Origin of the sequence: Lentzea tibetensis, assembly GCF_007845675.1 — a bacterium.
Taxonomy (GTDB): domain Bacteria; phylum Actinomycetota; class Actinomycetes; order Mycobacteriales; family Pseudonocardiaceae; genus Lentzea; species Lentzea tibetensis.
Window position 1 is genome coordinate 56,115 of the sequence record NZ_VOBR01000008.1, and the last position, 226,653, is coordinate 282,767.

Annotated in this window: 227 protein-coding genes, 6 tRNA genes, 1 other RNA gene and 1 pseudogene (2 of these 235 running past the window's edge); 111 read left to right on the plus strand and 124 right to left on the minus strand. The window is 68.2% G+C overall.

Annotated features, from left to right (window positions below; all coding sequences use genetic code 11):
* The 3 genes from FKR81_RS14415 to FKR81_RS14425 form a co-directional block, all read right to left on the minus strand.
* A protein-coding gene (locus tag FKR81_RS14415) for a hypothetical protein (protein WP_146352109.1) crosses the window boundary here: on the minus strand, positions 1–51 show its beginning. Its footprint begins 528 nt before the window's first position; the window shows 51 of its 579 coding nt (coding positions 1–51); the start codon lies at positions 49–51; its stop codon lies beyond the left edge, outside the window.
* Between the two features lie 60 nt (positions 52–111).
* Entirely contained in the window at positions 112–675 is a 564-nt protein-coding gene (locus tag FKR81_RS14420) for a hypothetical protein (RefSeq protein WP_146352111.1), read from the minus strand.
* Positions 676–791: 116 nt separating this feature from the next.
* Positions 792–3,101 carry a sodium-translocating pyrophosphatase gene (locus tag FKR81_RS14425; protein WP_146352113.1) on the minus strand — a complete coding sequence of 770 codons (2,310 nt, stop codon included), beginning with the start codon at positions 3,099–3,101 and terminating at the stop codon, positions 792–794.
* A gap of 204 nt (positions 3,102–3,305) precedes the next feature.
* On the opposite strand from FKR81_RS14425, the gene FKR81_RS14430 reads away from it, so the two are divergent.
* Positions 3,306–5,600: a DEAD/DEAH box helicase gene (locus tag FKR81_RS14430; RefSeq protein ID WP_235921542.1), complete on the plus strand. Its 2,295-nt coding sequence runs from the start codon at positions 3,306–3,308 to the stop codon at positions 5,598–5,600.
* A 551-nt stretch (positions 5,601–6,151) separates the two neighbouring features.
* Here FKR81_RS14430 and FKR81_RS14435 read toward each other — a convergent pair.
* From FKR81_RS14435 to ssd, 9 genes are all read right to left on the minus strand, one after another.
* The gene (locus FKR81_RS14435) at positions 6,152–6,775 is read right to left on the minus strand and encodes a bifunctional DNA primase/polymerase (protein WP_146352115.1); all 624 of its coding nucleotides are present in this window, start codon (positions 6,773–6,775) and stop codon (positions 6,152–6,154) included.
* A gap of 196 nt (positions 6,776–6,971) precedes the next feature.
* Entirely contained in the window at positions 6,972–7,379 is a 408-nt protein-coding gene (locus FKR81_RS14440) for an Rv3654c family TadE-like protein (protein WP_146352117.1), read from the minus strand.
* Positions 7,376–7,696: a TadE family type IV pilus minor pilin gene (locus FKR81_RS14445; RefSeq protein WP_146352119.1), complete on the minus strand. Its 321-nt coding sequence runs from the start codon at positions 7,694–7,696 to the stop codon at positions 7,376–7,378. Before FKR81_RS14445 ends, FKR81_RS14440 begins: the two co-directional genes overlap by 4 nt.
* Positions 7,693–7,848, minus strand: coding sequence for a DUF4244 domain-containing protein (locus FKR81_RS14450; protein ID WP_146352121.1), 156 nt, complete (start codon positions 7,846–7,848; stop codon positions 7,693–7,695). Before FKR81_RS14450 ends, FKR81_RS14445 begins: the two co-directional genes overlap by 4 nt.
* Before the next feature lie 11 nt (positions 7,849–7,859).
* On the minus strand, positions 7,860–8,390 hold the full coding sequence (locus FKR81_RS14455) for a type II secretion system F family protein (RefSeq protein ID WP_146352123.1): 531 nt from the start codon (positions 8,388–8,390) through the stop codon (positions 7,860–7,862).
* The gene (locus FKR81_RS14460) at positions 8,387–8,599 is read right to left on the minus strand and encodes a hypothetical protein (RefSeq protein ID WP_146352125.1); all 213 of its coding nucleotides are present in this window, start codon (positions 8,597–8,599) and stop codon (positions 8,387–8,389) included. Before FKR81_RS14460 ends, FKR81_RS14455 begins: the two co-directional genes overlap by 4 nt.
* A 540-nt stretch (positions 8,600–9,139) precedes the next feature.
* Positions 9,140–9,925, minus strand: a complete 786-nt coding sequence (locus tag FKR81_RS14465; RefSeq protein WP_235921543.1) for a type II secretion system F family protein — start codon at positions 9,923–9,925, stop codon at positions 9,140–9,142.
* Complete coding sequence (locus tag FKR81_RS14470) at positions 9,919–11,040, minus strand: TadA family conjugal transfer-associated ATPase (RefSeq protein ID WP_146352127.1); 1,122 nt, start codon at positions 11,038–11,040, stop codon at positions 9,919–9,921. The genes FKR81_RS14465 and FKR81_RS14470 overlap by 7 nt, the downstream gene beginning before the upstream one ends.
* Positions 11,041–11,245: 205 nt before the next feature.
* Positions 11,246–12,379, minus strand: a complete 1,134-nt coding sequence (gene ssd / locus FKR81_RS44985) for a septum site-determining protein Ssd (RefSeq protein WP_146352130.1) — start codon at positions 12,377–12,379, stop codon at positions 11,246–11,248.
* A 523-nt stretch (positions 12,380–12,902) separates the two neighbouring features.
* Here ssd and FKR81_RS14480 point away from each other — a divergent pair.
* The 4 genes from FKR81_RS14480 to FKR81_RS14495 all read left to right on the plus strand — a co-directional run bounded on the left by FKR81_RS14480 (position 12,903) and on the right by FKR81_RS14495 (position 18,824).
* Entirely contained in the window at positions 12,903–13,730 is an 828-nt protein-coding gene (locus FKR81_RS14480; RefSeq protein WP_146352132.1) for an HAD-IB family hydrolase, read from the plus strand.
* 663 nt (positions 13,731–14,393) lie between these two features.
* Positions 14,394–15,983 (plus strand): glycoside hydrolase family 3 protein, encoded by a 1,590-nt coding sequence (locus FKR81_RS14485; RefSeq protein ID WP_146352536.1) that lies wholly within the window; start codon positions 14,394–14,396, stop codon positions 15,981–15,983.
* Positions 15,980–17,215 (plus strand): exo-beta-N-acetylmuramidase NamZ family protein, encoded by a 1,236-nt coding sequence (locus FKR81_RS14490; RefSeq protein ID WP_146352134.1) that lies wholly within the window; start codon positions 15,980–15,982, stop codon positions 17,213–17,215. Before FKR81_RS14485 ends, FKR81_RS14490 begins: the two co-directional genes overlap by 4 nt.
* 7 nt (positions 17,216–17,222) lie before the next feature.
* Entirely contained in the window at positions 17,223–18,824 is a 1,602-nt protein-coding gene (locus FKR81_RS14495; RefSeq protein WP_146352136.1) for a serine hydrolase domain-containing protein, read from the plus strand.
* Here FKR81_RS14495 and pdxR read toward each other — a convergent pair.
* Positions 18,807–20,153, minus strand: coding sequence for a MocR-like pyridoxine biosynthesis transcription factor PdxR (gene pdxR, locus FKR81_RS14500; RefSeq protein WP_235921544.1), 1,347 nt, complete (start codon positions 20,151–20,153; stop codon positions 18,807–18,809). The genes FKR81_RS14495 and pdxR overlap by 18 nt on opposite strands.
* Before the next feature lie 50 nt (positions 20,154–20,203).
* Here pdxR and FKR81_RS14505 point away from each other — a divergent pair, with 50 nt between their 5' ends.
* From FKR81_RS14505 to FKR81_RS14515, 3 genes are all read left to right on the plus strand, one after another.
* On the plus strand, positions 20,204–20,644 hold the full coding sequence (locus FKR81_RS14505; RefSeq protein WP_146352140.1) for a carboxymuconolactone decarboxylase family protein: 441 nt from the start codon (positions 20,204–20,206) through the stop codon (positions 20,642–20,644).
* A gap of 117 nt (positions 20,645–20,761) precedes the next feature.
* Positions 20,762–21,682, plus strand: a complete 921-nt coding sequence (locus FKR81_RS14510) for a MurR/RpiR family transcriptional regulator (RefSeq protein ID WP_235921545.1) — start codon at positions 20,762–20,764, stop codon at positions 21,680–21,682.
* Positions 21,679–22,590, plus strand: coding sequence for an N-acetylmuramic acid 6-phosphate etherase (locus FKR81_RS14515; RefSeq protein ID WP_146352142.1), 912 nt, complete (start codon positions 21,679–21,681; stop codon positions 22,588–22,590). The genes FKR81_RS14510 and FKR81_RS14515 overlap by 4 nt, the downstream gene beginning before the upstream one ends.
* Here FKR81_RS14515 and FKR81_RS14520 read toward each other — a convergent pair.
* Positions 22,579–23,019: an Lrp/AsnC family transcriptional regulator gene (locus tag FKR81_RS14520; RefSeq protein WP_222598270.1), complete on the minus strand. Its 441-nt coding sequence runs from the start codon at positions 23,017–23,019 to the stop codon at positions 22,579–22,581. The genes FKR81_RS14515 and FKR81_RS14520 overlap by 12 nt on opposite strands.
* 118 nt (positions 23,020–23,137) lie before the next feature.
* Here FKR81_RS14520 and FKR81_RS14525 point away from each other — a divergent pair, with 118 nt between their 5' ends.
* Positions 23,138–23,947, plus strand: coding sequence for a tryptophan 2,3-dioxygenase (locus tag FKR81_RS14525; RefSeq protein WP_146352144.1), 810 nt, complete (start codon positions 23,138–23,140; stop codon positions 23,945–23,947).
* The gene (gene kynU, locus FKR81_RS14530) at positions 23,944–25,050 is read left to right on the plus strand and encodes a kynureninase (RefSeq protein ID WP_235921546.1); all 1,107 of its coding nucleotides are present in this window, start codon (positions 23,944–23,946) and stop codon (positions 25,048–25,050) included. The genes FKR81_RS14525 and kynU overlap by 4 nt, the downstream gene beginning before the upstream one ends.
* On the opposite strand, the gene FKR81_RS14535 is transcribed toward kynU, so the two are convergent.
* Positions 25,040–25,807, minus strand: coding sequence for an oxidoreductase (locus FKR81_RS14535; protein ID WP_146352148.1), 768 nt, complete (start codon positions 25,805–25,807; stop codon positions 25,040–25,042). The genes kynU and FKR81_RS14535 overlap by 11 nt on opposite strands.
* 258 nt (positions 25,808–26,065) lie before the next feature.
* Here FKR81_RS14535 and acs point away from each other — a divergent pair, with 258 nt between their 5' ends.
* The 4 genes from acs (at position 26,066) to FKR81_RS14555 (ending at position 30,688) form a co-directional block, all read left to right on the plus strand.
* A complete protein-coding gene (gene acs / locus FKR81_RS14540) occupies positions 26,066–28,048 on the plus strand; it encodes an acetate--CoA ligase (RefSeq protein WP_146352150.1) in 1,983 nt (660 codons plus the stop codon).
* Between the two features lie 134 nt (positions 28,049–28,182).
* The gene (nhaA, locus tag FKR81_RS14545) at positions 28,183–29,346 is read left to right on the plus strand and encodes a Na+/H+ antiporter NhaA (protein ID WP_146352152.1); all 1,164 of its coding nucleotides are present in this window, start codon (positions 28,183–28,185) and stop codon (positions 29,344–29,346) included.
* Positions 29,343–29,783: a phage holin family protein gene (locus tag FKR81_RS14550; RefSeq protein WP_146352154.1), complete on the plus strand. Its 441-nt coding sequence runs from the start codon at positions 29,343–29,345 to the stop codon at positions 29,781–29,783. The genes nhaA and FKR81_RS14550 overlap by 4 nt, the downstream gene beginning before the upstream one ends.
* Positions 29,780–30,688: an alpha/beta fold hydrolase gene (locus FKR81_RS14555; RefSeq protein ID WP_146352542.1), complete on the plus strand. Its 909-nt coding sequence runs from the start codon at positions 29,780–29,782 to the stop codon at positions 30,686–30,688. The genes FKR81_RS14550 and FKR81_RS14555 overlap by 4 nt, the downstream gene beginning before the upstream one ends.
* Here FKR81_RS14555 and FKR81_RS14560 read toward each other — a convergent pair.
* The 5 genes from FKR81_RS14560 to nth form a co-directional block, all read right to left on the minus strand.
* A complete protein-coding gene (locus tag FKR81_RS14560) occupies positions 30,685–32,169 on the minus strand; it encodes an FAD-dependent oxidoreductase (RefSeq protein WP_146352156.1) in 1,485 nt (494 codons plus the stop codon). The genes FKR81_RS14555 and FKR81_RS14560 overlap by 4 nt on opposite strands.
* Before the next feature lie 109 nt (positions 32,170–32,278).
* Positions 32,279–33,466, minus strand: a complete 1,188-nt coding sequence (locus FKR81_RS14565; RefSeq protein WP_146352158.1) for a MarP family serine protease — start codon at positions 33,464–33,466, stop codon at positions 32,279–32,281.
* Positions 33,463–34,125 carry an NUDIX hydrolase gene (locus tag FKR81_RS14570; RefSeq protein WP_146352160.1) on the minus strand — a complete coding sequence of 221 codons (663 nt, stop codon included), beginning with the start codon at positions 34,123–34,125 and terminating at the stop codon, positions 33,463–33,465. Before FKR81_RS14570 ends, FKR81_RS14565 begins: the two co-directional genes overlap by 4 nt.
* Positions 34,122–34,685 (minus strand): TlpA family protein disulfide reductase, encoded by a 564-nt coding sequence (locus FKR81_RS14575; protein ID WP_146352162.1) that lies wholly within the window; start codon positions 34,683–34,685, stop codon positions 34,122–34,124. Before FKR81_RS14575 ends, FKR81_RS14570 begins: the two co-directional genes overlap by 4 nt.
* Positions 34,682–35,386 (minus strand): endonuclease III, encoded by a 705-nt coding sequence (gene nth / locus FKR81_RS14580; RefSeq protein WP_146352544.1) that lies wholly within the window; start codon positions 35,384–35,386, stop codon positions 34,682–34,684. The genes FKR81_RS14575 and nth overlap by 4 nt, the downstream gene beginning before the upstream one ends.
* A 135-nt stretch (positions 35,387–35,521) precedes the next feature.
* Here nth and FKR81_RS14585 point away from each other — a divergent pair, with 135 nt between their 5' ends.
* The 5 genes from FKR81_RS14585 to FKR81_RS14605 all read left to right on the plus strand — a co-directional run bounded on the left by FKR81_RS14585 (position 35,522) and on the right by FKR81_RS14605 (position 40,219).
* Positions 35,522–35,773 carry a hypothetical protein gene (locus FKR81_RS14585; protein ID WP_146352164.1) on the plus strand — a complete coding sequence of 84 codons (252 nt, stop codon included), beginning with the start codon at positions 35,522–35,524 and terminating at the stop codon, positions 35,771–35,773.
* 177 nt (positions 35,774–35,950) lie between these two features.
* Positions 35,951–36,625 (plus strand): Crp/Fnr family transcriptional regulator, encoded by a 675-nt coding sequence (locus FKR81_RS14590; protein ID WP_015097742.1) that lies wholly within the window; start codon positions 35,951–35,953, stop codon positions 36,623–36,625.
* Positions 36,626–36,958: 333 nt separating this feature from the next.
* A complete protein-coding gene (locus tag FKR81_RS14595; RefSeq protein ID WP_146352166.1) occupies positions 36,959–38,206 on the plus strand; it encodes an MFS transporter in 1,248 nt (415 codons plus the stop codon).
* Between the two features lie 90 nt (positions 38,207–38,296).
* Entirely contained in the window at positions 38,297–39,382 is a 1,086-nt protein-coding gene (gene dnaN, locus FKR81_RS14600) for a DNA polymerase III subunit beta (RefSeq protein ID WP_146352168.1), read from the plus strand.
* Positions 39,383–39,841: 459 nt separating this feature from the next.
* Positions 39,842–40,219, plus strand: coding sequence for a hypothetical protein (locus FKR81_RS14605; RefSeq protein WP_146352170.1), 378 nt, complete (start codon positions 39,842–39,844; stop codon positions 40,217–40,219).
* A gap of 196 nt (positions 40,220–40,415) precedes the next feature.
* Here the strand turns inward: FKR81_RS14605 and FKR81_RS14610 are convergent, their stop codons facing one another.
* From FKR81_RS14610 to FKR81_RS14620, 3 genes are read right to left on the minus strand one after another with little or no spacing between them, the layout of a single operon-like run.
* On the minus strand, positions 40,416–41,453 hold the full coding sequence (locus tag FKR81_RS14610) for a tetratricopeptide repeat protein (RefSeq protein ID WP_146352172.1): 1,038 nt from the start codon (positions 41,451–41,453) through the stop codon (positions 40,416–40,418).
* On the minus strand, positions 41,450–42,340 hold the full coding sequence (locus tag FKR81_RS14615) for a Gfo/Idh/MocA family protein (RefSeq protein WP_146352174.1): 891 nt from the start codon (positions 42,338–42,340) through the stop codon (positions 41,450–41,452). The genes FKR81_RS14610 and FKR81_RS14615 overlap by 4 nt, the downstream gene beginning before the upstream one ends.
* Positions 42,341–42,354: 14 nt before the next feature.
* Positions 42,355–42,711 (minus strand): hypothetical protein, encoded by a 357-nt coding sequence (locus FKR81_RS14620; RefSeq protein ID WP_146352176.1) that lies wholly within the window; start codon positions 42,709–42,711, stop codon positions 42,355–42,357.
* 39 nt (positions 42,712–42,750) lie between these two features.
* On the opposite strand from FKR81_RS14620, the gene FKR81_RS14625 reads away from it, so the two are divergent.
* Both FKR81_RS14625 and FKR81_RS14630 read left to right on the plus strand, forming a co-directional pair.
* A complete protein-coding gene (locus FKR81_RS14625; RefSeq protein WP_146352178.1) occupies positions 42,751–43,545 on the plus strand; it encodes an NUDIX hydrolase in 795 nt (264 codons plus the stop codon).
* On the plus strand, positions 43,542–44,351 hold the full coding sequence (locus FKR81_RS14630) for an MBL fold metallo-hydrolase (protein WP_235921547.1): 810 nt from the start codon (positions 43,542–43,544) through the stop codon (positions 44,349–44,351). Before FKR81_RS14625 ends, FKR81_RS14630 begins: the two co-directional genes overlap by 4 nt.
* Before the next feature lie 151 nt (positions 44,352–44,502).
* On the opposite strand, the gene FKR81_RS14635 is transcribed toward FKR81_RS14630, so the two are convergent.
* From FKR81_RS14635 to FKR81_RS14650, 4 genes are read right to left on the minus strand one after another with little or no spacing between them, the layout of a single operon-like run.
* Positions 44,503–45,705 (minus strand): hypothetical protein, encoded by a 1,203-nt coding sequence (locus FKR81_RS14635; RefSeq protein ID WP_146352180.1) that lies wholly within the window; start codon positions 45,703–45,705, stop codon positions 44,503–44,505.
* Between the two features lie 11 nt (positions 45,706–45,716).
* Positions 45,717–46,319: a hypothetical protein gene (locus FKR81_RS14640; RefSeq protein WP_146352182.1), complete on the minus strand. Its 603-nt coding sequence runs from the start codon at positions 46,317–46,319 to the stop codon at positions 45,717–45,719.
* Position 46,320: 1 nt separating this feature from the next.
* On the minus strand, positions 46,321–46,773 hold the full coding sequence (locus FKR81_RS14645; protein ID WP_146352184.1) for a RidA family protein: 453 nt from the start codon (positions 46,771–46,773) through the stop codon (positions 46,321–46,323).
* Positions 46,770–46,925, minus strand: a complete 156-nt coding sequence (locus FKR81_RS14650; protein WP_146352186.1) for a DUF4177 domain-containing protein — start codon at positions 46,923–46,925, stop codon at positions 46,770–46,772. Before FKR81_RS14650 ends, FKR81_RS14645 begins: the two co-directional genes overlap by 4 nt.
* A 53-nt stretch (positions 46,926–46,978) precedes the next feature.
* Here FKR81_RS14650 and FKR81_RS14655 point away from each other — a divergent pair, with 53 nt between their 5' ends.
* From FKR81_RS14655 to FKR81_RS14665, 3 genes are read left to right on the plus strand one after another with little or no spacing between them, the layout of a single operon-like run.
* Positions 46,979–47,230 carry a hypothetical protein gene (locus FKR81_RS14655; RefSeq protein ID WP_146352188.1) on the plus strand — a complete coding sequence of 84 codons (252 nt, stop codon included), beginning with the start codon at positions 46,979–46,981 and terminating at the stop codon, positions 47,228–47,230.
* Positions 47,231–47,255: 25 nt separating this feature from the next.
* The gene (locus FKR81_RS14660; RefSeq protein ID WP_186762978.1) at positions 47,256–48,248 is read left to right on the plus strand and encodes an ArsA-related P-loop ATPase; all 993 of its coding nucleotides are present in this window, start codon (positions 47,256–47,258) and stop codon (positions 48,246–48,248) included.
* Positions 48,245–49,366, plus strand: coding sequence for an ArsA family ATPase (locus FKR81_RS14665; protein WP_146352192.1), 1,122 nt, complete (start codon positions 48,245–48,247; stop codon positions 49,364–49,366). Before FKR81_RS14660 ends, FKR81_RS14665 begins: the two co-directional genes overlap by 4 nt.
* Positions 49,367–49,370: 4 nt before the next feature.
* Here the strand turns inward: FKR81_RS14665 and FKR81_RS14670 are convergent, their stop codons facing one another.
* Positions 49,371–49,661, minus strand: coding sequence for a WhiB family transcriptional regulator (locus FKR81_RS14670; protein ID WP_146352194.1), 291 nt, complete (start codon positions 49,659–49,661; stop codon positions 49,371–49,373).
* A gap of 240 nt (positions 49,662–49,901) precedes the next feature.
* Between FKR81_RS14670 and FKR81_RS14675 the strand changes: the two genes are divergently transcribed.
* Positions 49,902–52,352 carry a penicillin-binding protein gene (locus tag FKR81_RS14675; protein ID WP_146352196.1) on the plus strand — a complete coding sequence of 817 codons (2,451 nt, stop codon included), beginning with the start codon at positions 49,902–49,904 and terminating at the stop codon, positions 52,350–52,352.
* 48 nt (positions 52,353–52,400) lie between these two features.
* On the opposite strand, the gene FKR81_RS14680 is transcribed toward FKR81_RS14675, so the two are convergent.
* Positions 52,401–52,871 carry a GatB/YqeY domain-containing protein gene (locus FKR81_RS14680; RefSeq protein ID WP_146352198.1) on the minus strand — a complete coding sequence of 157 codons (471 nt, stop codon included), beginning with the start codon at positions 52,869–52,871 and terminating at the stop codon, positions 52,401–52,403.
* A gap of 69 nt (positions 52,872–52,940) precedes the next feature.
* Here FKR81_RS14680 and FKR81_RS14685 point away from each other — a divergent pair, with 69 nt between their 5' ends.
* The 3 genes from FKR81_RS14685 (at position 52,941) to FKR81_RS14695 (ending at position 54,805) form a co-directional block, all read left to right on the plus strand.
* Positions 52,941–53,894, plus strand: coding sequence for a metallophosphoesterase (locus FKR81_RS14685; protein WP_146352200.1), 954 nt, complete (start codon positions 52,941–52,943; stop codon positions 53,892–53,894).
* A gap of 20 nt (positions 53,895–53,914) precedes the next feature.
* Positions 53,915–53,988 (plus strand) — tRNA-Pro (locus FKR81_RS14690).
* Between the two features lie 499 nt (positions 53,989–54,487).
* On the plus strand, positions 54,488–54,805 hold the full coding sequence (locus tag FKR81_RS14695) for an STAS domain-containing protein (RefSeq protein WP_146352202.1): 318 nt from the start codon (positions 54,488–54,490) through the stop codon (positions 54,803–54,805).
* Positions 54,806–54,896: 91 nt separating this feature from the next.
* Here the strand turns inward: FKR81_RS14695 and FKR81_RS14700 are convergent, their stop codons facing one another.
* The 20 genes from FKR81_RS14700 to FKR81_RS14800 all read right to left on the minus strand — a co-directional run bounded on the left by FKR81_RS14700 (position 54,897) and on the right by FKR81_RS14800 (position 70,810).
* Positions 54,897–55,490 (minus strand): hypothetical protein, encoded by a 594-nt coding sequence (locus tag FKR81_RS14700; RefSeq protein WP_146352204.1) that lies wholly within the window; start codon positions 55,488–55,490, stop codon positions 54,897–54,899.
* A gap of 236 nt (positions 55,491–55,726) precedes the next feature.
* On the minus strand, positions 55,727–57,232 hold the full coding sequence (locus FKR81_RS14705) for a tyrosine-type recombinase/integrase (protein WP_146352206.1): 1,506 nt from the start codon (positions 57,230–57,232) through the stop codon (positions 55,727–55,729).
* A gap of 550 nt (positions 57,233–57,782) precedes the next feature.
* Positions 57,783–58,745 (minus strand): AAA family ATPase, encoded by a 963-nt coding sequence (locus FKR81_RS14715; RefSeq protein WP_146352209.1) that lies wholly within the window; start codon positions 58,743–58,745, stop codon positions 57,783–57,785.
* On the minus strand, positions 58,742–59,113 hold the full coding sequence (locus FKR81_RS14720) for a DUF2493 domain-containing protein (RefSeq protein ID WP_146352211.1): 372 nt from the start codon (positions 59,111–59,113) through the stop codon (positions 58,742–58,744). Before FKR81_RS14720 ends, FKR81_RS14715 begins: the two co-directional genes overlap by 4 nt.
* Positions 59,110–60,033, minus strand: a complete 924-nt coding sequence (locus tag FKR81_RS14725; RefSeq protein WP_146352212.1) for a bifunctional DNA primase/polymerase — start codon at positions 60,031–60,033, stop codon at positions 59,110–59,112. Before FKR81_RS14725 ends, FKR81_RS14720 begins: the two co-directional genes overlap by 4 nt.
* Before the next feature lie 107 nt (positions 60,034–60,140).
* Positions 60,141–61,718 (minus strand): DNA cytosine methyltransferase, encoded by a 1,578-nt coding sequence (locus tag FKR81_RS14730; RefSeq protein ID WP_146352214.1) that lies wholly within the window; start codon positions 61,716–61,718, stop codon positions 60,141–60,143.
* A 121-nt stretch (positions 61,719–61,839) separates the two neighbouring features.
* Complete coding sequence (locus FKR81_RS14735) at positions 61,840–62,679, minus strand: deazapurine DNA modification protein DpdA family protein (protein WP_186762979.1); 840 nt, start codon at positions 62,677–62,679, stop codon at positions 61,840–61,842.
* Positions 62,680–62,771: 92 nt separating this feature from the next.
* A complete protein-coding gene (locus FKR81_RS14740) occupies positions 62,772–63,929 on the minus strand; it encodes a hypothetical protein (RefSeq protein ID WP_146352216.1) in 1,158 nt (385 codons plus the stop codon).
* A gap of 25 nt (positions 63,930–63,954) precedes the next feature.
* Positions 63,955–64,269, minus strand: a complete 315-nt coding sequence (locus FKR81_RS14745; RefSeq protein ID WP_146352218.1) for a hypothetical protein — start codon at positions 64,267–64,269, stop codon at positions 63,955–63,957.
* Between the two features lie 138 nt (positions 64,270–64,407).
* On the minus strand, positions 64,408–66,666 hold the full coding sequence (locus FKR81_RS14750; RefSeq protein ID WP_146352220.1) for a P-loop NTPase family protein: 2,259 nt from the start codon (positions 66,664–66,666) through the stop codon (positions 64,408–64,410).
* Positions 66,666–67,826 (minus strand): DUF2637 domain-containing protein, encoded by a 1,161-nt coding sequence (locus tag FKR81_RS14755; RefSeq protein ID WP_146352222.1) that lies wholly within the window; start codon positions 67,824–67,826, stop codon positions 66,666–66,668. The genes FKR81_RS14750 and FKR81_RS14755 overlap by 1 nt, the downstream gene beginning before the upstream one ends.
* Positions 67,823–68,101, minus strand: a complete 279-nt coding sequence (locus FKR81_RS14760; protein ID WP_146352224.1) for a hypothetical protein — start codon at positions 68,099–68,101, stop codon at positions 67,823–67,825. Before FKR81_RS14760 ends, FKR81_RS14755 begins: the two co-directional genes overlap by 4 nt.
* Complete coding sequence (locus tag FKR81_RS14765; RefSeq protein ID WP_146352226.1) at positions 68,098–68,391, minus strand: hypothetical protein; 294 nt, start codon at positions 68,389–68,391, stop codon at positions 68,098–68,100. The genes FKR81_RS14760 and FKR81_RS14765 overlap by 4 nt, the downstream gene beginning before the upstream one ends.
* Positions 68,388–68,648 (minus strand): hypothetical protein, encoded by a 261-nt coding sequence (locus FKR81_RS14770; protein WP_146352228.1) that lies wholly within the window; start codon positions 68,646–68,648, stop codon positions 68,388–68,390. The genes FKR81_RS14765 and FKR81_RS14770 overlap by 4 nt, the downstream gene beginning before the upstream one ends.
* Before the next feature lie 95 nt (positions 68,649–68,743).
* Positions 68,744–68,923, minus strand: a complete 180-nt coding sequence (locus tag FKR81_RS14775) for a hypothetical protein (RefSeq protein WP_146352230.1) — start codon at positions 68,921–68,923, stop codon at positions 68,744–68,746.
* Complete coding sequence (locus tag FKR81_RS14780) at positions 68,923–69,375, minus strand: hypothetical protein (protein WP_146352232.1); 453 nt, start codon at positions 69,373–69,375, stop codon at positions 68,923–68,925. The genes FKR81_RS14775 and FKR81_RS14780 overlap by 1 nt, the downstream gene beginning before the upstream one ends.
* Positions 69,372–69,806, minus strand: coding sequence for an RRQRL motif-containing zinc-binding protein (locus FKR81_RS14785; RefSeq protein WP_222598271.1), 435 nt, complete (start codon positions 69,804–69,806; stop codon positions 69,372–69,374). Before FKR81_RS14785 ends, FKR81_RS14780 begins: the two co-directional genes overlap by 4 nt.
* 1 nt (position 69,807) lies before the next feature.
* Positions 69,808–70,038 carry a hypothetical protein gene (locus FKR81_RS14790; RefSeq protein ID WP_146352234.1) on the minus strand — a complete coding sequence of 77 codons (231 nt, stop codon included), beginning with the start codon at positions 70,036–70,038 and terminating at the stop codon, positions 69,808–69,810.
* On the minus strand, positions 70,038–70,514 hold the full coding sequence (locus FKR81_RS14795; protein WP_235921568.1) for a Pycsar system effector family protein: 477 nt from the start codon (positions 70,512–70,514) through the stop codon (positions 70,038–70,040). Before FKR81_RS14795 ends, FKR81_RS14790 begins: the two co-directional genes overlap by 1 nt.
* On the minus strand, positions 70,514–70,810 hold the full coding sequence (locus FKR81_RS14800) for a hypothetical protein (protein WP_146352238.1): 297 nt from the start codon (positions 70,808–70,810) through the stop codon (positions 70,514–70,516). Before FKR81_RS14800 ends, FKR81_RS14795 begins: the two co-directional genes overlap by 1 nt.
* A gap of 164 nt (positions 70,811–70,974) precedes the next feature.
* On the opposite strand from FKR81_RS14800, the gene FKR81_RS44330 reads away from it, so the two are divergent.
* From FKR81_RS44330 to FKR81_RS14810, 3 genes are all read left to right on the plus strand, one after another.
* On the plus strand, positions 70,975–71,319 hold the full coding sequence (locus tag FKR81_RS44330; protein WP_222598272.1) for a helix-turn-helix domain-containing protein: 345 nt from the start codon (positions 70,975–70,977) through the stop codon (positions 71,317–71,319).
* A gap of 205 nt (positions 71,320–71,524) precedes the next feature.
* A complete protein-coding gene (locus FKR81_RS14805; RefSeq protein WP_146352240.1) occupies positions 71,525–72,739 on the plus strand; it encodes an XRE family transcriptional regulator in 1,215 nt (404 codons plus the stop codon).
* 5 nt (positions 72,740–72,744) lie between these two features.
* The gene (locus FKR81_RS14810; RefSeq protein WP_146352242.1) at positions 72,745–73,641 is read left to right on the plus strand and encodes a phosphotransferase; all 897 of its coding nucleotides are present in this window, start codon (positions 72,745–72,747) and stop codon (positions 73,639–73,641) included.
* A gap of 171 nt (positions 73,642–73,812) precedes the next feature.
* Here FKR81_RS14810 and FKR81_RS14815 read toward each other — a convergent pair whose 3' ends face one another.
* Positions 73,813–74,199 carry a hypothetical protein gene (locus FKR81_RS14815; RefSeq protein ID WP_146352244.1) on the minus strand — a complete coding sequence of 129 codons (387 nt, stop codon included), beginning with the start codon at positions 74,197–74,199 and terminating at the stop codon, positions 73,813–73,815.
* 240 nt (positions 74,200–74,439) lie between these two features.
* On the opposite strand from FKR81_RS14815, the gene FKR81_RS14820 reads away from it, so the two are divergent.
* Positions 74,440–78,231: an NACHT domain-containing protein gene (locus FKR81_RS14820; protein ID WP_146352246.1), complete on the plus strand. Its 3,792-nt coding sequence runs from the start codon at positions 74,440–74,442 to the stop codon at positions 78,229–78,231.
* 1,170 nt (positions 78,232–79,401) lie between these two features.
* Here the strand turns inward: FKR81_RS14820 and FKR81_RS44990 are convergent.
* Positions 79,402–79,779 carry a PASTA domain-containing protein gene (locus FKR81_RS44990; protein ID WP_235921548.1) on the minus strand — a complete coding sequence of 126 codons (378 nt, stop codon included), beginning with the start codon at positions 79,777–79,779 and terminating at the stop codon, positions 79,402–79,404.
* A gap of 385 nt (positions 79,780–80,164) precedes the next feature.
* On the opposite strand from FKR81_RS44990, the gene FKR81_RS14835 reads away from it, so the two are divergent.
* From FKR81_RS14835 to FKR81_RS14845, 4 genes are all read left to right on the plus strand, one after another.
* Positions 80,165–81,391, plus strand: coding sequence for a helix-turn-helix domain-containing protein (locus FKR81_RS14835; protein ID WP_146352248.1), 1,227 nt, complete (start codon positions 80,165–80,167; stop codon positions 81,389–81,391).
* 25 nt (positions 81,392–81,416) lie between these two features.
* Positions 81,417–81,557 (plus strand): hypothetical protein, encoded by a 141-nt coding sequence (locus tag FKR81_RS43570; protein ID WP_186762980.1) that lies wholly within the window; start codon positions 81,417–81,419, stop codon positions 81,555–81,557.
* 45 nt (positions 81,558–81,602) lie between these two features.
* A complete protein-coding gene (locus FKR81_RS14840; RefSeq protein ID WP_222598273.1) occupies positions 81,603–82,844 on the plus strand; it encodes an MFS transporter in 1,242 nt (413 codons plus the stop codon).
* 123 nt (positions 82,845–82,967) lie between these two features.
* Positions 82,968–83,255, plus strand: a complete 288-nt coding sequence (locus FKR81_RS14845; protein WP_146352250.1) for a hypothetical protein — start codon at positions 82,968–82,970, stop codon at positions 83,253–83,255.
* Here FKR81_RS14845 and FKR81_RS14850 read toward each other — a convergent pair.
* Positions 83,252–83,734 carry a GAF domain-containing protein gene (locus tag FKR81_RS14850; RefSeq protein WP_146352252.1) on the minus strand — a complete coding sequence of 161 codons (483 nt, stop codon included), beginning with the start codon at positions 83,732–83,734 and terminating at the stop codon, positions 83,252–83,254. The genes FKR81_RS14845 and FKR81_RS14850 overlap by 4 nt on opposite strands.
* A gap of 97 nt (positions 83,735–83,831) precedes the next feature.
* Between FKR81_RS14850 and FKR81_RS14855 the strand changes: the two genes are divergently transcribed.
* The 5 genes from FKR81_RS14855 (at position 83,832) to FKR81_RS14875 (ending at position 89,193) form a co-directional block, all read left to right on the plus strand.
* Entirely contained in the window at positions 83,832–84,746 is a 915-nt protein-coding gene (locus FKR81_RS14855) for a glycoside hydrolase family 16 protein (RefSeq protein ID WP_235921549.1), read from the plus strand.
* Between the two features lie 83 nt (positions 84,747–84,829).
* Positions 84,830–85,594: a heparin lyase I family protein gene (locus tag FKR81_RS14860; protein WP_146352254.1), complete on the plus strand. Its 765-nt coding sequence runs from the start codon at positions 84,830–84,832 to the stop codon at positions 85,592–85,594.
* A gap of 71 nt (positions 85,595–85,665) precedes the next feature.
* The gene (locus tag FKR81_RS14865) at positions 85,666–87,474 is read left to right on the plus strand and encodes a S9 family peptidase (RefSeq protein WP_146352256.1); all 1,809 of its coding nucleotides are present in this window, start codon (positions 85,666–85,668) and stop codon (positions 87,472–87,474) included.
* 157 nt (positions 87,475–87,631) lie between these two features.
* Positions 87,632–88,822, plus strand: coding sequence for a BtrH N-terminal domain-containing protein (locus FKR81_RS14870; protein ID WP_146352257.1), 1,191 nt, complete (start codon positions 87,632–87,634; stop codon positions 88,820–88,822).
* Complete coding sequence (locus FKR81_RS14875; RefSeq protein ID WP_222598274.1) at positions 88,819–89,193, plus strand: SEC-C metal-binding domain-containing protein; 375 nt, start codon at positions 88,819–88,821, stop codon at positions 89,191–89,193. The genes FKR81_RS14870 and FKR81_RS14875 overlap by 4 nt, the downstream gene beginning before the upstream one ends.
* Positions 89,194–89,255: 62 nt before the next feature.
* Here the strand turns inward: FKR81_RS14875 and FKR81_RS14880 are convergent, their stop codons facing one another.
* Positions 89,256–89,678: an organic hydroperoxide resistance protein gene (locus FKR81_RS14880; protein ID WP_146352556.1), complete on the minus strand. Its 423-nt coding sequence runs from the start codon at positions 89,676–89,678 to the stop codon at positions 89,256–89,258.
* 85 nt (positions 89,679–89,763) lie between these two features.
* Positions 89,764–90,339, minus strand: coding sequence for an NADPH-dependent FMN reductase (locus FKR81_RS14885; RefSeq protein ID WP_146352260.1), 576 nt, complete (start codon positions 90,337–90,339; stop codon positions 89,764–89,766).
* Between the two features lie 64 nt (positions 90,340–90,403).
* Here FKR81_RS14885 and FKR81_RS14890 point away from each other — a divergent pair, with 64 nt between their 5' ends.
* Positions 90,404–91,456, plus strand: a complete 1,053-nt coding sequence (locus FKR81_RS14890; RefSeq protein WP_146352261.1) for an alpha/beta hydrolase — start codon at positions 90,404–90,406, stop codon at positions 91,454–91,456.
* On the opposite strand, the gene FKR81_RS14895 is transcribed toward FKR81_RS14890, so the two are convergent.
* A complete protein-coding gene (locus FKR81_RS14895; protein ID WP_235921550.1) occupies positions 91,400–92,551 on the minus strand; it encodes an MFS transporter in 1,152 nt (383 codons plus the stop codon). The genes FKR81_RS14890 and FKR81_RS14895 overlap by 57 nt on opposite strands.
* Positions 92,552–92,699: 148 nt before the next feature.
* Between FKR81_RS14895 and FKR81_RS14900 the strand changes: the two genes are divergently transcribed.
* Positions 92,700–93,131, plus strand: a complete 432-nt coding sequence (locus tag FKR81_RS14900) for a Fur family transcriptional regulator (RefSeq protein WP_146352265.1) — start codon at positions 92,700–92,702, stop codon at positions 93,129–93,131.
* 4 nt (positions 93,132–93,135) lie between these two features.
* On the opposite strand, the gene FKR81_RS14905 is transcribed toward FKR81_RS14900, so the two are convergent.
* The 4 genes from FKR81_RS14905 to FKR81_RS14920 form a co-directional block, all read right to left on the minus strand.
* Positions 93,136–93,432 carry a hypothetical protein gene (locus FKR81_RS14905; RefSeq protein WP_146352267.1) on the minus strand — a complete coding sequence of 99 codons (297 nt, stop codon included), beginning with the start codon at positions 93,430–93,432 and terminating at the stop codon, positions 93,136–93,138.
* A 32-nt stretch (positions 93,433–93,464) separates the two neighbouring features.
* Positions 93,465–94,895 (minus strand): gluconokinase, encoded by a 1,431-nt coding sequence (locus FKR81_RS14910; RefSeq protein WP_146352269.1) that lies wholly within the window; start codon positions 94,893–94,895, stop codon positions 93,465–93,467.
* Positions 94,896–94,956: 61 nt separating this feature from the next.
* Positions 94,957–96,021 carry an aspartate-semialdehyde dehydrogenase gene (locus FKR81_RS14915; protein ID WP_146352271.1) on the minus strand — a complete coding sequence of 355 codons (1,065 nt, stop codon included), beginning with the start codon at positions 96,019–96,021 and terminating at the stop codon, positions 94,957–94,959.
* The gene (locus tag FKR81_RS14920; protein ID WP_146352273.1) at positions 96,018–97,283 is read right to left on the minus strand and encodes an aspartate kinase; all 1,266 of its coding nucleotides are present in this window, start codon (positions 97,281–97,283) and stop codon (positions 96,018–96,020) included. The genes FKR81_RS14915 and FKR81_RS14920 overlap by 4 nt, the downstream gene beginning before the upstream one ends.
* An 80-nt stretch (positions 97,284–97,363) precedes the next feature.
* Here FKR81_RS14920 and FKR81_RS14925 point away from each other — a divergent pair, with 80 nt between their 5' ends.
* Genes FKR81_RS14925 through FKR81_RS14935 form a run of 3 tightly spaced genes read left to right on the plus strand, consistent with a single transcriptional unit; the run spans position 97,364 to position 100,234 of the window.
* Complete coding sequence (locus tag FKR81_RS14925; protein ID WP_146352275.1) at positions 97,364–98,578, plus strand: hypothetical protein; 1,215 nt, start codon at positions 97,364–97,366, stop codon at positions 98,576–98,578.
* A 23-nt stretch (positions 98,579–98,601) separates the two neighbouring features.
* Positions 98,602–99,159: a nitroreductase family protein gene (locus FKR81_RS14930; protein WP_146352277.1), complete on the plus strand. Its 558-nt coding sequence runs from the start codon at positions 98,602–98,604 to the stop codon at positions 99,157–99,159.
* A gap of 34 nt (positions 99,160–99,193) precedes the next feature.
* Entirely contained in the window at positions 99,194–100,234 is a 1,041-nt protein-coding gene (locus tag FKR81_RS14935) for a hypothetical protein (RefSeq protein ID WP_146352279.1), read from the plus strand.
* Here the strand turns inward: FKR81_RS14935 and FKR81_RS14940 are convergent.
* Together FKR81_RS14940 and FKR81_RS14945 are read right to left on the minus strand one after the other, a co-directional pair.
* Positions 100,231–100,518: a hypothetical protein gene (locus FKR81_RS14940; RefSeq protein WP_146352281.1), complete on the minus strand. Its 288-nt coding sequence runs from the start codon at positions 100,516–100,518 to the stop codon at positions 100,231–100,233. The genes FKR81_RS14935 and FKR81_RS14940 overlap by 4 nt on opposite strands.
* Positions 100,519–100,551: 33 nt before the next feature.
* Positions 100,552–100,848, minus strand: a complete 297-nt coding sequence (locus tag FKR81_RS14945; RefSeq protein WP_146352283.1) for a hypothetical protein — start codon at positions 100,846–100,848, stop codon at positions 100,552–100,554.
* A 225-nt stretch (positions 100,849–101,073) separates the two neighbouring features.
* On the opposite strand from FKR81_RS14945, the gene leuA reads away from it, so the two are divergent.
* Positions 101,074–102,867 carry a 2-isopropylmalate synthase gene (gene leuA, locus FKR81_RS14950; RefSeq protein WP_146352285.1) on the plus strand — a complete coding sequence of 598 codons (1,794 nt, stop codon included), beginning with the start codon at positions 101,074–101,076 and terminating at the stop codon, positions 102,865–102,867.
* Positions 102,868–103,072: 205 nt separating this feature from the next.
* Positions 103,073–103,495: pseudogene (locus FKR81_RS14955) on the plus strand (DedA family protein); the annotation flags it as partial.
* Positions 103,496–103,515: 20 nt separating this feature from the next.
* Here FKR81_RS14955 and FKR81_RS14960 read toward each other — a convergent pair.
* Positions 103,516–104,157 (minus strand): TetR/AcrR family transcriptional regulator, encoded by a 642-nt coding sequence (locus FKR81_RS14960; protein ID WP_146352287.1) that lies wholly within the window; start codon positions 104,155–104,157, stop codon positions 103,516–103,518.
* Between the two features lie 63 nt (positions 104,158–104,220).
* Here FKR81_RS14960 and FKR81_RS14965 point away from each other — a divergent pair, with 63 nt between their 5' ends.
* Complete coding sequence (locus FKR81_RS14965) at positions 104,221–104,745, plus strand: TIGR03086 family metal-binding protein (RefSeq protein WP_146352289.1); 525 nt, start codon at positions 104,221–104,223, stop codon at positions 104,743–104,745.
* A 66-nt stretch (positions 104,746–104,811) separates the two neighbouring features.
* Here the strand turns inward: FKR81_RS14965 and FKR81_RS14970 are convergent, their stop codons facing one another.
* From FKR81_RS14970 to FKR81_RS14990, 5 genes are read right to left on the minus strand one after another with little or no spacing between them, the layout of a single operon-like run.
* Complete coding sequence (locus FKR81_RS14970) at positions 104,812–105,957, minus strand: ABC transporter ATP-binding protein (RefSeq protein WP_146352291.1); 1,146 nt, start codon at positions 105,955–105,957, stop codon at positions 104,812–104,814.
* The gene (locus FKR81_RS14975; RefSeq protein WP_146352293.1) at positions 105,954–106,952 is read right to left on the minus strand and encodes an ABC transporter ATP-binding protein; all 999 of its coding nucleotides are present in this window, start codon (positions 106,950–106,952) and stop codon (positions 105,954–105,956) included. The genes FKR81_RS14970 and FKR81_RS14975 overlap by 4 nt, the downstream gene beginning before the upstream one ends.
* Positions 106,953–106,958: 6 nt before the next feature.
* Positions 106,959–107,882, minus strand: coding sequence for an ABC transporter permease (locus FKR81_RS14980; RefSeq protein WP_146352294.1), 924 nt, complete (start codon positions 107,880–107,882; stop codon positions 106,959–106,961).
* Positions 107,883–107,887: 5 nt separating this feature from the next.
* Positions 107,888–108,892 carry an ABC transporter permease gene (locus tag FKR81_RS14985; protein ID WP_146352297.1) on the minus strand — a complete coding sequence of 335 codons (1,005 nt, stop codon included), beginning with the start codon at positions 108,890–108,892 and terminating at the stop codon, positions 107,888–107,890.
* 53 nt (positions 108,893–108,945) lie between these two features.
* Positions 108,946–110,628 carry an ABC transporter substrate-binding protein gene (locus FKR81_RS14990; RefSeq protein ID WP_146352299.1) on the minus strand — a complete coding sequence of 561 codons (1,683 nt, stop codon included), beginning with the start codon at positions 110,626–110,628 and terminating at the stop codon, positions 108,946–108,948.
* Between the two features lie 219 nt (positions 110,629–110,847).
* On the opposite strand from FKR81_RS14990, the gene FKR81_RS14995 reads away from it, so the two are divergent.
* Positions 110,848–114,126, plus strand: coding sequence for an AfsR/SARP family transcriptional regulator (locus tag FKR81_RS14995; protein ID WP_146352301.1), 3,279 nt, complete (start codon positions 110,848–110,850; stop codon positions 114,124–114,126).
* Here the strand turns inward: FKR81_RS14995 and FKR81_RS15000 are convergent.
* From FKR81_RS15000 to FKR81_RS15025, 6 genes are all read right to left on the minus strand, one after another.
* Positions 114,105–114,617, minus strand: coding sequence for a uridine kinase family protein (locus FKR81_RS15000; RefSeq protein ID WP_146352303.1), 513 nt, complete (start codon positions 114,615–114,617; stop codon positions 114,105–114,107). The two genes, FKR81_RS14995 and FKR81_RS15000, sit on opposite strands and share 22 nt — an antisense overlap.
* The gene (gene recR, locus FKR81_RS15005) at positions 114,614–115,222 is read right to left on the minus strand and encodes a recombination mediator RecR (RefSeq protein ID WP_146352305.1); all 609 of its coding nucleotides are present in this window, start codon (positions 115,220–115,222) and stop codon (positions 114,614–114,616) included. The genes FKR81_RS15000 and recR overlap by 4 nt, the downstream gene beginning before the upstream one ends.
* Positions 115,222–115,524 (minus strand): YbaB/EbfC family nucleoid-associated protein, encoded by a 303-nt coding sequence (locus FKR81_RS15010; RefSeq protein ID WP_146352558.1) that lies wholly within the window; start codon positions 115,522–115,524, stop codon positions 115,222–115,224. The genes recR and FKR81_RS15010 overlap by 1 nt, the downstream gene beginning before the upstream one ends.
* A 167-nt stretch (positions 115,525–115,691) precedes the next feature.
* On the minus strand, positions 115,692–117,863 hold the full coding sequence (locus FKR81_RS15015) for a DNA polymerase III subunit gamma and tau (RefSeq protein ID WP_146352306.1): 2,172 nt from the start codon (positions 117,861–117,863) through the stop codon (positions 115,692–115,694).
* 65 nt (positions 117,864–117,928) lie between these two features.
* Positions 117,929–118,023, minus strand: an RNA gene (gene ffs / locus FKR81_RS15020) — signal recognition particle sRNA small type.
* Between the two features lie 19 nt (positions 118,024–118,042).
* Entirely contained in the window at positions 118,043–119,011 is a 969-nt protein-coding gene (locus tag FKR81_RS15025; protein ID WP_146352308.1) for a hypothetical protein, read from the minus strand.
* A 137-nt stretch (positions 119,012–119,148) separates the two neighbouring features.
* Here FKR81_RS15025 and FKR81_RS15030 point away from each other — a divergent pair.
* The 3 genes from FKR81_RS15030 (at position 119,149) to FKR81_RS15040 (ending at position 120,329) form a co-directional block, all read left to right on the plus strand.
* A tRNA-Ser gene (locus tag FKR81_RS15030) sits at positions 119,149–119,233 on the plus strand.
* 58 nt (positions 119,234–119,291) lie between these two features.
* On the plus strand, positions 119,292–119,951 hold the full coding sequence (locus tag FKR81_RS15035; RefSeq protein ID WP_186762981.1) for a GOLPH3/VPS74 family protein: 660 nt from the start codon (positions 119,292–119,294) through the stop codon (positions 119,949–119,951).
* Positions 119,952–119,969: 18 nt separating this feature from the next.
* The gene (locus FKR81_RS15040) at positions 119,970–120,329 is read left to right on the plus strand and encodes a 5-carboxymethyl-2-hydroxymuconate Delta-isomerase (RefSeq protein WP_146352312.1); all 360 of its coding nucleotides are present in this window, start codon (positions 119,970–119,972) and stop codon (positions 120,327–120,329) included.
* Here FKR81_RS15040 and FKR81_RS15045 read toward each other — a convergent pair.
* A complete protein-coding gene (locus FKR81_RS15045; RefSeq protein ID WP_146352314.1) occupies positions 120,326–122,761 on the minus strand; it encodes an endonuclease/exonuclease/phosphatase family protein in 2,436 nt (811 codons plus the stop codon). The two genes, FKR81_RS15040 and FKR81_RS15045, sit on opposite strands and share 4 nt — an antisense overlap.
* 210 nt (positions 122,762–122,971) lie before the next feature.
* On the opposite strand from FKR81_RS15045, the gene FKR81_RS15050 reads away from it, so the two are divergent.
* Positions 122,972–123,742, plus strand: a complete 771-nt coding sequence (locus tag FKR81_RS15050) for a maleylpyruvate isomerase family mycothiol-dependent enzyme (RefSeq protein WP_146352316.1) — start codon at positions 122,972–122,974, stop codon at positions 123,740–123,742.
* Here FKR81_RS15050 and FKR81_RS15055 read toward each other — a convergent pair.
* Positions 123,729–124,397 (minus strand): alpha/beta fold hydrolase, encoded by a 669-nt coding sequence (locus FKR81_RS15055; protein WP_235921551.1) that lies wholly within the window; start codon positions 124,395–124,397, stop codon positions 123,729–123,731. The genes FKR81_RS15050 and FKR81_RS15055 overlap by 14 nt on opposite strands.
* Positions 124,398–124,845: 448 nt before the next feature.
* Between FKR81_RS15055 and FKR81_RS15060 the strand changes: the two genes are divergently transcribed.
* On the plus strand, positions 124,846–126,552 hold the full coding sequence (locus FKR81_RS15060; protein ID WP_146352318.1) for an ATP-binding protein: 1,707 nt from the start codon (positions 124,846–124,848) through the stop codon (positions 126,550–126,552).
* Between the two features lie 99 nt (positions 126,553–126,651).
* On the opposite strand, the gene FKR81_RS15065 is transcribed toward FKR81_RS15060, so the two are convergent.
* From FKR81_RS15065 to FKR81_RS15075, 3 genes are all read right to left on the minus strand, one after another.
* Positions 126,652–128,871, minus strand: a complete 2,220-nt coding sequence (locus FKR81_RS15065) for a hypothetical protein (RefSeq protein WP_146352320.1) — start codon at positions 128,869–128,871, stop codon at positions 126,652–126,654.
* 574 nt (positions 128,872–129,445) lie between these two features.
* Positions 129,446–130,375: an NAD(P)-dependent oxidoreductase gene (locus FKR81_RS15070; RefSeq protein ID WP_235921552.1), complete on the minus strand. Its 930-nt coding sequence runs from the start codon at positions 130,373–130,375 to the stop codon at positions 129,446–129,448.
* A 39-nt stretch (positions 130,376–130,414) separates the two neighbouring features.
* The gene (locus FKR81_RS15075) at positions 130,415–131,212 is read right to left on the minus strand and encodes a GntR family transcriptional regulator (protein WP_235921553.1); all 798 of its coding nucleotides are present in this window, start codon (positions 131,210–131,212) and stop codon (positions 130,415–130,417) included.
* A gap of 235 nt (positions 131,213–131,447) precedes the next feature.
* Between FKR81_RS15075 and FKR81_RS15080 the strand changes: the two genes are divergently transcribed.
* From FKR81_RS15080 to FKR81_RS15130, 11 genes are all read left to right on the plus strand, one after another.
* Complete coding sequence (locus FKR81_RS15080; RefSeq protein WP_146352323.1) at positions 131,448–131,690, plus strand: hypothetical protein; 243 nt, start codon at positions 131,448–131,450, stop codon at positions 131,688–131,690.
* A complete protein-coding gene (locus FKR81_RS15085; RefSeq protein WP_146352325.1) occupies positions 131,690–132,511 on the plus strand; it encodes a DUF4097 family beta strand repeat-containing protein in 822 nt (273 codons plus the stop codon). Before FKR81_RS15080 ends, FKR81_RS15085 begins: the two co-directional genes overlap by 1 nt.
* Entirely contained in the window at positions 132,511–132,942 is a 432-nt protein-coding gene (locus FKR81_RS15090; protein ID WP_146352327.1) for an RRQRL motif-containing zinc-binding protein, read from the plus strand. The genes FKR81_RS15085 and FKR81_RS15090 overlap by 1 nt, the downstream gene beginning before the upstream one ends.
* Entirely contained in the window at positions 132,942–133,379 is a 438-nt protein-coding gene (locus FKR81_RS15095; protein ID WP_146352329.1) for a hypothetical protein, read from the plus strand. Before FKR81_RS15090 ends, FKR81_RS15095 begins: the two co-directional genes overlap by 1 nt.
* The gene (locus FKR81_RS15100; RefSeq protein ID WP_146352331.1) at positions 133,376–133,699 is read left to right on the plus strand and encodes a hypothetical protein; all 324 of its coding nucleotides are present in this window, start codon (positions 133,376–133,378) and stop codon (positions 133,697–133,699) included. The genes FKR81_RS15095 and FKR81_RS15100 overlap by 4 nt, the downstream gene beginning before the upstream one ends.
* Positions 133,696–134,532 carry an ABC transporter permease gene (locus FKR81_RS15105; protein ID WP_146352332.1) on the plus strand — a complete coding sequence of 279 codons (837 nt, stop codon included), beginning with the start codon at positions 133,696–133,698 and terminating at the stop codon, positions 134,530–134,532. The genes FKR81_RS15100 and FKR81_RS15105 overlap by 4 nt, the downstream gene beginning before the upstream one ends.
* Positions 134,529–136,769 carry an FtsK/SpoIIIE domain-containing protein gene (locus tag FKR81_RS15110; protein ID WP_146352334.1) on the plus strand — a complete coding sequence of 747 codons (2,241 nt, stop codon included), beginning with the start codon at positions 134,529–134,531 and terminating at the stop codon, positions 136,767–136,769. Before FKR81_RS15105 ends, FKR81_RS15110 begins: the two co-directional genes overlap by 4 nt.
* Positions 136,770–137,023: 254 nt before the next feature.
* On the plus strand, positions 137,024–138,034 hold the full coding sequence (locus tag FKR81_RS15115; RefSeq protein ID WP_146352336.1) for a bifunctional DNA primase/polymerase: 1,011 nt from the start codon (positions 137,024–137,026) through the stop codon (positions 138,032–138,034).
* Positions 138,031–139,146 (plus strand): DUF3631 domain-containing protein, encoded by a 1,116-nt coding sequence (locus FKR81_RS15120; RefSeq protein WP_146352338.1) that lies wholly within the window; start codon positions 138,031–138,033, stop codon positions 139,144–139,146. Before FKR81_RS15115 ends, FKR81_RS15120 begins: the two co-directional genes overlap by 4 nt.
* Position 139,147: 1 nt before the next feature.
* Positions 139,148–139,366 carry an excisionase family DNA-binding protein gene (locus FKR81_RS15125; RefSeq protein WP_146352340.1) on the plus strand — a complete coding sequence of 73 codons (219 nt, stop codon included), beginning with the start codon at positions 139,148–139,150 and terminating at the stop codon, positions 139,364–139,366.
* Between the two features lie 11 nt (positions 139,367–139,377).
* The gene (locus FKR81_RS15130; protein WP_146352342.1) at positions 139,378–140,643 is read left to right on the plus strand and encodes a tyrosine-type recombinase/integrase; all 1,266 of its coding nucleotides are present in this window, start codon (positions 139,378–139,380) and stop codon (positions 140,641–140,643) included.
* Between the two features lie 78 nt (positions 140,644–140,721).
* On the opposite strand, the gene FKR81_RS15135 is transcribed toward FKR81_RS15130, so the two are convergent.
* The 3 genes from FKR81_RS15135 to FKR81_RS15145 form a co-directional block, all read right to left on the minus strand.
* A tRNA-Ser gene (locus FKR81_RS15135) sits at positions 140,722–140,806 on the minus strand.
* 32 nt (positions 140,807–140,838) lie between these two features.
* Positions 140,839–141,270, minus strand: a complete 432-nt coding sequence (locus FKR81_RS15140) for a nucleoside deaminase (protein ID WP_146352564.1) — start codon at positions 141,268–141,270, stop codon at positions 140,839–140,841.
* Positions 141,271–141,290: 20 nt separating this feature from the next.
* Complete coding sequence (locus FKR81_RS15145; protein ID WP_146352344.1) at positions 141,291–141,779, minus strand: tRNA adenosine deaminase-associated protein; 489 nt, start codon at positions 141,777–141,779, stop codon at positions 141,291–141,293.
* A 78-nt stretch (positions 141,780–141,857) separates the two neighbouring features.
* On the opposite strand from FKR81_RS15145, the gene FKR81_RS15150 reads away from it, so the two are divergent.
* The 6 genes from FKR81_RS15150 (at position 141,858) to FKR81_RS15175 (ending at position 149,573) form a co-directional block, all read left to right on the plus strand.
* Positions 141,858–143,072 carry a M20 metallopeptidase family protein gene (locus FKR81_RS15150; RefSeq protein WP_146352346.1) on the plus strand — a complete coding sequence of 405 codons (1,215 nt, stop codon included), beginning with the start codon at positions 141,858–141,860 and terminating at the stop codon, positions 143,070–143,072.
* A 7-nt stretch (positions 143,073–143,079) separates the two neighbouring features.
* Positions 143,080–144,030, plus strand: coding sequence for a prephenate dehydrogenase (locus FKR81_RS15155; RefSeq protein ID WP_235921554.1), 951 nt, complete (start codon positions 143,080–143,082; stop codon positions 144,028–144,030).
* A gap of 9 nt (positions 144,031–144,039) precedes the next feature.
* On the plus strand, positions 144,040–145,698 hold the full coding sequence (locus tag FKR81_RS15160) for a fibronectin type III domain-containing protein (protein WP_146352348.1): 1,659 nt from the start codon (positions 144,040–144,042) through the stop codon (positions 145,696–145,698).
* A gap of 9 nt (positions 145,699–145,707) precedes the next feature.
* Positions 145,708–147,447, plus strand: a complete 1,740-nt coding sequence (locus FKR81_RS15165; RefSeq protein WP_146352350.1) for a hypothetical protein — start codon at positions 145,708–145,710, stop codon at positions 147,445–147,447.
* 18 nt (positions 147,448–147,465) lie between these two features.
* A complete protein-coding gene (locus FKR81_RS15170; RefSeq protein ID WP_146352352.1) occupies positions 147,466–148,650 on the plus strand; it encodes a thiolase family protein in 1,185 nt (394 codons plus the stop codon).
* A gap of 173 nt (positions 148,651–148,823) precedes the next feature.
* The gene (locus tag FKR81_RS15175; protein WP_146352354.1) at positions 148,824–149,573 is read left to right on the plus strand and encodes a DUF4253 domain-containing protein; all 750 of its coding nucleotides are present in this window, start codon (positions 148,824–148,826) and stop codon (positions 149,571–149,573) included.
* Position 149,574: 1 nt separating this feature from the next.
* Here FKR81_RS15175 and FKR81_RS15180 read toward each other — a convergent pair whose 3' ends face one another.
* Positions 149,575–150,207: a putative glycolipid-binding domain-containing protein gene (locus FKR81_RS15180; protein WP_146352356.1), complete on the minus strand. Its 633-nt coding sequence runs from the start codon at positions 150,205–150,207 to the stop codon at positions 149,575–149,577.
* Complete coding sequence (locus FKR81_RS15185; RefSeq protein ID WP_146352358.1) at positions 150,208–150,378, minus strand: antitoxin; 171 nt, start codon at positions 150,376–150,378, stop codon at positions 150,208–150,210.
* Between the two features lie 199 nt (positions 150,379–150,577).
* On the opposite strand from FKR81_RS15185, the gene FKR81_RS15190 reads away from it, so the two are divergent.
* Positions 150,578–151,873: a BNR-4 repeat-containing protein gene (locus FKR81_RS15190; protein WP_186762982.1), complete on the plus strand. Its 1,296-nt coding sequence runs from the start codon at positions 150,578–150,580 to the stop codon at positions 151,871–151,873.
* Positions 151,874–151,954: 81 nt separating this feature from the next.
* On the opposite strand, the gene FKR81_RS15195 is transcribed toward FKR81_RS15190, so the two are convergent.
* The 3 genes from FKR81_RS15195 to FKR81_RS15205 form a co-directional block, all read right to left on the minus strand.
* Entirely contained in the window at positions 151,955–153,151 is a 1,197-nt protein-coding gene (locus FKR81_RS15195) for a thioester domain-containing protein (RefSeq protein WP_146352568.1), read from the minus strand.
* A 367-nt stretch (positions 153,152–153,518) separates the two neighbouring features.
* Positions 153,519–153,788, minus strand: a complete 270-nt coding sequence (locus FKR81_RS15200; RefSeq protein WP_146352362.1) for a hypothetical protein — start codon at positions 153,786–153,788, stop codon at positions 153,519–153,521.
* 196 nt (positions 153,789–153,984) lie between these two features.
* The gene (locus tag FKR81_RS15205) at positions 153,985–155,190 is read right to left on the minus strand and encodes a DNA cytosine methyltransferase (RefSeq protein WP_235921555.1); all 1,206 of its coding nucleotides are present in this window, start codon (positions 155,188–155,190) and stop codon (positions 153,985–153,987) included.
* 62 nt (positions 155,191–155,252) lie between these two features.
* On the opposite strand from FKR81_RS15205, the gene FKR81_RS15210 reads away from it, so the two are divergent.
* Positions 155,253–156,059 (plus strand): hypothetical protein, encoded by an 807-nt coding sequence (locus FKR81_RS15210; protein WP_146352364.1) that lies wholly within the window; start codon positions 155,253–155,255, stop codon positions 156,057–156,059.
* A 27-nt stretch (positions 156,060–156,086) separates the two neighbouring features.
* Here FKR81_RS15210 and FKR81_RS15215 read toward each other — a convergent pair whose 3' ends face one another.
* Positions 156,087–157,379, minus strand: coding sequence for an ATP-grasp domain-containing protein (locus FKR81_RS15215; protein WP_235921556.1), 1,293 nt, complete (start codon positions 157,377–157,379; stop codon positions 156,087–156,089).
* On the opposite strand from FKR81_RS15215, the gene FKR81_RS44995 reads away from it, so the two are divergent.
* Entirely contained in the window at positions 157,359–157,535 is a 177-nt protein-coding gene (locus FKR81_RS44995; protein ID WP_235921557.1) for a hypothetical protein, read from the plus strand. The genes FKR81_RS15215 and FKR81_RS44995 overlap by 21 nt on opposite strands.
* 157 nt (positions 157,536–157,692) lie before the next feature.
* Here FKR81_RS44995 and FKR81_RS15220 read toward each other — a convergent pair whose 3' ends face one another.
* Positions 157,693–157,899 (minus strand): hypothetical protein, encoded by a 207-nt coding sequence (locus tag FKR81_RS15220; protein WP_146352367.1) that lies wholly within the window; start codon positions 157,897–157,899, stop codon positions 157,693–157,695.
* A 66-nt stretch (positions 157,900–157,965) separates the two neighbouring features.
* Between FKR81_RS15220 and FKR81_RS15225 the strand changes: the two genes are divergently transcribed.
* Positions 157,966–158,820, plus strand: a complete 855-nt coding sequence (locus tag FKR81_RS15225; RefSeq protein ID WP_146352369.1) for an NAD-dependent epimerase/dehydratase family protein — start codon at positions 157,966–157,968, stop codon at positions 158,818–158,820.
* On the opposite strand, the gene FKR81_RS15230 is transcribed toward FKR81_RS15225, so the two are convergent.
* Positions 158,771–159,682: a ribonuclease Z gene (locus FKR81_RS15230; RefSeq protein ID WP_146352371.1), complete on the minus strand. Its 912-nt coding sequence runs from the start codon at positions 159,680–159,682 to the stop codon at positions 158,771–158,773. The two genes, FKR81_RS15225 and FKR81_RS15230, sit on opposite strands and share 50 nt — an antisense overlap.
* 23 nt (positions 159,683–159,705) lie before the next feature.
* On the opposite strand from FKR81_RS15230, the gene FKR81_RS15235 reads away from it, so the two are divergent.
* Both FKR81_RS15235 and FKR81_RS15240 read left to right on the plus strand, forming a co-directional pair.
* Complete coding sequence (locus FKR81_RS15235) at positions 159,706–160,521, plus strand: serine hydrolase domain-containing protein (protein WP_146352373.1); 816 nt, start codon at positions 159,706–159,708, stop codon at positions 160,519–160,521.
* The gene (locus FKR81_RS15240; RefSeq protein ID WP_146352375.1) at positions 160,514–161,221 is read left to right on the plus strand and encodes an aminotransferase class IV; all 708 of its coding nucleotides are present in this window, start codon (positions 160,514–160,516) and stop codon (positions 161,219–161,221) included. Before FKR81_RS15235 ends, FKR81_RS15240 begins: the two co-directional genes overlap by 8 nt.
* Here the strand turns inward: FKR81_RS15240 and FKR81_RS15245 are convergent.
* Both FKR81_RS15245 and FKR81_RS15250 read right to left on the minus strand, forming a co-directional pair.
* A complete protein-coding gene (locus FKR81_RS15245; RefSeq protein ID WP_146352377.1) occupies positions 161,218–161,505 on the minus strand; it encodes an RlpA-like double-psi beta-barrel domain-containing protein in 288 nt (95 codons plus the stop codon). The two genes, FKR81_RS15240 and FKR81_RS15245, sit on opposite strands and share 4 nt — an antisense overlap.
* Before the next feature lie 55 nt (positions 161,506–161,560).
* Entirely contained in the window at positions 161,561–161,905 is a 345-nt protein-coding gene (locus FKR81_RS15250; RefSeq protein ID WP_146352379.1) for a hypothetical protein, read from the minus strand.
* A gap of 297 nt (positions 161,906–162,202) precedes the next feature.
* Here FKR81_RS15250 and FKR81_RS15255 point away from each other — a divergent pair, with 297 nt between their 5' ends.
* The gene (locus FKR81_RS15255; protein WP_146352380.1) at positions 162,203–162,625 is read left to right on the plus strand and encodes a hypothetical protein; all 423 of its coding nucleotides are present in this window, start codon (positions 162,203–162,205) and stop codon (positions 162,623–162,625) included.
* Positions 162,626–162,840: 215 nt separating this feature from the next.
* On the opposite strand, the gene FKR81_RS45000 is transcribed toward FKR81_RS15255, so the two are convergent.
* The 4 genes from FKR81_RS45000 to FKR81_RS15270 all read right to left on the minus strand — a co-directional run bounded on the left by FKR81_RS45000 (position 162,841) and on the right by FKR81_RS15270 (position 165,304).
* On the minus strand, positions 162,841–163,008 hold the full coding sequence (locus FKR81_RS45000; protein ID WP_235921558.1) for a hypothetical protein: 168 nt from the start codon (positions 163,006–163,008) through the stop codon (positions 162,841–162,843).
* Positions 163,005–163,586 (minus strand): SDR family NAD(P)-dependent oxidoreductase, encoded by a 582-nt coding sequence (locus FKR81_RS15260; protein ID WP_235921559.1) that lies wholly within the window; start codon positions 163,584–163,586, stop codon positions 163,005–163,007. Before FKR81_RS15260 ends, FKR81_RS45000 begins: the two co-directional genes overlap by 4 nt.
* A 186-nt stretch (positions 163,587–163,772) precedes the next feature.
* A complete protein-coding gene (locus FKR81_RS15265; RefSeq protein WP_186762983.1) occupies positions 163,773–164,588 on the minus strand; it encodes a calcium-binding protein in 816 nt (271 codons plus the stop codon).
* 182 nt (positions 164,589–164,770) lie between these two features.
* Positions 164,771–165,304: a hypothetical protein gene (locus FKR81_RS15270; RefSeq protein WP_146352384.1), complete on the minus strand. Its 534-nt coding sequence runs from the start codon at positions 165,302–165,304 to the stop codon at positions 164,771–164,773.
* A gap of 508 nt (positions 165,305–165,812) precedes the next feature.
* Between FKR81_RS15270 and FKR81_RS15275 the strand changes: the two genes are divergently transcribed.
* The gene (locus tag FKR81_RS15275) at positions 165,813–166,283 is read left to right on the plus strand and encodes a hypothetical protein (RefSeq protein WP_146352386.1); all 471 of its coding nucleotides are present in this window, start codon (positions 165,813–165,815) and stop codon (positions 166,281–166,283) included.
* 63 nt (positions 166,284–166,346) lie between these two features.
* Here FKR81_RS15275 and FKR81_RS43575 read toward each other — a convergent pair whose 3' ends face one another.
* Entirely contained in the window at positions 166,347–166,511 is a 165-nt protein-coding gene (locus tag FKR81_RS43575) for a hypothetical protein (RefSeq protein ID WP_186762984.1), read from the minus strand.
* A 193-nt stretch (positions 166,512–166,704) separates the two neighbouring features.
* Here FKR81_RS43575 and FKR81_RS15280 point away from each other — a divergent pair, with 193 nt between their 5' ends.
* Positions 166,705–167,811, plus strand: coding sequence for a hypothetical protein (locus FKR81_RS15280; RefSeq protein ID WP_146352388.1), 1,107 nt, complete (start codon positions 166,705–166,707; stop codon positions 167,809–167,811).
* A 4-nt stretch (positions 167,812–167,815) separates the two neighbouring features.
* Positions 167,816–168,937, plus strand: coding sequence for an eS19 family ribosomal protein (locus FKR81_RS15285; protein WP_146352389.1), 1,122 nt, complete (start codon positions 167,816–167,818; stop codon positions 168,935–168,937).
* Here the strand turns inward: FKR81_RS15285 and FKR81_RS15290 are convergent.
* Together FKR81_RS15290 and FKR81_RS15295 are read right to left on the minus strand one after the other, a co-directional pair.
* The gene (locus FKR81_RS15290) at positions 168,917–169,624 is read right to left on the minus strand and encodes an HAD family hydrolase (RefSeq protein WP_146352391.1); all 708 of its coding nucleotides are present in this window, start codon (positions 169,622–169,624) and stop codon (positions 168,917–168,919) included. The two genes, FKR81_RS15285 and FKR81_RS15290, sit on opposite strands and share 21 nt — an antisense overlap.
* Positions 169,621–170,463: a GntR family transcriptional regulator gene (locus FKR81_RS15295; protein WP_186762985.1), complete on the minus strand. Its 843-nt coding sequence runs from the start codon at positions 170,461–170,463 to the stop codon at positions 169,621–169,623. Before FKR81_RS15295 ends, FKR81_RS15290 begins: the two co-directional genes overlap by 4 nt.
* Positions 170,464–170,658: 195 nt before the next feature.
* Between FKR81_RS15295 and FKR81_RS15300 the strand changes: the two genes are divergently transcribed.
* From FKR81_RS15300 to FKR81_RS15310, 3 genes are read left to right on the plus strand one after another with little or no spacing between them, the layout of a single operon-like run.
* The gene (locus tag FKR81_RS15300; RefSeq protein ID WP_146352393.1) at positions 170,659–171,135 is read left to right on the plus strand and encodes a hypothetical protein; all 477 of its coding nucleotides are present in this window, start codon (positions 170,659–170,661) and stop codon (positions 171,133–171,135) included.
* Positions 171,136–171,137: 2 nt separating this feature from the next.
* A complete protein-coding gene (locus FKR81_RS15305) occupies positions 171,138–171,407 on the plus strand; it encodes a hypothetical protein (protein WP_146352395.1) in 270 nt (89 codons plus the stop codon).
* A complete protein-coding gene (locus FKR81_RS15310) occupies positions 171,407–171,655 on the plus strand; it encodes a hypothetical protein (RefSeq protein ID WP_146352397.1) in 249 nt (82 codons plus the stop codon). Before FKR81_RS15305 ends, FKR81_RS15310 begins: the two co-directional genes overlap by 1 nt.
* 368 nt (positions 171,656–172,023) lie before the next feature.
* Here FKR81_RS15310 and FKR81_RS15320 read toward each other — a convergent pair whose 3' ends face one another.
* Positions 172,024–172,464, minus strand: coding sequence for a hypothetical protein (locus FKR81_RS15320; RefSeq protein ID WP_146352401.1), 441 nt, complete (start codon positions 172,462–172,464; stop codon positions 172,024–172,026).
* Between FKR81_RS15320 and FKR81_RS15325 the strand changes: the two genes are divergently transcribed.
* The 4 genes from FKR81_RS15325 to FKR81_RS15340 are packed head-to-tail and all read left to right on the plus strand — an operon-like array spanning position 172,434 to position 176,976.
* Positions 172,434–173,906 carry an FtsK/SpoIIIE domain-containing protein gene (locus FKR81_RS15325; protein WP_146352403.1) on the plus strand — a complete coding sequence of 491 codons (1,473 nt, stop codon included), beginning with the start codon at positions 172,434–172,436 and terminating at the stop codon, positions 173,904–173,906. The genes FKR81_RS15320 and FKR81_RS15325 overlap by 31 nt on opposite strands.
* Entirely contained in the window at positions 173,903–175,534 is a 1,632-nt protein-coding gene (locus FKR81_RS15330; RefSeq protein WP_146352405.1) for a replication initiator, read from the plus strand. The genes FKR81_RS15325 and FKR81_RS15330 overlap by 4 nt, the downstream gene beginning before the upstream one ends.
* Before the next feature lie 42 nt (positions 175,535–175,576).
* Positions 175,577–175,735, plus strand: coding sequence for a helix-turn-helix domain-containing protein (locus FKR81_RS15335; protein ID WP_235921560.1), 159 nt, complete (start codon positions 175,577–175,579; stop codon positions 175,733–175,735).
* The gene (locus FKR81_RS15340; RefSeq protein ID WP_146352409.1) at positions 175,735–176,976 is read left to right on the plus strand and encodes a tyrosine-type recombinase/integrase; all 1,242 of its coding nucleotides are present in this window, start codon (positions 175,735–175,737) and stop codon (positions 176,974–176,976) included. Before FKR81_RS15335 ends, FKR81_RS15340 begins: the two co-directional genes overlap by 1 nt.
* Before the next feature lie 59 nt (positions 176,977–177,035).
* Here FKR81_RS15340 and FKR81_RS15345 read toward each other — a convergent pair.
* The 7 genes from FKR81_RS15345 to FKR81_RS15375 all read right to left on the minus strand — a co-directional run bounded on the left by FKR81_RS15345 (position 177,036) and on the right by FKR81_RS15375 (position 182,565).
* Positions 177,036–177,111 (minus strand) — tRNA-Arg (locus FKR81_RS15345).
* Between the two features lie 39 nt (positions 177,112–177,150).
* Positions 177,151–177,240 (minus strand) — tRNA-Ser (locus FKR81_RS15350).
* Positions 177,241–177,393: 153 nt separating this feature from the next.
* Positions 177,394–179,349, minus strand: a complete 1,956-nt coding sequence (locus tag FKR81_RS15355; RefSeq protein WP_146352411.1) for an acetoacetate--CoA ligase — start codon at positions 179,347–179,349, stop codon at positions 177,394–177,396.
* Between the two features lie 10 nt (positions 179,350–179,359).
* Positions 179,360–180,121, minus strand: coding sequence for an ESX secretion-associated protein EspG (locus tag FKR81_RS15360; RefSeq protein WP_146352413.1), 762 nt, complete (start codon positions 180,119–180,121; stop codon positions 179,360–179,362).
* Positions 180,118–181,341, minus strand: coding sequence for a PPE domain-containing protein (locus FKR81_RS15365; RefSeq protein WP_146352415.1), 1,224 nt, complete (start codon positions 181,339–181,341; stop codon positions 180,118–180,120). Before FKR81_RS15365 ends, FKR81_RS15360 begins: the two co-directional genes overlap by 4 nt.
* Positions 181,341–181,817: a hypothetical protein gene (locus FKR81_RS15370; RefSeq protein WP_146352417.1), complete on the minus strand. Its 477-nt coding sequence runs from the start codon at positions 181,815–181,817 to the stop codon at positions 181,341–181,343. Before FKR81_RS15370 ends, FKR81_RS15365 begins: the two co-directional genes overlap by 1 nt.
* A gap of 109 nt (positions 181,818–181,926) precedes the next feature.
* On the minus strand, positions 181,927–182,565 hold the full coding sequence (locus tag FKR81_RS15375; RefSeq protein WP_146352419.1) for a dienelactone hydrolase family protein: 639 nt from the start codon (positions 182,563–182,565) through the stop codon (positions 181,927–181,929).
* 76 nt (positions 182,566–182,641) lie between these two features.
* On the opposite strand from FKR81_RS15375, the gene hisC reads away from it, so the two are divergent.
* On the plus strand, positions 182,642–183,709 hold the full coding sequence (gene hisC / locus FKR81_RS15380; protein WP_146352421.1) for a histidinol-phosphate transaminase: 1,068 nt from the start codon (positions 182,642–182,644) through the stop codon (positions 183,707–183,709).
* Positions 183,710–183,714: 5 nt separating this feature from the next.
* On the opposite strand, the gene FKR81_RS15385 is transcribed toward hisC, so the two are convergent.
* The 3 genes from FKR81_RS15385 to FKR81_RS15395 all read right to left on the minus strand — a co-directional run bounded on the left by FKR81_RS15385 (position 183,715) and on the right by FKR81_RS15395 (position 190,757).
* Entirely contained in the window at positions 183,715–184,464 is a 750-nt protein-coding gene (locus FKR81_RS15385) for a sulfite exporter TauE/SafE family protein (RefSeq protein WP_186762992.1), read from the minus strand.
* A 111-nt stretch (positions 184,465–184,575) separates the two neighbouring features.
* Entirely contained in the window at positions 184,576–187,638 is a 3,063-nt protein-coding gene (locus FKR81_RS15390; protein ID WP_146352425.1) for a CARDB domain-containing protein, read from the minus strand.
* A 65-nt stretch (positions 187,639–187,703) separates the two neighbouring features.
* Positions 187,704–190,757 carry a carboxypeptidase-like regulatory domain-containing protein gene (locus FKR81_RS15395; RefSeq protein WP_146352427.1) on the minus strand — a complete coding sequence of 1,018 codons (3,054 nt, stop codon included), beginning with the start codon at positions 190,755–190,757 and terminating at the stop codon, positions 187,704–187,706.
* Between the two features lie 260 nt (positions 190,758–191,017).
* Between FKR81_RS15395 and FKR81_RS15400 the strand changes: the two genes are divergently transcribed.
* Positions 191,018–191,449, plus strand: coding sequence for a helix-turn-helix transcriptional regulator (locus tag FKR81_RS15400; RefSeq protein WP_222598276.1), 432 nt, complete (start codon positions 191,018–191,020; stop codon positions 191,447–191,449).
* Between the two features lie 10 nt (positions 191,450–191,459).
* Positions 191,460–191,867, plus strand: coding sequence for a VOC family protein (locus tag FKR81_RS15405; protein ID WP_146352429.1), 408 nt, complete (start codon positions 191,460–191,462; stop codon positions 191,865–191,867).
* 10 nt (positions 191,868–191,877) lie between these two features.
* On the opposite strand, the gene ypfJ is transcribed toward FKR81_RS15405, so the two are convergent.
* The 4 genes from ypfJ to FKR81_RS15425 form a co-directional block, all read right to left on the minus strand.
* The gene (gene ypfJ, locus FKR81_RS15410; protein ID WP_146352431.1) at positions 191,878–192,774 is read right to left on the minus strand and encodes a KPN_02809 family neutral zinc metallopeptidase; all 897 of its coding nucleotides are present in this window, start codon (positions 192,772–192,774) and stop codon (positions 191,878–191,880) included.
* A 571-nt stretch (positions 192,775–193,345) separates the two neighbouring features.
* Positions 193,346–194,065 carry a hypothetical protein gene (locus FKR81_RS15415; protein WP_146352433.1) on the minus strand — a complete coding sequence of 240 codons (720 nt, stop codon included), beginning with the start codon at positions 194,063–194,065 and terminating at the stop codon, positions 193,346–193,348.
* A 58-nt stretch (positions 194,066–194,123) separates the two neighbouring features.
* Complete coding sequence (locus FKR81_RS15420; protein ID WP_146352435.1) at positions 194,124–194,663, minus strand: hypothetical protein; 540 nt, start codon at positions 194,661–194,663, stop codon at positions 194,124–194,126.
* Between the two features lie 95 nt (positions 194,664–194,758).
* Positions 194,759–196,474: a bifunctional metallophosphatase/5'-nucleotidase gene (locus FKR81_RS15425; protein WP_146352437.1), complete on the minus strand. Its 1,716-nt coding sequence runs from the start codon at positions 196,472–196,474 to the stop codon at positions 194,759–194,761.
* A gap of 149 nt (positions 196,475–196,623) precedes the next feature.
* Between FKR81_RS15425 and FKR81_RS15430 the strand changes: the two genes are divergently transcribed.
* Positions 196,624–197,055 carry a MarR family winged helix-turn-helix transcriptional regulator gene (locus FKR81_RS15430; RefSeq protein WP_146352576.1) on the plus strand — a complete coding sequence of 144 codons (432 nt, stop codon included), beginning with the start codon at positions 196,624–196,626 and terminating at the stop codon, positions 197,053–197,055.
* 16 nt (positions 197,056–197,071) lie between these two features.
* Positions 197,072–197,156 (plus strand) — tRNA-Ser (locus FKR81_RS15435).
* A gap of 166 nt (positions 197,157–197,322) precedes the next feature.
* Here the strand turns inward: FKR81_RS15435 and FKR81_RS15440 are convergent.
* Positions 197,323–198,819 carry a M28 family metallopeptidase gene (locus FKR81_RS15440; RefSeq protein WP_146352439.1) on the minus strand — a complete coding sequence of 499 codons (1,497 nt, stop codon included), beginning with the start codon at positions 198,817–198,819 and terminating at the stop codon, positions 197,323–197,325.
* 79 nt (positions 198,820–198,898) lie between these two features.
* Positions 198,899–199,531: a GNAT family N-acetyltransferase gene (locus FKR81_RS15445; RefSeq protein WP_146352441.1), complete on the minus strand. Its 633-nt coding sequence runs from the start codon at positions 199,529–199,531 to the stop codon at positions 198,899–198,901.
* Between the two features lie 44 nt (positions 199,532–199,575).
* On the opposite strand from FKR81_RS15445, the gene FKR81_RS15450 reads away from it, so the two are divergent.
* On the plus strand, positions 199,576–200,541 hold the full coding sequence (locus tag FKR81_RS15450) for an NAD(P)H-quinone oxidoreductase (protein ID WP_146352443.1): 966 nt from the start codon (positions 199,576–199,578) through the stop codon (positions 200,539–200,541).
* On the opposite strand, the gene FKR81_RS15455 is transcribed toward FKR81_RS15450, so the two are convergent.
* Positions 200,525–201,169: a class I SAM-dependent methyltransferase gene (locus tag FKR81_RS15455; RefSeq protein WP_235921561.1), complete on the minus strand. Its 645-nt coding sequence runs from the start codon at positions 201,167–201,169 to the stop codon at positions 200,525–200,527. The genes FKR81_RS15450 and FKR81_RS15455 overlap by 17 nt on opposite strands.
* A 12-nt stretch (positions 201,170–201,181) precedes the next feature.
* Positions 201,182–202,381 carry a cysteine desulfurase-like protein gene (locus tag FKR81_RS15460; protein ID WP_146352445.1) on the minus strand — a complete coding sequence of 400 codons (1,200 nt, stop codon included), beginning with the start codon at positions 202,379–202,381 and terminating at the stop codon, positions 201,182–201,184.
* A gap of 116 nt (positions 202,382–202,497) precedes the next feature.
* On the opposite strand from FKR81_RS15460, the gene FKR81_RS15465 reads away from it, so the two are divergent.
* The 9 genes from FKR81_RS15465 to FKR81_RS15505 all read left to right on the plus strand — a co-directional run bounded on the left by FKR81_RS15465 (position 202,498) and on the right by FKR81_RS15505 (position 209,767).
* Positions 202,498–202,956, plus strand: a complete 459-nt coding sequence (locus tag FKR81_RS15465) for a bacterial proteasome activator family protein (RefSeq protein WP_235921569.1) — start codon at positions 202,498–202,500, stop codon at positions 202,954–202,956.
* Positions 202,957–203,008: 52 nt separating this feature from the next.
* Positions 203,009–203,851: a class I SAM-dependent methyltransferase gene (locus tag FKR81_RS15470; RefSeq protein WP_235921562.1), complete on the plus strand. Its 843-nt coding sequence runs from the start codon at positions 203,009–203,011 to the stop codon at positions 203,849–203,851.
* A 68-nt stretch (positions 203,852–203,919) separates the two neighbouring features.
* On the plus strand, positions 203,920–204,837 hold the full coding sequence (wzm, locus tag FKR81_RS15475) for a galactan export ABC transporter permease subunit Wzm/RfbD (RefSeq protein WP_146352449.1): 918 nt from the start codon (positions 203,920–203,922) through the stop codon (positions 204,835–204,837).
* A gap of 17 nt (positions 204,838–204,854) precedes the next feature.
* The gene (gene wzt, locus FKR81_RS15480) at positions 204,855–205,670 is read left to right on the plus strand and encodes a galactan export ABC transporter ATP-binding subunit Wzt/RfbE (RefSeq protein WP_146352451.1); all 816 of its coding nucleotides are present in this window, start codon (positions 204,855–204,857) and stop codon (positions 205,668–205,670) included.
* A gap of 3 nt (positions 205,671–205,673) precedes the next feature.
* On the plus strand, positions 205,674–206,576 hold the full coding sequence (glfT1, locus tag FKR81_RS15485) for a galactofuranosyltransferase GlfT1 (RefSeq protein WP_407936523.1): 903 nt from the start codon (positions 205,674–205,676) through the stop codon (positions 206,574–206,576).
* A 72-nt stretch (positions 206,577–206,648) separates the two neighbouring features.
* Positions 206,649–206,846, plus strand: coding sequence for a hypothetical protein (locus tag FKR81_RS15490; protein WP_146352454.1), 198 nt, complete (start codon positions 206,649–206,651; stop codon positions 206,844–206,846).
* A 19-nt stretch (positions 206,847–206,865) separates the two neighbouring features.
* Entirely contained in the window at positions 206,866–208,095 is a 1,230-nt protein-coding gene (locus tag FKR81_RS15495; protein WP_146352455.1) for an ABC transporter substrate-binding protein, read from the plus strand.
* Positions 208,092–208,958, plus strand: a complete 867-nt coding sequence (locus FKR81_RS15500) for a carbohydrate ABC transporter permease (protein ID WP_146352457.1) — start codon at positions 208,092–208,094, stop codon at positions 208,956–208,958. Before FKR81_RS15495 ends, FKR81_RS15500 begins: the two co-directional genes overlap by 4 nt.
* A complete protein-coding gene (locus FKR81_RS15505; RefSeq protein ID WP_146352459.1) occupies positions 208,955–209,767 on the plus strand; it encodes a carbohydrate ABC transporter permease in 813 nt (270 codons plus the stop codon). Before FKR81_RS15500 ends, FKR81_RS15505 begins: the two co-directional genes overlap by 4 nt.
* 158 nt (positions 209,768–209,925) lie before the next feature.
* Here FKR81_RS15505 and FKR81_RS15510 read toward each other — a convergent pair whose 3' ends face one another.
* Both FKR81_RS15510 and FKR81_RS15515 read right to left on the minus strand, forming a co-directional pair.
* Positions 209,926–210,312 (minus strand): hypothetical protein, encoded by a 387-nt coding sequence (locus FKR81_RS15510; protein WP_146352460.1) that lies wholly within the window; start codon positions 210,310–210,312, stop codon positions 209,926–209,928.
* 2 nt (positions 210,313–210,314) lie between these two features.
* On the minus strand, positions 210,315–211,058 hold the full coding sequence (locus FKR81_RS15515; RefSeq protein WP_146352462.1) for a class I SAM-dependent methyltransferase: 744 nt from the start codon (positions 211,056–211,058) through the stop codon (positions 210,315–210,317).
* A 75-nt stretch (positions 211,059–211,133) separates the two neighbouring features.
* On the opposite strand from FKR81_RS15515, the gene ddaH reads away from it, so the two are divergent.
* Positions 211,134–211,877 carry a dimethylargininase gene (ddaH, locus tag FKR81_RS15520; protein ID WP_146352464.1) on the plus strand — a complete coding sequence of 248 codons (744 nt, stop codon included), beginning with the start codon at positions 211,134–211,136 and terminating at the stop codon, positions 211,875–211,877.
* Between the two features lie 15 nt (positions 211,878–211,892).
* Here the strand turns inward: ddaH and FKR81_RS15525 are convergent, their stop codons facing one another.
* Both FKR81_RS15525 and glf read right to left on the minus strand, forming a co-directional pair.
* The gene (locus FKR81_RS15525) at positions 211,893–213,794 is read right to left on the minus strand and encodes a glycosyltransferase (RefSeq protein WP_235921563.1); all 1,902 of its coding nucleotides are present in this window, start codon (positions 213,792–213,794) and stop codon (positions 211,893–211,895) included.
* A 171-nt stretch (positions 213,795–213,965) separates the two neighbouring features.
* Complete coding sequence (gene glf / locus FKR81_RS15530) at positions 213,966–215,150, minus strand: UDP-galactopyranose mutase (RefSeq protein ID WP_146352466.1); 1,185 nt, start codon at positions 215,148–215,150, stop codon at positions 213,966–213,968.
* A 119-nt stretch (positions 215,151–215,269) separates the two neighbouring features.
* Here glf and FKR81_RS15535 point away from each other — a divergent pair, with 119 nt between their 5' ends.
* Positions 215,270–217,180 (plus strand): DUF6541 family protein, encoded by a 1,911-nt coding sequence (locus tag FKR81_RS15535; protein WP_235921564.1) that lies wholly within the window; start codon positions 215,270–215,272, stop codon positions 217,178–217,180.
* 1 nt (position 217,181) lies between these two features.
* Here the strand turns inward: FKR81_RS15535 and FKR81_RS15540 are convergent, their stop codons facing one another.
* Positions 217,182–218,051 (minus strand): LLM class flavin-dependent oxidoreductase, encoded by an 870-nt coding sequence (locus tag FKR81_RS15540; protein WP_146352468.1) that lies wholly within the window; start codon positions 218,049–218,051, stop codon positions 217,182–217,184.
* 34 nt (positions 218,052–218,085) lie between these two features.
* Between FKR81_RS15540 and FKR81_RS15545 the strand changes: the two genes are divergently transcribed.
* A complete protein-coding gene (locus FKR81_RS15545) occupies positions 218,086–218,889 on the plus strand; it encodes an HAD family hydrolase (RefSeq protein WP_146352470.1) in 804 nt (267 codons plus the stop codon).
* On the opposite strand, the gene FKR81_RS15550 is transcribed toward FKR81_RS15545, so the two are convergent.
* Positions 218,886–219,896, minus strand: coding sequence for a lysylphosphatidylglycerol synthase transmembrane domain-containing protein (locus tag FKR81_RS15550; protein ID WP_146352472.1), 1,011 nt, complete (start codon positions 219,894–219,896; stop codon positions 218,886–218,888). The genes FKR81_RS15545 and FKR81_RS15550 overlap by 4 nt on opposite strands.
* 207 nt (positions 219,897–220,103) lie before the next feature.
* Between FKR81_RS15550 and FKR81_RS15555 the strand changes: the two genes are divergently transcribed.
* On the plus strand, positions 220,104–221,201 hold the full coding sequence (locus FKR81_RS15555; protein ID WP_146352474.1) for a DegT/DnrJ/EryC1/StrS family aminotransferase: 1,098 nt from the start codon (positions 220,104–220,106) through the stop codon (positions 221,199–221,201).
* Positions 221,198–222,169, plus strand: coding sequence for a Gfo/Idh/MocA family protein (locus FKR81_RS15560; RefSeq protein WP_146352476.1), 972 nt, complete (start codon positions 221,198–221,200; stop codon positions 222,167–222,169). Before FKR81_RS15555 ends, FKR81_RS15560 begins: the two co-directional genes overlap by 4 nt.
* Positions 222,170–223,102: 933 nt before the next feature.
* On the opposite strand, the gene FKR81_RS15565 is transcribed toward FKR81_RS15560, so the two are convergent.
* Positions 223,103–225,205, minus strand: coding sequence for a glycosyltransferase family protein (locus tag FKR81_RS15565; RefSeq protein WP_146352478.1), 2,103 nt, complete (start codon positions 225,203–225,205; stop codon positions 223,103–223,105).
* A gap of 278 nt (positions 225,206–225,483) precedes the next feature.
* On the opposite strand from FKR81_RS15565, the gene FKR81_RS15570 reads away from it, so the two are divergent.
* Both FKR81_RS15570 and FKR81_RS15575 read left to right on the plus strand, forming a co-directional pair.
* Positions 225,484–226,230 (plus strand): glycosyltransferase, encoded by a 747-nt coding sequence (locus FKR81_RS15570; protein ID WP_146352480.1) that lies wholly within the window; start codon positions 225,484–225,486, stop codon positions 226,228–226,230.
* 41 nt (positions 226,231–226,271) lie between these two features.
* A protein-coding gene (locus FKR81_RS15575; protein ID WP_146352482.1) for a glycosyltransferase family 4 protein crosses the window boundary here: on the plus strand, positions 226,272–226,653 show its start. It continues 899 nt past the right edge of the window; 382 of the gene's 1,281 nt are visible here — the first part of the coding sequence; it begins with the start codon at positions 226,272–226,274; the stop codon falls past the right edge of the window.

Sequence of the window (226,653 nt, forward strand, 5' to 3'; positions counted from 1 at the left end):
GGCGAGTGCTACCGCGGCCAGCACCGCAGCGGTCTTGAGGCGGTTCTTCATGTGCTACTCCCCACAGGGGTTGGGGCTGAAGGACCGGGCGGAAGTTACAGCACTGCTCCGTCAGGTCGTGGGAGCGACGCCCAAATCGCGCATTTCCTGACACTTCGGAGCGGTCAGCGCGGCCTTCTCGAGCTCGGGGACGGCCTGGAGGTCCTTAAGCGGGTCGGCGAGCTGGCTGAGCTTCGCGATCGCCTCACCGGCCGCCTGGAGACCACCGGTGGGGTCGTTGGCGTCCGCCTGGTCGATCTTGCCCTTGGCCTCGGCGAACGTGGTGCCGAGCGTGGTGAACGTGTCGGCCATCTTGTTGACGGCTTCCTCACCGCCGGCAATGGGCGAGGTCCCGACCTTGCGCAGCTCGTCGGCGGACTTGGTGAACGCTTCCGCGAGCTGGCCGATGTAGGCGGCCATGTCGGCCTTCAGCTTCGCCGGGTCGCCGCTGTCCAGCTTGGGAGCGGTCTTCTCCAGCTTGGCGAACTCGGACGCGGCACCGCAGACCTTGTCCATGTACTGCACGGCGGCGTCGTTGGACGCCGCGCTCGTGGGGGAACCGTTGCCGCTGTTCCCCGAACCGCACCCGGCGAGCGCCACTGCGGCGACAGCGGTGATCAGGAGGCGGAGCCTCATGTCGAACTCCCTGAGTCGGGACGATGCGGACAGCATCGACCCTAACCCGAGATGCGATGAAGGGACCTTTCCGCGCGCTGTCGGCGCGGAAAGGTCCCTTCACGGTGTTCAGGCGACTACGCGGCGCCGTTGCTCACCGACTCCGCGGGGGTGTCCGCGATGGCGGTGCCACGACGCTTCGAGACGACGACCGCGCCGACGATGATGAGCGCCGCGGCGGCCGCGATCGTGTAGCGCAGCGCGTCGGACGCGCTGGAACCGACCGAGAACGCCACGATGGCGGGCGCGATCAGCACCGACACCAGGTTCATCACCTTGATGAGCGGGTTGATCGCCGGACCGGCGGTGTCCTTGAACGGGTCACCGACGGTGTCACCGATGACGGTCGCGGCGTGCGGGTCGGAACCCTTGCCGCCGTGGTTGCCGTCCTCGACGAGCTTCTTCGCGTTGTCCCACGCGCCACCGGAGTTGGCGAGGAAGACGGCCATCAGCGTGCCGGTCGCGATGGCACCGGCCAGGTAGCCGGCCAGTGGGCCGACACCGAGACCGAAGCCGACGGCGACCGGGGCGAGCACGGCCAGGAGGCCGGGCGTCGCGAGCTCGCGCAGCGAGTCCTTGGTGCAGATGTCGACGACCTTGCCGTACTCGGGCTTGACCGAGTAGTCCATGATCCCGGGGTTCTCCCGGAACTGGCGGCGGACCTCGAACACGATCGCGCCCGCGGCGCGGGTCACGGCGTTGACCGCGAGGCCGGAGAACATGAACACGACGGCCGCGCCGATGGCGATGCCGACGAGCACGTTCGGGCTGAACACGATGAACGAGAACGAGGACAGCTCAGGCGTGAGGTCGCCCGCCTTCTGCAGCGCCTGACCGATCGCGTCGCTGTAGGAGCCGAACAGCGCGGTCGCGGCCAGCACGGCCGTCGCGATCGCGATGCCCTTGGTGATGGCCTTGGTGGTGTTGCCGACCGCGTCGAGCTCGGTGAGGATCTTCGCGCCCTCGCCGTGCACGTCGCCGGACATCTCCGCGATGCCCTGCGCGTTGTCGCTGACCGGGCCGAAGGTGTCCATCGCGACGATGACGCCGACGGTGGTGAGCAGACCGCAACCGGCCAGCGCGATCGCGAACAGCGACACGATGACCGAACCGGACAGCAGGAACGCGCCGTAGACGGCCGCACCGATGACCAGCGCCGTGTAGACGGCGGACTCGAAGCCGACCGAGATACCGGACAGGATCACCGTCGCCGCACCGGTCAGCGAGGTCCGGCCGACCTCCTGGACCGGCTTGTGCTCGGTGCCGGTGTAGTAGCCGGTGAGCCAGAGGATCACGCCGGCGAGCACGATGCCGATGATCACGGCGACAGCGGCGATGAGCGCCGGGTTGCCGCTGGTGGCCTTGATCTGGTCGGAAACGCCGCTGAGGTCGCCGAACGAGCTCGGCAGGTACGAGAACGCGGCGATCGTGCAGAGCACCGCGGAGATCACGGCCGAGATGTAGAACGACCGGTTGATCGCGACCAGGCCACCCTCACCGGTGCGCGCGCTGGTCGTGTAGACGCCGATGACGGCCGTCAGCACGCCGATCGCGGGCACGATCAGCGGGAACAGCAGACCCTGCGCGCCGAACGCGGCGGTGCCCAGGATCAGCGATGCCACCAGCATCACGGCGTAGGACTCGAAGAGGTCCGCGGCCATGCCTGCGCAGTCACCCACGTTGTCACCGACGTTGTCGGCGATCGTGGCGGCGTTGCGCGGGTCGTCCTCGGGGATGCCCTGCTCGACCTTGCCGACCAGGTCGGCACCGACGTCAGCGGCCTTGGTGAAGATGCCGCCGCCGACGCGCATGAACATCGCGAGCAGCGCGGCGCCGAAACCGAAGCCCTCCAGCACCTTCGGTGCCTGGCCCGCGTAGACCAGCACCACCAGTGCGGCACCGAAGAGTCCGAGGCCGACGGTGGTCATGCCGACCACACCACCGGTGCGGAACGCGATGCGCATGGCCTTCTCGCGACCACCCTCGCCCTCGTTCGCCGCGGCGGCGACACGCACGTTGGCGCGCGTGGACAACCACATGCCCAGGTAGCCGATCGTCGCGGAGAACGCGGCACCGACGATGAAGAACAGCGACCTTCCGATTCGCTCGGCGAGATCGTCCGCCGGTAGCGCGAACAGCAGCACGAACACGACGACGACGAAAACGCCGAGCGTCCGGAACTGCCGGTTGAGGTATGCCGCTGCGCCCTCCTGAACCGCCTTGGAGATGTCCTGCATCTTGGCGGTTCCCTGGCCCGCGGCCAGAACCTCCTTGAGCAGCACGTACCCGACGGCTAGAGCAGCCAGGGCGACCACGGCGACCGCGACCACTACGCCGCGATCACCTCCGGAGAGCTCGAGGCCCTCCGCGAGGAATTGCCGGGACATCCGTCCTCCTGGTGAGTTGCCAGTGCAGCGCCAAGGCGACCAGCCGCCCGAGCGCGACGTGATGCATCCCTCATTGGATGCGATGCCGGGGGAGTCTAGGGGTTGCTTGCAACGAGGCAACGAAGTGTCCCGATCCGTGCACACACCGTTATCCGCCCAGGAAGGCGAGCCGGACTGTCAGGGGTCTGTGCAAAGCTCGCCAACGTGGTGGATCAGGGACGGCGGCTGCTGGATCGCGTGCTGGCCGGGGTACCCGTTGGCGAGTCGCCGCTGACGCACGTCAGCGACCTGCCCCAACGGGTCGCGTCGCATGCTTCGTGGCCGTCGTGGGCCCCTGAGCAGGTGGTGTCGGCGTTCGTCTCTTCGGGTGTTTCCACACCGTGGGAGCACCAGGCGGCCGCGGCGTCGCTGGCGTGGTCGGGGTCGAACGTCGTGCTGGCGACCGGGACCGCGTCCGGCAAGTCGCTCGCTTACCAGTTGCCGGTGTTGAGCACGCTTTCGAGTGACCCTCGGGCGACCGCCCTGTACCTGGCGCCGACCAAAGCCCTTGGCGCGGACCAACTCCGGTCCGTCGTCTCATTAGGCGTTCCCGGCGTGCGCGCGGCGTCGTTCGACGGCGACACCCCGCTCGCCGAGCGGGACTGGGTGCGCGAGCACGCCAACTGGGTGTTCACGAACCCGGACATGCTGCACCGGGGTTTCCTCCCCCGGCACTCGAGGTGGCTGCGGTTCTTCCGGCGGCTCTCCTACGTGGTGGTCGACGAGTGCCACGCCTACCGCGGCGTGTTCGGGTCGCACGTCGCCCTGCTGCTGCGGCGGTTGCGGCGCGTCGCGCGGAAGTACGGTGCCGACCCGGTTTTCGTGCTCGCGTCGGCGACGGTGTCCGATCCGGGCGCGTCGGCGTCGCGGCTGCTCGGTGCCCCGGTCGAGGCGGTGACCGAGGACTGCTCGCCGCGCGCCTCGCGCACGGTCGCCCTGTGGGAGCCGCCGCTGACGTCGCTCGCCGGCGAGCACGGTGCGCCGGTGCGCCGGTCGGCAGGCTCGGAGACGGCGCGGATCCTGGCGGACCTGGTGGTCGAGGGTGCCCGGTCGCTGGCGTTCGTGCGGTCGCGGCGCGGCGCGGAGCTGACGGCCATCGGCGCCCGCCGGGTGTTGTCCGAAGTGGACACTGATCTCGCCTCGCGGGTCGCCGCCTACCGGTCGGGCTACCTGCCCGAGGAACGGCGTGCGCTGGAGAAGTCGTTGTCCTCAGGCGACTTGCTGGGCGTCGCGACGACCAACGCGCTCGAGCTGGGCGTCGACATCGTCGGCCTCGACGCCGTCGTCGTCGCCGGTTTCCCCGGCACGCTGGCGTCGTTCTGGCAGCAGGCCGGCCGGGCCGGCCGCGCAGGTGACAGCGCTCTCGTGGTGTTCGTCGCGCGCGACGACCCGTTGGACACCTATCTCGTGCACCACCCCGCCGCCGTGCTGGAACGGCCCGTCGAGGCGACCGTTCTCGACCCCACGAACCCCTACGTATTGGGCCCGCAGCTCGCGTGCGCGGCGTCCGAACTACCGCTGACCCCTGCCGACCTGGAGGCGTTCGGCGGTCCCGTCGCGCAGGCCGTCGTAGACGAACTGGTCGCGGAGCGGGTGCTGCGCAAGCGACCCGCCGGCTGGTACTGGGCATCGCACGACCTGCCGCACTCCGGCGTGGACATCCGCGGCTCCGGTGGTGACCAGGTCGCCGTCGTCGAGGCGGACTCCGGCCGGATGCTCGGGACCGTTGATCCGGGGTCGGCGTGCTGGCAGGTGCACCCCGGCGCGGTGTACCTGCACCAGGGGTCGTCGTACGTGGTCGACGAGCTCGACCTCGAACACGGGCTGGCCATGGTGCACGCCGAGGAACCCGAGTGGACGACTCAGCCTCGCGACGTCGTCGACATCAAGGTCGTGCGGGTGCTGGAGCGCAAGGAGTTCGGCGGCGTCACCGTGTGCCTGGGTGAGGTCGAGGTGACCACGCAGGTGGTCGGCTACCTGCGGCGGCTGCTGTCCGGCCAGGTGATCGACCAGATCCCGCTCGACCTGCCTTCGCAGACGCTGCACACGCGTGCGGTTTGGTACACCGTCGCGGACCCGTTGCTGGCAGCCGTCATCGAGGGCCGCCAGGTCGCGGGTGCTCTGCACGCCGCCGAGCACGCGGCGATCGGGTTGCTGCCGTTGTTCGCCGTGTGCGACCGGTGGGACATCGGTGGCGTGTCGACGGCCGTCCACCCGGACACCGGTGAGGCGACGGTGTTCGTGCACGACGGGCATCCCGGTGGTGCCGGGTTCGCTGACCGCGGGTTCGCGGCGATCGTGCCGTGGTTGACCGCTACCCGTGAGGCGATCAACGCCTGCACCTGTCCTTTGGGATGCCCCTCTTGCGTGCAGTCTCCCAAGTGCGGCAACGGGAACGAGCCGCTGGACAAGGCTGGCGGAGCGGCGGTCCTGGACGTGGTGCTGAGGGCCATCACCTAGCGCGACCTAGTCACCTTCGGCTAGGTAGGCGACGCGACCACCGCGCGCGATCGCGTCAGTGTGTCGACTTGTGGGCGATCGCGCCGCCGTCTGCGGAGCAGCGGCCAAGAGTACTGTGGGGCGCCAGGGGGCGTCGGTCTCGGGAGGACCGACGCGCGCCCCTGGCGCACTCCACGCTGCCGAACACTCGGGTGAGGTGCCTGCTACCGCTCATCGGACCTTGTGCCTGGGACATCGGCGGATTCTCGTGGTCGTCGCTCGTGGACATTGGGAGGCGTCGTTGTCCGTGCGACGTGTTTCCGGGGGAGGATCCGGCTTCGCCGACCGCGATCTGCTGTTGGGCCAGATCGCTATCGTCCGAGGCTTGGGGTCGTTGCGCGGGAGGCGGTCCTTTCCGTTCCGTGTTCGGCGGGTGCCCGTCCTGCTGTGTCGTCGAAGTGCGGGGTACGACGACGGTTGCCGGACTGGGCAGGTGGTGCGGCCGTGCTGGGCACCGCATTCGGGGTTGTCGGGGAGAGTCCACTGCGACACCCAGCACGGCCGGGTCTACATCAGACGGTCGCGACCAGCTCGGGGCTCACCGCGGTGTGCAGCGCCTCGACCAGTGCGTCCTGCACGACGCGCGCGTCCGGCAGGTCGCGGCCGCAGATCTGCGGCTTGACTCGCCAGTGCACGACGCCGTGCGCCATCGGGGTGGGGGGAAGCGGGATGTACTCGCCCTGTGCGTAGTGGCGCACGTCTTCGTGGGCGCTGAGCTCGGTGTTGAGGACGTCACCCGACGCCACCAGGAACATCCAGCGGCCGGACGGCGTCGCCGCGATCGGCACCGGGATGCCCATGTTGCGCAGTGCGACCGCGGCGCGGCGGCCGAGGTCGGTGCCGACCTCGATCGCGTCGACGCTGTGGCCGGTGGCGACCAGCAGGCTGTACGAACGGCCGGCCCACCAGGTCGCGACCTGCTCGGGACGGGTGCCGATCCGCTCCTGCCAGTCGTGGTGCACCGGGACGGGACCGGACGCGTCGAGGCCGTCGCGGCCCGCCCACATCGTCTCGCCCGCGGCGGAGACCGTCGGATAGGTGCCTGGCAGCACAGGCCATCCGCGCCACGCGAGGCTCACGGCCTCTGCACGCAGCTCGATGCGGAAGGCCCCGCGCCAACTATCCGACCACTCCATCTTCGTTCGCCTCCGTGATCTGCTCGACACCTGTTCGGACACCGTGTCGGTTTTCGTAGGACACCGTGTCGGTGCCGCCACTACAACTAACGACACCAGGGGCAAGCGAAGTAACCCTCGCTCGACAACTGGTAGCTACGGGACGGCGAACGCCCTTCGCTTGACCGGGCAACTGAACTGTTGGCGTTTGGTTCGATCACCGTTCAGCATGTCCGGACCCCGATGTGAGTCCGCTCACCGTTGGCAGACGACCGCTCGTCGTGCCCCAAACGTCCTGATCTTCGGCCGGACCTGCCTTCGACCGTGCGCTCACCGGGCCGAACGGCGTATCGGCTGACGCCCGGATGAGCACGTCCCAACCGCTCACCTGGCACTCGTCGAGCCGCGCACGGTTCCGTTCTGCGACTCGTCTTGCCTGGTCACAGGCACTCTGTTCGCCGTCGATCAGGTGCACTGCGCCGGCCAGCGCCGCCAGATCGGCCGCACCTGTCACCCGGTGCCGGGTGATGACCGCTGACCCGAACTGGATGCCGGCACCAACAAGGACGAGCAGGACGGCGACCATCGCGATACCGCTCACCGTGGCCGAACCCCGGTCGTTCATCCCGGCTCCAGCACGGCGAACGCCTCCGCGCCGACCCGGACGCCGGGCAGCGGACTCCGCCCGCGGACCTCGACGCGCACCGCGCCGCCTTCGTCGTGGACGGTCAGCTCGGCGTTCGGCGCGATCCGCTTGCCTGCCGCGAGCGCCTGGTCCCGTTCGCCGCGGGCGACGAGCCTCGCGGCCTCGCGGGCGGCGTCGGTGCAGCGCAGCTGACCGATCATCGTGCCGACACCGGCCGCGGCCACCGCCAGGACCATGAGCAACGCGCACACCGCGATGGCCGCCTCGACGGTGGCCGCACCCCGGTCGTCGCTCACCCGATCGACAGCGCGCCCTGCACGAGCTGCGCGATCTTGGCCTGCACGGCGTCGCTGCTCAGCACGACGTACAAGGTGGCCGCGAGCGCCGCGGCCGCCACCGTGCCGAGTGCGTATTCGATCGTCGACATCCCACTGTCGTCTTTCAGCATCTTCTTCGTCCTTACTGTTCGAGGAACTTGGTCGCGAGCCCGAGCACGACCGGCAGCACGCCGACGCACACGAACGCGGGCAGGAAACACAGTGCGAGCGGCCCCGCCACCAGCACCGCCGCCCGCTGCGCGCGGGCCTCGCTCTCGTCGCGAGCGTCGGCCCGGACCCGGCAGGCGAGCTCGGTCACGGCACCGGCCAGCGCGGTGCCGGAGCGGGCCGTGCGGCGGGCGGCAACCGCGAGCGGTTCGGTGTCGGGGTTCTCGGCCGCTGACGCCCACGCCTGCGCGGGGTCGGCGCCGAGGGCGAGCAGCTCGGCGACTCGGGTCAGCGCCGGATCGCCCGTCGCCCTGATCGCTGTCGGAACTGGGAGGCCCGCGCGCAGGCAGGCGGCCAGCAGGTCCCAGTTCGCCGCTCGTTGGAACGGCGCGTTGCTCTCGGCTCGCGCGCGAGGTGGATCGTGGTCGCGCCTGCGGAGCCTGGTGACAGCGAGCGGTCTCGTCGGCGCGATGAGGAGTGCGAGCGCCAGCAGAAGGAACGTCATGACAGCACCGCCTGGGTGGTGATCCGAGTCGTCCACAGGCTCGCGCGCGGACAGACGGCCAGCAGGTCCCAGCTCACCGCCTGTTGGAACGGCGCGCTGCACTCCGCCCACGCGCGGGGCAGATCGTTGTTGCGCTTCCGAAGTCTGGTGATCGCAGAAGGTCTCGTCGGCGCGACCAGCAGCACGAGCGCCAGCAGAACGAACGTCATGACAACACCACCTGACTGTTGATCCGAGTCGTCCAGAGCAGGCACGCGGCCAGCAAGTCCCAGGTCGCCGCCCGCTGGAACGGCGCATCGCTCTCGGCTCGCGTGCGGGGTGGATCGTGGTCGCGCCTGCGGAGCCTGGTGACCGCGAGCGGTCTCGTCGGCGCAACCAGGAGCGCCAACAGCAGGTCCCAGTTCGCCGCCCGTTGGGGCGATGCGCTGCACTCCGCATGCGCTCGGGGCGGATCCTGCTCGCGCTTCCGGGGTCTGGTGATCAGGAACGGTCTCGTGCGGGCAACTAGGGGCGCGAGTGCCAGCAGACGGAACGTCGTCATGGGAGTACCACCTGACTGTTGATCCGAGTCGTCCAGAGCAGGCACGCGCGCAGGCACGCGGCCAGCAAGTCCCAGGTCGCCGCCCGCGGGAACGGCGCGTTGCACTCGGCCTGCGCGCGAGGTGGATCGTGGTCGCGCTTGGGGAGTCTGGTGATTGCGGGCGGCCTTGTTGGCGCGACCAGGAGTGTGAGTGCCAGTAAGAGGAGCGTCATGGCAGTACTGCCTGGCTGGTGATGTGGGTTGTCCAGAGCAGGCCTGTGCAGGTGAGCAGGGCACCCAGCACCAGCAGCACCTGGCCCGGTGTCGTGGCGGTGAGGACGTGCAGGGGGTGGGCGCCGCTGAGTTGGCCGAGTAGGAGGCCGAACACCGGGAGTGCGGCCAGCACCGCTGCGCTGGCTCTCGGGCCGGCCAGCTTGGCGTCGGTCTGCTTGGCGAACGCGGTGCGTTGGGTCAGGTCGTCGCGCACCGCATCTAGTGCCTCGGCCAGCGGCACGCCCAGGTCGGTGGAGACGTGCCAGGCTCTCGCCAGTTGCGGCAGGGCGGTGTGCAGTTGCGGGTGGTCGGCGGCCATCGCGGTGAGGGTGTTGTGCACGTCGCCGCCCAGTCGTGCGGTGGCCGCTATCGCCTTGAACACCTGCCGGGCGGGTTCTGGGCAGTCCTGTGCCGCGGACTCGGCGGCTCCCGCCGCGTGCGCTCCCGCTCGCAGTTCGTCCACCACGGCGGCCAGACCGGTGGTCAGCGACTCCGTCGCAGTCAGGCGGTTTCGTTGCTTCGCACGGGTTTTCGCCACGCGGATGGTGGTCAGGGTCAGGAGTGTTCCCGCTGTCAACGCGCCCACTCCGGCCAGCCACCATGCCGTAGCCGCCGCCAGTGGCACCAGAAATACTTGTGGGACAACTAGGTTGGCGCGCTGGGGCCTCTTGCGCAGGCGATCGACAGGTGCCCTGTTCGGCCAGACCAGGAGGGCGGCCGCAGCCAGGATCGCGCTCAGCACAGCAGTTCCTTGAGCTGCTGCCCGGCTTCCTGCCAGCCGTCCGGGCGCCACGCCGGGATCACGCGGTTGTCCGGTCCGAACACGCCGATCTCGGCGAGCTTGCGAGTGCCGTCCGGGGCGCGGCGCATGTGCAGCACCAGGTGGAGCGCGGCGCCCAGTTGGCTGTGCAGCGCTTGCCGGTCGAGTCCGCCCAGTGCTGCCAGTGCTTCGAGCCTCGCGGGTACTTCGGCAGGCGAGTTGGCGTGGAGCGTTCCCGCGCCGCCGTCGTGGCCGGTGTTCAGCGCGGACAGCAGTTCGCACACCTCGGCTCCCCTGACCTCGCCGACCACGATGCGGTCCGGGCGCATGCGCAGGGCTTGGCGCACCAATTCGCGGACCGTGATCTCCCCCGCGCCCTCGACGTTCGGCGGGCGGGCGACGAGGCGGACGAACTGCGGGTGGTCCGGCCTGAGCTCGCCGGCGTCCTCCACGCACACGATTCGTTGTTCGCGTGGCACGCAGCCGAGGAGCGCGCCCAGCAGTGACGTCTTGCCCGAACCTGTGCCGCCGACCACGAGGAAAGCCAGGCGGGCCAGCACGATCCGGCGCAGCAGGTGGGCCGTCGGCTTGTCGAACGTGCCCAGTGCGCGGAGGGTGTCGAGGTTGTGGACGGCGGGGCGGAGCACGCGCAGGGACAGGCACGTGCCGTCTGGCGCGACCGGCGGGAGGACCGCGTGGAGGCGGACTCCGCTGCCGGGGAGCCAGCCGTCCACGCACGGCGAGGCTTCGTCGAGGCGGCGGCCCGCCGACACCGCCAGGCGCTGGGCGAGGCGGCGGACCGCGGCGTCGTCGGGGAACGTGATCGCGGTGCGGTGCAAGCCGTTTCGGCCGTCCACCCAGACCTGGTCCGGCGCGGTGACGAGCACGTCCGTGGTGTGCGGGTTGTGGAGCAGTGGTTCCAGTGGGCCCGCGCCCACGAACTCCTGGCGGAGGATGTGCAGTGCCTCCAACACGTCTGCGTCCGCCAGCACGCCGCCGGACTCGCTGCGGACCGCTTTGGCCACTGCCGCCGGGGTTATCTCCGAGCCGTCGCCTGCGAGGCGTTGCCGCACCCGGTCGACCAACGGCGTGGTCATGAGCCGCACCCCACCGGGAAGGCGGCCACCGTGCCGGGGAAACGTTGGCGCGCAACGGCATGCGGACCGCACAGCGCGCCGATGCCTTGTTCAGCGAAGTCGGCCGCGCGGTGCGTGCCGGCGGGGAGTTGGCACGCCTCGCGAGGTGTCGGCGGATCGAGTTCGGCGGCGGTGGAGTGGTGCGGAGCGCTGGGCGATGAGGGTGTCATGCGTTCAGCTCCTTCAGGATGGCGCGGGCCGCGGCGGCCAGTGGGCCGTGGTTGGAGTTGGGGAAGGCGCCGCGGTCGAGTGCCGCGGCCAGGCCCGGCTCCGGGCGCATCTGGGTCAGCAGGGGGATGCCGACGACCTCGGCGACCTGGTCGGCGCGCAGGCCTCCTGGGGCCGGGCCGCGGACCACCAGGCGGAGGTTCGCCGCGAGGGTGTGGACGCGGTCGGCCACGCGTTTGGCTGCTGCGGTCGCGGGGGGGGCGGGGCGGGGGCCCCCCAGACCCCCGGGAGAGCGCCGCCCCCCGCGGGGGCGGGTGGGGCCGGGGGCGGCCCGGCTTTGGGGGGCGGGGGTCGCGCGGACCTCGGCCGGGACCACGAGCACGGCGAGGTCCGCGCGACCCAGAGCGGTGTCGGCGGGAGGGGTCGGGTGGCGGGGCAGGTCGCACACGACGGTGCAGCCACCTCGCCTTCCCGCGTCGAGCACCGCTGCGACGGCCTGCGGTTCGGGGCCCGGACCGTCGCGGTCGCAGGAGAGGACGGTGAGCTTTCCCCTTGCGGGCAGGGCTGTCCGGAGTGCGGAGAGCTGGATTCGGCCGCCGCTCACCTGCACGGCCGGCCAGCGGGCGCCGGACGCCTCTTCCGCGCCCAGGGTGAGATCGATGCCGCCGCCGAGCGGGTCGCAGTCGACCAGCAGGCCTTCGGACTCGGACGCGGCCACGGCTCTGGCTATCGACGCGGCCAGCACCGAGGCTCCCGCGCCGCCGCGACCGCCGAGCACGGCGAGCACCCGGCCCGTTTCGACCGGCGGGCCTTCGCGCACGTCGGTCAAAGCGGTGACCAGTGCCCGGTCCTCCAAGGGGAGTTCGAGCACCCGTTCCACGCCGAGGCGCACGGACTCGTCCCACGGTGGATCGCCGCCGTGCACGACGAACACGCCTGAGCGGCGCGGGAGTTCCGCCGAGAGGCAGGCGCGCACACCGTGTGCGTCGAGCAGCACGAGCGGGGCGGTGTGCCACAGCGGGCGGAGCGCGGACACGTCCGGCACGCGGACGAGATCGCAGTCGGCCGCCGCCATCAGGCGGAGCAGATCGTCGAGGAGCGTTGTGTCTGCCAGGAGGGCGGTGGGGGTCATGGGTCGACCGTGGCGGGTGGTGATGAAGGACACAACGTGGTGATGATCGAGATGTGGACAAATCGACTGCTGTGGACAAGTCGCGATCTTCGACATCGTGAGACGACGAATTGTCACAGCTGTGCGAGAAGATGAGGGGTTGTGCTCCAGAAGGCCGGAAAGGCGAGCACAGGTGTGCGGAAAGAGATCCGCGATCTGACCCCGGACATGGGACGACCCCCGCCAGGGGGGAGGGACGGGGGTCGTCAATGGTTCAGTCCCGGGGGGTCGGACTGAACCCGTCCGTCGAACCGGACCCTCCTACTGTATCCCCATGCGCCAGGGTCGTGCGCGCCTTCTGTTCTAGTGACACGCCAAGATTCGGTAACCAAGTGCGGCAACGGATTCGTACAGTGGCGAACTGACGCCCGAATGGCCCAACGGACACCGACAGCCGCGCACTCGGCGGACAACTTTCACGATTTCGTACACCTGCGAACTGTCAGCCCGACGGGTCCGCCGGACCACCACCTAAGCTGGATCCGTGACCGATCGAGGCGGCCAGTCCGCACCAGGAACCCGGATCGCCGCATTCTTCGATCTCGACAAGACGGTGATCGCGAAGTCGAGCACGCTGGCGTTCAGCAGGCCCTTCTTCCAGGAGGGCTTGATCAATCGCCGCGCGGTGCTCAAGAGCGCCTACGCGCAGTTCGTCTTCATGCTCGCCGGTGCCGACGCCGACCAGATGGACCGCATGCGGTCGCACATCACGGCGTTGTGCGCGGGCTGGGACGTCGAGCAGGTCCGCAGCATCGTCGACGAGACGCTGCACGACATCGTGGATCCGTTGGTCTACAAGGAGGCCACCCAGCTCATCACCGACCACAAGGCAGAGGGCCACGACGTCGTCGTGGTCAGCGCCTCCGGTGAGGAGCTCGTCTCCCCCATCGCCAGCATGGTCGGCGCCACGCACAGCGTCGGCACGAAGATGGTGGTGAGCGACGGCCGGTACTCGGGCGAGATCGACTTCTACTGCGCAGCCGAGAACAAGGCGGTCGCGATCAAGGAGCTCGCCGAGAAGCACGACTACGACCTGACGCGGTGCTACGCGTACTCGGACTCGGTCACCGACCTGCCGCTGCTGGAGGCCGTCGGCCATCCGACGGTCGTCAACCCAGACCGCGGCCTGCGCAAGATCGCCGCACAGCGCGGATGGCCGGTCCTCACGTTCTCCGACCCGGTGTCGCTGCGCGCCCGAATCCCCACCCCGTCGGGCACCGCGGTGGCGGTCACGGCCATCGGTCTGGGTGCCGCCGCGGCCGCCGGCGTCGCCTGGTACGGCCTGCGCCGCAAGCGCAACAAAAGTCAATAGCCGAGTGTCATGTTTAGACGGTCGGTACCCCTACGCGTGAGTAGCGTCAACGCGGCGCACACGTGGTGTCCGCGTGGGTGTCCCAAGTCGCCCCGACGGCGGTACCGACCATGTGCGCCAACAGAAATAGCGCGCAAGATACGCCGCTTTCACTACTGAACGTGGCTTGACCGGTGCACCCGTCCGAGCCCTTGCTGTGACCGCCGACACGCACTACAAATGGAGGTGCAGACCTCCGGTCGGCCAGGGACCAGACGAAGAGAAGTCAGGATCCACCCCGGCAGAGCTCTGTGCGCGGACTTCGAGTACCCACGCGCAGCACGCCGCGGGAGGCTTGTCGTCTAGGGCCTGCGTACCGGGACGCCGGACGCCGAGGCCAGGGTTGTACGACACGAGTTGCACGCTTGGTAACTCGAAAGCCCGCGCTGAAGACGGCGGACCCATTCGTGGGTCCGCCGTCTGCTTGTGTGGGAAAAACCCAGCACAATGCCCCCGTTGACCCGCCGCCAGTGACGTGAGTAACTTGCGAACCACGCCAGTTACCGGTGGGAAGATCACGGGAGGCTGCAGGTGCGGAAACTCGCTGTCGCTCTGGTCGTGTGCACCTCGGCAGCTCTCGCTCCACCTGCCGAGGCCGACGCGGCCACGAGCGCGCTCCAACGCATGTCGCTCGAGGAGAAAGTCGGGCAGCTCTTCGTCACGTGGGTGCACGGGCAGAGTGCGAACGAACCAAACCCGAACAATATTCGGGACTTCGGCGTGAGCACCGCCGCCGAAGTCGTGAAGAAGTTCCACGTCGGCGGCGTCATCTACTTCAACAACGCCACCCGCGACAACGTCGACACCCCGAAACAGATCGCGGCACTGTCCAACGGCCTCCAAAAGGCGAGCCGAATTCCGCTCGCCATCTCGACCGACCAGGAGATGGGTCTCGTCACCCGCATCGGTCCACCCGCAACGCAGTTCCCCGGCAACATGGCGCTCGGCGCGGGCCGTTCGACGAAGAACGCCGAGGAAGCCGCCCGCATCACCGCGACCGAACTGCGCGCGATGGGCATCAACCAGGACTTCGCGCCGGACGCCGACGTCAACTCCAACCCGGCGAACCCCGTCATCGGCGTACGCAGCTACTCGAGCGACCCGAAGCTCGCGGCCGAACTGGTCGCGGCCCAGGTCAAGGGCTACGAGCAGAAGATGTTCTCGCCGAACGCGGTGGCCGCGACGGCCAAGCACTTCCCCGGTCACGGCGACACCAAGGACGACAGCCACACCTCGCTCCCGGTCGTGAACCGCACCGTCGAGGAGTGGCGCAAGATCGACGCACCGCCGTTCAAGGCCGCCATCCGGGCGGGCGTCGACTCGATCATGACCGCGCACATCCAGACGCCGAAGATCGACCCGACAGGCGAGCCGTCGACGCTGTCCCACCGCGTCGTCACCGGCCTGCTCCGCGAGGAACTGCGCTACGACGGCGTGATCATCACCGACGCGCTGGAGATGGCGGGCGTGCGGAAGCTGCACACGGACGCCGAGATCCCCGTGCTGGCACTGAAAGCGGGCGTCGACCAGCTGCTCATGCCGGTCGACCTCAACCTGGCGATCAACAGCGTCGTCGCGGCGGTCCGCAGCGGCGAGCTCACCGAACGCCGCATCGACCAGAGCGTGTTCCGCGTGCTGAAGATGAAGTTCCTGCGCGGCATCCTGTCCGCCGGCCCGGTCGACGAGAACGTCGTGGTCGGCACGAAGCCGCACCTCGAAGCAGCACAACGCATCGCCGATCGCACCATCACCGCGGTCCGCAACGACGGCAACGTCCTCCCGTTCCAACCGAAGAAGGCACTCGTCGTCGGCACCAGCGACGTCCCGGCGACCGCGCTCGCCACCAGGCTCAACGCGGCCAAGCAGGTCACCGCGGTGAACCCGACGGCCGCTCAGATACAAGCGGCGGTCAACGCGGCCACCGACTCCGACGCGATCGTCGTCCTCACCAACGGGCTCACCCAAGCGACGCGCCCCGGTCAGAAGGAACTGCTGAACCGCCTGCTGGCCACCGGAAAACCCGTCGTCGCGGTCGCCACGGGCGTCCCGTACGACGTCGCGCACAACGCACCCGTCTGGCTCGCCACGTACTCCACGACCGGCCCCGGCATCGAGGCACTGGCCAAAGTCCTGCTGGGCCAGGCGAAACCACAGGGCAAGCTCCCCGTGGACGTGCCGGGCGCCTACCCCTTCGGCCACGGACTGAGCTGGTGACCATGGACCGCAGACAGCTGCTCACCGCGGGAGCGCTCGCAGTTCCCGCACTCGCGATCACCGGCACCGCACAGGCGAGCCGAGGAGTCACCACCGGCGCCGAACAACTCGCCAAGGACGGCTGGAGCAGGCTCAAGGGCCGCAAGGTCGGCGTGCTCACCAACCCCACCGGGACGCTGAAAGACCAGACCCACATCGTCGACTCGATGGTCGCCGCCGGAGTGCGCCCGCAGGCCGTTTTCGGCCCGGAGCACGGTTTCCGCGGCACCGCGCAGGCCGGCGGCTCGGAGGGCGACTACCTCGACCCGCGCACCCAGCTCCCGGTCTACGACGCGTACGGCGCCAACGCCACGAAGCTCGCAGGCATGGTCACCAAGGCGGGCGTCGACACCGTCGTCTTCGACATCGCGGACGTCGGCGCGCGCTTCTACACCTACATCTGGTCGATGTACACGGCGATGCAGGCAGCCGCGATCACCAAGGCGGGTTTCGTCGTGCTGGACCGCCCGAACCCGGTCGGCGGCACCGCGAAGGGCCCGCAGCTCGACCCCGCGTACGCGACAGGTGTGGGCAAGAAACCCGTTGTGCAGCAACACGGCATGACCATCGGCGAGCTCGCACGGTTCTACAACCAGGAGTTCCTGCCGACCGACGGCGGCGCGGTGCAGCAGCTCGAGGTCGTCAACGTCCGGGGCTGGCGGCGCGACCAGCTCGACACCGGCCTGCCGTGGATCCCGCCGAGCCCCAACATGCCCACCCAGGACACCGCGCTCGTCTACCCCGGCACGTGCCTGTTCGAGGGCACGGTGTTCTCCGAGGGACGCGGCACCACGCGCCCGTTCGAGACGATCGGCGCGCCGGACCTGGACTGGCGCTGGGCCGAGAAGCTGAACTCGCTGGACCTCGAGGGCGTCCGCTTCCGCGAGACGTACTTCGCGCCGACGTTCAACAAGTTCCAGGGCAAGACCTGCGGCGGCGTCGCGCTCCAGGTCACCGACCCGCACGCATTCGACGCCGTCCGCGCGGGCGTCGCCATGATCGTCACCGCGAAAGCCCTGTACCCGAACCTCTTCGCGTGGCGACCGGACAACTGGATCGACAAGCTCAGCGGCTCGGACCGGCTGCGCAAGATGGTCGACACCGGTGCGAGCACCGACGACGTCGTCAACGCGTGGCAGGACGAGCTCAAGCAGTTCCGCCGCACCCGCCTGCCCTACCTGCGCTACCGGTGAGGACCCGATGCGAATCCCTGCACTCGCCGCACTGTCAGCCGTCCTGCTCGTGACCGCCCCCGCCAGCGCCGACACCGCGACCGGCCGCTTCGACCGCCCGCAGCAGGGCTTCGCCGCGCCGAACACGGTGCTGCACAAGGCGGTCCCGGACAGCGTCGGGCTGGACCCGAAGCCGATCGACGACGCGCTGCGGCAGATCCAGAACTACACGCGCACCCAGCCGCGTCCGTTGTTCTCCGGCGCGGTCACGATGCTCGTGCACGACGGCGCGATCGTCACGCACGACGCGACCGGCTGGGCGGTGCGCTACGCCAACGCCACCACCGAGCTGCCGGAAGCCCAGCGCGTCCCGATGGCGCCCGACACGATCTTCGACATGGCGTCGATCTCGAAGCTGTTCACGTCGATCGCCGTGATGCGCGAGGTCGAGGCGGGCCGGGTCGACATCGACCAGCCGGTGTCGCGCTACCTGCCGGAGTTCGGCGTCAACGGCAAGGCGGACATCACCGTCAAGCAGCTGCTGACCCACACGTCCGGCCTGGAGCCGTTCATCCCGCTGTGGAAGCTGTACCCGGACGTGCCGTCGCGCATCAAGGCCGTGATGGACGTGAAGCCGAAGTCCACGCCCGGCACCACCTACGTGTACTCGGACCTGAACCTGATCACGCTGGGAGAGCTGGTCAAGCGGGTCAGCGGCAAGCCGCTCGACGTGCTGGTGCGCGAGGGCGTCACGCAGCCGCTGACCATGAAGGACACCGGCTACAACCCGCCGGCGAGCAAGCTGGACCGCATCGCGGCCACGGAGTTCCAGTCGAACCCGAACCGCGGCATCGTGCGCGGCTCGGTGCACGACGAGAACGCGTGGTCGCTCGGCGGCGTCGCGGGCCACGCGGGTGTCTTCTCGACGGCGAACGACCTCGCCAAGCTCGGCCAGGCCGTGCTGAACGGCGGAACGCACGCGGGACAACGGATCCTGAGCCGCCAGTCGGTCGAGCTGATGCTCACGAACTTCAACCACCAGTTCCCCGACAACGCCCACGGTCTCGGGTTCGAGCTCGACCAGCGCTGGTACATGGGCCAGCTGGCCTCACCGGGAACGGCCGGGCACACCGGGTTCACCGGCACGTCGCTGGTGATCGACCGGGCGTCGCGCTCGATCGCGATCCTGCTGACCAACCGCGTCCACCCGAGCCGCGACTGGGGCACGATCAACCCGGCCCGCCGGGTCGCGGCCGACGGGCTCGCCAAGGCGCTCGCGGTGAAGGCACCCGGCGGCGGCTACTCGTTCACGCCGACGCGCTCCGGCGGCACGCTCAGCACCCCGGACCTGCCCGCGCACGCCAAGAAGATCGAGTTCGACGCGCTCGTCGACCTCGAGCCGGGCGACGAGGTCGTCGTGGGCGACAAGACCCTGCAGGGGTACGGGAAACGCCGCTGGCAGCACGTCGTCATCGACACCACCGCGCCGAAGCTGACCTTCACCTACACGAAGACGGGCCAGTACGGCGGGCGCGGCGTGTTCGTCGCGAACCTGCGGATCACCGATCACACCGGCCTGCTGTACGACGGCGACCCGATCGCGGACGGCTGGTCAGCAGTGCTCCGCTAACACCCTGCGCAGCAACGGCAGCGCCCGCGGGAACGCGGGCGCGCCGAAGCTCAGCACCACGCCGTCGCGATCCCACGGCACGTCCGGGTGGCGGAACTCGCCGAGGCCGACCACGCCGACGCCCACCTCCAGCGCCGCGTCGAGCACGCGCCGCTCACCACCGGGCGGAAGCTCCAGCACCGCGTGCAGGCCTGCGGGGATGCCGGGCACGCGCAGGTGCGGCTGGAGCGCGGACACCAGCTGGTCGCGCCGCTCCCGGTAGTGCTGCCGCATCCGCCGGACGTGCGTGTCGTACGCACCGCTCGCGACGAAGTCCGCCATGGTCAGCTGGTCGAGCGCACTGGCGTACTGCTCGCGGTCGCCCTTCTCCGCGACCGCGGCGTCGACCAGGTGACCGGGCAGCACCATCCAGCCCATCCGCAGCGCGGGCGACAACGACTTGCTGGCCGACCCCAGGTACACCACCCGCTCGGGGTCGAGGCCCTGCACCGCGCCGACCGGGTCGCGGTCGTAGCGGAACTCACCGTCGTAGTCGTCCTCCAGCACCAGCCCGTCGACCGACCGCGCCCACTCCACCGCCGCGGCGCGCCGCCACGGGTGCAGCGGACCTCCGAGCGGGAACTGGTGCGCGGGCGTCAGCAGCGCGGCCGCCACGTCCGGGAGCTCCTCGACGCGCATCCCCGCTTCGTCGACCCGCACCGGCACGGTCGACGACAGCAGCCCGCGGTGGAAGTCGAGTCCGTACGACTCGACCGCGAACGGCCCCGGCAGCAGCGTGTTCAGCAACCGCAACGAGTGCGCGGTGCCGGACACGATCACGATCCGCTCCGGGTCGGCCCGCACGCCGCGCGCCCGTGCGAGGTACTCGGCGAGCGCGACGCGCAGCTCGATCCGGCCGCGCGGGTCGCCGGGCCCGAACGCGTCGGTCGGCGCGGCCGTGAGCGCCCGCCGCGCGGACCTGAGCCACGCCGTCCTCGGGAACAGCGCGATGTCCGGTGTCGACGGCGTCAGGTCGAGCACGGCAGGCGCCGCGACCGCCGGGCGTGCGGGTGAAGCGGGCGGGCGCACCCGTTGCGCGACGCGGGTTCCCGAGCCGTGCCGCGCGGTCAGCCAGCCCTCGGCCACCAGCTCGTCGTAGGCGGCGGCCACGGTGTTGCGCGCGATCCCCAGATCCAGCGCCAGCGCCCGTGACGAGGGCAGCCGCGTGCCCGGTGCGAGCCGGGCGGACCGGATGGCCTCGCGCAACGACCGCGTCAGCCGGGCCCGCACACCGCCTGGTCCGGACACGTCCAGGTAGAAGTCGCTGCCGAAAGTGGCCCAAGATTCCACGCTGCAAGTGCACCACATGTTGGGCCACTCACCGGCATAGCGTTCTTCTCATGACACGCATGGACCTCGCCAAGAACGCCAAGGACTTCTACCGCGCCATGATCGCGCTCGACACCGCCGCGAGCGCGGGCGTCGACCCGGTGCTCGCCGAGCTCGTCAAGATCAGGGCGAGCCAAATCAACCACTGCGCGTACTGCCTGAACATGCACACCGTCGACGCCAGGAACGCGGGCGAGACCGAGGCGCGGATCTACCTGCTGAGCGCGTGGGAGGAGGCGGGCGACGTCTACACCGAACGGGAGAAAGCGGCGCTGCGGCTCACCGAATCGGTGACGGTGCTGACGGACGGCTTCGTGCCCGACGAGGTGTATGCGGAGGCGGCCAAGCAGTTCGACGACCACGAGCTCGCGCAGCTCATCGCGTTGATCATCACCATCAACGCGTGGAACCGAATCGCGGTCAGCACGAGGAAGACTCCCAACGTCCGGTGACCTTCTGTCGACACGCCGTGAGGAAATGTCCCCATCGGGGTGACTTTGGGACACAGTTGGGGTGAGTTCCGCCCACTGTCCGTTGACCCCCAGGGTGGCGGTTAGTAAGTTTCCCACGTGTCCACAGAATCCAGTGCCGAGTCCAGCCCCCTGGTGAAGATCCGGTCGCTGCTGCCGGGCCTCGCCCGTGCGGAGCAGCGGGTGGCGAAGGTGGTGCTCGAGAACCCCGGCACGGTTGCTCACCGCAGCATCACCGAGGTCGCCGAGCAGGCTGGCACGAGTGAGACGACGGTGACGCGCTTCTGCAAGGCGATCGGCGTCGGCGGCTACCCGGAGCTGCGCATCGCGCTCGCCGCCGACACGGCCCGCAGCGCCGCCCGTTCCAACCAGGACATGGGCGGCGACATCGGCCCCGGCGACGACCTGCGCCAGGTCGTCGGCAAGGTCGCGTTCGCCGACGCCCGCGCGGTCGAGGAGACGGCCGAGCAGCTCGACGTCGAGTCGCTGCAGAAGGTCGTCGACGCGATCGCCGGCGCGCGGCGGGTCGACGCCTACGGGTTCGGCGCGAGTGCGTTCGTCGCGTTCGACCTGCAGCAGAAGCTGCACCGCATCGGCCGCACCTGCTTCGCGTGGAACGACACGCACGTCGCGCTGACGTCGGCCGCCGTGCTGACCAGCGAGGACGTCGCGGTCGGCATCTCGCACACCGGCTCGACCGCGGAGACCGTCGAGGCGCTGCGGATCGCGCGCGAGCACGGTGCGACGACGGTGGCGCTGACGAACTTCCCGCGGTCACCGATCACCGAGGTCGCGGACCACGTGCTGACCACGGCCGCGCGCGAGACGACGTTCCGCTCCGGTGCGATGGCCAGCAGGATCGCGCAGCTCACGGTCATCGACTGCCTGTTCATCGGCGTCGCGCAGCGGCACGTCGACTCGGCGAAGACGGCGCTCGAGGCCACCTACTCCGCGGTGTCCGGGCACCGGCTCGGCGCGAGACCGGATGGAAGGCGCCGACAGCGGGAGAGCAGTAAATGACCTCCCCCCGGAACGGTGTGGCGGTGCGCGTGGAGTCTCCGACAGAACAGCGGAACCCGCGGACCGTCGACATCGACCGGGTGTCCACGCTGGAAGTGCTCAGACTGATCAACGACGAGGACAGCACGGTGCCCGCCGCGGTCGCGGCGGTGCTGCCGGAGCTGGCCCGCGCGGTCGACCTCGCGGTCGCCGCACTGCGGTCCGGCGGCCGCGTGCACTACGTCGGAGCAGGCACGTCCGGCAGGCTCGCGACGCTCGACGCGGCGGAGCTGGTGCCGACGTTCAACACACCGCCGGACTGGTTCCTCGCGCACCACGCGGGCGGGTCCGAGGCGCTGGTGCGGGCGATGGAGGACGTCGAGGACCACTCCGGCGCCACCCAGATCCGCACGGCCGCGACGGCCGATGACGTCGTGCTCGGCATCACCGCGTCCGGGCGCACGCCGTTCGTGATCGGCGCGCTGGAAGAGGCCCGTTCGATGGGCGCGCGGACCGTGCTCGTGTCGAACAACGCGACCGTGCCGACCGAGGTGGACGTGCTGGTCGCGTTGGACACCGGGCCGGAGGCGATCGCGGGCTCCACCCGGATGAAGGCCGGTTCGTCGCAGAAGCTGGTGCTCACCGCGTTCTCGTCGGCCGTGATGATCAAGCTCGGCCGGACGTACTCGAACCTCATGGTCAGCATGCGCGCGACGAACGCGAAGCTGCGCGGCCGGACCGTGCGGATACTGGGCGAGGCGACCGGGCTCGGCGAGCAGGAGTGCCTGCAGGCGCTGGCCGAGGCGAGCGGTGACCTGAAGGTGGCGCTCGTGCACCTGCTGTCCGGCGCGCCGACCGCCCGTGCCGCCGAGGCGCTGACCTCGTCGAACGGCCACGTGCGCAACGCTCTGGTCGCGCTAGCCGGGTAGCACGGGGCGCCACGGGATCGGCGTCGACAGCACCATCGCGCTGGACGTCTCGCCGTGGCTGCCGAGCCGCACCAGCAGGCGTTCCAGCTCCTGGATCGACGTGGCGGCGACCTTGACGACCGAGCAGATGTCGCCGGTCAGCCGCACCACCTCGACGACCTCGGGGCAGTCGTCCAGCAGCTCGGGGTGCACGGTGATGCACCGCGGGCCGTAGCACTTCATCCGCACCAGCGCGACGACCGGCCGTCCCACCGCGGTCGGGTCGACAGTCGCGCGGTAGCCCGTGATGACGCCCGTGTTCTCCAGCCTGCGGACCCGTTGCGCGACCGTCGGCGGCGACACGTGCACGCGGCGCGCGAGCTCGTTGTACGACAGCCTCGCGTCCTCCTGGAGCGCCTCGAGGAGTGCGTGGTCGATCTCGTCCAACATGAACGCAAAGCTAGTCACGAAACTGCTTTGCGAACGTGAAAAGTTCGATGCCGTTCCTAGTTCATCACCCATTCAGGCGAGCGTCGAATTGGCAGATGATTACCCCATGACTTGCCCCATGTCTGAGACGCCGAAGCTCGACTTCGGCGGCACGACGCCTTACGAGGACTACTCGCACGCCTCGGTGCTGCACACGCTGCAGCAGCAGTGGTCGAAGGACCCGCGCGAGATGTCGTTCCTGGTGATCACCCAGGTCATGGAGCTGTACTTCGGCCTGCTGTGCTTCGAGTGGCGCCAGGCGCAGACCGAGCTGCGCGGCGACGACCTGCGCGCGGCCGTCCGCACGCTGCGCCGGTCCGACCTGCACATGCAGGCCCTGTCCGCCGCGTGGCGCCCGATCGCGCGCATGACGCCCACCGAGTTCAACTCGTTCCGCGACGCGCTCGGCGAGGGGTCGGGCTTCCAGTCCGGCAAGTACCGCGAGATGGAGTTCCTGCTCGGCGAGAAGTCCCGGTCGATGCTCGTGCCGCACCGCGCGGTGCCCGCGATGCACGACCGGCTGGAGCAGTCGCTCGGCGAGCCGTCGCTGTACGACGACGTGCTGGGCGCGTTGTCCCGCGCCGGGTTCGCGATTCCCGCCGCCGTGCTGGAGCGCGACCTGAGCCAGGCTTACGAGCCGTCGGCCGACGTCGAGCAGGTGTGGGCGGAGATCTACCGCGGCACCGATCGCGACCTGCTGGAGCTCGGCGAGGCGCTGACCGACATCGCCGAGGAGTTCGCGCGCTGGCGCTACGACCACCTGCTCGCGACGCGCCGTTCGATGGGCTCGAAGGTCGGCACCGGCGGTTCGGCAGGCGTCGCGTGGCTGGAGAAGCGCACCCAACGAGCTGTGTTCCCGGAACTGTGGACCGCGAGGAGTTTTGTGTGAGGCGCGAGCTGTTCGACCTGGACGACGACGTCATCTACCTGGACGGCAACTCGCTCGGCGCTCCCCCGCGTGCGGTGGCGGCGCGGGTGGCCGAGGTCGTGCGGGTGCAGTGGGGCCGCCGGCTGATCCGGTCGTGGTCCGAGGGCTGGTGGGAGGCTCCGCAGCGGATCGGTGACCGGATCGCGCGCCTCGTCGGTGCCGCGCCCGGCCAGGTCGTGGTCGGCGACTCCACCTCGGTCAACATCTTCAAGGCGATGATGGCGGCCGTGCGCGGGTCGTCCGGTGGCGAGATCGTCGTGGACGCCGGGACGTTCCCGACGGACGGGTACATCGCGTCCTCGGTGGCTTCGCTGACCGGGCTGCGGATCCGTGCCGCGTCTCCGTCCTCTTTGGACTTGTCCGAGGACACCGCCGTGGTGCTGCTCAACCACGTCGACTACCGGACCGGCGAGCTGTACGACATGGCCCGGCTGACCGAGGAGGCGCACGCCGTCGGCGCCCGGATCGTCTGGGACCTGTGCCACAGCGTCGGCGTGCTGCCCATCGAGCTGGACGCACTGGGCGTCGACCTCGCGGTCGGGTGCACCTACAAGTTCCTGAACGGCGGGCCGGGGTCGCCCGCCTTCATCTACGTGCCGACGGCCGGGCAGGCGTCGTTCGAGAACCCGCTGTCCGGGTGGCACGGGCACGCCGCGCCGTTCGCGATGGAACCTTCGTACACGCCGGATCCCGGCGTCGTGCGGGCTCGGGTCGGTACGCCGGACATCCTGTCGATGCTGGCACTGGACGCCGCGCTGGACGTGTGGGACGACGTCGACCTCGGCGAGCTGAGGACGCGCGGACTCGAGCTGACCGCGTTGTTCCGCCAGCAGGTGGAGAAGCTCACCTCGCTGGAGGTGATCACGCCTGACTCGGAGTGGCGCGGGAACCAGATCTCCGTGCGCTGCCCCGACGCCGCGCGGGTCATGGACGAGCTGATCGCGCGGAACGTGATCGGCGACCACCGGCCGCCGGACGTGCTGCGGTTCGGGTTCGCCCCGCTCTACGTCCGCGACGAGGACGCCGTGCGCGCGGCGGAGGTCCTCGCCGAGATCACCCGGTGAGTGCGGCGTCCGCGATGCTCTTCGCCTCGCGGGCGCCCGCTTCCAGCGCGGAGCAGACGAAGAGGATCCACTCGCGCACGCCTTCGGGCGTGCCGGTGGTGAACGCGACGGCGGCCGCGTCGTACTCGGCCTGACGGCGCAGGCACGACACCTCGGGCACGCCGAGCCCCTTGGGGTCGAGGCCGGTCGAGAGCGAGGCCAGCCGTGCCGCGGCCCGAGCGACGACCCCGTTCGCCACCTCGAACGGGGTCAGGGTCAGCAGCTCGCCGTGCACCACGGCGACCAGCAGGGGTGCCGGCGCGGAGCTGCCTCCGGTGACCAGCGACCCGAGCATGCTCAGCCGTTCCGACACCCCGAGCGCCTCGCGCGGACGTCCGAGCGCCGACGACTGACCGGACGCGATCGCCGCGCGCTCCTCGGCGGAAACCAGGTCGGCGGCGGCCAGCACGTGCAGCCGGGCCAGCGCCTGCAACGGCGCGCGCTGCCACGTGGACACCAAGCCGCCCAACGCTTCCGCCACCCGCAACGACCCGGCCAGCACCGGATCCGACACCGCGCCGTCAGCGGGAATCTCGGTCGGTCCGCCCTCCAGAGCGGCGGACGCGCGGGCCGCGCGCACCGACGCCTCGGCGGCGGTGGTGGCCCATCCGCGCAAGTTCACCCGATGGCGGTGCACCTGGAAGACGGCGTCCCGCGCGGTGGCGACGGCATCGGCCACGTCGTGGAGGTCGAGCAGCGGAGCGAGCGGATCGGTCACGGTGGCGCACAGTACCTGACCAGGTGAAACGAGTGACCCAGCTCACGAAGGCAGCCGCTGGGCGCAGCAAGTTGCACGTTCAACGCGGCGGACGTGCGAATACCCGACAAATCGGGTTACACAATGACAGCCGTGTTTCCGCCGACCCTCGATTGGTCTGAACCTTTCGGGGGAGGAGCCTGTTGGAAGTGAACTGGCTCGCACTACGGTCAGTACCCGCATCCATAGCGGTCTGGATTCTCCAGGAGGTCTCGCACCATGTCCCAGTCGCAAGGCCAGGGCCCGGCCCTGGACAACCTGCTCACCGAGAGCAGGACGTTCCCGCCCAGTGAGGATTTCGCTGCGCAGGCCAACGCGAAGCCGGAGCTGTACGAGGAGGCCAAGGCCGACCGCGAGGCGTTCTGGGCCAAGCAGGCGGAACGGCTGCACTGGGACACCAAGTGGTCGCAGGTGCTCGACTGGTCGGACGCCCCGTTCGCGAAGTGGTTCGTCGGCGGCAAGCTGAACGTCGCGTACAACTGCGTCGACCGGCACGTCGAGTCCGGTCACGGCGAGCAGGTCGCCATCCACTGGGAGGGCGAGCCCGGCGACAGCCGCGCCATCACCTACGCCGAGCTGCAGCGCGAGGTCTCCAAGGCCGCGAACGCACTGGCGTCACTGGGTGTCGGCGCCGAGGACCGCGTCGCGATCTACATGCCCATGATCCCCGAGGCGATCTTCTCGATGCTCGCCTGCGCGCGGCTCGGCGCGATGCACAGCGTCGTGTTCGGCGGTTTCTCCGCCGAGGCGCTGCGCACCCGCATCGAGGACTCCTCGTGCAAGCTCGTGATCACGACCGACGGCCAGTACCGCCGCGGCAACCCGTTCCCGCTGAAGCCCGCGGTGGACGAGGCGGTCGCGAACGCCGACTGCGTCGAGAAGGTCCTCGTCGTCAAGCGCACCGACAGCGACGTCGAGTGGAACGACCGCGACGTGTGGTGGCACGAGCTCGTCGACAGCCAGTCCGACCAGCACACGCCGGAGGCGTTCGACTCCGAGCACCCGCTGTTCATCCTCTACACGTCCGGCACGACGGGGAAGCCGAAGGGCATCCTGCACACGTCCGGCGGCTACCTGACGCAGGCGTCGTACACGCACCACAACGTGTTCGACCTCAAGCCGGAGACCGACGTCTACTGGTGCACCGCGGACATCGGCTGGGTCACCGGCCACAGCTACATCGTCTACGGCCCGCTGTCGAACCGCGTGACGCAGGTCGTCTACGAAGGCACGCCCAACACGCCGCACGAGGGCCGCCACTGGGAGATCGTGCAGAAGTACGGCGTCTCGATCTACTACACGGCGCCGACGCTGATCCGCACGTTCATGAAGTGGGGCGCGGACATCCCCGCCAAGTACGACCTGTCGTCGCTGCGCGTGCTGGGTTCGGTCGGCGAGCCGATCAACCCCGAGGCGTGGATCTGGTATCGCGAGAACGTCGGTGGCGGCAAGGCGCCGATCGTGGACACGTGGTGGCAGACCGAGACCGGCGCGATCATGATCTCGCCGCTGCCCGGTGTCGTCTCGACCAAGCCCGGTTCGGCGCAGCGCCCGCTGCCCGGCATCGGCGCGAAGGTCGTCAACGACGAGGGTGTCGAGGTCCCCGCGGGTGGCGGTGGCTACCTGGTGCTCGACGAGCCGTGGCCGTCGATGCTGCGCGGCATCTGGGGCGACGAGGAGCGCTACCGCGACACGTACTGGTCGCGTTTCGCCGACCAGGGCTTCTACTTCGCCGGTGACGGTGCGAAGTACGACGACGACGGCGACATCTGGCTGCTCGGCCGGGTCGACGACGTGATGAACGTGTCCGGTCACCGCATCTCGACGACCGAGGTCGAGTCGGCGCTGGTGTCGCACCCGACCGTCGCCGAGGCGGCCGTCGTCGGCGCGTCCGACGAGACGACCGGCCAGGGCATCGTCGCGTTCGTGATCCTGCGCGGTGGCGCGGGTGCCGACGCGGGTGGCGCGGACGCGATCAAGGCGCTGCGCGACCACGTCGCCAAGGAGATCGGCCCGATCGCGAAGCCGCGGCAGATCATGGTCGTGCCCGAGCTGCCGAAGACGCGCTCCGGCAAGATCATGCGCCGCCTGCTGCGCGACGTGGCGGAGAACCGCCAGGTCGGCGACGTGACGACGCTGGCGGACTCGTCAGTCATGGACCTCATCTCGGCGGGCCTGCAGTCGGGCAAGTCCGAAGACTGAGAATTCGTTAGCAATACGAAAGGGAGTCGCTCCGGCGGCTCCCCTTCGCGTTAGGATTCCGTCTTGGTGAGCCGGGAAGTCTGGTCGGCACGAGGATTCGTGGTACCCGCCGACCGCTCCGGAGTTGATCGCCCTTGTCGCGCAAGCCGTCCGTCGCAGAGTTCGCCCGCTACCTGCGCACCGAGACCGTCGGCGGCACGATCCTGCTCGCCGCCACGGCCGTCGCGCTGATCTGGGCCAACTCCCCGCTGTCCGGCGCCTACTTCGGACTCCGCGATCTGCACCTCGGTCCGCTGACGACAGGGGTGTGGGCCAAGGACGGCCTGCTCGCCATCTTCTTCTTCGTCGCGGGGCTGGAGCTCAAGCGCGAGCTGGTCGTCGGCGAGCTGTCGGACGTCCGCGCGGCGGCGTTGCCGGTGATCGCGGCGATCGGCGGCATGGTCGTGCCCGCGCTGATCGCGCTGGGCATCGGCTGGGGCCAGCCCGGTATCGAACGCGCGTGGGCGATCCCGGTCGCGACGGACATCGCGTTCGCGCTGGGCGTGCTCGCGCTGACCGCGTCCGGGCTGCCGTCGAGTCTGCGGGTGTTCCTGCTGTCGCTCGCGGTCGTCGACGACCTCGGCGCGATCGTCGTGATCGCGGTGCTGTTCACCTCGACGTTCAACCTGCTCGCCGCGGGTGCGGCCGCGGTGTTGCTGGCCGCGTACTGGTTCTTGCAGCACAAACGGGTCCGCTCGCCGTTCCTCTACGTCCCGATCGCGCTGGCGACGTGGTGGTTCGTGCACGAGAGCGGCATCCACGCGACCATCGCCGGTGTCGCGCTGGCGCTGCTGACCAGGGTGCGGCGCGACCCGCACGAGCCCGAGGCGCCCGCGCTGCGCATGGAGCACCTGCTCCAGCCGTGGTCCGCCGGCCTGGCCGTGCCGGTGTTCGCGCTGTTCGCGGCGGGTGTGCCGGTGAACGGCGACGCGCTCGTGGAGGTGTTCCACGACAAGATCGCCATCGGAGTGATCGCCGGACTGATCGTCGGCAAGCTGGTCGGCATCGTCGGGGCGTCCGCGCTGGCCGTGTGGTTCCGGCTCGCGGTGTGGCCGTCCGGCGCCGGACCGCGCGACATCGTCGCCGTCGCGATGCTCGGCGGCGTGGGATTCACGGTCAGTCTGCTGATCGCCGACCTGTCGCTTCAGGACTCGGATGCCGCGAAGGCCGCCGTGCTCATCGCGTCGATGACCGCCTCGCTGCTCGCCGCGGTGTTGCTCATTCGCCGCAGCCGGGCGCATGGCACGATGTCCGGGTGACCATCAGGGAGCAGCACGTTCCGTCGATTCCGCTGACCGCAGACGACCCGACGGCAGAGCAGTCCATCGGCGGCCTGGTCCGCGATGCGACGGCCCACGTGTCGACTCTGGTCAGAGCAGAGGTCGAGCTCGCGAAGGGCGAGATCAAGGCCGAGGTGAAGAAGGGCCTGCAGGGCAGCGTCTACTTCATCGCCGCGCTGGCCATCGTCTGCTTCAGCCTGTTCTTCCTCTTCATGTCGCTCGCGTTCATCCCGTACTCCTTCGGGTGGCCACTGTGGACGGGCTTCGCGATCGTCACGTTCCTCATGCTGGTCAGCGCCGGTCTGCTCGGCTTCCTCGGCTACCGCAGGTTCCGCAAGATCCGCGCACCCCAGCGGACGATCGAGTCGGCCAAGGACACGATGGCCGCGCTGCGACACCGGGGCGACGACAACTGAGCCGCGTGCCCGACCCGTCCGTGGTCCGGGTGCCCGGACCCTGGACGCACCGCGACGTGTCGGCGAACGGCATCCGCCTGCACGTCGCCGAACTGGGCGACGGGCCGCTCGTGCTGCTGCTGCACGGGTTCCCCGAGTTCTGGTGGTCGTGGCGCCACCAGCTGACCTCGCTCGCGGACGCCGGCTACCGCGCGGTCGCGGTCGACCTGCGCGGCTACGGCGACTCGGACAAACCACCGCGCGGCTACGACGGGTTCACCCTGGCCGGTGACGTCGCGGGTCTGGTCCGCGCGCTCGGCGCCACCCGCGCCCACCTCGTCGGGCACGCGTGGGGCGGGCTGCTCGCGTGGACCGTCGGCGCGATGCACCCGCGCGTCGTCTCGTCCGTGACGGCGATGTCCGCACCGCACCCGCTCGCGCTGCGCCGGTCCGTGTGGCGCAAGCCCCGCGTCTCCGGCTACGTGTTCCGCTTCCAGCTGCCGCTCTACCCCGAACGCTGGCTGACCGGCGAGAACGCCGCGACCGTCGCCCGGCTGCTGCACGCCTGGTCCGGCCCCAAGTGGCGGTCGGCGCCCGAGTTCGACGAGGTCATCCGCCGCAACCGGCAGGCGATGATGGTGCCGGGCGTCGCGCACTGCGCGATGGAGTACTACCGGTGGGCGCTGCGGTCGCAGCTGCGCAGCGACGGACGGCGCTTCGTCGAGGCGCTGACCCGCAGGCTCGAGATGCCGGTGCTCCAGGTGCACGGCGCGCTCGACCCGGTGATGCTCGAGCAGACCGCGCGCGCCTCGCAGGAGTGGGCGGACTCGGAGTTCCGCTGCCTGCCCGAGGTGGGGCACTTCCCGAACCAGGAAGCACCGCACACCACGAGCCGCATCCTCGCCGAGTTCCTGGCGAAGGCCTAGGCGCACGCAACCTGCCGCAGCACCCCCGTCAGCTCGGCGACCGGGTCCGCGGGCAGGTCGTTCGAACGCCATGCGACGTACCCGTCCGGCCTGATCAGCGACGCGCCCCGCGCCGTCACGCCGAACGTCTCCGCGAACCGGTCACCGACCCGCTCGCACCGGATCCCGGCCTCGGCCGCGGCACCGGTCCACTCCGCGGTCTCGGCGAGCAGCACCCAGCCGCGCTGGAACAGGTCCAAAGTGGACCGTCCGTCGGCCAGCCACAGGTGCGGCGCGCGCGTGCCCGGCTGCCCCGCCCACTCGTCCGGCCTGCGCGCGGGTGGCAGGTCGTCGCCCGCGCCGATGACGGACGCGGAGCGGTAGAGGATCCCGAAGCCCATCGCCTGGTCGTCGATGATCGGCGCGTCCTCGACGGGGCCGTCCGGGTCGTGGCCGTCGCTGCGGGCGAAGATCTGCTGGTGGCAGAGCCACGCGACCGGCTTGCGCTCGGGCTCGTAGGTGTCCAGCAACGCAGGCCCTGACTCGCCGGACAGCACGGCGGCGAGCTTCCACGCGAGGTTGTGCGCGTCCTCGATGCCGGTGTTCGCGCCGTAGCCGCCGCGGCTCGGCGGCAACGTGTGCGCGGCGTCGCCCGCGAGGAAGATCCGGTCGCGCCGGTAGGAGTCCGCGATGGCCGCGGTCACCTCCCAGCGCCCGGTCGTGATGATCTCGACGTCGAGGTCCTCCCGCCCGATGGCCCGGTTCACGACGTGCCGCAACGTCTCCTCGTCCTGCGGGGTGCTGTCGTCGACCATCAGCACCCAGCGGCCGTCGCCGTAGGTGGTGAGGAAACCGACGTCGGTGACGAACTGCCCGACGCCCTCCTCCAGGTGCTGCTGCAGCGGCGCGCGGAACAGCACGCTGCGCGCGGTGTGCAGGTGCCCGCGGCCGCCGCGGCCGATGCCGAGCTCCTCCCGCACCGGGCTGCGATGGCCGTCCGCCGCGACCAGGTACTTCGCCCTGACCTGGTACTCGGCGCCGTCGCTGCCGCGCACCACCGCCGTGACGCCGTCGTCGTCCTGCTCGAACGACCGCAGCTCGGTGCTGAGCCGGATGTCCGCGCCCAGCTCGCGGGCCTTGTCGCGCAGGATCGGTTCCATCCGGTCCTGCGCGAGCCCGGCGCCGGCGCACGGCGAGCACTCGACGGTCGGCGCGGGCGCCTCCGGTGACCAGTGCAGCTCCTCGAACCACTGCCCGGCCAGGCTCTCCGCACGCACCCGCCGCACCGACACGCCTTTCAGCGGTGGCGGGATGTCCGGCTCCAACCCGACCGCCCGCAACAGCTCGACCGTGCGCGCCGTGTACCCGATCGCGCGCGGATGCGCCGAGCTGCCCGGATACCGCTCGACCAGCACGGTCGGCACCCCGCGCCAAGCCAGGAACAACGCCGCCGACAGCCCCACCAGGCCGCCGCCCACCACCAGAACATCCGTTTCCCGCACGTCAGCCCCTTCGATACACTGTATTTTTACGATACAGCGTATCGACCGCGCGAGGCACGTCGTTTTCGGTGTTGATCTGGGACCGGAGCGGCAGCGCCGCCCGTCTCAGCTAGGAGGCGCACCCCTGGGTCGACGCGCGGCGGACCATCGTCGGCGCCTTCTGCACCACCGACTGGACCTGCTGCGCGGTCAGCACGAACCCGGTCTCCTGGTCGTCGACCGCGGCACCGAACACGACACCCATGACCCGGCCCTGCGGGTCGACCAGCGGACCACCCGAGTTACCGCTGCGCACCTTGGCGCGCACCGTGTAGACGTCACGGGTGACGGTCTGCGCGTCGTAGATGTCCGGGCCGCGCAGCAGCGGGATCCGCTCCCGGATGCGCGCCTCGGACGGGGTGTACGGCCCGTCCAGCGGGTAGCCGAGCACGATGCCGTCCTCGCCCTGCTGGATCTCGTCGGTGCGGAACTGCAGCGGCTGCGCGTCCAGGTCCGGCACGGCCAGGATGGCCACGTCGAGCTGCGCGTCGTAGTGGACGACCGTGGCGTCGAACTGGCCGCGGCCGACCTCGACGGTCACCTCGTTGGTGCCCGCGACGACGTGCGCGTTGGTCATCACGCGCTCGGGGGAGATCACGAAACCGGTGCCCTCCAGCGCCCTGGAGCACGACGGCGCGCGGCCGCGGACCTTCAGCACGCTGGTCTGCAGCTTCTTCACCACCGGCGAACCGGCGAGCTGCGGGTTGGGCGGGCCGACGTCCTTGAGCGGGGTGCGGTTGAACGGGTCCATCGCGGCGGGGAAGCCGGAGACGTCGAAGAGCTTCTGCAGGTCCTGCGACAGCTTGCGGGCGGCCACCGGCATGGTGTCGTCGACGGTCTCGAGGATCACCGACTGGTTCAGCGCCTTGGCCAGGTCCGGCAGGCCGGCGACCGAGGTCAGCGGCAGGGCGATCATCCACGCCACGATGAAGACGACGCCGCCCTGAACGACGGCGCCGAGCGCGTTGTCCGCGCCGCGCAGAGGGGACGCGTTGACCTTCGCCTTGACGGTTCTGCCGATGTAGACGCCGATGGTCTCGCCGAGCGCCACCAGCAGCACCACGATGCCGACCGCGAAGACGACCTTGGTGACGACGTTCTCGAACTGCGAAACGAGCAGCGGGGCGATCTGGGTGCCGAGGATCAGGCCGACGAGCACGCCCACGAACGCGGGCAGCGCGACGACCATGCCCTGCCTGGCGCCCGACACCGCCGCGACGACGGCGAGGCCCAGTACGAGCAGGTCAACCCAGTTCAACCGATACCTCCGCCTCGCTGTGTAGCGCGCAACGCTAGTTCAAGGTCGCGCACATCTGTCGCATCCCACGGCTGTTCCCAGCCGCCGAGTGCGAGCAAGCCGTTGAGCAGGCCCGCGGTGAAGCCCCACACCAGCATGCCCGGTGCGGCGAAGGCAGCTCCGACGTATCCCGCAGTGTGTCGGACCCGGAATCGGTTGGCCGGGTCGGCAAGGTGCGCGATAGGCACACGAGCGACCGCCGCCGTTTCGGCTGGGTCCACTGGCGTGACGGGGTTCGGCTGTTCCCAATGGGCGAGCACTGGCGTGACCACGAACCCCGACACCGGCACGTAGAGCTCCGGCAGAAGGGCAACTGGTCTCACTCCTGCCTCAAGTACACCGGTCTCCTCGTAAGCCTCGCGTAATGCGGTGGCCACCGGGCCGTCGTCCGAGGGATCCGATGCGCCGCCGGGGAACGCGACCTGGCCGGGGTGCGAGCCGAGCGTGTCCGCCCTGCGCAGCAACAACACGTCCGGGCCGTCGACGCCCTCGCCGAACAGCATCAGCACGGCGGCGCGCCTGCCGACGCCGGGCTGCGGCGGGGACATGCGGGTGAACGCGGCCGGGTCGATGTCCTCGGTCGCCTTGACGAGCCGTTCCATCCACTCGGGCAAGCTCATCGGACCGCCTCCCCCACCTGCTCCGGTGACGTGAACACCAGCGGGTTCGTCACCTGCCGCGCCGTGCCGTCCGGGCTGATCACGTAGCTCGACGGCAACGACTTCGGCGCTTTCAGCTGCCTGCGCAGGTCGTCCCGCTCGTCGAAGACGGACGGCAGCTTGACGCCGAGCTTCGCGAGCAGTTCGAGCCCGTCGCCCTCCCTGCTCTCCACGAGCACCGGCACCACCGGCACCGCGCCGGGCTGCTGGGCGTAGGAGTCGAGCACGCGCAGCTCTCCCTGGCACGGGACGCACCACGTCGCCCAGAAGTTGATCAGGATCGGCCCGTTCAGCGCGAGGCCCGTCCGGGTGCCGTCGCCGAGGCACGTCACCTGGACACCACCTTCCGCACCGGGCAAGCAGGGCCGCAGCGACGCCTGGTGGCGCAGCGCGGCGAGGTCCTGCGTAGGACGTGCCGGTGACGCGGGGGGTTGCCCCTCCTGTTCGCGCGGCCACAGAGCGACCACGCCCGCCACTGCGAGCACGAGTACTACTACGAGCCAGCGCGTACGGGTGTTCACCCGACCTTCTCACCGGCCCGAACCCGCTCGGCCAACACGAGCAGGTGGTCCTTCTCCTCGCCCTTGACGAGCTTCGCGGCCTTGACCGGATCCTCGGGGCCGGTGCCGAACGACGGGCAGTCCGGAGCGAGCAGGCAGGCCCCGCACGCTGGGGTTTTGGCGTGGCAGACGCGGCGGCCGTGGAAGATGATCCAGTGCGACGCCATGGTCCAGTCGCGCTTCTCGATGATCGCGCCGATCTCGTGCTCGACCTTGACCGGGTCTTCCTCCGCGGTCCAGTTCCAGCGCCGGACGAGCCTGCCGAAGTGGGTGTCGACTGTGATGCCGGGCACACCGAACGCGTTGCCCAGAACCACGTTGGCCGTCTTGCGTCCTACACCGGGGAGCTTCACCAGCTCCTCGAGCTTTCCAGGAACTTCCCCGTTGTGGCGCTCGACCAGCGCCGCACCGAGACCCATCAGAGACGTCGTCTTGTTCCGGTAGAAACCGGTCGGGCGAATCATCTCTTCCAACTCAATCCGGTCGGCGCCGGCGTAGTCGGCGGCCGTCGGGTACTTGGCGAAGAGCGCGGGGGTGACCTCGTTGACCTTTTTGTCGGTGCACTGCGCTGACAGCACGACCGCGACGATCAGTTCGAGCGGGTTCGTGAAGTCCAGCTCGCAGTGCGCGTCGGGGTAGCCCTCCGCCAACGTGCGCACCATCCGACGGGCCCTGCGGACCAGACCGATCTTGGTTTCGGGCTTCTTGGCTCGGGGCACGTAACAAGCCTAGTCAACACGCCGACAACACCCCCTGACGCGTCATCGAATCCCTCATGCGCGAGGATGCGGAGCATCATGACTGCCTGGTTCGTCATCGCCGTACCGATCGTGATCATGTTCTTCGCGCTCTTCATGGAGCGCGTGGAAGCGAGACTCCGGCACGTCGCCGTGCAGGAGGACGAGGTCGAGGAGTTCCTGGAGTCCGCCCGTCCCGACGAGGTCAGGGCGCTCTACGGACACGGCATCGGTCGCGCTCTCGAGCTGTTCCGCCTGCGCAGGCTGGGTGGCCGCGCCCGCAACCTGAAGAAGCAGCGCGTTCGCTCGTGACCTAGACTGCCCGGTTGGGCTACTGGATCGAAAAAGCGTCGTATTCCTAGTAAGACGGCGAGCCGGTCAGCGATCCACTACACAGCCCTTAGACTGCACGGCAGTGATCGGCGGCACGGCGCTGACTCCACCAAAGACGGTGGTAGGCGTGCCGTCGCGTCGATTAGGAGGGATGAGGTGGACGAGACCCTGGCCCGCGCGGGCATCTTCCAGGGGGTTGAACCGGCTGCAGCGGAGGCCCTGGCACAGACGCTGGAGTCCGTTGAGTTCCCGCGCGGTCACGTGATCTTCGCGGAGGGTGAGCCGGGCGACCGCCTGTACATCATTCAGTCCGGCAAGGTGAAGATCGGCCGGAAGTCTCCGGACGGCCGCGAGAACCTGTTGGGGATCTTCGGACCCTCCGACATGTTCGGTGAGCTGTCGATCTTCGATCCCGGTCCTCGCACGTCCACCGCGACCACGGTGACCGAGGTGCGCGCGGTGTCGATGGACCGGCCCGCGTTGCGGCAGTGGATCACCAACCGGCCGGAGATCGCGGAGCAGCTGCTGCGCGCTCTGGCCAGGAGGCTGCGCCGGACGAACTCCATGCTGGCCGACCTGATCTTCACGGACGTGCCCGGTCGCGTCGCCAAGGCGTTGCTGCAGCTCGCGCAGCGCTTCGGCTCGCAGGAGGCCGGTCTGCTCCGCGTCACGCACGACCTGACGCAGGAGGAGATCGCGCAGTTCGTCGGCGCGTCGCGTGAGACCGTCAACAAGGCGCTGGCCGACTTCGCACACCGCGGTTGGCTGCGTCTCGAAGGCAAGAGCGTGCTGATCCTGGACCCCGAGCGACTGGCTCGCCGGGCCCGGTAGGACTGGTTCGTACAGCAAAGGCCGGGCGCCGCCCCCGACGCGGCGCACCGGCCTTTGTTGTGCACGGCCCATCCCCCGACGGACCGTGCCTCCATCCCTCTGGCGCGTTAGGCCCCGACCCTCATGCCAGAGGTTGGTTCGGTGGATGAGTCAACTTTCGCATGACTCCACCACCTCCGCTCAAGTCCTTTCACCCTCAAGGACCCCGTGTCCTGGGCTTTCGTTGCATGTTTCACCCGGTCATCCCATTACCGTGACCAAATCGCAATGTGGTGACCGATCACACCGACAATTTAGTGGTACTCCCGTACCAACTCTGACAGACTGGTACACATGTCCCACTCCGCCCGCATCTCCGACTACCGCGCCGCACTGACCACTCCCGGAATGCGCGGCCCCGTCGTCGCGTCGCTGCTCGCCCGCCTGCCGATCGCCATGGTCGGGCTGTCGATGCTGCTCTACGTCGAACGCGTCACCGGCTCGTTCGCGTCCGCTGGTCTGGTGTCCGCCGCCGCGCTGGTCGGTGTCGCGTCGGGCGCGATCGTGCAGGGCAGGTTGATCGACCGCTTCGGCCCGACCCGTCCGCTGCTCGGCACCGTCGGACTGTTCTCGCTGTTCGTCGCGGTGTCCGTCCTGGCCGTGGAGTCCGGCGCGCCAGTGCTGGTGCTGATCGCGCTGGCGTTCGGCGTCGGCTTCACCGAGCCGATGGTCGGTGCCGCTTCGCGTGCCCTGTGGGAGCGGATGGTGCCCGTCGGCCCGACCCGCATGGCCGGGTACGCCTACGAGGCGATCAGCATGGAGGTGTTCTTCGTGCTCGGGCCGGGTCTGGCCGGCGTGCTGATCGCGCTGCCGTGGGCCGGGACCGGTGTGGTCGTCGGTGCGGCGATGATGGTCGTCGGCGCGGTGTGGTTCGCGCTGAACCCGGTGGTCCGCGCGTGGGGTCCCGCGCCCGCTCGTCCGGCGTCGCTGCTCGGCGCGTTCGCGTCGCCCGGCATGCGCACGGTGGCGCTGGCCGCACTCGGCTTCGGTGTGACCATCGGTTTCGTCGAAGTCGCGGTGCCCGCGTTCGCCACGGCTCTCGGTGAGCGTTCGATGGGCGGCCTGCTGCTGTCGCTGTGGTCGATCAGCTCGGTGATCTTCGGCGTGCTGTACGGCATGCGCCCGTGGCCGCGCCCGATGCACCTGCGCCTGCCGGTGCTGCTGGGCGGGTTCGGCCTGCTGGCGCTGCTGCTCGCGGTGCCGGTCACCCTGATCGGCCTCTCCATGGCGCTGCTGGTCGTCGGCGTGCTGATCACGCCGCAGTCGACCGCGCACTCGGCGGCGATCGAGCAGGTCACGCCGTCCGGCACGGCTGCGGAGGCGTTCGGCTGGGTGATCACCTCGGTGACCATCGGTCTTGCTCTCGGCCAGGCCGTGAGCGGCCAGCTGGTCGAGCACTTCGGCACCCGCCCGGCGTTCCTGGCGGCCGGTGTCGCCGGAATGCTGATCGCCGTTCTCGTGTGGATCTTCCGGGCCACCGTTCGCCGAGGTGTGCCCGCGGATCTGCCGCGCCGCGAGGAGCTGGAGCTCGTCACCGGCTGAGACGGAGCGCTTCCCCTCCGTTAAGCGTGTCGTTACCTTCCCGGGACATGGCGCCCGAAATTGTCAGACCCCGTGGCTAGCTTGACCCCCATGGATCTGACCGCCCCCACGGCCTCGCTGGCCGGCGCCGCAGCCGAGGTCGCCCGGCTGCTGCCGACACGCGTCCACGACCCCGTTCTCGCAGGCCTGCTCCTGTCGGCCGCCGAGAACGGGGTCGCCGTGTCCGGGGCCGGCGCTGTGCTGCGGCGTTCCGCTTCGGTGCACGCGGATGGGGTGGTCCTGGTGCCCGCGAAGCCGCTGGCATCGACCCTGCAGTCGCTGGAAGACCCTTCGGTGCGGCTCGTGGTCGAGGGCTCCCGGCTGGCGGTGCGCACGCCGTCAGCCCGCTTCGCGCTGCCGCTGCTGGACGTCGCTTCCCATCCGGGCACGCCCTTGTTACCCCCGTTGTGCGGGCACGTCTCAGCCGCTGCGCTGTCGGCCGCTGTGGTGCCGGTGGCGTCCGCGGCCTCGCGGGACGACGCGTTCCCGATCTTCACCGGCCTGCGCGTCCAGTCCGTCGGCCCGGTGCTGCACCTGATCGCCACGGACCGGTACCGCATGGCCTACGCGACCCTGCCGTGGGAACCGGCTTCGCCCCTCGACCTCTTGGTTCCCGCCGCGGCTCTGGCCGACCTGGTCCGCCAGACCTCAGGCCGGGTAGCACTGCACGCCTCAGCAGACCGCATCGGTCTGGCCTGGGCAGACGACTCGATCACCACAGCACTCTTGGCCGCACCGTTCCCGGACGACCGGGCACGCAGACTCCTGGAGGCAGTCATCGACAGCACCGTGCTCGTGGACGCAGACGCGCTGGCCCGCGCCGTCCGCCGCGCGACCCCCTACGCGGGCCCGCACGGCTCGGTGACCCTCCAGGTCGACGACTCGGAACTGCGCGTACGCGGCTCGGACCCCCAGTCCGGCGAGTCCGAGGAGTCGGTGAAAGCCACCGTCGACGGCAACCACATCACCAAGACCTTCCAGGCCCGCTACCTGTCCGACGCCCTGCACGCCTTCACCGGCCGCCGCGTGGAACTCCGCATCCAGGACGGCCTCCGCTCCACCGTGCTCACCTCCCCACCCGATGACGACGGCGTGGAGCTCACCTACCTCGTGGTGCCGATGCGCTCAGTGGCGTGAACGGGCCGTTCACGGCGGTTGGGTTGTCCCGCTCCGCGCTGTTCTGCGCTCTTGTGTAGAAAACGGCGCGGCCGGCCGCTCGCTCGTCGGCCTCGCCGGCCTGGTCTCGGCAGCTTGGTCTCGGCCTCGCTGGCTCGATCTGGGCCTTGTCGGCTTGGTCCAGGCGAAGTCGGCTTGGTCCAGGCGAAGTCGGGTTGGTCCAGGCGAAGTCGGGTTGGTCCAGGCGAAGTCGGGTTGGTCCAGGCGAAGTCGCGTTGGTGCGGGCCACGTCGGGCTCGGCCGGCTTGGTCTCGGTCTCGCTGGCTCGATCTGGGTCTCGCCTGGCTTGGTCCAGGCGACGTCAGGTTGGGTGCGGGACACGTCCGGCTCGGCCTGGGCGTCGTCGGCTCGGGCCAGGCGACGTCAGCTCGGTCTGGGTGTCGTCCCGTTGGTTCGGGGCGTCGCTCAGATGGTCTGACTTTGTCCCGATTGCGGGTGTTCGGCGCTCCCGCGAAGAGGAGGCGGGGCGCGGCGGCGGACGGGTTCGGGCGGCGGACCGGGCGAGGTTGCATCAGCCCCGGCAGCCCGGCACTCCGGGTGCTGATCGCCGCGACGGCAGAGCAGGCGGCGGACCTGCGGTGGGCACGCCGCCCGGCCCACGGACCCGGCCGACGCCACGGCAGCGCCTGGCCGCGGAACGTGCGCGGCAGTGCCAAGGCGCGGGAAGTGCGGCGCACGACCGCGCAGCACGGCACGGCGGTAGCCAGTGCGAAGGGCACGGCCCACGGCCGCAGGAGACACGGCACGCTGCTGCGGGAAGTACGGCGCACGGCCGCGTGCAGCGCGGCACGGCGGTAATCAGTGCGAAGGGCACGGTCCACGGCCGCGGTAGGCACGGCACGCTGCTGCGGGAGGTGCGGCGCGCGAGCCGGGCGGTGCGGACACCCACACCGCCCGTCGGCGCGAAAGCCCGGCCCGGCACTGGCCATGCGAAGCGAGGTACCGGCGGCGCGCCGCACAACACGGCGGAGCTTGGGAAGCGCAGTGCTCCCGTTCACACCACCGAGTCGCCGGCCAGCCCGCGCAACGTCTCGAGCAGCGCGGCCCGCGCCTCCCGGCTGAGCGCGCGGTACGGCCGCGCAGCCACCCGGTCGGTGGAAGCCTCGATCCGCATCCGCACCGGGTCGTCATCGCGCAACGCCCGCACACCCTCGATGCTCAGCCCCTCGGCCTGCCAGGCCGCCGCGTGCGCGTCGGCCCGGTGGTACCGCAGCGCCCTGAGCTGGTCGAACAACCGTGCACCCGGCGTCTCGCCGGTCACCGCCGCGGAGAACGGGTGGTCGACCGCGATGTCCAGCGACGGGGCGTCCGGCCACATCGCGTCGGCGGCGGCCGCGTGGTGGGCGTTGATCTCCGCGAGGAACGGCACGGCGTGTTCGGTCGGCGCGACGACGTCGGTGACGGTGATCCACCCCTCGCGGGCCAGTTCGAGCAGGCCGAGGTCGCGCTGCTCGGCGTGGTAGCGGTGCACGGCGCACACGACGTCCAGTGGTGCGGGCAGCAGGCTCGCCACGTCCGCGAGCACCCACAGGTGCGGTGGGCGGATTCGCGGGCGGGCTGAGCTGCGGTGCACGGCGGGCACGAGCCGGTTCAGCTCGACCGCCACCAGCGACGCGGTGAGGCAGGCATCGGCGGCGTCGAGTGCGAGCGCGGTCGACGAGACGAGCGACGGATCGCCGCCCTCGCGGAGTTCGGCCGCGAGCGTGAAGTGTTCGACGGCGCGGACCCAGTTGCCCTGGTCGTAGAAGCACTTGCCCCAGTGCTGGTGCACGTAGCCGGTCAGCTCGCCGCTGTCGAGGCAGCGTGCGAACTCCTGGTGGGCCTCGTCGAACCGGCCCTGCCACTGGAGGGTGTGCGCGAGCCGGATGCGCGTCGCGACGGTCGGGTCGATCTCCATCGCTTTGAGCAGGGCGTATTCGGACATGTCCAGTTCGCGCAGCATGCGTGCCGCGACGCCGATGCGCGTCCACGCCTCGTGCGGCGACACCGGGGAGTCGTGCAGGCTCTCCGGGTCGACGTCGAACGGGATCACGCGCCTGCCTTGCGACGCGCCAGGTCGAGCACGCGCTGCAGGTGGAGGCCGCGGTGGACGTCGCACTCGTGCGTGGTCGTGCCGCTGTGCACCATCGCGACGAAGTCGTCGAGCAGGTTCGTGTAGCACTCCAACGCGGTCGTGTCGCGGCTGGACAGCGTGCGGTGGCCGTGCTCGCCGAACACGGTGAAGTCCGCGAACGGCGGCTGCATCGGCAGGTTCAGCGACAGCGACACGGTGCTCGTCGCACCGCCGGAGTGCTGCAGGATCACCTGCCACAGGCCGGTGGCGTTGCGGTGCGCGGCGATGACGTCGGTGATCTGGCCGAGCGCCGCGTCGAGCAAGTCGAACGCGTGCGGGCCGATGTCGTCCAGCGCACCGCGGTCGTGTCGCCACGGCGAGTTCGAGAACGGGCCGTCCAGCAGGGCGCCCGCGAGCCAGCGGGCGTCCGCGCCCGTCCAGCCGCCGGTGCGGTGCAGCTGCTTGAGCAGCTCCTTGGTCTCCGGCGCGTAGCGGCGGGTCAGCACGACGAGCGATGCGACGCCCGACTCCTCGACCGCTGCGGCGAGGCGTTCGGCGACGTCCACGGTGGCCGCGATCGGCTTCTCCAGCACGACGTGCTTGCCCGCCTGCGCGGCCTGGATGGCCATTTCACCCTGCACGCCCGGTGGCACGCAGAACGCGACGGCGTCCACTGTGGACAGCATCTCGGCGTAGTCCTCGGCGACCGACGCGCCGTGCGCACCCGCCAGTTCGGCCGCGGCCTCCTGGCGGCGGGCCCACACCGCGGTCAGCCTGGTTCCGGGGTGGTTGGCGATGCCGGGCGCGTGCACCATCTGTGCCCACGGCCCTGCTCCGACGAGTCCTACGCGCAGCTGTTCGTCCACGCGGACATCCTGCCTCAGGAGTAGCTGGCCTTGGGTACGAAGATCTCGCCGCCGCTGCGGAACTTCAGCCGCACGCCGTCGGGCGTGAACTCGTGCTCGGGCGCGTTGTCCCAGCCGTTCGGGATCGGCACCACGTGACCGCGGTCCTCGGACGGCCCCATCCACAGCTCGAAGCTCGTGCCGCCGACCGTCCGCTCGACCTTCTTGACGTAGAGACCCGGCCCCTGCGGGGACGGCGGGGTGCTGCTGACCAGCTCCCGGTCGGGCAGGAGCAGCAGGACGCCGGTCAGTCCGGTGAGCACCGTGCCCAGCACGACACCGACCAGCACCAGCAGGATTTTGACCAGGCAGCCCGAGACCTTGGTGACCATCGCTCCATCCTCGCGTGTCGGCGGTCGTAGGCTCGGAGAATGCCCGAGGACATGACCTTGCCGGGAAACCTGGTACCCGCTGAGCAGCCGGCCGAACCCGTCCTGCCGCGTGATGCCGTCACCGTCGTGCTGCTGCGCGACGGCGTGGAGGGCGTGGAGGCGTTCCTCCTCCGCCGCGTCACCGGCATGGCGTTCGCGGGCGGTATGACGGTGTTCCCCGGCGGCGGCGTCGACCGTCGCGACGCGGACACCGGGATCGCCTGGGCGGGTCCCGAGCCTGCCTGGTGGGGCCGCGTCTTCGACGTCGACCCGCCCACCGCGTCCGCTTTCGTGTGCGCGGCCGTGCGGGAGACGTTCGAGGAGTCCGGCGTCCTGCTGGCGGGCCCGGACGCGACGAGCGTCGTCGCCGACACCCGCCCGTTCGCCGACGCCAGGCAGGCGCTGGTGGACCGCGAGGTGTCGCTGGCCCAGTTCCTGGCCGAGGCCAAGCTGGTGCTGCGCGCGGACCTGCTGCGCCCGTGGAGCAACTGGGTGACCCCGGTCGGCGAGCCGCGACGCTACGACACCCGCTTCTTCATGGCCGCGCTGCCCGAGGGCCAGATCGCCGACGGCGAGACCACCGAGGCCTCGCACAGCGCCTGGCAGCGCCCCGCGGACGCCATCGCCGACGCTCGCGCGGGCAAGCACATGCTCATGCCGCCCACCATGCTCACCCTCGCCGACGTGGGTGAGCTCGGCTCCGTCGACAAGGTGATGACCGCGGAGCGTTCGGTCGAGAAGATCATTCCGAAGCTGGTCCGCGACGGCGACGTGGTGCGGGTGGTGCTGCCGTGAGCGGCAGTCCGCTGATCGGCGCCCGCGCCGGCCACCCGCTCTACGGCGAGCTGCGCCAGGTGACCCCGCACGCCGCCGTCGTGCTCGCGGACAACCCGTCGCCGATGACGCTCGACGGCACCAACACGTGGGTCCTGCGCGCCCCGGACGCGGCGTCCTGCGTCGTGGTCGACCCCGGCCCGGACGACGAGGCGCACCTCCGCCGCGTCGCGGCCTGCGGCCCGGTGGACGAAGTGCTGCTCACCCACGGCCATCCCGACCACTCCGCGGGCGCACGCCGTTTCGCCGAACTGGTCGGTGCTCCGGTGCGTGCGCTCGACCCCGCTCACCGGCTCGGGTCGGAGGGACTCGCGGGCGGCGACGTGATCGCTCGCGCGGGGCTCGAGATCCGGGTGCTGGGCACGCCTGGGCACACGGCCGACTCGCTGTGCTTCGTCATCGGCGACGAGGCCGTGCTGACCGGCGACACCGTGCTCGGGCGCGGGACGACGATCGTCGCCCATCCCGACGGCAGGCTCGCCGACTACTTCGAGTCGCTGCGCGTGCTGGCCGACCTGCCGCCGGGGACAGCGGTCCTGCCCGGTCACGGGCCTGAGCTGGCCGATGCCGGTGAGGCCGCGCGGGCGTACCTGGCCCACCGGACGCAGCGGTTGGAGCAGGTGCGGGCCGCGGTCGCGGGGCTCGGTGGGGTGGCGACGCCCCGGCAGGTCGTCGAGATCGTGTACGCCGATGTGGACCGGGTGCTCTGGCCTGCCGCCGAGTGGTCGGTGCGGGCGCAGCTCGAGTACCTCCGCACACACGCCTGATCAGGCGAACTCGCCGCGTCAACGGGCCGTTCACGCGCCCAGAACGCGTTCAGCGCGCCGAAATTGTCGGTGTGAGCTGGGAGAATCAAAACAGGGGTCCCCTAGGGCGGGGGACCCCTGTTGCAGCATGCGGGTCGAACGAACGCGAGCCTCAGCCGGCGGGCGGGAACGGCGGGTGCCCGTTGTTGGCACCGCCGAAGGCGCTCTGCCGAGCGCTGGACCGGTCGATCTGCCACCGCCCGGTGTCGGTCGCCTTGGCACCGGACTGCTCGCGCTGCGCCAGCTCCTCGTGCAACTGCTGCAGGAGGGCCCGCTCGCGCTCGCTCAGGTTCGCGTCGACCGACGAAGGCTCGCCCGGCGACTCGGCCAGTGCGGCCTGCAGTGCGGCCAGCTCGTCCGGCTTCAGCTCGGTGGTCACCTCGGCCCGCGTGGGCGGCTCCGGGGTGGGTGAGTCGACGACCTCAGCGGGCTCGTCCGGGGACGTGGCCACCGGGATGCGCTTCACCGGCTTCGGCGGGTAGGGCTGCGCCCCGTCGAAGGAACGGGAACGTCGTGAGCCGGTGCTCTCTGCTGGCTCCGGCGCCGGTGTCGGCTCGGCCACCGGCGCCGGAGCGGGAAGCTCGTCCGACTGGTCGAACCAGGTCGTGGGTGCCCCCGGTGCGTCGCCACGGGGCGGCGGGGAGGACGTGGCGGGAGCGACGGGAGCCCTGACCGGGGCCTGAGCCACCGGAGCGGGCGCGGTGTGAGTGGGCGCGCCGACGGAGAGCGCGCGGGCGGAGGTCATCGCGGACGCGTGGTACTCGCCGAGCTGGGTGCCGACGGTGACGACCTCGATCGACGCGCGGACGCCCGCACGGCGCAGCACGCAGTCGATGCGGTAGGCCGTGGCGGGCGCGAAGCCCTTGGGGCCGATGTCGACCAGCACCACGCGCTGCGGGAGCGGGCCGGGCGTGGCACCGGCGGGCGACGAGCGCCACACGCAGCGCACGTCGCGGATGTCCGGCAGCACCGAGATGGCCTGCGAGAGTGCGTCGGAGACGCCGGCGAACGGGTCCGTCTCGGACGTGAAGCGGTGCCGGATGTGCGGCAGCACCTCGACGACCGGCAGCCGGTCGGCGAGGGACGGGTTCGAGCGGACCTCGCTCAGCAGGTGCACCAGCGCCGAACGTTCGTCCGGCAGCACCGGGATGCGGCCTGCGAGCAGCGTGCCGACCAGCAGCTCGACCGCGCGGTCGAGCTCTCCCACGGCCAGGAACTCACGCGCTTGCGACAGCGCGTCGTCATCGACGCGACCCGCCATCGCCAGCAGGAGATCGTGTAAACGGACCGGCAGACCGACGCCGTCGCTCGTCACGCCAACTCTCCTTAACTGAGCACGAGGTGCTCATCGGACTCGGCGCCGGCGCACACCAGCTCCGAAGCCGCCAACGCCGCCCGGTGGTAGGGCGGAAGGTCCATTCCAGACGACATGACCTCGACGCAGGGAGCGTTCTCCCCCAGCGCCCTCAGCACCCGCTGCAGCTCACCGGTCAGCCGGGCGTGGCCGGTGGTGGCGGCGACCAGGATGACGCGCCTGGCGGCGCCCTGTCCGACACGCCAGCACGAGCGGACCTCACCGACACCGTGCCGGCCTCGCAGCGTCGCACCGAGCACAACGGTCGCGGAATCCCCCATGGACACCCGATCAGGTGATTCCGCTGTGAAGGTGTAGTCGGTGGGCGGCAGTTCGTCCAGTCCCTTGACCGAACTGATCGAACCCGGATCGGCCCCATAGGGGACGAGCGCGTCGTGCAGAAGGCCTAGTTCAAGATCGGTCAAAGGGACGCGGTCGTGCAGCAAAGTCCGTGGCAGCGACCGCGCGAGCACGGGGTACGCGTCCGACGCCGCCCAGTCGCGGTAGCGCCAGAGCAGGTCGTCGGGCAGCCGGCCCGCCAGGCGGAACAGCAACTCGTGACACGTGTCCGACATCTCACACCTCGACGATGAGCTCGATCTCCACGGGCGAACCGATCGGCAACTCTGCCACGCCAACGGCAGAACGCGCGTGCTTTCCGGCATCTCCGAAGACCTCACCCAGCAGCTCGGAGGCGCCGTTGACGACGGCGGGCTGCCCGGTGAACCCCTCTGCGGAGGCGACGAAACCGACGACCTTCACGATCCGGACGATCGAGTCGATGCCCACGACCGAGTCGACCGCGGCGAGCGCGTTCAGCACGGACACGCGCGCGAGGTCCTTGGCCTCTTCGGGGCTGACCTCGGCACCGACCTTGCCGGTCGCGACGAGCGTGCCTTCGACGAACGGCAGCTGGCCGGACGTGTAGACGTGGGAGCCGGAGCGCACGGCGGGCACGTAGGCGGCCAGCGGAGCAGCGACACCCGGCAGTTCGATCCCCAGCTCGGCGAGGCGCGCTGACCAGCTCATGACTTCGCCCGCTTCAGATAGGCGACGTGCTGCTCGCCCGTCGGGTTGGCCAGCACCGTGACCAGCTCCCAGCCGTCGTCGCCCCACTGGTCCAGGATCTGCTTCGTGGCGTGGATCAACAACGGAACGGTCGCGTACTCCCACTTCGTCATGGCGCGGAGCCTAACCTCTGCCCAGAACGCCCTGTTCCGGCTACCTTGATCACATGGAGACCTGGCGGATCGTCGCCACCAGCCTCTTCGGCGTCGGTGGGTTGATCATGGTGCTCGTCGCCATGGCCCAGGTGCGGGACCGCCAGCACTCCAGCCACGTGGAGGTGGTCCGCGCCGGGCTCATCGGCCTGCTGGTCGTCGGCGTGGTCGTGGTCAACATCGCGACGTGGCTGCCGAGCGTCGTCGCGTGGGGTCTCGTGGCCGCGACCGCTTTGGCCGTTTTCTTTCTCACCATGATGGATTGACCGAAGCCGACATAGGCTGGCGAACGTGACGTCGTGGACCGAGGAGCTGACTCGCGCTCGCCTGCACGTGGTCTCCGGCAAGGGCGGCACGGGGAAGACCACGGTGGCCGCCGCGCTCGCGCTCGCGCTGGCGACCGGTGGACGGCGGGTGCTGCTGATCGAGGTCGAGGGCAGGCAGGGCATCGCCCAGCTCTTCGACCGCGCGCCGCTGCCGTACTCCGAGGAGCGCATCGCGTCCGCGCCGGGCGGTGGTGAGGTGCACGCGCTGGCGATCGACGCCGAGGCGGCGCTGCTGGAGTACCTGGCGATGTTCTACAACCTGGGGTTCGCTGGCCGGACGCTGCGGAAGATGGGCGCGATCGAGTTCGCGACGACGCTCGCGCCGGGTCTGCGGGACGTGCTGCTCACCGGCAAGGTCAAGGAGTGCGTGAACCGCACCGGCGACGCGGGGCGGCACAGCTACGACGCCGTCGTGCTGGACGCGCCGCCGACCGGCCGGGTCGTGAAGTTCCTGGACGTCACGAAGGCCATGGCGGACCTGGCGAAGGTCGGGCCGATCAAGGGGCAGAGCGACGGCGTGGTGCGGCTGCTGCACTCCGGTGACACCGCGGTGCACCTGGTCGCGCTGCTGGAGGAGATGCCCGTGCGGGAGACGCTGGACGCGGTTCACGAGCTCGACGGCGCCGATCTGCGGCCGGGTGCCGTGATCGTCAACCGGGTGCGGCCGTCGCGGCTGCCCGTGCGGTCGGTCAAGGCCGCCGCGGCGGGCCGGGTCGACGACGTGCGGCTCAGGGCCGGGCTCGCGGCCGCCGGGCTGGACGTCGACGAGGACACGCTGGTGGGGTTGATCGACGAGACGGTGGAGCACGCGATCCGGGTGCGCATGGAGGAGACGGCGAAGGAGCAGCTCGCCGAGTCCGACCTGCCGACCGTCGAACTGCCGGAGCTCACCGACGGCGTCGACCTGGCCGCGCTGTACGAACTGGCCGAGACGCTCGTGGCGGCGGGTGTGCGGTGAACAGACTCGACATCGACCCGCTGATCGACGACCCGGCGACGCGCGTGCTGGTGTGCTGCGGCTCCGGCGGCGTCGGCAAGACGACGACCGCGGCCGCGCTGGGCCTGCGCGCGGCGGAACGAGGACGTCGCACGGTCGTGCTGACGATCGACCCGGCCCGGCGGCTCGCGCAGTCGCTCGGCCTGCGGGAACTGGACAACCAGCCGCGCCAGGTGAACGTGGAGGGCTTCGAGCCCAAGGGCGAGCTGTTCGCGATGATGCTGGACATGCGTCGCACGTTCGACGACATGGTGCTGACGCACGCCGGCCGCGACCGGGCCGACCAGATCCTGTCGAACCCCTTCTACCAGACCATTTCGTCGTCGTTCTCCGGCACGCAGGAGTACATGGCGATGGAGAAGCTCGGCCAGCTGGTGGCCGACGGGTCGTGGGACCTGATCATCGTGGACACGCCGCCGAGCCGGTCGGCGCTGGACTTCCTCGACGCGCCGCAGCGACTGTCCACTGTGCTCGACGGCCGGTTCATCAAGATGCTGTCCGCGCCCGCGCGGGCGAGCGGCCGCGGCCTGTTGAAGCTGGTGGGCACGGGTTTCAACCTGTTCACCAAGGCGGTGTCTACTGTGGTCGGCGGGCAGCTGCTGCACGACGCGTCGACGTTCGTGCAGGCCTTCGACAGCATGTTCGGCGGTTTCCGCGAACGCGCGCAGCGCACGTACGAGCTGCTGCGCTCACCGGGAACGGGGTTCCTGGTGGTCGCGGCGGCCGAGCCGGACGCGTTGCGCGAGGCGAGCTACTTCGTCGAACGGCTCAGCACCGAGGGCATGCCGTTGTGCGGGCTCGTCGCGAACCGCACGCATCCGATGCTGGCCGCGCTGCCCGCACCGAAGGCGCTCGCCGCGGCTGACGACCTCGACCGCGCTGGCGAGGCGCCGCTGGCGGCGGCCGTGCTGCGGTTGCACGCGGACCGGGCAGCTGTCGCCGAACGGGAGCGTCGACTGCTGGCCCGGTTCACCCGCGCGCATCCGGGGGTCTCACTCGTGGGCGTGCCCGCGTTGCCTGCCGACGTGCACGACCTGGAAGGTCTGCGCGAGATCGGTCACCGGCTCGCCGGAGAGTGAGGGGTTATCCCACTCTGCTGTCTTCGAAGTGCTCGTTGCGCGCGTTCTCGAGCAGCTCGAACCAGGAATCGACATCCGGACGGCGACGCAGCAGAGCCCTACGCTCACGCTCCGTCATTCCGCCCCAGACGCCGAACTCGATCCGATTGTCGAGAGCTTCGGCGAGACACTCGGTGCGCACGGGACATCCGAGGCACACGAGCTTCGCTTTGCGCTGCTCCGCGCCTCGGACGAAGAGCTGATCTGGCTCCTCATCCCGGCACGAAGCGTTGATACGCCAATCCCCCTGATCCATATCCCCCACTCCTCAGTGCTGTCCAATTTCCTGAAATCCGCCACACCCCTGCCGCGGATGCCGTAGCGTCGGACGCCGACGGCCGCATTCATTGGACGTTGACGGACTGTAGAGCCTCCCGGTTCCATGTCCAACCCTGGGTTGCACACCCGTTACCTGTCTTGAGTACGCCTACTCATCCTGAGTGACGGGTCTTGCTGATCATCATCACCCATTCGTGTCACGCGTACGCTGACGCACGTGCGAGTCAGGAATGGCGTGCTCAAGATGCTCGGCCTGTGCCTGCTGGCCGGGGTCCTCCTCGCCGGCATGCTGTTCCCGGTGGTCGGCGCGATGGGCCTCGTGTCCAACCGCGCGAGCGACACCGTGGACAGCATCTCGGCCGACCTCGTGACCACAGACCCACCGCTGATCACAACGGTCACGGACAAGGACGGAGCGCCCATCGCGTACCTGTACGACCAGTACAGAGTCCTGACACCGCCCGAGAAGATCTCGCCGACCATGAAGGCGGCGCTGATCTCGGTCGAGGACAGGCGGTTCTACGAGCACCAGGGCGTCGACTGGAAGGGCACCTTCCGCGCGGCGGTGACGAACCAGGTCAGCGGCTCGGTGTCGCAGGGTGCGTCCACGCTGACCCAGCAGTACGTCAAGAACTACCTGGTGCACGTGGTCGCGCGGAACAACAAGGTCGAGCAGCAGAAGGCCCAGGAGCAGACGATCGCGCGCAAGATGCGCGAGGCCCGGATCTCGCTGCAGCTGGAGCGCAAGCTGGGCAAGGAGGAGATCCTCGCCCGCTACCTCAACGTGGTGCCTTTCGGTTCGACCATCTACGGAATCGCCGCGGCTTCGCAGGCTTACTTCAACACGACTCCGGACAAGTTGACGGTGCCTCAGGCGGCAATGCTCGCCGGAATGGTGAACAGTCCGTCAGCACTCAACCCCGAAGAGTATCCGGACAAGGCTCTGGAACGTCGCAACAAAGTGATCGACAAGATGGTCGAGAACGACAAGCTTTCACGCGACGCGGCAGAGGCGGCGAAGAAAGAAGGCCTCGGACTCGCGACACCGGTGCGCACGCCGCCCAACGGTTGCGTCGGTGCCGGACCGGAGAACGGGTTCTTCTGCTCGTACGTCGTGAACTACTTGCAGCGCGCGGGTTTCAGCGAGGAACAGCTGCGCACCAGCGGTTACGTCATTCAGACCACTTTGGACCGCGGCGTCACCGCGGTCGCGAAGCAGGCCGCCGAGGGCCAGGCCGCGAAGAACGTCGACGGCATCGCGAACGCGATGGCGATCGTCAAGCCCGGCAAGGAGAGGCACGACGTGCTGGCCCTCGTGGCCAACCGCGACTACGGCCTCAAGGCCGACCAGAACCAGACCACGTTCGACCTCCCGAGCGGCGTGGAGAACAAGTTCGGCGCGGGCTCGGTCTACAAGACGTTCACCGCTGCCGCCGCGATGGAGAAGGGCATGGGCATCGAGAACACGATGGCCACACCCAGCTCGTACGTGTCGAAGGTCTTCAAGGGCGGCGGCGCCAAGTGCCCCGGCACGGGTGAGCCGAACACCCGCTGGTACTGCCTCGGCAACGCGTCCAGCGGCTACCCGTCGTCGATGTCGCTCCAGACGGCGCTGCAGACCTCGCCGAACACCGGCTTCGTCATCCTCGAGGAGCACGTCGGCATGGACGCCGTCGTCGACATGGCCGGACGGCTCGGCATGCGCGAGACGATGGCGACGAACATCGCGGGCACCCGGCCGGACTCGAAAGCCAAGGACAAGCAGCTGCGGATCTCGCAGACCGAGTACTACAAGCAGAACGGCGGCAACGCGTCGTTCACGCTGTCGCCCGCACCGGTGTCGACGCTGGAGCTGGCGAACGTGGCGGCCACGATCATCAGCGGCGGCAAGTGGTGCCCGCCGACGCCGCTGATGAAGGTCCTGGACCGCAACGGCAAGCAGGTGCCGCTGAACGAGTCGCCGTGCGAGCAGGTCGTCGCCGAGGGCCTGGCGAACGGCCTCGCGGTCGGCATGAGCAAGGACGACCAGGGCAACGGCACGGCGGCCGCGGCGGCCCGCCAGTTCAAGTGGACCCGGCCGATGATCGCCAAGACGGGCACCACCGAGGAGTACAAGTCCGCGGCGTTCATCGGCGCGACGCCGGACTTCGCGGGCGCGGTGCAGACGTTCAACGACGGCACCAACCCCCGGCCCATCTGCCTCGGCGCGCAGCCCCGGCTGTGCGGCAACGGCAACATCTTCGGCGGCACGATCCCGGCGAAGACGTGGTTCGACACCATGACGAAGGTGCACGGCGGCATGCCGGTGTCGCAGCTGCCGCCGATCGAGGACCGCTACCGCAAGGGCGGCAAGGAGATCCAGATCCCGGACGTCGTCGGCCGCAACGTCAACGACGCGACCGGGATCCTCGAGCGAGCCGGGTACAAGGTCAGCGTGCAGAACCACAACTCCGACCAGCCGAAGGGGACGGTCGTCAGCCAGACGCCGCGCGGCAACGCGTTGCGCGGCACCGTGGTCACGCTGCTGGTGAGCACGGGCTACCTGCCGCCGCCGGTGCCGACGGAGACGCAGGAGCCGGGGCAGCCGCCCGGTCAGCCGGGCGAACCCGGTCGCCCCGGTGAGCCGCCGCCGATCACGTTGCCGACGGATCCCGGCGAACCCAGATGACGAAGGGGCCACTCCCAGCGCGGGAGTGGCCCCTCGTCGTTTCTGCCGTCAGGACGACAGCTTGGCCTTCACGGCGCCCGCGATGCGGCCACCTTCGGCGCGACCGGCCACCTTGCCGTTGACGATCTTCATGACCTGCCCCATCTGACGCTGGCCGGGCTGCTCGCCGAGCTGCTCGGCGACCTCGGCCACCGCGGCGTCCACGATGGCCGTGAGCTCGGCGTCGTCGAGCTGGGCTGGCAGGTACGCCTCCAGCACCGCGCTCTCGTCCCGCTCGAGCTGGGCCTTCTCGTCCCGGCCCGCGTTCGCGAAGGCCTCGGCGGCCTCCTTGCGCTTCTTCACCTCGCGGGTCAGCACCTTGACGACCTCGTCGTCGGTGAGTTGGCGCGCGCTCTTGCCGGAGACCTCCTCGGTCGTCACGGCCGTGAGCGCCATCCGCAGTGCGCCCGCGGTGATCGTCTCTCGGCTCTTGATGGCTGCGGTGAGGTCACTCTGCAGCCGGGTCTTCAGGTCAGCCATGGGTGGGAACGGTACCGCCCGCCCGACGCGGCGCCGATCGAGTTACCGGGGGTCCGTACCCTTGAGGCCGTGAACACGTTCGGCCGAGCCCTGCTAGCAACGACCGCCGTCGGCGCCGCGACCGTCGCTTACGCCGCCGGATACGAACGGACGCGGTGGACACTGCGCCAGGCGACCGTGCCGGTGCTCGCACCCGGCGCCAGGCCCATCCGCGTGCTGCACATCTCCGACCTGCACATGATGCCGGGCCAGAAGTCCAAGCAGCGCTGGGTGGCTTCGCTGGCCGAGCTCGAGCCGGACCTCGTCGTCAACACCGGCGACAACCTCGCGCACAAGCAGGCCGTACCCGCCGTGCTGCGCGCGCTGAACCCGCTGCTCGACAAGCCGGGCGTGTTCGTGTTCGGCAGCAACGACTACTACGCGCCGCGCCTCAAGAACCCGGTGCGCTACCTGCTGCCGTCCGCCAAGACCAAGCGCGTCCACGGCATCACGCTCCCCTGGCGCGACCTGCGCGCCGGGATGATCGAGCGCGGCTGGCACGACCTCACCCACGTGCGCCGCACCATCGACGTCGCCGGTCAGTCCATCTTCATGGCCGGACTCGACGACCCGCACCTCAAGCGCGACCGCTACGCCGACATCGCGGGCGCACCCGACCCGCGCGCCGCGCTGCGCCTCGGCGTCACCCACTCGCCCGAGCCGCGCGTGCTCGACCCGTTCGCGGCCGACGGCTACGACTTCGTCATGGCCGGGCACACGCACGGCGGGCAGCTGTGCATCCCCTTCTACGGGGCTCTCGTGACCAACTGCGAGTTGGACCGGTCTCGGGCCAAGGGTGTTTCGCGGTGGGGTTCCCACATGTGGCTGCACGTGTCCGCCGGGTTGGGCACCTCGCCGTACGCGCCCGTTCGGTTCGCATGCCCGCCTGAGGCTTCGTTGCTGACGTTGGTGCCGCGGGCCGTTGAGGCAGGTCAGGCCCGTGCTGAGGGGGCTGATTTCAAGTCGGATGCGGACGTCCTGTAGAGTTCTCCTCGTTCCCAAATCGGGGTGTGGCGCAGCTTGGTAGCGCGCTTCGTTCGGGACGAAGAGGTCGCAGGTTCAAATCCTGTCACCCCGACAAAGATAAGTGCAGATCAGGCCCCGTCCACAGTAGACATGGACGGGGCCTGATCTGTGTTTCCGGGCTCTCCTGGGAGAAATCTGGGAGAAGATCTTGAGTTTCGACTCCCAAACCCCTCCCCCGTCAGGCAGCCCGCAACAGCTTGTCAGGCGGCCCTGCGGGGCCCGCTCGCGCACTGCGTTGAAGGCCGTTCCGGCAGGGCCAGGGCCCGGCTCCGCCAACCTCTGGCCCGCTGACGGCCACAGCGCGACGGTGTGCAGGAGTAGTACGGGTCGAGCCGCGGGGACCCTGATGTAATCGTGCGCCCTGAGCTGGACGACGTTGGCCCATTCAGCCAGCCGCCCCCGGAGACGACACCGGAGGTAGCCGAATGTCACAGGGGTCGAACGCTCCTGCCGAGAAGTATCGTTTGACCCTGTACTACAGCCCGCCCTAGCACCAACCTTCTGGTATCAGAGGCTCAGAGTGCGATACAGACGGGAAGGCACCGGGCCACATGAACACGACCGTTCGGGTTCAAGGCGAGATCGACTTCTCGAGCTGCGAGCCGTTCAGGGCCGCGCTAGACGAAGCAGTTCGTCGAGGCGGCGACGTCACCTTGGACTGTTCTGAACTCGCGTTCATAGGTGCCGCAGGCATGCACCTGGTTATCGGTGCCGCAAAAGCCCTCGAACCGAAACAGCTAGTAATCATCGACGACGGATGGATTGCTCACATCGCCGACCTTCTGAACCTGTGCGACTTGTTCCCGAACATCACCATCACTCTCACGCCAGTTGGCCGAGCACGCCGCGCGTACAGAACCTCGGGTTAGCAACCACCAGGTGTCCTCGCCGGGCGGGCAGGCCAACTGGATGGTGGATTCGGCCGGCATGTTCCGTACCAGCATGGGCCCGGTGCGTTAGCTAATTGCTCACGAAGTGGCTAACGAGGCGGGTGCCGTCCGCACCAGGCACGTTGATGCCAGTCAGCTCGGCACGAGCCGCCTCCCGCACACCAGTCAGGTTCGCACCACTGAGGTTGGCAGGGGGTAGCTGCACACCGGCCGTGTCCGCGCCGCCGCCGGAATCGGCGGGAGATGCGGTTTGGACAGAGCTGTCGATGTCACCGCCGCGCGGCTGGAGCTGATCGAGCTGGACCTGTTGCAGGGGCTGGGGCCCAGCCTGCTGCTGCGTCTCGGACTGTGCCACGGTTGCGGTTGTTGCCGAGGACACCAACTTCGCCGTGGTTTTGGCGCTGCTTGCCGTTGTGCCGGAGGTATGCACATAGTCGACGGCCGTCATGTCGCGAGAATCGAAGGGCGCCTGGACCATCAGGCCTGGTGTCGCCGGAGCCGCCATGTCCGGTGTGTCGGGTGACGGCGGCATGGAGGTCGATACCAGCGCCATCGACGCGAGCGCGCCGCCGCCCACCACGACGGCGGGCAGCATGCGGGACCAGTTCGGGATGTGCCACCACATGCGCAAGAACGCCGGTGGCGGGTCGTGTTGCTGAGCCAAGATCACTCCAAGTGAACCGTGCGGCTGTCTGCTGCCTCGCAAGATCAATCGTTGAGTTCCCGGCCAGCGTTATGAGGTCACGAAACGATCACCCCTTTGAGCGATGATCACGGCTTAGTGGCCACCTCAGGCCCTGTCCGCAGTAGACGCGGACAGGGCCTGATCTGTGTTTCCGGCCGTCCCTGGGAGAAATCCGGGAGACGAACTTGTGTTTCCGACCCGAAACCCCTACCCCATCAGGCTGCCCACAGCAGCCTGTCGAGGGCCTGCACAGGCGACGTTCGACACATCACCCGACGCTCGGCTAGAGCGGTCTCCCAGACGTCCGTGAGGTCCTGCAGAAGGCGCTCCCGCATGCGGGACGTCACGTGGGTGTAGCGGCCTTGCACTGAGCCGTCCTCGTGCCCGATGCGTTCGTCGATCAGCTTGCTGGGCACGCCCAGTTCCACCAGGAGCGTCCTATGCGTGTGCCGCAGGCCGTGAGGTGTCAGCCCGTTTGCGATCGGCAGCCAGCACGAGTCTGCACGCCCCGGTGCATTCCTTCCTCGCACGGGGATACCCGGCCATGGATTGCCGATCACGGGCACAGGCCGCGCTGGTGATGGCGCCTTGCTCGGATACCACCCGGTGGCCGCGGGCCGAAACAACCACGTGGCGAACCCGTTGCGACGCCAGTGCGCCGCAAGCTGTGCCGGTGCCCCACCCCGTACGTAGCCAAGCTCCGCAATCGCGGCTTCGACGTCGGCCCTCGTTGCCGCCTTCACGGATTCTGCGCGATTGAGCACAGCCGACACGGTTCCAGTCGACACACCCGCAAGGCGGGCGACATCCACCACCTTCGGTCCAACCTTTCGAACGGAGCCGTTGGAAGCGCGGTGCCCGCTGAAGACGTAGCTACGTTCATGACAGGAACAGAGACCGGTATCGCTGCACGCGATGTGTTGGATCAGCAATTGAGAGTGCCATTGCGGGATATCAATCGTCCTACGTGAGTCATCCTTTGGAGGGCAACGGTGCAGCTCCCCCGTGTCGAGTTCATATAGCTGCCATTCGACACGAATGCTCGTCTCTCTGACGTATTCAGTCTCCAGTCCGACAAGCTCCCCCCACCTCATACCCGTGAACCCCTTGGTTACAACGCCAACAAATTCGTCGTCTCGGCCCGACAACAACGCTGCCCGCTCGGCAAGGAGGATGATCCCCAGGGCCGTTGTGACCACCTTCTCCGGCCCACGCTTTCGCGAGCGTCCGGCCCGCTTTCCCCGCCCGCGACGCTTGGTCGCCGGATTGGCATCAACCAGACCCTCGTCAAACGCATCCTCCAAGATGAGGTGGAGAGTGCCACGCCAGGTCTTGATACTTGACTCGGCATAGCCCGCCGCACGTTCTGCCTTCTCCCAGGAGTTGACATCAGCGAGCTGGATGCTACGTAGCGGCACCTCTTCGAAGGTGGGCAGCAGGTGCTCCTCAATGTGCCTCCGATAATTTTGCATGGTCGATGCGGCAAGGTCCTGCTCTGCGTACCACCCGCTGACGTAGTCGCCAAACAGCACCTTATCCGGCGGCGCGACTCGTTTCCCGTTTCGAATCGCCGCCTCGGCTTCGTCAGCCGCTTTCTCGGCGTCACGCTTCTTGGAGAAGCGAATGACAACGCCGTCCTCGTCGGCTACGGTCCCGTACTTTCCCGGCGCAATCTTGTATCGGCCACGCCAGTAGGTTCCACGCTTCTCCGCATAGCCCATTTGCACTCCAAGCGAAGGAAGCGCCCGTCGCAGCCTTAGCTACGACGGGCGCCAGGTTTTTTCCTTAAGCAGCCGTTGACTGAGCCCGTGCATTTCGGGCGCGTTTCGGTGCACGCGCTTTCAGTCTCGTCGTTGGATTGGTTACACGAACTTCCCGCGCTTGCGCGAGCTGGTCATGATGGGCGGCGGGCACGACCAGTTCGACCGGGCGCCTCTCGAATATTGCGACGATTTCCGATACATGTTCATCCGTGAATAGGTACCGGCCGCCAATCCAGCTGAACGGAATTCGACGATTACGCGCTTGTTCTTTGATCCACCACTCTGAGCAGCCGAGACGCTTTGCGACGTCGCGCGGCCGGTGAAGGACCGAATCACTCGTAGGCCGGTCCATGGATACCTGCTTGGCCATCGTGGTGCCTCCCCTGGATGGGACAGGTGGGACAGCGCTGGGCGCGCACTGTCCCACCTGGTTTGTGCTGGTCAGGTGGCGTGGTCGGACAGGTGGGACAGGTGGGACAGCTCCGTGTTGGTCTCGGTCCCGTCTGGGTCAGAGCGGCACGAAGTACTGGCTGGTGGCGTTCTTGGTGAGTTGGTTCGCGTCGCACATGCGGGCGCAGGTGCGACGGACGTTGTCCGCGGTGACGCCGATGGCCGCGGCGATGTCTTTGGGTTGGCTGCCGGGGTGTTCGCGCAGGTAGCGCAGGATCAGGGCGCGGGTGTCTCCGACGGTGTGGTCGATGGCGGGGCCGTCGAGGATCGACCAGGCCCCGGTGGTGGGGTTGAAGGACAGGGCGTGGTCGGCTTCTTCGACGTCGCGGCCGGTGACGTGCAGGACGCCGTCTGCGTTGTTGCGGGCGCGTTCGAGCACGAGCACGGCGTCGGCTGCGCCTGCGATTCCGTTGGTGCCGGACACGGTGGCCAGGAAGTCCTCGTGCACGGCTTTGCGGACGTGGTGGACCAGCACCACGGCGATGCCGTAGTAGTCGGCCACCTTCTTGATGCGGGTCATGGCCGCGTAGTCCGCGTCATATTGCGGCACGTGGCCTTGCTCGGTTCCGCGGACTTTGGCGAACACGTCGATGACGACGAGTCGTGCGTTGCCGTTGCGGTGCAGCCACCCGGCGATGGCCCTGTCACCACCCTGTGGGAGTGGTGGGCAGTCCATTGCGAGGGTGAGCATCGGCGGCGCCGTTCCGATCTCCTTGAGCATCTTGCCCATGCGGTTCTGAAGGCGCCGTGGCGTGTCTTCCAGGGCCAGGTAGAGCACCGGGCCCGCGGCGATGTCGATCGACCCGAACGCCGGGCGGCCGGCCGCGATGTCGAGGCCCAGCCCGAGCGACATCCACGACTTGCCCACCTTCGGCGGACCGGCGAGCAGGGTGACGCCTTCGCACAGGACACCGGGGACGGCCCATTTCGGCGGCGGGAACTCGGCGGCCATGAGCCGATCGGCTGTCCACGTCTCGCCGAACAGGTTGGCGTTCTCTGCTGGCGGCTGCGGTTCTGTCATGACGTCACCTCCTTGTGGTGTATGCGGAAGGTCTGGATTCCGGCTTGCTCAGCGAGTACGGCGGTCTGCACGGAGCCGCGGGATTCCGGGTGCAGGAAGGCCACGCAGACGTCTGCTCCGAGCTGGACCATGTGCCGGTTGCGGCGCGGGCCCGCTGCCTTTCCGTGCTGTTTCCAGTCGGGCTGGTGTTCCTCGGTCGGCAGGCCCCAGCCGCGCCAAATGTGTGCGGCGATGCGGTCCGCTCCTCGGCAGCCGCCGTGCACGAGCACGGCTGTCGGGTAGCAGGCGCGGACAACGGCGAGCATTCGCCGAAGGCGGTGTACATCGGACCAGTCGCGGCTCCCGGTCACGAGCACGCGGCCGGTCACGCGGCCACCTTCCGCGGCCGTCGCGCGCCCGCTCGAAGACCGGAGGTGATGGTTCCTTCGGCCTTGAAGATCCGACTGGGGTTGACGGCGATGTATCCGGCCGCTGCGTGCATGAGCACGTCCCGCACCTCCTGTTCGGTGAGTTCTCCCCCGGCCACGAGTTGCCCGAGGTTCTGCGCGGCCATGTAGAGCGCGCCGTTGCGCTCCCCGGATGCCGCGCCTTCGACACGGGCGACCTCAGCGGCGATCGCCGCGGCCAGGTACCGGCCGCGTTTGCCCGGCGCCTGCAACCGGGCAGGCGGGACCGGCGGACGCGACGGAGCCGGACGCAGCCGCTCAGCCAGCCACGCAGGCAGGTCGACCACCGGCAGGTCCTCGGTCACCTGGTAGGTCCGGCCGTGCACGACCGATCCGGCCGCGACGACGTACCCGCCGTGTGCGCGGGTGTCGATGTGCCAGCCCAACCGGCCCTGGGTGTTGCGGTACTCGAGTTCTGCGGGCGCGGTGAAGTACAGGTGCAGCCCGCCGGACGGCGTGGCCACGGTCCGGGTCGGCGGCAAGGTGTTGCCGCTGTCGTTGGCGAGCATCGCGAGGACTTCGCTCCCGTGCGCGACGCCGTCCAGGTCCGTCCCGGCCGGCCGGACGTCACCGGGCTTGGCGGCGTCCAGGTCCACCACGACGAGTCCGGCGGGGCCGGTGGCCAGCCCGATGTTGTAGGGCCCGTGGGTCCAGCAGCGTCGGATGCGGTCGGGGTCGGTGGTGGCGCGCCGCTCCCAGTCCCGCACCTCAGGGGCTTTGCCGCCGGGCACGAGCGGAAAGACCGGCCAGCCGCGTGCGGCGGCAGCCAGCGCAGCGTCCAGCAGTGGGTTGTCCGGGTCCTCGTCCGGCGTGCCGATCAGGGTGGTGGTGTGGCTGGTCATCGTTTTCTCCCATGTGGACGGTGGTCGTGCACGGGGTTGAGTTCTCCTGGTGGGAACCAGCGCCGGGGACGGATGGTCACGTCCCCGGCGCGAGCAGCACGGGGTGTTCAGGCGAGGACTGCGGCGAGACGCCCGGCGAGCCATTGGGCGACGTTGGATGAGACGGCGTTTCCGGCCTGCATGGTCTGTTCGGCGATGTTGCCGGTGACCGCGTAGGTGTCGGGGAAGCGTTGGGCGCGCAGCTGCTCGCGGGGTCGCAGCATGCGGTAGCGGCAGTCATCGACGTCGACCGCGGCGCGGAGCATGCCGTGTTGCTCGCGGGTGGCCACGGTGGACAGCGGCTGATCGGTGCGGTGTGGTTTCGCTCCCTTGCGGTAGGGGACGACCAGGGCGTGGTGGTCTCGGGTGGTGACCGTGCCGAACGGGTCGCCGATGGTCTTGGCGGAGTGGCGGGGATCGAGGTTCCCGCCGTAGTTCTTGACGTAGAAGGCGTTCTCCGCGCCGGGCGGCACGGTGAGCCCGTGGTGGTTGCCCCCAGCGGACACCGTCGTCAGCGGAGCGTTCACGTCGGTGGCGGTGGCGTGGTTGCGCAGCACGGTGACGAACGGCGCACACAGCAGCGCGTCGTTCTCCCGCATGGTCCGCGCGGGCATCGGATGCGCGGGGCTGGTCGGGTCCGTGCGCCAAGTACCACCGGACGGCACGAGACAGCCCGGTGTGGCCAGCCCGTCCCCGATCTTCACAGTGCGGGTGTGCAGCGGCGCGGCACCGACCGGGTAGGCGCGGCCGTCGTCCCCACCGTGGGTGACCGTGACCATGGTCGGTTCGCCGAACATCGACAGCCCGACCTGGATCCGCCGCATGGTGGACGCGGCCAGCGGCCGGGACCGGTCGCCGATGCGCTCGCCGAGATCGGTCCAGTCGATCGCGGCGGCGGCCGGCAGCACGAACGGCTCCACCAGGGCGTGACGGCACCCGCTGTTGGGACAGCGGTAGTCGTACTGCTGCCGGTACTTGCCGACCGTCCGGCCACGAGCACGCCGCCACGACTGCACCGCCCGCACCTGCTGCCCGCACTCCCCGCACCACGCGAGCGGCGTGGGGGTGACGTCGGGAAGCGGGATGCCCTCACGCGTGAACGTCATGTAGAGCCGGTCGCGCCACTGCGGGGCGTGCGGGTTGGTGTCGTCGCCGACGTGCGCGGAGCTGACGCTGGTGAACTGAACGTTGTAGCCCAGCAGCTTCATGCCGCCGATCCACCAGTCGAACAGCTCCCAGTCGGTGGCGACGTCGACCACGTTCTCCACCAGCACCGCGCGGTAGCGGTGCACCTCGGTAGCGCGGATGACGTCCATGAACGTGGCGCGGGTCCGCTCGAACCCGGCCCGCGCCACCGGTCCCTGCTCCAGCAGATCGAGCTGCGCGGTCTGCCGTTTTCGGCCGCCGGCCGGGCTGATCTCGGTGCAGATCGGCGAGGCCCACAGCACGTCGGTGCGCGGCAAGCGCCGCATGTCGTAGTTCGAGACGTCCGCGCACAGGTGCTCCGCGCCGGGGAAGTTCGCGGCGTGCGTCTCGATCGCTCGTGGCCAGTGGTTCGCGGCCAGCTTGAGCTCGAACCCCGCGGCGGACAGTCCGATCGAGGAACCGCCCGCGCCACAGAAGATGTCGGTGAAGGTCAGCGTCATTGCCGTAGAGGCCTTTCTGGACGGTGAACAGGTGAGGACTCGCGCCAGGAACGGGGTTGTCACGTCCCTGGCGCGAGCAGTGCGGATACCGCTACTGCAGGCCTGGTGGAGTGTGGTGCGGTCATGCTGCGTCTCCGATCTCGTCGAACAGCCCCAGTTGCCACGGCATGGGTCGCGTGTGGTCGTTGAGGAGTCGGGCACGCCACTGGAGTGCGTAGGGCAGGCAGTTGGCGCAGTTCTTGCCACCGCGCGGATGGACCGTTCCGCAGACAGGCCGCCCGATACGGCGGGCGTCTTCGGACCACGCGAGCGAGTCAGCGGAGTAGGCCAGATCGCCGTACAAACGCAGACCCAAGGTCTTCGCCCCGAAGACGTGCACGCGGGTGATGCCCCGGCGGTGCAGGGCGCGGAGGATGTCGAGTACTTCCCTGGTGCCCTGCCTGCGGCATACCGACCCCAAGCACACGAGCGATTCCTGGGTGAGGTCGATCCCGGACCGCTCGTAGAGATCAGCGCACCGCAGGTACTCGTCCTTCTTGTACCCCTGCAACACCCGCCGCCACGGCAGGTCCGCATCGAGCATGGATAGCTCCACCGCGTTGTCCACCGTGAGCCGTTGGTGTTCTGGTACCGACAACTTGGTGCCGACGAAGTACAACCGCCCGGCCCAGCCACCGGAGATGACGATGGGCTCGCACATCCGGTCCTGCGGCGCGCACCACATCAACTGGCCGATCTCGTCGCGGTAGCGCCGCACCCGCGCCACGTACTCCCGCGGCGGCACCGTCCAGTCGCCGAACTTCTGCAACTGGGTGAACCCACCGCTGTCCAGAGCCCACGGCGCAGCTGCGCGAGGCAGCGTCTTGCGGTCACGCAGCCGGGTGTCCGATACGAACAGCGGAACGCCCGCCCGCTCCAACGCCACAGGCTGGTGGAAGCCCAGAAGGAACTCAGTTCTCATCGCGGTTCCTCCCGTGTGGACAGTGGGCGCGCTGGGAACTCACGGCAGGAACGATGGATGTCACGTCCCTGCCGTGAGCAGTGCGGATGCCGCTACCGGACGCGGCGGCCGTTGACCCAGACACCGCCGTTGACGTGTCCGGCTTGGACGATCGAGTGGCCGTCGTCGTCGGTGATGACGACCGGTCCGGTGCTGTTGTTTCCTTGTGGCGCAGCGGTTTCCGCCGTACGGGTGGGCTGGTGGCGGTTGTGCTGCTGCAGGGGTGGCGGTGTCACGTCCTTGGGCTGGCCTGCGTTGTTGCCGATGGTGAAGCCCCCACCAGGGCCGAAGGTGATCCCGCCGTCGATGACGTCGGCCTGGATGCCGCGCATCTCGCCGCTGACGTGGTGCTGGATGCGGCCGTTGTCGAACGTGGTGGCGAGCTGTTGCGGCCGCCCATGCGGTGCGTCGCCTGCGGTGTTCATGGTGCGGCCACCGCTGACGGTGTTGCCGTTGCCTCGAACCACCTGCGCGGTGCTGCCGGACCGGTTCGGGTGGCCGCTGACGGTGTTGCCGTTGCCGATGACGACCTGCGAGTGCTGCGGCCGGTCGTGCTGGATGCCGTGGCTGGCCTGCCCGGTGCTGATGGCCGAACCGGTCACGTCCCCCGTTGGGACTGGTCGGCCGTTGACGATGTCGCCGCTGGATACGACATTGCCGCTGCCGCGCACGATGGCCCTGCCGATGCCGTGCCCCTGGTGGTCGCTCATGGTGATGCCGCCGTTGACCTGGCCTGCCTGCACGACCGTGCCGGAGGTGGTGCCGCTGAACCGGGTGACCACGACGTCACCACTCGCGGTGGACTTCCTGGTGGGCGGGGTTTCGCGCGGCAGGGCGGCGAGCCGGTCCAGTGCGGCGGCGTAGGCGGCGCCGTCGCCGTTGTCCAGCGCTGTCTTGCTGGCTTCGATGGCGGCGGCTCGTTCCCGCTGCACATCGGTCACGTCGCTGTCCTGGCCACCGTCGGGTGTCACGTCCCCGGTGTGTGCAGGCGTCTTGTCGTCGTGGCTGTTCACGGAGTTCTCCCTGTGGTGCTTGAGTTCGGCGTTCGCGGTGTCGAGCCGTTGCTGTGCTTGCGCGATGGCGGCGTCATCGCCCGCGCCGCGGGCGTTGCGCAGGGCGCGGCGTGCTCGGCTGCGTTGCTGTCGGGCGTTCTGGGTGGCGCGGCTGCTGGTGGCGCTGCCGGTGCAGCGGCGTCCGCCTGCACGGCACATGTCACGTCCCTTTCGTGAGCTGGGGTTATCGGTTGCGGCGGGTTCGGGTGCGGTGACGGTGCAGCGCGTTGTAGATGGCTCGGCCGCGGCGCAGCTTCAGCCCGGTGGCTTTGCAGCGCTTGCAGAGCTGGACGCCGCGGAACAGGCCGCTGCTGACGTGGCGTCCGCTGCCCTTGCAGGACGGGCACGGCCGGAACGGGAAGGCCCAGCAGGACCAGGCGTATCCGGCTGCGAGCAGCGTGAGCAGCAGCGTGGCGACACCGGACGCAGGATGGTCACTGATCGTGACCGCTGTGAGTTCGAGGACGAGTGCGAACGTCAGGATTGTTCGGGGTGTCAAAGGACCCCTCCGGGTTGTTTTGGGCGCGCGAGTCCGGCGCCGCTAGGTGCTAGGGCGCTGATCAGCGGGTATGTGGGTGTCTAGAGGGGGGCCTAGGTCTAGAGGGTGCAGGCTCTAGACCTAGGGCCGGTGCGGTAGCTAGCCGCGCTTGCGCTTTCCGTCACGCTCGGTGAGAGCGTCGGCGATGTGGGTGCGTTCGACACCCATGCGGTTGGCGCCCTTCCCGGTCGCGGGGTCGGTGCCCCAGACCTGTTTGGTGCTGATGCTGAACGGCTTGAGCGCCGCGGCCAGCTGGGTGGCCTTGGCCGCGCCGTTGGACAGCTCGCCCCACGCCGCGTAGGCCGCGGGGCGCAGCTCCACCAGTGCGTCCACAAGGGACTCCGACCACGCCTTGTCCCTGCTGCCGAACACGTTGAGCAGGTCGCTCAGCAGCGTGTCCGCGGCCTCCACGTCGTCCACCGCGGCGTCCAGACCGGCCGCGTAGCCGGTGAGCCTGCCCGCGGTGACGCGGACAGCCCGGCACCGGGCCACGATCTTCTCGGCGCTGGGTGCGTCGATGTACACGCACTTGACCGTCTTGGTCTCGTCCGTGACGCCCTTGAGCAGCCCGATTCCCTTGTCCGTGAAGGAGAACGTGGTGGCGCGCTCACCGTTGCGGTAGGACGAGGTGCCCAACACCATGTCGTTGGGCACCTGCCCGGCCACCTTGAGGCAGAACCTCAGGATCGCGTTGTCGCTGATCGGCGTGGGGATGGACTTGGAGTCCGGCCGCTGCGTGGCCAGCACCAGCACGATCCCGGTCGCCGGACCACGCTTCACCAGGTCCGTGCAGATCTCCTCGAACTCCTTGCCGTAGTCAGGGTGCTCGAACCACACCTGGCACTCGTCCACCCCCACCACGACCGGATGTAGGCCCAGCGACTTCTTCGACGCCAGCTCCGTAGTCACCTTCGACTCCGGGCACAGGTCCTTCGGCAGTTCCCGGATCACCTTGGTACGGCGGCGCATCTCGTCGCGCAGCGCGCGCAGGTCCGCCAGCGCGTACTCGAGGTCCTCCGGATCGTCACCGGCCCGGTAGCGGTAGCTGACCGGCTCCAGCGGGGACAGGTCACCGGTTCCCTTGAGGTCGAAGGTGTGCAGCTCCGAGCGCGGGTCCATCGCGGCGATGAGCAGCAGCTCCCGCAGCGTGAACGTCTTGCCCATCCGCGGGACCGCGCCGATGATGCCGGCCACGTACATGAGCGTGAGCGACACCCACCCGCCGCGGACGTCCGTGCCGAACGGCTGCGGTTTGAACAGGTCGATCTTCTCGCCCTTGCGCAACGCCCACGCGGGCTGACGGGCCTTGCTCATGTCCTGGTCGCCTACCCACAGCACCAACCGTCCAGGGTGGACATCCGGGCGTCCCTCAGGCCACACGCACCCGAGCGGCCTGCCCAGACCGGACGCCAGCTTGTCCCGCTTGTCCAGCACCTCCGCCGCCGTGACGCCCGCGGGCAGGTCGACCTCGGCACGCCAGCCGGGGCCGTCGCGGGTGATCGGCGCGGTGAACCCGATCGCCCGCGCGTTCTTCGACATGGCCTGGTTGATCCCCGCGATACCCAGCACCATCAGGGCCTTCTCCACCACGTCGGAGGTGAGCTTCTGCAACTGCGCACCGACCACGGCACGAGACGTGACGGGCTGGTCAGCAGGGGTGCCGTACTTGCCCAGCGCCGCGGCCATGAGCGCGCCACCGGCCCACAGGATCCATGAGGGCACGAGGTCCGGCACGGACATCAGCACGATCACACCGACCGTGACCGCGACCAGCACGGCACCGGTCACGATCAGCCGCGTGCGGACACGGGCGTCACGCTGGTGCGACAGCTTGAGGTACATCTCGGCGTCCTGCCGCATCGCCGCACCGGAGCGCACCGGGCGGCCTTCCATGTCTAACACCCAACGGCCGGTGGCCGCGGCGAGCATCAACGCCCCCAGCGGTGACCGCACAGCGAGCTTGAGTGCGTAGAGCGGGACGCGGACGCCGTGGTAGGCGGTGGTGTGCGCGTAGTGCTTACCCACCCACACCGCGGTGGCGCGCGCTTCCTGCGCGGTCTTGAGGTAGTCCGGCACGATCGGCAGGCGCTCGGTCTCGCGCAGCCGCCGCACCCAGTGCACGGAGTCGCCACCGGGCTGGTCGACCAGCGTCACCGACCCGGTCACGTCCCCCGCACCGGTCTCGTCGACCAGTTCAGCGTCAATGACCGGCGGCGCCACCTCGATCTCGGCACGCGGGTCCGCGTCGAGCTGCTGCTCGGGTGCGGGCTGGGGCCGCAGGTGCACCACGTTGTCCGTCACGCTGGCGTCTCCTCCGGTCGACTCGGCGGGGGTGGGGTGGTTCTCGGTCGTGGTCATCACGCGGCCTCCTTCCTGATCAGGTCACGCACATCGCTGGCGGTCTCAGACGCGCCCTTGAACATCGCGCGGATCGCGCTGGCCGACGGCCGCGCGGGCAACTCCCCCGCGGCGACGGCGGACCGCACCTTGATCAGCAGCTGGGCCGTCTTCTCGGGCAGTTGTGCCTGTACGATCCCGGTTTCCGACTCGTCGGCAGGCACCTCGGACACGGTGTCCACGGTCGGCGGCGCGGCGATGCCGGCCGACTCGAGCACGGGCACGGTCACCGGCAGGATCACGCCGCCCACGATGACCAGCCCGCCGTTGCGGGCGGCCTCACGATCGGCCTTGTGCTGGTGGCGCACGATGACCCGCGCCAGCGACCGGTCACGCCGTGACGAGTCCGGGCCGACGCCGTAGCGGTCGGTCCACGCCGCCGTCCACGCCTGATCCGCCGTGATACCGGCGCCGCGTGCGGCGGCGATGCTCGCAGCCGCCCACGACAGCCGCGGGAACCGCACCCGACGCCACGCCGCCCGACGCAGCTCCGCACTCGTCCTGCCCTCCACCGCCGCCCGGTCCACCGTGGACCGGATGTGGTGCAGCAGCACACCCAGCAACGACATTGCGGCCAGCGCAACACCCGCCACCGGCCCGTAGTCCGTGGTGGCGTGACCGAGCTGGATCCCTGCGGCGATACCGGACAGCAGCCACATCCACGTCAGCAGCGACCCGATCGGCGCACCCCTACGGGCGCGGCGGTGCGCCTCGAACGCGCACACCCACGCCCCCGCCTCCACCGCCAGCGGGAACAACCATGACCAGCCTGCGGGCACGTGCAACGTGGTGACGGCGAACGCTTGCTGAGCCCGCCATGCCAGCGTGATCGGCGCGACGATGACCGCTGCCCACAGCGCCGACAACAGCCAGTCCGGCACCCGCGCCAGCGCACGCGACAGCTGCGCGGACCGCTCCGCACGAGCAGCACGACGATCCGCGCGGCGGCGGGCGGCGCGGCGCTCCGCCAACTCGTCCGCGGCCAGCTCGTGCTCACGCTGGACCTGGAACAGCCTCAGCGCGGTCTCGGCACGCTGCGCCTCCGCTGCGGCCTTGTGCTGCTCCGCCATCGCCGCGGCCATCGTCCGCTCCGCGCGGCCGGTGTAGAAGGTGGTGCTCATGCCACGGTCTCCTTACTGGCGTGGGCAAAGCGGTGCCCACCGGCAACCGCGGGACGATGCGTGCTCAGCACGCGGGACAGAACGAGCACGGTCGGCAGAGCCATGACCGCGAACACGGTGATCTGCACTGCGGCGCTGTCCTCGGCCGCCTGCACGATCAGCCACTGGGCGACACCGACACCGGCCGCGGTCAGCAGCAGCTTCCACAGCAACACCACAGCGGCGAGCGCCAGCACGAGCCCGACCAGCAGCACGGGCCACGGAATCGCGGTCATCGTCCGGCCTCCCCGTCCTGGCAGACCCGACGCGCGGCAGCCGTCGCCCGCGAGTCCCACGGCGGCTTGACGTCGAACGGTTCTCCGTTGGCATCGCACTTCGCGGAGAAGTACGGAACGGGCTCCCCGTCGACGGTGACGCCCTCACCCCACACCTCGTCGACCGCGGGCGGCACAGGAGCAGCAGTCACCGGGTCGTCGCCGGTCCGGGCGGTCTGCGGGACGCAGCCAGCGAGCAGCACGGCCGCGGCGAGACCGAGCAACGCGGCACGGATGGCGAAGTGGTTCATCGTCCGGTCTCCTTGTCTCGCAACGACTGCGCGGACTGGGCAGCGACGCGGGCGAACTCGCGCGCCTGGTCGAACTCGGGATGGTCAGGGTCGGTGGTGATCGGTTGCAACAACTCGGACTTGAGGTCGAACCACTCGGCCAGCTCGGAGATCGGAGCCTCGACATCGGGCATGTGTCTCGTCCAGGCGGAGAGGACTTCGGCGAGCGACGGCGGCGGCTGGTCTGCAGTGCCGTCGGCAGGTGGTGTGGTGGACACTGGTGTGGCCCTTTCGGTCTGGTGATCGATCGGGTGTTGGGCCCGAACCGGCGGGGGTCTTCTTGGTCGGAGTCAGTCGCCGGTTCGGGGCACAGCTAGCCGCGCCACTGCGGCACGGGACGCGGTTCCTGGGGGCACTTCTCGCGGTAGGTGCCGCAGTGCACGCGGGTCATCTGGCCGGTGCCATACCGGTCGATGAGCACGGTCATCAGGCCGCAGTTGAGGCGGCAGTTCGTCGCGGTGTGGTCCAGGACTCGGGCGAAGGTGGCGGTCATCAGGTCACGACCTGCTCGGTGCTGGCGTCCAGCGCAGCGAACATCGCTTCGGCGTCGTCGAACACCTCGAATGCCGTGGCGATCACCGCGGGCGTGGCCTCGATCGGGCCGCGGCCGAAGTCGGTGTCCAGCAACGTGGCCAGCTCGTAGGCGTCGCGGTGGGTGAGGTGGTGCCACACCCGCACCGCGCGCCCGTTGACCCGCGTGGCCGCGCTGACGTCGACGTGGATGTCGTGCTCGGTGAGCGTGACGCACGTGCCCAGCACGTCCGCCCACAGCGCCACCGCGCGGACCTTCTCCCGCCAGCCGGTGCTGGACAACTGGAGCTCCAGTTCCGGGCCGTGGCCGTAGCTGTAAATGGACACTCGGCACGGTTGCGGCGCGTTCGCCTTCACTCCCTCGCGCAGCACGAGCCCGGCGATGTCGTTGAGTTCCAGCAGGTGTTCCATCACGCAGCCTCCATCACGTCGTTGTTCTCGTTGGCTTCAAAGCAGGGCCAGCACTGGCGAGTGCTGGTCGGCAGCACATAGAGCGGGTCTTTGCCGCAGGTGCGGCAGATACGGCGGGCCAGGTTCGCTTTGGCCAGTGCGGTCCACTTCGCGGGTGTCATCGGCCGGATCGGTGCGGCGTTCTCGATCAGGTACAGCGACGCGAACCACGTCTTCTTGGACCGGTTGTGCCGCCCGTAGAGCACCGCGACCGGGTCGAACCCGTTGGGGCGCAAGTCCATCGCGCGGAGTTGACGCCGTGTGGCGAGCAGGCTGCGCGGTGCGCAGTGGTAGGCCAGCAGCGGCAGCCCCTCGTACAGGCCGTTCGTGTACTGCTGCGCGTCTGACCACGGCACGGTGGCGAGCTGCAACGGCGGGAACGTCCGGCCGGCCATCTCACGACACCGCCTCACACAGCAGGCTGCGCACCTCGCCCAGCGCATGCCCAGCAAGCTGCCGCGCCCGGTCAGCCTCCTGGCGGCCGACGTCGACGGCGTCCGCCACACCGATCAGCAAGTCGTGATGCTCACGCCACCAGCCACACCGGACGGACGCAGGAGAGGACGGCGGCGGCTGGGACAACTGGTGTGCCATCGCGACCGACAGCGCGGAGAAGTAGGTGCTCATCACGCCACCGCCGTCACGACGAGAGCGACGACCAGCACGAGCAGACCGCAGATCAGCAGGTCCACCGCACGGCGCACACGGCCGTACTTCAGCTGAACGATCACCGAGCTGCGGCACACCACCACGGCCTGAGCGACAATCGACGTCTCTTCCGCCAACGCAGTCAGCAGGTCCGAAGGACGATCCGCGAACTCCGCGAAGAGCGCGAACCCGAACCGGCCGTGCTTGCTGATCCGCGGACGCACCGCAGACAGCAGCAACAGCACGCTCGCCGTCATCGGCAGCGCCGACAGCCACAGCAACACCTCGACAACGGCCGGCATGCTGCGCGTGGTCAACGCGACCACACCAGCTAGGAACCCGCCGAACAGCGGCAGCAGCGACGCGGCCTTAGCGTCCGCGCGGCGCAGCTGGTCAGCCACGTCCGTCTGTGCCTGGTCGATCCTGGTCATGACGTGCTCGCCGGGCGGGGTCATCACGCAGCCTCCGCCCGCACGACACGACCAGCAGCACGCGGCAGGGACGCAACCGATGCCGGTCGAAGCTGCTGCGCCTCCTGTGCGACGGCCTGAGCCAGCGTCACGCCGTACTGGGTTTTGACCCCCGCGAGGGCACGAGCCAAGATCCGACGATTGCGCCGCTCACGAGCCGAACCGTCCAACAGACCCGACGTCGGCGCAGCAGCCGAAGCAATCTCCTCGGACAACTGCTGCTCAATCGCAGAAAGGACCAGGTGGTCAAGGCCGTCCGGGTAAGTCTTGGTGCTGTTCATCGGAGGTGGTTCCCTTCGTTGGTGGCGCTTGACAGCGCTAACAGTAGCGCTAGCAACACGAGCGCTGTCCACGCCCAAACGGGTGATGGTTCTGGTGGACCTGCAACGACGCGACGTCAGTCGCTAGAGTTATCGCTGGTGAGAGCGCTAATAGGAGGTCGTTGGTGCAGAAGGACTGGGAAGCGGTCGCGGCGGCGATCAACGCTCGGATGAGCGACCTAGGCTTGATGCAACTACAGCTGGCAGAGCGTTCGGGGGTGAGCGTCGCGGCCCTGAGGTTGCTTCAGAAAGCTAAGTCCCCCAACGCAAAGGCACGCACCCTATCGAGCGTTTCAGAAGCACTGGACTGGCCACGTGACCACCTTGCGGCCGTTCGTGATGGCCAGGTCCAGGTCACTGCTGGTTCAACTCGGCAAGGGGAGACCCTTCCGAGTCTTGCCGAGCTCGTTCGGACAGTCAGTGATCTTCAGAGCCGCGTCGAAGCACTCGAACAAGCTGACCGTGGTTAGCTGCGGATTCGATCCGGTGCGGGTCGTTCGTTTCATGTCTTACAGTCAACTGCTAGTTGGCGACACGAACCATGCATCGGCAGTGCAGCCGCAGTGCAGCGACTGTGCATTGGGAGTGCACTCCGGGGGGAGCGGGTGACGTGAGATGGACCTGGTCGAGTCTTGGACCGGCGATACGGCGTGCGCACTACAACAAGCTCTGCGCATGACGAATGAAGCTTTCGCGCAGCATCTCGGAGTGGCCGTGCGGACCATCGCCACATGGCATCAACGTGCGGACATCACTCCAGTGCGCGAGATGCAAGAACTGCTCGACACCGCTCTTGAACGGGCACCGGAGAGCGCGCGTGAAAGGTTCATGCGGAAGGCAAATGGATCGACTGTAGCGGTCGCCACGAGCACTTTCGAGCGAACTGATGATGTAAGTAGGGCTGCACGTGAATCGCTTGAATTCGCCTCTTGGGCTCTCAGCGAGCAGGTAGACCCGCTGATTCTTGATCACGTTCAGTATGAACTGCGACGTGTTGCGGTGGACTATGTACATGCGCCACTAAAGCCCGTCTTTGACGACCTGATCCGATTGCGAGACGTCACATTTGGTCTCGTTCGCGAACGCCCTCATCCAAAGCAATCCCGTGAGCTATTCTTTCTGACCGGCACCAACCTGCTGTTGCTTGCGCACGCCAGTCAGAACCTTGGCGAACCAGGATCCGGAATGGCGCAAGCGCGGGCCGCCGCTGCATGTGCAGAACAAGCCGATCATGATGGACTGCGTGCGTGGGTTGCGGGAACTCAAGCGCTGATCGCCGAATGGACGAGACGTTGTAGTGAGGCTGTCGATTTCGCGAGACGTGGTCAGGAATTCGCAGTAACCGCCGAATCGCGTGGACGGCTAGCTAGTCTAGAGGCGCGATGCTTGGCGCGAACAGGCAAGAAGGAAGAGGCTCTAGTCGCGCTGGCACGTGCCCAACGGGCATGGGATACCGGGCCCGAATCCGATGACCTTGGCGAGTTTGGCGGACTGCTTACATTCCCGGCGGCCAAAGCGAATTACTACGCGGGTGGTGTGCTATCCCTGGTTGGCGAGCACGAGCAGGCGGAGCGTGCCGCATTGAAGGCGATCAGCATGTATGAGAACGGGTTGGTAGAAGACCGTAGCTACGGTGATGAAGCGCTCGCTCGAGTTGATGTAGCAATCGCACGTCTTGCACGAGGCGAAGTTGATGGCGCAGGCGACGCTCTACGTCCGGTATTTGCACTTCCATCTGAGCAGCGCATTCAACAACTAAGAGATGGCCTGAATCGCGTAACACGAACGCTCGCTCTTCCGAATTACACTGGTTCCGCTGAAGCTAAGCAACTGACCGAAGCTGTTCACGAGTTTGTTGTTCCGCGTCCAGACCGGAGGGCCATAGGGTGATGGCGATGACTAGCGCACCAGCAGTTGATCCCGCCCTCATCGCCGCTTGCGAACTAGTTGACCTCGATCCGTCGGATGTACGTCCGCTGCGCGAGCACGGCAGTGCCGTTTACCTTCTGCCGCGTCACGAGGTTTTCGCCAAGGTGAATCACCGAAGCGACGACCGCAGTCGTGCGCGTACGGCTGTTACAGTAGCTCGATGGCTGGTCGAAGAATGCTCATTTCCGGCCACTGCGCCCACTGCTGTCAACCAACCAGTAGATCTGGACAACCTCGGCGCCACTGTGACGTTTTGGCGCCACTACCCTCAGGACGGCAAACCTCAGCCGCCATCTGCACCACTTGGGTCTCTACTGTCCAAACTGCACCACCTTGGTGATCCACCTGTGCAGTTGGAGCCTTACCCGCCGCTCCACAGTCTTGGTGAAACAGTAAAAGAGTCCACCTGGCTGTCCTCCTCAGATCAGGCTTGGTTGCTCGACCGGAGAGAAGACCTGATTAGACAGTACGCCGAATTGGATAGCCCTCTCGGCAATGGGATGATTCACGGCGATGCTTACCCAGGTAACACGCTCTGGGGGCCAGCTGAACAAGTACTGATGGCCGATTGGGACGAAGTCGCGTATGGTCCGCGCGAACTGGATCTGGCGAACACCTTTCAGGGAGGAGTTCGATTTGGTCGAGGCTCGCGTGAGTTGCAGGACTTTGTCGATGCTTACGGACATGACCCGCGACAGTGGGATGGTTTCGCAGTTCTCGTGTCAATGCGTGACTTGCACACGCTAGCTAGCTATATCCGCCTTGCAGATCGTGGAGATGAAAACGTTCGCCGGGAACTAAGTCATCGAATTGGCACGCTGCAATCAGGGGACAAAACCGCGCGTTGGAACGCGAGACAGTGAGACTGCCGCCGAAAGGAGCAGGACGGCCCACCACTCAAAGGCTGTCCCACCTGTCCCACTCGTCCGGCCAGCGTGGTTGAGCGGCGGTTTCAGGTGAGACAGGTGGGCATGGCGGCAGTCCCACCTGTCCCGATGTGCGGCAGAGCATGGCTTGCACTACCCCATTGGCCTTCACATCGACCGCGGTCCAGCCCGACCGCCCGGCAGCACGGCGCTCGTTGGAAGGCCGTGCTGAAGCACCGAAAGCAGCTTTGCGTGAAGGCTCATCAATACGGCTGCCGTACCGTTCTGCTGCTTGATGCGCTTTCGGAACGCGGCCGACAGCGGTACGCCCAGATACGCGCTCGCGCGCTGCCCGTACACGACTTGATCGTCACGCCCGTACCATGCAGCGGCCGATACGTCGCCGTCATGCGTCAAGACGTAGCCCTCGACGTACACCGTCCCGCGCTCTTGCGTCGACCAGGCAGCTGCTTCGCTGAACGGGGCACGCTCGACGAGCCTCGACGTTCGGCCGGCATACCACCAACGGCCGACGTCCAGAACGAGGCCTTCCATACTCGCGTGCGACCACGCTGAGTCGTCAACGAGCGACGTTGGCCGGACGGTGGATCGCAGACCTCGAAAGTGTGTGAGCCGGCTGGCAGGCCCACGGCGAGGTGGGAGATCAACCAGTGGCACAGCACCGCACAGCGCAGCGCAGAACCAGCCGAATGGAGTAGCACCAGGTCGTACTTGCTATCACGTTAGAGCCCGTACAATCCCCGTCCTTGGCATTCGGTACGAAGGAGGCTCGACGTGACATACGACTATGAGGCGCTTCTCGATGAAGCGTTTCAGATGGTGTGTCAAGCCCTCCTGGTTGCTGAACACAAGGACGTGCAATGCCTGCCAGTAGGCATGCCCGACGGCGGGCGAGATGCGCTTCGTTACGTTGACGATGGACATGGGATCATCGTCTACCAGGTAAAATTTGCACGTAAGCCTAATATGATCAAGGACCCACTCAAGTGGCTGATTAATGCTATTGACGACGAGCTGCCCAAGATCGCTAATCTCGCTTCCCGAGGGGCACGCAAGTATGTCCTGATTACCAACATGTCAACATCGTCTCACCTCGACATAGGGAAGCTAGACAAACTAAACAAGCACTTCAAAAAGAGTCTTCCTATTCCTGCCCTTTGTTGGTGGAGGGATGATCTCGATAGGCGTCTAGACAACAACTTTGACCTTAAGCTTCGCTACCCAGCGCTCCTAACGGGAGCGGACATCCCGCGGTTGATAATGGAGGCTGGACCGTCGCTTACAGAGGAACGGCGACGAGCCACGGCCTTGATCGCCTATCTCTCACATCAACATGAGCAAGACTCGACACTTCGATTCAAGCAGGCGGAAGTCGAGAGTCAACTTCTTGACCTGTTCGTCGACGTCCCTATGACATCGTTTCATGGCCCGGCGTTAGGTGCTGATGACCTACAGGGTCGAGCCTTTCGAAGGTTTATATTCACTAAAGCGCAGATAACTCGTTACCGTAGTAAATCGAGACTGCGTCCGGCAGCAATGCTAACTGAGAACGAAGTCCATGGGTTCCAGCCAGGCGGTCGTCAACAACCGCCTGCCCATGCGGCCGCAGATGTTCTTCTGGACCCATTCTTTCATCAAGGTGTAAATCGTGTGGTTCTGGAAGGTGCGCCTGGACAGGGTAAGTCGACACTAGCCCAATACGTTGCTCAGGTTCAGAGAGTCCGCATTCTGAAAGAGCACGCGGGCATAGCGAAGCTTCCAGACCGCCATCGAGACAGTCCGGTAATGCTTCCTATTAAGATCGAATTGCGTGACATCGCGATGTGGTTGCGTGGTATCGACCCCTGGGCGTCATCACCAGGCGAGGAGCATGGGCGTGCCAAAACACTGGAATCTGCAATAGCGGGTCACATAGCCCGTTATTCGGGCGGCTTTGACTTCGCTGTGTCGGATGTACATGAGGTTGTCGGAAATCGTCCCGTACTTTTGATACTAGATGCGCTAGATGAAGTAGCCGATCTAGATGACCGATTGCTAGTTGTCGACGAGATAACAGCGGCTCTCGTTCGCATGGACTCCACAGGGCAACGGCTGAGTGTCATCGTCACCAGCCGCCCAACTGCGATAGCAAACTCACCCACGCTGTCAGGTAAGAAGTTTGCCTACTTTTCATTGGCCTCAATAGATCAAAGCTTGGCACTTGAGTACACGTCTAAATGGGCCAAGGTTCGAGGCTTGTCAGCCAACGACATAATGCAACTGCAACGGACCCTACGTCTAAAGCTGCAGTCTTCCCATACGGCCGAACTTGGGAAGAATACAATGCAACTTTCTATCCTGCTGAATCTTATTCATGTCCGTGGCGAGAGTCTGCCAGACAAACGAACTGCACTGTACGACACCTATGTCGATGTCTTCCTTAACCGCGAATCGGAAAAGAGTCCCGTAGTCCGCGACAATCGGGAATTGCTCGTTAGCATACACCAGTTCCTGGGTTACTACCTTCACGCCCTAGCTGAGAAGGATAAGTCTAGCGGTCGAATAGAAACAAGTGAGCTACGCGCACTGCTAGTCGAATATCTCGAGAACGAGGGGCACCCGACAGAACTCGTCGACTACCTGTGGAGTGGCGTTGTTGAACGTGTCGTTGCTCTCGTATCTCGCGTCGAAGGCACGTACGAATTTGAGGTTCAGCCACTTCGTGAGTACTTCGCTGCACGGTACCTTTACGACACGGCATCGTATTCACCGTCCGGTCACGAGCGCGCCGGGACTAAGCCGGAACGCTTCGCAGGAATTGCGGGAAACACGTACTGGCTGAACGTTACGCGTTTCTATGCTGGGTGCTTTAGTGTAGGAGAGTTGCGGGACCTAGCGGATCGTGTGTGCGATCTGTTTGATCCCGAATTGTCCGGATATCATATGTTGTTCCCTCGTAGTTTGGCCTTCTTTCTCCTTGAAGATTGGGTCTTCAACCAGTCACCCAAGGCAGTAAATCAGGTTGTGGAGAAGGTATTTGATGATGTAGGAATCCGATGGTTGTTCGCTTCAGATCCGAGCTTGGATGGTCAACGAAACACACAACTCTCCCCAAAGTCGGGTGGATCAAGACTTGTTGCACTATTCCTGGAACGCATAGGGCATACACGAAGCGGTGATCAACATATCGCATTGTGCAACGGAATTGCGATACACGATCCTGCGGGGGCGATGACGCGGAACTGGCTTGCGGATAATACGTCTTGGTTTGAGGATTACCCGCTGGAGTGGGCGCATCTAGCCGGGGTGACGGGTCTTATCAGTCGTATGACGCCTCAAGAGTCGGATAGGTTCCTGAATGCGGATGCAAGTCGAGAGGCTCGACTATCAACGCTTCTAATCTATGGCAATGAGCATGTATACGCTTCACGTGAAATTCTGAATGAAGTTTGCCGAATTGCCCTAAACAATCGCAGTACTGCGATTAGCCTGCGTCGAACACCGTCACCGCTGGCCTTATGGGCGAACGTGGTGATCTATACGCCATGGAGCGCGTTCGCTACGGGTGATATTCCACCTGAGAACTTTTTCCGTGCGTTCAACAGCGACGAAAATCCAAGGATTGCTTCACTGCGTAAGGTAAGTGCAGAACTTGAAGCCGTTCTGCTCTCAATAAATGCCAGCAAATCCAAGGGCGATCTGTCACCATTTGGCTTTGCCCGAACATTTACTCAAACCTTGTTGGAGCAGTTTGGTTTTTGCTGGAGCGCCTTAGAGATCGCGAACATTGGAGCGTCCATACCGGATCAAAACGAACGGGGCGCGGGTGCGGGGGCGCTATTCGACTCTAGTTTCCCGTTGATTGACAGGCTACGCAACGCGCGGCGGCGCGGAAATCAGAAGCAGTGGTGGCTCGAACAGTATAGTCGAATTGAATCGCCCTCCGACGCTGCTACTTGGGCGATAGCCTTCTTCTCATGGGCTAGAGGAGATGTTCACCTGTCCCTCATCGGGCATTTCGACGACGTGATTCAACGTATGGACTCTACGCATCGCGACAGTCTCATCGGTGCAGCAGCTGTGACGGAGCAATATTCGGGCCGGGTGCCAGATCTTCACGATGCGGGTGGCAGTCTTGCAGAACTGAACTCGGTTCATTCGTCTACCCGCGCTATGTACCTTGAAAAGATGCCGCTTTCTGCAGCTGTTGACTTCCTAAAGAGGGACGTTGCTACTCTTGCACTCACTCCAGCTCTGGCGGTGCGATACACGCGATTGATTGCGCGGGCTGGTGCATCAGAGGATATCGACTGGACTGAGTGTCTAGAGATCGTCCGCTTGATTAATAATACGAAGGAACTTGCGTATGACCAGCCGCTTAGTCGGACATCCTATCGCGAGTTTGGCACTGTCTCGGTCGATCTCTGTAAGGAGATTCTGGATAACGCTTGGGAATTGCCTGATATGTTCGTATCGCTTGCCTTTATGTGGAGCGGCGGCCCCAAGCGAGTCCGTGCTGTGCAGGACATAGCGCAGGAGCGTGGCTGGTTTGAGCACAACTATCTACCTCGTAGGTCATCTCGGTAGGCCCGCGGGTATGACAGCCACTAGCCGCGGTGACCAGCCACCTCGAAGGAGTGTGCGACCGCTGAGGAGCGCCACCGGTCGATGACCCGTGAAGCGCAGACCTCAAGAACGGGCGAGGGGCAACCTCCGTGGGTTCAGATCCCACCGTTGCCGTCGTTTGCACTAACTCGCAGGTGAGCGACCGCAGACGTGTTGTAGCGCGTCGGACGGAGGCGTTCACCTGTCCCACCTGTCCCATTGGTCCTGACAGCAGGGTTGAGCTGCACTTTCAGGTGGGACAGGACTCTGATCGAGCTGTCCCACCTGTCCCAGAGGTGTTCGTGTACGGGCTGGAACGGGGAGGGGTGGCGGTTCATACTCGAACGCATGTTCGATGTACGCGGTCCGATCGGAGCAAACCTGCCTGAGCTGCATGGTCAGCAGATCTACATCCGACCACCACGTCCGGTCTGGGTGGATCTAGGTGCAGTGTTCCGAATCGGCCGGCCGCGCAGGCACGTCGCGGACGGCATGGACATGCAGGCCACTGTGCCGGGCGAGTTGAGCATCTGGTCCGTGACCACCACCGGCCACTGGGTCGGCTACGTCTCGTTCGCACTCACGCAGCAACACCGCGCCGTTCGAGTGTCTCAGTGGGTCCTAGAAGACGCGCTGCGACCACGACAAGACGCGCCTGCTCGCCCAGAGCAGCGTGGCTATGACAGCCGTGGCGGTCCACACAGAAGGCTCTGAGAGGGCCGTAGCGCCACTTTTGTTGCATGGCAAGGAGAAATCACCCTGGTGCTACGCCTGAGCGGCTGCACCCCTCCCCGTTCCAGCCTGTTGTGGTGCGTTCTCTGCACTCGCTGCACGCCACTGGGAGAAATCTGGGAGAAGAACCTCTCCCGAGGGGCGCGCAACACCAACGCACGCCAACGGGTTCCAACGCCTTGACCAGCACGCTTACCAGGCAGTACAGGCCACACTGCGAGCCGTACCTAGTTCGGGACGAAGAGGTCGCAGGTTCAAATCCTGTCACCCCGACGTAGTTCCTGTAGGGCCTGTATATCCGCAGAAAGCGCGGATATACAGGCCCTACGGTGTTTTCTGGGGACCTAGCCCCCAGACCCCAGCCGGGGGCAAGCCCCCGGACCCCCGGTTCGCCCACCAACGCGGTGCTCGCGTTCTTGGCTAGCGTTCGCCGATCTTCTTCGCGGACAGGGTGATGGGCGTCGTGCAGTCGACGACCTGCCCGGCGGCGACGCTTTGCGCGGTGGTGGTCCAGTTGCGGTCGAGCGCGAGGATGCGGCCCTGGCCCGTCGCGTCCTCCTCGCGGAGGAAGTAGAGCCCGGCCGCCTGCATGGTGTCCTGCGCGGTCTGGTGGACCATGCCCACGACGGCGGGCACCGTGCACGTCTTCGCGGGCGCCTTCGCCGCTGGCGGCGGTGCCGCGCTCGTCACCGTCTCGGTGACCACGCTGGGCGGAGCGGTGGTCGTCGTGTTCGCAGCCGGTGGGATGGCGCAGCCCGCAGCGGCGAAGCAGAGGAGTGAGGCGGCGATGCGGCTCATGCGGGTCCTTCGGTTGTCCGGATTCGGGTTCGCCGGTGGTTGTTCGGCCTCCGCCCGAAGCGCGTTACTCAAGGGAACCAGCGCGAACACAGCGGAAGTTCAGCCGTTCGAGTGGTCATCTAACGGTTTTCCACAGGCACCGATCGAGGCGTTGTAGGTTCGCTCCCGGCTACAGCGGACGCCACTGAGGCTCCTCCGGTCCCGGATGGAGTGGGTGCCTCCAAAGCACGTCGCGCAAGACGTGCCCGCGATCTCAACCTTTCGAGCTGCTCCAGGCGATGACCTCTGGCTCAGCAGCGTTGGCCGGGCAACGTTCGCGGAGGATGTTGTGTGGACGGATGATCTGAACCCATTGCTGGCCTGTGACAGGCCTACGCACATCGCGATGCGCTGCTGGTGCACCGGTGAGACGGTGAACATGGTGCGCCGGCAGCGCAAGCAGTTCGGGAAGACCGGCGGGCAGCTCGTGCCCGCCGCGCGCACGGCGGGGCAGCAGGCCCTCGAAGCGGCGTTGTTGCTGGCGGTCAACCGCACGATGGCGGGCATGCGGCGGCGCGGGCATCCGCTCCGGCCCACGGCGGTCGTCGGGCGGGTGCACCTCGGTTCGCCGGTGCTGGCGCTCGAGGTCGACCCGGTGGTGGTCGAGCTCCTGCTGGGCCAGGCGTTGCCGTTGCGCGCGGGTGACGAGCTGATCGGCATCAGAGGGTTGCGGCCGGTGCCCGGACGCGACCACCTCGACCTGGTCGGGCGGCACGGTGCGGTGCGGCTGCTCGGGGTCACCAAGAACGTGTGGCGGGATGCCCTCGACCGCATCGGCACGCCGGTCGAGAGCACTGCGGAGCCTCCCGCCGGGCCCGTCAAGCTCATGAGCGGTGTGCTGCGGCGGTTACCGCTGTGGAAGGGCGCGGCGTGGCTGGACGTGGTGCCGTCGAACGACTCGCTGGAGATCTACTGGCGCGGTGGGCCGTCCAGCTGGTCGATGGCGGAGATCCTGAGCGGCTCGTCGGCCGCGTTGCCAAAGGTGTCCGCCAGTCCGCACGACATGTCGGACGTGGTGCGCGGTGTCGCGCTGTCGGACGTGAAAGTCGGGCGGGGAACCGGAGCCGAGCCCGAGCGGGCGTGGATGGAGTGGGTGATCGCCACGTTCCCCGGACCCGCGCTGAACGAGCACGCGGTGCGGTCGGACCACGTCGAGCTGCTGCCCGGTGGCTGGGAGCACGACGACATGCGGACGGCGCTCGCGCGGCGTGACGTGGGGGCGGTCTACCGGCTGCTCGAACGGCGCGGCGTCGCGCGGGAGCGGATCGGTGAGCTCACCGGGCAGTCGCCCGTCGAGGTCGCCGCGATCGCCGGCGGGCGGCGGGTCGAGTCGTACGAGTTGCTCAGCCGGATCGCGAACGGGCTCGGTGTGCCGCGCGGGTACATGGGGCTGGCGTTCGACGAAGAGGTTCCGGCCTGCGACTGCGCGGACGACGAGACGGCGAAGCGCAGGCGGTTCCTGCAGCACGCCGCGGCGGTCACGGTCGGCTTCGCCGTTTTCGGGGAGTACTCGGGGAACTGGGGCCCGTGCTCCTGCGAGCTGACGGCGCGCCGGCGCGCGATCAGCGCCTGAACAACACACGCTTCGAGGGGTGGAAATGCTCGCACAGTCAGGTTTCTTCTTCGTACTGCTGTCGTTCCCGTTGTGGGTCATGGTGTTCACCGCGGTGTGGGCGCGGTCGCCCCGCCGCCGCGCCGACGCGTTGAAGGTGTTGCGCGTGGTGTTGCGCAAGCCCTGAGCGAAACCCAGGCCGCCGGGTGATCGGCGTTGCTAGTTTCGGCAGGTGGCGACGCAGATCACCCGCAAGCGGCTCGGGCGCGATTTCACGCGGCTGTGGTGGGCCAACGCGATCTCGAACACGGGTGACGGGCTGATCCTCGCCGCCGGGCCGCTGCTGCTGGCGTCGCTGACGAACGACCCGACGCTCGTCGCGGGCGCGGTGTTCGTGCAGCGGTTGCCGTGGCTGCTGTTCGGGCTGGTCAGCGGGGCGCTGGTCGACCGGTTGGACCGGCGGCTGCTGGTCGTGGTCGTCAACGTCCTGCGCGGGCTCGTGGTCGCCGCGCTCACCGTCGCGATCGCGACCGGCACAGCATCCATCCCGGTGGTCTACGCGGCGCTGTTCGTGCTCGGCCTCGGTGAGACGTTCGCGGACAACGCAGCGGGCACGATGGTGCCGAGCGTCGTCGAGCCGGACCAGCTGCCGAGGGCGATGGCGCGGCTGCAGTACGTCCAGGTCATCGGCAACGGGCTCGTCGCGCCGCCGATCGGTGCCGCGCTGTTCGTGGTGGCGGCGGCGCTGCCGTACGGGATCGACGCTGCCAGCTTCGTGCTCGCCGCGCTGCTGATCTCGTTCGTGCGCGTCGAACGGCCACGCGCGACCGAGACGAGCAGGCGCAGGCTCCGCACGGAGATCGCCGAAGGCCTGCGCTGGCTGTGGGCGCACCACGTGGTGCGGCTGCTCGCGTTGTCGTTGTGCCTGATGAACATCACGCTCATGGGCGCGCTGTCGATCTACGTGCTCTACGCGGAGCAGCGGCTCGGCGTCACCGGTACGGGGTACGGCCTGCTGCTGACCGCGATGGCGCTCGGCGGCATCCCCGGCACGGTCCTCGCGCCGCGGCTGATCGAGCGGTTCGGGCCCGCGGTGCTGCTGCGGATCGGGCTGGTGATCGAGACCGGCACGCACCTGTCGCTCGCGCTGACCCGGTCGCCGTGGGTCGCGGGCGCGACCATGGCGCTCTTCGGCGTGCACGCGGCGGTGTTCACCGTCATCACGGCGTCGCTGCGGCACCGGGCCGTGCCGGACGAGCTGCGCGGCCGGGTCGGCAGCGCCTTCATGTTGCTCGTGATCGGCGGGGTGTCACTCGGTGCGCTGTTCGGTGGATTCGTCGCGCGGCTGTTCGGAATCGTCGCACCGTTCTGGGCGGCATTCGCAGTCATGACACTGCTGACGATTGGCGCCTGGCGCCGATTCGGTTCGATACCGCACGATCGGGTGGAACAACTCGACAGTCGCAGTCAGTAGGGCCACGGTGGTCCGCATGCACTGTGCGCCACCGTTCCGGGTCAAACACTGCGGAACCAACACGTAGCGTTAACCCTTACGAGTGACTGTTGAAGGTTCAACTCACTCAACGTAACAAGCCAGGTGATCGACTCGACACACGGGCACCGCGTCCGAAGCACGCTGATCTCCACCACGAAAGAAGCCCAGATGAGTTCGGTTACCGCGATTCGACCTGTTCACAAACCCTGGTTGGTGTTCACGGCACGGGCTGTTGTCGTGCTTCAGGCGCTGGGGATCGTATTCCTGCTCACCTCGATTTGGACGACGGTGGCCATTGCCGTCCTGTTCGTCGTCACCGTGTCGGTGGTGCGCGCTCTGTCACGGGCGTCGCAGCAGATGGACACCATCTTCGAGGAAGAACTCTCCTAGCTGAGGAACCCGCGGGCGGGGATTCCCTCGGGGAAGCGCTCCAGCGCCTCACCGCTCGCATCGGCCAGCTCTTCGAGTGCGGCGATCTCGTCCGGGGTCGCCGCGTGCGGGACGGCCCAGTAGCCACCGGTCGCCCCGATGGCGTCGGGATGCAGGATCGGCGCCATGACGAGGCTGCGCACGAACGTCGGCCGGTACGCCTCCTGCGGGATGCGCGAGTCGAACCTGATGTCGCGGATCGCGACGGTCTGCCGGTGCAGCATCGCCCAGCCGCTGATGCAGTTCGCGGCGGGGAACCGCTGGCCCTTCCACAGCGGGCTCATCGAGTCCTCGTCGGCGTAGTAGCACTGGTCGCCGTCGAGCAGCACCAGTGTCGCGCCGTGCGCGTCCAGCAGCCGGCGCGCGGTCGTTCTGACGACGCGTTGAACCTCTTCCAGCGTGCCCGCGCGTTCGAGCAGCGCGGTCGTGTCGGCGGCCATCTTTCAGACGGTAATCCCATTGCTCGTTGACGGACACCTGTGAGAGCGCTTCCATGAAGGAATCCGCCGCTGCCCGCATGACAGAGAGGTCATCACCGTGGCTGGTAGGAAACTCGCGCTGGCGAGCGCGTTGCTGTTGCTTCTCCCCATGGCGAACCCGGCGCAGGCAGCCGTGCCACCCACCCCGCCCGGCTGGACGCTGGCCTGGAGCGACGATTTCACCGGCGCGAACAACAGCGCGCCGAACCCGAACAACTGGATCGTGGACATCGGCCACAGCTACCCCGGCGGTCCCGCCAACTGGGGCACCGGCGAGATCCAGCGGTACACGAACGACCGCGCCAACCTGCGGCTCGACGGCACCGGCAACCTGCGGATCGTCCCGTTGCGGGCGGCGAACGGCGAGTGGACGTCGGCGCGCATCGAGACCCGCCGCTCGAACTTCAAGGCACCGGCAGGCGGTGTGCTGCGCATCGAGGGCCGCATCCAGATGCCCAACATCACCGGTACCGGCGCGCTCGGCTACTGGCCCGCGTTCTGGGCGCTCGGCTCGCCGTACCGGGGGGTCTTCTGGAACTGGCCGTCGATCGGCGAGTTCGACGTCATGGAGAACGTCAACGGGATCAACAGCGTCTGGGGCGTGCTGCACTGCGGCGTCAACCCCGGCGGATCGTGCAACGAGACGAACGGGCTCGGCGCGGCCCGCGTCTGCCCCGGCGCCCAGTGCGCGGGGAACTTCCACACCTACCGGTTCGAGTGGGACCGCTCGGTCAGCCCGAACCAGCTGCGCTGGTACGTCGACGGCCAGCACTACCACACGGTCCGGCAGAACCAGGTGGACGCGACGTCGTGGAACAACATGACCTCGCACTCCGGCTACTTCATCCTGCTGAACGTGGCGATCGGCGGCGCGTTCCCCAACGGGGTCGCCGGTCGCACGACGCCGACCCCGTCGACCACGCCCGGCCGTTCGATGGCCGTCGACTACGTGGCGGTGTGGACGCGCCCGTGAGTATTGGCTACCGTTGGATCACGCCGCAGACATCCGATCTATGCCTCACCGCGACGCCGCGGGCGTGATCTCGAGGAGATCAGATGCGACGACCTCATCTGGCGTTCGCACTGGCACTTGCGGCTGTGCTGACCATGCCCGTGCAGGCCTCCGCCGTTCCCGGTGTCCTGTGGGAAGCCGATCCGAAGCTGGGGCCGGCGGCCGTGTTCGACGGGCTCGAACGCGACCCCGGCGCCATCACCGCAGCCAACGACCCGCAGGGCAAGTACGGGCCTTCCATCAAGTACGAGACCTGGGATTGGTCGGAGGGCAAGGAGCGGTGCGAAAGCCGTGGCATGCGGAAGAACGGCTCTCCGTACCGCCTCGGCGCGGCGGAGGTCGGCCAGACGTTCTACTTCGGCTGGCGCGCGCTCTGGCAGGTGAACCCGAACGGCAAGCACTGGATCGCCGTCTACCAGCTGCACATCTCCGGTGCGAGCGGCGGCCAGCCGAAGTCGGGCCCGTTCGTGCTCCGCACGCTCGGCGACGGCAAGCTGCACTTCCAGCTCACGTCGCCGAACGGGGGCACGAAGCACATCTGGTCGACGGACTTCCCGGTGAACCAGTGGAACGACTGGGTGATCGGGTTCAAGCTGTCGCGCGGCGGCGACGGCTGGGTCGAGCTCTGGCGCAACGGTGAGCAGCAGACGTTCACCAACGGGCAGAAGCGCTACCCCGGCGCGACGTTGTGGGGCACGCACGTCAACACGAAGTGGGGCGTCTACCGCTCAGGCCCCAACAGCGGGCGCGCGACGGCCTGGCTGAACTCGGGCAAGCTCGGGACCAGCTACGCCGACGTCGCTCCCTGACCGCGAGGACGGGTGCTGCCGGGCGCGTGCCACGGCCCGGCAGCACCCGCTCGGGTCACTAGTGTGGTGCTGTGACGACGCACCCCTCGGCCAACGTGCCCGACCAGCTGTTCGACGACCCCGCCGCCGAGGCGCGGTGGCGCGAGCGGTTCACCGCTGCCCGCGTGACGCTGCCCGGCTGGGCCGAGGACGCGGCTGACCGGTCGCTCTACCTGTCGAACGCGAGCGGCGTCTGGGAGATCTACGCCTGGGACCGGGCGACGGACCAGCACCGCAGGGTCACGGACCGGCCGAACGGCACGTCGCACGGCACGCTGAACCCGGACGGCACGGAGATCTGGTGGTTCGACGACCACGACGGCGACGAGTTCGGCCTGTGGGTGCGCGAGCCGTTCCACGAGGGCAGCGCCGCGCCGGCCGTCGAGGGTGTCGACGCGGGCTACCCGGCGGGACTCGAGATCGGGCGTGACGTGGTGGCGGTCGCGGCGTCGACCGACGACGGCACGACGATCTGGTTGTCCCGCAAGGGGAACAAGGCCGAGGTCATCTACCGCGACGAGCACGACGGCGGCGTCGCGGCGCTCTCCAAGGACGAGACGCTGGTCGCGATCGCGCACTCCGAGCACGGCGACAACCGGCACATGGCGCTGCGCATCCTGAACGTCGAGGACGGCTCAACGAAGGCCGATCGGTGGGACGGCAAGGGCAAGGGGCTCGACGCGATCGCGTTCAGCCCGGTGCTCGGCGACAACCGGCTGCTCGTCGCGCACGAGCGGCGCGGGCGCGAGGAGCTGCTGATCTGGGACCTCACCGCGGACACGGAGACCGAGCTGGTCATCGACCTGCCGGGCGAGGTGACGGCTGACTGGTACCCGGACGGCAGCGCGCTGCTCGTCCTGCACACGCACGAAGCCCGCAACACCATGCACCGCTACGACATCGCGACGAAGCAGCTGTCCACTGTGGACGTCGCGAAGGGAGTGATCGGTTCGGCGGGCGTGCGCCCGGACGGCACGATCGAGTACTCGTGGTCGTCGGCCGCACGGCCCGGCGTCATCAGGGCGCTCGACCCGAGCGGCACCGAGCGCGTGCTGCTGGAGCCGCCAGGCCACAAGGCCGCGCCGACCTCGGAGCTCACCGACGCGTTCGTCGGTGACGTGCACGCGCTGATCTCCAAGCCGGCCGGCGACGGCCCGTTCCCCACGGTGTTCCTGCTGCACGGCGGCCCGCACTCGGCCGACGAGGACCGGTTCTCCGCGTACCGCGCGGTGTGGCTGGATGCCGGGTTCGCCGTGGTGCACGTCAACTACCGCGGCTCGACGGGCTACGGCTCGGTGTGGCGCGACGCGATCGAGGGCCGTCCGGGGCTGACCGAGCTCGAGGACGTGGCCGCGGTGCACGACTGGGCCGTCGAGAGCGGGCTGGCGGACCCGGCCAGGTGCGTCGTCAACGGCGCCAGCTGGGGCGGGTACCTGTCGCTGCTGGCGATCGGGACGCAGCCGGAGCGCTGGGCGGCGAGCGTCGCGGGCGTGCCGGTCGCGGACTACTTCGCGGCCTACGAGGACGAGATGGAGCCGCTGCGGGCGTTCGACCGGGCGCTGTTCGGCGGGTCGCCGGAGGAGCTGCCGGACGTGTACCGGAAGTGCTCACCGCTCACCTACATCGACCACGTCAAGGCGCCGGTGCTGGTGCTCGCCGGTGAGAACGACCCGCGCTGCCCGATCCGGCAGATCGACAACTACCTGGACGCGCTCGCCGAGCGCGGCGGGAAGTACGAGGTCTACCGCTACGACGCCGGCCACGGCTCGCTGGTCGTCGCCGAGACCATCCGCCAGGTCGCGGCCGAAGTGGACTTCGCACGGCGTGCGCTGGAGGGTTAACCTGGTCGTCGGCGCCGTCCCGCGCCGTACCTCCTGACCGGTCGCCCACGCAGACCGGCGCTCGCGGAGGCGAAGGGGACCTGATGTCCTCGGGGCGCTGCTCGACGCAGCCGTTGTCGTGCGCCCGGACGGTTCGGGCGGGGCGTGGGGTCCGCTCGTGTCCGTCCGCGAGAGGCACACGATGACCGAGCAGAAGTCCCTCAAGCGTCTCGTCCGCTCCCGCATGGAGCGGACCGGCGAGTCGTACACCACCGCACGTCGTCACGTGCTGGCCAACGCCCCGAGGTCGGCGGGCGGCGGGCTGATGCACGACTCCGCGCTGCTCAGGAACGCACTGGGCGACGGGTGGTCCGAGGCGATGCTCGCCGGGCTGGCAGGCGGCATCGGCTTCATGTACTTCGTGTTCGAGTACAAGGAGCTCAAGGCGCCGACGATGACGATCGTCGCCAGGCACCACCCGGACCCGTTCATCCCGGCCGCGCTGCGCAACGCGGGGATCGAGCACCAGGTCACCACGACCGGTTCCGTCCGCAAGGCCGAGAAGGCGCTGCGGGAGGCGACGGGCACGGTGATCTGCACGGTCGACCGCACGAAGCTGCCGTGGCACGGGCTCACCGGCGAGTGGGGCCCTGAGCCGTACCCGGTCGGCGTGCAGGGCCTCGACGGCGACACGGTGCTGGTCGACGACGAGTGCCTGCAGCCGAACCCGCTGCCGCTGGCCGACTTCCTGGCCGCGTGGGGCAAGAAGCACGAGATGATCACCATCGGTGCCGCGACCGGGAAGCCGGACGTCAGGACCGCGGTCAGCACGACCGTCGCGCACCTCACCGGCCCGGTGCTGGGCAACAACTTCGACGTGAACTTCGGCTTCTCCGGCATGCGCAAGCTGGCCGCCGAGATGCGCGACGTCAAGGGCAAGAAGGGCTGGTCGCAGCGCTGGGCGACGCCGGGTGCGGAGTTCTTCGTGCTGCGCAGGCTGCACGACTGCCTGGAGGTCGAGTACACGGCGCCGAGCGCGACGCGGCAGCTCTACGCGGACTTCCTCCGGGAGGCCGGCCTGCCGGGCGTGACCGAGTTCGAAGCCGCCGGACGGATCTGGTCGGACGTCGCGGCTCGTTCGATCGGGGCGATGCCGGTGCTCCAGGAGTACGAACAGCTGGTCACCGAGCGCATGCGGCTGATGATCAGCGGTGGGGCGGCCGTCGCGGACGAGGTACGCGCGCTGGGCAGTCGGATGAGCGGTCTGGCGGAGCGGGCGACGCCGGTCCAGGCTGGCCTCTATGTCGAACTCGCTGATCTCGTGGACGAAGCCCGCGAGTTGGAGGAGAAGGCGGTCGGTCAGCTGTGACTGAGCAGCTGACAGCGGTCTACTGGCCCGCTGACGAGCTGGTAGAGGTCATGAAGCGCTGGCCGGACGGCTATCCGGCGTTCCGCGGGCTGGATCGCCCGCACGAGGCACATCGCCAGGAGGTGGAACGGTTCCTGCGCGGCTTCGCCGACGTGGGCGGGCACGCGATGGTCGCGGTCGGATCGGCCGACGACTACGAGGACTTCGCCGGTGACGGCGATCCGGCGGCCGGGCGCACACGCGCCGACTACGCCGAGCACGTCGCCGCGACCCGCGGCGCGATGATCTGGCCACCGGGCCGCAACGACCCGTGCTGGTGCGGATCCGCACGCAAGTACAAGACCTGCTGCGGCTCACCCACGTTCATCTAGAAACGCCGTCGGGGGCACTTGGCGGACCCGTGTCCGCGAAGTGCCCCCGACGGAGGAAGACGTCAGACGGTGGCGCTGATCGCCACGTCGATGTTGCCGCGGGTGGCGTTGGAGTACGGGCAGACCTGGTGGGCCTGCTCGACGAGCTTGTCCGCGACGGCCTGGTCGAGGCCGGGGGTGCTCACGACCAGCTCGACGGCGAGCTGGAAGCCGCCCGCGCCGTTCGGGCCGATGCCGACCTTCGCGGTGACCTCGGAGTGCTTGAGGTCGACCTTCGCGTGACGCGCGACGAGCTTGAGGGCGCTGTTGAAGCACGCGGCGTAGCCGGCGGCGAACAGCTGCTCCGGGTTGGTGGCCTCGCCACCGGGGCCGCCGAGCTCCTTGGGGGTCGCGAGACGCTCGTCGATCACGCCGTCGGAGGAACGGACCTCGCCGTTGCGGCCCTCACCGATGGCAATGGCCTCAGCCGTGTACAGCACCTGCATCGTCACGCTCTCCTTTGAGCCGGGGGGATGTTGTGTCCTACGGGGCACAACACCGGTTGGCTCGAAACATCTTCCCGAGGGTGGCTCAGCTCACCCCGTGGTGAGACGCACGAGCCTGCGCGAACTCGACGACCTGCCGTCCGATCGTCCTGAGGTTGGCCGCCACGTCGGCGTCCGAGCACGTGCCGTCCGCGTCGAACTTCACCTGCGCCGAGTTCACCGCCGCACCCAGCGGGGTGGGCCAGCCGCGCAGCGCGTGGACGATCGAACGGAGTGCGCTCAGCGTGTTCACCGACGCCTGCCAGCCGTACGCGGCGGCGACGCAGCCGACCGCGCGGTCGTGCAGGTACGGGCGGTCGTCGTTGCGGAGGTCCTCCACGTAGTCGAGCGCGTTCTTGACCAGGCCGGACACCGTGCCGTGGTAGCCGGGCGAGACCAGGATGACGCCGTCCGCGCGGGCCAGGTCCTCGACGAGCTTCTTCGCGATCTCGGGGCGGTCGGGCTGGGCGGGGTCGTAGAACGGCAGCAGCAGATCCGTACCGCTGTACTCGATCGTCTCCGCACCCGCCTCCGCCGCACCGGCGAGCGCGATCCGCAGTGCCCGCTCGCTCTGCGAGTCAGCCCTGATCGAGCCGCCGATACCGACCACCGTGACCGTCATGCCTCCGATCCTTTCACTTCGACATGGGTGGAGCTGGGCACTACTGGCTAGTAACGTGCGACACATGTCGAACCTCCAGGCCCAGCTTCTGGGCGGTGCACTGCGCTTCGCGTTCGGTCTGCCCGCACCGCTGCGGCGCCTGATCTCGGGCCCGCCGATCCGCCTCGACGGGCAGGACCTGCATCCGGAGGCGCAGCTGCTGCTGCGTCTCCAGTCGTTGACCGGCCGGGACTGGAACACGAAGACACCGGAGTCGAGCCGCTTCGACCTCGACATGTCGACGAAGCTGGTGTCCGGGCCGCCGATCACCTCGGTGAACACCCGCGACCTGCGGATCGGCGAGTTCGACGCGCGGCTCTACACGCCGCACGGCCTGGCCGACGGCTCACCGTTGTTGATCTTCTACCACGGTGGCGGCTGGGTGACCGGCAACCTCGCGAGCCACGACCAGCTGTGCCGCTTCCTCTCCGCGGAGGCGGGCGTGCGGGTGCTGGCCGCGGACTACCGGCTCGCGCCGGAGAACCCGTTCCCGGCCGCGATCGAGGACGCCAAGTCCGTGCTCGACTACGTGGTCAACAAGGCGAAGGACCTGGGCATCGACCCGGCGCGCATCGCGCTCGGCGGTGACAGCGCGGGCGGGAACCTGGCCGCGGTCACCGCGCACCAGTCGCCGGGCACGGCGGTGTTCCTGCTGCTCTTCTACCCGGCGGTCGACGCGTCGGTGCGCAGGCGGTCGCGGGAGATCTTCGGCAACGGGTTCTTCCTGACCGACGAGAAGATGGACTGGTTCCTCGACCACTACGCGCCCGAGTTCGACGCGCGGTTCGACCCGCGGCTGTCGGTGATGCTCGCCGAGGACCTGAGCGCGATGCCGCCGACCTACCTCGCGACGGCGGGCTTCGACCCGCTGCGCGACGAGGGTGAAGCGTTTGCGGAACGCCTGGCCTCGGCCGGAGTCCCGGTCGTGCTGCGCCGCCACGAGGGCCTGTTCCACGGGTTCGCCAACATCCTCGGTGTCGGCGGGGTGTTCCGCGAGGCCGTCTCCGAGGCGGTCGGCGCGCTACGCACCGGCTTCGCGCTCGCCAACTCCGCCCAGGACGTGACCGAAACCGCCTGACGGCTCCCGGCGCTGCAGCAGGTGCGCGAGCAGCGCCAGGAGCAGGCCACCGACGCCCGCGACGGCGAAGCCCATCGCGGGACCGCCGTGGTCGATCGCGAAGCCCGCGACCGGTCCGCCCGCCGCGGCGCCGAACGTGAACGCCGAGCCGTGCAGGCCGAGCGCCTCGCCGCGCACGGCAGGCGGCACGAGCCCGGTGATGCGTTCGCTGGTCGCGGCGATCGTCGGCGAGCACATGACGTTCATCGGGATCAGCGCGATCGCGATGAGCAGCCAGTCGCCGTCCGCGAGCCCGACCGGGATCGCCAGCGCGGCCAGCATCGCCATCAGCGCGACCTGGCCGGGTGCGCGCTTGAGCGAGCCGTAGATGAGGCCGCCGACGATGGACGCCGCGCACATCACGATGAACACCAGGCCGATCCAGCTCGCCTGGCCGACGCGTTCGAGGCTCGCGACGATGGCGACCTCCATGCCGCCGAGCGTGAACACCGCACCCGCCGCGACGACGAGCGTCGCGACCAGCGGCCCGGTGATCCACGCTCTCCTGCTCGGGTGCGGTCCTTCGACCGGCTCGTCCTCGTGCACCAGCGGCGGGTTCACGAAGAACAGCAACACCCCCGACGCGAGCACGCCCAGGCCGATCGCGACCAGCGCCGCACCGGTCGACACCCTGGTCGCGACGAGCACGCCGAGCGCGGGGCCCACCATGAACGACAGCTCGACGGAGATCGAGTCGAGCGAGAACGCGGTGCGCCGCTGGTCGACCGGCACCAGCGCGGTGATCGCCTGCCGCCCGATGGACATCACCGGCAGGCACGCGACGCCCGCGACGAAGCCGACGACCAGCAGCACCCAGTACGACATCAGCGGCGCGAACAACCAGAACGTCGTCTCGCACACCACCGAGAGGATCAGCATGAACCGCAGGCCGCGCCGGTCGATCAGCCAGCCCATCAACGGTGATCCGACGCCGATGCCCACGGTGATGGCCATACCGGCGAGCCCGGCGGCGCCGTAGCCTCGGTCGAGAGTCACCGCGACGTGCAGCGTCATGGTGACGCCTGCGGCGGTGGGCGGGATCCTCGCCAGCAACATCAACATCATCAGCGGTCGAACCCGCGGCAGGCGCAGGACGTGTTGAAACGGGGCGAGGCTCACCTCACCATGGTCACCCGCGCAGCAAGGACTTTAAGGTTTCCTGTTATTGGCTGGTTCAAGAACAGCTCGCTAAGGTGGTGGACCGATGAGCCCAGAACCACGTGAGCTGCTCAAACAAGCCGGGATGCGCATCACCGCGCCCCGGCTCGCAGTGCTGGAGTGGCTCTCCACCCACCCGCACACGACGGCCGAGCAGGTCGCCGACGGCGTGCGGGCCCGGCTGGGCACGGTGTCGACCCAGGCCGTGTACGACGTGCTGAACGCGTGCACGCGCTCCGACCTGGTGCGCAGGATCGAGCCGGCGGGGCACCCCGCGCGGTACGAGACGCGCACCGGCGACAACCATCATCACCTCGTGTGCCGGTCGTGCGGGCGCACCGAGGACGTCGACTGCGTCGTCGGCGCGGCACCCTGCCTCGAACCGTCCGACACGCTCGGCTTCACGATCGACGAGGCCGAGGTGGTGTTCTGGGGTCACTGCCCCGCTTGTCTGGAGGCGGCCGAGTCGGAGGCGTGAGCCCTCAGAGCTTCTCCTCCCGCTGCACGTCCAGGTTGCGGAAGATCGGCTCGCCGTCGCACAGCGCCGCCATCCGCGCGGCGAACTCGCCGGTCTCCGGCATCTCGGAGTTGCGCATCGCCTCGTCGTAGGACGGGAACTCGACGATCTCCATGTACGTGCCGGGCTTGTCGTGGTCGCTCGCCACGACGGCTCTGGTGACGGTCCGCTGGCCCTCGGTGGCCGCCATCCACTCGTCCATCATCTTGTCCAGCTGCTCGGGCTGGCTCGTCCGGTACTCGATGAGCTGAATGAACGTCATCACCGGAGCGTGCGCCGGACGGGCGAACACCGCTAAGGCCTTTGGTCCTCCCAAAGGTCCTTCAGGGCCAGGTAGGCGCGCTGCACGAGCGGCCTGCGGCGCGCGTAGAACGCCACCGCGTCCGGGTCGGGCGTGATCGTCCGCGTCGGCACGACCAGTGCGGCCGCCTCGGTCAACGACGACAGCTCCCCCAGCGCGCGCCAGCCGAGCAGCGCGACACCGACGGCCGAGCCCCCGCTGTCCTCGGCGACCGTCAGCGGCAGCCCCAGCGCGGCGGACAGCACGCCCGACCAGAGCGAGCTGCGGAACGCGCCGCCGGTCACGCGGATCTCCTCGACGTGCGGCACCGCGTCCAGCACCAGCGCCAGCTGCTGGCACACGCCTTCGACGAGCGCCCGCGTGATCTCCGCCGGACCGTGCTCGCGGCGCAGGCCGAGCAGCGCGCCGGTGACCGTCGGGTCCCACCACGGCGCCCGCTCGCCCAACAGGTACGGCAGCGCCACGATCCCTTGCGCGCCAAGGGGAACAGCCGCCGCTCGGGTGAGCAGCTCCCCCACCTCGACGCCGAACGTCTCGGCCGCCCACTGCGCGACCACGCCGCCGTTGCTCACCGCGCCGCCGCGCGCCCACAGGCCGTCGCCGATGGCGTAGCAGAACGTCCGGCACTCCTCGTCGACGCCGGGACCGTCCTGCGTGACGCGCAACGCGCCGCTGGTGCCGAGCGACACCGCACCCACGCCGGGCACGACCGCGCCGACGCCGAGGTTGCCCATCGGGCCGTCACCGCCGCCCGCGACGACCGGCAGACCAGGGGGCAGCCCGACTTCCGCGACCAGCGGGCGGTGCGAGGTGGGTGCTTCCAGCTCGGGGAGCTGGGTCGCGGACACCCTGGCGAACGCGAGCGCGTCCGGGTGCCAGGTCAACGAGTGGATGTCCATCAGGCCGGTGCCGGAGCCGGACGAGTGCTCGGTCGTCAGCGCGCCGGTGAGCTTCGAGGCGACGAAGTCCTTGAGACCGCACCACTTCGCCGCGGTGACGCCGTGCTCGGCCATCCAGGCCAGTTTGGACAGTGGCGCCATCGTGTGGATCGGGGTGCCGGTGGCCCGGTGCAGCGCGCGGCCTTCCGGCGTGCCGCGCAGCCGGGCCGTCTGCTCGACGGCGCGGTTGTCGGCCCAGCTCAGCGACTCCGTCACCGGGTCGCCGTTCGCGTCGAGTCCCAGCAGCGTGTGCATCGCGCCGGTCAGCGCCAACGCCCGGACCTCGTAGTCACCCGCCGCGACCTCGCGCAGTGCGCTGAACGCCGCGTCCAGCACCTCGCGCGGGTCGTGCGTCGCGAAGCCGTCCGCGGTCGTGCGCATCGGCGACGACCGTTCCGCCGAGGCGACCACCTTGGCCCGCCGATCGACGGCGATCACCTTCGTCGCCGTGGTTCCCAGATCAACGCCGAGAACGACTTCGGTCATGCCCCACGGTATCGATCCCCGTCCCGGCCGGGAACTCACCGGCCGGGACGGCGGATCGTGATCAGATCCGAGCCGCCAGCACTTCGGCGATCTCGTAGGTGTTCAGCGCCGCGCCCTTGCGGAGGTTGTCGCCGCACACGAAGAAGTCCAGCGTGTTCGGGAAGTCCAGCGCCTGGCGCACGCGGCCGACGTACGTCGGGTCCTCGCCGACCACGTCCGCGGGCGTCGGGAACCGCTTGGCCGCCGGGTCGTCGACCAGGACGATCGTCGGCTGCGCCTCGAGGATCTTGTGCGCCGCCTCGACGGTGACCTCCCGCGCGAACGTCGCGTGGACGGCCAGCGAGTGCGTCGTCACGACCGGCACGCGCACGCACGTGGCGGACACCTTGAGGTCCGGAATGCCCAGGATCTTGCGGGACTCGTTGCGGACCTTCAGCTCCTCGGAGCTCCAGCCGTCGTCCTTCAGCGAACCGGCCCACGGCACGACGTTCAGCGCCAGCGGCGCGGGGAACGGCGAGTCCGAGATCGGCAGGCCCGCGGCCTCCAAAGTGGACCGCACGTCGCCCGCCTCGACACCGACCCCCTTGCCGGCCAGCGCGGACAGCTCGGCGTACAGGCGATCGATCGCGGACTGCCCGCCACCGGATGCCGCCTGGTAGGAGGCGACGACCAGCTCGCGCAGCTCGAACTCGCGGTGCAGCGCACCGAGAGCGGCCATCATCGACAGGGTCGTGCAGTTCGGGTTCGCGATGATGCCGCGGGGGCGGTCCGCGATCGCGTCCGCGTTGACCTCGGGCACCACCAGCGGCACGTCCGCGTCCATCCGGAACGCGCCGGAGTTGTCGACCGCGACCGCGCCGCGCGACGCCGCGATGGGCGCCCACTCGGCGGAGATCTCGTCCGGCACGTCGAACATCGCGATGTCGACGCCGTCGAACGCCTCGGGCGACAGCTCGATGACGGTCAGCTCCTGGCCGCGCACGCTGATCTTCTTGCCGGCGGAACGCGCGGACGCGATCAGCCGGACCTCACCCCACGGGAAGGCCGAGCGGCTGTTCATGATGTCGATCATCACGGTGCCCACGGCACCGGTCGCGCCGACCAGCGCGAGAACCGGGGCGCTCATCGGCCACTCCCCGCGTACACGACGGCCTCTTCGTCGCCACCGAGCTCGAACGCGTCGTGCAGCGCGCGCACGGCGTCGTCGAGCTGGGTGTCGCGGCAGATGACCGAGATGCGGATCTCCGAGGTGGAGATGATCTCGATGTTGACGCCCGCCGTGGCGAGCGCCTCGCAGAACGTCGCGGTGACGCCGGGGTGCGAGCGCATGCCCGCGCCGATCAGCGAGACCTTGCCGACGTGGTCGTCGTAGAGGACCTGCTCGAAGCCGATCTCGCCGCGCGACTTCTCCAGCGCCGCCACCGCGCGCGGACCGTCGTCCTTGGACAGCGTGAACGTGATGTCGGTGCGGCCGGACGCCGCCTGCGAGATGTTCTGCACCACCATGTCGATGTCCAGCTCTGCCTGGGCAACGACACGGAAGATCTTGGCTGCCACGCCGGGGTGGTCGGGCACTGCGGTCACGGTGACCTTGGCCTCGGACCGGTCGTGCGCGACGCCGGTGATCATCGCCTGTTCCACGGGAAGGTCCTCCACTGACCCGGACACGATGGTTCCGGGCTTGTTGCTGAACGAAGATCGGACGTGCACCGGTACGCCGTAGCGACGGGCGTACTCGACGCAGCGGAGCATGAGCACCTTCGCGCCGCACGCGGCCATCTCGAGCATCTCCTCGTAGGAGATCGTCTCCAGGCGCCGGGCGTTCGGCACGATGCGCGGGTCGGCGGTGAACACGCCGTCCACGTCGGTGTAGATCTCGCACACGTCGGCCTTGAGCGCGGCGGCGAGCGCCACCGCGGTGGTGTCCGTGCCACCGCGGCCGAGCGTGGTGATCTCCTTCGAGTCCTGGCTGACGCCCTGGAACCCGGCGACGATCGCGATCGCACCGTCGGACAGCGCGTCCTGGATGCGGCTCGGCGTGACGTCGATGATCCGCGCCTTGCCGTGCACGGCGGTGGTGATCACTCCAGCCTGCGACCCGGTGTACGACCGCGCTACGGCACCCAGCGAGTGGATCGCCATCGCGAGCAGCGACATCGAGATGCGTTCGCCGGACGTGAGCAGCATGTCGAGCTCACGCGCGGGCGGGACCGGGGACACCTGGCGGGCCAGGTCGAGCAGCTCGTCGGTCGAGTCACCCATGGCCGACACGGCGACGACGACGTCGTTGCCTGCTTTTCGAGTCGCGACGATGCGCTCGGCCACGCGTTTGATCCGCTCGGCACTCCCAACCGATGATCCGCCGTACTTCTGGACGACGAGCGCCACCGACCTGCCTCCTCACGAAAACCTCAAAATCCCACGTCGGAGGCGAGCCTACCCGGACCAACCAGTGAGAATGCGTCGCCGTGACGGGCACTACTCTGTCCGGGGTGTCGACCCTCGACGTGGTGGAGGCTCCCTCAGCGATGCAGGACGGCTTGCGCGCGCGGGTGCTCAGACACCGCGTCACGTGGCTGCTGGCGCCGGCGCTGGTGTTCCTCGCCGTCCGGCAGCTGGGGCTCGTCGTGCTCGGGCTGATGGCCGACCACACGAACAAATCCGTCACCAAGGTCCTCACGTCGTGGGACGGCCACTGGTTCCTCGGCATCGCCGACAGCGGCTACCGCAACGTCGATCCCGGACTGGTGGACGCCTTCGGCAGACGCACCTCCGAGACGCCGCTGGCGTTCTTCCCCGGCTACCCGGCGCTGGTCCGCTGGGTCGACGGCCTGCCAGGCGTCGAGGTGACCGGCGCGGCGTTCACGGTGAGCCTCGTCAGCGGCGTGTTCTGCGCGTACGGCCTGTTCCGGCTGGGCAAGTCGGTCCGCGACGGTTCGCCGCGCGCCGGGCTGATGCTCGTGACGCTGTTCGCCGCGTCGCCGATGGCGATCGTGCTGTCGATGACCTACGCCGAGGCGACGTTCTGCGCGTTCGCCGCGTGGTCGCTCGTCGGCGTGGTCGAGCGGCGCTGGATCATGGCCGGGGTGTGCTGCGCGGCGGCCGGTCTGGTGCGCCCGACCGCGGCCGCGCTGATCGCCGCGGTCGGACTGGCGGCGCTCGTCGCGGTGATCGAGAAGCGCAACGACTGGAAGGCGTGGGTCGGCGGTGCGGTGGCCCCGCTGGGCATGCTCGGCTACCTCGGCTGGGTGGCCGTGCGCACCGGTCAGCTCGACGGCTGGTTCGCCGTGCAGGAACGCGGCTGGGACTCGCGGTTCGACGGCGGCGCGGCGACGGTGAAGTTCGCGCTGCAGCACCTGGGCAACCCGCGGTCGGTGCTGGAGCTGGCGACCGTGTGGTTCCTCGCCGCGGCGGTCGTGCTGGTGTGGATCGCTTTCCAGCGCAGGCTGGAGTGGCCGCTGATCGTCTACGGGATCGGCGTGCTGATGATGGACATCGGCTCGAACGGCCTGATGAACTCCAAGGCCCGCCTGCTGGTGCCCGCCTTCACGTTGCTCGTGCCCATCGCGCTGGCGCTCGCGAAGCGCAGGCTGTCGACGTCGCTGACCGTGCTGGGCATGGTCGCCGTCTTCAGCGCCTGGTTCGGGGCCTACGCGATCACCGTGTGGCAGTTCGCGATTTGATTGCCAAGAGGGGCCAAGACTGCATGAACGAGCTGATCGCTTCCCGGTGGAGTCCTCGGGCGTTCGACGAGACGGCGGTGGTGACGCCGGACGAGATGCGGGTGCTGCTGGAGGCCGCGCGCTGGGCGCCGTCGCACGGCAACAGCCAACCCGCGCGGTTCGTCGTCGGCTACCGCGGCGACGACTCGTACAAGCGGATCTTCGACACGCTGCGGACCGGCAACCAGAACTGGGCGGGCCGCGCGTCGGTGCTGCTGCTGGGCGCGGTGATCACGTCCGACGAGCGCGGTGAGCTGCCGAACACCGAGTACGGGCTGGGGCTCGCGGTGGAGAACCTGGTGCTGCAGGCGGTCGAGGCCGGGTTGATCACGCACCAGATGGGTGGGTTCTACAAGGAGCACGTGCGCGAGGCGTTCGAGATGCCCGAGGACGTGCGGCCGATCGTCGTCGTCGCGATCGGCAGGCCGGGCCGAGTCGAAGATCTGCCAAAAGATCTGCAGGACAGAGAACGCAGGGAGAGGGTCAGGCGTCCTCTCACCGAAACCGTGTTCACCGGCCGCTGGGGGCAGTCGGCTTTCTGAGCACGGCCGGTCGAAAGTCTTGGGGGAACCGGTTGTGAAGCGTCTCTTCGTCCTGCCCGTGCTGCTGATCGCGGCGTGCACCACCACCCAGTCATCTGCCGAGCCGCCCGCGCCGGCGTCGACCCCGCCGCCGCCGACGGTCGCCGCACCGACGGCGCTGTGCGAGGTGGCCCTGCCGGACGAGTGGCGGCGCCGGGTCGACGCGGCCAAGCTCACCGACTCCGGTGCGCAAGCAGGTGTGGCCGCCGCGAACGCCGACGCGAGCACGGTGTTCACGAAGAGCAAGGACAAGGGCCTGCTGATGATCTCCGGGGGCAAGCAGCGGCAGGTGATGCAGATCGACGAGGGCGAGTTCGTCGGTGCCGACTTCGACGGCCGCTGGCTCACGTTCGGCGTCGGCCACAGCCCCGGCAACCTGGCCAGGTGGACCGCGTACGCGTGGGACTCGCACTCGGCCGGCGAGCCGTTCCAGCTCGAGGACAACAGCGAGGGCCGCAACGGTCCGCTGTTCTACAGCTTCGTGCACCGCGGCAAGGCGGCCTGGGTGCGCGGCAAGGACCTGCACCTCTACGACCTCGCCACGAAGCAGGACGAAGTGGTCTCCAAGGCGGCCACCAGCCGCCCGGTGTTCTTCGGCGACTTGATGGTGTGGCACGAGGACGCCTCGCTGCGTGCGGTCAACGCGCTCGACGGCACCAGCGTCACGCCGCCCGCGCAGCTCACGGCGATGGGGAAGCGCGACCAGATGGCGGCCGACGACCACACGATCGTGTGGGTCACGGACAACCAGCTCATCGGGTGGCGCGCGGGCTGGCCGCAGGCTCAGGTGCTGGCGAAGGGACTCGGCGGCCAGACCGGCGGGATCATGGACCCGAGCGTGTCCGGCGACCTGGTGACGTGGCGCGCGGAGGACTCGCACGTGACGGACATCCGCAGCGGGAGCACGGCCCGCACGACCGGGCCCGGCTACTGGTTGAGCATCGTGGGCGGTGCCTTCACGGTGCAGCTCGGCATCCAGGAGCGCACCCCGGCCGCGGTGTCCGCGGCGGCGCTGCCGCCGTTGCCCGGCTGCTAGCCGAGCCTGCGGACCAGGCGGAGGACGAGGGAGCGGACGGCGAGCCAGAACAACGCGGCGATGCCGAAGTTGACCAGGACGCGCAGCTTGGCGTCGTCCGGGGTGAAGAGGTCGCGGAACCCGAGCGCGAGCGGCTGGGCGAGGTCCCGGACGGTGCGGGTGATGCTGTTGTCCGGATTGGCTCCGCCGACGGTGAGCACGACGTGAACGACGAGCACCACCGCCAGCGCGAGCCCGATCCAGCTCAGCACCGCGGCCACTACCCCGACGATGCGGCTGCGCATGGCCGGAGACTACCTACCCATAAGTAGATGGGCTCAGTAGCGAGCGACCGCACGCGCAAGAATTCCGGTCACGACCAGCCAGAAGACGGCAGCGAGACCGTAGTTCAGCAGGATGCTGATGTTGTAGTTACCGGTTTCGAAGAGCCCTGGGAAGAACAGCGCCAGCGGTTCCGCGAGCGACTTCAAGAACCCGAAGAACGCGTTGGACTGGTTCGCCCCGAAGATGATCATCAGGATGTAGAGGATCTCGATGAGCGCGAAGACAGCACCGATGCCGCTGATCACGCGTGACGCCGTGCCGCGACCGGTTCCTGTACGTAATCTGGCCATACGTGAGAGATGCCCGCATTACCTCAGGTTGAAACCCGATCGAGTGACGTCCACCATTTGGGCGCTCGGTTCCACCTCGGCGGCGAGTGTGGTTAGTCTGTCCGACGTGGCGCGTGCTCTCCTGCTTCGCTGCCGTGACGGGGTCTGATCAGACCGGCCCCCCGTCGCGGGACTCAGCGTTGCCGCCGGTCGTATCCAGGCAACGACCAGCAGGAGCATCTGATCATGACCACGAGCCCCGACGCCTACACCTCCGGCAACAGTCGCATCCGCAAGCCGGCGCGTCCCGCACCCTCCGCGCAACCCGAGTGGAACACGCAGCTCGGCAGCGCGATGCCGTTCCACCGCTACCGCCCGTTCCACGAGACCGTCGAGGTCGTCGAGGTACCGGATCGCACGTGGCCGAGTAAGCGGATCGAGAAGGCACCGCTGTGGTGCGCGGTCGACCTGCGGGACGGCAACCAGGCGCTGATCGACCCGATGTCGCCCGCCCGCAAGCGCAAGATGTTCGACCTGCTGGTGCGGATGGGTTTCAAGGAGATCGAGGTCGGTTTCCCTGCCGCGTCGCAGACCGACTTCGACTTCGTCCGCGAGATCATCGAGGACGGCGCGGTGCCCGATGACGTGACGATCCAGGTGCTGACCCAGTGCCGCCCGGAGCTGATCGCGCGCACGTTCGAGTCGCTGCGCGGCGCCCGCAGGGCGATCGTCCACTTCTACAACTCGACGTCGATCCTGCAGCGCAGGGTGGTGTTCCGGTCCGACCGCGACGGCATCAAGAAGATCGCCGTGGACGCCGCGGTGTTCGCGCTCGAAGAGGCTCGCAAGTACCCCGAGACGGACTTCCGCTACGAGTACTCGCCCGAGTCCTACACCGGCACCGAGCTGTCCTACGCACTCGAGGTGTGCGACGCCGTCTCCGCCGTGATCGCGCCGACGCCCGAGAAGCCGCTGATCATCAACCTGCCGGCGACGGTGGAGATGGCCACCCCGAACGTCTACGCGGACTCCATCGAGTGGATGTCGCGCAACCTGGCCCGCCGCGAGTCGATCATCCTGTCGCTGCACCCGCACAACGACCGCGGCACCGGCGTGGCCGCCGCCGAACTGGGTTACCTGGCCGGCGCGGACCGCATCGAGGGCTGCCTGTTCGGCAACGGCGAGCGCACCGGCAACGTGTGCCTGGTGACGCTGGCGATGAACCTGTTCAGCCAGGGCATCGACCCGCAGATCGACTTCTCCGACATCGACGAGGTCCGCCGCACCGTCGAGTACTGCAACCAGCTGCCGGTGGCCGAGCGCCACCCGTACGGCGGCGACCTGGTGTTCACCGCGTTCTCCGGCTCGCACCAGGACGCGATCAAGAAGGGCCTCGAGGCACTGGAGGCCGCCGCCAAGGACGCCGACCAGCACGTCGACGAGTTCCCGTGGGAAGTCCCCTACCTGCCGATCGACCCCAAGGACGTCGGCCGCAATTACGAGGCCGTCATCCGGGTCAACTCGCAGTCCGGCAAGGGCGGCGTCGCCTACCTGATGAAGCAGGAGCACCACCTCGACCTGCCGCGCCGCCTGCAGATCGAGTTCTCCAGGGTGATCCAGGACGTCACCGACACCCAGGGCGGCGAGATCGGCCCGAAGGACATGTGGGACACGTTCGCCACCGAGTACCTCGAGGGCCGCGTCCCGCTGCACCTGGTGCGCCACCGCGCGTCGTCCGACGGCAGCGGCCACGAGGAGATCACCGCGGTGCTGCGCGTCGACGGCGAGGAGCACGAGATCACCGGCTCCGGCAACGGCCCCATCGCGGCGTTCGTCGACGCGCTGGCCTCCGTCGGCTACGACGTCCGCGTGCTCGACTACGCCGAGCACGCCCTGTCCGCCGGTGACGACGCCCGCGCCGCCGCGTACCTCGAGTGCACCGTGGGCGACCGCGTCCTGTGGGGCGTCGGCATCGACAGCTCCACCGTGGCCGCGTCACTGCGCGCGGTCGTCTCCGCGGTCAACCGCGCGAACCGCTGACCCGATCTGCCCGGCGAGCTCGGCCACGAGCTCGCCGGGTCAGGTGGCACTTGCTCGAGAACTCCGTGTGAGGGCAGGCCTTTCGTGTCCAGCACGGAAACACCTGGAGAAACACTCCGGAAACAACTCGACCTGATTGCTGTGCGAATGCTGAAGAACACAGTCGACCGGGATTGTTCACCTGGGTGACGTACGTTCTCGGATCATGAGCGCCACCGCCGCCAGCCTCGCCGTGCTGTTCCTGGTAGCCGCGGTACCGCTGGCCCCGACCGAAGCCGTGCTGATCGGTGCGGGCGTGCTGGCGGCATCCGGCGACCTGCCGCTGCCCGCCGTCATCGCCACGGCCGCCGCGGGCTGCCTCGTCGCGGACCTGGTGAACTTCCACCTCGGCCGCAAGATGGGCATGCGCGCGCTGCAGAAGCTCAACAAGAGCACCAAGGCGCGATCGATGGTCGTGTGGACGGCCGACCAGCTGGCGCGCCGCGGTGAGTCGATCCTGATCGCGGCGCGGTTCATCCCGGCGGGCGGCATCGTCGGCGCGATGCTGGCGGGCTCGTTGAAGTGGCCGCTGAAGCGGTTCGCGCCGGTCGCCGCGATCGGGTCGCTGCTGTGGAGCTGCTACCCGGCGACCGTCGGCTACGTCGGTGGTCAGATCGTCGACGAGCCCGCGCTCGCGATGCTCGTGTCGTTCGGCGTCGCGACGCTGCTGAGCGTTCCCGTCGGCATGGCGATCCGGGCCCGCAACGCCACCCGCGCCCTGTCGTACGCCGACGCGTCGTCGTAGAGCGCGGACGCGGCGTTGGCGGCGTCCAGCAGGGCCACCACCTCGAACGCCAGCTGCTCGGGGTCCGGCAGTCCGGCGTCACGTGCCAGCCGAGCGATCAGCGACAGCTGCTTGCGCCCTGCTTCGGCGATCGCGTCGCGCACCCGGCCGGGTCGTCCGTCGAACTCGGGCCGCACGGACGCGAAGAAGCAGCCGCCGGGGAACACGCGCCGCTCCGAGTAGGACAGCCAGCCCTCGCACAACGTCCACAACGGATCCGCTGAGGCGAGCGCGGGGCGCACGACCTCGTCGACCACCGACTGCTGGGCCAGCGCGACGGTCGCGAGCTGCAGGTCCTCCTTCGAGCCGAACAGCGCGAACACGCCGCTCTTGCTCAGCCCGAGCTCACCGGCCAGCCGCCCGATCGACAGGCTCTCCAGCCCCTCGGCCGACGCGATCTCCGCGGCCCGGCGCAGGATCAGCCTGCGGGACTGCTCGCCCCGCTCCAGCCGTCCGTCCCTGGTCACCCGCACACCGTATCTCGCAAACTAGTAGCACGATCGTTCGTATTGTTTGTAGGCTGCGGGGCCATGGACCTTCGAGCGCTCAACCGCCAGGCACTGGACGTCAACCTCGAGCTGATCGCCACGATCAGGCCGGACCAGTACGAGCTGCGCACGCCGTGCGCGAAGTGGAACATCGGTGAGCTGCTACAACACCTCGTCGACTCGACCTACGGCTTCGCCGGGCAACCCGCGGACGGCAGCTACGCGGACGCCGCGGAGGCGGTCACGAGGAAGTTCAACAGCGACGGCTACCTGGACGAGGTCGCCGACTTCGGCACCTTCGGCAAGCTGCCCGGCAGCGTCAAGGTGGGCGTGCACCTCGTCGACACCGTCGTGCACGCGTGGGACCTCAACCGGGCGCTCGGCCGGCCCGCCGACCTCGACCCGGTACTCGCGCAGGCCGCGCTCAAGCTGGCTGAACGGCTGCCGGACACGCCGCAGGTCCGCGGCCCGGAAGCCGCCTTCAACCACCCGGTCCAGATCGCGGACGACGCCTCGCTGACCGACCGCCTGATCGCCATGAGCGGCCGCACCCCCACCTGGGCCTGAAACGCGTCAGGGGCACCCTCGCGGCGAAGAACGTCGCAAGGGTGCCCCTGACGGCACACATCAGAACTACGGGTTGAGCGCCTCGGTCACCGAAGCGGGACCGACGAGGGGGATGTCCGGCGACATGCCGTCCATCTCCTCGACCAGGATCGGCGCGACCTCGTGCGGCTTGATCTTGCCCGCCTCGATGTCCTCCGCCCAGTGGCACGCCACCTTGTGACCCGGCTTGATCTCGCGCAGCACGGGACGGTCGGTGTCGCACTTGGTCTGCTGCCGCCACGGGCACCGGGTGTGGAACCGGCAGCCCGACGGCGGGTTCGCGGGCGACGGGAGGTCACCCGCGAGCAGGATCCGCTCACGCCGGTCCTCGACCTGCGGGTCGGGCACCGGGACGGCGGACAGCAGGGCACGCGTGTACGGGTGCAGCGGCTCGGCGTACAGGTCGTCCGCGGTCGCCTCTTCGACCAGACCACCCAGGTACATCACGCCGACCCGGTCGGAGATGTGCTTCACGACCGCGAGGTCGTGCGCGATCACCAGGAAGGTCAGCCCGAACTGGTCCTGCAGCTCCTGCAACAGGTTCACGACCTGCGCCTGCACCGACACGTCCAGCGCGGACACCGGCTCGTCGGCGACGATCAGGTCCGGCTCGACCGCCAGCGCACGCGCGATGCCGATGCGCTGCCGCTGACCACCCGAGAACTCGTGCGGGTACTTCCGCAGCGACTTCGCGGGCAGGCCGACCGCGGCCAGGAGCTCGCGCAGGCGCTTGCCCGTCGACTCCTTGCCCTTGTCCATGCCGTGCGCACGCAGACCCTCGACCAGGATGGACTCCACGGACTGCCGCGGGTCCAAAGAGGACAGCGGGTCCTGGAACACCATCTGGATGCGGCGCCGCGTGGTGCGCAGCTCCTCGCCCTTGAGCGACGAGAAGTCCGTGCCGTCGAAGATCATCCGGCCGTTGGTCGGCTCGGTGAGCCGCAGCATCGCCCTGCCCAGCGTGGACTTGCCGCACCCGGACTCGCCGACGAGGCCGTAAGTCTCGCCGCGCTTGATCTCCAGGTCGACGCCGTCCACCGCGTAGACGTAGCCGACCGTGCGGTCCAGCAGCACTCCCCGCTTGATCGGGAAGTGCACCTTCATGTCTTCGACGGATACCAAGGTCTCGGCCGACGTGCGCGTCCCAGCGGAGGACGCCGAAAGCTCGGTCATACCGGCACCTCCTCGACGGCGGGAGTTCCCGGCACCACCGGGTTGTGGCAGCGCAGCAGGCGACCGAGCTGGTCCTCCTCGGCGGGCGTTTCCGAAAAGCACAGGTCCAGCGCGTTCGGGCAGCGCGGAGCGAACGCACACCCTTGCGCCCACGGGATGTTGTCCGAAACCGAGCCCTTGATCGGGGTCAGCTTCTCCCCGCGCGGCGCGTCGAGCCTGGGGATCGACGCGAGCAGGCCGTGCGTGTAGGGGTGACGCGGCCTGGCGAACAGCTCGTGCCGCATCGCCTTCTCGACGACCTTGCCCGCGTACAGGACGTTCACCTCGTCGCACAGTCCCGCGACGACACCGAGGTCGTGCGTGATCATGACGAGCGCGGTGCCGAGGTCCTGCACCAGTTCCTTCATCAGCGCCAGGATCTGCGCCTGGATGGTCACGTCGAGCGCGGTGGTGGGCTCGTCCGCGATCAGCAGCTTCGGACGGCAGGCCAGCGCGATCGCGATGAGCGCGCGCTGCCGCATGCCGCCGGAGAGCTGGTGCGGGTACTCGGTGAGCCGCCGGTTGGGGTCGGGGATGCCGACCTTGTCCAGCAGGTCCTTCGCCTCGCTCATCGCTTCCTTGCGCGACATGCCGCGGTGCCGTTCCAGCACCTCGGACACCTGCACGCCGATCGGGATGACCGGGTTCAGCGACGACAGCGGGTCCTGGAACACCATGCCCAGGTCGCGGCCGCGGCGGTCGCGCATCTCGCGGTCCGACAGCTTCAGCAGCTCGGTGCCGTCGTAGACGACCGAGCCGGTGACGCGCGCACCGCGCTTGGGCAGCAGGCCCATGATCGCGAGCGACGTGACGGACTTGCCGCAGCCGGACTCGCCGACGAGGCCGACCGTCTGGCCGGGCTCGACGTCGAAGCTGACGCCGTCCACGGCCCGGAACGGGTCCTCGCCCTTGCGCTCGAAGACCACGGTGAGGTCACGAACTTCCAGTAGTGCCACGACGACTCACCGCCTGTTCTTCGGGTCGAGTGCCTCGCGCAACGTCTCACCCATCAACGTGAAGCCGAGCGCGACGATGATGATGCAGACCGCGGGCCACACCGCGAGGTGCGGATGCGTGTCGAACACCTTCTGCACGTCGCCGAGCATCTGGCCCCACTCCGGAACCCGGTCGTTGGGGTTGCCGAGACCGAGGAACGACAGCGCGGCCGCCTCGATGATCGCGGTCGCCAGCACCAGCGTGGACTGGACGATCACCGGACCGAGCGAGTTCGGCAGCATGTGCCGGAAGATGATCGCGCCGCGCTTCACGCCGAGCGACGTCGCCGCGAGCACGTGGTCACTCCCGCGCTGCGCGAGCATCGAGCCTCTCAGCAGTCGCGCGAACACCGGGATCTGCACGATCGAGATCGCGATGATCACCGAGAACTGGCTCGGCCGCGCGAACATGGCCGCGATGCTGAACGCCAGCAGCAGTGCCGGAAGCGACAGCATGACGTCGACCAGGCGCATGACGACCGAGTCGACCCAGCCGCCGATCGCGCCGGCCAGCGTGCCGAGGATCAGCCCGCCGGTCAGTCCGATCAGCGTCGCACCGACGCCGACGATCAGCGTCTGCTGCGAGCCGACCAGCATGCGCGACAGGAAGTCGCGGCCCTGCAGGTCACCGCCGAGCGGGTGGCCCGGCTGCGGTGCCGGGATCTCGTTGCGCGCCTTGATGACCTGGGTGATCAACATCGGATCACCGGGGTCGTGCGGCGCCAGCCACGGCGACAGGATCGACAGGACGACGAAGACGGCGGTGATGCCCGCGCCGATGAGGAACACCGGGCTGCGGCGCAGTCTCTTCCAGGCGCTGGCCGCGAGCGAGACGCCCGCGCTCTCCGCCAGGTCGTCGATCTTTTCCTTCTTGGTAACACCGAGTGCCATGTGGATCACCTAGCCCTGATGCGCGGGTCGATCAGCGCGTACGAGAGGTCCACCAGCAGGTTGACCAGGACGTAGACGATCGTCGCCATGATGATCAGCAACAGCAGCACCGGATAGTCACGTCTTTCGAAGCCGAGCGCGAGCGCCTCGCCGACACCGGCGAAGCCGAACACCTTCTCGGTGAGCACGGCGCCGGAGAGCAACGCACCGGTCTGCAGGCCGACCGTGGTGACGACCGGCAGCATCGCGTTGCGCAGCACGTGCCTGCGGCGGATGACCTGCGCGGTGAGACCCTTGGACTCGGCGGTGCGCACGAAGTCCTCGTCGAGCACGTCGAGCACCGCGGCGCGGGTGATCCGGAAGATCACCGCGAACGGGATGCTGGACAGCGCGAGCGCGGGCAGGATCAGGTGTTCCAGCGCGTTGAACGTCGCGTCCCACTCACCGGTGAGGATGCCGTCGAGCGTGAAGAACCCGGTGACGCGCGTGGCCTCGATGGCGTCCTGCCGCCCGGTGGACGGGAGGCCGAGAGCCTTCGAGAAGACGTCCTTCAGCACGTACGCCAGGAAGAACACCGGAATCGCGACGCCGACCAGCGAACCGATGACGCTGGAGTTGTCGAACCAGGTGCCGCGGCGCTTGGCCGCGAGGTACCCGAGCGGAATGCCGAACACGATGGCGATGACGAGCGCGAACACGCTCAGTTCGACCGTCGCGGGGAAGCGCTGGAGGAAGATCTCCATCGCGGAGTCGCCGGGCTGGACGCCGTTGGAGACACCGAAGTCTCCGGACAGGGCGCGCCCGAGGAACTTGAAGTACTGGATGAGGATCGGCTGGTCCAGGCCGAGCTGTTTGGTGAGTGCCGCCCGCGACTCCGGCGTGGCGCGCTCCCCCAGGAGGGCCGAGACCGGCCCTCCTGGAAGGGAACGCAACCACGCGAAGAGCAGCAGGGAGAGCACCAGCACCACGCCGACCAGCTGGATCAGCCGTCGAATCGTGTAGCGGAGCACGGAGCTACCCCGTTGTTCTCTCTATTGAGCTGTCTGGCCGTGGAGCGAGGGCGTCAGCCCTTGCTCGCGGGGCCGAACTTCTCGTCGGTCAACGGGCTGGGCACGATGCCCTTGATGTCCTTCTTCAGCACCAGTGCAGGCGGCGAGTGGGACACCGGGATGGCCGGGAGGTACTCCTCCATGATCTTCTTGTTCAGGTCGGAGTACATCTGGGTGCGCTTCGCCTCGTCCGGCTCGGAGTTGGCAGCGGCCAGCGCGTCGGCCAGCGACTTGCCCCACGCCGACGCACCCGTGTTGAAGCGGTTGTCGGTGCGGCCGAAGAACGTGCCGATCCAGTTCTGCGCGGTGCCGTTGTCACCGGTCCAGCCGAGGAGGAACAGGTCCGGGACGCCGTTGTCGACGTCGGTCAGGTAGCCGCCGTTCCACGGCTTGCTGACGGTGTCGAGCTTGATGCCGGCCTTCTCCAGGTCGCCCGCGATCGCGCCGTAGATGTCCTTCGGGGAAGGCATGTACGGACGGGTGACCTCGGTCGGCCAGTAGAACTTCAGCGTCAGGCCCTCGGCGCCGGCTTCCTTCAGCAGCGACTTGGCCTTCTCGAGGTCGTACTTGACCTCGGGAACGCTCTTGTTGAAGCCGTTGATGGTGTCCGGCATGAACTGCGTCGCGACCTTGGCGCCCTCGGGCAGCTGCGACTTGACCAGCTGCTCGCGGTTGATCGCCGACATGATCGCCTGGCGGACCTTCAGGTCCTGCAGCTTCGGGTTGTTCTTCTGGTTGATGCCCAGGTACATGACGTTGAACGCCGGACGGATCGCGACGTTGAAGCCCTTGTCCTGCAGGCCCTTCCAGTCAGCCGCGTTCGGCAGGTCGTAGCCGTCGATGTCGCCGGCCTCGAGCGCCTGCTTGCGGGCGGTCTCGTCCGGGATGATCCGGAAGACGACCTTGTCCAGCTTGGCCTTGTCGCCGTGGTAGTCGTCGTTGCGGACGAGCTCGACCACGTTGTTGGCCTTGTCGAACTTGCCGAACTTGAACGGGCCGGTCCCCGTCGGGTGCTCGTTCGCGTAGGCCGGGTAGGTGAAGCTGTCACCGGCCTGGACGACGTTGTCGGCGTCGTACTTCTTCAGCGCCTCGGGGCTGGAGATGGAGAACGACGTGAAGCCGAGCACCGAGGGGAACTGCGAGGTCGCGCCGGTCAGCTCGACGACCGCGGTCTTCGCGTCCTTGGCGGTGCAGGACTTGTACAGCGAGGGCTTGTCCGGCGTGTCGGCGAAGCCACCGAAGTTGTCCAGCCAGTACTGGGAGACCGCGTCGCTCTGCGCCGCGCCCTTCTGGTTGTACCAGCGGTTGAAGTTGACGCAGGTCGCCTCGGCGTTGAAGGGGGTGCCGTCGTGGAACTTGACGCCCTCCTTCAGCGTGAACGTCCAGGTCTTGCCGTCGGGGGTGGATTCCCACTTCGTCGCCAGCGCGGGCTCGACCTCAGCCGTGCCGGGCTTGAAGCCGACCAGACCCTCGTACATCTGGCGGGACACGCGGAACGTCTCGCCATCGGTCGCGTAGAACGGATCGAACAGCTTCGGTGCACCTGCTGCGCCGAAGGTGAACGTGCCACCGACCTTGCCTGAACCGGTGTCCGAACCGCGCTCTGATGTGGCGCAGGCGGACAGGGCGAGCGCGGCTGCGCCGGTGATGCCGATCGCGGCAATCAAACGGCGGCGAGCCGTACCTGAATGGATCATCAAACACCCCTTGGAACAATCCGCACATCTCACGGTGTGGTCGCCGACCATAACCGGTGCACATACCCCTTCCGAGGCAACACAGGTCACGATCCGGCCACTAGACCAGGCATTCTGATACGTCTGGCGCACATTCGCTGACCCAACGTGACCAGGGATGATCGGGCAGACGCTCTCCTAGGCTGTAGAACGGACATCGACAACAGGAAGGGAGGTCGCATGAGCCGGCAGGTCGAGTTCCGCGTACTCGGCCCTCTGCAGGTGCTCGTCGACTCCGAGCCGCTGCTCGTGCGGGCCGGAAGGCAGCGGGCGCTGCTCGTCTCCCTGTTGCTGCGGGCCGGCACGAGTGTCTCCGTGGACGAACTGGCCGAGAACGTGTGGGGCGAGGACCCTCCCGCGCGCGCCAGGGCCACGTTGCAGACCTACGTCATGCGCCTCAGACAGCTGCTCGGACCCGCGACGCCGATCCGCACGGTGCCGGACGGGTACCTCATCGACGTCGACGAGAAGACCATCGACCTGCTGCGCTTCGAGCCGCTCATCGAGCAGGGCGAACAGGAGCGCGCGGCGGGCAACCTCCCGGCCGCCTCCGCCGCGTTCACCGCGGCTCTCGGGCTCTGGCGCGGACCGGCCATGGTCGACGTGCCGTCCGAGATCCTGCACCGCGACGAGGTGCCGCGCCTCAACGAGCGCCGCCTGCACGTGATGGAGCGCAGGGTCGAGGTCGACCTCGAGCTGGGCAGGCACGCCGAGCTCGTGGCTGAGCTGTCCCGGCTGACCAGCGAACATCCGCTGCGCGAGCGGTTCTGGGCGCAGCTGATGATCGCCCTCTACCGCTCCGGGCGGCAGAGCGAGGCGCTCGCCGCGTACCAGCGCGTTTCGTCGTTGCTGGCCGACGAGCTCGGCATCGACCCCGGTGACGAGCTGCGCCGAGTGCACAACCAGGTGCTGACCGGGTCCATCGACTCGGTGAACTCGGACAGCCCCAGCACGCCGCTGGTCGCGAAGCCGGAGCGCGTCGTCCCGTCCCAGCTCCCCGCGGACATCGGTGACTTCGTCGGCCGCGACGAGGCCGTTTCGCTGATCATCGCGCTGCTGCGGACCGCGCAGGGCGTGCCGGTCGTGACGCTCGCCGGCCCGCCCGGTGTCGGCAAGACCGCGCTGGCCGTGCACGCGGCGCACCGGATGCGCGGGGACTTCCCGGACGGCCAGCTCTACGTGAACCTGCGCGGCTACGCGCCCGGCCCGCCGCTCTCGGCGGTGGACGTGCTGCCGCGGTTCCTCCGCGCGCTCGGAACTCCACCCGATCAGGTGCCACTCGATCAGGACGAGCAGGAGGCGATGTTCCGGTCGACGCTGACCGGCCAGCAGGTGCTGCTGGTGCTGGACAACGCGTCGTCCGCGGAGCAGATCCGCCCGCTGCTGCCCGGCTCACCCGGCTGCGCGGTGCTCGTGACCAGCCGCGACACGCTGCGCGGCCTCGCCGTGTCGCACGCGGCGTCGAACGTGCGGCTCGACGTGCTCGACGCGACCGAGACCCGGTCGCTCCTGCAGGGCATCCTCGGCGAGGACGCGGTCGCGGACGAGCGCGCGGCGGCCGACGAGCTGGCGTCGTTGTGCGCGCACCTGCCGCTGGCCCTGCGCATCGCGGCCGCGAACCTGGTGTCGCGCCCGGAGCTGTCGGTCTCGGACTACGTGGAGGAGCTGCGCGCGGGCAACCGGCTCGCGGCACTGGCCGTGGAGGGCGACGAGCGGGTCGCCGTGCACGCCGCGTTCGACCTCTCCTACACGGCGCTGAAGCCCGACCTGGCGCAGCTGTTCCGCAGGCTGTCGCTGGCGCCGGGCACCGACTTCACCCCCGAGATGGCCGCCGCGCTGTCCGGCCTGACCACGCAGGACGCCCGTCGCCGCCTCGACCGGCTGGCGACCGCGAACCTGATCACGAACCACGCGCCGTCGCGCTACCAGTTCCACGACCTGCTGCGCGACTACGCGGCCGAGCGCCTGGCGTTCGAGGACGGCCTCGCCGACTCGCGGCTGGCGCTGCGCCGGTTGATCGACTGGTGCGTGCGCTCGGTCGACAACGCCACGGAGGCGTTGAAGAGCACGCTGATGCGGTTCCCCCGGCCGGAGCCGCGCGAGGGCGTCACGCCGCGCACGTTCAGCTCGTCGACCGAGGCGCTGACCTGGCTCGACGCCGAGCGCGCCAATCTCGTCGCGTTGGTCGCGTACGCGGTGGAGCGGGACCCGGAGAGCGCGGTCTGGCTCCTGTCGGACGCGCTGCGCGGCTACTTCTACACGCAGGGCCTGCCCGTCGAGTGGCGCGAGACCGCCAAGGCGGGCCTGGCCGGTGCGCGCTCGCCGCGGGACGAGATGGGTCAGCTCGCGATGCTGTTCTCGCTCGGCACGCTGTACTGGATGACCGGCCAGCACCGGGTGGCGCTGGACTACTACCAGCAGGCGATCCCGATCCAGGAGCAGCTGGGCAGCCTGCCGGAGGTCGAGGCGGCGGTGCTGTCGAACGCGGGCAGCGTCTACATCGACCTCGGTGAGCTGGAGTCCGCGGCGACCCACCTCGAGCGCGCGCTGGTGATCACCAGGCGGATCCAGTCCGACCAGCTGCAGGCCACGGCCCTGTTCAACCTCGGCGGCGTCTACCACCAGCTCGGCCAGCTCGACCGCGCGATGGCGTCGTTCGAGGAGGCGCTGGAGGTCGGCACCCGGCTGGACGCGTGGATCACCCAGGCCAACAGCATGCGTGCACTGGGCGAGGTGCACGCGCTGCTCGGACGTCCGGAGACCGCCGTGTCGTACTTCGTGCAGGCCGGCGCTCTCTACGAGCGCGCCAACGCGCGCACGTTCGCCAACACGACGCACGAGGGTCTCGCGATCACGCTGACCATGCGCGGTCGTTTCGAGGAGGCCGCCGCCGAGGCCCGTGCGGCGGTCGCGCTCGCCACCGACCTGGAGAACGTCAAGGCCGTGTGCGACGCCAAGAACATGCTCGGGCGCGCTCTGGAAGGCGCCGGACGTCCGGAGGAGGCGATCGTCGAGCACCTGGAGGCCCTGGCGATCGCGCAGGACACCAGCTACCCGTGGGGCAACTGCGCCGCCCGCCGCGGTCTGGCCTCGGCCTACCGGGCTGTCGGCAGGCTCGACGACGCGTTCGGGATGGCCCGTGAGGCGCTGGACCGGGCCGAGCGGTACCAGTTCCGGCTGGCCGAGATGGACGTGCTGGTCACGCTGGGGCGGATCCACCTGTCGACCGGGGACGCCTTGGGTGCCTTGGACTGCGCGCGACGGGCCGCGTCACTGGGTGAGACCTCGGGGCAACGGCTGGTGCACGCGCGTTCGATGCACCTGGCCGGAGACGCGTTGCGGGCGTCCGGATCCGTTGAGGACGCGCGGAAGCACTGGAAGATCGCGCTGGACCTGTTCGTCGAGATCGGCACTCCGGAGGCTGAGGTCGTTCGAGCTCAGCTCGACGTGACAACGTAGTCAGCGCGCGCTTTCGTTCCGTCGACGGCGAACCAGCCCCGTTCGAACGCCTGCCACCTGGTCAGGTGCTCGCGGCTCTTCTCACCGTCCCTGGCGACCGCGCGTTCGAGCCGTTCGTCCGCGTCTTCGAGCTCGACCCAGATCGCCGCGGTGAGTTTGTCCGCAATGGACTTTCGCGCTGACGAAACCCCTTCTACGACAAGGATTTCTGTTGGCCTGATGGTCCTGTCTTCGCCGGGCTTCGGGAAGCCTTCCGACCAGTCGGTCATCCGGTACGTGGCTTCCTCGTTCTCGGCGATCTTGTCGAGGACCGCTCGGAGGCGCGGCCACCACGCGACCGGGTCGTCCCACGTGGCGAAGTGGTCGGTTGGGATGAGCGTCGCGTTCAGTTGTGCCGCAAGGGTTTTCGCGAACGTCGACTTGCCAGCGCCGGACGGCCCGTCCACCGCGACGAGGCGTGTTCGCCCCAGCCGCGGTGGACGTTCGGTCACATGCTCCGGCGACCAGATAGGGCACGCCCCAGGGTGAGCTCGTCGGCGAACTCCAGGTCTCCGCCCATCGGCAGGCCGCTGGCGAGCCGCGTGACGGTGAGGCCGGGGAAGTCGCGCAACATCCGCACCAGGTACGTGGCCGTGGCCTCGCCCTCGGTGTTCGGGTCGGTCGCGATGATCACCTCGGCGATGTCCACCCCGTTGACCGCCGTGCCGATGCGATTGAGCAGCTGCCGGATGCGCAGCTGGTCGGGACCGATGCCGCTCAACGGGTCGAGCGCGCCACCGAGCACGTGGTAGCGCCCCCTGAACTCGCGGGTCCGCTCGACGGCGAGCACGTCCTTCGGCTCCTCGACGACGCACACCAGCGTGAGGTCCCGCTTGGGGTCGCGGCAGATGCGGCACGTGGTCTCCGCGCTCACGTTGCCGCAGACGTCGCAGAACATGACGCCTTCCTTCACCTTCTGGAGTGCGTCCTGCAGCTTCTGGATGTCCGCCGTCTCGGCCGCGAGCAGGTGGAACGCGATCCGCTGCGCGCTCTTCGGACCCACGCCCGGCAGCCGGCCGAGCTCGTCGATCAGGTCCTGTACCGGCCCCTCGTACATCAGCCCAGCAACCCGCCGAGCCCACCCGACGCGAGCGGGCCGAGCTTGGCCTCGACCAGTTCCTGCGCGGCGCGGTTGGCGTCCCTGACCGCGGCGACCACGAGGTCGGCGAGGGTGTCGACGTCGTCGGGGTCGACGACCTTCGGGTCGATGACGATGCCCTTGAGCTCGCCGCCGCCGGTCACCGTCGCGGTGACCAGCCCGCCACCTGCCGTCCCGGTGACCTCGGTCTCGGCCAGCTCCTGCTGGGCCACCGCCATCTGCTGCTGCATGTTCTGCGCCTGCTGGAGGAGCTGCTGCATGTCGAACTGACCGGGTTGCACCGCTTGGTCCTCTCCTTCGTCTGGAAACTTCAAGCGTAGGCGAACCCGGCGGGGCGCCGATTCCAGCGCGCGAAACGCGCCGACGGCGCGCAGGAACTCGGCACGCTCGCACGGGCACGGGTCGGCGTGCCGACTTGCAGCAGCGATCAGCTCTTCTGCTTCAGCGGCCGAGCTCCGAGCTCGTCGGCGAGCAGTTTGAGCATCACCTCTTCGGGGTCCTGGCGAGGTGTGTCGTCGTCCGGGTCGACCGGGCGCGCCGCCTCGGCGAGCATCGCCTCTTCGTCTTCTGGCTCCGGCGGGAGGGGGTCGTCGGGCTCGGGCGGCTCCGGGGGCGGCGGTACGTCGTCCGCCGCGGGGCGCGACGGCGGCGCTTGCCGCTGTTGCTCGGGAGCTCGGCTGGCTTGGCTCGGCCTGGTCGGCGCGGGCCTGGCCTGCTTCGGTGGCGGTGCGGGCTGGCCCGCCGCGCCCGGCTGGCCGTGCACGCACCGCACCTGCCAGGTGCCGCCGAGCACCGCGCCCAGCGCGTTCGCGATGGCCTCGGTGTTGCGCGGCTCTGCCAGCCTGCGGGCCAGTGGGGCCGACGTGTGGGTGATCGTCACCGTGTTGCCGTCGACCTCGGTGACCGTCGCGTTCGTGAGCATCGCCTCGGTGCTGCGGCTCGCGCCTCGCACCGCGGACAGCAGTTCGGACCAGACGCGCCGCACCGCAGTCGCGTCCATGGCGCCTGTTCCGCTCGCCACTGCGGGCTCGGCCACCTCGGGGACATCGGCAGGCTCGGGATCACTGGGCTCGGCAGCAGCGGGCGCCGAATCAGGCGCGGTCGGAACTTGGCCGGGTGTGGCGGGCTGAGGCCATCCGGCCTCAGCGGGCGGTGCGGCTTGCGGTGCCGAAACCGCGGGCGGCCGTGGCGGAGGCGGCACGGCAGCAGCCGGTGCCTGAGCCGGCGCACTCGGCGCCTCGGCCGGCACGACCTGCGCCGGTGCGGCTTGCGGCGGTGCGGCTTGCGGCGGTGCGGCTTGCGGCGGTGCGGCTTGCGGCGGTGCGGCTTGCCGCTGAGGCGCGGGTGGCTGGGCCGGCTGAGGAGCCGCGGGGGACTGCTGCGACTTGCGCTGGAACACCGGAGCGCCGGCATCACCACCGCCTGCCTCACCCACCGCAGCGGGCGGGCGCCGTTCCAGCTGCTCCAGGCGCTGCAACAACGCGGCCTCGGACTGGCTCACCGAAGGCAGCAGCATCCGCGAGACGAGCAGTTCCAGCAGCAACCGGGCAGCCGTGGCACCGCGCATGTCGACGAGCCCGGTGTGCACGATCTCCGCGTACCTGGTCAGCGCGGCCGGACCGATGCGCTCGGCCTGCGCGGACATCGTCGCGAGCTCGTCCGCCGGCGCCGAGACGAGGTTGCGCTCGGCGGCGTCCGGCACCGCGCACAGCAGCACCAGGTCGCGCAGGCGGTCGAGCAGGTCGGATGCGAAGCGGCGCGGGTCGTGGCCCGCTTCGACGAGCCGGTCGATCGTGCCGAACACGGCGGCTCCGTCACCTGCGGCGAGGCCGTCGACGACGTCGTTGATCAGGGCCGAGTCGGTGACGCCGAGCAGCGTCACGGCGCGGTCGTACTTCACCCCGTCGGGTCCGGCGCCGGCGAGCAGCTGGTCCAGTACGGACTGCGTGTCGCGCGCCGACCCGCCGCCCGCGCGGATGACCAGCGGGAACACCGCCTGCTCGACGGTGACGCCCTCGGCGGCGCAGTTGCGTTCGAGCAGGGTGCGCATGACGCCGGGCGGGATGAGCCGGAACGGGTAGTGGTGCGTGCGCGAGCGGATGGTCGGCAGCACCTTGTCCGGCTCGGTCGTGGCGAAGATGAAGATCAGGTGCTCCGGCGGCTCTTCCACGATCTTCAGCAGGGCGTTGAAGCCCTGCGTGGTGACCATGTGCGCCTCGTCGATGATGAACACCCGGTAGCGGGCCTCGGCGGGCGCGTAGAACGCCTTGTCGCGCAGCTCGCGGGCATCGTCGACACCACCGTGCGACGCCGCGTCGAGCTCGACCACGTCGACGCTGCCCGGCCCGTTGGGCGCCAGGCCGATGCACGAGTTGCACTCGCCGCACGGGTCGGGCGTCGGGCCCTTCACGCAGTTGAGCGACCGCGCCAGGATGCGCGCGCTGGACGTCTTGCCGCAGCCTCGCGGCCCGGAGAAGAGGTAGGCGTGATTGACCCGGCCTGCGGACAGAGCGACCCGCAACGGCTCGGTCACGTGCTCCTGACCGACGACCTCGGCGAAGGTTGCCGGACGGTACTTGCGATACAGAGCGAGCGCCACGACCGAGACAGTACCGGTGGGCACCGACAGTTCTGACTGACGCTGGTGGCGACCGCCACGGAGACGAAAGGGGACCCCGTGCACCCACCAGAGCCCGCTTATCCTTGCTGCCTTCCGGCCCTGGGGAGGTTCGCGAGATGTGTGCCGCACGAGGTCCGCTTCGAGTGTAGCTGGCTGCGTCAGGCGGCCGCTGAGGCACCCCATGAGCCGGCGCCGTACCGGATGCTCGCGCGCAGGGCGGGAGTCGCGCCCTCGCAGTGCTGTTCGACGTCAGCCGACAGAGCCGCGACCGAGCCGTCCGGCTTGAACCTGATCTCGTGGATGGTGAACGTCCCGTTCAGCTGGTTGCAGCCCCGCCCGTTGCCGCTGACGTCGAGACCCGGCGCCCCGTCGTTGAACGGCCAGCGCCGCGCACCGGTGTAGGTGCCCGCCGCCAGCGCGGCGCCCGGAGGCGCGGCCAGGTCCACGCTCCAGTCGTCCCGCAGCCCGGAGACCCGGAACGTCACGTGCGCGCTGGTGCCGGTCAGCCCGAAGATCGTGGTCGACCCGCTGTACGCCTTGGACTTCCCCGCACCGATGTAGTCGCCCTGATCGCTGGTGAACCGGTACGACAGCGGCAGCGCCTGGTAGCGCAGCGTCCCGCGGAGCGCGGGCGCGGTCGCCGACTCGCAGCGCTGCAGGAACGTCGCCTCGAGCAGGCTCAGCGAGCCGGACGCGTCGAAGGCGATCTGGTCGATGGCGAACTCGCCGTAGACCTCGTTGCAGCCCCGGTGGTCACCGGACACGTCGAGCCCCGGCGCGCGTCCCTCGCGGAACGCGGAGCGCTCGGCGTCGTAGTACTTGCCGGGGTGCAGGTTCTCGCCCCTGGGCGGGGCGAGCTCGGCGCTCCAGCCTCCCGTGCCGACGTTCACGAACACTCGGACTCCGCCGCCGTTGCCCGAGTACGTGATGCTCGTCGCGGGAGCTTCGTAGGAAAGCGACTGTCCCTGGCCGACCCAGTCGCCCTTCTCGCTGACGAACGAGAAGGACGTGAGCGGCTGGGTGGTGGCGGTCTCCGCGGCCGCCGTGCCGGTGGCGGCGAGCGGCAGGAACAGGCCCGCGGCTACCGCCGTGACTAACAAGGTGGTCTTGCGGCGCTCATGGCGCATGGACGACTCCCCAGTCTTGGAGCGGCGCCCCTCGCCGCCCCTCGACAGACTTCCTACGGGGTGGCGCTGTCGTCTCGCTCACGCGCACCCACCACCCGTTTTGGGAACGAAGTGCACCCTCCGTTAGACTCGGCGACGGAGGATTCGCATAGTGGCCTAGTGCGCACGACTGGAAATCGTGTTGGGTTAACCCCCTCACGGGTTCAAATCCCGTATCCTCCGCTGACCAAAGCCTCGGATGCTCCGGCATCCGGGGCTTTGTCGCATTAACGTGGGTTCCATGCTCGCTGAAGATCTGATGCTGCTCCTGATCGACGAGACCGACGGCCGCGTGCTCGCCGGTTCCACCGAAGTCGAGAACGCGCTCGCGGGCGCGGTGCTGCTCGACCTCGTCAACGGAGGCCACGTCGGCTTCGGGCCGGACGGCAGGAAACTCCAGGCGCTCAGCGGGTCCGGCGACCCGTTCCTCCACCAGGCGCTGTCCAGGTTGGACAAACCGTCCAAGCCGCAGCGAGCGGTGGAACGGTTGCGCCGCAACGTCCGCAACGACGTGATGCAGCGCCTCGCCGACCGCGGCGTGCTCCGTCTGGAGAAGAAGAAGGTGCTCGGGCTCTTCCCGACGACCAGCTGGGTGATCATCGACCCCGGCCCCAGCGCGACGGTGCGCAACGAGGTCGGCGCGGTGCTGCAGGGGCGTGCGGAACCGGACGCGCGGACGGGCGCGCTCATCTCGTTGGTGTACGCGGTGAAGTCGGTGCACAAGGTCGTCGCAGGCGACCGCAGGGAGCTGAACGCCCGCGCCAAGACGATCAGTCAGGGCAACTGGGCGGGTGCGGCCGTGAAGGGTGCCCTCGAGGCGGTGCAGGCCGCGGTGATGGCCGGGATCACGGCCAGCGTCTCCGCCGCGACGATGTCCGCGGGGTCGTCGGGGTCGAGCTAGCGCCGATACCGTTGACGCATGCCACAGATCACGGTCGACTACTCCCCCGAACTGAGCCGGTCGTTCGACCGCAGGGGGTTCGCGCTCGCGCTGCACAAGGCCGCCGGGCCGGTCGTGGGCAGCGAGCCCGCCCACTTCAAGACCCGTTTCCGGCCGATCGACGAGTGCGTGATCGGTGAGGACACCGGCGGCGCGGCGATGGTGCACGTCCGCGTGGGCCTGCTCACCGGGCGCACCACCGAGGCCAAGCAGCAACTCGGCGCGGTGGTGCTGGAACAGGCCGGGCAGAGCATCACGCCCGTACCCGGCCTGTCGGTCTCGGTCACCGTCGAGGTGTTCGACATGGATCGCGAGACCTACCAGCGAACCTCGGTCTAGCCGCGCAGGCAGTCGAGGATGTCCTCGATGGCGAAGAGGACCTCGTCGGCCTGAGCGTTGCCGGTGCTCGGGCGGGCGCGCACGATCTGCGGGTCGTGGTCGCTCGCCTGGTCGGAGAACTCGGCGTTGATGTGCACGACGTCGTAGCCGAACCGGGTGATGTTCTTGCTGATCAGGATGTGGTCGAGCACCTGGGCGTTGCCCTCGAACACGTAGCTGTACCGCTCGTTCACGGGCAGCGTCTCGATCAGCGCCTTCATCGCGCCGTCGGCGGTGAACGTCTTCACCGCGGGTGAGAACTGGTAGTCGTTCAGGTCGCCGGCGAGGACGACGTTCGCGCCCTTGTCGATCGCCTTCACCTGGTCGACGAACCCGCGCAGCGTCGCGGCCTGCTTGGCGCGCTGGATCTCCGAGCTGCGGTTCGGCTGCTGGAAGCGGCCGTGGATCGCCTGGTCGCCGCCCTTGGAGTTGAAGTGGTTCGCGACCACGAACACCGTGCGGCCGCGGAACTTGAACTCACCGGCGAGCGGCTTGCGGCTGTTCTCCCACGCGACGTTCGCAGGCTCGATGCGGCCCGGCGAGACGGACAGCGCGGCGCGGCCGTTCTTCTTCACCACGTTGACCGGGGTCACCGAGTCGCCGCCCGGACGGTCCACGAAGGACACCCGGTTGGCGTTGAACAGGAACGCGACCCGGATGTTGCCGCCGGGCTCGCCGCCGTCCTGCAGGTTGACCGGGTCGATCTGCCGCCAGCCGTAGCGCGGGCCGCCCGCGGCGACGATCGCGTCAACGAACTTCTGCAGCGTCTGGTCGGCCGCGACGGTGCCGTCGTTCGTGGCGCCGTTGTTGTCCTGGATCTCTTCCAGCACAACGACATCGGGGCTGCGCAGGTTGTTCACGACGGCGGCCGCGAGCCGGTCGAACTTGGCCTGCGGGTTGGTCGGCGCGAGGTTCTCGACGTTGTACGTCGCGACGGACAGCTCGCTGTTGCGGCTCTGCGGCGTGACCTCGGGCTGGAGGTTGCTCGAGACGTGCTGGCCGAGCTGCAGCGCGGCGAGCGTGTAGCCGCCGAAGTTCGTGTACTCGATCGCGCCGGTGGTGGCGCCGCTGAACACGTCACCGACGTTCGACGCCGGCAGCGGCGTGGCCTTCACCTTGAGCCGGCCGCTGTTCGGCTGGTCGTACCCGGTGTAGACGGTGCCGCCGCGCGCGGCCTTGTTCTGGTCGGGGTTGACCGTGATCCAGGCTTCGCCGAACGCGTTGCTCGGGCCGACGACGCGCGCGTTGTCGACGCGGACCAGCGTGCCCTCGAGGGACTCGTAGTAGTCCAGGCCGTACTTGGCGGGCTCCAGCGGCAGCGCCTCGATGCTGGCGCCACCGGCCTCCGGCAGGTAGCCGGTCGGGATGTTCGCGAGCACGACCGGCGCGGGCACGGCGTTGCCCTTGGACAGCGTCGTGACCGTCGGGAAGGTGATCTCGGTCAGCGTCTGGTTCGAGCCGGTGTCGCCGCCGGGCCGGTACTCGGCGACGGTGCCCGTCACGAGCACGGAGTCGCCGACCTCGACGGTCGGGGCCGTGCCGGCGGTGTAGACGAAGACGCCCTCGCTGGTGCGCGGGTCGGCGTCGGCCTGGGTGGTGTCCTGGATCCAGAAGCCGCGGTCGCCGGTCGCGCGCGTGCCGGTGACGACACCGGGGACGTTGGTGACCTTCTGGCCGAGCAGCGGCGAGACGCGCGTGAAGCCCTGGACGTCGTGGATGCGCTTGTCACCGGGCGTGGGGTCGGGATCGGGGTCGGGCGGCGTGCCGACGCCCTCGCCCTTCGAGTTCACCGGGTTCGGCGCGGCGAGCTTGAAGTCCGTCGCGTTGTCGTCGGTGTCGGCGAAGTCGGTCGAGCGGAACGCGCTCGTGGCCGGCGTGAGCGCCGCGGTGGGGTTGCCCTCGCGCACGACGGCACCGCCGTAGCCGATGAGGTCCTTGATGCGCGCGTCGGCTGCGCAGTCGGCGACCGTCTTGCATGTCAGCGCGGTGGCACCGTTGACCAGCGCGATCGTGCCCGCGGTACCGCTCATCGCGATGGTCCCGGTCGCGTCAGGGGTCGGCAGGTCGACCGTGCCGCCCGCGCCCTTCGACTCGGCGACGAGGAAGGTCTTGCCGGGCGCGATCGCACCGGTGAGGGGCGTCACCTGCCACGTGGTGGTGGCGCCGGGGTTCGCGGAGATGTACTGCACGCTCCAGCCGGTCAGGTCGACCGGCGCCGGTCCCTTGTTGGCGAGCTCGACGAAGTCCGACTTGAGCGTGGCCCCGTTGTTGCCGCCCGCGCCGTAGACCTCGGCGATCACGGCGTCTGCGCTGGGTGCGGCGATGGCGGGTGCGGCGGCGGCCAGTAAGACGGCGGCGGTGGCCAGTCCGGCTCTGGGCAGGGAAGGTCTCAACTCGTCCTCCGAGGATTGCGGCGTCGCCGAATCCTTCCCCGATCGAGTGAGGTTTGGAAGACGTTGTTACTAACGGTTAACCACCTGGCCAGGCAAAGATCACTCGAACAAGTGTTCGAGCATGGGGTATGCTGTCCGACAAGGAGCGCCGGCCGGTGGTCCCCTCCCAGGCATCGGCCGGCCTCCCTGGTCTTTCCCTAGGGTGGGGGCATGCTGAGCTTCGAGCGCTACCGCACGGAGATCGTCACCCAGTCCGAGCTGCTGGCATCGGCCATCGCCGACAGGGATCTTTCCGCCCCCGTTCCCTCCTGTCCCGGCTGGACGGTGAACCAGCTGGTCAGGCACCTCGGCGGGGGTCAGCGATGGGCTGCCGAGGTGGTCCGCACCAGGGCCTCCGCACCGCCGTCCGACGCCCACTTCCGCGAGCTCTCCGGGTACGTGGACGAGGACCCTGCGGAGCTGGCGTCGTGGCTGGTCGAGGGCGCCGACGAACTGGCGGACGCACTGCGCGAAGCGGGTCCGGACGCGCAGATGTGGGCTCCGCTACCCGTGGACCGACCGGCGCTGTTCTTCGCCCGCCGCTTCACCCACGAGACCGTCGTGCACCGCGCTGACGGCACCCTGCCGCTGGGCGTCGAGTTCACCGTGTCCACGGACGTGGGACTCGACACGCTCGCGGAGTGGATGGAGCTCGAGGCCCTGCCGATCATGTTCGAGTTCAAGCCGGAGAAGCGCGAGCTGCTGGCGCCGGGCCGGACGATCCACCTGCACGCGACGGACGCGCCCGCCGAGTGGGTGGTCGATCTCACCGGCGAGCTGATCGTGTGCCGGGAAGGGCACGAGAAGTGCTCGGTGGCGATGCGCGGGCCGCTGGTCGACCTGCTGCTCGTGCTCTACGGACGGCGTGACGTCTCCGCTGTTGAGGTGCTCGGTGACGCGGAGCTGCTGGACTACTGGCTGAAGCGGGTCACGTTCGGCTGAGGAACGGGGCCACGGCGGACCAGAACTCGTCCGGCTTGGCGCTGTGCACGCGATGCCCGGCGTCCTGGACGGTCACCAGCAGGCAGTCGGCGATGGCCTCGCTCATCCGCGCGAGCGCGTCGACCGAGACGTGGCTGCTCGGACCGCCGCTGACGAGCAACGTCGGTGTGGTGATCGCGTTGAGCCGTTCCCACCAGCCGGCGTCAGGGCTCCTGAGCTCGGTCATGATCGGCTCGATCAGGCGCCAGTCGAACGGCAGCGGCTCGGACGGTTCGGCCACCGGTGCCAGCGGTTCCTGCGGTGGCCTCTCGGGCGGAGGCGGGGTGTCCTCGACGACCAGCCGCCGCACGCGTCCGGGCTCCCGTTGAGCGAGGAGAACGGCGACTCTCCCGCCCATCGAATGACCCACCACGTCCGCCTGCTCGACACCATGGTCGTCGAGGAAGCCGAGCACGTCGTCGCACATCAGCTCCAGCGAGTACTTCTCCGCCCAGGAGCTCTGCCCATGTCCCCGCAGATCCACGGCGAGGACATGGCGGCCATGAGCGGCCAGTCGGGCTGCGAAGTCGTCCCAGGTGCCTGCGGTGCTGCCCAACGCGTGGAGCAGCACGACCGGGATGTCGCCACGTGTTCCGGCCTCACGGAAAGCGATCACGGAGCGAAGCGTATGAGGTGCCGCAGCGCCATGTCCGGCAAAACGTCAAGAGCCCCGGCTACCGAGGTAACCGGGGCTCTGAGCAGCGGTGGCGGTGGGATTTGAACCCACGGAGGGTTGCCCCTCACACGCTTTCGAGGTCTGCGATCCATCGTCCGGCAAGCATCGCCGAGATGCGTTCGCGCAGTTCAGAGGGTATGTCTGCGATCGAGCTGACCGCCCGCGAACGGTGCTGAACGGTGCTGGACACACCATGAATGAGACGACGTATGAGACGACCTCCACCATGCAGGCTCGCGCCCCAGCCGAGCGGAGCTTCTGCCGCGAAGGGGGTCTGAGCAGGCAGAAACGTCGGCGACGGAGCTCTCATCGCAGCACGGTGCAGCCACACAGGACGTGGCGCACGTCAAATCATCAAATCAACAAAAGGTTGATGTAGATTTGCCATGTGGACGCCATCGAGCTTGGGCTGCTCGTCGCTGACCTGCGGACCGAGGGCAGCGACCTAGCCGAGGTTGAAGTCAAGCGCGCGGCCGGAGGGTTCCCGGAGAACCTAGCCCCAACCCTGTCCGCCTTCGGGAACACCCCCGGAGGCGGCCTCATCATCTTCGGTCTTGATGAGCACTCTGGCTTCGAAGCACGGGGCGTGTACGACGTCGCTGCCTGCCAGCAAGCCATCGCGGCGGCAGCGCGCAACGCCGTCACCCCGCCATTGACCATCGCAACAACCAGTGTGACTTTTGAAGATGCACAGATCGTAGTTGCTGAAGTTGGTGAGCTCCCCAGTACAAGCAAGCCTTGCCGTGCTCGCTCCACCAATCGTGCTTACCTCCGCTCATACGATGGCGACTACCCAATCTCCGAACTTGAAGAACAGGCATTCTTGGCAAGTCGCGAGACACCCCGATTCGATCAGCAGGAAGTACCCGAAGCATCGATACATGACCTAGACGATGACTTGGTAAATTCCTATGTATCCTCCTGCCACTCAACCTCTACGGCCCTTCAGCGATTCCCCCATGACGAACTGTTGTTCCGCACCGGAGTTCTGGTGGGCAATGCCAGGAGGCCGAGCATTGCTGGACTCCTAGCCCTAGGGGCATACCCTCAGCAGTTCTTTCCTAACTTGGTAATCCAAGCGAGCGTCAGCCCAAGCTCCCAAGATCCTGCTGGCACTCGGGCGGTAGACGCCCGCCGGTTCGACGGCCCTATACCTGTCATGCTTGACGAGGCTCTTCGATGGGTAAATAGGAACACCAGGAGTCGCATAAGATTTGGCCGCGACGGCCACGGACGTGACGAACCAGAATATCCTGCAGAGGCAGTACGTGAACTCCTATCGAACGCACTTGTACACCGAGACCTGGGACCGCACGCCCTAGGTGAGGCTATAACCCTACGCCTGGACAATTCGCAACTCGTCCTATCAAATCCAGGTGGATTGTGGGGACTAACCACGGCCCGCCTAGGCCAGACTGGGGTGACGTCAGCACGAAACGGGTTCCTGGTCCGAATCTGCCAGAACGTGCGATATAGCGGGGATCAGCGGGTTGTGGAGGCGCTTGCTACCGGCATTCCAACTGTACTAAGGGCCGTACAAGAAGCAGGAATGGTTCCACCACGGTTCCATGATCAAGGTATTCGTTTCGCAGTGCTAATGCCAAACCATGCACTACTCGCCGAAGATGACCTCCATTGGCTAAGCACTACCACGGACGGCATTCTGCTTAGTGACGTGCAACGTCACGTGCTTGTAGCGATGCGACATGGTGAAACCTGGACGAACAAGACGCTCCGTGATGCTTTTCCTATGGATTCGCGTGACGCAACTCGCACATTCGCTGGCCTTGTAGACGCAGGGCTAGCTCAAGCACGCGGCGAACGGGGCGGCAGAGTATACGAACTCGCAGAGGATTTAGACGACAACATTGTCGAACCGCCCATTAATCTCATCGATGAGGAGTATCTACCCGAAACAACCAGCGCAATTCTAGACGCTCTGCGCGATAACCCCTCGACGATCAGTGAAATCATGGACGTGACAGGTTTGACTTACCGGCAAGTCCAATACGCTCTGGCAAGCATGCGCGAGGCAGGCCGCGTCGTACTTGAAGGAGGGCGCGGAAGGCGCGATAGCCGCTACTCGCTGGCCTAACAATGGATGTGGCGAGGCAATGACGGCTCGGGGAAGTCGAACCGCCCTACTGGCAACGACACGCAAACCAAACCTCGCGCTTTCGCACCGCCGTCGAGGTCAACCAGGCTTACGCACGAGATTCGTGTATCCAACGATGGCGAGAGTGAGCAAGAACCATACAAGGGCCTGAATAAACCAAATAATGGCAGCAAAGAAGGATCCGCGCCCTGTAGCCATATCTATGTCGCAGCGACCTCTCACGCCGGTAGGCCCCAGCGGAAGACCACGATCCAGACCGAGCCCGATGAGCTCTATCGACGAACAAGGGACTCCAGGCCCCGCGCTTGACATTGCCCCTGTGGGAACAGTGCGCTCTGCCACATGGTGCCCCGGCCGGGTTTCCACTTGTCCAGCCCAATAGCCGGTAATGCCCGCCAAAATCAACAATATAAATAGCACCCCAAACGCGCGGCCTGTGCGGTATCCATACCTGATCAGGAAACCCATCATCGCGTGAAATACCCAAGCCGAACTGCTGTAAAAGGTCCGCCTACCAGCTCGCGCTCGCCGGTCACGTTGCTGAGTTATCAGGATATGGGTCGCATTGCCGTCATGACCTGCAGCGCGTTCAACTGAAGCAAGATGTTGAAACGGCTGAGGTTCATACGCAACCGCGTGAAAGCGAATGATATGCAACCAGTCGCGCCAATCACATATGGCCAACGAGGCGAACTTAAGGTCACCAATGCTGACACGAAATCGACCGCCACATTTTTCATCCCGAACGTGACTCAAACATACGACCTTAGCCGGAAAATGGAGGCCCGCTCCTACATATGCGCCCTCTAGCACCAGCGCATGGGTAGCGCCCGCGAGTCTGAAGTCCTTGCCAACAAATTGCCCCCCGATATGCGCTCCAGGCAGGCGAACTGTCCCTCTAGTTCCTGCGCCACGGGCATTCATTCCCATAACTAGGTTCGCACCAACATAGAGGCCGTCAGCGAAGAGCGCCGATCCTTCATCGTTTACCACTTCGACGTCCTCTAGGTCAAGCTGTCCAGTGATTCGCGCACCAGAAAGTCGAATTGCTCCCGTTTTCGAGTTTCCGTGAGCCTTAACTCGCTTAACAACAAAGTGTGTATCCACTCGGAGGCTATCCGCATGCAGAGCTGGCCCAGAGCTGTTAACCGCTTCAATATCAGTTATTTCAACAACGCCACCTACATGTGCGGTAGCAAATCGTACTGCACCAGATCTCCCTTCGCCCTCAAACTTGCAGCGCCTTAGAAATATCTTCCCGCGGACGTCGACCCCCTCGACCTGTAGTGCCACACCTGCATCGTTTATAACCTCGCTGTCTACGAATTCGAACTGGCGGCCGATCTGCGCGCCAGGGAGACGCACAGCACCGTCGGCATCTCGTCCAGAAAATCTCACATCTCGGAAGATCGCGTCAGATCCGACATCAATCCCGTCGGCACAGATGGCCGGACCTGAAAGATTAAATACGCTTGACTCTTTGACTAGCAGCTGACCGCCAATAGCCGCATTAAGGCAGCGGAGCGCGCCATGGGACCCCGAACCAACCAGCTCTAGCTTTTGCAAGTAGAGATTGCTGCCAACGCTCATACCGTCCGCAATAACCGCAGGTCCAGAACTATTCGCCGCTTGAAAGTCATCGAGTGTGAGTTGCCCGCCGATTTTAGCCGTCGGCATTCGAATAGCGCCTTCGTCGCCGACACCACCTATACGGGCCCCACGGAGGAAGACGTCTGCATCAACCTTAATGCTGTCAATAAGTACCGCCGGACCAGCTTGATTACTTGCATTAAGTCCGTCACAAATGAACTGCCCCTTGACGTGACCTAGAATTAGACGTATGGCACCGCCGCTCAGATTTGCGGCCACATACATTTGCTCGAGGTTCAGGTCTTGCTCGATTCGCACACCGTCAGCGTGTATTGAAGCAATACGGCTACCAAGCAGACTCAAGCTGGGCAGAACTGCATACTCCGCCTTAATGTGGTCCACAACTGCGCACTCGACGAGCGCAAAGCCAGTAATGCCACTCACCCGATCAAGGTCCAGCTCACCAACTATCCTCGCCCTCCGCACGCGGACGCCGCGAGGATCAAGCGCACCGTATCGCCCTATCAGGAGATCGCGGATCAACTCAGCTCGGATCTCCACCGCCGGGTTGGCGGATGAGAAAAGCTCGCTCACCTCCTGCGAGCTGCATACCATCTCACTACCGCGCCGGGCCGCCTTGATCAGCTCGCGTTCGTGATCGGTGAGATCAGCGCCAGTGTGCGGTCCATCGTCCGAGGAGTCGTTCATGCCCTCAGTGTCGCTCCCGTGAACCTAACCGCTACACGTGCACCACACCATGCATCGGGATTGCAACGGTTGATGCGGGCTCTGATCCGATAGCACCGCTCGTGCCCGCCGAGGTTCCCAGCTGTTCTGAGAGCCAGCCTCCAATCCTTGTAGAGCATCGGTAACTGCGGTAACTGCGGTAACCACGCAGGTCAGGCGGTTACCTTTGATCATGGGGTTACCGATTGGATCGGTAACCAGCTCCGGTTGGATGCGACAGCCACTGGACCGACAACGGCATAGAACGGCTGAAGCCGGAGGGGGCTGAACCAATCCGTCTCACGCGCATAGGCTCTCGTGAGCACCGCAACCGCTTCACCTGCGGCGACGGTCGCGCCGGCTAGCTACACAGACAGTTCCGCGGTAAGGACCAATACCCAACAGAGTTGCGCGACGCCACGAGGCTATGTGCTCGGGTTACCGATTCAATCGGTAACCGCACCCCGATCGGTACGCCCTCTGACCTGCACGGTTACCGCAGTTACCGCAGTTACTGATTCCTGAGCCCCGCCTACCGCCATCCTGCAGACCGTCGTCAGCGAGCCACGTTCGAGGGGACTTCACCTGTCAGAAACGCCCTGATCTGCTCTGCGGCCACGGCGTAGCAGCGCCGGTTCGTACCCGGAACCGTGCGGGCAGAGTGCGGACTGATGATGGCACCGGTGCAGGACCACAGAGGATGGTCACTTGGCAGAGGCTCAGGGTCTGTCACATCCAACGCAGCACGCAGACGGCCGCTCTGCAGTTCGACCACAAGCGCATCGGTATCGACAATCTGGCCACGGCCAGCATTGACCAGCAGAGCTCCGTCATCCATTGCAGCAAGAAATTTGGCGTCCACAAGCCCCTGCGTATCGTTGGTCAGCGGAGCAGTAATCACCACGACCGCGTGGCCACCAATGAGGCTCGGAAGCTCACTCGGCGCGCAGATACCGTCGCGCGCCGCGCTAGCGACCAGTGTTGAGTCGGCATCAAAAGCAGCAAGCTTCTCAGCCACAGCACTTCCGATATGGCCAGCTCCAACAATGAGTACACGTTTTCCTGCGAGAGTATCAGCGTCGAACCGGCGATGAGCCCACGTATGTTCGTCCTGAAACCGCACCAACGCTGGCCAATGACGCAATTGAGCCAGAATCGCTGACAGCACCCACTCGGACACCGAACTAGCGTGCCCACCTCGCGCGCTCGCCAATGTCACATGATCGGGAACGTACGGCCTCCACTCGTCCACACCAGCAGATAGCAGTTGAACCATACGCAGCTTGGGCATCTGGTCAACCAGCTCATACGGCCGATGACTCCCCCGGTACGGCGGCATCAAAATCTCAGCGGCAAGTTGCAACTCAGTGAGTGTCAAGTCATTCGGATCGTAGGTGACAACCTCAACACCTGGGATGGCAGAAAGATACTTGTGCCCCGCCTTATCATCAGCCTCGCCGCTAACAAGAATCCTTACCGCAGTCACGACCCTTACCGCCCCTCCGTATCGACCCACAGCAACATATCATCCCTGACTTACAACTCGGGAGACAAGATCGCGCGCCTGAGTTTGCAACGGGGCACCAGATGCACTGTTGTCGATCGTCGCATGCGGAACTGGTGGACGAAATCCCACGTCGATCGAGTCGGTATAGCTGTCCCAGTTCTCAAGCTTATAGGAGTCTCGTGCAGCTCCGCGTTGACGGATGTATGTGTGCATCGTGTCCACGTCACAATGAACCCATACGAAGGTAATTTTCGCGTTCATTGCAGCACAGGTGGCCTGCAACCTGTTGAGCCAAGCAACATCCTTGAACTCTTTCATAAAAGGCGCAGTGACGATCGCACTGTTCCCGCACTGCACGTTCTCAGTCATTGCGTGAATTAGAGCCTCATACTCACGTGGGCGAATGCGTGAGACATAATCATCAGACTCGCGATCGTGAGGCGAACAGCCAAGAAGCTCAAGCGCCGCTTCGACTACCGGACGCGTCAAAGTGTCCTTGTCGAGGATTGCCCACCCGGTTTCACGTGCAAGGACGCGACCAAGCTCGGTCTTTCCGCTGCCCGCATAGCCGCCGACGAGGAGGACATGGGGCGATTCCGTGCGCACTTCGGTGTGCTCAGCTTGTTCAGGGGCGTTCACGACTCGTCCTGCACGAGGCTTGGTGACGACCACACCGTCAGCTACGAGCGTCTTCATCGCTTCGTTGATCGTGAACACACTCACGTCAAACCGCTCGGCCAGCTCGCGCGTAGACGGCAACGGCTGGCCGTCACGCAGCACGCCTGCCGCGATCTGGTTGCGGATGTTCTTAGCCACCTGCTGATGCAGGGACTCCGCTCGCGAGACGCGAGGGCTCTTGCCGGGCATGCGACCTCCGGTGCGCTCGTCCTGGCCAGGATCATACCAGTGGCCTAACAGGCGCATATCAGCGTCTGTGCAGGTAGAGGAGGTTTTTGGGAAAGTTTTGCCCATTCAGTTGACCTGTATTCCTAACAACTGTTAGCTTCCTCTCATCGCCGATGTGGCGCCGGACACATGAGAGGGACACCCGATGCACTCGCAGGAAGAGAGTCAGAACTGGTTCAGCCCGGACGGGCTGACCGCTGACGAGATCAGGTGGATGTTCGCCGACAGGCTCGCCGAAGAGGCGCCCCGTCCGACCAGTGCGTTGCTGGACGGTTCGGCTCTGGCGCAGCGGGAGCGGCGCGAGGCCAAGCGGCTGCTCAGCAGCACGGTGCGCGTTCTGCGCGTCCGCAGCATCACCTCCGCACCGACTGGGACGGAGGCCGCCTGATGCTCACGATCACCCACCCTGGCCGCGTTCACCTCGCGCTTGACCTCGCGCACGGTCACGTCGAGGTCCACGTGGAAGACACCCGCAAGCACGCCGAGGTCACGCTCACGCCGATGCTGGACAGCGACACCACGGCCGCGCGGCTCATCGCCGACGCCCTGGTCACCGAGACCGGCGACCAGCTCTCGGTGACGGTGCCCCGCCCGAGCACTCCCTACAGCAGCGCGACCGTGATCCAGCCTGGTCGTGTCGTAGTCCAGACGTTCAGCGGAGTGGTCTTCGGCACCAACATCGTCAACGGCCGCGTGATCAGCGGCACGGACACGGCCGTTGTCCAGACCGGTGGCGGCGTCCGCATCGTTGCTCGCCTGCCGCTCGGCTCCACGCTGGCCGTGGTCTCCGAGACCGCGCCCGTGGTCGCTACCGGACATCTGCGCAGCCTGCGGTTCCACTCCCTGTCCGGTGATCTGACCGCGCACAGCGTCGACAACCTGGACGTCGACACCACGTCCGGTTACGTCAGCGTGGCTTACGCAGGGCTCACCCTCGTGCACAGCGTCTCCGGTGACGTCGAGGTGGGCGAGGCGTTCGACGTCCTGGTGAGCACGACGTCCGGCGACGTCGACGTCGCCGAGCTGGTCAACACCGCACGGGTGCGCACGGTGTCCGGAGACATCTCGGTGCACGCGGTCCAACCATCCAGTGTGGACGCCAACTCGGTGTCCGGGGACATCAGCCTCAACTCGGGTCCTGGTGTGCTGATCACGAGCAGGACCCGCACGGTGTCCGGCCGCGTGCGCAACCGCGCGGGGCGTGCGTGATGGCGGGCAAGACGTTCCCGTGGGTGCGGGCACAGGTGCCGTGGGCTACCGGGTGGCAGTTCACTCGAGGCACGCATGACGGGTTGCCGCTGCTGTCCTACGACTGCGCCCCGCGCGACAAGCTCGCCACGTTCCGGCAGTTACGGGCGAAGGACCTGCGCCCCAACGGAAACGACCCGGTCGCGGTGCTCTACGGACGGCACAACCGGTCCGGCGTGACGTGGTTCGCGTCGCTGTACCTGATCGCGACCGCCGCACCGGTCCGGCCGATGACTCCCGCCAAGTGGACCGCGCTGGCCAAGGCCAACCTCGCGCGCCGGATCTGTGCCGACTGCGGCCACGACCGCCTCTACGTCGTGCCGACCAGCACCCGCCAGTGCTGGACCTGCTTCGAGGCCAGCGAAAACCACGAGATGACGGAGGCCGCGTGATGAACACGCAACGCCGTCTGATCGCCCCGAACCGGCGCACTCCCGCCAAGAAGTCGACGCCGGTCCGGGTCTCCAACACCCATCAGATGAGTCAGGAGATCACCAGCATGTCCGACAGGACAGCACAGGACCAGACGGCCCCCCGGCACAACACTCGGATCGCCGTCGCCGTACTCAGCTTGGTCGTGCTCGTGGCCGGGTGCGGCCCGGCAACCGGTCCAGGCATCGCCCCGCAAGAGACCACCGCCATCCCACCGCGCACTGTGGACGAGGTGTGGGGCGAGAACGTCACCGTCGATGGGCACAACGTCCCGTACTTCTCCGCCAAGTGCGACGCCAACAACGAGCCGTACGACGTCAAGCCCCCGTACGACCTCACCGCCAAGGCCGCTGCGCGCAGGGTCTGCAAAGACGGCGAAGCGGAGGCCGGGCGATGAGCATCGTCGACAAGATCGAGCCGTGGATGCTGGTCGTCCTCGCGCTGAGCGTGCTGGTTCTCATCGCCGCAGTACGCGGCGGGGCCAAGGCCGCGCGGAAGACCCGCGAGGTGTCCCGCATGGGTGGCAACACCGTGCGGACGTTGCTGACCACGGCCGCGATCGGCGGGGCTCAGTGGCTGATCATCGCGAACGCCACCGACCCACGGGTGACCGCTGCCGCTCTGGCCGTGCCCGCGTTCGTCACCGCTGCACTGATCGTGCGGGCTCTCACTGTCACCACCACCGAGCACGCACACACCAAGGGGGGCAAGCGATGACCAGCGCGTATCCGATCGAGATCGACACGCTCACCGAGCGGGTCAAGGCCCGTGCGATCGAGCTGGGTCAGGTCCCCTCCCGCAACAGGATCAAGACCGAGTTCAAGGTGGGCGCACCGAAGGCGAGCGCCGTGCTCGCTGCGCTGGAGGCGGCCGGATTCGACCCCACCCATCGCGACGCGGACGAGGTCGAAAGCCCGCGTCGGCTGCATTCGGTTCCGGCCACTGAGGTCGAGGACGCCGAGACCGTCGCAGTGGTCGACGCGGGTCCGGTCGCGGTGGTCGAGGTCGAGCCGATGACGGCCGCGACCGAGGTCACTGAGGTTGTGGACCCGGTCCCCGCTGTGGTCGATGCGGCCGAGGTTGCCGACGATGTGCCCGCGTCGGCGCCGGTCAAGCGGGTCCGGTCGTGGCCGCTGCTGTTGCTCGCCGCAGGCGCGTTCGTAGCCATCTGGGGCGGCTGGGTGGGGCTGGGTGAGCTGACCGGGTTCGGTCCGATCCGGTTGTTGCCCGGTATCGCGGACGGGTTCGTCATCAACTCCGCGATCACTCTGCCGATCGGTGTCGAGGCCTACGCCGCGTACGCACTGCGGGTCTGGTTGTCCGGTGGCACCCGCTCGGTCAAGGCTCGCCGGTTCGCCCGCTGGTCTGCCATCGGCTCGCTCGTGCTCGGCGCGGCCGGACAGGTCGCCTACCACCTGATGGTCGCGGCCGGCGTCACCTCCGCCCCGTGGTGGATCACCACGTTCGTGTCCTGCCTGCCCGTGGTCGTACTCGGCTGCGGCGCGGCGCTGACTCACCTTCTGCACGACGAGACGGAGGCGCAGCGATGAGCACCCCCACCAAGCTCGGCACGCCCGACCCGGACCGCGACGACTCCGACAACGTCGTACCCCTGCGCCGCACCGTGACCAGCGAAGACACCACCGAGGTCACCGCGGCTTCCACCTCCAGCACCGAGATCGAGCGCAAGGTGTTCGACGGCGAGCTCGTCACGCCGCTGGACAGCGCCGCGCTGGACCGTCGCCTGTCCGCTCAGCGGGTGCGAGATGCGGGCGGTCAGGTCGTGCGGGTCCTCCGCACCTCGGACCAGACGGCGCGGCTGCGCTACCGGGTCAGGCAGTCGCCCCGCGACGCTCGGACGCTGGTCTGGTACTCGCTGCGCGGTCACTGGCGGTTCGTGGTCAAGGGGTGGACCTGGGCCACCTACGGCGACTTGCGTGCCGACGTGCGTGCCGCTCGGCTCGCTGGAGATGTCGAGGCGCGCCGTGCCGCTCAGGAGATGATCCGGGCGGACGCGCATGCCCGGTGGACGCGGCTCGCGATGGTGCTGCGCCGTCTGTTGGTGACGGCCGCCGTGGTCGCGCCGATCGCCCTCGCGCTCGTCATCGCAGGCGCGCTGTTCGAGCGCTCGGAGATGTGGGAGTGGCTCGCCTCGGTCTACGGCGTGCTCGACATCGTCGGCGCGGTACTCAGCACCGTGTGGTCTGTGGCGCTGTTCGTGGTCCCTGCGGGTGTGCTGGTCGCGTCGGTGTTCGAGGGTCGTGACCGCAAGCCCGGTGCGGGTTTCCTCGTGCAGCCCAACAGGGACGACAACGACTCCTATGTGGACGAGCGGATGATCTCGCAGGCGCTGGCGCACCTCGGGGTCGCTCCGCTGGACAAGTTCTTCAAGTCCGGTGGTCAGCTCGTCTACTCGGTCCCGGCCCGTGTGGACGGTGATGGCACCTACGCACAGGTTCGCCTGCCGATGGGTGTCACGGCAGACATGGTTGCGGGGCAACGGAAGAAGCTCGCCGCGAACCTCGGTCGTGCGTCACTGGAGACGTGGCCGACCGAGGGTAGCGAAGACGGCATCCTCGATCTGTGGGTGGCCGACAAGGGCAAGCTCGGTCGCGGCGCTGGTGACTGGCCGCTGTTGCATGACGGTCAGGTGGACCTGTTCGAGGGCGTGCCGTTCGGCCTGACGCAGCGCGGAATGCTGATCAACGCACCGCTGTTCGAGGCGAACTGGTTGGTCGGTGGCCGCCCCGGTCAGGGCAAGTCGGCCGCGTTGCGCACGGCGATGCTCGGTGCCGCGCTCGATCCGACCGCCGAGCTGTGGGCGTTCGTGATGGGTGAGTCGCCGGACTTCGACCCGTTCCGGCCGCGCCTCACGCGCTACGCGATGGGCATGGACGACAGCGTGGCGGAGGCCGCGTTGCAGGCCCTGCGCGACATGCTCGCCGAGATGGAGCGACGCGGAAAGGTGTTGGGGGAGATGGGAACCCCGAAGACCTCGCGCAAACTCGCCGACAAGCGCGGCGTCGGCCTGCACCCGCTGGTCTGCGCGATCGACGAGGTCCACGAGCTGTTCCAGCACCCCACCTACGGTGAGGAAGCGGGCAAGCTCGCTATCCGGCTGATCAAGCGCGGCCGCAAGTACGGCGTGATCCTGCTGTTGGCGACGCAGTCGCCTACCAAGGACTCGATCCCGCGTGAGGTCACCCGCAACATCTCGGTCGGCGTCGCATTCGCTGTCGCCGACCACGTCGCCAACGACGGTCTTCTCGGTGCTGGCAAGTACAAGCAGGGCATCCGCGCGACTGACCTGCGGATGAAGACCGACCGGGGCACGGCCGTCGCGGTTGGACTGACGGACAACGTGTTCGAGCTGGTCCGGGTGTTCTACATCGCGTTCGAGGACGGCCGCGACGACGTCACCCCCGTGATCACGCGGGCGATGCAGCTCATCGCCGACGCGGGACGCGACGTCCCGGTTGCCGACGATGTCGACGCCGCGCCGGAGCTGGTCGACCACCTCGCCGATATCGCGACCGTGCTGCGTGAGGACAAGCGCGTCCGCACTCAGGTGCTGCTCGGTCGGCTCGTCGAACACCGCCCCGACGAGTACGAGGGCTGGACGTTCCAGGACCTCAAGAGCGCGCTCGCCGACGCGGGTGTGGAGGTCGCGAAGTCCAACGGGCACAGCGTCGTGCGCGCGGACGACATCGCCACAGCTATCACCGAGCGTGACGACGTGGCGGCTGATGTCGAGGACTTCGACCGCGACGAGGACGCGGGGAAGTGATCCACGGGAGGTCAGGGAGGCGGGGAAACTTCCCCACCCGCTTCCCTGCCCCCGCTTCCCTGACCTGACCAGCGCGGACAGCCGACAGGGAACCGCGGTAACCGCAACCGGCTGACCTCGAAGAACGACCCAAATCGAGGGTCTTCGACCCGCTCACCCTCTTCCCTCCCTGCCCTGTCGGCACCCGTTCCGGGTGGCCGTCACGGCACCCCCTTGCCTTCCTACGAACACACACAGTCACCAGGAGATGTGAGATGAACAGCGCCTCACTGGACCGCAACAGGCTGATGTTCCACGCGCTGGAGGCCGCAGAGATGGGCTTCCACGTGTTCCCTCTGCGCCCTGGTACCAAGCGTCCCGCGCTGCACAGCGAGACGCGGTGCCCGCGTACCAGCGTGTGCCGTGATGGTCACCAGAAGCCGGAGCAGCGCGCCACGACCGACGCGAATGTGATCCGGCAGTGCTGGGCGGCTGGAGCGTTCAACATCGGTATTGCCACCGGACCGAGCGGGCTGGTCGTGATCGACCTCGACACCCGCAAGTCACCCGAGGACGTGCCTCCACAGAGCTGGAGCCGGGAGGGGGTGCGCGACGGGCATGACGTGTTCACCATCGTCTGCGCGGACGCGGGTGAGCCCGTTCCGTGGGAGACACGGACCATCCGCACCGCGCGAGGCGGGACGCATCTGTACTTCCGTGAGCCGTCCGCTGTGGAACTGCGCAACACCGAGGGCGAGCACGGCAACGGACTCGGCTGGAAAGTCGACACCCGCGCGCACGGTGGCTACGTCGTCGCGCCCGGTTCGATCACCCCGGACGGCGAGTATTGGCTGACCGAGGACGTCGCGCCTGCCGAACTGCCCATCTGGTTGGTCCAGGCCCTCACTCCCAAGCCGCGTACGGCCGTCTCAGCGCCTGTTGTAGTGGCCGCTGAGCAGTTGCCGGGCTACGTCACGGCCGCACTGAACGGTGAGTGCGACAAGGTTTCTGCGGCGCAACCAGGCACGCACGACATGACCGCGTTCGTCGCTGGAATCGCACTCGGTCAGCTCGTCGGTGCCGGGCTGCTCCCCTCGGCTACAGCAGAGGCGCGTCTCGTCGCAGCGGCAGCGCACATGATCAGTGACAGGTGCGACTGCACCGAAGCGAAGGTGCGCCGCAGCATCCAGAACGGCATCCGTGCGGGAGCGTCCCGCCCGCGACGTGTGCCGGCCGAATCGGTCGCGACGACCGCGCCCCTGTTCGCCGAGCGGGGTGCGGCATGAGCGACACCCACAACGGCGCTGAGGTGCTGGACGCGGTGCGGGCGTTCCTGTCCCGGTTCAACGCGTTCCCCGATGAGCACTGCGCCCCGATGCTGGCGCTCTGGTACGCGCACACCTGGGCGGCCGAGCACTTCTACGTCACGCCCCGGCTCGTGCTGTCCAGCGTCGAACCGGGTTCCGGCAAGACACGGGCGCTGGAGGTGGCACGCCACCTCGTGAAAGCACCGGAGATGACGTTCTCCGCGACGTCGGCCGCGCTGTTCCGCATGGTCGGCGCAGGCCCGATCTCCATCCTGTTCGACGAGGTGGACGCGATCTTCGACGCCAAGGGGTCAGGGAACGAAGACCTGCGCGCACTACTGAACGCGGGCTACAAGCGGTCTGCGATGGTCGCCCGCTGCAAAGGCGATGCGAACAACATGATGATCGAGCGGTTTCCGGTCTACGCGCCTGCCGCACTGGCGGGTATCGCCGGACGGATGCCCGCGACCATCACCACGCGCGCCATCACCATCCACATGCGCCGACGTCGAGTCGACGAGAAAGTGGACGCGTTCCGCGAACGGCGGGTGGAAGTCGAGTCCGAACCGATCCGCGACGCGCTCGCAACGTGGATGGAATGCGTCGGCGAACGGGTCGGCGCGGCCGTGCCGGAGATGCCCGAGGGTGTCACCGACCGGCCTGCCGAAATCTGGGAACCGTTGCTCGCGATCGCGGATGTTGCCGGAGGGCACTGGCCGGACACCGCTCGTGCGTCGTGCGTGCATTTCGTGACGACCGCGAACGCCACGCCGACCTCTCCCGGTATCCGGCTACTGGCAGACCTGCGGACGATTTTCAACGAACGCAACGTCCTGCGGATGAGCACCGTGGAAATCCTCGCCGTGCTGCACAGCATGGACGAGGCCCCGTGGGGAGACCTCTACGGAAAGCCGCTCACCGCGCGCGGACTGGCCTCCGAGCTGGGTGTCTACGGAGTCAAGGTCACGCCGTACAAGAGCAATAACAAGACGTTCAAGGGCTACGTGGTCGAGGGGCAAACCGGACTCGGCGACGCATGGGCACGCTATCTGCCTGCCGAGGTATCCACCGCATCGCCGGAAGGGCTCTGACATGGACGAGAACGACCGGACGTCTGTCGAGTACATCGTGTTGACGGTGGAGCAGGCGGCAAAGCGACTCAACATCGGCCGGACGCTCATGTACGAGCTGGTCAGCAATGGCGAGGTGGAGTCGGTGCACATCGGCCGCCTGCGCCGCATTCCTTTGGACGCGCTTACGAGGTACGTCGCAAAGCTCATGTCCAGCACGCCCAGCCCGGAAGCTGCGTAGGAGGGGGAACCATGGGACGCAAGTCGAATGGCGAGTCGAGCATCTACGAAGGTTCTGACGGCTACTGGCACGGGCGCGTCACGGTCGGAACAAAGGATGATGGCAGTCCCGATCGACGGCATGTGCAGGCCCTAACGCGGCCGGAGGTTGCGAAGAAGGTTGCCAAGCTCGAACAAGAGCGCGACGCGGGCAAAGTTCGTAAGACCGGCAAAGCCTGGACGGTCGAGAAGTGGCTGAACCATTGGCTGGAGAACATAGTTGCCCCGCCTGCTATCACTGAGAACGCATTCAGCGCTTACGAGGTCGCGGCACGCGTGCATCTCATCCCCGGCATCGGCAAGCATCGGATCGACAAGCTCGAACCGGAACACCTGGAGAAGTTCTACCGAAAGATGATCCGCGAAGGCGCGAAGTCGTCGCGTGCTCACCAGGTGCACCGGACGATCCGAGCGGCGCTGAACATCGCCGTGCGACGTAAGCACATCACCGAGAACCCGGCATTGCTCGCGCATGCTCCCAAGATCGAGGATTTCGAGGTCGAGCCCTACACCGTGGACGAGGTCAAGAAGCTGCTTGAAGCGGCGCAGGCACGGCGCAACAGCGCGCGATGGGCAATCGCACTCGCGCTCGGTTTGCGCCAGGGTGAGGCTCTTGGCCTGCGATGGGCAGACGTCAATCTCGATGTCGGCACGCTGAACGTGCGTCGTAGCCGTCTGCGTCCTCGGTGGAAGCACGGGTGCGCTGACTCCTGCGGTCGCAAGCTCGGTGGTCATTGCCCTCAGCGGGTGCCCCTGCGGAAGGAGACGGCCGGTACGAAGTCACGAGCGGGTACGCGCGGGATCGGCCTACCTGACGAGCTTGTGACGTTGCTGGAGCAGCACAGGGCCACGCAGGGCAGGGAGCGGCAGCGCGCGGCGCAGCTCTGGACGGAGAGCGGCTATGTGTTCACCACGCCGACCGGTGGCCCCTTGAATCCGCGCACGGACTACACCGAGTGGAAGAGGCTGCTGAAGGCCGCAGGTGTCCCGGACGGTCGGCTGCACGATGCTCGGCACACGGCCGCGACGGTGCTGCTGTTGCTCGGCGTCGCCGAGCGGACGGTGATGGGGATCATGGGCTGGTCGAACACGGCGATGGCTGCCAAGTACCAGCACATCACGGCAGCGATCCGGCGAGACGTCGCTCAGCGCGTCGGTGGGCTGCTCTGGAGGCCTGCCGAGGCGGCCGACGAATCGGGCGACGAGGACGGCACGGCAGCGGTACCGGTTCCGGCCTAGCGGCCACAACTGAGACGACAATTGAGACTAGATGACAGAGCCCCGATCACCTGTGGTGGTGATCGGGGCTCTGACCTGCGGTGGCGGTGGGATTTGAACCCACGGAGGGTTGCCCCTCACACGCTTTCGAGGCGTGCTCCTTCGGCCGCTCGGACACGCCACCGCTAAGAACAATACAAGACGAAGGCCATCGACTTAACGCTGCCCCCGGAAGAACGATTCGAGCAGGTCAACGCACTCGGCCTCGAGCACACCGCCGCGCACCTCGGGCCGGTGGTTGAGTCTGCGGTCCCGCACCACGTCCCAAAGCGACCCCACAGCCCCGGTTTTGGGCTCCCATGCGCCGAAGATCACACGGGACACGCGCGCGAGCACTAGGGCCCCGGCGCACATCGTGCAGGGCTCGACGGTCACCGCCAGGGTGCAGCCGTCCAACCGCCACCCGTCGCCGAACTCCGCGGCGGCGGCGCGGAGGGCCAGGATCTCGGCGTGCGCGGTGGGATCACCGAGTGCCTCACGCGCGTTGCACGCGGAGGCCAGCGCGGAACCGGACGGTGAGAACACGACGGCACCGATGGGCACGTCGGCACCCGAATCACGCGCAACGCGAAGCGCCGCGCGGATCATGTCCTCATCAGACGGCAACGTCACGCCTGAATGGTGTCCAGGAGCTTGACGAACTCGTCGCCGAACCCGACCCGCTGCGCGATCATCTGGAGCTGCTCGTCGGGGTAGAGGTCGACCTCGTCCACGATGATCTGCAGCTCGTGCGACGGCATGCCTAGGTCGGCGAGCACCGAGAGATCACCCTCGGGCCACAGCTCGTTGTCCTCTTCGTCGGGTGGTTCGACGCGGAGCAGGTCCAGCACGTCGGCCGCGATGTCGTAGTCCAGCGCGGCGGCGGCGTCGGACAGCAGCAGCGCGACTCCGCCTGGCACCGGCCTCAGGATGATGAAGAACTCGTCGTCGACGGCGAGAAGTCCGAAGAACGCTCCCGTCGATCGCATCTGACGCAGCTGGGTGATCGCCGCATCGAGCTCGGACAGCGCGGAACTGTCCATCCTGCTGCACCGCCAACGGCCGTCCTCTCGGACCACCGCCACCGCGAAGCCGTTGACCGGCTCCTGCTCCGTCATGGTCACACCGTAGGGGTCGGACGACCTTCCCGGTAGCTGAGCCCCCGCACATCGCGTGACGGCTGTCACTATCGAGTCATGAGCACAACCACGACGGATCCCCGGTTCACCGGCCTGCTCGAGGCCGCCCGCGCGCTGCAGCCCCGCACGGTGGCGCTCCGGCGGCAGATCCACAAGCACCCCGAACAGGGGCTGAAGCTGCCGAACACCCAGGCTTCGGTGTTGCACGCGCTGGAGGGGCTGCCGTTGCACGTGACCACGGGGAAGTCGACGACGTCGGTCGTCGCGGTGCTCGACGGTGAGGAGCCCGGACCGACGGTGCTGCTGCGCGGCGACATGGACGCGCTGCCACTCCAGGAGGCGACGGGGCTCAACTACTCGTCCGAAGTGGACGGCTCGATGCACGCCTGCGGGCACGACACGCACGTGGCGATGCTGGCGTCGGCGGCGCGGCTGCTCGCGGACCGCAAGGGCGCGTTGAAGGGCAAGGTCGTGTTCATGTTCCAGCCGGGCGAGGAGGGCTTCCACGGCGCCCGCTTCATGCTGGACGAGGGTCTGCTGGACGTGGCGGGGCGGCCGGTGGAGAAGGCGTTCGCGCTGCACATCACGTCGACGCTGCGCAGCGGTGTGGTGACGTGCAGGCCGGGGCCGATCATGGCGAGCGCGGACACGTTCCACGTGCACGTGAAGGGGCGTGGCGGGCACGGTGCGATGCCGCACGACGCGCTGGACCCGGTGCCCGCGGCGGCGGCGATGGTGGGTGCGCTGCAGACGATGGTCGGCAGGCGGGTGAGCGTGCACGCGCCCGCGGTCGTGACGGTCGCGCACCTCAAGGCGGGCACGACGACCAACATCATCCCGGAGACGGCGACGCTCGAGGGCACGATCCGGACGTTGTCCGAGGCCACCCGCGGCCTGGTCCACAAGGAGCTCAAGCAGGTCGTCAAGCACACGGCCGCCGCGTACGGCTGCCACGCCGAGGTCAGCATCGTGCCCGGATATCCGGTCACGGTGAACGACGACCGCGTCGGGCAGCACGTCGTCGACCTGGCCGCCGAGTCGATGGGCGCGCGGTGGAGCGAGCCGATGACGGACCCGCTGATGGGTGCCGAGGACTTCTCGTACGTGCTGCAGAAGGTGCCGGGCGCGCTGGCGTTCCTCGGGGCCTGCCCGCGCGGTGTCGATCTGGCCGAAGCGGCGCCGAACCACTCCAACCGCGTGCTGTTCGACGAGGCCGCGATGGAGCACGGCGTCGCGACGTATGCGGCGTTCGCACTGGACGCTCTCCGGTGAGAGCAGAATGTCTCGTGTGCGAGACGTGTGCGTGGTCGGACTGGGACTGATCGGCGGCTCCGTGCTGCGCGCCGCGAAGGCGGCGGGGCGGACGGTCTGGGGCGCGGCCGAGCTGGCGGACGCGGTGAAGGCCGAACAGGACGGCTTCACCGTGTTCCCGCTCGACGAGGCACTCGCGAAGGCGAGAGACGAAGACGCGCTCGTGGTGCTCGCCGTCCCGCTGCCCGCGGTGCCGGACGTGCTGCGCAAGGTCCGTCCCGGCACCCGGCTCACCGACGTCACGAGCGTCAAGGGGCCGGTCTCCGACGCCGTCCACCGGTACGCGCCGGAGGCCAGGTTCGTCGGCGGCCACCCCATGTCCGGCACGAGCCGCAGCGGCTGGGAAGCGGGCCGGGCGGACCTGTTCCGCGGCGCCGCGTGGGTGGTCACGCCCGAGCAGCTGGACGACGTGCTGATCGACGTGATCACGCTGGCGCTCGACACGGGTGCGCACGTCGTGCCGACGACGCCGGAGGAGCACGACGCGGCGGTCGCCCGGATCAGCCACCTGCCGCACGTCATGGCGGCGGTGCTCGCGGCGGTCGGCGCGGACGGCGGGCCGCTGGCGCTCGCGCTGGCGGCGGGCAGCTTCGGTGACGGCACGCGGGTCGCGGGCAGCAGGCCGGAGCTGGTGCGCGCGATGTGCGAGGGCAACAGGGACGCGCTGCTCGGCGCGGTCGACGACGCGCTGGGCAGGCTCGGCGCGGCCCGCGGTTCGCTCGCCAGCACCGGTGGGCTCGCGAAGACCATCGACGCTGGTCACCAGGCCCGCCAGCAGCTGGTCACCCAGCCGGACCGGACGCCGCTGACGATCGACCTGACCGCGCCGGAAGCACTGGACGCGCTCAGGAGCCTTGGCGCGCGTGGCGGCCGGATCATTGCTCTGAACGGCACAACCGCGAAAGCGGAAACCTCGTAGGGTCGCCGGGTGGATCGACGGAAAATCGCCGCCGTCGCCGGTGGGCTCGTGCTCGTGACCGCCACTGCTGTCGTGCTGCGCCTGGAGAGCACCCCGCAAGGCCTGCAGAAGTTCGTCGACCCTTCAGTCGAGCTGGTCGCCGCGCCCGAGCCGGAGAAGCCGGTCAACGCGCGCACGTCCGCACTCGAACCGGACACCCTGCAACTCGCCTGGGCGGGCAACTCCGACGCCTACGAGGTGCGCTGGGGCGACCACTCGCAGCTGGTCAGCGCGGCGGAGGCCGAGCTGACCGGGCTCGTGCCCGACCAGTCGGTCGACGTCGAGATCCGCAGCGTGAACCCGGTCGGCAAGCGGTCGGACCCGCTCGTCGTGGACGCCGTCCCGCGGCAGGTGCACGCCGACCACGGGTCGGGCAAGCTCAACCAGCCGATCGACCGGTTCGACGGCCCGGAGAGCCTCGACCCGCGCCAGTGGCGGGTGCTCGGCGACCCGGCGTGCCTCGGGCTGAGGCCGTTCGGCGCGGGCAAGCGCCTCGACGTCAGCTGCTCCACCTCCCTGCAGTCGAACCGGCCGCTGCGGCTCGCCGTGCCGGACGACGAGGGCGTGGTCGGCCGCGTGATGCTGACGGCCGCAGGCGGCGACGAGAGCTCCATCAAGCTCCAGCTGCTGCCCGAGCCGCTGCACGACGCGATGCCCCTGGTCGACCCCGTGCAGGGCATGGTGCAGCTCGAGCTCACCAGCCAGGGCACGCGGCTGCGCGCGGACCCGATCCTCCCGCTCACCGAGAAGCTGATCCCGCTGGGTGACTCCCCGGCGACCGGGCTCGCACCGGAGGCGCGGCATCGCTGGGAGGTGCGCATCCTCAAGGACGCGGTCATCGCGCTGCGGGACGGCGTGGTCGTCGCGGCCGAGGCGGTCACCGTGCCGTGGACCGTCGCCCGCCCGCGGATCCTGGTGGACAAGCAGGCGATGCTGGACTCGTTCGGCATCGGCGGCGTGCCGGAACGCGAGATCCCGGCGAGCCGCGTGGGTCTCGGCGAGGGCACCGACCTCGGCAAGGTGCCGAGCCAGCAGCTCGACGACGCGGTGGCCGCGCGCCTGGTGCTCGCGGTCGCGCCCGAGGCGAAGGGGCCGGTGACCGTCGACTACGGCGGCCTCCCGCTCACCACCAAGGAGATGAACACCGTCGATCCGAGGTACGTGTACGTCGACGTGCCGCTGAACCGCAGGGAGCCGGCCGTCCGCACGAACGTGCCGATCCTGATGTCGTCGCTGATCCTCACGCACAAGCCCGGCGCGCGACCGGGCCCGCTGCCCCGCCTGTCCGACCACCAGCCCGCCGCCAACTCGGTGCCGCCCAAGGTGAAGGCCGTGCACGACTCCGGGATCGAGCCCGCGACGCAGTTCCCGCGCACCGGCCGGGTGCTGATCACCGCCGAGGTCGCCAACGGCAACCACGAGGGCATCGAGCTGGAGATCGACGGCAAGCGCCTGCTGACCCTGCCGACGACCGAGGACGGTCCCGCCGCCAGGGGCAGGCACGAGATCTGGGTGAAGACCACCGACTACTCACCCGGCGGCCACCGGGTGAAGCTGACCGTTCTGCCGCCGGATCATGGCGAACCCGTTACCACCGAAACCGTGTTCGAGGTGCGGGAAACGTCTTAGCTTGGCCCCATGGACCGCCGCCGGGTCGTCATCGTCGCCGCCGCTGTGGCGCTGGTCGGCGGTGTCGTCATCCTGCGCACGGTCGGTGCGGGCGACGACCTGAAGCAGCCCAAGAAGCCGCCGCCGACCGCGCTGACGGCGTACGCGGTGGACGGTGTGCTGATCCCGAGTACCAAGGACCGGCCGCACTCGCCGGCCAACCCGGTGACGAGCCCCGGCCACCACCGGCTGAAGGTGCGCTGGGACGGCGACGCGCCGGGCTACGAGGTGCGCTGGGGCGGCAACGTCCGGTTCGTGACCAGGCAGGCGATCCAGCTCGACGGGCTGGAGAACGAGAAGGAGCAGCAGCTCGAGATCCGCGCCGTCGACGCGTTCGGCCAGCGCTCCGAGCCGGTCACCGCGAAGGGCACGCCGCGCGCGGACAACGCCCAGTACGCGTTCGTGGACCGCTTCGACGGCCCCAACTCCCCTGATCCAACGCGCTGGCGGTTCGCGAAGCGCACGGACTGCGCGCGGGCGACCCCCGGCGACGGTGACGACCACCAGCGGCTCGTGGTCAGCAGCAACTGCGCGACGAACGTGGTGTCGCTGCGGTCGCGCGCGCCGTTCGTTCGGGCGGAGGAGAGCCGGTTCGTCGTCGAGACGGACGCGCCGAACAGCGGTGGCCAGCTGCTGCTCGACCTGGTGCCGGGGCCGGTGAGCATCCAGCCGGACGAGGTGCTGCCGCAGGCCGTGCGACTGGCCGTCACGACGGACGCCTCGGGGAACTCGCTGGTCGAGCTGTTCCCGAACGGCACGTCGAAGTCGCTCCCGCAGGCGCCGCCCGGTCTGAGCTCGCGCTGGGAGCTGGTGATCACGCCGAGCGGGATCCGGGCGGAACGCGACGGCCAGGTCGTCGCGACGTCGCCGTTCGTGCCGCCGTGGCAGGAGGCGACGGCGCTGGTCGGCGTCGCCGCGCTGGCGGGTGACCGGACCCGCGCGGGCATCGACCTGGTCGGGTTCCGCGGTGGTGCGACGAAGCCGCCGGAGCTGGGTCCGACGCCGGACCTGAACGTCGACGTCAACATCCCGCGGCCGGCGCCGGAACCGAAGCTGCCCGGTGTCAGCGGTGGCCACCTGCGGCTGGTGATCGTCCCGGCCGAGGCGATGGACCCGAACATGAAGGTGCTGTTCGGCGGCGCCGAGGTGACGCTGCGGCCCGCGTTGCCCGGCATCGAGTGGCAGGCGGGCATCGAGTACCCGGCGATCGCCGACCTGCCGCCCGAGGCGATCACCGAGCCCATCAGGGCCTCGCTGACCTCCGCGACACGCGTGCAGGTCACGCACGCCGACGTGGAGCTGACACCCACTCCCGGTTCCAGCCACCCGCCGCCGTCGACCCCCACTGAGCCGCTGAGCGGCCAGCACACGCGGCTCGCGCAGCCGCGAGCCGAACTGCTCGACGCGACCGCGCAGCCGGTCCCGCAGGGCGAGGGGCTGGCGCGCGGACGGCTCGTGCTCGAGGTGCGGATGGACTCGCTGGCCAGCGCGGTCTCCGGGCTCGCGGGGTTCGACGTGCGGATGGACGACACGCGCATCGCCACCGTCGCGACCGCGGCGGACGGACCGGGCGTCGGAGGCCGGTGGCGGATCTCACTGAACACCTCGACGCTGTCCACGAGCCCGCACACCATCGAGATCAGAGCCTTCAGCACCGATTCAGAGACCCCGACCGAGTCCGCACACGTTTCCTTCGTGCTGAAGCCCTGATCCAGCAAGATGGGATGCATGCCGCGCCCACTGATCCTCGACGCCACCCGGACCCCGTTCGGCCGCTACCGCGGCGGGCTGGCCGGCATCCGGGTCGACGACCTCGCCGCACTGCCGATCGTCGAACTGCTGCGCAGGCACGACCGGCTCGATCCCGCGCGCGTCGACGACGTGCTGCTGGGCAACACGAACGGTGCCGGTGAGGAGAACCGGGACGTCGCGCGGATGGCCGTGCTGCTGGCGGGCATGCCTGCCACGGTGCCGGGCGTGACGCTGAACCGGCTGTGCGCGTCGGGCGGTGAGGCGATCATCCAGGCCTCGCGGACGCTGGCGGCCGGTGACGCGGACCTGCTGATCGCGGGCGGCGTCGAGGGCATGTCGCGCGCACCGTTCGTGACCGCGCGGCCGGAGAAGGCGTTCCCGGACCGGCTCGAGACCGTGTCGACGGCGCTGGGCTGGCGGCTGGTGAACCCGCGCATGCCGAAGCAGTGGACCGTGCCGCTCGGGCTCGCAGCCGAGCAGGTCGCGGTCGAGCTGGGCATCACGCGCGAGCAGATGGACACCTTCGCGCTGCGCTCGCACCGGCGTGCCGCGGCCGCGTGGGACGCGGGCGTGCACGAGGGGTTCGCGTTCTCCGTGCAGCTCGCGGACGGCGGGTGCGTGCGGCGCGACGAGTCGGTGCGGCCGGAGACGTCGCTGGACAAGCTGGGCAAGCTCAAGTCCGCGTTCTCCGACCACGGACCGGTGACCGCGGGCAACTCGTCGCCGCTGAACGACGGCGCGGCGGCCGTGCTGATGGGCACCGAGGCCGTCGCCGCCGAGCTCGGCGTCGAGCCGATCGCCGAGGTGCTGGGCAGCGCCGTGACCGCAGAAGAGCCGCACCGGTTCACGCTGGCGCCCGTCTCCGCGATCAGGAAGCTGCTGAAGCGGTTGCGCGTGCAGGCCGAGGACGTGGACCTCTGGGAGATCAACGAGGCGTTCGCGGCGATGGCGCTCTCGGTGCTGCACCACCTGCCCGAGGTGGACCGGGAGAAGGTCAACGTGCACGGCGGCGCGCTCGCCTACGGGCACCCGCTGGGCGCGTCGATGCCGCGCGTGATCGTCGACGTGGCGCGGCACCTGCGGGCACGTGGCGGTGGCCTCGGCATCGCGGCCGCGTGCGTCGGGGTCGGGCAGGGCGTCGCGGTGGCCGTTCGGGCCTAGCCGTGCTTCGAGTTGTCCACAGGGCTCGCTGCGGGCGTGAGTTGTCCACAGGGTCGGCTGTTCGCGCGCCGAATTGTCGGTGCTCGCTGGGAGAATGAAAGTCAGGGGTTCCCCCGGCGGGGACGCCTGCGCGAGCACGGCCCGAGCGGTTTCCGCCCGGCTAGTCTCCGGCTGTGCTGAGCGAACTCCTGCGCGCGGTCCCGCTGCCGCCGGGCCGGATCGTCCACGCCACCGAGGGTGCGCCCGCGTTCTGGCTCAGCGACGACCCCGTCGACGCCGCCCTGTGGCGACGACTGGACCACGACGGGCTGTGGCCGCTCGTGCTGACCACGTCCGAGGTCGACGATCCGGGCCGTCCGTGGGCGTCCGGCGAGGTCTGGCACGCCGGGAACACCGCACCCGAGAACCACGACCCCGAGCAGCTGATGGCCGGCTGGTGGCACGGCCTGGCCGAGCCTGATCCCGACGAGGAAGAACTGGTCACCGATCCGTTCGGCAGGCAGTGGCCTGGGCTCGCTCCCCCACACCCGCAGCGGCACGACCCCGGCGAGGCGGCCTCGCGGCTGGCGGAGAGCCTGATGACCGAACGGGCGCGGCTGGGTCTGGTCGCAGCGCGGCGCGGATCCGACGCGCTGGTGGCGATGGGGTGGAAGGGGCCGACCAACTACGTCAGCGACATCGGCAGGCTCGCCTCGGTGCTGCGGTCGTGGGAGGACCGGTTCGGCGCGCGCGTGGTCGGGCTGGAGAGCCACGCGTTGCTGCACGTGAGCGTGGCCGCGCCGCCGGTGGACCACGAGCAGGCGCTGCGGGTCGCGGCCGAGCACTTCACGTTCTGCCCGGAGAACGTCCGCACCAGCTCGACCATCGGCGACTACGCCGAAGAACTCGTCGGCAGCACCGAATGGGGATTCTGGTGGGACTAGGTCAGATGCGGCGGGAGATCGTCGGGTAGTCGACGACGATGCCGGTCGCGTCGACGGTGATGTCCTGGTCGAACTCGCCGCTGGTGAAGTTGACGACCGACCCGGTGTCGCCGACGGACACCGTGCGGTAGCTCTGCCGCACCGCGCTCACCGTCAGGTCCGGCAGGGTCACCTTCACGACGGGCAGGTCGTGCTCGCCCGGCTCGCGGTGCAACCCGAGCCTGCGGATCGGGATCGCGTTGAACAGCACGGAGAACTGCACGTCCACGTCCAGCGCGCCGTCGAACGTCGCGCGTTCGGCGCCCTTGCCGTGGTCGACGAGCCACGCGCCGTCCTCGCTGCGGGCGATGGAGACCTGACGCTCCTCCTCGACCGTGGCCGTGCGCAGCAGCACCCGTTTCACCTGGCCACCCTCACCGACGGACAGCTCGAAGGAAGCGCTGAACTGCTCCCTCGGCCCCGCGGCGACGAGTCTGCCGGACGCGCGGAGCCGTTTGTCCGGCGAGAGCAGGAGTCTCACCTGCTCCAGCCGCGGCTCGGCGTAGCCCTGCCAGGTGACCATTTCGGGCCTGCGTGCGGCAGGACGGGCCTCCCCGCTGGGGGCGACCCGTTCGGCCGTGTTCGAGGAGTTCACTCACCCACCCGGAAGAATGTCCTTGATCTTGTCGGCGACCGACTCGATCTGCTCTTCATGACCGAACTTGCCCGCGACCGCCTTGGCTGCCGCGTCAACGCCCTGGTCGACCTTCTCGTGGTGCTCCTCGGCCAGGTCCATCGCCTTGTTCTTGATCTCGTCGAAGTTCATCGGTGCTCCCTCGCACTCCTGTCGCAGGGTACCGGACCGGTTCCCCGTCACGGCTGGCCAAATCACGCTACAGCCGCCTGGACAACTCGGCTCGATGCCGGTGATGATGGCCGCGCCGCCGCCTGGTCGGCCGCATCCGCGCGGCCAGAACCAGGAGGAACGCCACATGTCACGGCTCGTGCGCCGGATTCTTCCGGTTGTGCTGCTAGTGCCATTCGTTGTCACCGCTCCAGCGGACGCCACCCCTGGAGCACCGAAGTTCTCGACCACGACGGTCGCCACGTCCGTCGCGGCCCGCAGCGACCGCAGGCCGGTGGCCGGTGGGCTGTACGACGCGAAGGTGCGCAAGACCTTCATCTCGTGGGCCGGCAAGTACGAGGACAACTTCGTCCAGGCCTACGACCACCGCAGCTCCGCGTGGTCCACGCCGGTGCGGGTCGCCGACGGCGACTCCGACTCGCACAACTACCCCACGATGATCCAGGCACCCGACGGGCACCTGCTCGTCTTCCGCGGCATGCACAACATCGAGCTGCGGATGTCCCGCTCGCCGCAGGCGCACTCCGCCGAAGGCACGTGGACCGAGACACTGGTCTCCAAGAACGCCGCCACGTACCCGATGCCGTTCGTGACCCGCGACGGCACGATCTACGTCTTCTACCGGGAGACCTCGCGCGACCTCGACCCGACGAAGCCGACCGACACCAGGCCGATGCTCTACATGGTGTCCAAGGACAGCGGCAAGACGTGGAAGAGCTCCAAGGACATCACCGGTGACGAGTTCGCGATCGGCTCGACCAGCCGTGCGGACAACATGAACGAGATCTACATCGGCCAGCTGCGGCAGGAGCGCAACGGCCGGGTGCGGATCGTCTACACGCTCGCCGGTGGCGGCACCGAGGGCCATCTGCACGACCGGTACCACCGCAACATCTACTACGCCTGGTTCGACCCGAGGAACCTGCACTTCTACTCGGTGACCGGACGCGATCTCGGCACCCAGATCGACGACGCGGACCAGGAGAAATATCTGAAGGTCGCGGAGACCCCGCTGACGCTGCCGAACGCCGTGAAGTCGCCGGACTACATCCAGCTCGTCGGCACCACGCTGGGCCAGAAGCCGTTCCTGCTGTGGTTCACGGGCGACCCGGACAAGGGCCCGCTGCACAACTACATGTCCACTTGGAACGGTCGCAGGTGGGAGACGACCGAGGTGGCGCGCGGCCTGCGCACCAGGGACATGGAGCAGCTGGACCCGTTGACGTGGCGGGTGTACGCGACGGAGGACGGCAAGCCGAACGTCAACACCTACATCGTGCGCTGCGGGAAGTGGACGCCGGAGACGGTGATCCCGACCGCGAAGCCGGTGCAGCGCGTGGAGATCCTGGAGAACTTCCGCGATCCGGTGCGAGCGTTGTTCTCCGGCGCGTCGAGCGACCGCGACGTGTCCATTGCGGACGGTGACATCACCGTGGCGGGCTTCGCACGCCGTTAGAAACGCAGAAGAACGCCCCCTGAGCCGGCGCGGGCTCAGGGGGCGTTCGCTTCAGTCGACTTCGGACCGAAGATCAGTGGGTCAGGCGCTGGCCTTCTTGCGGCGCAGGAAGAACAGCGCACCGGCGCCCGCGCCCAGCAGGCCGAGGCCGATGCCGAGCGGGACGAAGATCGACGCACCCGTGCTGGCCAGGTCGTCGTCGTTGCCGCCGCCACCCGGCGCGGGGGCCGGCTTGGTGGTGGTCGTGGTCGTCGGCGTCGTCGGCGTGGTGGACGGCGTCGAGCTCGGCGTGCTCGGCTGCGTCACGACCGGAGCGGCGACCCACTTGGCGGCCGCGTCGGCGTCGACGGTGACCTTCGACGGGGCCGCGACGATCAGCGACTGCGTCTTCTTGTCGTTGCCCGGCTCGCTCTGGACGAACAGGCGGCCCTTCTCCAGGGTGGCGTTCACCTCGAGCGCGAACTTCGCCTCACCGGCGGCCGCGTCCTGCGGGACGTTCACGAAGAACTCGGTGACCTTGTCACCGGGAGCCGCGGCACCCTTGAGCTCGGCGTCGTTGACCTGCTCGAGCGGCTTGCCGTCCTTGTCGGTGATGGTGACGCCCTTGGGCAGCTTGCCCTTCACCTTGACCTGGTCGGCCGTCGTGCTGACGGTGAACGGGCCGATCTTCTCGCCCGCCTTGCCCTCCTTGAAGGTCGGGTCGACCTTCAGCGTGGGCTCCGGCTGCACGTCGAGGCCGACGTTGTCCTTGCCGGTCAGGTACTCGTACAGCTTCACGACGTCGTCGTTGCCCGTGCGGTCCGCGTCGAGCTTGGCGCCGTCGCTGAAGTGCCACACGGCGGCCTGCGTGCCCGCGATGGCTTCCTTCTGGTCCAGGTCGAGGCCCTTGATGATGTCCTTGGGCTTCTTCTCCGGGTAGGAGTTGTGCAGGATCCAGTTGATCTTCTCGCGGTTGCGGTCCGGGTTCTTGCGGAACAGCGAGTCCGTGTTCGGGTGCTGGTCCCACGGAACTTCCTTGAGCCCCAGGCTGTTCTTGAGGGGCGTCGGCAGCTCGACGCAGTACGCCTGGACCTTCACCTTCTCGCCGTCGATGACCTGGAGGCCGATGAGGCTCGTGTCCAGCTTGCCGTTCATGCCCTGGAGGTAGACGTCCAGGCCGTCCTGGCTGGCGCTGTTGTCCGGCTTCACCACGACCTCAGCCGTGGCGGGGAGTGCCGAGAGTGTCAATGCGACGGAGGCGCCGAGCAGTGCCGCGCCGATCCGCAACCGGGAAGCCATGGGTCTCCTTGCTCGCTGAAGTTAGCCCGAACGCATGAGAAAGTCGTGACCTGATCAGAGCGGCCGGTACCCCTACCAACACAGAACTGACAGGAAGCGAACCGCACGGTATCCGATCGGGTTACCCTCGATCGGGCAGGTCTCACGCTTCGCACACGAACGGCTACACCAGGGCAAATGAGACGCATTGGTCCACTATGGACGTCGCTGTACAGCGGCAGCGACCAGCGTTAACAGTCAACACAACTGGATTCGTTGCCGAACAGTTACATGTGGACAGACGCCGGACATGCGAAAGGGCGGCGGATCGGTGATCCGCCGCCCTTTGCGCGCCCGCGCCCCCGAAGAAGCGCGGGCGGAAGCAGTCTCAGCCTTCCGCCGGGACGTACTCGACGTCACCGAGGCCGGTCACGTCCTGCCCGTAGAACACGGCCGAGGACGGGATGCCCAGCCAAGCGGCGGAAACCATGGAGGCCGCGCCGTAGCCGATCGCGCCACCGCCGTTGTTCCACTGGTCGTTCAGCGCGTCCAGGGTCGGGGCCTGGTTCGGGGCGTCGTCGGCCTGAGCCGTACCGGCGCCGAGCATGCCGGCGATGGCCGCAACGGGGACGAGCGCGCCGAGGAGGGTCTTGCGCATTGGGGATTACTCCTTCAAAAGAACCCAGCAATCCATGCACGAGATGGGTTTCCGTGCAGTCGGCTTGGGGATGCGCAGAGATTTCATCGACCAAATGGAACGCCTGCAACCATAGACACGCCCTATCACCGCATCAGGGGACAGTGATCACCCGGACCAGTGAAAGATCGTTGTGCTCGTTAACGCCCGAAAGAGTTCACGCGACAAGTTCGGTCGCCGCGACCGGCCTGATGTCGCCGGGGCGCAGGGAAGTGCCGCGCAGGCACAGTTCCCGCGCGGCCGGTCGGTGGCCGGTGAGAATCCATTTCACGAGCGCCGCGAGCTGGTGCGCGATGAGCGGCGGAACCGCGTCGCCGACGTGCCGGTAGGCGTTGCCGAGTATCGAAACGTCGAACTTGAACGAACGCGGAAATCCCTGGAGAAGTGCCATTTCCCGGACCGTGCACAGGCGGTTCTGCACGGGGTGCGCGTACCGGCCGTTGCCGACGTGCGCGCATTCGCGCTTGATCGTGCGCGCGGGCTCGTCCCACCACATCCGCCCGTAGACGTCGGGGTGCGAACCCCACCGCCCGGCTTCGACGATCTTGAGCTGGGCGGGGTTGAGCAGCTGCTCGGTGTCCGGTGACCGGAGCAGGTCCGCCCACGAGCCGCCGTCCGCGGGGATCGCGCGCATGCGGTCCATCGTGCGGTCCTGGGTGAACCGCGGTGACACGTGGATCGGGTCTTCCGCGTGCGCCTCGCCCGCCTCGATCACGGGCAGCTTGCTGATCGCGCGGCGCACGGTGACCGCGTTCTCGCGGATCTCCCTGCCGTCCCACAGGTCTTCCATCGTGAGCAGCGGCAACCCGGTGTCGACGGCGACCATCAGCGACCGCTCGCGCAGCTGCGGCAGCCCGAAGCGGGAGAACATGTGCGTGTCGCCGCGCACCTGGTAGCCGATGCGGGTCAGCTCGTCCGCGAGCCGCTCGAAGTGGTGCCGCTGCTTGCCCTTGACGAGCTCGCGCGCGTTCTCCAGCAGCACGACCTTGGGCCGCAGCTCCTCTGCGTAGACGGCGATGCGCCCGACGAGCGAGTTGCGCGGGTCGTCGCGCAGGTGGTTGGCCGCGGTGATGCGGCTGAAGCCGGAGCACGGCGGGCACGCGAGCAGCACGTCGAGCTGGCCTCTGCGCAGGCCCCACACCTCGCGCAGGGCGGACGGCGACACGGTCGCGAGGTCGACCTCGAGCGGGTTGATCCCGATGTTCGCGTGGTAGGTGTCGTTGCAGCGCAAGGAGCCCAGTCGCGACGACGGCTTCCCGATCTGCGCATCGGCGGCCCCGACCACGCGGAAGTCCCGGTGGGCGTGGAAGCCGTAGCTCATGCCGCCGGCTCCCGAGAAGATGTCGGCCACCGTGTAGGACACGGCTTGATCGTACGGCTGCGCCAACCGGGCGAAGACCACGACATCCCGTAGCGTTCTCGCGCATGGAGCTGCCGCGTGCGTGGCAACGGCCTGATCCGTTGCGTGGACTCGACAGGATTCCCTGGCACGAACTCTCCGACGGGCGTGGAAGTGCCGAGGGAGTCGACCGCTTGCTGCGCGCGCTCGTCGCCTCCGCGCGCGACGAGCGCGAACGCGCGCTGGTCTCGTTGTCGGACAGACTCCTGACCGACGACACGGTGTCCGAGGCCAGCGCCTACGCCGTGCCGTTCCTGGTCGAGCTCGGTGCCTCGTACAAGGTCGCGGCCCACGTCCGCGACCGCGTGGTCTTCCTGCTGGCCGCGCTCGCGTTGGCGGGCAAGGGCTTCACCGAGGACGGCAAGCGCACCCGCCGCCGCTGGAACTCCGCGGGCCGCGAGCTCCCGCGCACCGCGCCCGACTGGATCACCCAGACCCGGCACGCCGTGGCCGTCGGGGCACCCAAGATCTTCGAGGCGCTGGCGCAGGAACGCGTCGGGTGCGTGGTCGCGCTGGCGTGCGCGGTGGCCGACCGGTGCCCCGAGTACGTCGAGGCGCTGATGAGCGACATCGCCAACGAGTGCGACCAGACCGACACCATGCTGCGCGAGTCCGCCGACATCGCCCTGCACCTGCTGCAGAAGCAGGACACACCCGACCTGCTGGTGCGCGGGCTGGCTCAGGGGCACCCGGACGTGCTGCGGGAGTACGAGACCAACGCCCGGCCCGCTCACCAGCCTCGCGAGATCACCGTCGCCCAGATCGGCTACCGGTTCGCCCTCATCTCCGCGTACGGCGACGAGGAACTCGAGATGCCGTCGGGGCCACCCTGACGAAGGTGGCCCCGGCGGGCACAGCAGCTAGGCGATGACCGCCTCGGACTGCATCGACTCCTCGGACTGCATGTCCTCGACCGCGAGAGCGGGCTCCAGCGGGCCGAGGCCCGTGCCCCACTCCTGGTCGGCCAGCGCGAAGGCGGCGACGGTGAGCGACACGACCGGGCGTCCGATCTCGACGGTCTCCCGGTGCAGGTCGAGCTCCAGCCGCCCGCCGATGGGCGACGGGCTCAGCCGCAGCGTGGCGTGCGACGGCTCATCGCCGTGCGCGAACCGGCAGTTCCACCCGTTGAACACGACGCGCCGCTCGACCTGCTCGGTCGGCTGGATCGCGCGCACGTTGGCGCCGACGGACCCGGCGCGCACGTGGTCGGCGGACTGCAGCAGCAGGTCCTCGAACTCCATGGACGTGATGCCGAGATCCCAGCCCGCCACCAGGGCGACCTGGACCAGCGCGAGCGGGAGCTGCGGCTGGGCGTCCTCGAAGCACACCATCGCGCCGCCGTAGCGGGTGTTGATCTCGGTCGGCAGGAAGCCGTCCTCGGTGGCGATGCCGTCGAGCGTGAACGTGCCGCGGTAGTCGACCGTCTCGCGCAGCCGCTCGCCGACGCGGCGGGCCAGGTTGCGCATCTCGTCGCGGATCCAGACGGGCGGGTCGTAGTACGACGCGCAGCCCGCGTAGAGGAACCGGGCCGAGTTCTGGCGGCGCGGCACGACCATCTCGATCGGACGGAGCACCGCGGTGCCGTCCGGGAAGACGACGCCGTGCACGCTGACCGGGATGCCTTCCAGGAACGGCATCACGCGGACCTGCTCGCACTTCGGCTCGAGCACGGCGAAGGCGTCGCGCGCCTCCTCCGGCGAGCGCACCCGGCGGACGAAGTTCGCGCCGCCGTTGATCGCGGGGCCGTCGCCGGACCACACGACGCCAGCGCCGCGGTCGAGCAGCTCGGAGGCCGCCCACAGGTGCTCGAAGTCGAGGTCGAACACCATCGCGGGCGCGCGCGGGGCGGACAGCTCGTCCCACAGCGCGTCGATGGTGGTCTTGTTCTCCAGCTCGACCCAGTCGGCGCGGCGGTGGTTGAGCACCGGCCTGCCCTGGAACGACGGGATCTCGTTGTACGGCGTGCTGATCACGACCGCTTCGCTGTCCGGGTCGAAGTCGCGCAGGATCGCGCGCACCTCGGGCGCCGGCTTGCTCAGCAGCTTGCCCAGCCTGCGCTGCTCGATCGCGACGAACCCGCCCTTGATGCCCAGCGACACCCAGCGGGCGATGTCGGAATCATGCAGCGGCGCGTGATCATCGGTATCGAGCACGAGGGTATGGCGAGCGCCGAGCGCATGGAGTTCATGCGCGCGCTTCGCCAACCGCGTACCGCCGGCCAGCACGACCAGCCGATCTCCGAACAACCTGCCGAGGCGCTCGTTGAGCGCTGCGAGAACATGATTCATCGCCGAGAACCCGCTTTGTGAGAAGCGATGGATGTGTCCGGCGAGCGCCGGGTGACGCGTAGCGTAGATGCACCCGGTATGTGCGGCGAAGCACGGTCCGGCAACGGCCGGATGAAGGTTGTTGCGAGCCGGTCGATCTTCGGCTTGTCGGGCCCCGGCGAGGGGTTCGGTGCGGCGCCTACTGGCGCGCGGCGTCCCTCAGAACCTGGTCGACCCTGCTGAGGAACGAGCGAGGAGTCGTGACGGCGGGCGCGGGCAGCTCGGGGAGCTGAACCTCAGGCGCGGGCGCGGCACCGACGATGTCTGCGACGTTGCGGAGGAACTCCTGACGCTTGTACTCGTGCACGGCGTGGTCGTGCAGGAGGCCTGCGATGCTTGTGTGCACAGCGCGGTGGGGGTAACTCACTCGTGTGTTATCGGCGTAGTTCCCGTCCACCTTTAGGGTCAACTTGTGCGAGTTCTCGTGACGGGCGCCACTGGGTACGTCGGCCGAGCAGTCGTCCCTGAGCTGCGGTTTCGCGGCTGGGACGTGATCTGCCCTGCTCAGCGGCTGCACGAGCCCTTCGACGCGACCGGTGTCGACGCGGTGGTCCACCTGGCCGCACTCGGCAACGTGCGGGAGTCGTTCCAGCAGCCGCTGCGCTACTACGAGGTCAACGTCGGGGGCACGCTGAACCTGCTCTCCGCGCTCGACGGGCACCGGGTCGTGCTGGCGTCGACGGCGGGTGTTTACGGTGCGCCCCTTGATCAACCGATCACCGAGGACTGCCCGCGCGCACCCTCGTCGCCCTACGCCGCGTCGAAGGCGGCGGCCGAGGACCTGCTCGCCTGGACGGCTGCTTCCGGCCGGATCGGGGGGACGGTGCTGCGGCTCTTCAACGCGGCCGGTGGAGGCGACACGGACACCAGTCGGGTGATCACCCGACTGGTGGGTGCGGCCGCCGGGGAGGTCCCCGGATTCGAGGTGTTCGGCGACGGGTCGGCAGTGCGGGACTTCGTGCACGTGCGCGACATCGCGAGCGCCGTGGCGATCGCGCTGGAGAACTGCGAGGTGGGCGAGTCGGCCGTCTACAACGTCGGCGCGTGCGCGGCGTCCGTCAACGACGTCCTGGCGGCCGTGGAGCGCGTCACCGGGCGGGCGGTGGACGTCACGCGGCGGCCCGCGCACCCCGGCGAGGTGCGCGAGCTGCGCGCGGACACGTCACGGCTGCGCGCGCTCGGCTGGAAGCCGGAGCACTCGACGCTGGACGAGATCGTCAGCGACCAGTGGCTCGCTTCGGCACCGGGATCCGGTCGAGGTCGCTAGCGACGACGACGTCGCCGTCGAACACCGCCTTGGCCTCCGCGTAGAACTCCTTGGGGTCGTCGTAGCGCTGGGAGAAGTGGGTCAGCACGAGCGTGCGCACCCGGCTCTCCTGCGCGACGCGCGCCGCCTGCTTCGCCGTGAGGTGGCCGTGGTCGCCCGCGAGCTGCACGTCCCGGTCGAGGTAGGTCGACTCGATCACGAGCAGGTCGGCGTGGTCGGCGAGCTCGTAGACGCCGTCGCACAGCCGCGTGTCCATGACGAACGCGAACTTCTGCCCCGGCCTCGGCTCGCTGACCTCCTCCAGCGTCACGCCGTCCAGCACGCCGTCGCGTTGCAGGACCGACACCTGCCTGCCGGAGATGCCGCGCGCCTTGAGCTCATCCGGGAGGATGCGCCTGCCGTCCGGTTCGACGAGCCGGTAGCCGAAGCTCTCGATGCCGTGGTCGAGCCGGTGCGCCTCGAGCGTGCCGAACCTGCCGGTCGCGATCACGCCGCTGCTCTCGACGGGCTCCTCCTTGATGTCCACCGCGTCGTAGAACGCGCTGGCGTAGCGGAGGCGTTCGAAGAAGTGGCTGCCGGACTTCGGGAAGTGCGCGTGGACGGTGTGCTGGACCTTGTCCAGGCTCAGCCGCTGCACGATGCCGGGCACGCCGAGGCAGTGGTCGCCGTGGAAGTGCGTGATGCACAGCCGGGTGATGTCGCTCGCGGCCGCGCCGCTGCGCAGGAGCTGGCGCTGCGACCCGTCACCGGGGTCGAACAAGAAGCCCTCGCCGTCCCAGCGCAGCAGGTAGCCGTTGTGGTTGCGGCTGCGCGTCGGCACCTGGCTCGAGGTGCCGAGGACGATCAGTTCCCGGACTGTCACTCTTGAACGTTAACGTCTGGCCCATGGAGAGCGTGCGGTTGGCGGGTTCGTGGCCGGTGGAGAACGCGGCGGCGGCCGTGGTGTCCTCGTCGGGCTCGGTCTTGGGGTCGTTCGGCGACCAGTCGCGGGTGTTCCGGCTCGCATCGGTGACGAAGCTGCTCACCTCGTACGCGGTGCTCGTCGCCGTCGAGGAGGGCGCCGTCGAGTGGGACCAGCCGGCCGGCCCGCCCGGATCGACCCTGCGCCACCTCATCTCGCACACGTCCGGGCTCGCGTTCGACTCGTCGTCGGTCCAGGCCGAGCCGGGCACCCGGCGGATCTACTCCAACGCCGGGTTCGAGGTGATGGCGTCGTTCGTCGAGTCGGCGTGCGAGATCAAGTTCGCCTCCTACCTCGACGAGGCCGTGTTCCAGCCGCTCGGGATGACGTCGACGCGGCTGGAGGGCAGCCCCGCGGCCGGAGCGGTGTCGTCGGTGGCGGACCTGGCGCTGTTCGCGGCCGAGCTGCAGGCACCGCGGCTCGTGTCCGCCGAGCTGGTGCTGGAAGCGTCCTCCGTCGTTCTTCCAGGGCTCTCCGGTGTGCTGCCGGGGTACGGGCACCAGCGGCCGAACGACTGGGGGCTGGGGTTCGAGATTCGATCGTCGAAGTCGCCGCACTGGACCGGGACCGGCAACTCGCCCCGGACGTTCGGCCACTTCGGGCAGACCGGGACGTTCCTGTGGGTGGATCCGGAGGCGGGGGTGGCGTGCGTGGCGTTGACCGACCGGGCGTTCGGCCCGTGGGCCGTCTCCGCGTGGACCCCGTTTTCCGACGCCGTGCTGGAGGAACTTCGTGCGTGAGACCACTGTCACCGACCTGTTGGCCAACTACGGCCACTTCACGTCCATGCAGGTCCGCGACCTGCGCGTGCGCGGGCTGTCGTTGCACTGGGAGCGGTTGAGGTCCGCAACGCAGGAGTTGTACGGCGTCCCGCTGCCGGACGATCTGCCCGCGCGTGTGCTGGCGGCGCTGGGCGCACGCCGGGACGCGACCGTGCGGATCACCGTGGTGGGCGTGGAGCCGACGCTCGTCGTGTCGCTGCGCGACCCGAACCCCGGCCGCGGGGCGCGGCGGCTGCTGAGCGTCGACTACGTGCGGCCGGTGCCGCACATCAAGCACGTCGGCACGTTCGCACAGACCCACTTCGGCAACGTGGCCGTTCAGGCGGGTTTCGACGACGCGCTGCTGGTGGCGCCGGACGGGCTGGTCACCGAGACGACGATCGCGAACGTCGGTTTCTTCGACGGGTCGGACGTGGTGTGGCCGTCGGCTCCTCAACTGCACGGCACGACGATGCAGCTGCTGGAGTCCTTGGTGCCGTCACGGCGCCAGGAAGTGCGGCTGGCGGACGTCGGCTCGTTCTCCGGCGCTTTCGTGACGAATTCGGCCGGCGTTTCGCCGGTGACCGCGATCAACGGGCACGAGTTCGCGGTCGACGAGCACCAGGTGAAAGCACTCGTCGACGCGTACGAATCGGTTCCGTGGGACTCGATCGGCTAGATGAAGTCCCAGGTGACCTTGATCCGACCTTTGGCGCGCGGCGCGAGCTTGTCGAACGCAGCCGGCGACAGGTCGATGTCACCCGACAAGCACGTCACGCACAGGGTGGCGACCGTGGCGGTCGTCGTGGCGCCGTTTTCCCCGGTGACCTGGATCTCGTCACCGCCGTGAGCACCACCGAGGAACTGCAGCAACGACACCCCGGCCACCAGATCGGCGTCCGCGTGCGTTTCACCGCACACTCCCAAGCCGGGGAAGTAGACCCAGGCGCTGCCGTTGAACAATGCCCGAGATTAGACATGCCGTTGAGATCAAAACAACCCGTGAATTTTGTGAGACTCACTCAACATTTCGCTCGGCGAGCTGAATGGCGAGCGCGCGGAGGACTTCCTTGACATCCACGTCTGGGCAGTCGTTCTCGTAGGCCTGCACGACACCGCGGAACGCGAACATGAACCCGGCGGTGAACCAGGCGAACTGCGAGAGCACCTGATCGAGTGCCTGCTTCACGACCTCTTCGGTGCCCGGCGCGGGCGGTTCGCCGAGCGCGACCTCGTAGCTGAACACGCCCTGCTGCAGAACCTTGAGGGCGGCGCGCAGGTCGTCTCCCGCCTCAGCCGCCTCGTGGTCGTACGTGAGCATCAGTACGCCGAGCGCCCGCTGCATGATCTCCACCTTGTCCACGGGGAGATCCTGGCCGCCGAGTGCGCCGCAGTCCAGCCGGGTCGTACGGAAACAAATAAATCCTGCATGGCCGAGTACGCATAAATGGATTCACACGTCCGGGTGACGGAACAGTTGTTGAAACTCCCTTGCGCGCGACTACCACATAGTGGGCGCGTCTCATTCCACGTCGCGGAGCGTATATCTCAATTGGATGTTATCAATCCGTTTCAGCCAGTTCAGCGATCGACGTGACCTGCGGATTCACCAGAGGATTGCCTTGTCGTTGTCAGACAATTCCCCTCCCTGGAGTTAGTTGTGCGTAACACCGTCGCCCGCATCGCCAAGCCCGCCGTCATCGCCCTCGCAGGCGCGGCCGCGATGCTCTCCGTCGGCACCCAGGCGTCCGCCGCGGAGACCCACGAGGCGCCCCGAGTGCCCGGCGAGGTCCTCGACGCGGTCGGTCAGGTGCCCGGCAAGATCGCTGCCGTGCCCGTGAACGTCGCCAAGGTCCCGCTGGCCGCCGCCAGCACCGTCGCCGAGGTCGCCACCAACGCCCCGGTCGCGGGCTCCGTCGTCGCCGGCGCCCCCGTCGTCGGCGCGATGGCCGAGAACCACGAGTCGATCGGCGAGGCCGTCGGCCGCGTCCCCGGCAAGGTCGTCGATGTCCCCCTGGCCGTGGCCAACGTGCCGCTCACGGCCGCGGGCGTCGTGGCCGGCAACCTCCCGGTCGGCCACTGAACGGCGGGACGGGGGCGGCAACGGAGCGCCGCCCCCGTTCAGCCCCCGTCACCGGCACGTGCTTCGGGGACGTGCCCGGCACGCGGGCGCCCCGCTCCATTCGTCAGGAAACATGACCCAACCCCCTGTTAGTTCGACCCTCACCAGTTGTCTAACAGGGGGTGAGTTGTCTGGCTTCGGTGTTCAGCGCTGAACAAACAACGCCGTACAACCGGTCAGAGCCAGCGTTGGGCGGGCGGCGCCTCGAGCGCCCCGCCGAGCGCGCCGAACTCGGCGACGTCCTCCTTCGGCCCCATCTGCCGGATCACGAAGAGCCTGCCGTTCGCGAACCGGATGAGCTGGCCGGTGACGTCAGCTGACTCGTCGCTCAGCAGGTGGGTCACGAGCGGTGCGACTTTTCCGGAGGGTCGCCGCCCGGCCCCATCCGCGTGACGGCGACGGGGCAGATGGCGTTGACCCGAATTCCTCGACTCTTCAGTTCGACGGCCCAGCCGACCGTCATCGAGGCGACCGCGCCTTTCGACGCGGAATAGGCCGTGACACCCGGCTGCCCCACCATGGAAACAGAGCCGAGGTTGACCATCGAGCTGCCGGGCCGCATCACTTTCGCGGCATTGATGGCGCAGTGGAACGTGCCGAGGACGTTCACCTCGATCAGTTCTTTCAACCGCGCGGGATCTTCGTCCGCGAGCGGCGACTCGTGCCGGAGCCCGGGGTTGTTGACGAGCCCGTCGACCTTCCCGAACGCCGCGAGGCAGTCCTCGATGACGGCCGCCGCCTGCTCCGGCGCCGCGACAGATCTCACGCTGGCCGAGGCGCGGCCGCCGAACCCCCTGATCCCTGCGGCCACCGCCTCGGCCAGCTCCCCCTCGACGTCGTTGACCACCACGGCGGCCCCCTCACGGGCCGCGTGCTCGGCGAACGCCCGGCCCAGCCCCTGCGCTGCGCCGGTGACCACCACGGCCTTCCCGTCGAGTCTCCCCACACCTCGAGTGTGGGGAGCGGACCGACTACGCGCCGCCCCTCGGACGACAAGAGGTTGCGGATCATCGGTAAGCGGTTTCCAGCTGACCCGCCAACGTGACCCGTCGCGCTATAGGTGAGCCCCCTGCCGGTCTTCCGGCAGGGGGCTCACTACCTCGGTCGATCAGCCGAGGACGGTCTCGCAGCTGACGAAGGTCGGGCCACCCGTGCAGGTGTCGGTGTTCGCGCCGCCGTTGACCGTGTTGGTGTGAGCGCCACCCTCGAGGTTGTCGTCACCGTTCTCGCCCAGCAGGGTGTCGTTGCCGTTGAAGCCGCGCATGTGGTCGTTGCCGTCGCCACCGCGCATGGTGTCGTTGCCGGAGTCGCCCCACATGTAGTCGTTGCCCTGCTGGCCGTCCATCTCGTCGTTCTTCGAACCGCCGTACATGTCGTCGTCGCCGCCACCGCCGACGATGAAGTTGCCGGACGTGTTGTCGGCGATCGTGCGGTGACCACCGAACAGGGTGTCGTTGCCCTGGTTGCCGTAGACCCGGTCGAAGTCGCTGCCGCCCTCGACGACGTCGTTGCCGTTCTGGCCGGCGAGCAGGTCGTCGCCCGTGCCGCCCAGGATGAGCATCGGGATCCACACGCTGTGCACGCGAGCGTCGACGATGTCGTCGCCACCGGCGGTGTAGATGCTGATCGACGCGATGCCCGCGCCCCCGCACCGCACGACGGTCTTGTCGTGGCCCGGCATCCAGGAGCAGCCGTTGCCCGGCGCGAGGTCGACGATGTCGTCGAACCAGTAGAAGCCGGCGTCCTGGGTCACCTCGAGGTTGTTGTTGGCGCCACCGCTCGCGATGTACGCGATCTGGTTGCCGGAAGTGCTGACCGTTGCACCGGCCGCGGCATGAGCCGTGCCGACGCTGACCAGGGCAGCCGCGGAGACGACGGTCGCGACAGCGCCGGCCTTCAGAGCGGCAACTCGCAGGTTCTTCAACATAAGACGGTCTATCCCCTCGCTGAGGCGCAAGGCCTCACTTTGATTTCCGCACACCCTCTGTGCGTCGAAACCAATTCGAGTGGGCCTCACCACACGCCCGCCACACCACATCCACAGTGGACGAAACTTCTGTGTTCCTTGCGCCATAAGGCCTATGCGCCTCGCGCACATGCAGAAACCTAACTCGCGGTTGACGAATCGTCGTCCGCCGAGTGCTTGCTCTCCAGGTACCTCCGGCGCCTCTCTTCGTACCTCTGGTGCTGGGCTTCCTCCCATTCGTCGATGGTGGCGTAGTGGGTACCGGTGTACCGCCGTTCGAGGTACGCGACGAACGCGAGGCGGTCCGCGTCATCGATGAGCACGAGCCTGTGTTCGGCGCGGGACCGCTCACCCAGGTCCAGCAGGTAGCCACCGCCGGGCTGGGGAACGCACCGGATCAGGCCACCACGTCCTGGGTGGCCGGCGTTCGTGTGCGCGCTCTTGACGTACAGGTGGAACCAGTCCTGGTCTTCCCACTCGCGGATGTAGTCCACCCACTCGCGGAACCGCTGCTCCTGCCACCACACATCCATGCTGGCGAACTTGTCGCCGCAGTACTGACGCTCGAGGTAGGTCACGAACGCGACGCGTTCCGCGTCGTCGGCGAGGACCCACTCTTCACCGAGCTCCAAGCCGCCCGCGGCCGCGATCTGGTAAGCCCGGTAGATGGCCATGTGACCCTGAGTGCGCTCGAGTTGGTCGGCGCAGGCACGTAAATCCACGCGCGCAGCCTAGACCTGGCCGTTGAATGTTCCAGGTCTGCAGATCGGTCCTATGCCTGCGTGAAAAACGGTGAATGAGACCCAAAAAGAGACTAGAGGCCCGGTACCAAGCGGTACCGGGCCTCTGAGCAGCGCGCTCGGCAGGATTCGAACCTGCAACCTTCTGATCCGTAGGAAGCTGCCGATGCGCTGACCAGGCGTTCTGCTGGCTCGACCATCGGTGCAGAGGGTGCACGAGTTGCCCTCGTTGGCATGTCGTTGCGGTCAGGACTGCGGTCGGGTTTGGGCTGCCCACACCTCCGGCATCACCCCGACCCGAAGCCGATCTCGCGGTCAGTGGTGGCGGGTCAAGGCACGCTTTCCCGCCTTGACGCGACGCCGCTGGCCGTGACTGATCATGGCGGGTCGGGGTGAAGCCACCCCAGTGAAACGGTTGGTAGTGAACCGCGATAGCAGGGACATGCCCATCTGGTTATCCGCTGTGATCCCTGCCTTCGCTGCCCTCGCTGGTGCCTCCATCGGCTTCTTTGCATCCGTGCTCGGACATCAGATGACACTGCGAGCTGCCGTGAAGCGCGACGAGCGCAGCTCTGCAAGCCGCCTGCGTGATGAGCGTAAAGAAGCGGTACTCCGCTACCTCTCGCAGGCTCGGGAGTTGGAACGGCTTGCCGAGCGCCGTTGGCACGGTGACAAGATCGACGATGACTACTGCTCAGAGCAGACGAGCCAGATGTGGTACGCCGATGCCGAGCTGCTCGTCTTGTGTTCGCGTGACGTGCACGATCGTGCTCTCGCCTTAACCGAGATGATCACAGATCTCGCTTGGAATCGACGTGATGAACAACCCTGGACGGTGCTGGCACCCGTTAAGCACCGGGCCCTGCTGGCCGCCAGGAGAGAACTCGGCCTGGCTGCCCCGGCCAGCTCATGATGTAAGGACAACTCATTGGCCGTTGGCGCGGAGCGTCAGCGGGCGTCGATCGCCCGTGCCAGCTCAGTCCGCGGTGACCACGGTGCGATCGCCACGGCCTTGCAGGCCGGAACCAGTTCGGTTCTGCGCGCCGTCGTCGGCGGCGCTGTCCGAGGCGGCTGTGCCGCGCCGCCCGGCCGACAGGCGGAGCGAAGCGGGAGCCTGGCGTGCCGGGATGGATGTGGACACGGTGCCAAGGCGACGGGCACAGCGCGCCGCCGACGGCGGCGCGCCTTGATCCCATAGAGCTAGGTTCGGCAACGGATTGAAACGCATCCGGCTACCGGACCGATGTCCCATCCACACGGCGACGTCATGCTGTCGGGTGCTAGAAGCGAGCTGAAGGACGGACTACTTTCGATCGGACCGGAGAGGGGGCGACATGCGGGATTCACCATGGGCGATCAGCAGGTTCGATGAGGCGTTGCTCGAACTGCTGGGCCAGGGTCAGAAGCACCTGTCGCTGGCGGACGCGGTCGATGCTATCGGTATTGAATCAGGCGAGCAGATCAATGTCGAAACCATCCTCGCCGAATCGAACAGCCCACTGGAGTCACTTCTCCCTCGCGCGCTTTCAGGTACCGAAAAAGACCGACGCGGAGTGCAGCACTTAGAAATCGTTGACAACCGCGGAAGTTTTGTAATTTCTGCCTGGCCAACGGCCCACAGAGGCGTCTTCCATCTGGCAGCAACCACGCCTTTTACCGATCCTCGGTGGCAGAAGGTTGAGCGCTGGATCGGACGCGCCAATCCCGAGGTTGTCCCATGCTTCCTAAACCATGCCGACTTCATCGACATCGGTAGGGCCCTGAGCGAAATTGGCGACGCAGAAGTCAGCCGCCTTACGGCACGCAACCTAGTCGATCAATCGTCCCTTGGCCGCAGTTGGAAAAGTAGGTCTGACGGCCTACGTCTCTCCCCTCTCGAAGCCATCGCCGAAGTTGAAGCCAACCATGCATCCGTACGCACAATGACAATGCGGGTCGGTCAACTTCTTTCGCTGCACCTTCGTAGGCTTGCAGGAGCAACGTTTTATTCGGGCAACTTCACCGCCTTCGATGATGTCGTACTGTCTCGTCTTGCCAAGGCTGGCGCGACGCGCAGAAGCCTCATGGCAAACCGGCACAGACGAGTGGGAAAGCCAGTCGGAACGCCAATATCAGTGAAGCTTCCAGGCGCTTTCCTTGGCACAGAAATCGACACGTCCGAAGTTCTTGAAACTTTGGAAGAACTCAGTCAGGTCAGCGTTGCAGTTCTACACCGAAACCCCTATCTGCATGTAGTCGTAACCGACTACTCAGATGGATCAAACTTCGATCTGTTTGTCACCGACGCAGATTCGATCGATATCTACCCAGGTTTTCGAGCAAGCCGCGGATCTTTGACTCGACTTAGCCAGCGACTTGGCGAAAGGTTCCTCGCAACAGATATCTCCGATGCGGCCGAAGACGACGAGGTCTCTCTCGACGACCTAGTGGCAAGCAGGTAGCCACGTGGCGGCGAAGGACGAAAAGACCGCGAATTGTGAGAGAAAGCTACTCGAAGACTTCGCCACCTACGATCAGCACGTTGATGTCGTGTCAGCCTTCGAATGGATGTTTACCGACCCAAACGTTAAGTCGTTGCCGTCGACGGTAAAACATTTCGAACGCTTCCCCAAGATTAAAGTTTCAAATACGTTGACGCTTACCCCAGATTTTACCGTGCTTTTTGCAGACAATACGGCAATTGTTGGCGAGATAGCCAAGTTTGCAACGCATGAGAACAGTGTAGATAAGCTTTGCAAGCAACTCGCGAACTACGACACACTACCAGGAATCCCGGCTGGGGCCGGGAAGCTAGCAAAGGCTTCTCATGCCGACGTAATGCAGATCGTCAGTATGAGGTTAGGCCCACAAGCCGTTCAGCGCATCATCATTGATAGACTAAGGAATCCCGACCACCCATACAAGCCTTCACACGCTCCTGTCATAGTTCAGTACGCGCGCGAAGACCAGACCTACATGTTCCAGAGGGTACTCCGTAAGGAGAATGGCAGCCTTCATTGCAATGAACGTCAGCCAAACATTGGCGACTACCTTGACGAGGGCCTTAATATCTCCGCATCACGGTTCGTGAAGATAAAGTCCGCACGTGCGCTGATCAATGACCAAGCAGATCGCCTGTACTTGGCCACACATCTATGGGCAAAGACATGGCCTACGGCTTACGGCGTCGGCACTAGTGACATCTCGATCAACCCTGCCGACACAGCAGTTCTTCTCCGTAAACACCACGGCGTCGGCACCGCTAACGATGTTAGACGCGCGTTGGAGTTGCTCGAAAGCGCAGGACTCGCAGCCAAGGAACCTGAGGGTAGGTGGCTGATCTCTCGAAAGTTACTTGGACGAAGCGGAAAAAGAGAGGTCCATTCGATCATAGCCCGCCGGGCATGCCAGCCTGATGCGCCGAAGACGGTATCTGCAAAGCGGCGCAGAAGCCGGCATACAACCCTAGGGCAGGGCAGCTTGTTCGAATTGCCATTCGAGCCCGAGCCCGAGCCCGAGCCTATTCTCGAACTGCCATCAAAACCGATTTTGGCAATAGAAGGACCGTCACGGGAGGCTAGCGAGTAGTAGCGCGATGCTCGTTACAATGGCAATCGGAGACCGGTTGGCGAACAACTCGATCTTGCCGGGTTTGTTGGCGTACCCAATCACCAGCACACCGGAATCATGGGCGGCCTGAATGTCAGTCAGCGAGTCGCCCACGAGGGTACATTCCGCCGCAGCAATCCCCAGAGCATCGCTCGCCTGACGAAGTAGGAATGTACTCGGCTTCAATAGTGAGGGGTCAGGCTCAGTGCGCGCAGATACGTAACTGACGTGGGGAGCCAATCCGTGAAGGTGAAGGTATTCCTCAACCGCGGCAGCACTGTTGTTGCTGACGATGGCCAGTTTCCGACCGTCAGAATGCCATGCACGGACGAGATCATGAGCACCGAAAGTGGGCTCAGCAGTCGCAATCGCCTCGACTTCATGAGCTCGCAATGCGGCCTCTACGTAGCGCGCTTCCTCACTGCCCAGAGTGGACGCGAAGGTTAAGATATCGAACGGATCATCGGTCTTCTGAACTGCGAAGGGAAGATCATGGCATGCACCCTCTGCGAGAACTTCGCGAAGTTGTTCAGCTACGACAGGGGCGGGAAAACCTGCGAAAACTGAACAGATAGGACCGTCAAAGTCCAGCAGAAGCGTTTTCGTGTCGGCCAAGATGCGATGAATTATCGAAGGATCGTCCACCGACACGCGGCTGCTCGTCACCGCTGGTACTCCGTTGAGACCGTGCTCCACATGGAGTCGAACCACATGCGGGCTTGCTCGACGTACTGACTGCCAGTGCTGGTGTCGTCGTCGGTGACGCTGTGGTGGAAGAGGATGGCTTCCTTGCCCACCAGGTCGTAGATCGGCTTGGGCTCTCCGTCGAAGCGGATCACGTGCTCACGAACCGGGTAGAAGCCGAAGAAGGCTTCCTCGTTGTTGAGCAGGTAGAGCTTGAACAGCGGTGCTGCCCTGTGAACCTTGATCTCCGCGGAGACGTCCTTCACCAGGCCTAGGTCTCCGAGCTCCTGAACGTTGTCGATGATCGAGAGGGTGTGGCGGCGCATGATCTCGTCCATGCGCTTGCGGAAACCTGGGCTGTCCTGCAAGTCATCGACCTGGCAGGGAATCGACCACGGCTGAGATGTGTCCGGGACGAGCATCCGAATGTTGATCGAGGCGGGTGTCAGCCGGCCGATTCGGATCTTGTCCAGCGGCTCCTGCATGACACCTTGAAGTGTCTCGCCAGAGAAGCCTGCGAAGTCGATCGACACGTGCTCGGCGTCGAAGGCGCGCTCGATGTGCGGACGCAGGCCGACCGGGCGCTCGGTGCGCTCGCGGACGAAGACGCCGCTGCCCTGTCGGGAGACGATCAGGCCTTCGTCGCGCAGTTCGCGCAGGGCGTTTTGCACGGTCATCGGTGCGACTTCGTACTTCTTCGCCAGCTCGGCGCGTGAGGGGAGCTTGTCCCCCGCCTTGAAGACCTTGGTCAGGATGGCGGCCCGCAGAGCGTTCGCCACCTGCACATACGGCGGTCGCGGGTCATCCGGGTCCAGCGCCATTGCCTGCCTCCTCTGGTGTCTCGCGACTTGCGACTCGCGGTAAGGCACGAGTCGCAAGTCAGGTTACCCAGTGTTGTCTAGCCCGCCTAGTGAGCTAGCTCGATTGAACTTGCCTCGCCAGCCGCTTGACTTGTCTAGCCAACCTGGCTTACCTTCTACTTGGCTAGCCCGGCTAGCGAAGTTGCGGAGGTTGTCATGGCTGTTCCGTACGGCACGCGCTTCAACGCCGTGTTTGACCAGGTGTTTCCCATGGGTGCGCTGATGGTCGGTGAGGTCGCCCCGGACATGGAGTACATGAGCCAGGAGGACAAGGCCCGCGGTAAGCAGGCCAAGCAGAAGATCGACGAACGTTCGGGCAAGCGGCAGTGGAAGGTCGTCGTCACGGACCCGTCTGCCGAGAAGGAACGGGACGCCTCCGTCACGATCACCGTGCTGGCGGACGTCCAGCCTGTTCCACCGCAGGCCGTGCAGGTCATGCCCGGTGTCGAAGTGCGGCCGGTCGCGTTCGAAGGGCTGACTGTCGAGCCGCGCGTCATGGGGGACCGGTTCAAGTACCAGGGCTTCATCGTCCGGGCCATGGCCATCAGCTCGCCGCAGGTCGGCACGCCGCCGAAGCGCGAGAGCAAGCCTGCGGGTCAGCAGGGTCAGAACGAGCAGAAGCCGGCGGCCTGAGGGTGGCGCGGCCGTCGCGTGAGGCGGTCGCTCGCTGGAACACCGCGTATGCGGAGCAGACAGCAGCGTTGTTCGCCGCGTCCAGCACGGGCGATCAGCAGGCGCTGCTCCGGCTCGCTCTTGGCTACTCGGCCGTGGCGCAGGCGTGGCGGATCTTGGCCGCTGATCTGGCGGTGCCTTTGTGGGCTCGCCATGCCTGCTCCATCGCTGCGGAGGAGTTCGAGCGGCGCGCGCGGTTGGAGCTCTCCCGAACTGAGGACGAGGAACAGTGATGCTCAAGCTGATGGTGTCGCCGGGGCCGAACGCCAAGGCGGAGGTCGTGCCCTGGCCCGCGGTGACCTACGCGTACTGCCTGCGGCTCCATCTCGATCCTTCGATGATCGTTATCCACATGCCGGAAGGGCCTGACGCGCAGAAGGAGATGGCCGCTTTCCTGCGGTCGCTGGCCAATGAGGCCGGACTTCTCGCTCTGGTGCTCGATCCGCGTCCGGAGAACCTGCCCGGTCAACGGGAGGCGTGACGAAGCTACGGCTGCTGGCGCGGTTCAGGTACGCGATGGGCTGGACCGCGGTGCATCCGATGACTCGTCGCGTGCGGATGGAGTGGCGGAACTGCACACGCTGCCTGGGCGGCGGCTGGTTCCGCAGCAACGAGAAACGGCCGCTGTGCTCCTGGTGCAAGGCGCTGAATCGGCGGCTCGGCCAAGGCTGATCGACAACTGAAGAAACCGTGTTGGTGTGTCGCGCGGGAAACAGTCCAAGTCTTGGCGGGCTCGACTGTTCCCCGGCGACTTACACCGACTCGAACGACCCTGAAATCGTTGGGACACAAGGAGATTCGAGTCATGCAGAGCGTATCCGCTCTCCGGGGGAGCGCGTCAACTCGACGCTATCCGCCAGGTGGTTGGAAGTTGCGCAATGGCCGCAAGTGCCAGCGCTGCAAGCGGTTCGGCGTGTTCGCGCCTGGACAGATCAGGTGCTGCGCCTGCCTCGGGTGGTTGTCGCTGATCTTCGTCAACGTCGTGGTCATCAACTGCGGCGGTGAGCGATGAACGCAGCAGAGAAGCAGGAGCTCTTCGCCAGGGTGGTTGCCAGCAAGCAGGCGGTGAGGACGTACGCCGTTCTTCTCGATGACGGGCAGCTCGTCAGTCTCGAACTGTCGGAAGCACAGGTCGAAGGCTTCGAGTGCATGACCTGCAAGACGTTGTGCACCTCCGGTCTCGGTGCGTTCCGGCCGGCCGGGCGCGTCCTCAACGTGGGCACCGTCTTCCAGTGCGTTGCTTGCACGGGCGGTGCGCGATGAGCGGAACCAAGTGGGTCGATCCTGCACCGTTCGAAGGTGCCCGTCCGCGGTTTCCCTGGTGGGTGTGGCTGCCCAACTGGGCGAAGGTCGCGGCGGCTCCGTTCGTCCTGCTGTGGCTGCTGGCACGGCTGGCCGTACGTCTGGTCCTCGTCGTGGTCCGCTACCCCGTCTCAACGCTTCTGCCGCTCAGCGGCTACGTGTTCTACCTCCACTTCGGCCTGTCGCCACTGGTGCTGGCGCTGCTGGCTCTCACGGCTGCGTTGGTGCTCTGGTGCGGCCTCGACCGGACATCGTTCCTCCGGCTCGGGTGGCACCGACTGCTGACCGAATGGCGGCGGGCAACGGTGTACGTACCGCAGTGGCGGACGGTCATGCGGCTCGCTGACCTCGCCAAGGAGAACCGGGGCAAGGAGTACCGCCCGAAACTGCGTCGCGTCCGGTCCGAGGGTTGGCGGGACAAGGTGCGGGTCCGCATGATCCCCGCCCAGTCCCCGGAGCAGTGGGAAGCGCGGAGGGACAACCTGGCGCACTCCTTCAACTCGAAGTCATGCCGGGTGCGGGTGCTCAAGCCTCGGGTTCTCGAACTCGACTTCATCCACTCAGACCCGCTGACACGTCCTGTGGCCGTTCCGCAGCTGTCGGACTCGACTGAGGTTGACCTCAAGAAGGTGGTCGTCGGCCGAACCGAGACCGGAAAGCCTTGGCGGCTGCGTCTCCTCGGCTCACAGGTTCTTGTCGTCGGTGTGCCTGGCGCGGGCAAGGGCTCGGTGCTGTGGTCGATCGTCTGGCAGCTGGCACCCGCTATCCGTGCTGGCCTCGTCCGGCTCGTCGGCATCGATCCCAAGGGCGGCATGGAGCTGGGCCAGTGCCCGGACGCCTTCGACAAGGTCGTCTACGACAACGGGGCGGACGCCGTCGAACTGCTCGAGGAAATCGCGGCGGAGGTCAAGGAGCGGGCCTCGCGATACCGGGGCATCCGTCGACTGTGGGCACGCTCGACCGGTGAGCCGTTCACCGTCCTGGTGGTCGACGAGCTGGCAGACCTCGTCGCGTACCAGCAGGACAAGCAACTGCGCGAACGTGCCACCCGCGCAATCCAGACGATCACCTCGCAGGGACGGGCACCCGGCTACGCCGTCGTCGGCCTGGTGCAGGACCCGCGCAAGGAGGTCGTGAGCTTCCGGCACCTGTTCACCACCCGTGTTGCCCTGCGCCTCGACGAACCGCAGCAGGTCGACATGGTGCTGGGCGACGGCGTACGGCAGCGGGGCGCGGCTGCTCACGAGATCAGCGAGAACACACCCGGTGTCGCCTGGCTCAAGGAGGACGGGCAACGGGAACCGGAGCGAGCAAGGGCCTTCCATGTCACGGACGCGGACCTGGTTGAGCTCGGTCTGTTCTTCGCCAAGGCCACAGTCCATGACCTCCCCGGTCGACCTGGCGGCAACGAAGGGAGCGCGGCGGCATGAACGCAGCCATCCCCACTCTCCCCGCCGATGTTGGAGCACAGACCCGCGCGGAACGGATGAGACAGCCCGCGGCTATCGACGTCGCCAAGGCTGCTGCTGAGCAGCACGGAGTCTGCGTCCGGCCGTTCACGATGGAGGTCGAGGATCACGAGACCTTCGAGATCCGCTACGTCGCGGTGCCGTGCGGCTCGACGGTCGAGAGCGTGTGCGCACCCTGCGCCAAGAAGGCCAAGGCGTTGCGGATGACCCAGTGCCGTGAGGGCTGGCACATGGAGGTCGAGCCGGACTTCACGCCGGAACCTCCGACCAAAGACCAGACAGAGCTGCTGACATACCGAGCTGACCTGATGAAGGCGTACCAGGAGGAGGGCAACTCTCCAGAAGCCGACGAGCTGCGAGAAGAGATCCACAGCGTCGACGCGGAACTTCGGCAACTCGGCGTTCGTGGTCGGCTGCCCTCGCCGGACGACCCCGGCAAGCGGCCGGTGAAGCGCTCGACGAAGCGTCGGCAGGATGCGCCGGAACTTCCTCGGCGGCGGGTGGAGAAGCGGACGATCGGGCGGGAGTTCGCCGGCGCGTTCCGGCCGTCGATGTTCGTGACGCTCACGCTCGACACCTACGGGCGGGTGCACGAGGACGGCACGCCCGTTGATCCGGACCGCTACGACTATCGCCGTGCCGCTCGGGACGCGGTGCACTTCGCGTCGCTGGTCGACCGGTGGTGGCAGAACCTGCGGCGGGCAGTCGGGTGGGACGCCCAGTACTTCGCCACGGTCGAGCCCCAGAAACGGGCTGCTCCGCACCTGCACGCGGCGATCCGCGGTTCGATCCCGCACGACGTGATCAGGCTGGTCACGGCGGCTACCTACCACCAGGTGTGGTGGCCCAACCACGACGAGCGGATCTACTTCGGCAACGAGCTGCCGGTCTGGGACGGCAAGGCGGAAGCGTTCGTCGACCCGGACACCGGCAAGGCCTTGTCCACTTGGGATGACGCCGAGGTCGAGGAACCGGCGCACGTCGTCACCTTCGGCCGCCAGGTGCACTCCAAGGGCATCCTCGGCGGCTCGGAGGAGTCCGGGCGGCACATCGGCTACCTGACCAAGTACCTCACGAAGTCCATAGGTGAGGTGATCGAGCAAGACACCGACCGGCAGCGCAGGCACGCGGACCGGCTGGCAGACGAGCTCGCCGTCACCCCGTGCTCGGAGCGGTGCCCGGTGTGGCTGCTCTACGGCGTCCAGCCTCGCGGGGCCAACTCGCGGATGACTGCGGGGCGCTGCAAGGGAAGGGCGCATCGGCGGACCACGCTCGGGCTGCCTGGACGGCGGGTGCTCGTCTCGCGGAAGTGGTCGGGCAAGACGCTGGCCGATCACCGGGCGGACCGGAAGCGGTTCGTCGTCCAGGCGCTTGCTGCGGTCGGCATCGAGAAGCCGGTGAAGGACACGTCGCGGCTGGTCTGGCACAAGGTCCGGCCTGGTGACCCGAACGTGCCTCCGAGGGCGCACCTGCTCATGCATGCCATCGCCCAGCGGGTCACGTGGAGAGCCGAATACGACCGCGCGATGCTCGCGGCCGGCTGCTCTCCCCCAGACCCGATTGTTTCGGCAACTCCGCTCGCGGCTTGATCAATGGGGGATTCGATGTCTGACAGGAACCAGCTTCTACCAGTGCAAACAGTCGCAGACCTGCTCTCGGTCAGCCGGTGGACCGTCTACCGCCTGATCTGGGACGGCTATCTGCATTCGGTTCAGGTGGGCCGTTGTCGACGTGTTCCGCAAGGCGCGTTGGACGCCTATCTCGGCGGACTGCTCGGGGAGGTGGCCTGATGGGTCGCAGGGCGAACGGCGAAGGGACGATCAAGCAGCGGAAGGACGGCCGGTACGAAGCGCAGGTCTTCGTCTGCACGCCTGAGGGCGAATGGAAGCGGAAGTGCGTCTACGGGAAGAGCTGGGAGGAGTGCAACGACAAGAAGATCGCGCTTCAGGACGCCAACCGGCGCGGTGTCCCAGTTGCTACGACCAAGCTCACCGTCGCGGAGTTCTTCGCCTACTGGGTGAAGGAGATCGCGGAGCCTTCGGTTCGTCGGACGACGTACAGCTCGTACGAGGGACTGACGCGGCTCTACATCGTTCCGGGCATAGGCAAGAAGAAGCTCAAGGAGCTGACGGCCCAGCACATCCGCACGTGGCTCAACACGGTGAGCAAGACGTGCCAATGCTGCGCGCAGGGCAAAGACGTGAAATGGGCGGAGAAGGAAGGACGAGAAGCACGCTGCTGCGCCAAGAAGCCCAAGGAGTGCTGCAACAAGGTCCCGTCTTCGGCAAGCGTGCGGTACCTGCTCCGGCTGCTGCGTGCAGCGCTTCAAGACGCAATCGAAGAAGACCTGCTCACCCGGAATGTCGCGACTTTGGTCAAGCTGCCCAACAACGGGAAGCGAAAGCACAGGGCGTGGACTGCGCAGGAAGCGAAGAAGTTCCTCGCGACGGCCAAGGAGCACCGCCTGTACGCGCTGTGGGCGGTGGGTCTGAGCATCGGCCTACGGCGTGGTGAAGCGCTCGGTCTGCGGTGGGACGACGTCGACCTGGCCGGCCAGAAGGTCACCATCGCGCAGGCACTGCACCGGGTCGACGGGAAGTTGAAGCTCGACGAGGTGAAGACCGACTCGTCGGCGGCGACGATCCCGCTACCCACTCCCCTGGTCGCCGTCCTCAAGCGACACAGGGCGGTGCAGGTGGGCGAACGGCTGGCAGCTGGCAAGCGTTGGCAGGACAGCGGTCTGGTCTTCACAACGCCCAAGGGCACACCGATCGAGCCGCGGAACATCAACCGCGCGTTCGAGGCGTTGTGCCACAAGGCGGGCGTCCGGGTCATCCGCGTCCATGACCTCCGACACTCGTGCGCGACGCTCCTCTTCGCCATGGGCGTCGATGCCGCGACGGTGCAACGGATCCTGCGGCACAGCTCGATCAGCGTCACCACGGGCACCTACATCGAGGTGATCGAGAGCGTGCAGCAAGAAGCGGTCAACAAGATGGGTGTGTTCTTCGACGAAGCAGCCGAGAAGTGAACTGCGGTCACAAATGCGGTCAGAGCCCCTGTGGAAACTTCTCCACAGGGGCTCTGAGCTGGCGCGCTCGGCAGGATTCGAACCTGCAACCTTCTGATCCGTAGTCAGATGCTCTATCCGTTGAGCTACGAGCGCATGTATTCAATTGTATCCGAGCCCGGAGGCTCGGCCTTGCGGAGGCTCCGGGATTTGAACCCGGGATGGGGGGTAACCCCAAACCGCATTAGCAGTGCGGCGCCATAGACCAGACTAGGCGAAGCCTCCCGGGGCCCTCGGCCACGACGCATAGATTACACAGGTCCTCAACCGAGAAGCAAAACGCCCCCCTCGTACCGGTGTTTGCCCAGCTCAGACCGGGCAAACACCGATCAAGGGACCCCGTTCAGGCGCTGTTCACGCACGAACGAGTGACGTAGATCATCCGCTGGCGATGTCGAGGAACGGTTGCAGGGCAGCGGGATTGCGCAGTGCGTCGATGGAGACGGCCCGTTCGGGGGCCACTCCGGCCAGGATCTTCTTGACCGGGACCTCGCACTTCTTGCCGTTCAGGGTGCGCGGGATCTCGGTGACGGCGACGAAGCGGTTGGGCACGTGGCGCGGGGACAGGTTCAGGCGGAGTTCCGCGCGCAGCACCGGTTCCACGTCGGAGAGAGCGACGCCTGGCGACAGGACGACGAAGCACAGGAGCTCGCCGTCGGACTGGCCCGCGCCGGACGTGTCGATCACGAGTGAGTCCTCGATGCCTTCCAGGCCTTCGACGACGCGGTAGAACTCGGACGTGCCCATGCGGACGCCGCCGCGGTTCAGCGTCGAGTCGCTGCGGCCGTAGATGACGGCTGAGCCGCGCGAGGTGATGCGGATCCAGTCGCCGTGGCGCCAGATGCCCGGATAGGTCTCGAAGTAGGCCTCACGGAGTCGTGAGCCGTCTTCGTCGCCCCAGAAGTACACCGGCATCGACGGCATGGGCGCCGTGATCACCAGCTCGCCGACCTGTTCGACGACAGCCGTTCCGGACTCGTCGAAAGCCTCGACGGCAGCGCCCAGGGCGCGGCAGGACAGTTCGCCCAGCCACACCGGGCGGTCCGGGGACGCGGCCACGAAAGCCGTGCAGAGGTCGGTTCCGCCGGACACCGAGGCGATCTGGACGTCCTTGCCCACGGCCGAGGCGATCCAGCGGAAGCCCTCCGGGGTGAGTGGCGCGCCGGTCGAGCCGACCACGCGCAGGCCCGTCAGGTCGTAGCGGGACGACGGGGTCAGGCCCTCCTTCAGACACGACTGGACGTACGGCGCGGAGGTGCCGAAGTAGGTGACGCGGTGCTGTTCGGCCAAGTGCCACAACACGTTCAGGTCCGGGTGGGCGGGGCTGCCGTCGAACAGGACGATCGTGGTGCCCACCAGGAGGCCGGAGACGAGGTAGTTCCACATCATCCAGCCGGTGGTGGTGAACCAGAAGAACCTGTCCCCCGGCCCGAGGTCGCTGTGCAGCGCCAGCATCTTCACGTGCTCCAGCACGATGCCGCCGTGGCCCTGGACGATGCCCTTGGGCAGGCCGGTGGTGCCGGACGAGTAGAGGATCCACAGCGGGTGGTCGAACGGGACGGGCGTGAAGTCCAGAGCCGAACCCGCGAACGACGACATCAGGGACGACCACGAGACGGTGTCGTCCAGAGCGGCGCCGTTGTCCAGGTAGTCGATCAGCACGGTGGCGCGCAGCGACGGGATCTGGGAGCGAATCTCCTCGACGACCGGGCGGGTGTCGAAGGACCGGCCGTTGTAGACGTAGCCGGACACCGCCACGAACACCGTCGGCGAGATCTGGGTGAAGCGGTCGGCCACCGCGCGGGCGCCGAAGTCCGGGGAGCAGGACGACCACGTGGCGCCGAGCGACGCGGCCGCCAGGAAGGCGATCAGCGCCTCCGGCGAGTTCGGTACCAGACCGACCACCCGGTCGCCTGAAGTGACGCCCAGGGACACGAGAGCGGCCCGGAACGCGGCGACGCGGGTGCGCAGGACGCCGAACGTCAGGTGCGCGGACAGGCCGTCCTCGCGGTGGAAGATCACCGCCAGGTCGTCGTCGGCGCCCTTGCGGAGTGCGTGCTCCGCGTAGTTGAGGGTCGCGCCGGGGAACCAGGTCGCGCCCGGCATGGCCGACGACGCCAGCACTCGGGACGGTGGCGCGTGGAACGCGATGTCGAAGTAGGCCGCGATCGCGTCCCAGAAGCCCTCGAGGTCGCTCACGGACCACTGCCAGAGGTCCTCGTAGGAGGCGAAGTCGTGGCCGCGCTCTTCGCGCAGCCACGACCGGAACGCGAGCATCCCGTTGTCCCTGGTGGGGTCCGGGCGCCAGAGCACTTCGACGTCGGTGTCGGTCATGCTCCAGTTTCTAGTTGGTGGACAACAGCTCGTCCACCGCACCGGTGAGTCGTGCCTGATCGGTGGGCGCCAGAACGAGCCAACCGTCCGCCTGCCGGACGAGGTAGCGGCCCTCGCGAGTGTCCAACCAGGACACCGTGCGGCCGGTCGGCCGCGCGTTGCCGTCGCGGTTGCGGGCCGTCAGGCCGAGCTGGCCGCCGCCTATGCGGTTCGTCACAGCGCGCATCAGCGTGTACGCCTCGGGCTCGCGGATGCCCGCGTAGCGCAGCACCTCCATGAAGCCCGGCACGCCTTCGCGCTCACCGGCCTCGCCCGCGCGGACGTAGTCGTCCCAGCGCACGTTCACGGCGCGCCCGTTGCCCGCCTGCAACGCCGGGAGCGACGCGACGGTGGCCGACGCGAGCGCGGTGGCGCGGAACGAGCGCAGGTGCACGTCGTCGCCGACGCGGGCCGCGAACGTGCCGCTCCAGCCCGCCGTGGCGAGGCCGCGGGCCATGTCCGTGCCCTTGAAGAACACGATCTCCAGTGCCTTCTCGAACTCGGCCAGGCCGCTGACCAGTGCGCGGAGGTCGGGATCCGGGCGGGTGATCGTGCCGAGGCCGCGCCGGTACAGCTCCTGCGAGGTCTCCTCGACCATGCGCTGACGCGCCGCTCGGGTGCGCCCGAAGTGGGGCGTGCCGAGCGGCACCTCGCGTTCTTCGCCGTGCACCGCCTGCCAGAGCAGGAAGAACTCGCGCGTGCTGAGCTTGAAGCCTCTGTCGGACTCGCTCATTGCCCGATCACCGGCGGAGCGGCCTTGCGGTCGAGCCCGAACACGTTGTCGTCCTCTTCGAGATAAGCGGCGTGCTTGTACTCGCGCTCGTCCTCGCGACCACCGGCCGCCGCGGGCGCGGCGCCCATCGGCGCGGCACCCATCTGGAGCGGGTTCTGGAACGCCTTGGTCTGGTTGACGTTGCCCGCGGCCGCCGCGGCACCCGCGCCGGCACCGGAACGCACCGACTCGGCGCTGCCCGCGACACCGGCCGCACCGCCCGAACTGGGCGCGCCCGCACCGCCACCGCCCGCACCACCCGCCGACGCGGCGGGAGGCATGAACGTGCGGCTGTAGCTGCCGCCACCACCGCCACCGCCCGTGGGCACGCGGCCGAAGCTGCCACCACGCGAGGACGACGTGCGCGTGTTGCTGGTCTGCCCGCCGGAACCCACCGGCACCGGCGCGCCGGTGGCCGACGTGCCGCCGTCCGGCGTGCCCGTCGTCTTCGGGACGGATGCTCCGCCGGGTCCGACGTTCTGGTTGACCGGATTGGTCGGCGGCGCGAGCTGCGGCACGGTCTGGTCGACCGCGATCGAGTTGCGCTGGAACGCGGCCATCACGTCGGCCGCCTGCCGGTGCGCGGCGTCGCTGGCGACCACCGTGTCGACGGTGCCGGACGCGATGACCGGGGCGTTGGCGAACGGGTTCGCCGGCGACTGCGCGGTGATGCCGCCGAACTGCGCCCCGGTGATGTCGTGCTGCATCATCAGGTCCTCGCGCACGGCCCACGCACCGATCGGCGTCGGGGTCGGCGGCGGCACGGGCACGGGAGGCGGCGCGGGAGCCGGGGGCGGCGGCATCGCGTTGATCGCGTCCGTCACGTTCTTGATCTCGGTGTCGATGGCCTTGGCGACGGAGCCCGCGTGCTCGGCGGTGTCCGACGCCCAGGTCGTCACCGACCGCAGACCGTCGCGCGCCTTCTCCGCGGACTCGCCTTCCCAGCCCTTGTCCGAGTTGTCGATGGCCGTGTTCAGCTTCGTCTGCACGTCGGCGAGAACGCTGCTGAGCTTGGCCCAGCCGTCCTTCACCTCGTGCGCGCTGCCGAGCTCGACGCCCTTGGTGAGCATGTCGTACAGCTGCTGGTGCGTGTACGTCATCCAGTCGACCGGCTCGTGGAGGTCCTTCGAGTCCGACTCGTCGTCGTGGCGCTTGTCTTCTTCCGAGTGCGGCTTCGTCATCAGCTCGCCCCGTTCCTCTTCATGTCCTGCGCCAGGTCCTCGTCGGCGTGCTGCGTCGTCGTGACCGCGTTCTTCACCGTGTCCTCGACGTCGTGCAGGATGTAGATCAACCTCTCCATCACGTACACGGCCGACGACTCGCTGCCGACGGAGATGTCCGTGAACTTGGCGCTGATCGCGTCGGCAACGGGGTTCGACCCGAACTTCAGCGGCGTCTCGAGCTTCGGCTTCGCCTCGTCGTAGAGGCTCTGCACCTGGTCGCGCGCGTCAGCGAGCGCCTTGATCAACGCTTCAGCCGATCCCTCGTCGAGCTGGAGCTTGCCCTTGCTGACCGCGGAGTCCATCGCGCTCACGGCCTTGTCGGCCATGTACACGTCGGAGTGCATGACCTTCAACGACTGGGTCGTCGCGGTCTCGCTGGTCACATTGGTCGTCGTCGCCGGTGTGGAACCCGGAATCTCCGTGCCTTCAGCCATCCCTACCCCCTGCACTGCACCTCGCCACAGCAGCACCAAGCGTTACCTCACGCCGCACCCATTAGATGTACCTGGGGCGCCGTTCGGTTCCAATCCGCCGTAAAGACCCTTAACGGAGATGTGCGTCGAACCAGTTAAGCGCACGCTGCCACGCTTCGTCGCTGGTCTTGTCGAAACGGACCACATCGGACGCGGTCTCGCCGGCGATCACCGCGTCCCTGAGCTTCTCGACCGCCTCGGACTCGTCGTCGCCGTAGATCCCGAGCCACGGGCACGTCAGCTCGCCGGCCACGTCCACCAGCGCCGGGAGTCCGTCGGACAGCGGTTCGAGGATCCCTGGTCCCTGCACGGTCACGGCCGCCCCGATGGTCCGGCTGGCCGCGACGACCATCGCCACCGAGCCGCCGAGGTCGAACCCGACCACGCCCATCCGGTCCGCGCTGACGCCCTGCTGGCCCAGCCACACGAACGCGACGTCCGTGTCCTCCAGCACCGCGTCACCCGAAAGCCTGCTCACCTGGTCGTGCACATCGGCACCGTGCACCCGGTCCGCCTCGCCGTAGAGATGAGGTGCGACCGCGAGCCAGCCCTCCGCGGCGAGGCTCTTCACGAGGCTGCGCACGCCGGTGGTGATCCCGCGCGCCTCGTGCAGCACGACGAGCCCACCGCGTACCGCGTTCTCCGGTTCAGCGACGGTCATGCGCAGCTGGCGGCCGTCGGTCAGGGAGAGAGTCTCGATGCGGGTCATGCCCCCCAGCCTTCCACGACCGCGTGAACAAAAGTCAACGTGACCAATCGGACGGAGCAGTGAAAGGATCCGGGGCATGACCGTCCGAACCCGCCCAGACCTGGCCACCTTGCCCGCGTACGTGCCGGGCAGGTCCATCCCCGGTGCGATCAAGCTCGCCAGCAACGAGGTGTCCGCGGGCCCGTTGCCGAGCGTCGTGCAGGCGATCGCGGACGCCGCGACGGCGATCAACCGGTATCCGGACAGCGCCGCCGTCGAGCTCACCACCCGGCTCTCCGAGAAGCTGGGCGTGCCCGCGGAGACCATCGCGGTCGGCTGCGGATCGGTGTCGCTGTGCCAGCAGTTGGTGCAGGCGACCTGCACCGAGTCCGACGACGTGCTGTTCGCGTGGCGCTCGTTCGAGGCGTACCCGATCGTCACGCACGTCGCGGGCGCCGGTCAGGTGCGCGTGCCGCTGACCGACGGCCACGTGCACGACCTGGACGCGATGGCCGCGGCGATCAGGCCGAAGACGCGCATGGTCTTCGTGTGCAACCCGAACAACCCGACCGGCACCGCGGTGACGACCGAGCAGATCGAGGCGTTCATCGAGAAGGTCCCGTCGGACGTGCTCGTCGTGCTCGACGAGGCGTACAAGGAGTTCGTCGACGACCCGGACGTCCCGGACGGCGTCGAGCTCGCCAAGGCCCAGTGGGCGAAGGGCCGCGACAACGTGGCCGTGCTGCGGACGTTCTCCAAGGCGTACGGGCTCGCGGGCCTGCGCGTGGGCTACGCGGTCGCGCCGCCCGCGGTCGCCGAGGCGCTGCGCAAGGTGTTCGTGCCGTTCAGCGTGAACGCGCTCGCACAGGTCGCCGCGCTCGCGTCGCTGGACGCCGAGGACGAGCTGATGGTCCGCTGCCGCGCGATCGTCGCCGAGCGCGGCCGGGTGCGCGACGAGCTGGTCTCCGCGGGCTTCGAGGTGCCGGTGTCGCAGGCGAACTTCGTGTGGCTGCCGCTCGGTGAGCGCACCGCCGCGTTCAACGAGCACTGCCTGTCGCACAAGGTCGTCGTGCGCGCGTTCGCCGGTGAGGGCTGCCGCGTCACGATCGGGGAGCCCGAGGAGAACGACGCGTTCCTGGCGGCCGCGCTGTCGTTCAATTCTTAGGCGCTTCACTTCGTGAGCAGCTGAACGATCGCCGCGACTCCCACCACGACGATGACCGCGCGCAGCGCGACCGGTGGGAGTTTGCGGCCGATCTTCGCGCCGATCTGGCCGCCGACGACGGAGCCGACGGCGAGCAGTGCCACGGCGACCCACGAGACGTGGGCGATGAAGATGAACAGGATGCCCGCGACCAGGTTCACGAACGCGGTCAGCAGGTTCTTCAGCGCGTTCATCCGCTGCAGGTGCTCGTTCATCAGCACGCCCATGAGCCCCATGACCAGCACGCCCTGCGCGGCACCGAAGTAGCCGCCGTAGACGCCCGCGAGGAACACGCCGATCCACAGCGCGATGCCGCCGTGTTCTTCGTTGGTCCGCTCGGCGAGCTTCCTGTTCAGCCACGGCTGGAGCACGACCAGCACCAGCGCGATGACGATCAGCACCGGCACGATCCCGGTGAACGCCTTCTCCGGCAGCGTGACCAGCAGGATCGCGCCGACGATGCCGCCGAGGATCGACGCGGGCAGCAGCCTGGCGATCCGGCTCTGCTGGCCCTTCAGCTCCTCGCGGTACCCCCACGCGCCGCTCAGGCTGCCCGGCACCAGGCCGAGGCTGTTGGACACGTTCGCCACGACGGGCGGGTAGCCGACTGCGAGCAGGACGGGGAACGTCACGAGCGTGCCGGAGCCCACGACGGTGTTGATCCCGCCGGCGAACACGCCTGCCAGCACGACGATGACCGCTTCGAGCAGCGTCAGCTCCATAATGGTTAGCAACGCTAACACTCCATTCGGGACGACGCGCTGTGGTCCGCGCAACACAAAGGGCGACACCCGCGCGGGATGCCGCCCTTTGCGCGCACTACGCGATCAGCTCATCCTGCGACGGCTCGCGGCGCGGGCGCCGAAGCCGAACGCCAGCAGGAGCAGGCCGGCCACCGACAGACCGAGCACGCTCGCACCCGTCTTGGCGAGCGCCTCACGCTTGCCGGCCGGAGGCTTGGGCTTGTGGTCACCCGGCGGCGCCGGCTCCTCGGGGAAGCCGGGGTCCGGCACCTCGGGACCGGCCTCGACGTAGATGTTCTGCGGCTCCTGCCGACCGCGGATGACGTCGTAGCCGTCGCTCTGCCCGCGGAACACGACCTTCCACGGGCCGACGACGACCGGCGTGTAGCGGCCGACCGGCACGTTCGGGAAGGTGAACTTCCCGTCGGCGTCGCTCACCGCACGGGCAACGGGCTTGCCGCTCTCCCGGTCCAGCAGGACCGCCGTGGTGCGCGCGACCGGCGTTCCGTCGTCGGCCCGCAGGATCTGCCCGTGGGTCGTCCACACCGCGCCCGGCACCTTGGCGACGGCGCTGATCCACGGGGCGCCCGGCTCGAACGGCTTCGGCCCGAACGAGCACGACACCGCGACGATGCCGTAGTCGGCGGCGTAGGACGGGATCGGGCTGCTGACCTTGATCACCTTCGTCTCGCCGACCGCGAACAGGACTCCGGGACCACCCTCCCTGAGCGGACCCCAGCCGTCGCCGTTCTCGATGCTGTAGAGCTCACCGCCGCACGAGGCGAAGGCGGTGAACGCCGTGCCCGTGTTGTTGTTGACCGTGATGGTGAGCGTGGCCGGTTCGTCGATCTTGAAGGCCGGCTTGTCGAACTTCGTGGACACGACCAGCTTGTCCGACAGCGGCCGGACGGTCCGGATCTGCAACCGCAGCGGCTCGTCGGCCTTGAGCTCGAACTTGACCACCTGCTCCGGCAGCAGCCAGCCGTCCGCGGAGTTGACCATCAGCCGGTAGTTGCCGACCGGGATGTCGTCGAACTCGACCTTGCCCGATGCATCGGTCTGCTTCCGGAACCAGCGGAAGATCACGCCGCCCTCGATCTCGACGGGGGTGTTCTTCAGCTCCTCACCCTGGTCGAACTTGCCGTTCTCGTTGCGGTCGCCGTAGACGGTGATCACGGCGTCGCCGGTCTTGTGCGTGACGGCGGCGGTGATGAGGAACCCGTTGTTGGACTCGTCGACGTCGCCGGACGCCTTGACGATGCCCTTGAGGTTGACCGTGCCCCCGGTGGCGTGCTCGAGCGTGCCCTTCAGCGTGACCACGTGCACGTCACCGGGTTCGATGGTCTTGCCGGGTCCACGCGGTCGCAGGTCGCCCCACTGGTCGAGGTCGTAGAAGTAGGAAGTGTCGACGAACACCGGCTGGAACACGGCGGTGGCGGTGCTGTTGCCCCGGTTCTTGATCGTGACGCTGACCTCGGCGGTGTCGCCGATGTCGTACGACGTCCTGTCGAAGCTCGCGGTCACCTCGAGGTCGGGCCCGACGGGACCGGGCGCGACGAAGTGCGTGACCTCGCGGGAGTCGTCGCCGTCGAAGATCCGCACGAAGCCCGCGTTGCCCTCGGTGAAGCGCCACGGCCCGAGCAGCACCGTGTCGTAGGTGCCGGCGGGGACGTTGGTGAACTGGAAGATCCCGTCCGCGTTCGTCTCGGCGACCGCGACGCGCGTGCGCGAGTCCCAGTCGAGCAGGACGAGCTTCGTGCCCACGCCCTCGCCCGCGTCGACGGTGCGGTTGTTGTTCTTGTCCTGCGCGACCGTGCCGCTGAACCCGCCGAAGCCGCCGGGCACCTTGGCCGAGTCACTCGCCTCAGGGCCGTCGCCGTTGTCTGCGGAGTTCGGCTCGAAGTCGCACGTGACCTGCACCGTGCCGTACGACCTGGCGTCGTCCGGAACGATCTCGGTCGCGGTGATCGTCTTGGACTCGCCCGCCGCCAGGTCGACACCAGTGGTGAGCGCACCCCAGCCGGGACCGCCGTTGAGGTGGTTGCCCTCGCCGATGCGGTTGCAGCCGGCCTGGATGCCGGTGATCGGGAAGGTGCTCTTGTTGGCCAGCCGCACCGTGATCGTCGCGGTGTCGCCTGCCAGGTAGGTGTCCTGGCCGAGCGCGAGGCTCGCGGTGAGCGACTCGGCCATCGGCCGCACGGCGCCCGCGGTCACGTCGGCGGGCTTGCCGGGCACGACGTCGAACCGGTGCGCGGCACCGTCGGTGTGCCGGACGACCCAGCCACCGGGCAGGTCGTACCAGGCGTCGTAGTGGCCGGACGCGATGTCCGGCAACGTCCAGCGGCCGTCCGCGCCGGTCGTCGTCTGGTGGCTGCCGCTGGGCGAGCCGCCGTAGACCGTGACGACCGCACCCGCGACCGCCTCGCCGATGTCGGCCTTGCCGTTGCGGTTCACGTCGGCGTAGACGAGGCCGCCCGCGCCGCCCTTGGTGGCGGTGACGTCCGCCTTGGCGCTGAAGTAGTTGTCCTGGAGGAACGCGTCACCGTCGTCGGAGCGGACGCTGCCCGAGAAGTCGACCTTGCCGCCTGCGATCTCGGCGATCGAGCCGGTGACCGTGACGACGTGCGTCGCCCCCGCCTCGATGCGCACGCCCGGCTTGTCCTGACGCAGGTCGCCCCACTGGGCGTGGTCCACCAGCAGGCCGGTGTTGAAGACGTGGTGCACGCGCTGCGCGGCCACGTTGCTCTTGTTCGTGATCGTGACCGTCGCGCGGACCGTCTCGTGCGACTCGTAGCTCGCCTTGTCCAGCGTCGCCGTGACGCGCAGGTCCGCCTTCGGCTCCTCGGCCTTCACCTTCGGTTCAGCAGGCTTGGGCTGGGTGCTCGTCGGCTGCGGCTGCGTCGGCTGCGTCGGCTGAGTTGGTTGCGTCGGCTGGGTCGGTGCCGGTTCGGACGACGACGGTGGCGTGCTCGGCGTCGTGGTCCCGGCAGGCGGCTCGGTGGTGCTCGGCGGAGCCGTGGTCTCGGTCGGCAGCGACGGCGGCTCCGTCTCCTGCGCGGCCGCGTTGGACGCGCCGAACAGGAGCACCGCCGCGGTGGTCACCGCACCCAGCCGGAGCAGGGTCCGGCTGATCGATCTGTCGGACAAGAGGTTCCCCGTTTCGTCGAAGGGGGCGGCACCGGATGTGGTGCCGCCCCCTTCCGCTGACTAGCTCACGCGATCACCGGTCGACGGCGGCCGCGCAGGGCTGCACCCGCCATGACCAGCAGCAGTCCGAACGCGGTCAGTCCGACCACGCTCACACCGGTGGTGGCGAGACCGCCACCCTTGACCTTGCCCAGCGGCGGGTTGCCGCCGTGCGGCGGAGGCACGACCACCAGGTCACCGGTGTCCGGGTCCGCCACGTTCGGGCCGGGCTCGACGTAGACGTTCACCGGGTTCGGGTCGCCCTTGACGACGCCGAACAGCGGTCCCTGCCGGTGCGAGACGACCTTCCACGGCCCCACGACGACCGGCGTGTAGTGGCCGACCGGCAGGTCCGGGAACGTGAAGGCGCCCTGCGCGTCGGTCGTGGTGCGCGCGACCGGCTTGTTGGTGTCGGGGTCGAGGAGGACGACCTTCGTGCCGCCGACGCCCTTCTCCTCCGCACCGCTGGTCAGCACCGAGCCGCTCGTGGTCCAGGTCGCCCCCGGCACCTTCGCCTTGGCGTCGGCGCGCGGGTTGCCCCACGCCATCGGGTCCGTGCCGAAGCTGCACGCCACGCCGACGAGACCGTGGTCAGGAGCCACCGCGGGCATCGGCTGCTCGACGTACAGGCTCACCGTCCGGTGCGGCTCGACCTCGTAGCCCTCACCATCGAAGATCCACTTGCCCCACCGGACGTTGTCGTTGGTGAGGTAGTAGGCCGGCACCTCGCCGTAGCACGCCGCCTTGACCTGCACCGGCTTGTCACCGTTGTTCTGCACGGTGACGAACAGCGAGACCTGCTCGCCCGGCCGGTACGAGGACTTGCCGAACTGGAGGCTCGCCTCGACCGTGTGCGACAGCGGACGGACCATGCGGACCGCGACCTGGGTCTCCACGCCGTTGTTGACGGTCGTGCGGACGTACTGGCTGCTCTCCGGCACCCACTCGTCGTCATGGGCGATGTCCTGCGAGACCTCGTACCCGCCCGCGCTGAGGCCGCGGAACGCGACCTTGCCCGCCGCGTCTGTGCTGCCTTCGACGGACTTGTAGGGGCGGCCACCGAAGACCGAGATCTTGCGGCCGGCGAGCTCCTCGCCGGCGTCCTGCGCGCCGTTGTCGTTGCGGTCGCCGTAGACGGTGACGACCGCGTCGCCGACGCCGTAGGTGACCTTCGAGCTGACGTCGACCGAGTTGTTGGCCGGGTTGGAGTCGTCGCCGGTGCTGATGTTCGCCTTGAACGCCACCGTGTCCTTCGGCGAGTACGGGCTCACCGTGCCGACCAGGGTCGCTTCCCTGCTCTCACCCGGCCACAGGCCCTGCGTCATGCCGCGCAGCGGCGCGAGCTGCGAGTCGTCGAAGTCGAGGCGGTTGTCCAGGTGGTCGACCTGGAGGTACCCGCTCCACGACGGGAAGCCGGTGCCGATGTTCGCGATCTTGACCTTGAGCTGGATCTGGTCGTAGACGTCGTAGGACGGCTTGTCGAAGACCGCGGTGAGCGCGAGGTCCGGCTTGTGGACCGTCGGGTCGGGAACGACGGGGCCGGGCACGACCACGAGATCGGCCGTCACCTCACCGCCACCGATCACCTTCACGGGCAGCCCCGTGCTGCCGTCGGCGAGCTTCCACGGGCCGGCCGCGGTGAGCACGAGGTCGCCCTTGCGCACGCCGTACATCCGCCACTCGCCGGTGGCGTCGGCGTTGGTGGCGGCACCGGGGACAGGCCTGCGGGTGACCGGGTCGAGCCCGATGATCCGCGCGCTCGCCACGGCCGAGCCGTCGTCCTGGTTGACGACCTTGCCCTGGACGATGCCGAACGCTCCCTCGACCACCGCCCAGTCCGAGGCGCCGACGGTGCCGAACGGGTTGCGGCCGTTGTTGCCGAAGTTGCAGGCGACGCCGAGCTGGCCCTGGAGGTAGGCGGCCTCGGGAACGACGTCGGTGACGGTGACGACCTTGGTCTCACCGGCCGCGATGGACAGGCCGGGACCGTCCGGGTTCAACGGTGCCCAGCCGGGACCGTCGCCCCTGAGGTAGTAGTCGGGCCCGCCGGTGTCGCACAGCGCGACCACACCGGTCAGCGGCGCCTTGCCGGTGTTGGTCAGGGTGACCTTGACCGAGATCGGGTCGTCCTTGCCGTAGATGTTGCGGTCGAGCTCGACGACGGGCTTGAGCGAGTCCATCGTCGTCTCGATCACGGCGAGTTCGACGGAGGTGTTCTTGCCCTCCTCGACGACCACCACGCCCGGCTTCGGCGTGAGCTTGGGGGTGTCGAGGCGCAGCGCGTACTTGCCCGCGTTCACCGGGTAGCTCGCGAAGCGGCCGTTCTCGTCCGTCCGGGCGCTCAGGTAGCCGCGCGGCGAGCCGCCCTCACCGCTGATGTAGGTGTTGGCAACGCCTTCGCCCGCGTCGGCCTTGCCGTTGCCGTTGCGGTCGGCGTACAGGACGCCGGACACGGTGCCGGTCCGCTGGATGACGCGCGCCGAGGCACGCGACTCGTTGTTGTTGGGCGTGGGGTCGGCGATGCCGTCCAGGTACGCGCGGGCCGAGAGGTCGACGACGCTGTTGCTGCTCGACTTGGCGGCGGCCGTGAGCTTGATCGTCTTCTGCTCGCCGGGACCGAGGGTCGGACGCGAGCCGAGCTGCTCGTGGCCGGTGCGCAGCCAGATGGTGTTCGTCTCGGTCGCGAAGCGGATGTCCTGCGCGGGCACGGCACCGACGTTCGCGACGGTGACCGTGATGCCGAAGTCCACACCGGCCTCGTACTCGGCCTTGTCGAACGCCGCCGTGACCTTCAGGTCGGCCTTCTTCTGCTCCTGCTCCAGCTTCGGCTGTTCGGCAGGCTTCTCCGGCGTGGCCGGCGTCTCGGACGGCTTCGACGGCTCGGTCGGCGTGCTCGGCTGCGTCGGTTGCGACGGCTCGCTCGGCTGGGTCGGCTGCGTCGGCGTCTCGGAAGACGGCGGCGTCTCCACCGGCGGAGTGGTGCTGGGCGGTGCCGTCGTCTCGGTCGGGACGGTCGGCGGCTCCGTCTCCTGAGCGGACGCGGGCGCCGCGCCGAACAGGAGCGCGGCAGCAGTGGTCACCGCGCCGAATCTGAGCAGGGCACGGCTGATCGATCTCTCGGACAAAGGTCCCCCATGTAGAGCCCCAGTGGTGGCCCGACGGTTCCCCGCGCCCCCGCACGCTCCCGTCGAACGCCCGGAAAGTACCTCAACCGGGTGATGCCGGGAAGAATCCACACCAAATCTTCACCGGCCCACCGTTAACCGCGTGCGTGGTGTGGTGAATGCGATCTGACAACCATTCAAGATCCTCTTCGGATTGTTCGTCAGTGGTGCGTGGCATGCTCGGGGATGTGACGCCGGAGGACCTCACCCACCTGCGCCGCGCGCGTGACTTCATGGACCGCGAGTACGCGCGCCCGCTCGACGTGCCGACGATGGCGCGCGCCGCGCTGATGTCCCCGTCGCACTTCTCCCGGCAGTTCCGCGCCGCGTACGGCGAAACCCCGTACGGCTACCTCATGACCCGCCGCATCGAGCGGGCGAAAGCGTTGCTGCGCCGCGGCGACCTCTCGGTGACCGAGGTGTGCATGGAAGTCGGCTGCACGTCACTGGGCTCGTTCAGCGCGCGGTTCACCGAACTGGTCGGCGAGTCGCCGAGGGCCTACCGCGCCCGTTCGCACGAGGCCGTGGCACGGGTGCCCGCGTGCATCGCGAAGGGCATGACCCGACCGAGCAGGAACGGAGAAGCGCGCGGCCGCCCGGCTTCCTAGGGTCGGTCGCATGGACCTCAAGCTCTCGCACTCGTTCATCTACGTGCACGACCAGGACGCCGCGCTCACGTTCTACCGGGACGCGCTCGGCCTCGAGGTGCGCGTCGACGCCACCATGGACCACATGCGCTGGCTGACCGTCGGGCCCGCGTCGCAGCCCGAGGTCGAGATCGGCCTGCTCAAGATCGGGCCGCCCATCCCCGCGCCGGATCACGACACGATGAAAGCCCTGCTGGCCAAGGGGTCGTTGAGCGGCGTCATCTTCGCGACCGACGACGTGGACAAGACCTTTGAGGACATTCGCTCGTCCGGGGCCGAGGTGTTGCAGGAGCCCATCGACCAGGCCTACGGAATGCGCGACTGCGCATTCCGCGACCCGTCCGGAAACATGATCCGGTTCTCCCAGCCGCTGGGCTGACGCTCAGCCCCTAGCCCAGGTTGTTCGTGCCGAACGTGTCGCAGCGCGCCGGGTCGCCCGTGTTCAGGCCCTGCGTGAACCACTTCTGCCGCTGCGCGGAGCTGCCGTGGCTGAACTGGGTGGTGTCGACCTGCCCGCCGCCCAGTTCGCGCTGGATGAAGTCGTCGCCGATGCGGGACGCGGCGTCCAGAGCGGCGGCGACGTCCTCCTGGGTGATGTTCGAGATCAGGGGTTGACCGTTGGCGGTCGGGAGCTTCGTCGCGGCGTTGCCCCAGGCGCCCGCGTAGCAGTCGGCCTGGAGTTCCAGCCGGACCGAGTCGGACGTCGGGCCCTGGCGGGTGCGGACGCGGTCGGACGTGCCGAGCAGGTTCTGGATGTGGTGGCCGTACTCGTGGGCCAGCACGTAGGCCTCGACGAACGGGCCGCCGGTGGCGCCGAACTTGGTGCGCAGTTCCTGGAAGAAGTTCAGGTCGATGTAGACCTGCGAGTCGGCCGGGCAGTAGAAGGGGCCGACGGCCGAGGTGGCGTTGCCGCAGCGGGTGTTCACGCTGCCGCGGAAGAAGTTCGTGGTGGTGACCTGGTAGGTGTTGCCGCTGCGGGCGAACTGGTCCTTCCAGAAGGCCTGGATCGAGTTGATCGTCGCGACGATCCGGCAGTCGTCGTCGCGGTTCGCGTCCGCGCCCGTCTTGCACTTCTCCGCCAGCTGCGACGACTCGACCTGCTGGTCCTGGCCGAGGTCGGGCAGGCCGCCTGCGGGGAGCTGCACGCCGGTGAACTGCTGGACCAGGAAGAAGATGATGACGCCGACGATGCCGAGGCCACCGCCACCCAGAGCCACTCGGCCGCCGACACCGCGGAGGTCCTCGACCTGCGATACGTCTAGTTCCGCACCCTCGTTGAACTGCACCGCGTGCCTCCTGAACAAGGACCTGATTGCGGCACACCATAAAGCACGAAAGACGCCTCGGTGCGGGGCCCGACGTCGGGGCACCGCACCGAGGCTTTCCCATTTGGAAGTGACGACGACGGCCGGCGGAAGGTCGGCGTGGCGCTCGACCGGTGACGCCCAGAGACGAAACCGATGTCGAGCTCAACAGCGTCGTAGTGCACCGAGCGACGCCTATGGCGCCTGGGCACCCGAGACCCCGTCTGCGCTGCTCGCATTCGCGCCCGGAGCGGCTATGTCCGATCCGATCGCGGGGATGCAGCTGACCGCGTATCGCCACAGCGAGGAGTTACCTGCACGGCACCACCTACCCCTTCTGGGCGTGGCCTCCGGGTGGCCATTCGTACACCTGCCGGTTGCCAGCTCGTTATCGAGCATGCGCTTGATCAGCCCCAATCTCAACACCTCACCCGGAACCTGAATTGGTGAAGTGGAGTGTCTCCGTCTCGGGTGAACGGGTGTGCGCAGAGCGACCGGGAAAGCGTTTGCCCGGAGGTTCCTCGCGAGGAACCTCCGGGCAAAGTGGACTGACTCAGGCCTGGCGACGGGCGGCGCGGCGCGCCATCTGGCCGCTCACGACGAGCGCGGCCGCGGCGAGCAGCATCTGCAGCGCGTCGACACCGGTCTTCGGCAGCGGCTTCACGGGCTCGGACGCCTGCGCGGACGGCGAGCCGATCAGCGACGGACGGCCGAGGCCCAGGTGGTCACCGATCTCGTCGAGGTCGGAGCCGGGAGGGGTCGGGCCGTTGTTCGGCGGCTGGTTTCCGGGGGGCTGGTTTCCGGGCGGCTCGGTGCCGGGGGGCTCCTCACCCGGCGGCTCCTCACCGGGCGGCTCCTCGCTCTTGCCGCAGTCGCCGGAGGCGTCGCCGCCCACGCCGACGCCGTTGCCGCACACCGTCACGGGCGCGGAGATCAGCGAGCCGCCGGGCTCGGACGACGGCGGCTCACCGCAGCTGCCGCTGCCGCCACCGAGCACGCCGACCGAGTTGCCGCAGACGGTCACCGGCGCCGAGATCAGCGGCTCGTTGGCCGCGCGCGGAGCGGGCTGGGCGGGCGGGCAGGTCGCGTCGCCGTTCGACAGGACGTTGACGGCGTTGCCGCAGACCTTGATCGGCACGCTGAGGACGTCGCCGACGCGCACCTCGTCGTCGACCTTGAGCAGGTCGGACGCGCTGGCCATTCCGGAGCTCGCGACCAGCAGGCCGCCGGTGAAGATGGCGGCGCCGACCGCCCTTTGCACGTTCTTGCGCATGGTTGTTCGTTCTCCCTGATGTGGTGACCCTCGTGGACTCGTGCGCACGCCACGGGGATCAGTCAGGTGAGAACGACGGGTCTTCCGCGTAGGTGAACCTCGGAACGTCCAGGTCCGCGGAGCGCACCAGCGCGACGGCGTGGCGGGCTGCGGACGTGGTGAACGTGAGCGTGCCGACAGGCGGGGTGTTCGTCGTCAACTGGCCCGCGCCGCTCGGCGGCGGGCTGCCTGGCGTCGGCAGGTCCGCGTGCTGCGGTTCCGCCGGAGGCGCGGGCACCCCGGCGGGCGGCGGCCTCTCCGCGACCACCGGCGCGGCGCTGACCGCGGCGACCGGTTTGGCAACAGGCGCGGCGGGCACCGGCTCGACCGGCGGTGGAGGCGGTGGGACCTCGGTCCTCGGCTGCGCGGGGAGCGGGCGCTCGACCGGCGGCAGCGGCACCTCTGGCGTGGTGTCCAGCTCGACGGTGACGCCGACGAGCGGAAGATCGATGTCGATGCGGACGTCGGCACTGGCCTCGGCCGCCGAGGCTGAGGAGCCCAGCAGCCACGAGCCGAACACCAGTCCGGCGAGGAGGAGAAGCCGACGCACCCACGACATCGGGCCCCACCTTAGATCAAATGGCGCAACCGGGGCAGCGAAAAAGCCACCTTCGCACCAATGGTCCAGTGCGAAGGTGGCTTTCTCACTTGGTGCTACGGGTTGCTGGTGATCCGTCCGAGCGGGGGCGCCGCGACGTTCGGGTGCGTGCCCAGGTACGCCGTGAGCCCGTCCAGGTCGACGACGCCACCGATGACGTCCGTGGCCTTGAGGAACTCGCTGAACCCGTCGCCACCGGCCTGCAGGAAGCTGTTGATGGTGATCCGGTAGCTCGCCGCGGGGTCGACCGGCGTGCCGTTGATCGCGAGGTTGCTGATCCGCGACCCGATCGGCTGGCTCGCCGACCAGGAGTAGGTGAGGCCTGCCGACGGCTGCAGCATGATCTGCCGCGCACCGGGGCCCCACTGCTGCTCCAGCGCGGACTTCAGCAGCGCACCGGACATCGTGACCGTCGTCAGGTTGTTGCCGAACGGCTGGACGGTGAACGCCTCGCCGTACGTCACGACGCCGTTGCCCTCGCCCGCGGGCGAGCTGGCGAACGTCAGGTCGGCGCGCACGCCGCCGGGGTTCATCAGCGCGGCGACCGCACCGTTGACCCTGGTGGCCTCGAGTTGCGAGTCGGCGATCAGGTAGCCCACCGGCATCTCGATCGCACCGGGCGCACCGCGGACGATGTCCTGGCTGATCGTGCCGACCGGCTCGTTCGCGATCGGGCCGGACTTCGTCTTGGCCAGGTCGATGACGGCCTGGACGGCGGGGTCCGGGGTGACGGTGCGGGTGACGATCTTGTTGTCCGCCTTGGTGGCGTTGCGGACCACGTCGCGCGTCCTGCGGTCGATCTTCAGGTCGACGACGCTCAGCTCGCGGCCGAACGCCAGGCCTTCGATGAACGGGCGCGGGTTGCCTGCCGGGTCCTTCACCACGCAGTTGTAGTGCTGGTGGCTGTGGCCGGAGAAGACCGCGTCGATCTTGGGGCTGACGGCCGTCGCGATCGCGCTGCCGGGGTTGCCGGGCTGGACGGTGCAGCCGTTCGGGCCGCCGGGGGTCGAGCTGACCTGGTCGCCCTGGTGGATCAGCAGCACGATCGACTTGATGCCGAGCGTGTCCAGCAGGTTCGCGTACTTGTTGGCCGCCGCGATCTCGTCGCCGAACTTCAGCTCCTTGATCCCGTTCGGGTCGACCAGGGTCGGGACGTCCTTCAGCGGCATGCCGATGAAACCGATCGGGATGCCGTCGCGGATCTCGACCCAGAACGGCGGCAGCGCGGGCAGGCCGTTCTTCGCGAGCGTCACGTTCGCGCCGAGGATCGGGAAGTTCGCACCCCGGTACCTGTCGCGGAACTGGCAGCCGTCGACCGGGTGGCAGCCGCCGCGCTGCATGCGCAGCAGCTCCTTGTAGCCCTCGTCGAACTCGTGGTTGCCCGCGGCGGTCGTGTCCATGCCGACCTTGTTGAGGATCTCGATCGTGGGCTCGTCGTGGAACAGCGCCGACACGATCGGAGACGCGCCGATCAGGTCTCCCTGACCGACCACGACCGAGTTCTTGACCTCGCTCTCGAGGTTCTTGATGTGCGTCGCGTTGTACGCGGCACCACCCGCGTCGACCGTCGTTCCGTCAGCCAGCACGACACGGCCGGACGAACCGGATGGCGGCTCGATGTTGCCGTGGAGGTCGTTGATGCCGATCAGGCGAACGTCGACGGTGCCGCGGGCGTGCTGGGCCTCGATGTCGGCCGTCGCGTTGGAGACGGTGACTGCGGCCGCGGCGGCGGCTGTGATCGCCAGCACGGATAGCCGTCTGAACGAACTCATGAGAAGCCTTCCTGCGTGGAATGTCCGGCCGGAGTCTGCCTTTCGAAACTCATCGGCACCAGAGAAGTGGCTCGATCGTCATGGTTCGGGCTTAGCCTGTTCACGTGACCCGATGTGAGCAAGAGCCCAACTGGCTCGACGAAGGCGAGATGCGCGCGTGGCGCACCTACGTGAACGGTTCGTCCATGCTCATGGACCGTCTGCACCGAGAGCTTCAGGACGGCCACGGGGTGTCACTCGCGGACTACGAGATCCTCGTCCGATTGTCCGAGCAGAAAGCGCACCGGATGCGGATGACGCAACTCGCCGACGACGTCGCGTCGTCCAAGAGTCGCGTGTCGCATCAGATCGCGCGGATGGAGAAAGCGGGACTCGTTCTCCGCCGGGAATGCCCCGAAGACGGGCGCGGCGTGTTCGCCGAACTCACGCCGGTCGGTATGGCATTGCTGGAGGAGTCCGCTCCCACGCACCTCGACGGAGTGCGCAAGCACATCGTCGACCTGCTCACCTCCGAGGAGCAGGAAGTGCTGGCCAAGGTGTTCGACCGGGTCATGACTCATCTGCGTGCGGTGGACAGCTAGTCTCTACCCCGCACGAGGAAGCGTGGCAGAGCGGCCGAATGCACCCGCCTTGAAAGCGGGAGACGGGCAACCGTCCGGGGGTTCAAATCCCTCCGCTTCCGCAAGTGGGCGAGCTGTGTCCGCGGACAGCGCGGACCAGCTCGCTCCAGGTGTCCTGTGGGGGCAAGCCCCCACACCCCAGCCGCAAGTGGGCCAGTTGTCCACAGGTGTGGATGAACCTGGGGATCGTTCGAACGGATGTTCGACGACCCCCAGGTTCACACCAGGTCAGGCTGCGTCAGCGTGCGAGTGCGGCGCCGATGCGACCTTCATGGACATGCGGGCCGCGGCGCGCTTGGAGCGCGGCGGAACGCCGTTGATGTCCTCGGTGCTGATCGCGTAGGTGGCGGTCACGAAGGCGAGGGCGTCGCCGTTCTTGCCCAGTGCCACGCGGTCCAGGTTGCCGAGGTTGTCGCACTTCGAGTGGTAGCACTTGTCGTACGCGACACCGGCGGTGCCGCCCCACTTCGCGGCCTGGGCATCGGTCTTGATGCCCTCGGCACCGGTGAAGAGACCACCGGCCGGGATGCCCTGCGCGATGAACTCGCCGTAGTCCGAGCGACCGCTGAAGTCGGTGCCCTCGGTCGGCTGGCCCGTCGCGGTGAAGTAGTCGACGAACGCCTTCTCGATCTGCGCCGAGCCGAACGGGCCGGGGCCCGCGCCGACGTTGTCCGAGTTGTCGCCGTCGTACACGAAGTACCCGGCGTTCGGGGAGCCGATCATGTCGAAGTTCAGGTACAGCGCGATGTCCAGCTGCTGCTCGAAGGTCAGCGCGCGGACGTACTCGGTCGAGCCGATGAGGCCGAGCTCCTCGGCACCCCACCAGGCGAAGCGAACCGCGTTGTTGACCTTCGGCTTGCTGCCGAGCTGCAGCGCGGTCTCGAGGAGACCGGCCGAGCCGGAGCCGTTGTCGTTGATGCCGGGGCCGGTCTCGACGCTGTCGAGGTGCGCACCCGCCATCACGACGTTGTCCTTGCGGCCCGTCTTCGTCTGGGCGATGACGTTGCGCGCGGTGCGGGTCTCGAAGTGGAACCGCAGGTCGAGGGTCACGGCCTGGCCCGCGAGGCCGGCCAGCGCGGTGCCGTCGGCCTTGCTGACGCCACCGACCGGCACGACGCCGGGGTTGACCAGCGTGACGCCGGACAGCGCGCCGTCGACGTTGTTGGAGACGATCACACCGATCGCGCCCGCCGCCGCCGCGTTCTTGTGCTTGATCTCGAACGTGCAGCCGCCGCGGCGGATCAGTGCGACGGTGCCGGTGAAGTCCTGACCGGCGAAGTCCGTTGCCTCACAACCGGTCGTGGCGTCCTCGGGGACGACGCGGATCGGGCCGGTGATGCCGCCGACCGGGGTCTGCGGCGACTCCTCCATGGGGATCGCCTCGAACGACTGGGCGCCGACCTTGGCCGACTGCGCGTCCGGGACCTGCTCCTGGAAGGTGAACGAGGGCGTCGAGACGTCGAAACCCGCCCCCCTGAGCTTGCCCGCCACGTACTCGACGCTGGCGTCGTAGCCCGGCGTGAGGACGGCGCGAGTGCCGCCGTTGCGGTCGGCGATGCGCTGCAAAGCGATCAGGTGGCGGTTGATGCCGTCGGTGGTGACGGCTTTGGCGAGCTTCTTGGCCAGTGCCGGCCCGGTGGGCTCGGCGGCGGAAGCGGTCGCGGTGGGTGCGGCGACAAGTGCGCACACAGCCAAGACGCCCGCAAATTTGGCTCTGGCAGACATGAACGATTCCCCTTCGTTCCGGAGAGCTGAACATTCACAAATTCGGACGCCGGAAAGCAATCCCTCTCTCGGCGGGTTCTCACCCAGTGAGCAGATGAACACAGTCCGCTAGACCCTCGACGGTCACCTGCCAAGACGGCCGTTGAAAACGGTTTTCGTCGAGGCGGAGGTAGATGTGCGTCAACGGTTCCCCGCGCGGCGCGAGCCGGTGTGTGCCCTCGCGTGTATAACCGAGCTTCTCGCTCACCCGGTTAGAGGCCGCGTTCTTCTCCCATGCCGCCGAGCGCGCGATCACCGCGCCCAGATGGTCGAATGCGAATAGCAGAACCGCGGCTCTCATCTCGGTTCCGTATCCGTTTCCCTGATAACGCCTGCCGAGCCACGAACCGGAAGAGACCTCTTGGAGCACCTTGAAGTTCAGCGCCGAGAGCCCCTGCGTGCCGATGACCTTCCCGTCGATCCTGATCAGGAAGTTGACGGACCAGTCAGCTGACGTCAGTGCGGCGCGCTGGGCCCAGTAGTACTGGAGCATCCGCAGACCGAGCTCCGACGGCGGCGCGTCGGTCCACGCGACCGCGAACGGCATCTCGTCGGACGGGTGGATGCCCTCCGCCGCGAGCTCGGCCAGTTCGAGCAGGCCCGCGTCGTCGTCCGGGCGCAGCTCGAGCCTCGGCGTCCGGATCACCAGGTGCCTCAGCGGCCACGGGTCCATGCTCCGATGTTGCCGCACCTGTCGATCCGATTACGGTCGAAGGCATGCGTGCCATCACTGTTCGCGAGCCCGGCGGTCCCGACGTTCTGGAGTGGACGGAGGTGCCCGACCTGGAGCCCGGTCCCGGCGAGGTCCTGATCGACGTCGCGGCGAGTGCGGTCAACCGGGCGGACCTGTTGCAGCGCCAGGGTTTCTACCCGCCGCCGCCCGGCGCGAGCGACATCATCGGACTGGAGTGCTCCGGCACGGTCGCCGCACTCGGCGACGGCGTCGAGGGCTGGAACGTCGGCGACGAGGTCTGCGCGTTGCTCGCGGGCGGCGGCTACGGCCAGCAGGTCGTGGTGCCGCAGGAGCAGCTGCTGCCGGTGCCGAAGGGCGTCGACCTGGTGACCGCCGCGGCGCTGCCCGAGGTCGCGTGCACGGTGTGGTCGAACGTCGTCATGGACGCCGGTCTGCGCAGCGGCGAGACGTTCCTCGTCCACGGCGGCGCGGGCGGCATCGGCACGCACGCGATCCAGGTCGGCAAGGCGCTCGGCGCGCGGGTCGCGGTGACCGCGGGCTCGGACGACCGGCTCGCCAGGTGCGCCGAGCTGGGCGCGGACATCACCGTCAACTACCGCACCCAGGACTTCGTCGCCGAGGTCGAGGAGGCCGACGTCGTCCTCGACAACATGGGCGCCTCCTACCTGAAGCGCAACATCGACGTGCTCACCACCGGCGGACGGCTCGTGGTGATCGGCATGCAGGGCGGCCGCACCGGCGAGCTGGACCTCGGCAAACTGCTCGCCAAGCGCGCGTCGGTGAAGGCGGCCGGCCTGCGCGGGCGTCCCGTCGCGGAGAAGGGCGAGATCGTCGCGGACGTGCGCGCCCGGCTCTGGCCGCTGGTCGAGAGCGGCGCGGTGAAGCCGATCGTGCACGAGGTGGTCCCGATGTCGGACGCGGCCGGCGCGCACCGCACGCTCGAGGAGGGCAGCGTCTTCGGCAAGGTGCTGCTCAGGGCAGAAAGGTAGCGACCGCCAGCGACGTGCGAGGTGCGGTGCGGAACTTCATCTTGAACTCCTCCGACCACCGCACCAGCACGGCCTGCTCGTCCGGCCGGTCCACGTCGTCCACCAGCACCGACGCACCGGGCGCGAGCACGCCGCGCAGCACCGGCAGCGCCGGGTAGCGCGAGTCGCCGAAACCGGGGCCGTCCACGACCAGCAGGTCGACCAGCCCGTACCGGTCGACGTAGCCGAACACCTCGTCGTGCACGAGCCCCGGCGAGTACCACTGGCCGTGCCGCGACAACGCGGCCGGATGCCGTTCCAACGGTGCGTGCACGACGCGCGCCACGTGCCCGAGGCCCTCGCGGCGCAGCTGGGAGGCGACGAACGCGGCGGTGCGCTCGTCGTGCTCGATCGACAGCAACCGCCCGAACCCGCGCCTGGCCAGCAGCCGCGCCAGCAGGATCGACGACGCCCCGCAGCCTGCCTCGACGAGCACGGTCCGCGCGCCGAGCACGATCTCGTCGATGACCGCGACCAGCGCGGCCGGGCGCATCTCGTGCGCGGTCGCCGGCAGGTAGTCCGACATCAGCGGGGTGAGCCGCTGCATCGCCGCGAGGTCGGCGAGCTCGCGTGCGAGCGAGTCGTCCACCGCACCTCCGCGCTACCCCAGCTCGGCTACCGCCCTGACAAGTTCGTCGACCTCGACCGCGTTCGTGTAGTGCGCGAGGCCGACGCGGATCGCTCCGCCCACCTCGCCGAGGCCGAGCACGGAGAAGACGCCGTGCTGGCCGGAGTCGGCGAACGCGCAGACCCCGCGCTCGGCGAGGTGCTCGACCCCCTCCGTCGCCTTGACCCCGGCGATCGTGAACGCCAGCGCGGGCACGCGGCGCATGGCGTCGCCGATCACCATCACGTGGCGCAGCGAGCGGAGTTCGTTGATGAGATTAGCGAGCAGCCCGGCCTGGTACGCCTTCACCGATGCCAGTGACGTGACCAAGCGCTCACGCCGCGTGCCCGTCGCGACATCATCCAGCTCGGCCAGGTACTCGATCGAGGCGACCAGGCCGGCGAGCAACGGATAGGCGTGCGGGCCGAGCTCCAGCCGCTCCGGACCGCGCGCGGCGGGCTCCACGGAGCACGACGGGAGCCGGTCGAGCAGCGACGGGTCGCGGAACACCAGCGCGCCGACCGGCGGGCCACCCCACGCGTTGGCTCCGACCGCAACGACGTCGGCTTCCATCGCGTTGATGTCGAGCGGGACGAAAGGTGCCGCGGACGAGGCGTCGACGACCATCATGGCGCCGTGCGCACGAGCGACGGAGGCGATCTTGGCGAGGTCCGGACGGGTGCCGACGGCCCCTGACGCGGCCGTGATGGCGATGAGCTTGGTGCGGTCCGTGACCAGCTCGTCGTACTGCCAGCTGGGCAGCTCGCAGGTCTCGATGTCCACCTCGGCCCACTTCACGGCGCTGCCGGTGCGCTGCGTGGCGCGCAGCCACGGCGCGATGTTCGCCGGGTGGTCCAACCGGGAAACCAGGACCTCGTCGCCCATGAACCAGTCGTCGGTCAGCGCGTCGGCCAGCCGTTGCAGCAGGACCGCGGCGGACGGCCCCAGCACGACACCGGCCGGGTCACCGCCGACCAGGTCCGCGACGGACCGGCGGGCGGCGTCGACGATCGCCTCGGCGCGCTGCGAGGCGGGGAACAGGCCACCGGGGCCGGACACGGGTGCCCGCAGCGCGGTGGAGACGGCGGTCGCGACCTGTTCGGGCACCTGCATGCCCGCTGGAGCGTCCAGGTGGACCCAGCCGTCGCCGAGCGCGGGGAAGAGCCCTCGTACCCGTGCGACGTCGAACGCCATGCGCACACCGTACGGAGGAGGCCGAAAGGAATGAAGTCCAGGGGCCACCCGGTTGTCCCGCCAGCCGCCGATCGGGCCAGGATGGGGATATGAACGAGGAGCAGCCAGTGTTCGTGATGGGCGCGAACGGTGACGAGCCCGAAGGCAACGAGGACATCACCGAGCTCGTCGCCCAGCCGGCGAAGGTCATGCGGATCGGCACGATGATCAAGCAACTCCTCGAGGAGGTGCGTGCCGCTCCGCTCGACGAGGCCAGCAGGAACCGCCTCAAGGAGATCCACAAGCGGTCCATCGACGAGCTCGAGGACGGCCTCGCGCCCGAGCTGCGCGACGAGCTGGAGCGGCTGTCGCTGCCGTTCACCGAGGACAGCACCCCGTCGGACGCGGAGCTGCGGATCGCGCAGGCGCAGCTGGTCGGGTGGCTGGAGGGCCTCTTCCACGGCATCCAGACGGCGCTGTTCGCCCAGCAGATGGCCGCACGCGCGCAGTTGGAGCAGATGCGGGGCCGTGCGCTGCCCGCGGGCCAGGGCGGCGGCGAGGGCGTCGGGGGGAAGGGCACCGGGCAGTACCTCTGACCCAGGGCGGGCCCCTACGATGCGGCAACCCCGTTGAAGAGGAGAGCCGACCGTGCTCGACCGAGTCCGCCGGAGCCTTGAGCCCGGCTACTTCCGCAAGGCGTTTCGCGACAAGGTGATGCGCGCCGTGGAAGACGCGGTCGCTCCGTACCACCGGGAGCAGCTGGCCCGGATCGCGGACGTGCAGGCGCAGGTCGACGGCCTGCGCGAGGAGCTGCGTCACCAGTCCAACCGGATCGTGGACCACACGATCAAGCACGAGATCAGGGCGCGGCGCGACCTCGTGTTCGCGGGTGAGCAGGAGGCCGCGCTGCAGAGCGCGCGGTTCGTGCGCGAGTTCATGCCGACCGTGCCGCACTTCAACCACCCGCACGCCACGCTGGAGCACGCGCTCTCGCTGGTGCCCGACGGCGGCATGGCACTCGAGTTCGGCGTCTACACCGGCAGCACGCTGAAGATCATCTCGACGGCGCGCGGTGGCGAGGACGTCTACGGCTTCGACTCGTTCGAGGGCCTGCCAGAGGACTGGCGCAACGGCTTCCCGGCGGGTGCGTTCAACGTCGACGGGCTGCCCGACGTGCCGGGCGCCGAGCTGGTGGTCGGCTGGTTCGACGACACGCTGCCGGGGTTCCTCGAGGAGCACGAGGGGCCGGTCACGTTCCTGCACGTCGACTGCGACCTGTACTCGTCGACGAAGACCGTGCTGGGGCTGTGCGGCCCGCGCCTGGTCGAAGGCAGCATCGTGCTGTTCGACGAGTACTTCAACTTCCCCGGCTGGCAGCAGCACGAGTACAAGGCCTGGGCAGAGTACGTCGAGGAGACCGGGCTCCAGTTCGAGTACCTGGGGTACACCTACGATCACGAACAGGTGATCGTCAAGGTGACCAAGGTCTGACCGGGTATACCGGCCCGTGACCGACCGGCGAACAGAGCACCCTCTGGGCGCCGGTACTCTCAGTCCTCGTGCAAGCCACCAGTACGCTCGACCGACCTGAGGCACCCCCTGCCCCGAACTCGCGCACGTTCGCACGCGCTTTCGCGGACGTGCGCCAGGCGTGGGCCCACCGGGAGCTGTGGGGCCATCTCGGCTGGCAGGACATCAAGCAGCGCTACCGCCGATCCGTCATCGGTCCGTTGTGGATCACCATCTCGATGGGAACGACGGCTCTCGCGCTCGGCCTGCTCTACTCCCAGCTGTTCAACGAAGACACGTCGACGTTCCTGCCGTACGTCACCGCTGGCTTCGTCATCTGGGCGTTCATCCTCGGCTGCGTGACCGAGGGCACAGACGTGTTCATCGCGAACGAGGGGCTCATCAAGCACCTCCCCGCGCCGATCACGGTGCACGTGCTGCGGCTGGTGTGGCGCCAGGTCCTGTTCTTCGCGCACAACATGATCGTCTACGTGATCGTGGTGGCGATCTTCTTCACGAGCCTCGACCACCCGTACAAGCTGGGCAGCGACCCCGTCATCAAGCCGGGTCTGAGCTGGAACATCCTGCTGGTGTTCCCCGGCTTCGCACTGCTGGCGATCAACGCGGTGTGGATCGCGCTCCTGTTCGGCATCATCAGCACGCGCTTCCGCGACATCCCGCCGGTCGTGAACAGCTTCATCAACCTGGTGTTCTTCATGACGCCGATCGTCTGGCACGCCGGCGTGCTGCACCGCGTCACGGGCGACCAGGGCGGCGGCAACTGGCGGCTGCTCATCGCCGAGCTGAACCCCGTCTACCACTACATCGAGGTCGTCCGCGCGCCGATGATCGGGCACCCGATCATGTGGCACCACTGGGCGATCGTCGGTGCGTTCACGATCATCGGCTGGACGCTGGCGCTGGTGGCGCTGCGCAACTGGCGCGCTCGCGTGTCCTACTGGGTCTGAGGGAGGTCGAACACAACATGGTCAGCATTGACGTCTGGAACGCATCCGTCGACTTCCCGATCTTCGACGCCAAGTCGAGGTCGCTGAAGAAGCTGGCGCTCGGCAAGGTCGGCGGCAAGATCGGCTCTGAAGGTCGCGTTCCGATCATCGAGGCGCTGCACGACATCAACCTCTCCATCAAGGAGGGTGACCGGGTCGGCCTGGTCGGCCACAACGGTGCCGGCAAGTCCACGCTGCTGCGTCTGCTCGCGGGCATCTACGAGCCCACGCGGGGCAGCTCGCGCATCGTCGGCAAGGTCGCGCCGGTCTTCGACCTCGGCGTCGGCATGGACCCGGAGATCTCCGGGTACGAGAACATCATGATCCGCGGCCTCTTCCTGGGCATGACCCGCAAGGAGATGGAGAAGCGGGTCGACGACATCGCGGAGTTCACCGAGCTCGGTGACTACCTGCAGATGCCGCTGCGCACGTACTCGACGGGTATGCGCGTCCGCCTGGCGCTGGGTGTCGTCACCTCGATCGACCCGGAGATCCTGCTGCTGGACGAGGGCATCGGCGCGGTCGACGCGGCGTTCCTCGGCAAGGCGCGCGACCGCCTCAAGGACCTGGTCGCGCGGTCCGGCCTCCTGGTGTTCGCGAGCCACTCCGACGAGTTCCTCTTCGAGCTGTGCGACACCGGGCTCTGGATGGACGAGGGCCAGGTCAAGATGCAGGGCGACCTGCGCGAGATCGTGACCTCCTACAAGGGTTACGACCCCTACGAGCGGTTCACCCCGGAGACGCTCGACAGGATCAGCCAAGCTCCCGTTCTCAGCGGAAATGGCGGCGAATAGATCGTGACTCTCGAGGCACTGCCCAAGGGCTCCGTGGTGGCTGTGGTGGTCACCCGCCATCGCAGGGAACTGCTCGCCGAGTCGCTGAAGGCACTCGCGACGCAGACGCGGACTCCGGACCACCTCGTTGTCGTGGACAACGGCCCCGACCAGCCGGTCGAGGACCTGGTCGAGCAGTGCCCGATCCCGACGACGTACCTGCCGTCGCACACCAATCTCGGTGGTGCAGGCGGGTTCGCGCTCGGCATGCTGCACGCGCTGGCGCTCGGCGCGGACTGGCTGTGGCTCGCGGACGACGACGGCCGCCCTGCCGACGAGCACGTGCTCGCCACGCTCATGGACGAGGCCGAGCGCCGCAAGCTGGCCGCGATCTCGCCGATGGTCACCAACATCGACCAGCCGACGAAGCTCGCGTTCCCGCTGCGTCGCGGCCTCACCTGGAAGCGCAACGCCTCCGAGCTCGGCACGGACTTCCTGCCGGGCATCGCGTCGCTGTTCAACGGCGCGCTTTTCCGCGCGTCCACCATCGACGTCATCGGCGTGCCGGACTACCGGCTGTTCTTCCGCGGCGACGAGGTGGAGATCCACCGCCGCCTCGTGCGCACCGGCCTGCCGTTCGGCACGTCGCTGAAGGTGGCCTACGTCCACCCCGACGGCTCGGACGAGTTCAAGCCCATGCTGGGCGGCCGGTTCCACGCGCAGGACCCGGAGAACCCGGTCAAGCGTTACTTCACCTACCGCAACCGCGGCTACCTGCTGTCCCAGCCGGGCATGCGGAAGCTCGGCCTGCTCGAGGTGTTCCGGTTCGGCTTGTACTTCCTCGCCGTCCGCAAGGACCCCAAGGCGTTCGTCGAGTGGCTCAAGCTCGTGCGCCTCGGACAGAAGGAACGCTTCTTCCGCCCGTAGTTCGCTTTACGGGTAATCGCTGTCGGCGAACCCGCGTTGTGGCCGTGCGGGGCGGGCTGTTTGCTCGGTGTCATGAGCAAAGAACTCGTCCTGCACCTCGCCGCCAACCCGAACCCGATCTCGCTCAAGGTGAGGCCCGAGGTCGCCACCGACCTCGGTGAGCGGCTGACGCAGATCGTGCGAAACGGGCATACCCAGATCATCGAAGGTGCGGACGGGCAACAGTTCGTAGTCAACTTCTCGCACGTTGTGATCGCGTACTTCTCCTGAGTGGGGTAAGACGTGAAGGGTGATCTCTCGACGCAGACTGCTCAGCGCCAGCGCCGCCACCGTTCTGCTCGCCGCGTGCGGCTCCAACACCGGTCGTGGCAACGGCCAGGCCCTGCGGCAGTGGTACCACGCGTACGGCGAACCCGGTGTGCAGCAGGCAGTCGAGCGCTACGCGAAGTCCTACGACAAGGTGCCCGTCGAGGTCCAGTGGAACCCCGGCGACTACGAGTCGAAGCTCGCGACGAGCCTGCTGTCCGGCACCGGCCCTGACGTCTTCGAGTCGACGCTGCAGATCAGCGCGGTGCGGTCGAACCAGATCGTCGCGCTGGACGACGTGATCTCATCGGCGCGCGACGACTTCACGGCGACGATCCTCGCCGGGCACACCGTCGACGGGAAGGTCTACGGCGTCCCGCAGGCCGTGGACATGCAGATGTTGTTCTACCGCAAGAGCATGTTCGCCGCGGCCGGGCTGCAGCCGCCGTCCACTGTGGACGAACTGGTCGAGGCCGCTCGCAAGCTCACGAGCGGTGGCGTGAAGGGACTCTTCGCCGGCAACGACGGTGGCGCGGCGGTGCTGGGCGGGCCCGCGCTGTGGTCGGCCGGACTGGACTACGTGACGCCGGAGCACCAGGTCGGGTTCGACGACCCGCTGGCGGCGCAGGCGATCGGCAAGCTGCGCGACCTGTACTCCAGCGGCGCGCTGTTGCTGGGTGCGGTGAAGGACTGGGCGGAGCCGGACGCGTTCACGCAGGGGCTCGTCGCGATGCAGTGGACCGGCCTGTGGACCGTGCCCGCCGTGCAGAAGGCACTGGGTGACGACTTCGGCGTGCTGCCGTGGCCTCGCCTGAACGACGCGGGTCGTCCGTCGGTGCCGGTCGGCGCGTTCGGCGCGATGGTGAACGCCAAGTCGTCGCGGATCGACGAGGCGAAGGAGTTCGTGCGCTGGCTGTGGGTCGAGCGCGCGGACTACCAGGAGGACTTCAACCTGTCCTACGGCTTCCACATCCCGCCGCGCGCGTCGCTGGCCGCGAAGGCGGCGAAGCTGCAGTCCGGGCAGGCGGCGGACGCGGTGAAGTTCGTGCGGGACAACGCGAAGTCGTCCAACCCGCCGGACTGGACCTCGGCGATGCGGACGTCGTACACCGACGCGGTGTCGCGCGTCATCCGTGACGGCGCACCGGCCGACGCCGAGCTGCGGACCGCCGTGTCGAAGGTGCGGGACGAGTTGAAGCGCATCTACGGATGAGGCACAGCCGCGCGTTCTGGCTGTTCGTCGGCCCGTTCACGGCCGGTTTGGCGATCTTCGTGTACCTGCCGATCGGGTGGAGCGTGCTGCTGTCGTTCTTCGACGCGCGCAACACGGTGACACCGTCGACGTTCGTCGGCTTCGCCAACTACGCGGACATGCTGACCGACGCGTCGTTCCTCCGCTCGCTGGGCACGTTCAGCCTGTTCGCGTTGTTCGTGGTGCCGCTGACCTTCGTGCTCGCGCTGGCGCTGGCGTTGCTGGTCAACGGGATCCGCTCGATGCAGGCGTTCTTCCGCTCGGTGTTCTTCATGCCGTTCGCGTGCTCGTACGTGGTCGCGTCGCTGGTGTGGAAGCTGTCGATCTTCAACGGCGTGCGCTTCGGCCTGGCGAACACCGTGCTCGGCTGGTTCGGCGCTGAACCGATCGCCTGGACCGTGAGCACCTCGCCGCCCTGGTACTGGCTGGTGCTGGTGACCCTGCGGCTGTGGCTGCAGCTCGGGTTCTACATGATCCTGTTCATCGCGGGCCTGCAGCGGATTCCGCGGGTGCTGTACGAGGCGGCGTCCATCGACGGTGCTTCGTCGGGCTGGCAGACGTTGCGGTTCATCACGCTGCCGCAGCTGCGGACGACGTCGGTCGCGGTGCTGCTGCTCCTGCTCGTCGCGGCCTACCAGGCGTTCGACGAGTTCTACAACGTGCTGGGCGCCGGGCCGTTCGGGCGGCCGCCTTTGCTGTACCTCTACAACATCGCGCTGGGCAGCGGTGGCCAGGACTTCGGGCACGGCAGCGCGGGTGCGGTGATCCTGACCCTGCTGATCGCCGGCGTCACGCTGGCCCACGGCAAGGTGTTCGCGCGGTGAAAGCGTTGCGGTATCTGGCTTTGTGGGTGTCGGCCGGGCTGTTCCTGGTGCCGTTCTACCTGATCGTGCGCAACGGTCTCGCGCTGGAGTCGGAGATCACCGCGACGTCGTGGACGCTGTTCCCCGCCTCGTTCCACTGGGAGAACTTCACCGAGCTGTTCAGCGACCCCGCGGTGCCGATGGTGCGCAGCATGGTCAACTCACTGGTGGTGGCGGTGCTGCAGACGGTGGGACAGCTGCTGTTCTGCTCGTTGGCCGGGTACGGATTGGCGCGGATCCCCTACCGCTACTCGAACGTCGTCTTCTACGCGGTCGTGGCGACGCTGATGATCCCGGCCGCGGTGACGTTCGTGCCGACGTTCGTCGTGGTGTCGACGCTCGGCTGGGTGTCGGACCTGCGCGGGCTGGTGATCCCCGGACTGTTCAGCGGCTTCACGGCTTTCCTGTTCCGCCAGTACTTCCTGAACTTCCCGCACGAGCTGGAGGAGGCCGCCCGCATCGACGGCCTCGGCCACTGGGGCACGTTCTGGCGGATCGTGGTGCCCAACTCGCGCGGCTTCTTCGCGGCGCTGGGCGTGATCTCGTTCGTGACGTCGTGGAACCAGTTCCTGTGGCCGCTGGTGATCGCCCAGGACCAGGACGCGTGGACCGTGCAGGTGGCGCTGTCGACGTTCCTGACCGCGCAGTCGTTGAACGTCCACGAGCTGTTCCTCGCGGCGGCCGTCTCGATCACGCCGCTGGTGATCGTGTTCGTCGCGCTGCAGCGGTTCCTGGTACGCGGCGTGACCGAGACGGGCATCAAGGGTTAGTGCCGTGGCCGTCAGCCTTTGCCCCGTATTCGGCGGTCAGACGGGTGCATCGCGGTGCCGGCCCCGCGTCCTCATCCTGGTGGCTGTGGGCGTGGGGCCGGTGCCGCGAGGCGCCCTGCTGAGCGCCGAAGACGCGGCGAAGGCTGACGGCCACGGCACTAGTTCTTCCGGTAGTCGGCCCAGGTCACGACTGCCGTTTCGAGTGCTTCGTCGAGCGTGGCACGGTGGTCCAGCGGCGCGGCCTGGAACTGCTTCCACGCCTCGTACACCAGGCGGATCCCGTCCTGGTCGACGCCGTAGACCTCCCTGATGTCACGGGCTCCGCGCCCCTTGACGTCACTGAGGATCCACAGCTGGAGCAGCGAGTGCTCACCGATGAAGCGCCCGAGCAGGATGCGCGCCTTGTGAGACAGGTTCTCGCACTCGAGCATTCGGATCGCCAGGTTCGCCACCGTGTTCTCGGTGGGGCCGACCAGCTCCTCCGGCAGCTCCCACTCCTCGGGCCACCCGGCTATCCACTCCTGGATCTCGTCGTGCGACGGCACGCCTACCTCTTCCGCAGCAGCAGGAAGATGCTCGGCCCGAACCGCAGCGACGCGAGCCAGACCTGAGCCATCTCCTCCATGCGCACCAGCACCCGGTGCGGCACCACGCGCTTCAGCGTGGCCGACCGGAAGTTGGACACGGACAGCACCCTCTCCACCCGCAGCCCGGCGTCGTTCAGCTGCCGCGTCACGGTGTCGAGGTTGTGGTTGACGAACGGGATCTCGTCGTCGTGCCGGTTCTCCGGCGACCGGATGTCGACCGGCTCGGACGGGATGCCGCGGCCGAGGTGGCGCAGCCGGTTGCGGAAGTGCCCGAGGTTGGCGACCTCGACCACGGCCGCGCCGACCGGGTCGAGCACGCGGGCGATCTCGGCGAGCTCGGCGGTCGGATCGGGCAGGTGGTGCATGACCCTGATCATCGTGACCAGGTCGACCGAACCGTCGGCGAACGGCAGGTCAGCGGCCTGCGCCTGCACGGTCTCCAACTCCGGGTGCACGTCGGCCGCGATGTCCAGCTGGCGGCGGCTCGGCTCGGCCAGCGTGACGCGGTCGGCGTAGCGGTGCAGCAGCACGGACAGGCGTCCGTAACCACCGCCCACGTCGACGGCGTGCGCGAAGTGCTCGCCCGTCAGCAGCCGTTCCAGCGCGATGCGCTCGGCCGCGTGTTCGTAGTCGCGGCCGTCCCAGTAGCGCAGGTAGTCGTGGGCCGGTCCGTCGTAGAAATCTGCTCGCTTCGTATCCCCCATGCCAGCCAGACGCTTGATCTTGAAAGTTCGATGCCTGGCGTGACCTGATCGAGACCAACGGGTAGAACGGACCACATGATCGCTCTCGTTCGCAGGCCCAGCTCCCGGCTGGCCGACGGCCTCGTCACGCACATCGACCGCACGCCCGTCGACGTCGAGCTGGCGATGCGGCAGCACGACGCCTACCGGCAGGCGCTGTCGGACGCGGGCTGGGAGGTCAGGGACGTCCCGGCGGCCGAGGACCACCCGGACTCGGTGTTCATCGAGGACGCGCTCGTCGTGTGCGCGGACCTGGCGATCCTGACCAGGTCCGGCGCGCCGGAGCGGCGTGGCGAGACGGCCGGGGCCGAGGAGACGGCGCGGGAGCTGGGTCTGCGGATCGCGCGGATCGAGGAGCCCGGCACGTTGGACGGCGGCGACGTGTTGCAGGTCGGCGACACCGTCTACGTCGGGCGGGGCGGGCGCACGAACGCCGAGGGCATCCAGCAGCTGCGCGCACTGCTGTCGCCGCTCGGGAGGACCGTGGTGCCGCTGCGGCCGCAGGGCGTGCTGCACCTCAAGTCCGCGGTGACGGCGCTGCCGGACGGGACGTTCCTCGCGCTCGGCGAGATCGCCGGCCTGTCCGGGGTGCGCGTGGTCGACGAGGAGCCGGGCTGCCACGTCGTGCCGTTGGGCGGCGACGAGGTGCTGATCAGCGCGTCCGCGGTCCGGACAGCAGAAGAACTCGCTGATCTCGGCTTCCGCACGCGGGTGGTCGACATCAGCGAGTTCGAAAAGCTGGAAGGCTGCGTGACCTGCCTCAGCGTGTTGGTCCGCTGAGGCAGGCGCACGACATCAGTTGTTCTCGAAGACCTTCCGCCACGACTCGACCGAGGTGAGCTCGGGCAGCGCGTCGCGGTAGACCTTCTTCATCCGCGGCCACTCCTGGCCGAGGCGGCGGTAGTTGCGCACCGCGCGGGCCATGAGCTGGCGGAACTCCTTCGGGTCGCGCTTGCGGAACGCGACGCCGCTGCCGTCGGCGCTGGACACCGTGGCGCTGTCCAGGTTGCCGAGGAGGAACCAGCGCGCGTTGGTCGCGGGCACGTTGATCTGCGGGCGCTCAGCGGTGGCCGGCTCCGGGTCGCGCAGGTTGTGCACGAGCGCCTTGGCCGCCTCCGCCGCGATGGTGGCCGGGTTGGTCGGCGGCGTCAGCATCTGCTCGGCGCGCACCATGTCGAACGTCGGCGCCGGGAACTGGCGCGCGGACGGCAGGACCTGGGCGTCCGAGTAGTGCTTGCGCAGCTCCCTGATCTCCGGCAGCGCGGTGCGCAGCGAGTCGAACAGCTTCGACGGACCGGCCAGGAAGTCCTCGATCGCCTTCTGCTGCACGGCGACCGTCGAGTACTCCATGGACAGCAGGTGCCGCAGCGACAGCTTCAGACCCTGCTTGAGCAGCGTCGACCGCACGTCGTACGGGCTGTGCAGCGCCGCGAGGACGAGGCGGTTGCGGGTGTGGAAGTACGCCTGCCAGTCCGTGGCGTCGTTCTTGTCCGTCCACGGCATGTGCCACACGGCCGAGCCGGGCAGCGAGACGGTCGGGTAGCCCTTCTCCAGCGCGCGCAGCGAGTACTCCGCGTCGTCCCACTTGATGAAGAGCGGCAGCGGGTAGCCCGTGCGCTGCACGATCTCGCGCGGGAAGAGGCACATCCACCAGCCGTTGTAGGTGGAGTCGATGCGGGTGTGCAGCTCCTCGGTCTCGCGCAGCGACTCGGTGCCGAAGTCGTGGTCGGTCAGCGCGCCGGGCGCCGCACGCCAGTAGCACGTGCCGAGGTCGACGACCTCGCCCATGCTGTGCAGGCGGGCGCGGGCCTGGAGGTTGAGCATGTGGCTGCCGACGATCACCGGCTGCGCGGCGGCGCGGGCGAACGCGTTGGAGCGCAGCACCGCGTCCGGCTCGAGGCGGATGTCGTCATCCATGAGCATGATCTGGTCGACGTCGGTGTGCTCGATCGCCTCGTACAGGCCGCGGGTGAAGCCGCCGGAGCCGCCGAGGTTGTCCTGCTCGATGATCTCCAGCTTGTCGCCGAGGACCTTCCGGGCCTCGTCGTAGCCGACGGTGTCGCGCACCTTCACGGCACCCTGGTCCGCGACGAACACCTTCTGCACGACGTCGAGGACCTGCGGGTCCTCACCGAGCGCGCGCAGCGCGATGACCGCGTCGACCGGGCGCATGGTGGTCATGCCGATGGCGACCTTTTGCGACGGCAGTTCCTTGTCCGTCGTCCAGGCCGCGTTGTCGATCTCCAGCGTCGAGTCGTCGGTGAAGACGTCGAACCAGATCCAGCCGCCGTCCTCGAACGGGGTCAGCGACACGGGGACCGCGACCTCGGTCCACGCCTTCGGGCTGCGGACCATCTGGCCCTCGAGGTGGATGACGTCACCGCTGGGCTTGGAGCGGTACACGTCGATGCGACCCGAACCGCGCACGGACATGCGCAGCACGACCTCGTCGACGACCGTCCAGCGCTTCCAGTAGCTCGCCGGGAAGGCGTTGAAGTAGGAAGCGAAGGAGACCTTGGCCGAGGTGGGGACCGTCACCGCGCGCCTGGACGAGACGTGGCTGTGCACGTTCGCCGGCTCGTCGAGGTAGAGGGGCCGCACGTCCAGCGGGTCCTCGTCCCGCGGCATGATCACGCGCTGCAGGACCTGGTTCGGGTTGATCTTGGTTGCGCTTGCGGCTTTGGCCTGCTCGGTCACGTGCTTCCTCCGGCGAACCGAACTCGGTCGGTTCGGGTCAGCTTCATGGGATGGCTACCGCCACAGGAGTTGTCGTGGCGCGGCGCGTCAGGCGCCCATAGTACTCAGTGTCTAAAGACGCTCGCCCGGCCGCACAGGTTGTCCGGCCGGGCGATGCGTGTTCGCTGCTGGTCAGTCGAGGTCGCCGGTGATCGGCTTGCCCTCGGTGAGGTGCGGCGCGATCTTGTTGTCGAACGCGGTGAGCGCCGAGCCGATCGCCATGTGCATGTCGAGGTACTTGTAAGTGCCGAGACGACCGCCGAACAGCACGTTGCGCTCCGCGGCCTCCGCCTTGGCCAGCTCGCGGTAGCGCTCCAGCTTCTCGCGGTCCTCGGGCGTGTTGATCGGGTAGTACGGCTCGTCGTCCTTCTCCGCGGCGCGGGAGAACTCGCGGACGATGACCGTCTTGTCGCTCGGGTACTCGCGCTCCGGGTGGAAGTGGCGGAACTCGTGGATGCGGGTGAACGGCACGTCCGCGTCGTTGTAGTTCATGACCGAGGTGCCCTGGAAGTCACCCGTCGGCAGCACCTCGCGCTCGAAGTCGAGCGTGCGCCAGCCCAGCCAGCCCTCGGAGTAGTCGAAGTAGCGGTCGACCGGGCCCGTGTAGACGATCGGCGTACCGGCCGGGATCTCCTCGCGCACGTCGAAGAAGTCCGTGTCCAGCTTCACGTCGATGTTCGGGTGGTCCGCCATCTTCTCGAGCCACGCGGTGTAGCCGTTGACCGGCAGACCCTCGTAGGTGTCGTTGAAGTAGCGGTTGTCGAAGGTGTAGCGCACCGGCAGGCGGCTGATGACCGCTGCGGGCAGCTCCTTCGGGTCCGTCTGCCACTGCTTGGCGGTGTAGTCGCGGACGAAGGCCTCGTAGAGGGGGCGGCCGATCAGCGAGATCGCCTTCTCCTCGAGGTTCGACGCGTCCTTCGAGTCGATCTCAGCGGCCTGCTCGGCGACCCACGCGCGCGCCTCGTCCGGCGACAGGTACTTGCCGACGAACTGCGTGATCAGGCCGAGGCCCATCGGGAACTGGTACGCCGTGCCGTTGTGCATCGCGAAGACGCGGTGCTGGTAGCCGGTGAACTCGGTGAACTGGTTGCAGTACTCCCAGACCCTCTTGTTCGAGGTGTGGAAGAGGTGCGCACCGTAGACGTGCACCTCGATTCCTGTCTCGGGCTCTGCCTCCGAGTAGGCGTTACCGCCGATGTGGGCACGACGCTCCAGCACCAGCACCCGCTTGTTCAGCTGGGTTGCGGTGCGCTCGGCGACCGTGAGACCGAAGAATCCGGATCCGACGACAATCAGGTCATAACCTGCGAAGCTCACGGGCGTCGAGGTTACATAAGGGGTTGCGCAAACCCCAACCGCCCCCTACACCACCTCTTGCTGGTCACCGATAGCATTCGGCAACTACGCGGGGTAATTCCCCTCACACATCTCCCCAGGTGACGGTTGTGCCGAACGACGCGAGTGCTCTGCTGACCATCTCCACCGTGCTCCTCTGCGCGGCACTCCTGTGGGTGCCCGGTGGTCTCGCCGCCGCGGCCGCGGGGCTGCGCGGGTGGACGCTCGCGGCCGTCGCCCCGGTGCTGACGTACGCGATCGCCGGCCTGCTCGGGCCGTGGATGTGGAAGGTCGGCATCCCGTTCAACCCCGTGACGTTCGCGATCGGCACGGTGGTCTTCGTCGGGTTGTTCGCGCTGGCCAGGCGGTTCTCCCCCGGTGCGGAACCCGCTGACCGGTGGCCGTTGCGGGCCCACCTCGCGGTCGGCGCGACGCTGCTCGCCGCCACGGCGTTCGGCGCCGCGGTGCTGATGACCGCGATGGGCGACCTGAACGCGATCCCGCAGGACTGGGACGCCGGGTACCACGCGAACGGCATCCGCTACATCGCCGAGACCGGCGAGGGCAGCCTGTACGCGACGGGCCGCGTGAACTGGTACGAGGTACCGCAGGGCGTCTTCTACCCGAACGCCTACCACCTGGTCGGCGCGGTCGTGTTCAAGCTCGGCGCCGCACCGATCCCGGCCGTGCTCAACGCGAACACCGCGCTGCTGCCGGGGATGCTCGCGTTGTCGCTGGTCGTGCTGGTCAAGCACTTCCGGCGCCGTGCCGTGACCGCCGGCTACACCGCGATCGCCGCCGTCACCGCGACCAGTGCGACCTACGACAACCTGTGGCGAGGCCCACTCCTGCCGTTCACGGTCGGGCTCGCGCTGACGCCGGTGCTCGCCGTGGTGCTGGACCGGTACCTCTCGCGGCCCGGTTTCGACACCGGCGCGGTGTTCGGCGGGTGCGCGGTCGGCCTGCTGGCGTTGCACTCCAGCACGTTGTTCAACGGGATCCTGTTCGTGCTGCCGCTGCTGGCCCACCGCTGGTGGCGGGCGTGGCCGCGGATGCGCCGCGAGCTGGTGCTGCTGCTGATCCCGGCCGGTGCGGCGGCCCTGTTGTGCGCGCCACACCTGCTCGGCGCGTTGACGATCGGTGGGCAGATCCAGCTGATGGACTGGCCGTCGACGTTCCCGGTGAGCCAGTCGGTGGGGACGTTGATCACGTTCCAGCACGTCATCCCGCACCCGCAGTACTGGCTCTCGGTGGCGCTGATCATCGGGCTCGCGACGTTGTCGCACCTCGCGGGCCTGCGCTGGATCGCATGGACCGCGGCGCTGTTCGGGGTGTTCTGGGTGCTGACCGCGTCGTTCCCGCAGCCGTGGGTGGCGAAGGCGACGAGCCCGTGGTGGAACGACCAGTTCCGGCTGATCGCGCTGGCCTGCGTGCCGCTGGTCGTGGTCGCGGGCAACGGGCTGACCTGGGTGCACGACCACCTGGACCGGCTGTTGCGGCGGCGTGTGCCGGTGCTGTCGTCGATCATCGTGCTGCTGGCGTTCGCGCTGCTCACGCACGGTCTGTACTTCCGGACCAACGTCAACCAGGCGTACCGCGCGTACGGCTACACGGCGCGCGAGGACCAGTCGTTCGTCGTGACGCGCGACGAGGTCCGGGCCATGCAGAAGCTCGGTGAGCTGGTGAGACCGGGCGAGCGCGTGATGAACGACCGGATGGACGGCACGCTGTGGATGTACGCGATCGCGGGCGTCCAGCCGGTCGCGGGGCACTACGACGGGTCGCTGGAGGCGCCGTCGATCGGGCTGCTGCAGGCGCGCTTCAGGGACTACGACCGCGATCCGGCGGTGCGGGACGCGGTGCGGCACTTGAACGTTCGTTATGCGCTCGTTGGACGCGGATGGGTGCGGCAGTGGGTCGACCGCATGCCCGGTGTGCGTGACCTGGACCGGGAGTCGTTCCTGGAGAAGGTCTACGAGAACGCGGACGCGACCGTCTACCGGTTGAGGTAGCTCACACCAGCTCGGGCAGCACGTCCGACGCGACCTCCTCCAGCACGGACTCGCGTCCGGCGTGGATGCCGTCGGCCCTCGGCCAGTGCGACAGCGCGTCGGTGAAGCCCAGCTCGCGGGCCCTGCCGATGGCGTCGCGGAAGCAGTCGACGCTGGCCATCGAGTACTGCGGCGCCGAGTCGAGGTGCACGTAGCGGTCGACGGTCGAGCGCTTGCGGCCGATCGACTCCAGCACCTCGTCGAACGCGCGCGCCTGCTCGGCGATGTCGCGCCACCAGTCGGCGGCGGTCTCCGCGGTCGAGCCGGTGGCGAGCCAGCCGGTGCCGTATCGGGCGGCGATGTCCATGGTGGCCGCGTCGTTCGCGGCGATCAGGAACGGGAGCCTGGGTCGCTGCACGCAGCCGGGCTGGCTGTGCGCCTGCTCGGCGGCGAAGTGTTCGCCTCGCCACGTCGTCGTGTCGCGGGCGAGCAGGCTGTCGAGCAGGTGGACGAACTCGCCGAAGCGCTGCTGGCGGTCGTCCTCGGGGCGGTCGCCGAGGACGGTGGCGTCGTACTCCGACTCGCCGACGCCGACGCCGAGCGTGAGGCGGCCGTCGGAGATGTCGTCGAGCGTCAGCAGCTCACGCGCGAACGACACGGGGTGGCGGAAGTCCGGGGAGGTCACGAGGGTGCCGAGCCGGATCTTCTCGGTGATCATGGCGGCCGCTGTGAGCGTCGGCACGGCGGAGAACCACGGCCGCTCGGGCTGGCTCTGCCAGCCGAGGTGGTCGTAGGTCCAGGCGTGCTGGAAGCCCAGCTCTTCGGCCACCCGCCACTTCGGTTCAGCCACCCACCACCTGTGTTCGGGGAGGATCACAATGCCAACGCGCACCCCACGACAGTAACGACCAATGCACCATGGACAGGTGCAGAGACCACGAATGGTTGCTTCGGATGTCGACGGAACGCTGCTGGGAGTCGACGAGCGGGTGAGCGGGCGCACGGCGTCGGCGACCGGTCGGGTGCGGGAGTCCGGGATCCCATTCGTGCTGGTGAGCGGGCGTCCGCCGCGCTGGATGCCGGGCGTCGCGGAGCAGGCGGGGGTCGACGGGCTGGCCGTGTGCGCCAACGGCGCGGTGCTCTACGACGTGGGTGAGGACCGCGTCATCTGGCAGCGGGGCCTGACGACGGTGCAGCTCGCGGACGTCGCGAGCGCGCTGGACACCGTCCTGCCTGGTGCGGGGCTGGCCGCGGAGCGGATCGGGAAGTCCGCTTGGGACATCGACCCGTTCGTCGCCGAGACGGCGTACACCGATCCGTGGGGCAACGGTCAGACCGTCGTCACGCGGGCCGAGGTGCTGGGGCACCCGGCGGTGAAGCTGCTGGTCAGGAAGGCCGACATGCGCAGCGGTGAGATGGCTGAGGCGGCGCTGGCCGTGCTGCGCGACGAGTTCAGCGTGACGTACTCCACGAACTCGGGGCTGATCGAGATCGCCGCTCGGGGTGTGACGAAAGCCTCAGGGCTGTCCGATGTGGCCGAACGCTTCGGTGTCGCGGCGCCGGACGTCATCGCGTTCGGCGACATGCCGAACGACGTGCCGATGCTGCGGTGGGTCGGTCACGGCGTCGCGATGGCCAACGCGCACCCCGATGCGTTGGAGGCCGCGGACGAGGTCACGGCGTCCAACACGGACGATGGGGTCGCTTTGGCGCTGGAGCGCTGGTTCTAGTCCTCGGCGGGAACCGGGGCGATGCCGCGACGGCGCTGCGCGTAGGACAGCAGCGCTGCCAGGCCCGCGGAGCCGAGGTCGGCGACGGTGAACATGAGACGCGACACCAGCGCCAGCGCGATGGCCTGGCCCGCGGGCAGGACGGTCGCGACGGCGGCGGTGATGACCAGCTCGCGGGCACCGAGGCCGGAGGGCAGGAAGAACGCCAGCAGGCCCGCGGTCATGGAGATCGCCATCGCGCCCGCGCAGAGCACGAGCGTGTCGAAGCGCGCCGAGCCCAGCGAGTTCACCAGCAGCCACAGGTGCACGCCGTAGCAGAGGTAGATCGCCACGGCGGCGCCGAGCGCCTTCAGCACCTCGACGCCGGTGAAGCGGCGCTCGATGGGCGCCTTGCGCAGCGTCTTGAGGACGAGGTTGACCGACCAGGTCAGCAGCTTCGGGTGCAGGAACGCGAGACCGACGACGAGCAGCGCGAAGAGCCACAGCAGCTGCTTGCTCTCCTCGCCGCCCTGCAGGATCACCGGCAGCGCGGCGAGACCGGCGATCAGTGACGCGACCACGCCGAGACCGGTCGCGACCAGGCCCGCGGTGAAGCTGCGGGCGCGGTTGACGCCGGCTTCCTTGGCGAGCTCCATCGAGAGGAGCACGGCCCACACGGCGCCAGGGATGTACTTGCCGAGCTGACCGACCAGGTAGAACTTCGCCGAGTCGATGTAGCGCACGGGTGCGCCGAGGTCCGAAAGGACGATCTTCCAGACGACCGGTCCGATGAAGACACCGATCACGACCATCAGTGTCGAAAGGACGACCGACTGCCACGGCAGCGAGAGCAGCGTCGCGGAGACCTCGTCCCACTGGGACACGAGCGAGTAGATCGCACCCGCCAGCACGAGGACGACGAGCAGGCGGCGGGCCCACGCGATGACGACGGCCTTGGTTGTGCGCGCGGGCTTCTCGGCGGGCACTGGTTCCTCGGTGTTCGTCGTCGTGTCGGGCTCGACGGTCATCGGTACTCCGCTTTCGGGGGGTTCGGCGTTGGCCACAGACCTGTGTCCCTGCTTCAGGGGTGTTTCTTCGCTGTTACCCCTGTTCGCACACCCTCAGAGGGGTCCCCCCAACAGGCAGGTAACCTGTGGAGCCGCGCCGGGGCGGGAAGCCAAGAGGTCACTGTACCGGACGCACTCCCACCGTCTCCGGAAGCGAAAGTCTGCTGCATGATTCCCATCACCGTCGTCGACGTACAGGACGCTGAGCCACTCGTTCTCGAGGTGCTCCGTTCCGGCGTCATCGCGCAGGGCCCGATGGTCAAGCGGTTCGAAGATGCGTTCGCCGCCGTGGCCGGTGTGCCGCACGCGGTTGCCGTCAACAACGGCACCACCGCACTGGTCGCGTCCATCCAGGCGCTCGACCTCAAGCCGGGCGACGAGGTCATCACCACGCCGTTCACCTTCGTCGCGACGCTGAACGCGATCCTCGAGGCGGGCGCCACCGCCCGGTTCGCGGACATCAGCGCCACCGACTTCAACATCGATCCGGAGAAGGTCAGCGCTCAGGTCACCGAGCGCACCAAGGTCCTCATGCCGGTCCACCTCTACGGCCAGATGGCCGACATGGGCCGCCTCGTCCCGCTGGCTGAGCAGCACGGTCTCGCGATCGTCGAGGACTCGGCGCAGGCCGTCGGCGCGACGTTCGAGGGCAAGCCGGCAGGCAGCTTCGGCATCGGCTGCTTCTCGCTCTACGCGACGAAGAACGTGACCACCGCCGAGGGTGGTGTCATCACCACGTCGGACGACGCGCTCGCCGACAAGCTCCGCGTGATGCGCAACCAGGGCATGCGCGCCCGCTACCAGTACGAGATGGCGGGCCACAACTACCGCCTCACGGACCTGCACGCGGCGCTCGGCATCCCGCAGATGGAGAAGCTGCCGCAGCTCACCGAGGCGCGCCGCCGCAACGCGGAGGCGCTGTCCAAGGGCCTCGCGGACGTGCCGGGCCTCACGGTTCCGACCGTCCTGCCGGGCCGCGAGCACGTGTGGCACCAGTACACGGTGCTCGTCGGCGACGACGCCGCGGTGACCCGCGACGAGCTCGCCGCGAAGCTCACCGAGAAGGGCATCGGCAACGGGATCTACTACCCGAAGCTGGTGTTCGACTACGACTGCTACCGGGAGAACCCGCAGGTCATCGCGTCCGACGTGCCGGTGGCCCAGAAGGTCGCCGAGCAGGCGCTGTCCCTGCCGGTCCACCCGAAGCTGACCGACGCCGAGCTGGAGACCATCGTCTCCGCCGTCCGGGAGGTGTTCGGCGCGTGACCGCCCTTCCCAAGATCGCCCTCGTCGGCGCGGGCATGATGGGCGCTCTGCACGCCCGCGTGCTGTCGCAGTCGACCCGCGTCGAGTTCGCCCTGCTCGTCGAGCAGCGCGAGGACGTCGGCAAGGAGATCGCGACCCGCTACGACACCACGTACGCCCCGGAGATCGGCAACCTCGACGGCATCGACGCCGTCGTCATCGCCGCGGCGACCGAGGCGCACTACGACATCGCGAAGCAGGTGCTCGCCCTCGGCAAGCCGCTGCTGGTCGAGAAGCCCCTCGCGGCGACTTACGCCCAGTCCGAGGAGCTCGTCAACGAGTCCGAGAAGCTGGGCCTGCCGCTGGTCTGCGGCTTCCTCGAGCGCTTCAACCCGGCGATCCTGACCGCGAAGCAGTTCGTGCACGACGTGGTCCAGATCAACGCGGTCCGCCACTCGCCGTTCGTGCCGCGCATCAAGACCGGCGTCGCGACCGACCTGCTGATCCACGACGTGGACCTGGCGATCCGCTTCATCGCCGACGTCCCGTCCGCGGTGAAGGGCTCCTTCGGCTTCTTCCACGAGCAGTCCCGCGAGAACCGCTCGGAAGACTCCGCGGACGCCACCATGTCGTTCGGCAGCGGCGCGCTCGCCACCATCTCGGCGAGCCGCATCAGCCAGCGCAAGGTCCGCCAGATCTCGGTGCTCGAACTCGACCGCCTGATCGAGATCGACCTCCTGCGCCGCGACATCACCATCTACCGCCACGTCGCGGACTCCCCCGCGGCCGACGGCGTCGGCTACAAGCAGCAGACCGTCATCGAGCTCCCGACGATCCTGCAGTCCGCCGAGCCGCTCGCCGCCCAGCTGAACCACTTCCTGGACCTGCTGGAGAAGGGCGCCGGTTCGGACGAGGTCATCGCGGAGCGCAACGCGATCCTCCCCGCACACCTCGCCGTGCACCACGCCACGGAGTCGGCTCTCGCCTGACCCTGTTGCTGCCCGATCGGGGTCACCGGCATCGTGCCCGGTGGCCCCTTTCGCATACCCGGCCCCGGTTTTCGGCGCTTCCGCTGCTGCGCGGTGTGTTTGTTCGCTTGCTGAGTCCTAAGTGGCGCAACCCTCTGCGGCTTTGCGGGTTGGGCGTGTCGACATGCCGGTCGTCGTGCGGGGGCTGCGCTTGGCTGCCGGTTCTCGTTGAGGCTGGGGGTCTTTGCTTGGCTGCCGGTTCTCGTCGGGGCTCGAGTCTTTGCCTGGCTGCCGGTCCGCGTCGGGCTGGGGTCTGATGGTTGCTGCGCTTCGGTGTTCTGCTGTCGTGGGTTGGGTCGCGCCTTCGGCGCAGCGATTGGGCCTTGACTTGGGGCCCCTCGCGGCGTGGTGGGCCGGCTCCGCCGGCAGGGAAGGGAACCTGCCGGCCGTTGAGGTGTACCACGCCGCACCCCAAGTCAAGGCCCAATCGCGCGGTGCCCACCACCAGCTGACTGCCGACGCGCAAACCGCCAGGCAGAACACACCGACCCACCTGCCGCCGGGCCCCCAGCTCGACCCACCTGCCGCTGGGCCCACCTTCCGCCCGATACGACACACCCCCGCCCCTGCGGGCCGCCGCCGACACAAAGCAAGGGTTCGACCAACCAGCAGGTACCAAGGGAGCCCAGCGAAACCGGCAGGGAGCCAAAAGAAAGAGCGCCCGCCGCACTCCCAACCCCCGCACTGCCCAACGGGCGCGGCCCCCGAGCCAAAACCGGCGGCCGAACGATCCCAAGCATCCGAAGGGCCGGGGCGGGGAGGGTCTCGCTGATCAGGCGCAGCCTTGCCACATCGAGAAGGCCCCGTCAAGGCACGCTTTTCGCCTTGACGGGGCCTTCTCGATGTGGCGACCGTGAGGTGATCAGCGAGACCCTCCCCGCCCACCACCAAACGTCACTCCGAAGCAGACACCCCCGACCGCCGCCGAGCAGCAACAGCCAGGAACAGGGAGTGCAACAACCCCAACAGGAGAGCCCCGATCAACAACTTCCACCCGAACCCGAGCCCAGGCGGCGAGAAGCTGAGATCCACGGTGGACTCACCCGAAGAAGTGGGAAGGTCGAGCTGGATCAACCCGGCAGGCCCCTGCTCGACCTTGACGTCCTTGCCGTCCACAGTGGCCGTCCACCCAGGCCAGGCGAGCGCCGCGAACAGCACCTTGCCGGATCCGCGGTAGGTGACCTTCTCGCCTTCGAACCCGGTCGAAGCAGCGGACGACACTTGCACGCCAGGCGACACGTACGACAGCCGCGACCCGGCGTACGGCAGGGCGGTGTCGCGCTTCAGCACCGTGACCACGGAGTTGCGCTCCTGCACCGACCACCCGGCGGGCACGTTCTCGGGGCCGTTCTCCTTGACGTAGCCGTTGGCCACCACGAGGGTCTGCAGGCGCACGGCGTCGGCGAGCTGCACGTTGAACGACCCGGCGTTCTTCCACAGGGCCGAGTACGCGGCCGGGCAGGTGCCGCCGAAGTAGTTCATGCAGAACGTCTCGGAGAACGCGGAGTAGCCGAGGCCCGTGTACGAGTTGAGGGCGTCTACGCCCGCGATCTCCCACTGGGAGCCGAACAGGGCGTGCTGCCACGAGGTTTCGGGCGACATGCCGCCCGAGTTCTTCTCCAGCGCGCCGAGGTCGGACACCAGCAGGGTGTTGCCCTGGTAGCGGCTGTCGAAGCGCTGCTTCATCTCCGCCACGTTGTGCGGGAAGTTCCACGGGTTGACGTTGAGGTTGCCGCGGTAGTGCGCGACCTGCAGGCCGAGGGTCGCGGCGGTGCCGAGGACCAGGGTCAGCGCCACGAACTTGGGGCGAGAACGGGCCGTGTACAGCACCGCGCCGAGCATGAGCAGGACGAGAACGGTCGCCAGTGCGTGCCAGCGGTAGCCGGTCGGCGTCGACGCCATGGACAGGTACGCGCCGAGGCCGACGAGGACGGCGGTGAGCACGATGCGGGTGCGGGCGGCGGACTTCTGGAAGCCCTTGGTCAGGAGCACCGCGAACAGCACCGAAAGCGGCAGGTAGACGTACTCGAGCAGGCGAGCGGGCCAGCGGAACAGCCACAGGTTCGACGGGCCGATGAGCAGCAGGATGTAGATGCCCGCGAACACGTACAGGCCGAGGTAGTCGCGCCACCGGTCGCGCAGGATCGACCAGGCCAGCCACGGGACCAGCGGCACCACGAACCACGCCATGTAGGTGATGGGGAAGCTGATCCAGCTACCGGTCCAGGTGTTGAACTGCGCCTGGTACGTGGGTGCGCTCATGCCGATCAGGTCGGCGAGGTTCGGCACCAGGAAGCCGTCGTTGCGGATCGAGTTGTCGGTGCGCCAGGTGACGGCCGCGCTGCCGAGCAGCGGGAAGAACACGACCAGCGACGACGCGCCGACGAGGCCGCCGGTGATGACCAGGTGACCGAGCTTGCGCCAGTTCTTCGTCACAGCGAGCTCGAGTGCGACGCCGAGCAGGATGAAGACCACACCGAGCGCGCCGTACGGGTTGCCGACGGTCATCGCCAGGTAGCCGAAGACGAGCAGCCAGATCGGGTTCGACTTGCCGGTCGCGAAGCGGCGGGCGGCCCACCAGACCCACGGCAGCCAGGCGAACGCCATCAGGCCGGCGACCCACGCGGAGGCGTCGAAGAAGAGCGTGTAGCCGGAGAACGGCAGGGCCGTCGCGACGGCGGCCGCGGCGCCTCGGTTGGAGCCGTATTCCCTGGCCAGGACGTACACGCCGACCGCGAGCAGGACGAGGAACTCGGTCTTGACGAACGTCGCGGCGACGGCGACGTCCGGCAGCAGCGAGACGATCACGTAGTTGCCCAGCGACACCGGGTTCCACAGGCCGAGCATGGCCTCGCTGGCGTAGTTGCCGCCCATCCAGCTCTCGGGCATCAGCGCGGGCCAGTTGCCCTGGCGCAGCAGCTCACCGATGCGGAACCAGTGCGGGAGGAACGCCGCGGCCGAGTCGTCCCAGTAGTAGAAGACCCGGTTGCGAATCAACGGCAATTGGGCAACGACCGAGACGAATGCGATAATCCCGGCGACCGTGAAAATGCCTGACCAGCGACTGCGCAACCCCACCCGCTCGCCCTCTCCCGGATCCGCCGACCCCAATTGATCAGCGGCTCTAGGTTCCGTGAGAGTCACAATCAAGATCCTTTCGGGTGCAGCCCCGCTGCAGGCATGCCCGGACCAATGGGCATTCTGGGGTCACGTTAAAGTTGCTCGCCGTTACGGTCGTGCGAGACCGCCCGGACACAGTCTGCCAGGGAGAAACTGTGGGAACACCAGAGCCCACCGATCAGCTCGTCCTCAGCTACGTCGTACCCGCGTACAACAGCTCGGACGCGATCGAGGCCACGCTCAAGGAGCTGGGTGACCGGCTTCAGGGGACCCACTCCGAAATCCTCGTGGTGGAGAACGGATCGACCGACGGCTCGCCGGAACTGCTGGCCAAGCTGGAGCAGGAGTGGCAGTTCGACGGCGTCGAGCTGCGCGTCCTGACCTCGGAGAAGGGCCTCGGCCACGCGCTGAAGAAGGGCATCGGCTCCTCGCGGGGCTCGTCCGTCATCCTCAGCGCCGACGACCTGCCGTTCGGGTTCGACGACCTGGACGAGGCGCAGAAGATCGGCCTGAACAAGCACAAGGTCATCATCGGCTCGAAGGCGCACCCGAAGTCGGAGCTCGACCGGACGCTGCTGCGTGCCGTGCTGAGCACCGGGTTCCTGGTTCTGCGCTGGCTGATCCTCGGCATGAAGACCCGCGACCCGCAGGGCACGTTCGTGCTCGACGGTCCGTGGGCGCGCGGAGTCGTGGGCAAGCTCACGGCGCCCGGCTTCCTGCTCACGACGGAGCTCGTCTACCTCGCCGAACTGGAGGGCAACCACCCCGTCGAGGTGCCGGTGAAGCTGCGCCGCATCCACACCGGCGCGGGCAGCACCATCCGCGTGTTCCACGACGCGTACGCGATGGGCATGGGGCTGTTCAAGATCCGCAAGCTGCACCGCAAGACGCACGGTCGCTAACGGGGGATCACCCGGTTCAGCGATAAAGCGCTGATGCGCACGTGCCGATTCAACAGCGCGTGCGCATCGCCGTCGTCAACAACTTCTTCCCTCCCCGAGTAGGCGGCAGCGCCCACGTCGCGGACACCCTGAGCAAGTACTACGCCGACCAGGGCCACGAGGTGCTCGTGCTGACGGCCGCCTACAAGGGCGCGCCAGCCGAGGAGGTCCGCGAGGGTGTGCGGATCGTCCGGCTGCCGTCGTGGACGCTGCCCGAGTCGAAGCTGTCGTTCAGCTTCGACATCACGTTCGCGCTCCGCTGGGGCAACCGGAAGCGCGTCTTCGGGCTGCTGGACGAGTTCCGCCCGGACGTGGTCCACCAGCACGGCCAGTTCTTCGACCTGACCTGGCAGACCGGCCTGTGGGCCAGACGCGAACGCGGGC

Bases quoted from the DNA above. Each gene is read 5' to 3' on its own strand.
- FKR81_RS14420 (WP_146352111.1), bottom strand. From the start codon at position 675: ATGAGGCTCCGCCTCCTGATCACCGCTGTCGCCGCAGTGGCGCTCGCC.
- FKR81_RS14425 (WP_146352113.1), bottom strand. From the start codon at position 3,101: ATGTCCCGGCAATTCCTCGCGGAGGGCCTCGAGCTCTCCGGAGGTGAT.
- FKR81_RS14435 (WP_146352115.1), bottom strand. From the start codon at position 6,775: ATGGAGTGGTCGGATAGTTGGCGCGGGGCCTTCCGCATCGAGCTGCGT.
- FKR81_RS14440 (WP_146352117.1), bottom strand. From the start codon at position 7,379: ATGAACGACCGGGGTTCGGCCACGGTGAGCGGTATCGCGATGGTCGCC.
- FKR81_RS14450 (WP_146352121.1), bottom strand. From the start codon at position 7,848: ATGCTGAAAGACGACAGTGGGATGTCGACGATCGAATACGCACTCGGC.
- FKR81_RS14455 (WP_146352123.1), bottom strand. From the start codon at position 8,390: ATGACGTTCCTTCTGCTGGCGCTCGCACTCCTCATCGCGCCGACGAGA.
- FKR81_RS14460 (WP_146352125.1), bottom strand. From the start codon at position 8,599: ATGACGTTCGTTCTGCTGGCGCTCGTGCTGCTGGTCGCGCCGACGAGA.
- FKR81_RS14470 (WP_146352127.1), bottom strand. From the start codon at position 11,040: ATGACCACGCCGTTGGTCGACCGGGTGCGGCAACGCCTCGCAGGCGAC.
- ssd (WP_146352130.1), bottom strand. From the start codon at position 12,379: ATGACCCCCACCGCCCTCCTGGCAGACACAACGCTCCTCGACGATCTG.
- FKR81_RS14485 (WP_146352536.1), top strand. From the start codon at position 14,394: ATGTCGCTCGAGGAGAAAGTCGGGCAGCTCTTCGTCACGTGGGTGCAC.
- FKR81_RS14495 (WP_146352136.1), top strand. From the start codon at position 17,223: ATGCGAATCCCTGCACTCGCCGCACTGTCAGCCGTCCTGCTCGTGACC.
- FKR81_RS14505 (WP_146352140.1), top strand. From the start codon at position 20,204: ATGACACGCATGGACCTCGCCAAGAACGCCAAGGACTTCTACCGCGCC.
- FKR81_RS14515 (WP_146352142.1), top strand. From the start codon at position 21,679: ATGACCTCCCCCCGGAACGGTGTGGCGGTGCGCGTGGAGTCTCCGACA.
- FKR81_RS14520 (WP_222598270.1), bottom strand. From the start codon at position 23,019: ATGTTGGACGAGATCGACCACGCACTCCTCGAGGCGCTCCAGGAGGAC.
- FKR81_RS14525 (WP_146352144.1), top strand. From the start codon at position 23,138: ATGTCTGAGACGCCGAAGCTCGACTTCGGCGGCACGACGCCTTACGAG.
- acs (WP_146352150.1), top strand. From the start codon at position 26,066: ATGTCCCAGTCGCAAGGCCAGGGCCCGGCCCTGGACAACCTGCTCACC.
- FKR81_RS14570 (WP_146352160.1), bottom strand. From the start codon at position 34,125: ATGAGCTTGCCCGAGTGGATGGAACGGCTCGTCAAGGCGACCGAGGAC.
- nth (WP_146352544.1), bottom strand. From the start codon at position 35,386: ATGGTGCGCACGTTGGCGGAGGGCTACCCCGACGCGCACTGCGAGCTG.
- FKR81_RS14585 (WP_146352164.1), top strand. From the start codon at position 35,522: ATGACTGCCTGGTTCGTCATCGCCGTACCGATCGTGATCATGTTCTTC.
- FKR81_RS14595 (WP_146352166.1), top strand. From the start codon at position 36,959: ATGTCCCACTCCGCCCGCATCTCCGACTACCGCGCCGCACTGACCACT.
- dnaN (WP_146352168.1), top strand. From the start codon at position 38,297: ATGGATCTGACCGCCCCCACGGCCTCGCTGGCCGGCGCCGCAGCCGAG.
- FKR81_RS14620 (WP_146352176.1), bottom strand. From the start codon at position 42,711: ATGGTCACCAAGGTCTCGGGCTGCCTGGTCAAAATCCTGCTGGTGCTG.
- FKR81_RS14625 (WP_146352178.1), top strand. From the start codon at position 42,751: ATGCCCGAGGACATGACCTTGCCGGGAAACCTGGTACCCGCTGAGCAG.
- FKR81_RS14640 (WP_146352182.1), bottom strand. From the start codon at position 46,319: ATGTCGGACACGTGTCACGAGTTGCTGTTCCGCCTGGCGGGCCGGCTG.
- FKR81_RS14645 (WP_146352184.1), bottom strand. From the start codon at position 46,773: ATGAGCTGGTCAGCGCGCCTCGCCGAGCTGGGGATCGAACTGCCGGGT.
- FKR81_RS14650 (WP_146352186.1), bottom strand. From the start codon at position 46,925: ATGACGAAGTGGGAGTACGCGACCGTTCCGTTGTTGATCCACGCCACG.
- FKR81_RS14655 (WP_146352188.1), top strand. From the start codon at position 46,979: ATGGAGACCTGGCGGATCGTCGCCACCAGCCTCTTCGGCGTCGGTGGG.
- FKR81_RS14670 (WP_146352194.1), bottom strand. From the start codon at position 49,661: ATGGATCAGGGGGATTGGCGTATCAACGCTTCGTGCCGGGATGAGGAG.
- FKR81_RS14680 (WP_146352198.1), bottom strand. From the start codon at position 52,871: ATGGCTGACCTGAAGACCCGGCTGCAGAGTGACCTCACCGCAGCCATC.
- FKR81_RS14695 (WP_146352202.1), top strand. From the start codon at position 54,488: ATGAACACGACCGTTCGGGTTCAAGGCGAGATCGACTTCTCGAGCTGC.
- FKR81_RS14705 (WP_146352206.1), bottom strand. From the start codon at position 57,232: ATGGGCTATGCGGAGAAGCGTGGAACCTACTGGCGTGGCCGATACAAG.
- FKR81_RS14715 (WP_146352209.1), bottom strand. From the start codon at position 58,745: ATGACAGAACCGCAGCCGCCAGCAGAGAACGCCAACCTGTTCGGCGAG.
- FKR81_RS14725 (WP_146352212.1), bottom strand. From the start codon at position 60,033: ATGACCAGCCACACCACCACCCTGATCGGCACGCCGGACGAGGACCCG.
- FKR81_RS14730 (WP_146352214.1), bottom strand. From the start codon at position 61,718: ATGACGCTGACCTTCACCGACATCTTCTGTGGCGCGGGCGGTTCCTCG.
- FKR81_RS14735 (WP_186762979.1), bottom strand. From the start codon at position 62,679: ATGAGAACTGAGTTCCTTCTGGGCTTCCACCAGCCTGTGGCGTTGGAG.
- FKR81_RS14740 (WP_146352216.1), bottom strand. From the start codon at position 63,929: ATGTGCCGTGCAGGCGGACGCCGCTGCACCGGCAGCGCCACCAGCAGC.
- FKR81_RS14750 (WP_146352220.1), bottom strand. From the start codon at position 66,666: ATGACCACGACCGAGAACCACCCCACCCCCGCCGAGTCGACCGGAGGA.
- FKR81_RS14755 (WP_146352222.1), bottom strand. From the start codon at position 67,826: ATGAGCACCACCTTCTACACCGGCCGCGCGGAGCGGACGATGGCCGCG.
- FKR81_RS14760 (WP_146352224.1), bottom strand. From the start codon at position 68,101: ATGACCGCGATTCCGTGGCCCGTGCTGCTGGTCGGGCTCGTGCTGGCG.
- FKR81_RS14765 (WP_146352226.1), bottom strand. From the start codon at position 68,391: ATGAACCACTTCGCCATCCGTGCCGCGTTGCTCGGTCTCGCCGCGGCC.
- FKR81_RS14775 (WP_146352230.1), bottom strand. From the start codon at position 68,923: ATGACCGCCACCTTCGCCCGAGTCCTGGACCACACCGCGACGAACTGC.
- FKR81_RS14785 (WP_222598271.1), bottom strand. From the start codon at position 69,806: ATGGCCGGCCGGACGTTCCCGCCGTTGCAGCTCGCCACCGTGCCGTGG.
- FKR81_RS14790 (WP_146352234.1), bottom strand. From the start codon at position 70,038: ATGAGCACCTACTTCTCCGCGCTGTCGGTCGCGATGGCACACCAGTTG.
- FKR81_RS14795 (WP_235921568.1), bottom strand. From the start codon at position 70,514: ATGACCCCGCCCGGCGAGCACGTCATGACCAGGATCGACCAGGCACAG.
- FKR81_RS14800 (WP_146352238.1), bottom strand. From the start codon at position 70,810: ATGAACAGCACCAAGACTTACCCGGACGGCCTTGACCACCTGGTCCTT.
- FKR81_RS14805 (WP_146352240.1), top strand. From the start codon at position 71,525: ATGACGAATGAAGCTTTCGCGCAGCATCTCGGAGTGGCCGTGCGGACC.
- FKR81_RS14810 (WP_146352242.1), top strand. From the start codon at position 72,745: ATGACTAGCGCACCAGCAGTTGATCCCGCCCTCATCGCCGCTTGCGAA.
- FKR81_RS14815 (WP_146352244.1), bottom strand. From the start codon at position 74,199: ATGGAAGGCCTCGTTCTGGACGTCGGCCGTTGGTGGTATGCCGGCCGA.
- FKR81_RS44990 (WP_235921548.1), bottom strand. From the start codon at position 79,779: ATGAGCCGCATCGCCGCCTCACTCCTCTGCTTCGCCGCTGCGGGCTGC.
- FKR81_RS14835 (WP_146352248.1), top strand. From the start codon at position 80,165: ATGCGCTGCTGGTGCACCGGTGAGACGGTGAACATGGTGCGCCGGCAG.
- FKR81_RS43570 (WP_186762980.1), top strand. From the start codon at position 81,417: ATGCTCGCACAGTCAGGTTTCTTCTTCGTACTGCTGTCGTTCCCGTTG.
- FKR81_RS14850 (WP_146352252.1), bottom strand. From the start codon at position 83,734: ATGGCCGCCGACACGACCGCGCTGCTCGAACGCGCGGGCACGCTGGAA.
- FKR81_RS14860 (WP_146352254.1), top strand. From the start codon at position 84,830: ATGCGACGACCTCATCTGGCGTTCGCACTGGCACTTGCGGCTGTGCTG.
- FKR81_RS14880 (WP_146352556.1), bottom strand. From the start codon at position 89,678: ATGCAGGTGCTGTACACGGCTGAGGCCATTGCCATCGGTGAGGGCCGC.
- FKR81_RS14885 (WP_146352260.1), bottom strand. From the start codon at position 90,339: ATGACGGTCACGGTGGTCGGTATCGGCGGCTCGATCAGGGCTGACTCG.
- FKR81_RS14890 (WP_146352261.1), top strand. From the start codon at position 90,404: ATGTCGAACCTCCAGGCCCAGCTTCTGGGCGGTGCACTGCGCTTCGCG.
- FKR81_RS14895 (WP_235921550.1), bottom strand. From the start codon at position 92,551: ATGTTGCTGGCGAGGATCCCGCCCACCGCCGCAGGCGTCACCATGACG.
- FKR81_RS14900 (WP_146352265.1), top strand. From the start codon at position 92,700: ATGAGCCCAGAACCACGTGAGCTGCTCAAACAAGCCGGGATGCGCATC.
- FKR81_RS14905 (WP_146352267.1), bottom strand. From the start codon at position 93,432: ATGACGTTCATTCAGCTCATCGAGTACCGGACGAGCCAGCCCGAGCAG.
- FKR81_RS14910 (WP_146352269.1), bottom strand. From the start codon at position 94,895: ATGACCGAAGTCGTTCTCGGCGTTGATCTGGGAACCACGGCGACGAAG.
- FKR81_RS14915 (WP_146352271.1), bottom strand. From the start codon at position 96,021: ATGAGCGCCCCGGTTCTCGCGCTGGTCGGCGCGACCGGTGCCGTGGGC.
- FKR81_RS14930 (WP_146352277.1), top strand. From the start codon at position 98,602: ATGAACGAGCTGATCGCTTCCCGGTGGAGTCCTCGGGCGTTCGACGAG.
- FKR81_RS14940 (WP_146352281.1), bottom strand. From the start codon at position 100,518: ATGCGCAGCCGCATCGTCGGGGTAGTGGCCGCGGTGCTGAGCTGGATC.
- FKR81_RS14945 (WP_146352283.1), bottom strand. From the start codon at position 100,848: ATGGCCAGATTACGTACAGGAACCGGTCGCGGCACGGCGTCACGCGTG.
- leuA (WP_146352285.1), top strand. From the start codon at position 101,074: ATGACCACGAGCCCCGACGCCTACACCTCCGGCAACAGTCGCATCCGC.
- FKR81_RS14965 (WP_146352289.1), top strand. From the start codon at position 104,221: ATGGACCTTCGAGCGCTCAACCGCCAGGCACTGGACGTCAACCTCGAG.
- FKR81_RS14970 (WP_146352291.1), bottom strand. From the start codon at position 105,957: ATGACCGAGCTTTCGGCGTCCTCCGCTGGGACGCGCACGTCGGCCGAG.
- FKR81_RS14980 (WP_146352294.1), bottom strand. From the start codon at position 107,882: ATGGCACTCGGTGTTACCAAGAAGGAAAAGATCGACGACCTGGCGGAG.
- FKR81_RS14990 (WP_146352299.1), bottom strand. From the start codon at position 110,628: ATGATCCATTCAGGTACGGCTCGCCGCCGTTTGATTGCCGCGATCGGC.
- FKR81_RS14995 (WP_146352301.1), top strand. From the start codon at position 110,848: ATGAGCCGGCAGGTCGAGTTCCGCGTACTCGGCCCTCTGCAGGTGCTC.
- recR (WP_146352305.1), bottom strand. From the start codon at position 115,222: ATGTACGAGGGGCCGGTACAGGACCTGATCGACGAGCTCGGCCGGCTG.
- FKR81_RS15010 (WP_146352558.1), bottom strand. From the start codon at position 115,524: ATGCAGCAGCTCCTCCAGCAGGCGCAGAACATGCAGCAGCAGATGGCG.
- FKR81_RS15025 (WP_146352308.1), bottom strand. From the start codon at position 119,011: ATGCGCCATGAGCGCCGCAAGACCACCTTGTTAGTCACGGCGGTAGCC.
- FKR81_RS15035 (WP_186762981.1), top strand. From the start codon at position 119,292: ATGCTCGCTGAAGATCTGATGCTGCTCCTGATCGACGAGACCGACGGC.
- FKR81_RS15040 (WP_146352312.1), top strand. From the start codon at position 119,970: ATGCCACAGATCACGGTCGACTACTCCCCCGAACTGAGCCGGTCGTTC.
- FKR81_RS15050 (WP_146352316.1), top strand. From the start codon at position 122,972: ATGCTGAGCTTCGAGCGCTACCGCACGGAGATCGTCACCCAGTCCGAG.
- FKR81_RS15065 (WP_146352320.1), bottom strand. From the start codon at position 128,871: ATGAACGACTCCTCGGACGATGGACCGCACACTGGCGCTGATCTCACC.
- FKR81_RS15080 (WP_146352323.1), top strand. From the start codon at position 131,448: ATGCACTCGCAGGAAGAGAGTCAGAACTGGTTCAGCCCGGACGGGCTG.
- FKR81_RS15085 (WP_146352325.1), top strand. From the start codon at position 131,690: ATGCTCACGATCACCCACCCTGGCCGCGTTCACCTCGCGCTTGACCTC.
- FKR81_RS15090 (WP_146352327.1), top strand. From the start codon at position 132,511: ATGGCGGGCAAGACGTTCCCGTGGGTGCGGGCACAGGTGCCGTGGGCT.
- FKR81_RS15095 (WP_146352329.1), top strand. From the start codon at position 132,942: ATGAACACGCAACGCCGTCTGATCGCCCCGAACCGGCGCACTCCCGCC.
- FKR81_RS15100 (WP_146352331.1), top strand. From the start codon at position 133,376: ATGAGCATCGTCGACAAGATCGAGCCGTGGATGCTGGTCGTCCTCGCG.
- FKR81_RS15105 (WP_146352332.1), top strand. From the start codon at position 133,696: ATGACCAGCGCGTATCCGATCGAGATCGACACGCTCACCGAGCGGGTC.
- FKR81_RS15110 (WP_146352334.1), top strand. From the start codon at position 134,529: ATGAGCACCCCCACCAAGCTCGGCACGCCCGACCCGGACCGCGACGAC.
- FKR81_RS15115 (WP_146352336.1), top strand. From the start codon at position 137,024: ATGAACAGCGCCTCACTGGACCGCAACAGGCTGATGTTCCACGCGCTG.
- FKR81_RS15120 (WP_146352338.1), top strand. From the start codon at position 138,031: ATGAGCGACACCCACAACGGCGCTGAGGTGCTGGACGCGGTGCGGGCG.
- FKR81_RS15125 (WP_146352340.1), top strand. From the start codon at position 139,148: ATGGACGAGAACGACCGGACGTCTGTCGAGTACATCGTGTTGACGGTG.
- FKR81_RS15130 (WP_146352342.1), top strand. From the start codon at position 139,378: ATGGGACGCAAGTCGAATGGCGAGTCGAGCATCTACGAAGGTTCTGAC.
- FKR81_RS15140 (WP_146352564.1), bottom strand. From the start codon at position 141,270: ATGATCCGCGCGGCGCTTCGCGTTGCGCGTGATTCGGGTGCCGACGTG.
- FKR81_RS15145 (WP_146352344.1), bottom strand. From the start codon at position 141,779: ATGACGGAGCAGGAGCCGGTCAACGGCTTCGCGGTGGCGGTGGTCCGA.
- FKR81_RS15150 (WP_146352346.1), top strand. From the start codon at position 141,858: ATGAGCACAACCACGACGGATCCCCGGTTCACCGGCCTGCTCGAGGCC.
- FKR81_RS15155 (WP_235921554.1), top strand. From the start codon at position 143,080: ATGTCTCGTGTGCGAGACGTGTGCGTGGTCGGACTGGGACTGATCGGC.
- FKR81_RS15165 (WP_146352350.1), top strand. From the start codon at position 145,708: ATGGACCGCCGCCGGGTCGTCATCGTCGCCGCCGCTGTGGCGCTGGTC.
- FKR81_RS15170 (WP_146352352.1), top strand. From the start codon at position 147,466: ATGCCGCGCCCACTGATCCTCGACGCCACCCGGACCCCGTTCGGCCGC.
- FKR81_RS15185 (WP_146352358.1), bottom strand. From the start codon at position 150,378: ATGAACTTCGACGAGATCAAGAACAAGGCGATGGACCTGGCCGAGGAG.
- FKR81_RS15195 (WP_146352568.1), bottom strand. From the start codon at position 153,151: ATGGCTTCCCGGTTGCGGATCGGCGCGGCACTGCTCGGCGCCTCCGTC.
- FKR81_RS15200 (WP_146352362.1), bottom strand. From the start codon at position 153,788: ATGCGCAAGACCCTCCTCGGCGCGCTCGTCCCCGTTGCGGCCATCGCC.
- FKR81_RS15210 (WP_146352364.1), top strand. From the start codon at position 155,253: ATGGAGCTGCCGCGTGCGTGGCAACGGCCTGATCCGTTGCGTGGACTC.
- FKR81_RS15235 (WP_146352373.1), top strand. From the start codon at position 159,706: ATGGAGAGCGTGCGGTTGGCGGGTTCGTGGCCGGTGGAGAACGCGGCG.
- FKR81_RS15270 (WP_146352384.1), bottom strand. From the start codon at position 165,304: ATGGCCATCTACCGGGCTTACCAGATCGCGGCCGCGGGCGGCTTGGAG.
- FKR81_RS15275 (WP_146352386.1), top strand. From the start codon at position 165,813: ATGCCCATCTGGTTATCCGCTGTGATCCCTGCCTTCGCTGCCCTCGCT.
- FKR81_RS15280 (WP_146352388.1), top strand. From the start codon at position 166,705: ATGCGGGATTCACCATGGGCGATCAGCAGGTTCGATGAGGCGTTGCTC.
- FKR81_RS15295 (WP_186762985.1), bottom strand. From the start codon at position 170,463: ATGGCGCTGGACCCGGATGACCCGCGACCGCCGTATGTGCAGGTGGCG.
- FKR81_RS15300 (WP_146352393.1), top strand. From the start codon at position 170,659: ATGGCTGTTCCGTACGGCACGCGCTTCAACGCCGTGTTTGACCAGGTG.
- FKR81_RS15310 (WP_146352397.1), top strand. From the start codon at position 171,407: ATGCTCAAGCTGATGGTGTCGCCGGGGCCGAACGCCAAGGCGGAGGTC.
- FKR81_RS15325 (WP_146352403.1), top strand. From the start codon at position 172,434: ATGAGCGGAACCAAGTGGGTCGATCCTGCACCGTTCGAAGGTGCCCGT.
- FKR81_RS15330 (WP_146352405.1), top strand. From the start codon at position 173,903: ATGAACGCAGCCATCCCCACTCTCCCCGCCGATGTTGGAGCACAGACC.
- FKR81_RS15340 (WP_146352409.1), top strand. From the start codon at position 175,735: ATGGGTCGCAGGGCGAACGGCGAAGGGACGATCAAGCAGCGGAAGGAC.
- FKR81_RS15355 (WP_146352411.1), bottom strand. From the start codon at position 179,349: ATGACCGACACCGACGTCGAAGTGCTCTGGCGCCCGGACCCCACCAGG.
- FKR81_RS15360 (WP_146352413.1), bottom strand. From the start codon at position 180,121: ATGAGCGAGTCCGACAGAGGCTTCAAGCTCAGCACGCGCGAGTTCTTC.
- FKR81_RS15365 (WP_146352415.1), bottom strand. From the start codon at position 181,341: ATGACGAAGCCGCACTCGGAAGAAGACAAGCGCCACGACGACGAGTCG.
- FKR81_RS15370 (WP_146352417.1), bottom strand. From the start codon at position 181,817: ATGGCTGAAGGCACGGAGATTCCGGGTTCCACACCGGCGACGACGACC.
- FKR81_RS15375 (WP_146352419.1), bottom strand. From the start codon at position 182,565: ATGACCCGCATCGAGACTCTCTCCCTGACCGACGGCCGCCAGCTGCGC.
- hisC (WP_146352421.1), top strand. From the start codon at position 182,642: ATGACCGTCCGAACCCGCCCAGACCTGGCCACCTTGCCCGCGTACGTG.
- FKR81_RS15400 (WP_222598276.1), top strand. From the start codon at position 191,018: ATGCTCGGGGATGTGACGCCGGAGGACCTCACCCACCTGCGCCGCGCG.
- FKR81_RS15405 (WP_146352429.1), top strand. From the start codon at position 191,460: ATGGACCTCAAGCTCTCGCACTCGTTCATCTACGTGCACGACCAGGAC.
- FKR81_RS15415 (WP_146352433.1), bottom strand. From the start codon at position 194,065: ATGCGCAAGAACGTGCAAAGGGCGGTCGGCGCCGCCATCTTCACCGGC.
- FKR81_RS15420 (WP_146352435.1), bottom strand. From the start codon at position 194,663: ATGTCGTGGGTGCGTCGGCTTCTCCTCCTCGCCGGACTGGTGTTCGGC.
- FKR81_RS15425 (WP_146352437.1), bottom strand. From the start codon at position 196,474: ATGAGTTCGTTCAGACGGCTATCCGTGCTGGCGATCACAGCCGCCGCC.
- FKR81_RS15430 (WP_146352576.1), top strand. From the start codon at position 196,624: ATGCGCGCGTGGCGCACCTACGTGAACGGTTCGTCCATGCTCATGGAC.
- FKR81_RS15440 (WP_146352439.1), bottom strand. From the start codon at position 198,819: ATGTCTGCCAGAGCCAAATTTGCGGGCGTCTTGGCTGTGTGCGCACTT.
- FKR81_RS15445 (WP_146352441.1), bottom strand. From the start codon at position 199,531: ATGGACCCGTGGCCGCTGAGGCACCTGGTGATCCGGACGCCGAGGCTC.
- FKR81_RS15450 (WP_146352443.1), top strand. From the start codon at position 199,576: ATGCGTGCCATCACTGTTCGCGAGCCCGGCGGTCCCGACGTTCTGGAG.
- FKR81_RS15460 (WP_146352445.1), bottom strand. From the start codon at position 202,381: ATGGCGTTCGACGTCGCACGGGTACGAGGGCTCTTCCCCGCGCTCGGC.
- FKR81_RS15465 (WP_235921569.1), top strand. From the start codon at position 202,498: ATGGGCGCGAACGGTGACGAGCCCGAAGGCAACGAGGACATCACCGAG.
- wzt (WP_146352451.1), top strand. From the start codon at position 204,855: ATGGTCAGCATTGACGTCTGGAACGCATCCGTCGACTTCCCGATCTTC.
- FKR81_RS15490 (WP_146352454.1), top strand. From the start codon at position 206,649: ATGAGCAAAGAACTCGTCCTGCACCTCGCCGCCAACCCGAACCCGATC.
- FKR81_RS15500 (WP_146352457.1), top strand. From the start codon at position 208,092: ATGAGGCACAGCCGCGCGTTCTGGCTGTTCGTCGGCCCGTTCACGGCC.
- FKR81_RS15515 (WP_146352462.1), bottom strand. From the start codon at position 211,058: ATGGGGGATACGAAGCGAGCAGATTTCTACGACGGACCGGCCCACGAC.
- ddaH (WP_146352464.1), top strand. From the start codon at position 211,134: ATGATCGCTCTCGTTCGCAGGCCCAGCTCCCGGCTGGCCGACGGCCTC.
- FKR81_RS15550 (WP_146352472.1), bottom strand. From the start codon at position 219,896: ATGACCGTCGAGCCCGACACGACGACGAACACCGAGGAACCAGTGCCC.
- FKR81_RS15555 (WP_146352474.1), top strand. From the start codon at position 220,104: ATGATTCCCATCACCGTCGTCGACGTACAGGACGCTGAGCCACTCGTT.